This is a genomic window from Proteiniclasticum ruminis (assembly GCF_900115135.1).
Lineage (GTDB): Bacteria > Bacillota > Clostridia > Clostridiales > Clostridiaceae > Proteiniclasticum > Proteiniclasticum ruminis_A.
This window is the reverse complement of sequence record NZ_FOVK01000002.1, coordinates 178,317-402,667: the sequence shown is the minus strand read 5'-3', so window position 1 is coordinate 402,667 and position 224,351 is coordinate 178,317. Positions and strand designations below refer to the sequence as shown.

General features: G+C 43.6%; 173 protein-coding genes, 3 tRNA genes and 5 pseudogenes (1 of these 181 only partly in view). 31 read left to right on the top strand and 150 right to left on the bottom strand.

Features of this window, described 5'->3' with window-relative positions; translation table 11 throughout:
• Positions 1-410 precede the first annotated feature (410 nt).
• Positions 411-1,175: an ATP-binding protein gene (locus BM243_RS06365; protein WP_074911504.1), complete on the bottom strand. Its 765-nt coding sequence runs from the start codon at positions 1,173-1,175 to the stop codon at positions 411-413.
• On the bottom strand, positions 1,172-2,731 hold the full coding sequence (istA, locus tag BM243_RS06360; protein WP_074911502.1) for an IS21 family transposase: 1,560 nt from the start codon (positions 2,729-2,731) through the stop codon (positions 1,172-1,174). Before istA ends, BM243_RS06365 begins: the two co-directional genes overlap by 4 nt.
• Positions 2,732-3,003: 272 nt before the next feature.
• Between istA and BM243_RS15565 the strand changes: the two genes are divergently transcribed.
• Both BM243_RS15565 and BM243_RS15560 read left to right on the top strand, forming a co-directional pair.
• Positions 3,004-3,429, top strand: coding sequence for a Mu transposase domain-containing protein (locus BM243_RS15565; protein ID WP_074911500.1), 426 nt, complete (start codon positions 3,004-3,006; stop codon positions 3,427-3,429).
• Between the two features lie 12 nt (positions 3,430-3,441).
• Positions 3,442-3,870 (top strand): ATP-binding protein, encoded by a 429-nt coding sequence (locus BM243_RS15560; RefSeq protein ID WP_083422667.1) that lies wholly within the window; start codon positions 3,442-3,444, stop codon positions 3,868-3,870.
• Between the two features lie 558 nt (positions 3,871-4,428).
• On the opposite strand, the gene BM243_RS06345 is transcribed toward BM243_RS15560, so the two are convergent.
• The 23 genes and pseudogenes from BM243_RS06345 to BM243_RS15485 form a co-directional block, all read right to left on the bottom strand.
• Positions 4,429-5,556: a DegT/DnrJ/EryC1/StrS family aminotransferase gene (locus tag BM243_RS06345; protein ID WP_074911498.1), complete on the bottom strand. Its 1,128-nt coding sequence runs from the start codon at positions 5,554-5,556 to the stop codon at positions 4,429-4,431.
• A 25-nt stretch (positions 5,557-5,581) separates the two neighbouring features.
• Positions 5,582-6,481, bottom strand: coding sequence for a UDP-3-O-(3-hydroxymyristoyl)glucosamine N-acyltransferase (locus tag BM243_RS06340; protein ID WP_074911496.1), 900 nt, complete (start codon positions 6,479-6,481; stop codon positions 5,582-5,584).
• Positions 6,478-6,844, bottom strand: a pseudogene (locus BM243_RS06335) (MaoC family dehydratase). Before BM243_RS06335 ends, BM243_RS06340 begins: the two are co-directional and overlap by 4 nt.
• A gap of 78 nt (positions 6,845-6,922) precedes the next feature.
• Positions 6,923-8,014 carry a Gfo/Idh/MocA family protein gene (locus tag BM243_RS06330; RefSeq protein WP_074911494.1) on the bottom strand — a complete coding sequence of 364 codons (1,092 nt, stop codon included), beginning with the start codon at positions 8,012-8,014 and terminating at the stop codon, positions 6,923-6,925.
• A 12-nt stretch (positions 8,015-8,026) separates the two neighbouring features.
• A complete protein-coding gene (locus BM243_RS06325; RefSeq protein ID WP_074911492.1) occupies positions 8,027-9,334 on the bottom strand; it encodes a nucleotide sugar dehydrogenase in 1,308 nt (435 codons plus the stop codon).
• Position 9,335: 1 nt separating this feature from the next.
• Entirely contained in the window at positions 9,336-10,553 is a 1,218-nt protein-coding gene (locus tag BM243_RS06320; protein ID WP_074911490.1) for a lipopolysaccharide biosynthesis protein, read from the bottom strand.
• Positions 10,531-11,808 (bottom strand): O-antigen ligase family protein, encoded by a 1,278-nt coding sequence (locus BM243_RS06315; RefSeq protein WP_177213470.1) that lies wholly within the window; start codon positions 11,806-11,808, stop codon positions 10,531-10,533. Before BM243_RS06315 ends, BM243_RS06320 begins: the two co-directional genes overlap by 23 nt.
• Positions 11,809-11,872: 64 nt before the next feature.
• A complete protein-coding gene (locus tag BM243_RS06310) occupies positions 11,873-13,042 on the bottom strand; it encodes a glycosyltransferase family 4 protein (protein WP_074911486.1) in 1,170 nt (389 codons plus the stop codon).
• Positions 13,043-13,056: 14 nt separating this feature from the next.
• A complete protein-coding gene (locus BM243_RS06305) occupies positions 13,057-14,010 on the bottom strand; it encodes a glycosyltransferase family 2 protein (RefSeq protein WP_074911484.1) in 954 nt (317 codons plus the stop codon).
• Between the two features lie 101 nt (positions 14,011-14,111).
• Positions 14,112-15,236 (bottom strand): non-hydrolyzing UDP-N-acetylglucosamine 2-epimerase, encoded by a 1,125-nt coding sequence (gene wecB / locus BM243_RS06300; RefSeq protein ID WP_074911482.1) that lies wholly within the window; start codon positions 15,234-15,236, stop codon positions 14,112-14,114.
• A 3-nt stretch (positions 15,237-15,239) separates the two neighbouring features.
• Entirely contained in the window at positions 15,240-16,349 is a 1,110-nt protein-coding gene (locus BM243_RS06295) for a capsular polysaccharide biosynthesis protein CapF (protein ID WP_074911480.1), read from the bottom strand.
• Positions 16,349-17,368: a polysaccharide biosynthesis protein gene (locus BM243_RS06290; protein WP_074911478.1), complete on the bottom strand. Its 1,020-nt coding sequence runs from the start codon at positions 17,366-17,368 to the stop codon at positions 16,349-16,351. Before BM243_RS06290 ends, BM243_RS06295 begins: the two co-directional genes overlap by 1 nt.
• 15 nt (positions 17,369-17,383) lie before the next feature.
• Positions 17,384-18,598 (bottom strand): glycosyltransferase family 4 protein, encoded by a 1,215-nt coding sequence (locus BM243_RS06285; RefSeq protein ID WP_074911476.1) that lies wholly within the window; start codon positions 18,596-18,598, stop codon positions 17,384-17,386.
• Positions 18,599-18,651: 53 nt separating this feature from the next.
• Positions 18,652-19,290 (bottom strand): acetyltransferase, encoded by a 639-nt coding sequence (locus tag BM243_RS06280; protein WP_074911475.1) that lies wholly within the window; start codon positions 19,288-19,290, stop codon positions 18,652-18,654.
• A gap of 4 nt (positions 19,291-19,294) precedes the next feature.
• The gene (locus BM243_RS06275) at positions 19,295-19,954 is read right to left on the bottom strand and encodes a sugar transferase (RefSeq protein ID WP_074911473.1); all 660 of its coding nucleotides are present in this window, start codon (positions 19,952-19,954) and stop codon (positions 19,295-19,297) included.
• 17 nt (positions 19,955-19,971) lie between these two features.
• Complete coding sequence (locus BM243_RS06270; RefSeq protein ID WP_074911471.1) at positions 19,972-21,096, bottom strand: DegT/DnrJ/EryC1/StrS family aminotransferase; 1,125 nt, start codon at positions 21,094-21,096, stop codon at positions 19,972-19,974.
• Positions 21,097-21,116: 20 nt separating this feature from the next.
• Entirely contained in the window at positions 21,117-21,956 is an 840-nt protein-coding gene (locus BM243_RS06265; RefSeq protein ID WP_074911469.1) for a 3-hydroxyacyl-CoA dehydrogenase family protein, read from the bottom strand.
• Positions 21,957-22,416: 460 nt separating this feature from the next.
• On the bottom strand, positions 22,417-22,641 hold the full coding sequence (locus tag BM243_RS06260; RefSeq protein ID WP_074911468.1) for a type II secretion system protein: 225 nt from the start codon (positions 22,639-22,641) through the stop codon (positions 22,417-22,419).
• A gap of 49 nt (positions 22,642-22,690) precedes the next feature.
• Positions 22,691-24,559 (bottom strand): nucleoside-diphosphate sugar epimerase/dehydratase, encoded by a 1,869-nt coding sequence (locus BM243_RS06255; protein WP_242943518.1) that lies wholly within the window; start codon positions 24,557-24,559, stop codon positions 22,691-22,693.
• 29 nt (positions 24,560-24,588) lie between these two features.
• Entirely contained in the window at positions 24,589-25,275 is a 687-nt protein-coding gene (locus BM243_RS06250; protein ID WP_074911466.1) for a YveK family protein, read from the bottom strand.
• A gap of 664 nt (positions 25,276-25,939) precedes the next feature.
• Positions 25,940-31,246, bottom strand: coding sequence for a DUF7507 domain-containing protein (locus BM243_RS06245; RefSeq protein ID WP_074911465.1), 5,307 nt, complete (start codon positions 31,244-31,246; stop codon positions 25,940-25,942).
• A 150-nt stretch (positions 31,247-31,396) separates the two neighbouring features.
• Entirely contained in the window at positions 31,397-32,851 is a 1,455-nt protein-coding gene (locus BM243_RS06240) for an AcpB/EbpR/MafR family transcriptional regulator (RefSeq protein ID WP_074911463.1), read from the bottom strand.
• Positions 32,852-33,338: 487 nt separating this feature from the next.
• Positions 33,339-33,461, bottom strand: a complete 123-nt coding sequence (locus BM243_RS15485; RefSeq protein WP_278335443.1) for a hypothetical protein — start codon at positions 33,459-33,461, stop codon at positions 33,339-33,341.
• Between the two features lie 955 nt (positions 33,462-34,416).
• Here BM243_RS15485 and BM243_RS15555 point away from each other — a divergent pair.
• Together BM243_RS15555 and BM243_RS15550 are read left to right on the top strand one after the other, a co-directional pair.
• A pseudogene (locus tag BM243_RS15555) lies at positions 34,417-35,769 on the top strand (hypothetical protein); the annotation flags it as partial.
• Positions 35,767-36,619: pseudogene (locus tag BM243_RS15550) on the top strand (M15 family metallopeptidase); the annotation flags it as partial. The pseudogenes BM243_RS15555 and BM243_RS15550, both read left to right, overlap by 3 nt.
• A gap of 362 nt (positions 36,620-36,981) precedes the next feature.
• On the opposite strand, the gene BM243_RS06230 reads toward BM243_RS15550, so the two are convergent.
• From BM243_RS06230 to BM243_RS06110, 27 genes and pseudogenes are all read right to left on the bottom strand, one after another.
• A complete protein-coding gene (locus BM243_RS06230) occupies positions 36,982-39,699 on the bottom strand; it encodes an Ig-like domain-containing protein (RefSeq protein ID WP_074911459.1) in 2,718 nt (905 codons plus the stop codon).
• A gap of 333 nt (positions 39,700-40,032) precedes the next feature.
• Positions 40,033-43,725, bottom strand: coding sequence for a leucine-rich repeat protein (locus tag BM243_RS06225; RefSeq protein WP_074911457.1), 3,693 nt, complete (start codon positions 43,723-43,725; stop codon positions 40,033-40,035).
• A gap of 331 nt (positions 43,726-44,056) precedes the next feature.
• Positions 44,057-51,157 carry a hypothetical protein gene (locus tag BM243_RS06220; RefSeq protein ID WP_083422661.1) on the bottom strand — a complete coding sequence of 2,367 codons (7,101 nt, stop codon included), beginning with the start codon at positions 51,155-51,157 and terminating at the stop codon, positions 44,057-44,059.
• Positions 51,158-51,635: 478 nt separating this feature from the next.
• The gene (gene wecB / locus BM243_RS06215) at positions 51,636-52,742 is read right to left on the bottom strand and encodes a non-hydrolyzing UDP-N-acetylglucosamine 2-epimerase (protein ID WP_074911453.1); all 1,107 of its coding nucleotides are present in this window, start codon (positions 52,740-52,742) and stop codon (positions 51,636-51,638) included.
• 143 nt (positions 52,743-52,885) lie between these two features.
• Positions 52,886-53,515: a sugar transferase gene (locus BM243_RS06210; protein ID WP_074911451.1), complete on the bottom strand. Its 630-nt coding sequence runs from the start codon at positions 53,513-53,515 to the stop codon at positions 52,886-52,888.
• Positions 53,516-53,598: 83 nt separating this feature from the next.
• Entirely contained in the window at positions 53,599-54,474 is an 876-nt protein-coding gene (gene rfbD / locus BM243_RS06205; RefSeq protein WP_083422660.1) for a dTDP-4-dehydrorhamnose reductase, read from the bottom strand.
• The gene (gene rfbC / locus BM243_RS06200) at positions 54,446-55,006 is read right to left on the bottom strand and encodes a dTDP-4-dehydrorhamnose 3,5-epimerase (protein ID WP_074911447.1); all 561 of its coding nucleotides are present in this window, start codon (positions 55,004-55,006) and stop codon (positions 54,446-54,448) included. The genes rfbD and rfbC overlap by 29 nt, the downstream gene beginning before the upstream one ends.
• Before the next feature lie 87 nt (positions 55,007-55,093).
• Positions 55,094-56,113 carry a dTDP-glucose 4,6-dehydratase gene (gene rfbB / locus BM243_RS06195; protein WP_074911444.1) on the bottom strand — a complete coding sequence of 340 codons (1,020 nt, stop codon included), beginning with the start codon at positions 56,111-56,113 and terminating at the stop codon, positions 55,094-55,096.
• A 16-nt stretch (positions 56,114-56,129) separates the two neighbouring features.
• Positions 56,130-57,008 carry a glucose-1-phosphate thymidylyltransferase RfbA gene (gene rfbA, locus BM243_RS06190; RefSeq protein WP_074911442.1) on the bottom strand — a complete coding sequence of 293 codons (879 nt, stop codon included), beginning with the start codon at positions 57,006-57,008 and terminating at the stop codon, positions 56,130-56,132.
• 110 nt (positions 57,009-57,118) lie between these two features.
• The gene (locus BM243_RS06185; protein ID WP_074911440.1) at positions 57,119-58,030 is read right to left on the bottom strand and encodes a hypothetical protein; all 912 of its coding nucleotides are present in this window, start codon (positions 58,028-58,030) and stop codon (positions 57,119-57,121) included.
• A 1-nt stretch (position 58,031) separates the two neighbouring features.
• Positions 58,032-59,594: a murein biosynthesis integral membrane protein MurJ gene (gene murJ / locus BM243_RS06180; protein WP_083422659.1), complete on the bottom strand. Its 1,563-nt coding sequence runs from the start codon at positions 59,592-59,594 to the stop codon at positions 58,032-58,034.
• A 15-nt stretch (positions 59,595-59,609) separates the two neighbouring features.
• Positions 59,610-60,353, bottom strand: coding sequence for a glycosyltransferase family 2 protein (locus BM243_RS06175; RefSeq protein WP_074911435.1), 744 nt, complete (start codon positions 60,351-60,353; stop codon positions 59,610-59,612).
• Entirely contained in the window at positions 60,334-61,284 is a 951-nt protein-coding gene (locus tag BM243_RS06170; protein ID WP_074911433.1) for a glycosyltransferase family 2 protein, read from the bottom strand. The genes BM243_RS06175 and BM243_RS06170 overlap by 20 nt, the downstream gene beginning before the upstream one ends.
• 30 nt (positions 61,285-61,314) lie before the next feature.
• Positions 61,315-62,130 (bottom strand): LicD family protein, encoded by an 816-nt coding sequence (locus tag BM243_RS06165; RefSeq protein ID WP_074911431.1) that lies wholly within the window; start codon positions 62,128-62,130, stop codon positions 61,315-61,317.
• A 6-nt stretch (positions 62,131-62,136) separates the two neighbouring features.
• Positions 62,137-63,003, bottom strand: a complete 867-nt coding sequence (locus tag BM243_RS06160) for a glycosyltransferase family 2 protein (RefSeq protein ID WP_074911429.1) — start codon at positions 63,001-63,003, stop codon at positions 62,137-62,139.
• Positions 63,000-64,283 carry a hypothetical protein gene (locus BM243_RS06155; RefSeq protein WP_074911427.1) on the bottom strand — a complete coding sequence of 428 codons (1,284 nt, stop codon included), beginning with the start codon at positions 64,281-64,283 and terminating at the stop codon, positions 63,000-63,002. The genes BM243_RS06160 and BM243_RS06155 overlap by 4 nt, the downstream gene beginning before the upstream one ends.
• Positions 64,284-64,355: 72 nt before the next feature.
• Complete coding sequence (locus tag BM243_RS06150; RefSeq protein ID WP_074911425.1) at positions 64,356-65,447, bottom strand: glycosyltransferase family protein; 1,092 nt, start codon at positions 65,445-65,447, stop codon at positions 64,356-64,358.
• Positions 65,448-65,559: 112 nt separating this feature from the next.
• Positions 65,560-66,306 (bottom strand): glycosyltransferase family 2 protein, encoded by a 747-nt coding sequence (locus tag BM243_RS06145; RefSeq protein ID WP_074911423.1) that lies wholly within the window; start codon positions 66,304-66,306, stop codon positions 65,560-65,562.
• 377 nt (positions 66,307-66,683) lie between these two features.
• Positions 66,684-67,622, bottom strand: a complete 939-nt coding sequence (locus BM243_RS06140) for a DMT family transporter (protein WP_074911420.1) — start codon at positions 67,620-67,622, stop codon at positions 66,684-66,686.
• A 16-nt stretch (positions 67,623-67,638) separates the two neighbouring features.
• Entirely contained in the window at positions 67,639-68,529 is an 891-nt protein-coding gene (locus BM243_RS06135) for a choline/ethanolamine kinase family protein (RefSeq protein ID WP_083422658.1), read from the bottom strand.
• Positions 68,522-69,397 carry an NTP transferase domain-containing protein gene (locus tag BM243_RS06130; protein WP_143093545.1) on the bottom strand — a complete coding sequence of 292 codons (876 nt, stop codon included), beginning with the start codon at positions 69,395-69,397 and terminating at the stop codon, positions 68,522-68,524. The genes BM243_RS06135 and BM243_RS06130 overlap by 8 nt, the downstream gene beginning before the upstream one ends.
• Positions 69,384-71,147, bottom strand: a complete 1,764-nt coding sequence (locus tag BM243_RS06125; protein ID WP_074911418.1) for an NTP transferase domain-containing protein — start codon at positions 71,145-71,147, stop codon at positions 69,384-69,386. The genes BM243_RS06130 and BM243_RS06125 overlap by 14 nt, the downstream gene beginning before the upstream one ends.
• Before the next feature lie 278 nt (positions 71,148-71,425).
• The gene (locus tag BM243_RS06120; protein ID WP_074911416.1) at positions 71,426-74,038 is read right to left on the bottom strand and encodes a glucosaminidase domain-containing protein; all 2,613 of its coding nucleotides are present in this window, start codon (positions 74,036-74,038) and stop codon (positions 71,426-71,428) included.
• Positions 74,039-74,054: 16 nt separating this feature from the next.
• Entirely contained in the window at positions 74,055-77,750 is a 3,696-nt protein-coding gene (locus BM243_RS06115) for an N-acetylmuramoyl-L-alanine amidase (protein WP_074911414.1), read from the bottom strand.
• A 218-nt stretch (positions 77,751-77,968) separates the two neighbouring features.
• Positions 77,969-78,187: a hypothetical protein gene (locus BM243_RS15545; RefSeq protein ID WP_431602440.1), complete on the bottom strand. Its 219-nt coding sequence runs from the start codon at positions 78,185-78,187 to the stop codon at positions 77,969-77,971.
• Positions 78,170-78,250, bottom strand: a pseudogene (locus BM243_RS15540) (hypothetical protein); the annotation flags it as partial. The pseudogene BM243_RS15540 and the gene BM243_RS15545, both read right to left, overlap by 18 nt.
• A 54-nt stretch (positions 78,251-78,304) precedes the next feature.
• Positions 78,305-82,108, bottom strand: a pseudogene (locus BM243_RS06110) (S8 family serine peptidase); the annotation flags it as partial.
• Positions 82,109-82,564: 456 nt separating this feature from the next.
• On the opposite strand from BM243_RS06110, the gene BM243_RS06105 reads away from it, so the two are divergent.
• The 5 genes from BM243_RS06105 to BM243_RS06080 all read left to right on the top strand — a co-directional run bounded on the left by BM243_RS06105 (position 82,565) and on the right by BM243_RS06080 (position 87,638).
• Positions 82,565-83,416: a nucleotidyltransferase domain-containing protein gene (locus BM243_RS06105; RefSeq protein WP_074911409.1), complete on the top strand. Its 852-nt coding sequence runs from the start codon at positions 82,565-82,567 to the stop codon at positions 83,414-83,416.
• A 727-nt stretch (positions 83,417-84,143) separates the two neighbouring features.
• Positions 84,144-84,728, top strand: a complete 585-nt coding sequence (locus tag BM243_RS06095; RefSeq protein WP_074911405.1) for a sigma-70 family RNA polymerase sigma factor — start codon at positions 84,144-84,146, stop codon at positions 84,726-84,728.
• A 141-nt stretch (positions 84,729-84,869) separates the two neighbouring features.
• A complete protein-coding gene (locus BM243_RS06090; protein ID WP_074911403.1) occupies positions 84,870-85,592 on the top strand; it encodes an NAD-dependent protein deacylase in 723 nt (240 codons plus the stop codon).
• A 150-nt stretch (positions 85,593-85,742) separates the two neighbouring features.
• Positions 85,743-86,759: an LCP family protein gene (locus BM243_RS06085; RefSeq protein ID WP_177213469.1), complete on the top strand. Its 1,017-nt coding sequence runs from the start codon at positions 85,743-85,745 to the stop codon at positions 86,757-86,759.
• 180 nt (positions 86,760-86,939) lie between these two features.
• On the top strand, positions 86,940-87,638 hold the full coding sequence (locus tag BM243_RS06080) for a class A sortase (RefSeq protein ID WP_074911400.1): 699 nt from the start codon (positions 86,940-86,942) through the stop codon (positions 87,636-87,638).
• 316 nt (positions 87,639-87,954) lie between these two features.
• On the opposite strand, the gene recJ is transcribed toward BM243_RS06080, so the two are convergent.
• The 18 genes from recJ to BM243_RS05995 form a co-directional block, all read right to left on the bottom strand.
• Positions 87,955-89,712 carry a single-stranded-DNA-specific exonuclease RecJ gene (recJ, locus tag BM243_RS06075; protein WP_074911398.1) on the bottom strand — a complete coding sequence of 586 codons (1,758 nt, stop codon included), beginning with the start codon at positions 89,710-89,712 and terminating at the stop codon, positions 87,955-87,957.
• Positions 89,713-89,876: 164 nt separating this feature from the next.
• Complete coding sequence (locus BM243_RS06070) at positions 89,877-90,461, bottom strand: DJ-1 family glyoxalase III (protein ID WP_074911396.1); 585 nt, start codon at positions 90,459-90,461, stop codon at positions 89,877-89,879.
• Between the two features lie 120 nt (positions 90,462-90,581).
• Positions 90,582-92,066 carry an LTA synthase family protein gene (locus BM243_RS06065; RefSeq protein ID WP_083422653.1) on the bottom strand — a complete coding sequence of 495 codons (1,485 nt, stop codon included), beginning with the start codon at positions 92,064-92,066 and terminating at the stop codon, positions 90,582-90,584.
• Complete coding sequence (locus BM243_RS06060) at positions 92,056-92,397, bottom strand: hypothetical protein (protein ID WP_074911394.1); 342 nt, start codon at positions 92,395-92,397, stop codon at positions 92,056-92,058. Before BM243_RS06060 ends, BM243_RS06065 begins: the two co-directional genes overlap by 11 nt.
• A gap of 121 nt (positions 92,398-92,518) precedes the next feature.
• Positions 92,519-93,469 (bottom strand): Gfo/Idh/MocA family protein, encoded by a 951-nt coding sequence (locus BM243_RS06055; RefSeq protein ID WP_074911392.1) that lies wholly within the window; start codon positions 93,467-93,469, stop codon positions 92,519-92,521.
• Positions 93,470-93,686: 217 nt separating this feature from the next.
• Positions 93,687-95,048 carry a DUF4301 family protein gene (locus BM243_RS06050; protein WP_074911390.1) on the bottom strand — a complete coding sequence of 454 codons (1,362 nt, stop codon included), beginning with the start codon at positions 95,046-95,048 and terminating at the stop codon, positions 93,687-93,689.
• 201 nt (positions 95,049-95,249) lie between these two features.
• Complete coding sequence (locus tag BM243_RS06045; RefSeq protein WP_074911388.1) at positions 95,250-96,206, bottom strand: Gfo/Idh/MocA family protein; 957 nt, start codon at positions 96,204-96,206, stop codon at positions 95,250-95,252.
• Between the two features lie 219 nt (positions 96,207-96,425).
• Positions 96,426-97,331, bottom strand: coding sequence for a diacylglycerol/lipid kinase family protein (locus BM243_RS06040; protein ID WP_074911386.1), 906 nt, complete (start codon positions 97,329-97,331; stop codon positions 96,426-96,428).
• A 168-nt stretch (positions 97,332-97,499) separates the two neighbouring features.
• On the bottom strand, positions 97,500-98,666 hold the full coding sequence (locus tag BM243_RS06035) for an AAA family ATPase (protein ID WP_074911384.1): 1,167 nt from the start codon (positions 98,664-98,666) through the stop codon (positions 97,500-97,502).
• A gap of 109 nt (positions 98,667-98,775) precedes the next feature.
• Positions 98,776-98,913, bottom strand: coding sequence for a hypothetical protein (locus tag BM243_RS15225; RefSeq protein ID WP_177213468.1), 138 nt, complete (start codon positions 98,911-98,913; stop codon positions 98,776-98,778).
• Positions 98,914-99,410: 497 nt separating this feature from the next.
• The gene (arcC, locus tag BM243_RS06030) at positions 99,411-100,328 is read right to left on the bottom strand and encodes a carbamate kinase (protein ID WP_074911382.1); all 918 of its coding nucleotides are present in this window, start codon (positions 100,326-100,328) and stop codon (positions 99,411-99,413) included.
• Positions 100,321-101,751 (bottom strand): YlbE family protein, encoded by a 1,431-nt coding sequence (locus BM243_RS06025; protein ID WP_083422652.1) that lies wholly within the window; start codon positions 101,749-101,751, stop codon positions 100,321-100,323. The genes arcC and BM243_RS06025 overlap by 8 nt, the downstream gene beginning before the upstream one ends.
• Before the next feature lie 3 nt (positions 101,752-101,754).
• Entirely contained in the window at positions 101,755-103,299 is a 1,545-nt protein-coding gene (gene fdrA, locus BM243_RS06020) for an acyl-CoA synthetase FdrA (RefSeq protein WP_242943517.1), read from the bottom strand.
• The gene (locus BM243_RS06015) at positions 103,280-104,167 is read right to left on the bottom strand and encodes an oxamate carbamoyltransferase subunit AllH family protein (protein WP_074911377.1); all 888 of its coding nucleotides are present in this window, start codon (positions 104,165-104,167) and stop codon (positions 103,280-103,282) included. Before BM243_RS06015 ends, fdrA begins: the two co-directional genes overlap by 20 nt.
• Positions 104,164-105,468 (bottom strand): uracil-xanthine permease family protein, encoded by a 1,305-nt coding sequence (locus BM243_RS06010; protein ID WP_074911375.1) that lies wholly within the window; start codon positions 105,466-105,468, stop codon positions 104,164-104,166. The genes BM243_RS06015 and BM243_RS06010 overlap by 4 nt, the downstream gene beginning before the upstream one ends.
• A 53-nt stretch (positions 105,469-105,521) precedes the next feature.
• Complete coding sequence (locus BM243_RS06005) at positions 105,522-106,778, bottom strand: hypothetical protein (protein WP_074911373.1); 1,257 nt, start codon at positions 106,776-106,778, stop codon at positions 105,522-105,524.
• Positions 106,779-106,809: 31 nt separating this feature from the next.
• The gene (locus tag BM243_RS06000) at positions 106,810-107,916 is read right to left on the bottom strand and encodes a cyanuric acid amidohydrolase (RefSeq protein ID WP_074911371.1); all 1,107 of its coding nucleotides are present in this window, start codon (positions 107,914-107,916) and stop codon (positions 106,810-106,812) included.
• Between the two features lie 153 nt (positions 107,917-108,069).
• On the bottom strand, positions 108,070-109,701 hold the full coding sequence (locus BM243_RS05995; RefSeq protein WP_074911369.1) for a PucR family transcriptional regulator: 1,632 nt from the start codon (positions 109,699-109,701) through the stop codon (positions 108,070-108,072).
• 238 nt (positions 109,702-109,939) lie between these two features.
• On the opposite strand from BM243_RS05995, the gene BM243_RS05990 reads away from it, so the two are divergent.
• Positions 109,940-110,269: a hypothetical protein gene (locus BM243_RS05990; protein ID WP_074911367.1), complete on the top strand. Its 330-nt coding sequence runs from the start codon at positions 109,940-109,942 to the stop codon at positions 110,267-110,269.
• A gap of 124 nt (positions 110,270-110,393) precedes the next feature.
• On the opposite strand, the gene nagA is transcribed toward BM243_RS05990, so the two are convergent.
• From nagA to BM243_RS05950, 8 genes are all read right to left on the bottom strand, one after another.
• Entirely contained in the window at positions 110,394-111,593 is a 1,200-nt protein-coding gene (gene nagA, locus BM243_RS05985; protein WP_074911365.1) for an N-acetylglucosamine-6-phosphate deacetylase, read from the bottom strand.
• A gap of 1 nt (position 111,594) precedes the next feature.
• On the bottom strand, positions 111,595-112,368 hold the full coding sequence (locus tag BM243_RS05980) for a MurR/RpiR family transcriptional regulator (RefSeq protein WP_177213467.1): 774 nt from the start codon (positions 112,366-112,368) through the stop codon (positions 111,595-111,597).
• A gap of 113 nt (positions 112,369-112,481) precedes the next feature.
• Positions 112,482-113,819: a family 4 glycosyl hydrolase gene (locus BM243_RS05975; RefSeq protein ID WP_074911363.1), complete on the bottom strand. Its 1,338-nt coding sequence runs from the start codon at positions 113,817-113,819 to the stop codon at positions 112,482-112,484.
• A 46-nt stretch (positions 113,820-113,865) separates the two neighbouring features.
• On the bottom strand, positions 113,866-115,434 hold the full coding sequence (locus BM243_RS05970) for a PTS transporter subunit EIIC (protein WP_074911361.1): 1,569 nt from the start codon (positions 115,432-115,434) through the stop codon (positions 113,866-113,868).
• 410 nt (positions 115,435-115,844) lie between these two features.
• Positions 115,845-117,026, bottom strand: a complete 1,182-nt coding sequence (locus BM243_RS05965; RefSeq protein ID WP_074911359.1) for an AAA family ATPase — start codon at positions 117,024-117,026, stop codon at positions 115,845-115,847.
• Between the two features lie 204 nt (positions 117,027-117,230).
• Entirely contained in the window at positions 117,231-120,203 is a 2,973-nt protein-coding gene (locus tag BM243_RS05960; RefSeq protein ID WP_074911356.1) for a DNA topoisomerase (ATP-hydrolyzing), read from the bottom strand.
• Between the two features lie 11 nt (positions 120,204-120,214).
• The gene (locus tag BM243_RS05955) at positions 120,215-122,155 is read right to left on the bottom strand and encodes a DNA gyrase/topoisomerase IV subunit B (RefSeq protein ID WP_074911354.1); all 1,941 of its coding nucleotides are present in this window, start codon (positions 122,153-122,155) and stop codon (positions 120,215-120,217) included.
• Positions 122,152-123,030, bottom strand: coding sequence for a methyltransferase domain-containing protein (locus BM243_RS05950; protein ID WP_074911352.1), 879 nt, complete (start codon positions 123,028-123,030; stop codon positions 122,152-122,154). Before BM243_RS05950 ends, BM243_RS05955 begins: the two co-directional genes overlap by 4 nt.
• A 417-nt stretch (positions 123,031-123,447) precedes the next feature.
• Between BM243_RS05950 and dusA the strand changes: the two genes are divergently transcribed.
• On the top strand, positions 123,448-124,470 hold the full coding sequence (gene dusA, locus BM243_RS05945; protein ID WP_207646168.1) for a tRNA dihydrouridine(20/20a) synthase DusA: 1,023 nt from the start codon (positions 123,448-123,450) through the stop codon (positions 124,468-124,470).
• A 115-nt stretch (positions 124,471-124,585) separates the two neighbouring features.
• On the opposite strand, the gene BM243_RS05940 is transcribed toward dusA, so the two are convergent.
• From BM243_RS05940 to BM243_RS05930, 3 genes are read right to left on the bottom strand one after another with little or no spacing between them, the layout of a single operon-like run.
• Positions 124,586-125,164 carry a TetR/AcrR family transcriptional regulator gene (locus BM243_RS05940; RefSeq protein WP_074911348.1) on the bottom strand — a complete coding sequence of 193 codons (579 nt, stop codon included), beginning with the start codon at positions 125,162-125,164 and terminating at the stop codon, positions 124,586-124,588.
• Positions 125,165-125,175: 11 nt separating this feature from the next.
• A complete protein-coding gene (locus BM243_RS05935) occupies positions 125,176-128,673 on the bottom strand; it encodes an FtsX-like permease family protein (protein WP_074911346.1) in 3,498 nt (1,165 codons plus the stop codon).
• Positions 128,673-129,374 carry an ABC transporter ATP-binding protein gene (locus BM243_RS05930; protein WP_074911344.1) on the bottom strand — a complete coding sequence of 234 codons (702 nt, stop codon included), beginning with the start codon at positions 129,372-129,374 and terminating at the stop codon, positions 128,673-128,675. The genes BM243_RS05935 and BM243_RS05930 overlap by 1 nt, the downstream gene beginning before the upstream one ends.
• A 299-nt stretch (positions 129,375-129,673) precedes the next feature.
• On the opposite strand from BM243_RS05930, the gene BM243_RS05925 reads away from it, so the two are divergent.
• Positions 129,674-130,594, top strand: a complete 921-nt coding sequence (locus BM243_RS05925; protein WP_074911342.1) for a Gfo/Idh/MocA family protein — start codon at positions 129,674-129,676, stop codon at positions 130,592-130,594.
• Positions 130,595-130,696: 102 nt separating this feature from the next.
• Here the strand turns inward: BM243_RS05925 and BM243_RS05920 are convergent, their stop codons facing one another.
• The 19 genes from BM243_RS05920 to BM243_RS05830 form a co-directional block, all read right to left on the bottom strand.
• Entirely contained in the window at positions 130,697-131,563 is an 867-nt protein-coding gene (locus BM243_RS05920; protein ID WP_074911340.1) for a hypothetical protein, read from the bottom strand.
• A 277-nt stretch (positions 131,564-131,840) separates the two neighbouring features.
• Positions 131,841-132,674, bottom strand: a complete 834-nt coding sequence (locus BM243_RS05915; protein ID WP_242943516.1) for a PTS system mannose/fructose/sorbose family transporter subunit IID — start codon at positions 132,672-132,674, stop codon at positions 131,841-131,843.
• The gene (locus tag BM243_RS05910) at positions 132,658-133,416 is read right to left on the bottom strand and encodes a PTS mannose/fructose/sorbose/N-acetylgalactosamine transporter subunit IIC (RefSeq protein WP_074911338.1); all 759 of its coding nucleotides are present in this window, start codon (positions 133,414-133,416) and stop codon (positions 132,658-132,660) included. The genes BM243_RS05915 and BM243_RS05910 overlap by 17 nt, the downstream gene beginning before the upstream one ends.
• A gap of 12 nt (positions 133,417-133,428) precedes the next feature.
• On the bottom strand, positions 133,429-133,899 hold the full coding sequence (locus BM243_RS05905) for a PTS sugar transporter subunit IIB (protein WP_074911337.1): 471 nt from the start codon (positions 133,897-133,899) through the stop codon (positions 133,429-133,431).
• Positions 133,892-134,635 (bottom strand): BtpA/SgcQ family protein, encoded by a 744-nt coding sequence (locus BM243_RS05900; protein ID WP_074911335.1) that lies wholly within the window; start codon positions 134,633-134,635, stop codon positions 133,892-133,894. The genes BM243_RS05905 and BM243_RS05900 overlap by 8 nt, the downstream gene beginning before the upstream one ends.
• A complete protein-coding gene (locus tag BM243_RS05895; RefSeq protein ID WP_074911544.1) occupies positions 134,636-135,049 on the bottom strand; it encodes a PTS sugar transporter subunit IIA in 414 nt (137 codons plus the stop codon). It abuts the gene before it with no gap.
• Positions 135,050-135,066: 17 nt separating this feature from the next.
• Complete coding sequence (locus BM243_RS05890) at positions 135,067-135,804, bottom strand: GntR family transcriptional regulator (protein WP_177213466.1); 738 nt, start codon at positions 135,802-135,804, stop codon at positions 135,067-135,069.
• A gap of 234 nt (positions 135,805-136,038) precedes the next feature.
• Positions 136,039-137,424 carry a tryptophanase gene (locus BM243_RS05885; protein ID WP_074911332.1) on the bottom strand — a complete coding sequence of 462 codons (1,386 nt, stop codon included), beginning with the start codon at positions 137,422-137,424 and terminating at the stop codon, positions 136,039-136,041.
• Between the two features lie 44 nt (positions 137,425-137,468).
• Complete coding sequence (locus tag BM243_RS05880; RefSeq protein ID WP_074911329.1) at positions 137,469-137,846, bottom strand: RidA family protein; 378 nt, start codon at positions 137,844-137,846, stop codon at positions 137,469-137,471.
• 154 nt (positions 137,847-138,000) lie between these two features.
• On the bottom strand, positions 138,001-138,528 hold the full coding sequence (locus tag BM243_RS05875; protein WP_074911328.1) for a GNAT family N-acetyltransferase: 528 nt from the start codon (positions 138,526-138,528) through the stop codon (positions 138,001-138,003).
• 212 nt (positions 138,529-138,740) lie between these two features.
• Positions 138,741-139,697 (bottom strand): PASTA domain-containing protein, encoded by a 957-nt coding sequence (locus BM243_RS05870; RefSeq protein WP_074911326.1) that lies wholly within the window; start codon positions 139,695-139,697, stop codon positions 138,741-138,743.
• A 49-nt stretch (positions 139,698-139,746) separates the two neighbouring features.
• Complete coding sequence (locus BM243_RS05865; RefSeq protein WP_074911323.1) at positions 139,747-140,373, bottom strand: PASTA domain-containing protein; 627 nt, start codon at positions 140,371-140,373, stop codon at positions 139,747-139,749.
• 147 nt (positions 140,374-140,520) lie between these two features.
• The gene (locus tag BM243_RS05860; RefSeq protein WP_074911321.1) at positions 140,521-141,279 is read right to left on the bottom strand and encodes a serine hydrolase; all 759 of its coding nucleotides are present in this window, start codon (positions 141,277-141,279) and stop codon (positions 140,521-140,523) included.
• Positions 141,280-141,342: 63 nt separating this feature from the next.
• On the bottom strand, positions 141,343-142,182 hold the full coding sequence (locus tag BM243_RS05855) for an undecaprenyl-diphosphate phosphatase (protein ID WP_074911319.1): 840 nt from the start codon (positions 142,180-142,182) through the stop codon (positions 141,343-141,345).
• A gap of 178 nt (positions 142,183-142,360) precedes the next feature.
• Complete coding sequence (gene pckA / locus BM243_RS05850; RefSeq protein ID WP_074911318.1) at positions 142,361-143,914, bottom strand: phosphoenolpyruvate carboxykinase (ATP); 1,554 nt, start codon at positions 143,912-143,914, stop codon at positions 142,361-142,363.
• 470 nt (positions 143,915-144,384) lie between these two features.
• Positions 144,385-145,017 (bottom strand): deoxynucleoside kinase, encoded by a 633-nt coding sequence (locus BM243_RS05845; protein ID WP_207646167.1) that lies wholly within the window; start codon positions 145,015-145,017, stop codon positions 144,385-144,387.
• A 164-nt stretch (positions 145,018-145,181) separates the two neighbouring features.
• The gene (locus tag BM243_RS05840) at positions 145,182-145,418 is read right to left on the bottom strand and encodes a hypothetical protein (protein WP_074911314.1); all 237 of its coding nucleotides are present in this window, start codon (positions 145,416-145,418) and stop codon (positions 145,182-145,184) included.
• 180 nt (positions 145,419-145,598) lie between these two features.
• The gene (locus BM243_RS05835; protein WP_074911312.1) at positions 145,599-146,759 is read right to left on the bottom strand and encodes an iron-containing alcohol dehydrogenase; all 1,161 of its coding nucleotides are present in this window, start codon (positions 146,757-146,759) and stop codon (positions 145,599-145,601) included.
• Positions 146,746-147,363, bottom strand: coding sequence for an NUDIX hydrolase (locus BM243_RS05830; RefSeq protein ID WP_074911310.1), 618 nt, complete (start codon positions 147,361-147,363; stop codon positions 146,746-146,748). The genes BM243_RS05835 and BM243_RS05830 overlap by 14 nt, the downstream gene beginning before the upstream one ends.
• Positions 147,364-147,552: 189 nt before the next feature.
• Here BM243_RS05830 and BM243_RS05825 point away from each other — a divergent pair, with 189 nt between their 5' ends.
• Both BM243_RS05825 and BM243_RS05820 read left to right on the top strand, forming a co-directional pair.
• Positions 147,553-148,869: a D-alanyl-D-alanine carboxypeptidase family protein gene (locus BM243_RS05825; RefSeq protein ID WP_074911309.1), complete on the top strand. Its 1,317-nt coding sequence runs from the start codon at positions 147,553-147,555 to the stop codon at positions 148,867-148,869.
• A gap of 127 nt (positions 148,870-148,996) precedes the next feature.
• Positions 148,997-150,811: a glycoside hydrolase family 10-like protein gene (locus BM243_RS05820; protein ID WP_074911307.1), complete on the top strand. Its 1,815-nt coding sequence runs from the start codon at positions 148,997-148,999 to the stop codon at positions 150,809-150,811.
• A gap of 80 nt (positions 150,812-150,891) precedes the next feature.
• Here BM243_RS05820 and ppaX read toward each other — a convergent pair whose 3' ends face one another.
• The 3 genes from ppaX to BM243_RS05805 form a co-directional block, all read right to left on the bottom strand.
• Positions 150,892-151,551 carry a pyrophosphatase PpaX gene (gene ppaX, locus BM243_RS05815; protein ID WP_074911305.1) on the bottom strand — a complete coding sequence of 220 codons (660 nt, stop codon included), beginning with the start codon at positions 151,549-151,551 and terminating at the stop codon, positions 150,892-150,894.
• Positions 151,552-151,776: 225 nt separating this feature from the next.
• The gene (locus BM243_RS05810; RefSeq protein ID WP_074911303.1) at positions 151,777-152,997 is read right to left on the bottom strand and encodes a hypothetical protein; all 1,221 of its coding nucleotides are present in this window, start codon (positions 152,995-152,997) and stop codon (positions 151,777-151,779) included.
• A complete protein-coding gene (locus BM243_RS05805) occupies positions 152,994-153,548 on the bottom strand; it encodes an RNA polymerase sigma factor (RefSeq protein WP_074911301.1) in 555 nt (184 codons plus the stop codon). Before BM243_RS05805 ends, BM243_RS05810 begins: the two co-directional genes overlap by 4 nt.
• Positions 153,549-153,754: 206 nt before the next feature.
• Here BM243_RS05805 and BM243_RS05800 point away from each other — a divergent pair, with 206 nt between their 5' ends.
• Positions 153,755-154,699 carry a tetratricopeptide repeat protein gene (locus tag BM243_RS05800; protein ID WP_074911299.1) on the top strand — a complete coding sequence of 315 codons (945 nt, stop codon included), beginning with the start codon at positions 153,755-153,757 and terminating at the stop codon, positions 154,697-154,699.
• Positions 154,700-154,770: 71 nt separating this feature from the next.
• On the opposite strand, the gene BM243_RS05795 is transcribed toward BM243_RS05800, so the two are convergent.
• From BM243_RS05795 to BM243_RS05780, 4 genes are all read right to left on the bottom strand, one after another.
• Entirely contained in the window at positions 154,771-155,499 is a 729-nt protein-coding gene (locus BM243_RS05795; protein ID WP_074911298.1) for an MBL fold metallo-hydrolase, read from the bottom strand.
• 138 nt (positions 155,500-155,637) lie between these two features.
• A complete protein-coding gene (locus BM243_RS05790; RefSeq protein ID WP_074911296.1) occupies positions 155,638-156,390 on the bottom strand; it encodes an amino acid ABC transporter ATP-binding protein in 753 nt (250 codons plus the stop codon).
• Between the two features lie 18 nt (positions 156,391-156,408).
• Positions 156,409-157,068 (bottom strand): amino acid ABC transporter permease, encoded by a 660-nt coding sequence (locus BM243_RS05785; RefSeq protein WP_074911294.1) that lies wholly within the window; start codon positions 157,066-157,068, stop codon positions 156,409-156,411.
• Positions 157,069-157,097: 29 nt separating this feature from the next.
• Positions 157,098-157,910, bottom strand: coding sequence for an ABC transporter substrate-binding protein (locus BM243_RS05780; protein ID WP_074911292.1), 813 nt, complete (start codon positions 157,908-157,910; stop codon positions 157,098-157,100).
• Between the two features lie 641 nt (positions 157,911-158,551).
• Here BM243_RS05780 and BM243_RS15115 point away from each other — a divergent pair.
• The gene (locus BM243_RS15115; protein ID WP_143093544.1) at positions 158,552-158,851 is read left to right on the top strand and encodes a hypothetical protein; all 300 of its coding nucleotides are present in this window, start codon (positions 158,552-158,554) and stop codon (positions 158,849-158,851) included.
• Between the two features lie 184 nt (positions 158,852-159,035).
• Here BM243_RS15115 and BM243_RS05770 read toward each other — a convergent pair whose 3' ends face one another.
• On the bottom strand, positions 159,036-159,266 hold the full coding sequence (locus BM243_RS05770; protein WP_074911287.1) for a hypothetical protein: 231 nt from the start codon (positions 159,264-159,266) through the stop codon (positions 159,036-159,038).
• 85 nt (positions 159,267-159,351) lie between these two features.
• Here BM243_RS05770 and BM243_RS05765 point away from each other — a divergent pair, with 85 nt between their 5' ends.
• Positions 159,352-160,068 carry a LytR/AlgR family response regulator transcription factor gene (locus BM243_RS05765; RefSeq protein ID WP_074911285.1) on the top strand — a complete coding sequence of 239 codons (717 nt, stop codon included), beginning with the start codon at positions 159,352-159,354 and terminating at the stop codon, positions 160,066-160,068.
• A 17-nt stretch (positions 160,069-160,085) separates the two neighbouring features.
• Positions 160,086-161,354: a sensor histidine kinase gene (locus BM243_RS05760; protein WP_074911283.1), complete on the top strand. Its 1,269-nt coding sequence runs from the start codon at positions 160,086-160,088 to the stop codon at positions 161,352-161,354.
• A 397-nt stretch (positions 161,355-161,751) separates the two neighbouring features.
• Here BM243_RS05760 and BM243_RS05755 read toward each other — a convergent pair whose 3' ends face one another.
• The gene (locus tag BM243_RS05755) at positions 161,752-161,985 is read right to left on the bottom strand and encodes a glutaredoxin family protein (RefSeq protein ID WP_074911281.1); all 234 of its coding nucleotides are present in this window, start codon (positions 161,983-161,985) and stop codon (positions 161,752-161,754) included.
• A gap of 204 nt (positions 161,986-162,189) precedes the next feature.
• Here BM243_RS05755 and BM243_RS05750 point away from each other — a divergent pair, with 204 nt between their 5' ends.
• Positions 162,190-163,161, top strand: a complete 972-nt coding sequence (locus BM243_RS05750; RefSeq protein WP_074911279.1) for a biotin--[acetyl-CoA-carboxylase] ligase — start codon at positions 162,190-162,192, stop codon at positions 163,159-163,161.
• Positions 163,158-163,730, top strand: coding sequence for a biotin transporter BioY (locus BM243_RS05745; protein WP_074911277.1), 573 nt, complete (start codon positions 163,158-163,160; stop codon positions 163,728-163,730). Before BM243_RS05750 ends, BM243_RS05745 begins: the two co-directional genes overlap by 4 nt.
• Positions 163,731-163,825: 95 nt before the next feature.
• Here BM243_RS05745 and BM243_RS05740 read toward each other — a convergent pair whose 3' ends face one another.
• The 3 genes from BM243_RS05740 to BM243_RS05730 form a co-directional block, all read right to left on the bottom strand.
• Complete coding sequence (locus BM243_RS05740) at positions 163,826-166,246, bottom strand: Cna B-type domain-containing protein (protein WP_074911275.1); 2,421 nt, start codon at positions 166,244-166,246, stop codon at positions 163,826-163,828.
• A 464-nt stretch (positions 166,247-166,710) separates the two neighbouring features.
• The gene (locus BM243_RS05735) at positions 166,711-169,104 is read right to left on the bottom strand and encodes a VIT and vWA domain-containing protein (protein WP_074911273.1); all 2,394 of its coding nucleotides are present in this window, start codon (positions 169,102-169,104) and stop codon (positions 166,711-166,713) included.
• A gap of 421 nt (positions 169,105-169,525) precedes the next feature.
• Positions 169,526-170,350, bottom strand: a complete 825-nt coding sequence (locus tag BM243_RS05730; RefSeq protein WP_074911270.1) for a rhomboid family intramembrane serine protease — start codon at positions 170,348-170,350, stop codon at positions 169,526-169,528.
• Between the two features lie 188 nt (positions 170,351-170,538).
• Here BM243_RS05730 and BM243_RS05725 point away from each other — a divergent pair, with 188 nt between their 5' ends.
• Both BM243_RS05725 and BM243_RS05720 read left to right on the top strand, forming a co-directional pair.
• On the top strand, positions 170,539-170,736 hold the full coding sequence (locus BM243_RS05725; protein WP_074911268.1) for a DUF6954 family protein: 198 nt from the start codon (positions 170,539-170,541) through the stop codon (positions 170,734-170,736).
• Between the two features lie 245 nt (positions 170,737-170,981).
• Positions 170,982-171,506, top strand: coding sequence for a hypothetical protein (locus tag BM243_RS05720; RefSeq protein WP_074911267.1), 525 nt, complete (start codon positions 170,982-170,984; stop codon positions 171,504-171,506).
• 52 nt (positions 171,507-171,558) lie between these two features.
• Here BM243_RS05720 and BM243_RS05715 read toward each other — a convergent pair whose 3' ends face one another.
• The 8 genes from BM243_RS05715 to BM243_RS05680 all read right to left on the bottom strand — a co-directional run bounded on the left by BM243_RS05715 (position 171,559) and on the right by BM243_RS05680 (position 179,098).
• Positions 171,559-172,680 (bottom strand): response regulator, encoded by a 1,122-nt coding sequence (locus tag BM243_RS05715; RefSeq protein WP_074911265.1) that lies wholly within the window; start codon positions 172,678-172,680, stop codon positions 171,559-171,561.
• Positions 172,661-174,613, bottom strand: a complete 1,953-nt coding sequence (locus tag BM243_RS05710; RefSeq protein WP_074911264.1) for a sensor histidine kinase — start codon at positions 174,611-174,613, stop codon at positions 172,661-172,663. The genes BM243_RS05715 and BM243_RS05710 overlap by 20 nt, the downstream gene beginning before the upstream one ends.
• Positions 174,614-174,770: 157 nt before the next feature.
• Entirely contained in the window at positions 174,771-176,123 is a 1,353-nt protein-coding gene (locus tag BM243_RS05705) for an ATP-binding protein (protein WP_074911262.1), read from the bottom strand.
• An 8-nt stretch (positions 176,124-176,131) separates the two neighbouring features.
• Positions 176,132-176,803, bottom strand: coding sequence for a response regulator transcription factor (locus BM243_RS05700; protein WP_074911261.1), 672 nt, complete (start codon positions 176,801-176,803; stop codon positions 176,132-176,134).
• Positions 176,804-176,851: 48 nt separating this feature from the next.
• The gene (gene msrB / locus BM243_RS05695) at positions 176,852-177,316 is read right to left on the bottom strand and encodes a peptide-methionine (R)-S-oxide reductase MsrB (protein WP_074911259.1); all 465 of its coding nucleotides are present in this window, start codon (positions 177,314-177,316) and stop codon (positions 176,852-176,854) included.
• A complete protein-coding gene (locus BM243_RS05690; RefSeq protein ID WP_074911257.1) occupies positions 177,279-177,644 on the bottom strand; it encodes a hypothetical protein in 366 nt (121 codons plus the stop codon). Before BM243_RS05690 ends, msrB begins: the two co-directional genes overlap by 38 nt.
• Positions 177,645-177,697: 53 nt before the next feature.
• Positions 177,698-178,363: a DNA alkylation repair protein gene (locus BM243_RS05685; protein WP_074911255.1), complete on the bottom strand. Its 666-nt coding sequence runs from the start codon at positions 178,361-178,363 to the stop codon at positions 177,698-177,700.
• A gap of 12 nt (positions 178,364-178,375) precedes the next feature.
• Positions 178,376-179,098 carry a CPBP family intramembrane glutamic endopeptidase gene (locus BM243_RS05680; protein ID WP_074911253.1) on the bottom strand — a complete coding sequence of 241 codons (723 nt, stop codon included), beginning with the start codon at positions 179,096-179,098 and terminating at the stop codon, positions 178,376-178,378.
• 357 nt (positions 179,099-179,455) lie between these two features.
• Between BM243_RS05680 and BM243_RS05670 the strand changes: the two genes are divergently transcribed.
• On the top strand, positions 179,456-180,076 hold the full coding sequence (locus BM243_RS05670) for a DNA-3-methyladenine glycosylase family protein (RefSeq protein WP_074911248.1): 621 nt from the start codon (positions 179,456-179,458) through the stop codon (positions 180,074-180,076).
• A 105-nt stretch (positions 180,077-180,181) separates the two neighbouring features.
• Here BM243_RS05670 and BM243_RS05665 read toward each other — a convergent pair whose 3' ends face one another.
• From BM243_RS05665 to BM243_RS05635, 7 genes are all read right to left on the bottom strand, one after another.
• Positions 180,182-181,003, bottom strand: a complete 822-nt coding sequence (locus BM243_RS05665; RefSeq protein ID WP_074911246.1) for an MBL fold metallo-hydrolase — start codon at positions 181,001-181,003, stop codon at positions 180,182-180,184.
• 246 nt (positions 181,004-181,249) lie between these two features.
• Positions 181,250-183,049, bottom strand: coding sequence for an ABC transporter ATP-binding protein (locus BM243_RS05660; RefSeq protein WP_074911244.1), 1,800 nt, complete (start codon positions 183,047-183,049; stop codon positions 181,250-181,252).
• A 29-nt stretch (positions 183,050-183,078) separates the two neighbouring features.
• Entirely contained in the window at positions 183,079-184,821 is a 1,743-nt protein-coding gene (locus BM243_RS05655; protein WP_074911242.1) for an ABC transporter ATP-binding protein, read from the bottom strand.
• 580 nt (positions 184,822-185,401) lie between these two features.
• Complete coding sequence (locus tag BM243_RS05650) at positions 185,402-186,127, bottom strand: DUF2161 family putative PD-(D/E)XK-type phosphodiesterase (protein WP_074911240.1); 726 nt, start codon at positions 186,125-186,127, stop codon at positions 185,402-185,404.
• 301 nt (positions 186,128-186,428) lie between these two features.
• Entirely contained in the window at positions 186,429-187,088 is a 660-nt protein-coding gene (locus tag BM243_RS05645; RefSeq protein ID WP_074911239.1) for a DUF4276 family protein, read from the bottom strand.
• Positions 187,085-188,185 carry an AAA family ATPase gene (locus tag BM243_RS05640; protein ID WP_074911237.1) on the bottom strand — a complete coding sequence of 367 codons (1,101 nt, stop codon included), beginning with the start codon at positions 188,183-188,185 and terminating at the stop codon, positions 187,085-187,087. Before BM243_RS05640 ends, BM243_RS05645 begins: the two co-directional genes overlap by 4 nt.
• Positions 188,186-188,865: 680 nt before the next feature.
• Positions 188,866-189,444: a DUF937 domain-containing protein gene (locus BM243_RS05635; protein WP_074911236.1), complete on the bottom strand. Its 579-nt coding sequence runs from the start codon at positions 189,442-189,444 to the stop codon at positions 188,866-188,868.
• A gap of 174 nt (positions 189,445-189,618) precedes the next feature.
• Between BM243_RS05635 and BM243_RS05630 the strand changes: the two genes are divergently transcribed.
• Together BM243_RS05630 and BM243_RS05625 are read left to right on the top strand one after the other, a co-directional pair.
• Complete coding sequence (locus BM243_RS05630; protein WP_074911234.1) at positions 189,619-190,191, top strand: TetR/AcrR family transcriptional regulator; 573 nt, start codon at positions 189,619-189,621, stop codon at positions 190,189-190,191.
• Between the two features lie 69 nt (positions 190,192-190,260).
• Positions 190,261-191,202, top strand: a complete 942-nt coding sequence (locus BM243_RS05625) for a cation diffusion facilitator family transporter (protein WP_083422642.1) — start codon at positions 190,261-190,263, stop codon at positions 191,200-191,202.
• Positions 191,203-191,273: 71 nt separating this feature from the next.
• Here the strand turns inward: BM243_RS05625 and BM243_RS05620 are convergent, their stop codons facing one another.
• The 6 genes from BM243_RS05620 to BM243_RS05600 form a co-directional block, all read right to left on the bottom strand.
• Positions 191,274-192,290 carry an HAAS signaling domain-containing protein gene (locus tag BM243_RS05620; protein WP_074911233.1) on the bottom strand — a complete coding sequence of 339 codons (1,017 nt, stop codon included), beginning with the start codon at positions 192,288-192,290 and terminating at the stop codon, positions 191,274-191,276.
• 1 nt (position 192,291) lies between these two features.
• Entirely contained in the window at positions 192,292-192,633 is a 342-nt protein-coding gene (locus BM243_RS05615) for a PadR family transcriptional regulator (protein WP_074911231.1), read from the bottom strand.
• 143 nt (positions 192,634-192,776) lie between these two features.
• A complete protein-coding gene (locus tag BM243_RS15480; RefSeq protein ID WP_278335440.1) occupies positions 192,777-192,908 on the bottom strand; it encodes a hypothetical protein in 132 nt (43 codons plus the stop codon).
• Between the two features lie 337 nt (positions 192,909-193,245).
• The gene (locus BM243_RS05610) at positions 193,246-196,716 is read right to left on the bottom strand and encodes a flagellin N-terminal helical domain-containing protein (protein ID WP_074911229.1); all 3,471 of its coding nucleotides are present in this window, start codon (positions 196,714-196,716) and stop codon (positions 193,246-193,248) included.
• 277 nt (positions 196,717-196,993) lie between these two features.
• Positions 196,994-197,078 (bottom strand) — tRNA-Leu (locus BM243_RS05605).
• 36 nt (positions 197,079-197,114) lie between these two features.
• Positions 197,115-197,200, bottom strand: a tRNA-Leu gene (locus BM243_RS05600).
• Positions 197,201-197,536: 336 nt separating this feature from the next.
• Here BM243_RS05600 and pulA point away from each other — a divergent pair.
• The 3 genes from pulA to BM243_RS05585 all read left to right on the top strand — a co-directional run bounded on the left by pulA (position 197,537) and on the right by BM243_RS05585 (position 201,888).
• Positions 197,537-199,549, top strand: coding sequence for a type I pullulanase (gene pulA, locus BM243_RS05595; RefSeq protein ID WP_083422641.1), 2,013 nt, complete (start codon positions 197,537-197,539; stop codon positions 199,547-199,549).
• A 192-nt stretch (positions 199,550-199,741) separates the two neighbouring features.
• Positions 199,742-200,644 carry an ABC transporter ATP-binding protein gene (locus tag BM243_RS05590; protein WP_074911228.1) on the top strand — a complete coding sequence of 301 codons (903 nt, stop codon included), beginning with the start codon at positions 199,742-199,744 and terminating at the stop codon, positions 200,642-200,644.
• On the top strand, positions 200,644-201,888 hold the full coding sequence (locus tag BM243_RS05585) for an ABC transporter permease (protein WP_074911226.1): 1,245 nt from the start codon (positions 200,644-200,646) through the stop codon (positions 201,886-201,888). Before BM243_RS05590 ends, BM243_RS05585 begins: the two co-directional genes overlap by 1 nt.
• Positions 201,889-201,963: 75 nt before the next feature.
• On the opposite strand, the gene BM243_RS05580 is transcribed toward BM243_RS05585, so the two are convergent.
• From BM243_RS05580 to glsA, 5 genes are all read right to left on the bottom strand, one after another.
• On the bottom strand, positions 201,964-202,536 hold the full coding sequence (locus BM243_RS05580; RefSeq protein WP_083422640.1) for a lytic transglycosylase domain-containing protein: 573 nt from the start codon (positions 202,534-202,536) through the stop codon (positions 201,964-201,966).
• Positions 202,508-203,134, bottom strand: a complete 627-nt coding sequence (gene coaE / locus BM243_RS05575) for a dephospho-CoA kinase (protein ID WP_074911224.1) — start codon at positions 203,132-203,134, stop codon at positions 202,508-202,510. Before coaE ends, BM243_RS05580 begins: the two co-directional genes overlap by 29 nt.
• Before the next feature lie 12 nt (positions 203,135-203,146).
• On the bottom strand, positions 203,147-205,771 hold the full coding sequence (polA, locus tag BM243_RS05570) for a DNA polymerase I (protein WP_074911222.1): 2,625 nt from the start codon (positions 205,769-205,771) through the stop codon (positions 203,147-203,149).
• Positions 205,749-206,894, bottom strand: coding sequence for a chorismate synthase (aroC, locus tag BM243_RS05565; RefSeq protein WP_074911536.1), 1,146 nt, complete (start codon positions 206,892-206,894; stop codon positions 205,749-205,751). The genes polA and aroC overlap by 23 nt, the downstream gene beginning before the upstream one ends.
• A gap of 117 nt (positions 206,895-207,011) precedes the next feature.
• On the bottom strand, positions 207,012-207,929 hold the full coding sequence (gene glsA / locus BM243_RS05560) for a glutaminase A (protein WP_074911221.1): 918 nt from the start codon (positions 207,927-207,929) through the stop codon (positions 207,012-207,014).
• 161 nt (positions 207,930-208,090) lie between these two features.
• Between glsA and BM243_RS05555 the strand changes: the two genes are divergently transcribed.
• A tRNA-Leu gene (locus tag BM243_RS05555) sits at positions 208,091-208,177 on the top strand.
• Positions 208,178-208,269: 92 nt separating this feature from the next.
• Here BM243_RS05555 and BM243_RS05550 read toward each other — a convergent pair.
• Both BM243_RS05550 and BM243_RS05545 read right to left on the bottom strand, forming a co-directional pair.
• Positions 208,270-208,653 (bottom strand): VOC family protein, encoded by a 384-nt coding sequence (locus tag BM243_RS05550; protein WP_074911219.1) that lies wholly within the window; start codon positions 208,651-208,653, stop codon positions 208,270-208,272.
• A gap of 20 nt (positions 208,654-208,673) precedes the next feature.
• On the bottom strand, positions 208,674-210,578 hold the full coding sequence (locus BM243_RS05545) for a heavy metal translocating P-type ATPase (protein ID WP_074911218.1): 1,905 nt from the start codon (positions 210,576-210,578) through the stop codon (positions 208,674-208,676).
• A 250-nt stretch (positions 210,579-210,828) separates the two neighbouring features.
• Between BM243_RS05545 and BM243_RS05540 the strand changes: the two genes are divergently transcribed.
• The gene (locus tag BM243_RS05540) at positions 210,829-211,656 is read left to right on the top strand and encodes a phosphatase PAP2 family protein (RefSeq protein ID WP_074911216.1); all 828 of its coding nucleotides are present in this window, start codon (positions 210,829-210,831) and stop codon (positions 211,654-211,656) included.
• A 206-nt stretch (positions 211,657-211,862) separates the two neighbouring features.
• Positions 211,863-213,506 (top strand): ribosomal protection-like ABC-F family protein, encoded by a 1,644-nt coding sequence (gene abc-f / locus BM243_RS05535; RefSeq protein ID WP_074911214.1) that lies wholly within the window; start codon positions 211,863-211,865, stop codon positions 213,504-213,506.
• Between the two features lie 77 nt (positions 213,507-213,583).
• Here abc-f and BM243_RS05530 read toward each other — a convergent pair whose 3' ends face one another.
• The 10 genes from BM243_RS05530 to BM243_RS05485 all read right to left on the bottom strand — a co-directional run.
• Positions 213,584-214,843, bottom strand: coding sequence for a PTS ascorbate transporter subunit IIC (locus BM243_RS05530; protein WP_074911212.1), 1,260 nt, complete (start codon positions 214,841-214,843; stop codon positions 213,584-213,586).
• Between the two features lie 31 nt (positions 214,844-214,874).
• Positions 214,875-215,162, bottom strand: coding sequence for a PTS sugar transporter subunit IIB (locus BM243_RS05525; protein WP_074911211.1), 288 nt, complete (start codon positions 215,160-215,162; stop codon positions 214,875-214,877).
• A gap of 23 nt (positions 215,163-215,185) precedes the next feature.
• A complete protein-coding gene (locus BM243_RS05520) occupies positions 215,186-215,626 on the bottom strand; it encodes a PTS sugar transporter subunit IIA (RefSeq protein WP_074911209.1) in 441 nt (146 codons plus the stop codon).
• Positions 215,627-215,762: 136 nt separating this feature from the next.
• Entirely contained in the window at positions 215,763-216,692 is a 930-nt protein-coding gene (locus tag BM243_RS05515) for a transketolase family protein (protein ID WP_074911208.1), read from the bottom strand.
• On the bottom strand, positions 216,683-217,528 hold the full coding sequence (locus tag BM243_RS05510; RefSeq protein WP_074911206.1) for a transketolase: 846 nt from the start codon (positions 217,526-217,528) through the stop codon (positions 216,683-216,685). Before BM243_RS05510 ends, BM243_RS05515 begins: the two co-directional genes overlap by 10 nt.
• A gap of 17 nt (positions 217,529-217,545) precedes the next feature.
• Entirely contained in the window at positions 217,546-219,651 is a 2,106-nt protein-coding gene (locus tag BM243_RS05505) for a BglG family transcription antiterminator (protein ID WP_074911205.1), read from the bottom strand.
• 251 nt (positions 219,652-219,902) lie between these two features.
• Entirely contained in the window at positions 219,903-220,286 is a 384-nt protein-coding gene (locus tag BM243_RS05500) for a hypothetical protein (RefSeq protein WP_074911203.1), read from the bottom strand.
• Between the two features lie 102 nt (positions 220,287-220,388).
• Complete coding sequence (locus tag BM243_RS05495; RefSeq protein ID WP_074911201.1) at positions 220,389-220,727, bottom strand: hypothetical protein; 339 nt, start codon at positions 220,725-220,727, stop codon at positions 220,389-220,391.
• Between the two features lie 131 nt (positions 220,728-220,858).
• Positions 220,859-222,640: an alpha-amylase family glycosyl hydrolase gene (locus BM243_RS05490; protein WP_074911200.1), complete on the bottom strand. Its 1,782-nt coding sequence runs from the start codon at positions 222,638-222,640 to the stop codon at positions 220,859-220,861.
• A gap of 14 nt (positions 222,641-222,654) precedes the next feature.
• Positions 222,655-224,351: the 3' portion of a glycoside hydrolase family 13 protein gene (locus tag BM243_RS05485; RefSeq protein ID WP_074911199.1), read on the bottom strand. The gene runs 37 nt beyond the window's last position; only the last 1,697 of its 1,734 coding nucleotides appear in the window; the start codon falls outside the window, past its right edge; its stop codon occupies positions 222,655-222,657.

Here is a 224,351-nt window from a genome sequence, read left to right as displayed (position 1 = left end):
GATTTGTCCTTGATGTCGTCATAGGTGATCTCTAACTGATTGGCAATCTTATAAACTTCACCTACAGAGTGCTGAGACATTTTCCTGGTGCGACAGATTTCACGCTGCGATACCTGAGCTGCACGGAGTTCTAGTATAAGCTTGACTTTGATTTTGCTGGCCATATTCTGGCCTCCTTCCTGTTAATTATTTGAGACTCATATCTCAATATAATCTTACAGGTAATGATGCTTATCTGTGAATCAACGCTGCTTTTACATGAAACAACTGCAAACTTCAAGCTGATGCTTTTATAAGTATTAGTGATGCTCGAAAGCGTACTGCTGATGCTACGACCATGAAATAATCAATGATACCGGTCTTAGTGTCAACTAAGACCGGTCATTTACAGTCTGGAGTCCACTAATATTCTATTTGGAGTCCATGTTTAAGTACTCTCTTTTAGCAGAAAAGTACTCTCTCATATTGAACGTCCCTGTTTCAACAAAGATGGAGTTATAGATGATGCGGTCCATGATAGCGTCCGCATGGGCGCCTCCACCAAGTCGTTTATGCCAATTCTCTTTCTTGAACTGGGTGCAGAAAATCGTAGAAGCTGTATCGTGTCTTCGCTCAATAAGTTCAAAGAGGAAAAACTGCTCACTTTCAGAGATTTCCTCAAGCAGCCATTCATCCAAAATAAGCAATGGATAAGTAGAGTACTTTCGCAGTATTTTCTGTGGGCCGTTTTTTAGAAGAGTTGATTCATCATACTCCATAAGTAAGTCAGGAATTCGGATATACTTTGTGCGGTACTGTAGCTTACAGGCTTGCTTCGCTACTGCGCAGGCCAGATAAGTTTTTCCGGATCCAGTATACCCTTGGAATACGATATTCATGTTACGGTCCATAAACTGACAGGTACCCAATTCCAGTATCACAGTCTTACTGATACCTCGATCAGCATAATAGATATCATTAATCTCAGCTTTGGGTAATCGGAGACGTGCGTTTTTCAACAGACGATGTACCTTATCGGTGTACTTCACCTGGTAGAGATAATCAATCATCATCTGGAACCTTTCATCAAAACTCAAATCGTGTGATTGATTTTCAATATGTTCCATTTCCAGGTATTGGATGAGTTCTTCCAAGTTCAGGTCACGGAGTTTTCTTCTAGTTTCTTCCCGTATCATCGTTTCTTCCCCCCATAATACTCTGCTCCTCTGATATATCCTTCAACAGATGTCTCATTGACAGAAGCCTTATCTGACTTATAGAGCAGGTCTTGATTGGTGGAGAGGATTGATTTAAGATGATTGTACCGAGGCACTTTGATTTTACTCAGAGCTATTTCGCAGGCGGTTTCCAGACGAGCCTCCGAATAGAGATTGCTAAGGCGAAGAACGGACAGGGAAGAATTATATCCCTGTTCTTTTATTGTGACAGAAGAAAATATACGATTGATTACCATAGTAGTCGAAGGACCGATTTTACTCGCCCAACGCCTTATCCTCTCGTCATCCCAGTCATTTATCTTCAGCTTATCCGGCATATCCTCCTCATGAGTAGAGTATCGGTTGGTTATGTAGGCTGGGAACTTGTTATGAGTCTGCAAACGTTCATTTCGATAGTAGATTTCAAGCTGCGTATCAGTAATTCTAAGATCAACCTTCTTGCCATAATACTGATAGGGGCAAGAGTAGCTGTTCTTTGCATAGATTACGTGAGAATTCAGACCGATGGCTCTTCCGTAAACCCATTCGGCTACTTCATAAGGAATGTCGGGTAAGCGATGGAGATAGGACATTTCTTCTTGAAGAAAAACCTCATATCGGCTACCGTCTCGTTTTTGGAACGGCGTTTTATTGTAATCTTCAAGTGCTATAGATATATGGTCTTTCAGTGCCTCAAAGGAACCAAACCGTTGATGTCTCAGTCTTGCGATAATTGATGTTGCAATATTTCCTACCGTACCTTCCACAGAAGCCTTGTCTTTTGGCTTTTTTATACGAGTGGGCATAATGGCAGTCATATAGTGGTGTGCTAATGCATCGTATTCGTCGTTGAGAATAATGTCGCCTTCTCGTGGGTGTTTTACAACACCAGTTTTGAGATTATCACAGACAGTCCGGATGGGAACTCCTCGGAAGTACTCATACATATGCACATGGCACCTGAGCCAAGTCTGCTGTTTCATGTTCAGGCAAGGCTCTACGTAGCTATATTGGCTGTAGGGAAGAGTGGCAACGAATAGATAGACTGTGATGATTTCTCCCGTAGATTGAACCACATAAGACATCGTGGGACCCGACCAGTCCACTTCTACAGTGTTTCCAGGTTTATGGGTTAAGTGGCTGGTGAGTTGGCTGATCTGTGTATGCTCTCCATAACCTTTGCAGTATTTTGTGTAACCCATGGGAATAGATCCCTCTTTTACACAACGATCTTTATACTCGTGCCAAAGAAGCTTCAACGTTACGCCGACACGCTTAAGTTCCTTGTGGACATGGTCATAATCTGGAGGCGCAAAAAGCGACTCTATGGTATGACGCTCTGGATAGAATAAAGCATAAACATCGTCAGGGCTCTTGTCCTTCACATCATCATAGATGATTCCCAACTTCTTTGAACGTTTGATAACATCAGAGACTGAGTTTCTGGACATACCACGTATTTCAGCGATATTATTGCGCGACATGTTCTTCGACCGCAGTTCCAGGATCAACTTGACTTGAATTTTGTTAGCCATAATAGACCTCCTCTAAAATTTTTGTAGCTTTTCACTACACTTTCATCATAGAGGTAAGTAAGTGGTCTTTATAGACATATTTACGGACTTCATGTGCGGAATTAGGTCTAAATCAAGTGGACTTCAAGAAATGTATCGTAGGACTTCATTCAAATATCGGGGGTATCTAAACCGCGAAATATTCATCAGCTCTTGAACAGATTAATGAAGCACCTCTGACGGGTAAAAGTGAGAGCCGCTGGATTGCTTACCAGAATGAAGAGAAAGAATACATGCTTCCTCTACCTCAGTATCCATATGAGATTGCTCAGTGGAGCAAAGGGAAAGTCCAGCCGAATTGCCATATCGCCTTCCAACGAAAGTTTTACTCGGTTCCTTTTGAGTATCTGGGAGAGGAAGTCGAGGTCCAATCTACTCAAACGGTAATAGAAATACTCTATCACCATCAACGCATAGCATCACATAAGCGGTTATGGGGCAAAGATACTTATTCGACTATCAGAGAACATATTCCTCCAGACAAGATTTTCTTTGCGGACTGGGAATACAGTAAACGTCAGCATAATCATTTGAAACGGCTGATAAGCCAAGCGAAATTTCAGTATCCAAATGCTTGCATAGAGGACATCAATTATGCTAATGACCGTAAACTGGACCATGAACAGATTCTCGAAATAGCGTCATGCAACTATATCTAGCATACACAGAACATTATTATTGTCGGGGTTACAGGTGCTGGGAAATCTTATATTGCTCAGACACTAGGCCAAGCGGCTTGTCGCAGGCTCATTCCTACGAAATATATCCACTTACTTGATCTACTTGATGAATTTAGGATTGCTAAGATTAAAGGTGCTGAAGCGTTCATTCGGCTAAGAAGGCAGTATGCAAAATACAACCTGCTAATTATTGATGAATGGCTTCTATTTCCGATAAGCAAAGATGATTCCGAAATACTCCTCTCCCTAATTGACCGTCGTCAGAATGCCCGCCCTACTATCATTGTCTCACAGTTAGAACCTGCTGAATGGCTGGAGCAGATTCCCGTTCCACTTGCTGATGAATCAATCACTGACAGATTATCTGCTAAGGCACATAAGATTACAATAGAAGGAATCAAATCGATGAGATCAATCTAGCTTATAACCGTGAAGCACGGCCACCCCTTCGGGGTGGCTCTGGCGCTTCGCGGTCCTGGTTTATAAAGTGCAAGTTAGTGGTCCTTAGACTCTAAACATATGGCTCTAAAAAACGCTGTTTGCACGAATCATCCATCAACAAAATATTCTGTAAACTCATCTTCTGAAAAAAACGGACATCTCTGCTTCTTAAAATGTCCGTTCTCTTTCACTGCTATTCATGGTGTCAAACTAATCATGCTTATCTAAAAAGTTGCCCTCACTGCTTATCTGGGATGTCAAGCTGATCATGGATATAAACAGATTGAGCTAAAATGACCCCATCTGGAATGTCATCGTCACTACCGATATTTGTACTAGCCTATTTGTCTATCTGTTTTTTCTGTATAGTTTCTCATCTCTCCATCACACTAATCAACTAATGTTACTTCTAAGGCTTCATATAAGATTCCCAAAATTTACTTATGTGGATGAATAGTTTCTTGGAGAGTTGGAAAGTCAGAATTTTTCGGTACTCGAATCATCAAATCATAAAAAATGTGTACAGTTGCATTGTTATTATGATTGAGTATTACTTATCACACCGCATATATCTTCAACTTCTGCTTCACTCAAATAAGGATGCATCGGCAAAGAAAGAACTGTATCACAAAGCTCGTTGGTTACTTCAAAGTCATTAACATCATAATCATACTCAGCAAATGCCCCTTGTCTATGCATCGGCTTCACATAATAAACCATGCTTGGAATGCCTTCATCTTTCAACTTCGCTTGCAGACTATCTCTCTCTTCTTTGTTCTTTAACTTAATCGTATATTGGGCAAAGCTTGATACATATCCTTCTGGAATTACAGGTGTTTCAACAATTCCTTTAAGTTTTTTAGTGTATAGTCTATATATTCTATTCACATCTTCAAGTTCATGTTCAATAAAGGCAGTCAACTTTACATTAAGAACTGCAGCTTGAATAGAATCAAGTCTTGAGTTCACACCTATTCTAATATTGTCGTATTTATTATCGCCTTTTCCATGAACCTTCAATGAATTCAGAAGTTCAGCTAACGCATCATCATTTGTGAAAATCGCTCCACCGTCACCATAGCATCCTAATGGTTTTGCAGGGAAAAATGATGTTGTAGCAGCATCACCAAAACTACAAGCTTTTTTGTCATTGATGCTTCCGCCAAAACCTTGAGCTGCATCCTCTAAAACTTTTAGATTATATTTCTTTGCTATTTTCTCTATTTCAATATGATCAGCAGGTAAACCGAATAAGTCTACCGGAATAATGACCTTTGGAGTAAGCTTACCTTCATTGATTACTTTATTTATTGCTTTTTCAAGTTTAACAGTATCAATATTAAACGTATCCTTATCAACATCTACAAATATTGGTGTAGCTCCTCTGAATGAAACAATTTCTCCTGTAGAAAAGAATGTAAAGTCTGGAACAAAAACAGCATCTCCTTCTTTTATATCCCAAGACATCATAAGAAGAGTCATAGCTTCAGTTCCGTTTGCACATGTAATACAGTGCTTAACCCCAACATATTCAGCCAATCTTTGTTCTAAGGTGTTCACTTCTTTGCCACCGATGAAATTAGCGTTATTTATAACTTCTTGGATTGCTGAATCAATTTCACTTTTATATTTTTCATATTGTGCTTTTAAATCTCTAAATTCCAATACATTCACTCCTTTCGATTTGAAACTATCTTATAGATTTAATAAACTCAATGAATTTTGCATGATCTATAGCAAAATTTCCGCTTACAGTTGAATTAGCTGGTATACTCCTAGTTACCACAGCACCTAAAGTAATTTTGCTATTATTTCCAATTGATATACCATTTGTAATAGTTGCGTTAACGCCAATCCAACAATCACTACCTATGATAACCCTCCCAGCTAATTTAACACCAGCTGTTATTAATGTTCTTTCTCCAATGATATCATCATGAGCTATATGAACAAAATTATCTAACTTTACATATTCAAACAAAATTGTATCTCCACCTAATACACCTCTGTCAACACAGCAGTTATGCTGAATTTCCACATTATCTTTAATTATAGCTCTACCACCTGTTTTAACTGATACTACCTTGTCACCGACATTTAAAAATTGAAATCCGTTAGTACCAATTTTACTACCGGATCTTACAATAACATTATCACCAATTATTGAACCCGAATGAACAACTACTCCTGGCTCAATAATCGAATTTTCTCCAATTATTACACTATGATCTTCAATATACGCTCCATCTGATATAACAGCAGATTCAGCTATACTATTATTGAATTTTTTCCAATAAAATTCTCGTTCTGAAAGTATATTATGTATTTCGTAAAAAAACAGCTTTGGATTATCTGCCAAAACCAGACCAAGATTTTCTGGAATAATTCTTTTATTATATATTTCTTTAGTTGTGATTAGTGCAACAATATTCTTATTTTCGCAGATTGCATTTAGAAATTTTTCATCAGCCAGAAAAGCCAATACTTTTTCATCATTGAAAATAGTAGTTGCCATCCCAAGCGCATTGAATTCAGAGTCATTTATAACTTCTATCTTTGGCACCAAATTGATAAGTTCATTTAAATTCATACACTATCCCTCTTTCTTGGCATAACAGTTGCAAGTCCAGTTATTACTTCTTCTTCATTTTGATTAATACATCTTGTGTTTAGTTTTAGAACATTTTTATCATCCAATTTATCATTAACCTCAACAATCTCAGCTATGGTATCTCCAAACTTAACAGGTTCTAAGAATTTCAAATCCTGCCCTAGATAGAGTGTCCCAGGGCCAGGTAATTAAACTCCAAAACAGCTGATATTAAACAGGAACCAATAGTCCATGAGCAATTCTTTCACCAAATATTGTATTTTTAGCTTCCATGTCATTTAAGTGTGCTGGATTGTAATCTCCTGTTATTCCTGCAAATAGATAAACATCAGTTTCTGATATAGTCTTTTAAAACGAGGCACTATCTCCAATGTTAATTTAATCTATCGTCTTCCCTTGTACCATATCACCACCTCTCATTTATACAGATTTCGTGTCAAACCTTCCTTTAAAATCTAATGTGCTGCACTTATAAAGCGGAAGTCTTACACTCTTTCCTTCAGCAGCTGACTTGTAAATAGCGAGGACTAGCTCAAGTGCATTTCTTCCATCAACAGCTGTCACATATGGCTGTCTATCCTTCTTAATTGCATCAATCACATCTGCATAGAGTGGATTGTGACCGAAGCCATATACATTCGGCGGATTTTCATGATATTTCTCTTTTACTTCTTCTGGATCATCTAACTTATCAGCAAATTGCCATTCTTCAATTAGATTTACAGATTTTCCGCCTGCTTTAACCGTTCCCTTTTCTCCAAAGATATATAAAGTTTCTTCAAGATTCTTAGGATAAATATTTGTGGTACCCTCAATAATTCCATAGCTTCCATTTGAAAATTTTACCAGGGCCATACCCAAATCTTCAGCATCAATGAATCTATGGATTAGATTATCTGTCATCCCTACAACTTCAATTATCTCATCCCCCATCATCCATCTCAAAAGATCAATGTTATGAATACACTGGTTCATTAGAGCACCACCATCTTGCTCCCAGGTACCTCTCCAAGGTGCTTGAGTATAATAATCTTCTTCTCTGTTCCATCTGATGTGGGCTGTGCCATGCATCAATCTACCAAATCGATCAGATTCAACTGCTTCTCTAATCTTTTGTACAGATTTGTTGAATCTATTCTGATGACATGCACTAACCTTTATGTTCTTTTCATTGGCTTTCTCAATTATTAAATCTGCTTCTTCTAAAGAAAGTGCTATTGGTTTTTCAATGATAAGATTTGCTCCACTATCAATGCAATGCAGAGCAATCTGACCATGTTTTCCACTCTCAGTACATATAGCAACGAGTTCTGGCTTTTCTATATCGAGCATTTCTTTATAATCAACATATTTCTTTGTTTCATTTGGCAGGTTAAAATTTTGAACCGTAGAATTCAATTTTGATTCGTCTATATCACATAACGCTACAATATCCAATTTATTTTCAAGTGCAGCTGCTATATGGTTTGGTGAAATTCTTCCACATCCGATAATCGCATATTTTAAACTCAATGTCAGTCCCCCTTATAGTAACTCGATGTTTTCACGTGCTTCTATATTCTTCATAGCATTCTTCGTATCAAAGATTGCTTTTGCATGTTTCTGAACGAAAGCATAGTCAACGTTTGTGTGAGCAGTTGTAACAATAACAAGGTCTGCACTTTCAATTAGTTCTGAAGTGAGTTCAGGCTCACCTTTCTTAACTACACCATGTTCATGGTATTCAGAGACAAATGGGTCATAGTAAGCAACTTCTGCACCCTCTTTTTCTAGTTCTTCTATTACTCGAATAGCAGGACTTTCTCTATAATCATCAATGTCTTGCTTATAAGCAACACCAAGAATTAAGATTTTCGCACCATTCATAGCTTTCTTAAATCTATTAAGAATCTTGCTTGATCTCTCAGCACAGTACTCTGGCATTCTATCATTCACCATCATTGAAGACTCAATCATAGATGTATGGAATCCATATTCTCTTGCTTTCCATGATAAGTAGTAAGGATCTAATGGAATGCAGTGTCCGCCAAGACCTGGACCTGGATAGAATGCTTGGAACCCGTAAGGTTTTGATTTAGCTGCATCTACAACTTCCCAGAAATTAATGCCCATTTTATTACTTAAAATTGCCAACTCATTAACAAGTCCAATATTTACATTTCTATAAGTGTTCTCAAGGATTTTTTCCATCTCAGCTACTGCAGGCGATGATACCCTGTGAATAGGCGCCTCAAGAATAGCTTCATACATTGCTGCAGCGACATCAGTACATTCAGGCGTGATTCCTCCCACTACTTTAGGAGTATTTTTTGTTTTATAAATAAGATTACCTGGATCTACCCTTTCAGGTGAAAAAGCAAGATGGAAGTCCACTCCACATTTCAACCCTGATTTTTCGAGGATGGGTTTCAATAGCTCTTCTGTAGTTCCAGGATATGTAGTTGATTCAAGAACAATTAACATATCTTTATGCATGTATGGCACAATACTCTCAGCTGATGCTTTAACATAGCTGATATCTGGTTGCTGATATGCATCGAGCGGCGTAGGGACTGCAATACAAACACAATCAGCAGATGCTACTTGTGCAAAATCCGTTGTAGCTGATAAAAGACCCGACTTTACAATCTCTTCCAAATCTTCGTTAACAACATCACCAATGTAGTTGATACCTGCATTGACCATATCTACTTTAGATTCTTGAACATCAAATCCTATAGTCTTAAATCCCGCCTTAGCTTTTTCTACAGCTAAAGGAAGACCTACATAGCCTAATCCTACAACACCAAGAGTTGCGGTTTTGTTCAAAAGTTTTTCTTTAATCATTTTCATCTTAGTACTCCTCACTTAAATTATTTGCATTGGTTGATCTATTTACATAGAAATATGTTGCTATCATTATTAATAATTTTGTAAAATTTGCAATTAGTATCCCTATGCACAAACCCATAAGACCATATAAACTCAGCAAAAACATTGATAATGGGACATAAATAATCATATATAATCCATTAATTAACATTTGCCACTTGGCACTCAAAAATTTTAATAGAACAGGGTTAATAACACTACTAATAATTGTTAAGATAATGCTCAAGGTTGTAACTGGAATATACTGTATCGCATCCTCAACGTATTGAGGGTAAACAAATGATAATAGTGGTTCACTTATAAAAATCACAATCCAATATCCAAGAAAACCTACTATCGAAGAAATAGACAATAAAAACTTAAAATTATTACTGCTGAACTTTTTCATATGTGCCAAGTAACTTAAAAGAACTCCCGTAATTGGACCAATTGCAAGAGCTATTGTTTTCCCAAAAATTGTTGCTGCATAGTAAATGGATACAGCAGTACCTCCTAGTAAAGGGAAAATTATTAATTTATCAACATATGCTCCTAAAGAAACAAGTATACCTGAACCTAATAACATTATTACCTCTTTAAAAGTGGCTTTAAAAAGCAGAGTCTTGCAGTACCTTTCATTCCATATACTTGTTTTATAAATTAAGAATATCATGTTGATCCCTAATCCACTTAAATATATCAAACTCCATGAGCCCGTAAATAAAAACAATACAAAACCTACTAAGTATCCAAAAAACAACATTATACTATTCATCAATATATTTTTGAAGTTTAGTTTAATCCTAAATTCCACACTAGCATACGTGTTAAATAATAAAATTGAAGATACTAAAACTAAACTAATATTAGTCAATACATTGAGTGATTTCCCATAATACAATAGCCCCAAAATCATTATGATAGTATTCGAAACAAGAAATATCACAAGAATAATATTAAAATCGCCGTGGACTTTCAATTCATCATATTTTTTATAGTGAATCAATTTTGAGTTATTTAAAACACTACCAAATGATGAAGCTGATAAATATATAAAAGCGATTATTGCTAGTAGTTGCCCATATGAGTCTGCACTTATTTTTAGAGCAACCTGAGGTAATATAATGAATTGCAACGCAAACATTGGAATTAAGGTTGCTAGCATATTTAATATTACATCAAAAATTATTTTCTTTTTCATTTTGAACATCCTTCGCAGTTATTAACTTCTCTGAATTGATATATGACAATTTATGATTTGTAAAATGAACAGATGAAATGCATATCGCCATAAATAACCAGAAGTTTGATGATGTCAAATAAGACCCGCTGAAGAATAAACTTATTAATCCTAATCCAGCAAAAATGATTGCCAAATGCTGATCGATCGTATTCTTATTTAAAAAGATACCTATAAACCAGTACATTATTAGTACTAGAGAAAAAATCCCACCTAAAACGATGCCGAACTGTACGATTATTTCAAGAAAGATATTATGAGGATACGTACCATTAAGAAATACTCTGTCTCCACCAATGCCATATCCAAGTATTGGATTTAAAAAAATTTTATTAATTGTATTAGAAAATAAATCAGATCTTCCAGTTGAAAAATCAATGTTATCACTTAATAGAAGATAAATAGTTCTACTTTGTACACCGTAATTAATTAATAAATTGTTAAGCTTCTTTATAAAAAAGTTAAAGTTTAATACAATAGCCGATATAAATGTTGTAGAAAGAAAGAACAATACCAACGCCTTTGCTTTTAATCTATTTTTAATTAAATAGTTAACAAATAATAAAACTAAATAAATAAAGTAAGATAGTAAAGGTCCTCGTGATCCAACAGTAACTACTGAAGTAAACGCTAATAAAATCAATGCAAGGTCAATAATCCTAAAATTAATAAAAAGTACCTTATATGTCAAAATGACCATGGGAACAAGTATAAGATATGAAAACACCATATCATATTTCGGTGTAGCCAAAATCATACTAATTAAGATAACAAGACCTAATGACAATTGATAATATCCAGATAGGATAAGAATATTTAAAAAAATAGCTTTATCTCTTATTGCCAAATAATATTGTGCTGTTGGCAAACATATAATAAACAACCAAAATGCAATATTAGGTAAAAATTCAATTGTTTCCGGATTAAGTAAAGCAGATAACAGAAAAAGGCACACAAAAAAAATATATGATAAAATAAAGAACATACTATTTCTCTTAAATACAGTCCTAAAGTTCTTAAGATACATAATCCCAACTAAAATCATAAAAATAAAACTTATGAATGATCGCATATCTGAATTATTAATATGAAATACTTCTTTAACAGCATAGTTTGTTATGAGCATGCAAAATTGTAAAATAATGGCCCACGAAATTCTTTTATCATCTCTATCTGATTTCTCAGCATCACTCAATTCTTTTTTGATTCTTCTCACATACATTTTGACACCTTCGTTCCAGTCATTTATTTGCAATTAATTATTATCGTTAACTTTTAAATTATTTATTTATCGAGATAGCTTGTCTTGCTATTCTTTCATACGAGAAAGTATCGAATCCTTTTGTACATGCAACATACTTCATTTCTTCATAGATTTCTTTATCGGTAGCAAGTAACTCGATTTTTTCTATAAATTCATTAATATCATTTTCAACAAACAATACATTACCACCAACATCAACATATTCCATTCCTGGCCATCTCCTACAAACTAGTGGTAGACCGCTACATATCGCTTGTTCCCAAAGAGCAGACTTCGTGCCTGGAAATATTGCAGCATCTGATGCTAAGTAATAGTCATAAACCTCATCTCCGCGTAACCATCCAATATATCGCACTCGATCATCTTTACTAATTAAATCATTCATCTCTTCTCTTATATCATCTGAAAAAGCTCCGAATATAATTAATTTAATTTTTTCTGAATGAATTTTTTTTAGTGATATGAGCAAAGATTTTATATTCTTACCTTTACTGAGCTTTCCACCTGTTATGAAAACAAAATCATCATCATTTATTTTTAACTCTTTCCTTACTTTTGCTTTCGTATCTTCCTTCATGATAAAATCAATTTTTTCAGTATCTGCGCCTAAATATAAATACTCCATCTTTTCTTCGGGAATATTATACATATTGATTGCAAAATCCTTGCATCCCGGAGCTAATTGATATATTTTTTCTATGTTCGGAAGTGCTTTCTGTATAGTTTTCTTATGTATTATTTTGTGTAGAATCTCCCTAGAAATAAAATTTTTACCGCTATTGTAATAAGAGGCATGATTGTCTGCAACTAAAGTGCAGTTTGGATTGGCTTTTATGTACTTAATTACAGTTTTGATGTCTAAAAACTGTATCCCGTGCATGAAAATTAAATCGGGTTTTTTTTCTTCCAGTAATATGTATAGTCCCTCATACAATCTTAGCTTTTCGGCAATACTATTTAAAATAATTCTTTTAAATGGAATTCTTATTACTTCAATTCCGTCTTGCAAATAATATCGTCCTGGATTTACCTTTTCATACCCCACCTTTTTGGTACTATCTACAAAAATAGATGTAACAACACTTACATCGTGTCCGTCTCTCTTGTTGTATTTTGGTATCATATTATCTTGATATCCCCAATTATCATTGTACGATCCTGAAAGACATACATGTACTATTCTCAACTCAATTAACCCCTTTATACTATTTTGTTAACAAAATAAAACAACCTCAAATTAAACATCATTATCATATGCATAATTCTGGTACTTTTGTTTGGAAAATCAAATAAACTCTTGGTATGTTCCTTATAATTCATCCTAAATGCAAGTGTTTTAAAATCATTATAGTTTAGCATTTTAGAAGAAGCCCTAAGCGCTCCAAGAATCCATCTCGGAAATATAAATTTAGTAATTTTTTCATATTCCTTATAATTCAAATTGTCCGAAAAATTCTGAAACCCAAAATATCCAGTCATTATTTTATCTATGCCTGATGCTGTCATTGTTGAATTACTTCTAACTAAATAATTATATATTATCGCTGTATTATACGAACATTTTTCTGTTTTTAATAATACTCTCCATATGAAGAGCTGATCTTCTGAAAATCTAATTTCTTCATTATAAAATAAATTATTATCTAATATAAACTGTTTATTTAATAACATAGCTGGAGAAATAATTTTTATTGCTCTCGTTAAAAATAATTCAAGAATATTTCTTTGTTCCAATATAATTCTTGAATTTAATTTGTTTGATGCTTTAAAAATCGTAGCCTCAGTGATTGATTGATAGTTCCCAATACTCAGATCTGTATTGTGTTCAATAGAAGATTCATATAAAATTTCAAGCAAGTTATTAGATATAATATCATCAGAATCGATGCAAATTACCCATTCCCCATTTGATTGTCTAATCCCTTCATTCCTTGCAGCAGAAACTCCTTTATTTTGTTGATTTATAATTAAATAGTTTATATTTGTTTTTGATAACAACTTTTCTGCTTCTTCTATTGATTTATCCCTTGTGCCATCATTGACTAAAACAACCTCAAAATCTTTAAAACTCTGATTAATTATTGATCTAATCGTATTTTGAATATATTTCTCAACCTGATACACAGGAACTACTATGCTTATTTTAGGATTCATATCAACACCTATTTCTAATATAATTTAGATTCAAAATTTTGTTTTATCTTTCTATTTATGGCTTCGAGTTACACAAAGTTAATGATTTATCCCCTTTATATTTACTCCCCCCAAACAACCCTATTCACATAATCTGTATAAGACAGAATAATTCTTAGCACTTTATCCGACACATTTGGCATGCTATAATCTGCTACCAACCTCAAAGTATCTTTTTCTTGTGTTTCCAGTATTCCTAGTCCTTGAAGAATTCTCTCTTTCTTAAGTCCCACCATCATAACTGATGCTTCTTCCATAGCCTCAGGTCTTTCATGTGCTTGTCTTATATTAAGTGCTCTAAATCCTAAAATGGAAGACTCTTCACTTATAGTTCCGCTATCACTTAAAACGGCCTTAGCATACTTTTGAAGTTTTACGTAGTCATTGAAACCAAGTGGTTTCATTGTCTTCACCAGTGGATTGAACTCAATTCCTTTTGATTCAATCATCTTTCTAGTTCTTGGATGTGTACTCACGATCAAAGGCATCTGATATTTTTCTGCAATCGCATTCAGACTATCTACTAAATCCATGAAATTCTGTTCAGAGCTAATATTCTCTTCCCTATGTGCAGAAATTAAAAAGTATTTCTCTGTTTGAAGTCCTAATCTTTCATGTACATCTGATTTCTCAATGTCTTCTTTTCTAGAATTAAGAACCTCAAACATTGGACTGCCAGTTTTGATTACTCTATCTGCAGGAAGGCCTTCTCTTAAAAGATACTCTCTAGCAATATCGCTATAGGTTAAATTGATGTCTGCTGTATGATCTACAATTTTTCTATTTGTCTCTTCTGGAACTCTTTGATCGAAGCATCTATTCCCAGCTTCCATATGGAAGATAGGAATATGTCTTCTCTTCGCTGCTATTGCACAAAGGCAACTATTCGTATCTCCAAGTACAAGAAATGCATCAGGCTTAACTTCTTCAAGGATTGGATCAATCTTTACTAGAATATTCCCTATTGTTTCTACTGCTGTTCCAGTTGCAGCATTCAGAAAATAATCCGGTTTCTTTAACTTAAAGTCACTGAAAAATACTTCATTCAACTCATAGTCATAATTCTGCCCCGTATGAACAAGAACATGGTCTATTGCTTCAGTTTCATCTAATTTATTAATAACAGCTGACAGCCTAATTATTTCTGGTCTAGTCCCAACTACTGTCATGACTTTTAATCTCTTCATCAGTTATACCTCCAAATAATAAGTATCAGGCTTCTCAGGGTCAAATGACTCATTGGCCCACATTATAGTGACCATTTCCGCATCGCCAAGATTTTCTATATTGTGTGTATAGCCTGTTGGTATATCAACCACTTCCATCTTATCTCCACTCACAAAATACTCTATGACTTCTTCTGAATCTATTTTTCTGAACCGAATTACACCTTTACCACTGACTACTAAAAACTTCTCGTTCTTGGTGTGATGCCAGTGATTGCCCTTTGTAATCCCAGGTTTAGAAATATTAACTGAAACTTGGCCTCGATCAGGAGTTTTTATAAACTCCGTAAATGATCCTCTCTGATCCACGTTCATCTTTAAATCATAACTAAACTGATTTTCTGGTAAGTAACTTAGATATGTACTGTAGAGCTTCTTTGTAAATGCATCCGACATGTTCGGCACTGACCTATCTTCTCTAGTTTTCTTGAATGAGTAAATCAAATCTACTATTTCACCAAGCGTTATAGTATGTACGATAGGAACTTCACAGAAGGAATCCTCTTTGTCTTGTTCACCTGATAAAGCATTAATCAGCTCGTTAACAACATCATCTATATAAACAAGGTTCATTACTACGCTTGGATCATTCACTTTAATAGGTAAGTCATGAGCAACATTCTGACAGAAAGTAGCCACGGCACTGTTATAATTGGGTCTACTCCATTTACCAAACACATTTGGAAATCTGTAAACAAGAACTTTAGATCCAGTTTCTTTGCCGTAAGCAAATATGAGATCTTCTCCTGCCTTCTTACTTTCACCATAAGGATTGTCTAGCTCAGCTTGAATGGAAGATGAAATCATCACCGGGCAGGTGTTATTATGTTTCTTAAGCAAATTTAATAGCTCTGAGGTAAACCCAAAGTTCCCCTCCATAAATTCAGATTGTTCTTTTGGTCGATTTACCCCTGCAAGATGAAATACAAAGTCAGCTTCTTTACAAAATTCATCAAGTAAAGAAGGATCTGTATCTCTATCATATTCGAAAATATCATTGTCATTTCTATTTTTCAGTTCCGCTATCAAATTTTTTCCTATGAAGCCCTTTGCCCCTGTGACTAAAATCTTCATTATCTATCCCAACTTTCCAATTGTTCTCTTACATAATCAAGCTGAAGTAACTTCTCTTTAATCTGCTCTATATTTAGCCTTTCTGTGTTATGAGAGTTGTACTCATCTTCTGATGAGAGCTTTTGATCTCCTTCAACAAAATACTTATCATAGTTTAAATCTCTTTTATCAGCAGGCACTCTATAGAATCCACCCATGTCTTTTGCTACAACATGCTCTTCTTTCGTCAGAAGTGTTTCATAGAGCTTTTCTCCATGACGAGTACCAATTACTTTGATTTCATTATCTGCTTTGAAAAGTTCCTTAACAGCTTGAGCTAAATCTCCAATAGTTGATGCTGGAGATTTCTGAACCATAATATCTCCTGCTTCAGCATTCTGAAATGCAAATACAACAAGCTCTACTGCTTCTTCAAGACTCATCAAGAATCTAGTCATATTAGGATCAGTTACTGTTAGTGACTGTCCACTCTTAATCTGATCAATAAATAACGGAATTACAGAACCTCTAGATGCCATTACATTCCCATATCTTGTCCCGCAAATAAGTGTTCTATCAGTATCAACAGTCTTTGCTTTAGCTACAAATACTTTCTCCATCATCGCTTTTGAAATTCCCATTGCATTAATCGGATAGGCTGCCTTATCTGTAGAAAGACAAATAACTTTCTTCACACCCATCTCAATAGCTACAGAAAGTACATTGTCAGTTCCTAATACATTAGTTTTAACTGCCTCTAGCGGAAAGAACTCGCAAGAAGGTACTTGCTTTAGAGCTGCAGCATGAAAAATATAATCTACTCCATGCATCGCGTTCTTAACGCTTGCTAAGTCTCTTACATCTCCTATGTAAAACTTTAGTTTGTCATTTTTATATAGTTTTCTCATATCATCTTGTTTCTTCTCATCACGAGAGAAAATTCGGATTTCCTTGATATCTGTATCTAAGAATCGCTTCATTACTGCATTCCCAAATGAGCCTGTACCACCTGTGATTAGTAAAGTCTTTCCATTAAACATTTGATTCCCTCTCTTCTATTTTTTGAAATGTTTCATTATAATCTCGTATGAGTGTTTTGCTGTATAATTATGTTCTAGATAAAGTCTAGCATTTCTGCCTAAACCTTTTCGTAATTCTTCATTACATAGCTTATTAACTAATTGATTGAATCCTTTTAGATCTGCGCTTTCACACCAATAGCCAAAGTTTCCGTCCTCTATCACTTTCCCAATATCAGTATTTATGTCAGTAGCCGCTAAAACAGGCATTGAAGCCTGCATATATGAAAGAAGTCTAGATGGGAAGTTTGGTATACTAAACCTTTTATCTAAAAATATTAAGCCTACATCACAAGAATTTGCCAACAGTTCGTAATCATTTCTTGGCAATTGGTTCCTCAACATAGCATTCTTTGGCTTTTCTCTTTCAAAGAATGACTGCAGCTTACCAAACTCAGTTCCTGAACCAACAATGAGAAAATATGATTTCTCATTACTTTCATTAGCTTTTATACAATCAGTCAGAAAATCTATCCCTTGTGGCTTCCCTAAGTTACCACCATAAATAAAAATAGCCCTATCAAGCGGCAAATTATATTTCTCTCTAATTTCCTTTTTTTCGTGTTCAGAAATAAACACTGCTATTGGTTCAATGCTATTTGGACATACTTCTACGACATCGTTAGATATTGATTGATTCTGTCTTAAAAGGAACTCAACATTTGCATTCGACATGCATCCTATATAGTCAGAAATTTTGTATAATCTCTTTTCTTTACTTCTAAAAGCTTTATATATTAAGCCCTTAATACCTGAAGTCTTAAGCAGACCCAAATCTACTGCATTCTGAGGAAATATATCCTTTAGGAGTAAATACGTTTTAGCTTGATCTCTATATTTTACAAACTCAACAGCCTTTTGTAGTGTGATTGGTGGAGTTGAGTATAAAACCAAATCAAATTTAACATCATTAAAGTACTTTTGTATTCCTGACTTGAACTTTGACTCAAGCGATAATGTCGAGATTCCTTTTTCTACTAGATTTGCTTTTTGTGTATTTCCAATTTGAAGTTTTAATATTTTAACTTTGCCATTATCAATCAAACGTGTAGGCTCATTTTTTCTTTTTTCTGTAGGAGAAATGATATATAAGTCGTGATCATCTTTAACAAATTCACGCATTAAGTCCGTATATATTCCATTCTCTTCAATTGTTGAAAAATCTAGTAGGGTTAGAAATAATACGTTCATTTGTTTACTCTCCTAATTCAAAATTTTGTGATGTAAATGTCATTTATTCTTATCTACTCATGAAACTTAATTGGTTTAGCAGGCGAACCAACAGCAGTACAATTTGCTGGCAAATCTTTTACTACTATAGCTCCTGCACCAACAACGGTGTTTCTTCCAATGTTTACACCTTGGATAACAGCTGATCCTGTTCCAATGCTTACACATTCTTCTATTTTAACAAAACCCGATATATTAACGCTTGGAAGAACTGTTGAATAATCACCAATATTAGCATCATGACCGATTGTACAATCTAGATTAATAATGACATGCTTACCAATTTCTATATTTACTGTAATAATGTTTCCCGCACAAATTATTGCCCCTTCGCCGAAATTCACACTTTCTGAATATATTACGCTTGGATGGATTAATACAGGATATTGATTTTTACTTCCATCTAATTTTTCAATAATTTTCTTTTTAATAATGGGGTCCCCAACGGCATTAACCACATACAACTCTTGTTCTTTTAACCAATCAATATTTCCAACAACTTTATATCCGTTAACTTCATTTCCTTGAATCTCTTGATTATCATCAACAAATCCAACGATGTTCCATTCCATTTTTTTTTTATTAATATCATCAATTAGCCAAGCAACTTCTCTCCCAAAGCCTCCAGCTCCAATTATAACTATATTTTTCATGTTATTAATCCTCCATTCTTTGGGAACCTCTAAAAGCCTCCATTGTAACCGATGTCTCTGAATTAATACCTTCCTTAACAAAAACCTTTATGATGGTTAAAAAAATAATCTTCCAATCACTCATAAAACTCACATTGTCAACATAGTCAACATCTAGATTAAACTTATCTTCCCAACTGATGGCATTACGCCCATTCACTTGAGCATGACCAGAAAGACCTGGTCTCACTTCGTGTCTTCTTCTTTGATGTTCATTGTAAAGTTCAAGATATTGAATCAGTAATGGTCTAGGCCCAACGATACTCATATCTCCTTTAAGGATATTGAAGAGCTCTGGAAGTTCATCCAAAGAAGTAGAACGCAGTATCCTACCAAACTTTTTTAATCTAACACTGTCTGGAAGTAGGTCGCCATTCTCATCCTTCTCATCAGTCATTGTTCTGAACTTATACATCGTAAATATCTTCTCATTAAGCCCAGGTCTTTTCTGCTTAAACAACACGGGACTACCAAGCTTAACTTTAACTAATACAACAACAAATATTAGCACAGGACTTAAAACAATGATAGCCATCAAAGACAAAATGAAGTCCATTGGTCTTTTGAGAAATCTTTTATATATACCTTTATTCACTTTAGCTTCTTCCTTCACTTCACTCTGCATCTATAAGCACCTACTTCTCATTTAGACCACAGTCCCTTTATTATAGAACAAATTCTCTCAAGATCCTCATCTGTCATCTTGGTATCAGATGGCAAGCAAACGCCATTCGCAAATAACTGCTCACTAACATCCGATCCAACATAATCATACTCGGCAAAGAAAGGCTGCATATGCATTGGCTTCCACACAGGTCTTGATTCGATATTCTCTTCCTCTAACGCTTCCATAACCTCTGTTGGACTAACATTACCCTTTAATGTCATAACACTCAGCCAGTAGTTCGGCTCATTCCAGTCATTGATTGGCATGAAGTCTACACCTTCAAGATCACCTAATTCTTTCATATAAAACTCAAAGATATATTTCTTCTTTGCCACTCTCTGTTCCAACACTTTAAGCTGTCCTCTACCAATCCCAGCCACAATATTACTCATGCGGTAATTGAACCCTAATTCGCTATGTTGGTAGTGCCTTGCTGCGTCTCTAGACTGTGTAGACCAGAATCTAACTTTCTTGATTTTTACTTCATCATTAGAAACAAGCATGCCTCCTCCTGATGTGGTGATAATCTTGTTCCCATTAAACGAGAACACACCGAACTCACCAAAAGTTCCAGTATGTTTTCCTTTATAATAAGCACCTAAAGATTCAGCCGCATCTTCAATGACGGTCACATTGTAACTACTGCAAATTCCCATGATCTTATCCATATCAGCAGAAAGACCATATAAATGCACAACTAAAACAGCCTTCACCTTATCACCATACTTCTCGAAGGCTGCTTCTAGTGCTTTAGGATCCATATTCCAAGTTTCATAATCACTGTCGATAAAGACAGGAGTTGCGTTCTGATAGATAATCGGATTGGCTGTTGCAGAAAAAGTAAGGGTTGGACAAAATACGATATCACCTTCACCAACGCCAGCTGCTTTAAGAGCTAGATGAATGGCTCCTGTACCAGAAGTCATTGCTGCTGCATGTTTTGAACCTACTTTTGCAGCAAGCTCTTTCTCAAACTCATTTACATTCGGTCCAAGTGGTGCTACCCAGTTTGTATCGAATGCTTCTTGTACATATTGCATTTCATACCCTTCATCGCTCATGTGAGGTGAAGAGAGCCATATTTTTTTATTCTCAGCCATTTTACCGTCATCCCTTTCTATTAATACTTGTAGAAACCTTCTCTTGTTTTTCTGCCTAATTTTTTAGCTCTTACCATTTTTCTTAGTAACGGATGAGCGGTATACTTATCTAATCCAAATTCAGCATGAAGAATATCCATGATGTTCAAACAAACATCTAAACCGATTAAATCTGCTAAGGCCAATGGTCCAATTGGATGATTTGCACCACTTTTCATTGCAGTATCAATATCTTCGATTGTTGCAACACCTTCACTATATATTGAAATCGCTTCATTTATCATTGGTATAAGCATTCTATTTACGATAAACCCTGGTGCTTCTTCCACCAAGACAGGCTTTTTTCCAAGTTCTTTAGAAAGGCTCTGTACAAATTCAATTGTTTCAGTAGATGTAGTCATACCATTAATAATTTCAACTAACTGCATTATCGGTGCAGGGTTGAAGAAATGCATTCCGACAACTTTATCTGGACGTTTCGTTACCAAAGCCAATTCTGTAATAGACAAGGACGATGTATTAGTTGCAAGAATTGCTTCGCTATTAATAAACTTATCCATTTCGATGAATTTAGTTTTCTTAATATCCATGTTCTCAGAGACAGCTTCTATTGCTATATCAACATCATCAGCACTCTTTATTGAGTCTACTATTTCAATATTATTTATAAATTTGTTTTTATTTTCTTCTGTTAGCTTTCCTTTTGTAACCAACTTTTCAAATCCATTTTCTATATTTTTTAGTGCTCGTTTAGAACTTTCAATATTTGGATTGAATAATAATACCTTGTGGTTATTCTGAGCAAAGATTTGACTAATTCCCTTTCCCATAGTTCCCGTTCCATAAACTAAAACTCTCAAATGATATCCTCCCAATAATATGATTTTATTTCATGTGCCTTATTAGGCATTGTAATTCTCTGATTTATATGACTAGATGATATAACTTGTAATCTTCTTTTGAAATGTACATTTTATTTTCTGTTGAAATCATTGATATCACTGCCATGAAGCTTCTTTATCCTTTCACCATACTCACGTCGCGCCCGATTATGCATAAAGGATGTATTTTGCGCAACATATGGTAACCAAATATTTTTACCCACAACATATGGTGGTTTTCATGCTTTTGTGATAATCACGTCATGTAATTAATCCAATCACTTCAGTAAATATGGAACATCATCTTCATCTATGTCATGCATACTAAAAAGCAAATTTTGAAATGCAATACTTATTGTACCATGACTAGGACAGATATTTCCTCCCTCTTCCAGTATAAATCCTGCTAAAAGTGTTTCGTTGTGCTCTTCTCTAGTTGCTACAAGATGACTCTCATTTTTTTAATAAGCTGTGTCCGATTATACTGACAAACACGTTCTCTTGCATTTGCCAAGATATCAGTCCCCTTAAGAGAAGCAAAGGCAAGAAGAATCGCAAGGAGCCCCATGACCGCAAGGAGCTCAAGGAGCGTAAATCCCTTTTCACTCCTTGAGCGCTTATTCCTGTATTTTCCTAGTTTCTTCATCAGATACTTCTTCTTCACAAAACCACTCCTGTAATCAAAGTGAGCATACTCTATGATGAAAATGAGTTTACCTCAAATCCGGTGTGTAGGTCTTTACGATGGAACCCACAAGCTCCTTCACCATCTTTGAAGACACTTCCTCATCATGAATTTTCTCCTTCAGCATCATCAAAGTTTCCTTCAGAGTCTCTTTATCAAATCCATTGGGTCTTCCGATATAGATGAGTTCATTGGGTGTCTTCTCCAGTCCTTCCTCCGCCATGAGAAGCTCCTCATAAAGCTTCTCCCCGGGACGAAGACCTGTCACTTTTATCTCAATATCCTCATGGGGCTCATACCCGGAAAGACGAATGAGATTTTCCGCCAGATCATAAATCCTCACAGGATCTCCCATATCCAGTACAAAGATCTCCCCTCCCTGGGCGTAAGACCCAGCCTGTAAAACCAGTTGCACCGCTTCCGGAATGGTCATGAAGTATCTCACAATATCCTTATGGGTTAAGGTCACAGGACCGCCGTTCTTAATCTGCTCCTTAAATAGAGGAATCACAGACCCATTGGATCCTAATACATTTCCAAACCGCACCGCCACAAACTCTGTCTTTTCCGCATCCGCATCCAGGGTCTGAACAATCATCTCACAGAGCCTCTTGGAAGCCCCCATGATGTTCGTAGGGTTCACAGCCTTATCTGTAGAAATAAGAATGAACTTCTCTGTGCCAAAGTTTCTGGCAGCTAGTGCCACATTCAGCGTACCAAAGACATTATTTTTGATGGCTTCCTCGGGGCTGGTCTCCATGAGAGGCACATGCTTATGAGCCGCTGCATGGAACACCGTCTCCGGCTTCTCTGCTTTAAAAATCCTGTCGATCTTCTTCTGATCCCTAACAGACGCTATGAGCGTCAGAAGGTGCATCTCCGGATACTTTCTCTTCAGCTCGTTTTCAATGGCATAGGCGTTGTTCTCATAGATGTCCAGGATGATGAGCTTCTTCGGCTGAAGGGCTGCAATCTGTCTGCAGAGCTCGCTGCCGATGGAGCCTCCGCCCCCTGTGACCATCACCGTCTTTCCTTTGATATACTCAGAGATCTTTTCATTATTGAGCTTGATCTCTTTTCTCCCCAGAAGATCTGAAATCTCCACATCACGGATGGAGGAAATGTTGATCCCTTTATCCACCATCTCATAAATACCAGGCAGAGTCTTCAGCCTGGCCTTAGTTGTCTTTGCAATATCCAGCACCCGTCTTCGGTCTTCATGAGAAAGACTCGGAATGGCAAAGAGGATCTCATCTACCTCTAATTTTTCCACAAGAACTGGAATCTCCTTGGCCTTGCCAAGAACCTTATACCCTGCAATCCTTGACCCTTGCTTGAACTCAGAGTCATCCACAAGGCCCACCACTTCCATAAGAAGCTCACGGTGGTTTCTGATCTCCTTGATAATCATAGCTGCCGCCTGGCCCGCTCCAATGATAAGGACCTTCTTCAGACCCGGATGCTCATCCCCCTTTCTGGGAAGTTTCTCCAGAAGAAGTCTTCTGTAGATTCTAAAGTACATTCTCACCGCCAAGGTCCCCGTGAGAGCCATGATGGAACCCATAATGATGACAGAGATGGAAATGAGACCATTAAAAAGAAGGATGCTCAGAAGATTCACCGTAAGCCCAGAAATGACATTGGCCATGACCACATTCCGGTAGTCATAATACCCTGCCACGGTCCAAAGACTCTGATAGAGGCCGAAGGCATAGAATATGAGAACATATGAAAGTGGAATCACTATCCCATAAAATGAAAAGGTGCCCTGATCAATCAGAGGCACGCGAAATTCATGAAGCAGCATATTAGCCATGACAAAGGAAAAGAAGATGAGAAGAACATCCGCCAGGAGGATGAAGATTCTCTTATATTTTCTGTATTTCAGTAGCATCATTATCAATTCATCTCCATCACTAGTCTAGATTACGCCTGCATATCCTCAGAGAAAGGAATGGCTGCAAGAAGAGGAAGGTTCAGTTCATTTGTAATAAAGTCCGGATCCTTCACGGTCTTATCCATGAACTCCATAAGGAACACTAAGAATACGGACAGCATGAGGCCCAGTACAAAACCAATGGCCAGGTTCATCTGAAGATTCGGGGACGAAGGCCCCGCTGGCACATTGGCAGGATCGAGAATCTGCACAATGTCAGTTCCTCTTAGTTCTCTAGACACCACCTTCAGACTTCTTGCCATCTGGTTGGCCACTTTATACGCCAGCTCTCTGTCTGTAGAAGTGACGCTTAGATTCAGAAACTGTGTGTTTCCTTTTGGGGATGTACTGATCATTCCTTGGAACTGCCCTACGGTGAGATCCAGATCCAGGTTCTTAATGACATCCTCAGAAACAGTTCTGGATTTGGCAATCTCCGCATAGGTGTCCACCAGCTTCTGGTACATGTTGATGTCATTGATGGTTTCTGAAACAGAATTTCCGTCTCTCTCATCACTGATAAATACAGAAACGGTGCTTTTATACTCCGGCTCGATGAAGAAAAAAGTGACAATGCCTGCCAGCATGGTGACAAGGACCGTTAACACAATAATGAGTCCCATCTTCTTTCTAATCATCTGCCACAATTTACTCAAATCTATGGTTTCTTCATTCATATACTGTACTTACTCCTCTACGATCTAAAATTTAAAAATCTAACTACATTTCTCGAATATTAATTATAGCATAATTTGCCATGGTTATTGCAGTTTTTATATTACATAGTTCGCAAGCTGCACCCTAAAACTTTAATTGTTACTTTATTGTAACCTAATAATTCCGTAGATACTGCGAAGGCAAGTGGATTCTCTTGATCTATTTTCGGATTTTATAATAGAATACAACTTCCACAAGGCATAACTACTCTCGAAATTGCAGTACTACAATAATTCGACAAATCCTTACCAATAACGAATCATTTTTATAGTTTTGTCTATTTTTGCATCTCTGAAGCTTCTAAACTTGAAAAAACACTCTCCTGGCGTAGAACTGAACTGAACACGAACTGGACCTTTTACGCCAAAAAACCTCCGGAAGGATTCTCCATGACGGAACCTTCCAGAGGTTTTCATTGCTCTTTTTTCATCTTTTTATTCAGTTATCATCTGCATCTTGTACTATGGTCTTCCTATGTCACCTTCTTTTGTCGTCTAAAGACTTGGAATACTATGGATCATTTTTCTTTACGAAGTTCTGTCATCACCTGAAGTTTATATCTAGAGAAGACCCTTTAATATTGATACTCTCTGCACTGTACTGCTTCATTTCCAGATTACTATCTTACCATGGCCTGGCTCCTCTTCTTTCTCTCTTCCTCCTCTCAGACTTTAGAAGAAGTGAACCAAAATATCCTCCCCCACCAAGTAAGAGAATCAGTCCCAGAAGGGGCCAGTACTCTTTGGCGGACCCAGTGGACGGTAAAGTAGAAACTTCCTCCTGTTCTCCGATCTCTCCCTGCTCCTTTTTCAGAGTGACCTTGTCAGAGGCAAAAAGCTTTTCGCCTTTTGGATCCTCTCCAGTGACTTCCGCATAGTTTATAAGTTCTTTTGCCTCAAGATCTTCCTCCGTCACCTTGTAGCTGGCCGTTAGGCGAAGTGACTGCCCAGGCAGAAGGGTTACTTCTCCATTTTTCACGTCCTCTGTCAGCACTTCTCCACCTTCCGTCAGTTGAGACACCGTCACATCATAAAGATTTGGCAAGTGATCTGCCAGGAGCACCTTTTTTATAGTCACTGCTCCTTGGTTTTTCGCCTCTACCGTGAATCGGATCTCTTCCCCAAGATGGTCGAACTTTGTTTTATCCGACGTCTTCCTTATTGTGAGGTACGGTACCCCTTCTGCCGTTAAAACCGCTGTACTTTTTGCTTCCAGCTTTTCCCCTTGGGGGTCCAACGCTGTAGCCACCGCTTCATTTACGAGAATTCCAGCATCCACATCCTTTTGAGTGACTAAGTATGAAGCCTTTGCCTTGAGCACCTCTCCTGGAAGAAGGGAAAGACCTTTCAGGTTTTCTATAGGATGTTCATCCACTTGTATGTCAAAAAGCTCTGACAATCCTTGAAGACCATCCACAATCCTAAGATCCTTTAGGGTTCTCTCCCCGGTATTCTTTAAGGTAAAGGTATAGGTGAGAAGATCTCCAGCCAGAAGTTCTTTCCGGTCCACAGTCTTCTCGAAAGAGAGACTGGAGGTTCCCGTCCCTTTTATGGTAAGCTCCGCCTCATCCGCGACCTTATCATTCTCCTCTTCTGGTTCAAGCGCTCCTGGGTCATGCCGATACGCCGTGGCCACGGCGCGGTTTAGGATTTCCCCTTGATCCGCATCCTTTTGAGTCACCCGATAGCTGGCTTTCATGATAAGGGCTTCCCCGGGAAGAAGCATAACCTCCCCATTGACCGGAGAAGACCCAAGGGTCTCCCCCTCCTTATTTCTAAGAGTAAAGGACACATCAAAAAGATCCGGGAGAAGATCTTCAATCTCCACCCCATAGAGAGTCACATTGCCCGTGTTTTCTGCAACGAGGGTAAAGTGCAGCACCTCTTCTTTCTCCTTGAAGGAGGACTCCTCAGAGGTTTTCGTTAGGGTGATTTCCGGCAGAAGCTCTCCCTCTACCCGGACCTTCGCCTCTTTTTTCAGCTCCTTCCCTTCCTTGTCATAAGCTGCAGCCTCCGCATGATTTAGGACAAATCCCCGGTCCACATCCTTTTGGGTCACCTCATAAGAAGCCTCCGCCGTAAGGGTACTTCCTGGAGAGAGCACAAGGCCTTCCAGAGAATCCACCGGCTCTTCATCTGCTTTATAGTTTTTTAGATCACTGATTCCTTCCAGGGCATCGGTGATTTTTACTCCACGAAGCGAAACCGTTCCGGTGTTTTTTAGAGAAAAACTGTATAAAAGGGTATTTCCCAGCACCAGCTGTCCTTCTTTCAAGCTCTTCGTAAAGGCCATGTCAGAAAGAACACCCAGGAATCCGGCATTTTTTCGTGCCTTGAGATTTTCCCGGTTTAAGGGAAAGGCTTTGGTACTGCCATCTGGCTCCAGATGGGATCCAAGATTTTCTTCCTCTTTAAGCGTAGTGATTTCATAGCCCTCCGGTGTCTTCACCCGAATCTTGTAGGTGCCTTCTCTAAAGACATCCAGATGATAGTACCCCTTCTCATCGGTCCGTGTTGTCACAGGGTTTCCATCAGGGTCTAACACAGGATTTCCCTTTTCATCCGTCAGCTCCACAATATAGTCAGAAAACACCCCTTCTTCTTCCTGAAAAACTCCATCGCCATCTTCTTCATTGAAAAGATAGCCATCCACCTCATAGCGGTACAGCGCCGTGGACACGGCGTTGGTTTCAAAGAAATTCTTTGTGTTCACCGTGCCCATAAAGGAGTTTGTGGCCACCATGCCGGTTTTAAGGTCAGTATCCAGAGGCACCTCATAAGGCACATAGAAGCTCACCTTCTGTCCTGTTTTGAGAACCCCTTGTGTCAGGACAATCTTCACCGCCTTCACCGCGCTGTAGTCTGAAACCTCAAGGCTCCAGTGATCCCCGGCGTAGTAGGCTTCCAGATCCTTTAAAGGCGAGGTGCTGGAATAGTATGCTGTAAACTTTGAAGGCACTGTCACCGGCCCCGTCAAGGACACTGGAAACTGGGATCCCCGGGGGATGGGATTTCCTTCCCGGTCCGGAACCCCCATTTCATCTCCTACATGAGGAAGCACATCGAGAAAGCCCAGGGTGGAGATGTCCACAATGGAGTTGTTGTAGACCTGGAGTTCATAGACCCCTTCTGTCCCCAGCTCGTTTCCTCCCGTAGATGGCGGCAGAAGGTACAGATCATCCAGGGAACCCTTCACTTTCTTCGTGAGAATCAGCTCTTTTGGAGGAATAAAACGAAACGCGTTCTGTGTACTGGAAAACAGTTCCTCCACATTCCCGTCGCCATCGATATCATACTGGTCCTTCTTTGCATTCAAAGGAAAGATCTTGTCATTGTTCGTCCAAGTGAGCCAGGCGCTGTTGGTGTTCGTCCCTTCCGCAGCGTACTTCGTCACCTTCACCCGGTAATAAAGATTGAATAAAGCAAGATTTCCAAACCCTTCATAAGGGATCCCTTCCACCGGTCGGAGAAAGGACCAGATCAGTGCCGTGAGTCCTGTCCCTTTATAATTGTAGACAACTTCAGGCACCGTATCGATGTAATCTCTTCGGGGCAAATGGTAATGATAATAAACAGAGCCGCTGCCTGGCACATACTCTATTCCAGGAGGCAGAAGATCCACAATCTTTTCTCCCTGAAACTCATCCCCCGGCAGAATCTTCCCGCTGCCAGACATCCATCCAGTTAAGGTAAACTGCACCTCTTCTCCCATAAAATAGGAAATGGAAGAACTGGTCCTTGTTTTAGAAAGATAGACCTGAGGTTTGTAAGGTATCAGCTCATAAAAGCTGCTGGACAGGGCGCTGAGTTCTCCTCCTACCCCCTTATAGGCACCTTTTACCTCCATATAGTTGTAGAGGTAATTTTCCACAGCCTTATCAGAGTACTTCACGGATGCTGGATCTTTAAACGTCACATAGGTTCTCATGGTAAAAGAACTATTAAAAGGCAGCACGCCCCCTGCCTGGCTCCTTAAGATGATCTCCTCGGTCTCTTCAGGCACATCCCGCACATAGGCTGCATCTTTCACGCTGATGTCCCTGTCAAGAAGGGTCTCCACCCCTTGCGCATCCTTTACTACGACTTCCAGAAGACCCTCATAGGCAAGACTCCTTGGAATCTCCACCCGGGTGAACTTCATTCTTTCATCCAGACCATAGTCTCTGATGGTGAAGTTTTCCAGAGGAAGCTCCATCTCCGTATTGTTTACCGTCAGATTGAATCCATACACTTTGGATTTCTCTCTGAGATCATCTATGATCTGGAGAGGATGCATTCTGTTTTTGGAAACGGTGAATTTACGCACCGTTGTGTTCAATCGAAACTTTATGTCGTCCTCCCTTATGAGTAGACTTTCCTCTTCTGTTTTATCAAGAGGCACCGCACTAAGCTTGGCTTTATTTACAAAATCCGTATTCACAGGCTGTGAAGGAAAACGAAGTTTCAAGACCGGCGAATTATAAAGCACACCAAAATAGCTAAGCAAAGAATTCCCCACTCCTGTGAACACCGCTTCTCTGGTGACCTCATCATAGACCCATCCCAGATTTGCCTCTTTGTCAAAAACCGCCCCTTCAGGTACATAATCGGTGATGGTGTAGCTGCTGTAGTTTCTTCCACCCGTATTGGAAGATGGGTAGGTAGTGCCTGGCTTTGGCACAATCTGATAGATAAAGCTCACATAGGTGCCTGTCTTTGATGAAATGAGACTTGGATCCGCCTCATCAGAAACACCCGCAAATACACTCACCCCATCAGTGGAAGTGTAGTAGGATCCTGCGCGGATGGACTTTTGCAAATTAGGCTTATAAACCGCATAAGACACAGAAAGACTGGCAGTTTTCACCACCTGGTCCGGTCCTTGCTTCAGCACCCCTTCCACAGGCAGCACGTAGCCATCTGGTGTATTGCCGTTATGGGTGGTGACGGAGAAAGGAACCCGCAGCGTCATGCCTCCCGTGAGGGAGGTGAGCTTATAGGTGATGAGAAAATCCTCTTCCACGACGGAAATGACTTTGGAGTCCTGGGCAGAAAGATCCGATGCTTTCAGGGACTGGACATATTTTTTCGGAATCCGAAGAACCAGCTCTGGAGAATCAATGCCTTCTGTGATGGCACTAAGATCCACATCCAGATAAAAGAAGACCTCTTCTCCCGTGAAGTAGACTACCTTGTCTTTGATATGGGTAGACAGCTCCAGCCGCACGTCGGATAACGGATTGTCCGCTCCCGCTGTTGGCATCTCCTCTGAAAGGGGCTCCTCCGTAGAAGACTCTTCTTCAGTAGGTGCTGCCAAGATGCCTTCAAGGCTTTCTTCCATCTTTTCCTCTTCTACCGCCTCTTTTACTACACCCTCCTCCAGTACCAGCTCTAAAGAAGGATCCTCAGGGACTGGTTTCCCCTCAAAGACTTCCAGGTTCACCTGCCCAAAGACCTCCCCGGAGAGAGGTACCGGCACCACATAGCTGCCAGGCTTCATCTCGGAAGACAGGCTTACCTTGACACTAAAAACCCCAAAAGAGGGCTTCTCTTTTTCTCCTCCCCCGGATCTATTCATGGATAAGGAGAGGGTCCCATCCTTCTTCACATACACTGTCCCTAAAGAAGTGTTGTCCTCCCCTTCTATTACAACAGGAACTTCCTGATCTTCCTCTATGAGAAAAGGTGCTGGAATTCTTCCAAGAGGCTGTGGCTGTCCTTCTTCCACAAAGTTCACCCCTTCTTTTTCCAGGACTTCATACATAAGGAAAAACGGTTCTTCTTTGAAGACTTTGGTTACAGCCTCTCCAGATTCCGTGGTGGCCATGACGGAAAGGATCGACAACGCACTTTCATTTTCCGCTTGGACCACTTTGGTTTCTTTCACAAAAAACTGAAGGAGCACCAGGATCATCAGTAGATAGGCAGTGATTCTTCTATACTTTTTATTCATTGTTTTCCTCCTTCGGCAGCAGCCAGGCTACGGCGCTGTGACTTCTTTTTTGTGGCAACGCCTGAAAACCGCTCTCTTTTATCAATCTTTTCTTTTTAAAGGATTTCTCTTTTCCTTTTAATGGATGGTCCCTGGTTGGCCTTCTTATTTTCAGCTCTCAAAAGAAAGGCCTTCTTTGTCATGGCCGATGACAAAAACCTTTTTGGGGTCTACGGGACCATGGATAGTTTCAGTAGAAATGATGTAGTCATAGCTGTACTTTCTCAGCTGGTGCTCCGTGAGAGCGCAGCCGGTGTAATATACCACCTGGCACACTTCCAGCATGAGTTTCTCCCGAAGATACTTGAGTAGATCCACCCCTTTGGTGATTCTTCTGGGATCATAGACCAGAACGGTGCTGCTTTTCATGACATGGATGAGCTTTTCCATGATGTCTCCACAGTACTTCAGAAGAAGATAAAAGAAATCACGGACTTTCCCATCGCTGAAGCGTGCACCAATGATCTCGCAAAGACACCGGAAATGATGACTCACCAACCGATAAATCTCCGGCATCCCTTCCTTGTAATAGTCCACCATGCAGTAATCCGCCTCGGAAAAGAGAATCTTTGGTAAAAGCTCCGGGTTTTGGGGTTCCAGCTGCTGGAAATAAAGACATTCCAGCACATAGTCAAAGAAGCAGTCATCTTTTTTCACCTGACACTTCAGCGCTTCACTGATGTCTTCCATGAGCTGATTCAGCTGGCCGTAGGCTCTGTAAAAAGTGCCGCTGTCTCTCTGCACCCGGAAAAACCACTCTTTAAACACCAGCTCCCGCCAGGAGGAAAAGATGGTGGCATAGACCTTCTCCTCGTCCTGAAAGGTGCATAGAAGCCTCTCTTTGGCACTGGCCACAATGTCCTCCACAAGCTTTGACTCCTCGCAAAGCTCTCCAATCTTCTCCCAGTCTATACTGTATCCTCTTCTTTCACGCTCCAGCGCCACCGCCAGCTTCACATGATTCTCGAAGGAGATCACCACCCGGGAGTCTGAATCCAAGAAGTCCCCTAACCTTTGCAGAGGCTTCTCCACCTCTTCCATCCGGTCCAGTTCAAAGGGCCACTCCAAAGAAGAGTATTCCTCGAGAAAATACCTTGTATAAAACCTGCGGATGAGAACTTCAGGCCCCAGGACCCGCACCGCATCTTCTGTGGAAAGCCCCAGCCCGTAAGGGAGGAGTTTCTTCTTAAGAAGCCTTATGAGCCGGTCTATGGTGGATTTACTGAGCAGGAACCGCTCCACAAGAACTTCTATAGTCAGGTTCTCTTCAAAAAACACCGTTTCCAGGATCTGTAAGCCTATGGCACTTTTAAAGAGTTTTCTTCTGAAATAATCCATACCCACATGGGAGGGCAACTGAAGGCGCGTCCCTTTCGGACTGGTGCAAAGGCTTCCGCCAAGATTCTCCACCTCTTCTCTCAGCTCTTTCAAATACTCCACCACGCTCCGTAAAGAACCGCCACTGGCTTCTGACAGCTGTTCCAGTGTCACAGCCTGATTCTTATAGAAAAGCGTTTCTATGATGATTAATTTTTTCCGTTCTTTGTTTGGTACAAATGATTCCAATTATGTAACCTCCTCTTTTCTCAGCGGCCCAGGTACCTGCCTGCCGCTTCCTTTATCTTTCGATCTTTCGACTTCTCCCCTTGGTGATCTTCCCTAAAAAATCCATGGACATCTGCACGCAGGTCTTTGTCCATGGACCAGGGAGGGCATACCGCACATCATAAAACAGAGCGCAAAAAATAAAGCGCTGTAGAAGACAAGAATGCGCTGTATGATGTACTTATATTTTTATGTGATCTTTTTAGAGTAGGATCAGGATAGAAACATCCTTCTAAAGAAGCTGCATAGGGACTCAGTGGGATCTGAGACATACAAGGCAGCTGAAGTAAAAGATTGTGGATTCAATGATCTGAGTACTGTAGTTTCTGCACTTCACTCTGAAGTGTTCTACTTATGAAAATCTTCACCCTTTCTCTTCACTTTTTTTCACTCCTCACATTTCATTTTCGACAAATCTTTGTAATGATTCTTATATTGTAACTTTTAGTTAGCAACAGTATACTATTTCTAAAAAAGATATTCCACCCTTTTTAGGAAGAATCTCTAAACCATTTTCTGCAATATTCCTTGCATTTTTTAATTCCCATCCACCCTCTATACTTTTCTTCATCCATCCAAAACTCTTGCTTATCATACTTATTTTGATTTAAAAAGCGAAGTGTACGGAGTCTATAATTTCAAACATGAATGTATAACCATATTGGTGTATTTCCTGCATATTTACGATATAGCACATGTAAAATATTGCAGAAACTAATTTTTATAATAGATTCATTATAATTAATTTGACTTTTTCTTAATTTTTATTAATATTCCAATCCATTTCTTATACAGTTATCCAGATATTACCATACTGTTATGAAAGGAAGTGAAACCTGTATAGCTCCTTTTGTAACCAAAGTAATCATCTCTCTTCTGCTTGATTGCAATGAATCGTATCTTGATGAGCAAAAAAGTAGCATGATAAATAGAGACATTTCCTTCACCGGAAAAGGGAACTCTTCCTAAAAGACTCTTCCTTTCAGAAAATTACAGTAACATTCTTATGCTTCGTAGAGATGGTTGATACTTTATACAAGTCTTCGATGAACAAAAGCAGTTTATAGAGCATTCCATTGAATCTTTACACCCTTCAGCAGTGACTCCTGATGGTACTATGCATAAATCTTACTCATGCATTCTGCTTGTTACTTCAATAACTTAAATTCAAAAGTATATCCTAAAATTTTTACCTATAGAGGTATCCACTAGTAAAAACTCCGAAGCATCTTCCGATGTATCAACGCTTACTTTCATAATCATCTGATAGATCTTTCATCATGTTTGAAGAACCAATCATAATAAAAAATGATCTTCATTCCACTTTCACCCATCGGCTTTTCACCATTTATTCTCCAGGTCAATCGACTATTGTTCGGATTATTATTGCACTTCGAAACCAAATTTTACTCCTATAGAAACATCTTTAATAAATACTTGATTTGTATCTAGACATTTTCGTTTTATAAAATATAATTATATATAAAGTATTATACTTTTAGTAACGCAATAGAAAGAGGTGCTTGATGATACGAATAAATCGCAAACACACAGAAAAAAGTCAGATTCTAGGAACACTAAGAACTCTCCTTCTTGCAGCGGCAGTCTCCCTAGGCATCTTTGGAGTGGCCCTCCCCGCCTTGGCAGATGAGGCGCCCGTGAAAGAACCGCCTGCTTCCTCAGACAGCATGGAAAGCGATAACGAAGCCCAAGGACTGGAAGCAGCTGAAAGCTGGTCCCTCTCATACCAAGTGCATATGGAAGCTCATGGAGACTCTTCCTTTTTTTCCGCAGGCCAGGTAGCAGGTCTTCCAGGAAAAGGATACCGTATGGAAAGTCTACTCATCGAAGAATCTGAGGATCTCGGCATCAGATATGGTGTCCATGTACAGAACATTGGCTGGCAGTCCGAAAGAGTCCAGGGCACTCCTGCCGGAACCAAAGGCCAGGCTTTGAGAATTGAGGCCTTATGGATCGATATGGATGATGAAGTCAAAAAGACGCACAGCCTCATTTATCGGGTTTATGTTGAAGGAACCGGTTGGCTTCCCTATAGTAAAAATGGAGAACGAACTGGATCAGAAGGACTATCATCAAGAATTGAAGCCATAGACATCCAGCTGGTTTCTAATGAGTCCCTGCACAACTACCATATGCAGAACATCCTCCTTCAAAATAAAACCATCATCGGAGAAGCCCATGTTCAGAACATGGGTTGGATCAGCCAAAACTCTTCGAACATATTTGGCACCACCGGAAAAGGTCTCCGTTTGGAAGCCATTCGATGGAATGAAATCCCTTCAGAACTTCAGCTTAGTCATGATACACACATCTCACAGATCGGATGGACCGGCTTTAAAGACAGTTCAAATATTGCAGGAACTGTAGGAAGAAGCCTTGCCATGGAAGCCATAAAGCTACAGCTGACAGGACCTCAAAAAGAGTATTATGATGTCTATTACAGAGTTCATGTCGAAAAAATCGGATGGCTGGACTGGGCAAAAAACGCAGAAGTTTCTGGAACAACAGGCTATGGGCTAAAGATTGAAGCATTGGAAATCAGGATTCTTCCAAAAAACAGAAAACCATCAAAAGAAACCCATCTCCCCTCTAAAATCATTCTCGAGGAGATTCAAGTAAACTATAAAGCCCACATACAAAACCACGGATGGCTTTCCCCTGTCTCCAATGGAGAAACTGCTGGCTTTACCAACTCATCTCTCCGGCTGGAAGCCATGCAAATCACACAAACAACAAATCCTTTTGTTCATCTGGAATACAGAAGCTATTCAGAAGATCTTGGATGGGGACAATATGTCCATTCAAGCGCTGAATCAGGCAGTATTGGTCTTGGGAAAAAGCTGGAAGCCATAGAAATGAGACTTTCAGGTCTTCTCAGCAGCCACTATGAAGTATACTATCGATTACATCAGTCTGGATCAGGATGGCTGGACTGGGCATCCAGTACTCACCCCACCGGAATCATTGGTGTTGATACCAGTTTTGATGCAGTGGAAGTGACACTTCTCCCAAGAACAACCCCTTTTACAGGAAATATTGGAAACCCCTTCACAGAAAACTATCAGGCAAAACCCGGACTGATCTACTACACTACTCAGGCATTAGGACTTTATACTGACAAGAGTATTTCAAATAAGATCCTGGACATTCCCAGTTCAACCTACCTCATCGGAGTGGAGGACGGCGAGTTCTTAAAAACAGAGCATCAAGGCATCACCGGTTATGTCCATAAAGCTTCTCTGTCGAGACATACCGTCACCCTATATAAAAATGTGATTCTAGTCAATAAAAAGCACAGCTTGCCCAGTTCCTTCAATCCCGGTATCAATGCAGATGCCAATGCGGCCTTAAGCAGAATGGCAGCGGCCGCTGCCAAAGAAGGAATATACCTGCAAACAATCTCAGCATACAGAAGTTACCAGTATCAGCACGACCTCTTTAACCGCTATGTCAGGTCCCACGGCCGGGCCGAAGCGGAAAGATTCTCCATGCGAGCAGGTCACAGCGAGCATCAGACAGGTCAGGCCTTTGATCTAGGGAAGCGTGGTGGAGGATCTGCCCTCTCTCAATCCTTCGGAAGAACTCCAGAAGGACTTTGGCTTGCGAAGAACGCTCCCTACTACGGCTTTGTGCTGAGATATCCCGAAGGGAAAGAACACATCACTGGAATTAAATATGAGCCTTGGCATTTTCGTTACGTAGGCTCGGAACTGGCTGTAAAAATCACAAACAGCGGCAAAACCATGGATGAGTTTTTCCAGGCGGTTGCACCAACGTACTGATTGATGTAGAACTGAAATATTGCTCCACCAGACTTTAAACTCTCCGTCATGACGGGGAGTTTTTTCTCTTCTCATCTTCTTCCTGCCCTTCTATCATTGGCTTTCCGCTGTAAAAGCTCTGCAGTACAAAAACCTGTCTCTTTAAAACGAAAATTTCACCCCCTACTATCGAACAGCACTGAAAAACCATAGAAACGATAACCCTAGTTCATGATTCAAATAGAAAAAAGGAGAAGGAACTCTTTTAACGAGCATCCTTCTCCATAATACTGTGGCATATTTATATTTTTATCCTCTAACCCGAAAAGCACCCGCAGTGCTTCCAGGCGCAGGGGCACCTTTCGGAACCACCTGTATCTCTATACCTTCCAGCCGGTAGGCGTACCCTGCAGTTCCTGAATCCTCGCCATTCTTCGCCCATCCCATCCATCCGATGTTCTGCGCATGAACTCGGTAATAGATGTCATAGGACTCCGAAACCTCTCCAGTCAGTCTGATTCTGATGGCTTCCAGCCGCAGACCTTGACCCGAGGTACCACTGAGCGCCCCATCCTTCACTGGATCTAGCCATCCTTTGTTCTGCACATGGGTTGTATACTCAATAGAACCTTCTGGAAGCTGTTCTCCAAGAGAAATGGTAATGGCTTCTAAACGAAGAGATTGACCACTGGTACCACTCATGGCACCATCAAAGACACTGGACTGCCAGCCTTGATTTTGAACATGTGTCTGGTAGGTGACCTTCCATTCATTTTTCTTGCTCGCATATGCGGGAGAAGCCCCATATGGAGGATCCATTCCTTTTTGAACCACTAAGATCTCTATGCCTTCCAAACGGTATGCACAGCCGGATGTGCCAGCAGGCTCACCATTTCTTGCCCAGCCCATCCAGCCCATATTCTCTGCATGAACACGATAATAAATATCATACAAAGCTGCGTTTTCTCCAGTAAGCTCCAGCTTAATCGCTTCAAGTCTCAGGGATTTACCGCTGGTTCCACTCATCACACCATCTGCGACGTAATCCTGCCATCCCAAATTCTGAACATGGGTGGTATATTTCACCCCAAGCTTTTCTTTACCCCGAAGCATTATTTCAATTCCTTCAAGCCTCAAGGACTCTCCTGTGGTCCCACTCATCTGTCCGTTCTCCTTAAAACCTTGCCATCCATAATTCTGGACATGAGTTCTATAAGAAACCGTGGGGATATTCTTGATTTCCACAGTAATGCTGATGGAAACACCGCCACTACTGATCTGAATCGGTTGGGCTGCATTGGGAATGCTGCTTTGAAAGCCTGAATAGGTCAGCTCATTGGACTGAAAAATCCGGGTGCTTCCATCTTCAAAAGTACCTCTCACACTGAGACCCTCCATCTGAAGTGGCTGTCCCAACGTATAGGACATTTTATCCGGAAGTTTCAGTACCTCCATTTTAATCAGCTTCGTCTGCACAGTTACCTGTACCTTATCAAAGAAATCACCATCATTACTGACTGCATAAACCTCAGCGCTGCCTACTGAGCCTCCATAGAGCATACCATCACGGACCTCCACCACCTGGGGATTTGTACTGATATAGGTAAGCTGTTTATTTGACGCATCATATGGTGATACGGAAACACTTAGTTTCTTCGACTCTTTGGGCATCAACGTAATACGGTCTTCTTGGACTGAAACCCCAGTAACTTTCCTGATCGCGGGAACTGAGATTCTTCGTATCTGCTCTTCTTCATAAAGCACATAAGAAAATGAAGCTTCTTCCTTTAGAAAACCCCAGATTTTCGTATGAGCCGCTGGAAAACTCACTTCTTTTCTAAAGAGGGTTCCATTCGGCATAACGGATGCAATTCCGCCTTCGATAAGAAAATAGAGTCTTCCGCCTAGGGCATAGATGGATCGGCTGGCTCCAGAGAACTGAGGCATGGATGCTCCGTTAGCCCTTGTTAAATCATAAAGATTTGCGATGGGTGTTTTCACATCATTTTGAGCGCTATATTTGTACAGAACCCGATCACTGCCCATGAAATAATACTGGTCTGCAATACGGGCAAAGGGTTCATTAAAAAACTCCCAACTGTAGTGGTCGTATTTCGTACTGGTTGCCTTGACTGGTGAGTACCAGCCTTCATGCTGCCTGGTCAATATTTCCGCATCACTTAGCAGAAAAAACATGTGCCTTGCATATCCAAGACGGTCTGCAACCGGATCATTCCATGTCACATCCACATGATAGTACTCCCCATCAATCTGAACCATATTCCACGCATGATTCATGGATTCACTCACCACGTATTCAGCAGGAACCCCGAAGACTTCCCGGAGCAGATAATTGTACGCCAAGCTGTACCCCTGACAGACCGCAGATTTTTCCACCAAGGCTCCATAGGCGGTATATACGTGATACTCATGATCTGGGGACTGTAGAGCTTCCATCGCATAGGAGATGTTTGTTGCCAAATAATCATTTACAATAAGTGCAATTTCCAAATCACTCATCCACGGCTTCACAAGCCCTCTTACCTTCTCCACTTCTCTGGAAAAAGCTGCATTCATACTCTGAACCTCTTCCTTTGTATGAATGTAAACAGGATAAACATCTCTGACATAACCACCTGAAACACTGTATCGGAATCCAGTTTTTACATAATATAGATCGCCTGAGTTGTAAAGAACTCTGAAATAATTGTCCTTCATCTCCTCCACAGTCATCTTATATGCTGAAATATTCATGCTGGTTTGAAAGTTTCTTATCCCTGTTCTAACTACATCCGCAAAATCTTCTGAGTAACTGTCTCTTACGAAAGAAGTGCTCAATCCATCATTCTGAACACTATAATATGAAATACCCGATACAGGATCAGGTTCCATAATTTCTATGGGAATCCGATTCACTTTTTCTGCAGTTATTTCTGTACCAGAGGCTAAATAATCGGATGAGGCAACGTTCAACAATATCAGTGAGCATCCCAGCGCCAATAAAACTTTTCGAATCAACTGTTTCATACAACAACTCCTATGTGATCTTCATATTTACTTAATTTCTTCATTTCACCAAAAGTCCTCGAACCCCGTCAGAAATAATTATATCAATATCACTGCAGGGACAACAGCGTTTTTTTAAACAGAATCAAGGATTCACAATTAGGATTATGACTACAAATACCCTTTTATTAACATCAGCGTTCCAACAGGGCAGGAGAAGCGCACCCTCCTACTGACTTATTTAATTTACTGCAAAAACCCAAAAAGACAGCCGGAAATGACCTATCCAGCTGCCTTCTCTTGCACCATTATAATTATACTTTCAGCGGTACATTCTATCACATTTCCGACTAGTTATTTTTGAATAAAAGGTCTGGTTGTATCACCAGGGACTGGATCTCCTTTTTGATGTATCACAATTTCTATGGCTTCAAGCCTGTATGCATACCCTGCAGTTCCAGCATCCGCTCCATTCATTGCCCAATCCATCCATCCGATATTTTGAGCATGGACACGATAGAACACATCATACTGCTGTGCGAGTTCACCAGTCAGGTTTATTCTGATGGCCTCTAATCTTAAAGACTCTCCTGAAGTGCCACTCATTGCATTGTCTGATACCTTTGGCAGCCAGCCTTTGTTCTGAACATGGGTGGTATACTCAATGCTGCCCTTGGGAAGGTGTTCCCCCACTTTGATTCTGATACCTTCCAGCCGTAAGGACCGACCGCTGGTACCACTCGTGAGTCCATCTCCCACATACTCCTGCCAGCCTACATTCTGAACATGAGTCTGATAGCGTACAGACTGACTGTCATTTTTAGACTGGTAAGGAATCCTTGTATTTACAGGGGCTGACAGCCCTTTTTCCAAAACTAAGATTTCTATGGCTTCAAGCCGATACCCATAGCCTGCAGTTCCAGCTGCCATACCATTTCTTGCCCAGTCCAGCCATCCGAAACCTTGTGCATGAACCCGATAATAGACATCATAGAATTGAGATTTACTTCCAGTCAGTTCTATTTTAATCGCTTCCAGTCTTAGCGATTGTCCGCTGGTACCAGCCATTTCACCATCAGATACGTAGTCCTGCCAACCTAGGTTCTGTACGTGAGTGGAGTACTGTATTCCAAGCTCAGGATCTCCTTCTAGCAGGATCTCAATCCCTTCCAATCTTAAAGACTGACCTTCTGTGCCACTTTTATTCCCATCAGATACATAGTTCTGCCAACCCACATTCTGAACATGAGTACGATATTTCACACTTGGGGGTAAGGGTGCCCATTTCGCATAGAGAATCATATCTTCTTCCACAAGATCCTCTTCAAAATTCCATTCTCGGGTAAGGTCTCGATCTACATACCACCCATCGAACTGTACCCCTGCTTTCTTCGGAGTATTCGGAGAGTTTAATCTGTTTCCAAAACTAGTAGTAATGCTATTCATTGCATCACCACCATTCGTTTCAAAAGATATAGTGTAAGAATTTGCAATCCAATATGCGATTAATGTAATATTGCTTGTTACACGGTCTTCCTTAAAGTTCCATTGATTCCTAAAATTATCTCCATAGCTCCAATAATGCAATGTATGGCCTGTTTTTTCTGGATTCTCCGGAATTTTGATCAATGACATGTACTCATAGAGTTCAGGTGCTATCGGCTTCCCACCTGTTGTATCAAAGGTAACCTGATATACCAAGGGAGTCCATAGTGCATAAATCATACCTGAATCAGAAAGTAATTCATCAAAGTTAAAAACATCAGTAAACGTTGGGTCAGCGTACCAACCATCAAATCTATACCCTTCTCTTTGTTCAATAATCGGTTCTTTTGGATATTCACCAGGTCTTAAGTACTGATCTGGTATAGGATTTCCGATATTGTTTTCAAAACTCAATGTGTGTATCTTTTCCTCGCTCCAAATCGCACGAAATGCAGGGTGTTCGTTAGAGATTACATATTCTGAGTTCCCTGCATATATAACATTCGTACCATCAATTTCATTTTCCCAGCCCATAAAATTTATACCAAGATGTGTATCCGAAGCCTCGAATCTCTTCAATACTACAGTTTGTCCGCTCAGATATCTCATGTGGTCATTGGGAATATTCTCTTCATCCAAATCGCTCAAATACTGCACCAAATAAAACGGCTTTAACTGTATTGAAGAATAATGCGTGTTAAACACTGACACGTCATCCCATCCAGTAGTTCCTCCTTTATAATACACACCTTCTATAGGAGAGTATGAATCATAGTACTTCTTTAATGGGAAGGGTTCTCTCCCAAATGTTGGAGCATTGCCATAAAAGTATATATTTTTAAGGGAAGTATTTTCAAAACTATAGTCCCCCACTGAAGTGAGTGTGGATGGAAGTATAAGCTCTGTCAGTTTTGCATTGGAGAAAGCGCGCTCTCCAATGGATACGATGCCTTCAGGAATAATAACTTCTTCGATGGCATTACCATAGATGAATGCACGGTTAGGAACTGCTGTAAGGCTATTGCTCAGCTTAACTTTTCGTATTGATGGGTTTTCACTGAAGGCACCGATTCCTAGATGATATAGGGAGTCCGGAAGAATTACCTCTTCTAGACTTTGATTTCTTGAGAATGCATAAGATCCGATGCTTTCAATACCTTCTTTAAGATCTAGCTCACGAAGTCCAGACCCATAAAATGCATAATCAGTAATCAGTTTAATATTACCCGGTATAATAATATTCGTTAGACTCGCAGTATATGAGAATGTATTTTGATAGATTGCCGATAAATTCGCTCCAATATGGATGCTCGACAATGCAGTGCAGTTTTGAAAAGCCCGCTCTCCAAGGTTTCGCAATGAACTGGGTAGTGTAATCTCTTTCAAGGAGTTGCTGTTCTCAAAAGCAGCAGCGCCAATATACTCCATCCCCTCTGGCAATTGTAATGTTTCTAAAGAATCGCAAGATGAAAATGCCCCAGAAGATATTGTTTTTACTGATGATGGCAGGGTTATGTATTGTAAGGATGAGCAGTTCTCAAATGCACTGCCCCCGATTTCAAGAATCGAAGCGGGAAGCACTACTTCCTCCACACTAATTGCATTCTGAAAACTAAACTCATCAACCTTAGTCATACCTTCAGGCAAAATGACTTTCATTAGATTTTTACAATTCTCAAAAGCATATCTAGCAATCGTTGTTGTAGTGCCAGGCACTTCAAATGTGGTTTCTAGGGATAATGCAGGGTATTTCATTAAAGTAGTAAGGTCTTTACTATACAGAGCACCCTTATAAGAACTATGATAAAGGCTATCACTGGGAACATTAATCACAGTGAGAGATGGTGAGCTATAAAAAGAGTACACGGAGAGTTCAGTATTTTGTGATAAATTCACCTCTGTTAGATTTTCACAAGAATCAAATGCAAAATCTCCAATATCTAAATGTTTCTCATTAAAATTGATAATTTGCAAGGTTTTATGAAACTCGAAAGCCCCTGCCATTATAGATTCAACTGAGGAAGGAACATTCAATATACTTAACCCACTTGAGGGTGGGCATGCAACAATCGTCTCTAAATTTTCAGTATACAGGATTCCTTCAACAAGCTCTAAGTTCGGATGATCCTCTTTTATGATATACTCTCTGAGATTGAAACACGAACGAAACATGAAAGAATCCCTTACTTCTAAAGAGTTAGGCAGAGAAACGGTCGTAAGATTATTGCAGTGTAAGAACGCATTATATGCAATATATTTGATGCCTTCTGACACTATTACACTCTCAATCTGGTCATTGCTTTGAAAAGCATACGATGAGATACCTTCGACCGGAATACTGCCACTTCCTTCATAGAGAGCTGATGGTATTGTAATATTTTTCAGTGGCCCCTTATATTTTGTGATCCAAGCATTGCCTTGACGCAATGTGTATTCGAAGCCTTCCGGAGTAGAATACGCAGCTTGAACATTTTTCACAGGAATTGATACAAATAATACAACGATCATCAAATACAATACAGTAATTTTTCTAAGAACCATGCTACTTCCAGTACTCTTCATTTAACAAGCCACCTTTTATTAATTCATTGAATTTCATAATAATACGTTATATCGTTATTATACTCTAAGTGAACCCATTATGAAATCGATCGCAAAAATAATTCTGGAATCCTACAGAACACTATTCATTCCACATATCGTTGAATTTGAAAGTCTTGTAGAGGTCAATTTTGAAAATCTATATAATGATACATGGTAATCTAAATTATATATAAAAATTTTAATGTTATATCTTCATTTGCACAATAGTTGAATAGAAAAGCAGCTAGAAGTCTCAACTCTAGCTGCTTTTGTGTATTTAACTTGTTGGTTGATTACTGAAATAATGTATCTATTTCTCTATAAACGGTCTCGCTGTTCCACCCGGAGCACCTCCTCCTTTGGGAACCATCATCACTTCGATTCCTTCCAGTCTGTATGCATAGCCTGCGGTTCCAGCATCTGCTCCATTCTTTGCCCAATCCATCCAACCTACATTCTGAGCATGAACACGATAGTACACATCATACTGCTGTGCAAGCTCTCCTGTGAGGTTTATTCTGATGGCCTCTAATCTTAAAGACTCTCCAGAAGTGCCGCTCATGGCATTGTCTGTTACCTTGGGCAGCCATCCCTTGTTCTGAACATGGGTGGTGTACTCAATGCTGCCACTTGGAAGATGTTCCCCCGCTGCAATTCTAATACCTTCCAGCCTTAAGGACCTGCCGCTGGTACCGCTCATAGCTCCATCTCCCACATATTCCTGCCAGCCTACATTCTGTACATGTGTCTGATAACGGACAGCGTGACTGTCCTTTTTGGATTGGTAAGGAGTTTTTATGTTTCCTGGTGCAGCTTGATTCTTTTCCAAGACAAGGATTTCTATGGCTTCAAGGCGATACCCATAGCCAGCAGTTCCTGCTGCCATTCCATTTTTCGCCCAGTCCAGCCAGCCGAAACCTTCTGCATGCACTCGATAATACACATCATACAGATGTTTTTCAGAACCAGTAAGCTCCAGCTTCACAGCCTCCAGTCTCAGAGACTGTCCGCTGGTACCACTCATCTTCCCGTCTTCCACATAAGTCAGCCACCCTTTATTTTGGACATGAGTGGAGTATCGAATGCCTACATTCTCAGCTCCTGAAACCTTCACTTCCAGTCCTTCCAGTCTCAAACCTCGTCCAGTGGTCCCACTCATCCCTCCGTTCTGTGCATATTCTTGCCATCCCACATTTTGCACATGCGTTCTGTATTGAATACTCGGTTTTACTTTTTCCTTAAAGGAGTCTCCAACAACCGGCTTGTCTTCAGAGTCCTTCTTAACCAGCCTGATCTCAATGGCTTCCATACGATAGCCATAGCCTGATGAACCAGCTTCTTCGCCATTTTTAGTCCATCCGAGCCAGCCTAAGCTCTGAACATTCACGCGATAGTAAATGTCATAAAGAGAGGCTTCCTCACCCGTCAGTTGAAGCTTCACAGCTTCTACTCTTAGACTCTGACCTTCCGTACCACTCATCTCGCCATCTTTCACAAAGGGCATCCAGCCTTTATTCTGGACATGGGTGGAATATTCAACCCCAAGATCATTGGCATCTTCCACCTGAACTTTCAGTCCTTCTAACCTTAACCCTTGATCCAAGGAACCGCTCATTTCGCCATCTTTTACAGGTGTTAACCATCCCTTTCCTTCCACATGAGTGGAATACTTCAGCGATGGTTCTCTTTCTTCGCTGTCTATGACTTTCACAGTAGCATGTTCAAAATCAGCCCTTATGACATTATAGCCGTATTCTGTAGTTGCCTTGTTTTTGTACTCGGCACTATTTCCTGCTTTGTCGTGGACCATTACCCCAGTCAGGAGATACACATCTGCAGGGGCATGACTCAATGATACTGTCGCTCTGACCTCTTCATTACGGGCAAATGCACCAAAATGAATTCTATGACCCGTGAATACCCCTTGAACATAACCTTCAACCAGTTCAGTCCCAGATAAATCATCAGAGGTTTGGAATGTGTAGACTACAGCTCCACCTTGGGAGACCACCCGCTTGTCTACGGAGACTTCTTTCAGCATGGGCTTTGATTTGTCTGAACCAAAACCTTCCACACGAATCTCCCTTGCATAGTTTCCAAAGCCATAGGGAATCTCTTGTGCATAGTAAGATCCTCCATAGGAGTCCTCATCAAAATTCACGCTAAAGCCTTCGAACTCATAAAACCCGTCACTATAAAATTCATTCATGGGAATCTCGATCCGATAGAGTCCCTCCTGGATTTCTGTAAACTCTCCCCCCATCTGAATGCGTTCATAATCGCTCGCTGCAAACTGAAGCGCTATTCCAGTTACTTTTTTCTCGCTCTCCAGCATAAACTCCACTACCATCGTATCGTGGGGTCTAATGACTGGCGTAACAGAACTTGGCTCTTCTCCCTTCTTGTAAACCCTTACGCCATGGACGTCAATCGCAGCGTTCTCAACTGCAGGTCTATCCTCTGAGATGGAGACCGTAACATCTGAAAAATCATAAAACTTGACTTTTGTTCTGTATTGGTATATTTCCGAGAAACCAACAACAATCAGTGAATACTCATCGTATTCCCTATGAAGCACCATGGAGTTTAACACATACTCACCTTTCGAAACATTTGGCTGCTCATAGCTCCTGAACTCAAAATAACCGTTGCTTGCTTTGCTCATATAGAGCATGAAGGATTCACCTGTCTCTATATTGACAAAGCTGGCCTGGCCATTCTGATACATGCTGGTATCTATTGTACTGTCCATGGACAGTATTACTTCACCTGGCGTATATCCTTGATCCGTAGAGATCACTATGTTCTCAAAATGAAGCGTATCAGTTTCCTCTGTGTTCAGTGCTTCGAAATCACCACCACTTAAATCAGCATTATTTAGTGTATGCTGACTTGCAAGATGATGATACTGAATTCCGTTTCCTGCAAAATCCTTGAGGAAGAGAGAAACCAGTTCAAAATCACCTTGATACTGCCGCACATAGTCCGTGATACTCACGTAGTACGAACCATCCAAACGAACAGCAGGCTGATAAATTTCATAGATATGATCATCATGTTTGTACTTCAGTACCACATCACATAGTCCGCTGGCATCATCAGCCTGAATCCTGACAAAATGTCTTCCATCCATCTCCATGGTTTCGATTGCTTTAAGTATGGGGGCTTCAGTATCCTTCATGACATTTGTGGAGACAATGACACTGCCCGAGGATAAATCTCTCAACTGCTCTGTTGGAGTCCATCCCAAACTATGCATATCAAATACTCTGTCTGAATTCCCATAAAGATCCGTCACTTCAATCATGTAAGGCGTCCAGACTCCTTGAGATAAAGCCAAGTCCACATGCCATGTCCCCTGTAGCGTACCCTCTGATACTGGATATAGTCTGATTTCTTCTGTACTCTCATCTTGATGTTTCAGTGTAAGACTTCCAGATGAAAGTAAACTCTCATCTTGAACTTCAACAGTAAATTGAACACTTTCACCTCTTTGCACCATCTTGGATTCTGACACAATACCCGTAATAATCGGAGAATCCACATCCGTTACTTTATTGGAAATTTCAAAGAACTCCTCGAAGATCATCGTACTTTCATCTTCATAGGCATGATACTTTTTATTGTAGAAATAGAAGGTATTTGTCTTGGTATGTACTCTTATGTTGTCTATCTCATATAGACCTTCCTTATCTCTATCTCTTACAGGGTACACACTGTAGGAACCATAGGCAGTAACCACCTTCGAGGAATACTCTCCATTAGCTCTAAAGGAGATTTCCACATTTTCTACACCATGCTCTTCAAAGTCAAACCCTAAATCTATCCCTACTTTATCTCCAGGTTTAAAGATGCCATCGTCGATAGAAATCTGACTTAGTAAATTTCTGTCAAAGGTCTCAGGTTCAAGACCTGAACCATCATCTATGAAATCATAAAGAACATTAATGTTTAAGCCTTCCAGGTCCAACACTTCGAATCCCAGTGGATGGATGTCAGAATAAAAATCAAAAGTACCCCTTTGGGTCACGACTCTAATTTTTCTTGCTTCAAACTCGCCACTGATACCTCTAGGATAAAATGCGCCCACATACTCTCCACTCTCATTTTTCTTGAGACTGACCACTTGGTCCATATTTTCAAAATGAAAGAAGGCTGTATAAAAAACCGATATATGTAAGATTTCACTAAGTCTTACCCCGGGAATTACTTTGATTTCTGCTTTTTCATTCGCCTTGATTTCATTGGATGATACTGAGATGCCATCAAAATATCCTGTCATATCTGCCTTAAACACTTCAGTGACAGTCAGATCCAAATGTGACAGGTCCTGACCTTCGATTTCAGCATCTACATTTCTTTGATCATAAACCACTTCACTATTTCCATTGCTGTCATAGATCGAGATGCTTTTCGCTCTGTAATGCCCCACATCCCATAATCTTTCCGTCTCAATGGGCAATCCGCTGATGACAAAATCTTTTCCATTGAAAACTCGGGACTCACTTAAAACAAATTCAATCCCACGCTCATTTTCTAACGTAATCGCTACTTTACCTTCTGAGTTTGAGTTGTCTTCCGCCTTAATCCGGTACTCAAACTGCTCATTGAGATGCACTGAATTTTTCATGAGCTTTGATTCGAGAATTTTAGGCGCTTGGTCGTCTACGGATCCATAATGAACCTGGAAAGACCCATCAGAAAAATCAAAGGGAATGGAGCCTTCAGATCCCCCTTCAGGATAACGGATGTCATGGTAAAGTGTTTTCTTCCCAGAATAATCATGTAGTGTTACCTTCACAACATCCCATTTGCCATGGTCACTGGGTTCGAAATAGACTTCTTTAGCAAAAAAGTTGCCAAGCTTTCGCTGTAAATTGATTATTTTGGTCTTTTCCTGCAGCTCATTATATAGTTCTACCTCGACATCTTGGACACCACTGATGTCGTCGGAAGCATAAACAGATATGGGTTGTCTTGAATCACGACCATCTCCGAGATTCTTTATGCCCACTGTGAGTTTTTCTAGTGTTGGATTCTCTAAATCGTTTTTTGTGTGCTGAACCGTATAGTTTCCAGATGACAAATCCATTGTCCCATCTTTTCCTTCTATACCATGATGAACAAATATTGTTCCTTCAGCTGAACTGATCCGTAAGGATTCCATCACATAGGTCCCCTCTTGATCTCCATAGTGATGCACAATAAGGCTCTGATATCTGTTCTTATCATACTGCCTATAAAAAGTATTTGTGACACTTCCGCCATTGGGTGTTTTATAGTTTGCAGTAACTTCAGCATCAATGAACGGATTCAAAGAAATGTAAAGTTGACTGTAGTTTCCAGGTGAAACCAAGGGATTCTGAAGTGTGATTTTTATATCCCCTTCGTAAGGCCTTATAAGAATCGGATACTCTATAGCTACATCTTTGATGAGGTGCACATTTCCATAAGCAGGTGCATAATCCGGATGGTAGTAAGTGATCAGATTTCCAGCCTGATCTTCTAATGTAACATCTGTTATAACAAGTTTTTCTGACTTCATGTGTGGAACATAGAGCTCAGCTCTCAGCATACCATCTTTCATGGTTAAGCTGTAGGTATCGGAATACCCATGATCGTTTAAAACAGAAACAGATCCTTTCTTTATACCTGATCCAAGATCCTCCGCTTCCACAAGAATTTCAATAGTTTCTAGGGCATAGATCTTTTCTGGTACCACTAGATTCTTAAGAACCGGAAGTTCACTATCACCAGCAGTATTTATAATCTGGTAATCCCCAGCGGATAAGTCCCTTGTATTATACGTGTCTACGTTCCTTCTTTTATCCACAATATACTCATGATAGTGCCGATCAATTAGACTTTTACCGGCAAGTGTAATCTTATTCAACTGGTATTCACCAGAATTCATATAATCTTCCACATCGATAACTGTTCTAAATTGTGTTTCAGAAATCCGTTCTAAAATAAGTACCTTCTTGTTATCAACCTCTGGGTTCTTTGGATCTTTATAGATGTATTCTAGACTTACAAAAGTGAGATTCACTTGTGTGTTTTCATAGGTCAGATCCATGGTAATCATATCGTTCTTGGTTGCACTATGAGGGGTTACAGAAATCTCAAATTCTGGTAAATATCCCTTCATAGAGTTTGTCACACTAAAAATAATCTCTTCTGATACAAATGACAGCCCACCCTGATTTTCATCGGCATATTTACTGTTGTAAAATTTAAAATACTCATTGGACATGTCATATGTAATACTCTTAATAACATAGGCACCGTTTTTCAGGTTCTCAGCATACTCATAGGATGCTGTCTTATAAGAACCACTATTTGAATCTAGATTCAGTGGGAAGTGATATGTAAAGTCAACATCATCGATATTTACAACCTCTACATATATGTTTTCTGATTTAAAGCGTGGATCTAAAACACTGAAATCCAGCTCAATCCTCTCTTCAGCACTATAAATAGGCTGCTTGCTGCGGATTTCGAATTCAGGCACAATTCCACCTAAAGTATTCTGGATACGTACACCATATCCGCTGAAGTCATCCGTGCTGGAGTAGACTGAATCCACTTGATTTTCATTGTAGATGGAAAAGTCAGATGTATAGGTATTTGAGTCAGAATTCTGAAGCTCTTTGAGCCCGGAGATTGAGTATAGAGAATAGTCTCCCGCCACTTGATTCCGTGGGATCACACTCTCTCCGATGTACTTCTGACCTTCTGATTTATAGAGTCTTGCGGTGAAGAATTCTCCTCCCTTAACATTCATCAAGTCATTTTTACCATCTAAAAGATAGTATAAATCAATGACATCCACATTCAGAAAATCTTCATTCAGATCCATGGTAAACTCAAACTTATGTTGTCCCTCAAGCTCCGTTTCGGTGCGATGGAGGCTGTAATTGTACTTATAGTCCGCAGTTCCTTTTACTTCAAATACGTATTTTGAAAAATCAAGATAGTGTACTGTTTCACTGACATGCTCAGGATTTCCAGTATACTCCATGACCTGAAACTGGGTATCACGGATTTGGACTTTAGATAATCTGTATTTTCCAGATTTTGATTCAGAGGAAATACTCACGGATCCTCTTAACTCCACTTCATCCCCATGCTGATACAAGGTGCTTTGAATAAGGTCACCATGCTCATTCACAAAGGTGAGCTCAGCATGGTCAAAGTCTTGTCCATTGCTCTTAAGGCTCAGATTCAGCGTTTCCCAGCTTCTAAGGACACTTTGACTTAGAGTAATGTCAAAAGGAGTAAGAGATGTCTCTGTTGTTGCAGTATGAGGTTCCAATTTTTCCTGGAACCCATATGCCAGGGTATCTCCGACAAAAGAAAATAGTAGAATGTAAAGTAAAAAGCAGCTGATTGTTTTTTTCATATTGCTCATTTCGCATTCAGTCCTTTCTAAAGTAATGATAGAAATAATTTCCTCCTTCACATAATAAAAGGTTTACACCTCAAATATTATATCATATATAAATACATTTTTAATATCTATTGTAAATAATTAAAGATTATTGTTTATTCTATTTCTATCTTTAGTAAAATATAACAATACAAATCTAACCATTTATATAAAGGTTTTACGATTCATGTAGTATTGCAACTTATTTTTATGTAGTACTACCTATCTTTTATAATAATCACTTTATTCATAATATAAAAAATATCGAAATATGATGGAATTTTTCTGAACTATCACATCAGAAATAAACATGTATATCGTTATATTTATAAGCAAAAAAAAAAGACGAGCACTAAATCTCGTCTTCTTTGTCATTAGACAGTATATGTGATCTTCCATTCAAAATACGGTAGATCATAAAATGCTACATTGTAAATGAATCTTCACGATTTAAACAAAATTACTGATAGTGATGGATGATAATATCCGCTATCTGCTTACTGGCAGTTCCATCCCCATAGGGATTTTTCGCAGTGCTCATTCTTTCATATGTTTCCTGATTCATCAACAGCTCACTTAAGATATGATAAATGGTTTCCTCTTCAGTGCCTGCTAATTTCAAAGTACCAGCTTCTATTCCTTCAGGTCTTTCTGTCGTATCACGCAGTACGATCACAGGAACCCCCAGAGATGGGGCTTCTTCCTGGATTCCTCCACTGTCTGTTAAGATCAGATAGGATCTTGCAAGGACATTATGAAAATCCAGCACTTCCATGGGTGGTACAAGCTTCACTCTAGGATGCTCTCCAAAAATCTCCTTGGCTACTTCTTGGACCTTTGGATTCATATGGACAGGATACACTACTTTGATGTCCTGATGCTCTTCCAGAACTCTCTGGATGGCTTTGAACATTTGCCGCATGGGCTCTCCTAAATTTTCACGCCTGTGGGCGGTGAGCGTAATGAGTCTGGATCCCTCCGCCCAATGAAGCACCTCATGATCATAGTGACTTCGAACTGTAGTGTTGAGAGCATCTATGGCAGTATTGCCTGTGACATAAATCTTATCTGCCGGTTTTTGTTCATTCAACAGATTCTTCTTGCTTTTCTCTGTGGGCGCAAAATGGAAATCAGCGATGACACCAACAAACTGGCGGTTTGCTTCTTCTGGAAACGGAGAATACTTATTGAAGGTTCTTAGTCCCGCTTCCACATGTCCGATGTCCACCTGATTATAGTAAGCAGCCAATGCACCTGCAAAAGTAGTAGTTGTGTCCCCATGAACCAGGATCAGCTGAGGGTTCACCTCTTTAATGACACGGTCCAGTCCCACCAGCACTCTGCTGGTAATATCTGATAACGTCTGATTGCTCTGCATCACGTCAAGATCATAATCAGGAACGATGTCAAATGCAGAAAGCACCTGATCCAGCATCTGTCTATGCTGAGCTGTTACGCAGACAATGGTCTCCACTTCTTTCCTGGATTGAAGTTCTTTTACCAGAGGGGCCATTTTAATGGTCTCAGGCCTAGTACCAAAAACAAGCATTATTTTAATTTTCTCCATGTTTCACTCATCCTTTACTTACATCATCATCATTACGATAGTACGCATCATTACTGAGGAAATCATCTCCTCACCATCCTAGGCAAAAAGGCCATCAACTTCTTGACAGCCTTTCAATTCATACTTATATCAAGTAATTTGCTTTATCTTGCACCATCACCCTTGAACACCACAAAAATGGTCAGGAACATGATTTTCAAATCCAGCACCAAGCTTCTATGCGTAATATAATATAAATCATACTGGAGTTTCTCTTTGGGTGAATTCTCATAACCACCGTTGACTTGTGCTAATCCGGTCAGTCCTGGACGAACAAGAAGTCTCCATTTGAATCCCGGAATATCTTTCTCAAACTCTTCCGCAAATACTTCTCTTTCAGGCCTTGGCCCAACAATACTCATATCGCCTTTTAGAATATTAAGGATCTGAGGAAGTTCATCAATACGGGTAGTTCTAATGAATTTTCCAACTTTTGTGATTCTGGAATCTTCTTTGTCTGCCCATTGGGCCCCATGAGCTTCGGCATCTTGCACCATAGAACGGATCTTATAGATGTTGAACTTCTCCCCATTTTTCCCTAGTCTCTCCTGTGCATAAAAGACCGGTCCTGGTGTTTCCAATCGAACCAGCAGTCCGAACACGGCGATCAACGGAAGAGCAACAATCATTCCCAACAAGGCGCCGGTAATATCAGCGCAGCGTTTGATGCCATCATACAATTTATTCTTTTGGGATACTGAAGGATCAAACTGATCAGGTTGTAATTTGTACATAATAACCTCACGCTACTTTATAGGGTCCAAATGGTCTTCTCTGCCAGTGGTATCCCAAAATTTTTCTCTGATAACTCATACTTCTAGTAATCAATCACTTTTAAATATCTGGACAGTGCATCTTTCCAGTCCGGTAATTTCTCAAATTCTTTTTCAACCAGCTTCTCTTTGGACATTCTGCTGTTCAGCGGTCTTACCGCTTTGGTCTTAAAGGCACTGCTGTCTACCGGCTGCACGTCCACAGGTAGTCCCGCTTGCTTGAAAATCTCTGTGGCAAACTCAAACCAGGAGCATATTCCTTCATTGGTGGCATGGTATGTTCCATACTCCTTTGATTGAATCATCTCAACCAGCAGTTTTGAAAGATCGGACGTATAGGTTGGAGATCCGAACTGATCATTGACCACTGTAAGTTTCCCAAGTTTTTTACCAAGATCCAGCATCGTTCGCACAAAATTTTTGCCGTTCTCACCAAACACCCAAGAAATTCTTACAATGAAGTACTTTGATAGAAGTTCTTCTACCACTAGTTCTCCTTCATACTTTGCTTGTCCATAGAAATTCACTGGATTCCGAGGAGAGTCCGGTAAAAATGGTTCTGAACCTTTTCCGTCAAAAACATAATCTGTGCTGATATACATCATCGGTATGTCTTTACTCTTACATACTTCTGCAATATATCTTGTCCCCTCCACATTGATCTTTCTGCAGAGCTCAATCTCTTCCTCTGCCTGGTCCACTGCTGTATAGGCTGCACAGTGAATGACTGCATCCACTTCCAGAGGATCCATGTATTTGTGCACATCTTCTTTGTTTGTGATATCCATCTCTTCCCGGTCTACACCAATGGGAATGAGTTTCTTTGAAAGAAGTTCTTTCATCACATCATGGCCCAGTTGTCCACGAGCGCCTGTTACCAATATTCTCATGCTATATCTCCCCGTAAATGAAGTTCGCATCAGAGTCGATGAGCAGTGGACTCTTTTGGTCTTTCTCAGAAAGAATCACTTCTTCTGTCAACCAGTCAATGGACAGGCTTTCATCATCAAATCGTATGCTTCTGTCATGTTCTTTGGAATAGAACTGATCTACTTTGTACTGAATCTCCGCATGATCCGTCAGTGTGACGAATCCATGGGCAAATCCTTTGGGTATAAACAGCTGATGCTTATTCTCTTCTGTAAGCTCAACAGCCACCCATTTTTTATATGTCGGGCTGCCTTTTCTGATGTCCACAGCCACATCCAAAACCGCCCCTTTTGTACAACGCACCAGTTTTGTCTGCGCCATGGGATTGTTTTGAAAATGAAGTCCCCTAAGTGTCCCCTTAACAGCGGACATGGAATGATTATCCTGAATAAATACAGTATTTATACCATGGGCATTTAGTTTATCTGCATTATAGGTCTCCATGAACCATCCTCTATGGTCTCCATAACAGTCTGGTTCAATCAAAAGGACATCTTCAATATCTGTCTTTGTAACTTTCATCTATATCATCTCCATTTACCCTTAAAAAAGTGTAACAAATCATCAACAAATCCGCGTTCGTTCATTCATTTCACATTTAAGGATATTTTATCTGTTGGTGTACATTTTATCATAATAGTGCTGATAATCACCACTGAGGATGTTCTCCCACCATTCTTTGTTGTCCAGGTACCATGCTATGGTTCTCTTGATGCCTTCATCGAAGGTCGTGGTAGGAAGCCAGCCCAATTCCTCATTGATCTTAGTTGGATCAATGGCATAGCGCATATCATGTCCCGCTCTGTCTGTCACAAAGGTAATCAATGATTCAGGCTTACCCAGCTCTCTTAATATGGTCTTTACCACTTCAAGATTTGTTCTTTCATTATGGCCACCTACATTGTAAACTTCTCCGATGCGCCCATCATGAATGATTCTGTCGATGGCAATACAGTGGTCTTCCACATACAGCCAGTCTCTGACATTTTCTCCAGTACCGTACACTGGAAGCTTCTCATCTCTTAACGCTCTGGAAATGATCAGCGGAATGAGTTTCTCCGGGAAATGATAAGGACCATAGTTATTGGAGCATCTCGAAATGGTAACAGGCAGTTTAAAGGTTCTGTGATAAGCAAGTACCAGTAAATCTGCTGAAGCCTTGGATGCAGAGTATGGAGAGGATGTATGAATTGGAGTTTCTTCTGTGAAGAACAGCTCAGGCTGATCCAGTGGTAAGTCTCCATACACTTCATCCGTAGAAACCTGATGGAATCTCTGAACCTGATACTTTCTGGAAGCATCCATCAAAACCTGTGTCCCCAATATATTGGTTTTTAAGAAAACATCCGGATTTTCAATGGATCGGTCCACATGGGATTCAGCAGCAAAATTCACGACAATATCAAACTTCTCTTCAGCAAATAATGCATCTACCAGTTTTTGATCGGTGATGTCACCTTTCACAAATCTAAAATTCTTCTTGCTCAGCGCACCTTCCAGTGTGCTGAGATTTCCTGCATACGTCAGGGCATCAATGCAAACGATTCTATACTCTGGGTATGTTTTTAACATGTGATATACAAAATTACTGCCAATGAACCCTGCTCCGCCTGTTACTAATATATTCATCTTTTCCTCCATTATCCTAATACTTTATTTTATTTTCTGCGACTTTACGCAGATGGATGCCATAAGGAGATTTACCATACTTCTCAGCAGACGCCAGAAGCTTTTCCTTGTCTATCCAGCCATAATGATAGGCGATTTCTTCTAAAGCTGAGATCTTGATTCCCTGTCTCTTTTCCACCATCTGCACAAAATCAGCTGCTTCCACCAAGGAATCCATGGTGCCTGTATCAAGCCACGCAAATCCTCTGCCTAGAAGTTTTACATCAAGAGTTCCCTGTTCCAGATAGATCCGGTTGAGATCTGTGATTTCCAGTTCGCCACGTTTGCTGGGCTTCAGCATCTTGGCATACTCCACTACCTTCTTGTCATATACATAAAGACCTGTGATTGCATAATTGGACTTTGGATGCTCAGGCTTCTCTTCTACTGAAAGCACACGGCCATCGGCATCAAACTCCACAACGCCAAATCTTTCTGGATCTTCCACATGATATCCGAACACTGTAGCTCTTCCTACATTTTCCACAGCCTCTTTCAGAATCTTTGAGAAGTTGTTTCCATAGAAAATGTTGTCTCCTAATATCAGTGTACAAGTATCATCCCCAATGAACTCCTCTCCAATCAGAAACGCCTGGGCAAGACCATCTGGAGATGGCTGCTCTGCGTAAGAGAGGGATATGCCAAACTGGGATCCATCCCCCAACAGCTTTTCAAAATTCGGCAGATCCTGGGGAGTGGAGATGATCAGAATCTCCCGGATTCCCGCAAGCATCAGTGTGGACATTGGATAATAAATCATCGGTTTGTCATAAATTGGGAGAAGCTGTTTGCTTGTGACCATGGTCAGCGGATAGAGTCTTGTGCCAGAACCTCCAGCTAAAATAATACCTTTCATTGTCGTCCTCCATTTTAATTAATCAATATCTCTTAACGTCTTTTATTATACAGAAATTAGACTTAAAAACCACCTTTGTTAAATAATCAGCAATATGCTGATTATCGATTCTATCGGTATAGTGCTCTGTGCAGATTTTGAGTGTTCCTTTTAAAAACACTGGAGTCACTTTCATTGCCAATCTTTCTCATGATGCCAAGGTTGCTGTTTTGCAGCTGAACCACAAATTGCGTGAATATAGACTTCTGCATACTGGTATCCACCGCTTTATAGGACTCATCCAGAAAAGACCTCATCACAATCGGCGGCATCGAATACGAAAACTCAAAAAGAATGTCCGATAATACCATATTCAGTGATTCATTGTCTTTGAACAAATCATCAATATATTTAGACTCCATGTGGAAAGCCTGATACCGCTCCACAACAGGACCGAAAACCATTTGATGATACTCATTCTTCTCATATCGAGGGAACTCGTCCATAGGACCGGTTTTCATGTTGACCAAACCTAATGAGTTCAGAACCCCTAACAGGTTCTGATAGTCCAGCACCAGATAATTTCTCATATCCAGTTCCAGCACTCGATTCAGCTCATTCAAAGTGCTCACTATACCAAAGGTGCTGGTCACTTCACTTAGCATCAGGTCCTTGTCGTTTTTTGTATGGATAAGCAAGTCCTTCTCCACTGATACGACTCGGATCAGATCCTTAGAAAGATCTAAAGACAGTATATAGTAGCCTGCAGGCTCAATCCCTTTTTTATCAGAAGAATCAATCACAAAGAGGACATTTCTGACATCCTCTCTGATCTGTGGCACTTTGATAAACTGCGGATCCAGGTCCAGATTGCCGCCACTGTCAGGAAGAGGAGGTTTTGGAACCTCTTCTTCAGATGTGCCCACTGCAGAAAAATACTTCACGGCAATCAAAGAAATAAAAGTAAGGCTTAGCATAATGATGACAAATGTCAGTTTAGTTTTGGTGCTGATTGCGGATATTTTTTTCATTACCCTATTCATATCAGCGTCCTCTGTTTCTCAGATTCTTCAATTTTTCTTTGCCCAAAGACAAAATACTTTCCACTTCAGGGATTTTAAGAAGAAGAATTGATAATCCATACACAATGACTCCAACACCCACAGAAAGTACCAAGGCAAGGTTATCACTTACAGTGCCGTGAAGAACTCCGTATGTGCCAAAGGCCACCAATCCCATAAGAAGAGACATCGCCAGTATTTTCACCATGGTTGTCGCTGTATTCCTGAACTTTAATGTAGGCATTTTTTTACGCAGACTTCTAAGGAGTACGATCGTCGTAACGATAGAAGAGATGCTCGATGCAAGGGCCAATCCTCCAATCCCAATGAAATAGGACAACAGAAGATTGAGTGCAACATTCAGGACAACAGACACAAACCCAAGGATCATCGGTGTTTTTGTGTCATTGTAGGAATAGAATACAATGTTGATGATGCTCCATAAGGAAAAAGGCAGTAATCCAAGCGCATAATAAAACAGTGCATCCGAAGTCATGGCCGCAGCAACTGCATCAAACTGCCCTCTGAGGAACAGAAAATTTACAATGGGTTCTGCAAAGATCATTGCACCGATTGTGGCTGGAATCACCAGAAGACTTACGGTTACGATGGTTTCATGAAGCGTCTTTTTGACACCATCTTCTTTATTGTCAACAACCATACGTGAAATATTAGGATAAATTACAGTTATGATCGGGGCCACAAATAGCCCCTGAATAAATCCAAACAAGCGGTTCGCATAATTCAGTGCTGAAATTCCACCTGTCGTAATATTGGACGCGATATTCTTATCCACAAGAACATTGATCTGATTGACAGAGGTTGATAATATCACTGGGATGGCAAGAATCAGCAGTGCTTTCACATACTCATTCTTTGGAGAAAAGAGCGGCGTATAGTTGAATTTATGTTTCAGTACTTCTGGAATCAGAATAAACATCTGGATGATATAGGATGCAATGACTCCGTAGGCCAGCACATGATCATTGCTCTTGCTGGCGATGAAGAAAGAAATGATGGCTACAAAGTTCATTGGAATCCCAAGGAACGCTGTCACCAAGAAGCTGTTGTGGATTTGAAGATAGGCATTGAACACGGCCAGTGCACCAGTAAAATAAACCGCAAAAATTGTAATTCTTGTAAATGACACTGCCATATCCATGACTTCACTGGAAAATCCCGAAGCGAAAAGCATCACCACAGGTTTCGTAAAGAGAAGCACAACAGCAACAATCAGTGTGGAAATCAAAAACACAAGATTGGTGATTCTGGATGTGAACGCATTGGCTTCTTTCTTTCCACCCGCTTTCAAAGCATTGTTATAAATCGGAATAAAAGAAACCGCAATGCCAGCGCCAATCATCCCGAAAAAAGTAACAGGGATGGATTGAGCCACAAGATACACATCACTGGTGGCAGAAGCCCCATAAAAATAGGTCAGCGCAATTTCTCTAAAAAACCCGATGAACTTGGATAAAATGGTAATCAGCATTATTAAAGCAATATTTTTCTTCATAGTATTTCGGACAAAGCCGTCCTCCTTCATATGTCTTCAGCAAGATCAGATTTGCCCCTTCAGCTTCAGACTCATCATATGTTTCAAAACGTAGTAATAGGTCCCCATAAGATTGGTATTGAATGTGGACATGGTGCACCGAATGATCTTATGATCTTTTCTGTGCTTCTTTGCCACTTTTAGAAGTGACTGAAAGTATCCGACAGAAAGCTTCCCCTGGGAAAAATGATGCATTTTAAATGGAATCACCACAGATGGTATTCCTTTGGTGCTGGCACTTAAGCAAAATTCAATTCCGTAAAAATGCCAGTCATCACAGCTCACTTCATCAAAACGAATCTGTTCAAAGACTTCTCTGGAGCAAGCCAGAAGCACTTCATCAAGCACCTGAACACTCGCATAGTCCTCCACTCTCTTTGAACCTGCATACTCCCGTTGATCTCCATGGGTGATATTGGTTACAACAACATCCTCTTCATCTCTTCCTGCTGCCCCTACCACCACATTTCCATCAAACCGCTTAATGGTCTTTTCTATTCTCTGCAATGAGTCTGATTCCTCAAAGAGAATATCCTGATGGCAAAAGACAAATATATCTCCTTTTGATTTCTGCGCCCCATAGTTAAGAGCTTTTGCTGCTGAGGAGAACTCATTGCGGGAATTGTCCACCAGAACCAATTCATAGTCAGCATTCTGAAGGCTGATACCACGAAGAAGCTGCTCTTCCAACACATTCTTTTTGTTATATACACAAATAACAGATACCACTCTAGACACCTCTTCTTTCATCCAGCAGATTATCCCCTTGGACACTCTTCAAGTCGGCATATCTGGACTTCATTTTATAAAAATCCAGCAGTGCTTTCCAAAGTGATGCCGCGTGTGAAAATTTTCCTCTTGCCACATACTTCAATGACAGTTTCACATGATAAAGAATGAAACGGAATTTCTTTTTTCCATAGCCTGACACGTCCCTATTTTTATACTGCAGCAGCAGCATATTCCGTGCAAGATAATAGGTCTTGAATGGCGAATCCTGAATGCCTGTTCCGGAGTGTACGTGGTACGCTACCGCATCCTTTACCAGTGCAGTTTTATAGCCCTTCTTCAAAAGCCTTATGGCAAGATCTGCATCTTCATAATAGGCAAAAAAAGAACGGTCAAAGAATCCTTCTCTATCCCTCACTGAGATCAACGCCTTTTTACTATACACAGCTGCTCCTGCAGAAACTCCCATGACCTGATGTTCAAAGTCTTTCAAGTTCTCGTAATTCTCTTTATAAGCCAGTTGGACCACCTGATAATCTTCTTTAAAATATATCCCCATGGCATCAATGAGATTGCGTTCGAAATAATTCATCAGAAGAATTTGAAAGCTGTCTATATGAGCATGTGAAGTAATATACCGTTCCAGCTCTAGAAAGCAGTTTTCCTTCAGCTCGAGATCATTATTGAGTGTCAGCACATACTCGTGTTCATCTCCTAAAGACCCTTCAATTCCAATATTATTCGCTTCTGCAAACCCTTCATTCTTCTTAAGAGGCAGTAGTACAATGTCCATTGACTTTTGATATCTACTGATTATTTCCAGAGAACGATCCTTGGACCCATTGTCTACTATATAAATCTTGTAACCGATGTTTTTTTGTGCCTTTATAGAATCCAGACAAGGTTCCAGATATTTCTCACCATTCCAGTTGACTATGACAATAGATAACATATTTATTACTCCTCATCATTCAATGCCCGCTTAGACTTCCACTTTATAAGGGAAATGATTCATTCGATCTTCCTCTTTTGGCAGCGTCATATAATCACCATATAAAGATGTGAGATAGGCATCCGTATCTGCAGGACCAAAAAACACCTTATCTTCAAACTGTATCTCCTTCACAGGATACAGATGGTCTTTCATAAAGGTGAATCCATAGATACAGCAGGATGTATATCTGGTTTCTTGCTGGTTGTGGGATTGATATAGTTCATTTGATTTTTTTTCAAGATAGGATAGTGGAATAGGCATTACCAGGTAATGCAGCATTCTTCTGACCGATGCCATGACCATCCACTTCAGTCCTTTTTGGGGTGGTGCATCCCGGTCTGGAATGGTGCGATACACATACAGCTGATACAGCTTCTTGCATTTACTCAAGAAAGCCTCTCTCTCCGTTTGATCATCAGGTAAATTATCATAGGGAAAGATGTCAATATAAATACCATGATGGATATCCATATTCCGTTTGTTCCACTCCATAAAAAGGGTATTGTTCTTCCTGATTTTAGCAAAGTAATACGGTGACTTCGGATCTGTCACCTTGTTCTGCAAGAAAAACGCTGGATCCATCTCTGTAGGAGCAATGCTCATGAACTTCTCATAATCTTCTCTAGGCATGCCCACATCGATATCATCATCCCATGGAATAAAACCCCCATGTCTGACTGCACCAAGCGCAGTGCCACTATCCAGGAAATAAGTAAGTCCATGCTTCCTACAGATTCTGTCAAACTCTGTAAGGATTTCAAGCTCTGTCTCCTGAATTTTCTTCAGCTTGTCATTTTCTCTCATGTTGTATTAAACTCCCTTAATCTTAAATATAATCCTATTCTCCCATGACGCAAGCTTGAAAAAAACTTGTGATAGAAAAAGTTTCCACTTCTTGTCTGTCAAATAGGTCCTGATAAAGTAATATTTATTATCATTCATCAGTTTTCTTTGTTTCATCACACTGCTGATACTCTTGTTGATGCTCACAGAGTGATGGTGCACAAACTGGTCTCCCAATAAAACATAAGTTTTTCTCCTATGTTTATGCAGCTTGTACCCAAGAGTTGTCTCTTCACAATAAAGGAACATCTTCTCATCATACATGCCATATTGAAGCATATCCTTAGTCCGGACCATAAGTAGCGAGCCCGGAACGCAGTCCACCTCTCTTAACCCTTCCCCCATAAAATAATCTGATGGATACTGGTCAAGTTTTAACACCTTTGTGGCAATAATGCTGGCAGAAAGTGTGTAGCTGAGAACCGTGGGAAGTTTCCATCCAGTATCGTGCTGCCTGGTTCCGTCTGGTTTCATCGCGATGGTAGAGATTACTGAAGCATCAGGATTATGGGAAAAGGCTTCAGTCAGATTTTTCACGAGAGACTCCTCAAACTCAACGTCAGGATTACAGATGAGAACAAAGTCAGATTTAAAATGTTCTGAAGCATAGCGGATACCGTAATTGTTTCCATAACCGTACCCACCATTATAGTCTGCCTGAATGACAGTGACTTTATCATCTTCAAGAGTCTTCAGCCTCTCATAGGATCCATCCGTGGAGCAGTTGTCCACAATAAGTATATGCTGAAGGGACTGAAAATCATGTATCGAGTGAACAAGAGACTCTGTTGTCACGGGATCGTTATAATTTAATATCAGACATGTCACATTCATAAGAAACTCCTTTCAGCTTTGGTGGTCACAGATTCTTCTCCAATACTGATCATAAATGAAATGATCAGCAGATATACCGGTGTTGCATAAAAACTGGATGAAATCATCATCACCATCAGGAGGATCCCCAGACTCATGGTTTTTAATCCTCCTCGTACACTATAGCGAAGGATCATCCAAAGAAAAAGAACCGAACCGATGAGTCCCGCTGAGGTAAGAATTTGTGTGAAACCACTCATGTAATCCGAATTGTCTACATAATGGTCCATATCGGTAATCAAGCGGTAATCATTCCGGAAGGCTTCATAATTGCCAAATCCAAACCCAAACATTTTAAATGCTCCACCTAAAGCTGCAAAGACTAAAAATCCTCGAAGTATTCGGATATTGCCTGAAGTATTTCCTTTTCCTACCCCAATCTCCCCAAATCTGTTTAATATGCCCACAAGATAAGGGTTATCCATAAAGTAAAGCACAGCAAGGATATTGGCCCCAATAAGGAATAAAATCGCGGTATAGTACCACTTATACTTCATTTTTAGGGTAAGGAGAATGTGCACACTGTACGCCAGGAGAACCACTCCTAAGAATACAAATCCGTTTGCTGATTTTGTGAGTAAAACGGAAAATATTACAAGAGCTATGAAAATCCATTCCTTAATCCCCTTGTCTTCATTAAAAAGAACAATGGCAATGAAAGGAACCACATACTCTCCATAATAAGCAGGCTCCAAAAAGAAGGAGGTTGGTCTATACTGAATGAGTGAATTGATGTTCAGATGATACCTGAAATCCATTGAATCCTGAATGGTGTATAACAGTTTAGACGGGATAAAGTTGGGATAAAACGAATACCCGAATTTATGGAAAATAAGCTGCAAAATCAGATAAACCAAAGCTAACGCTATAACAATCCCGTAATACCTCACTGCTTTTCTTGGTCTAAAAAAGAGCGGCGTGTACACGATCAGAATAAAACCATAAAGAAGCTGCCTTGCCAAACGCCCAAGAACTTCCACAAGGGAGTAGCTGGGCGTAAAGTAATAGGCAGCAACACTGATGAGGATGCTATACACTAAAAAAATAATGTGCATGTGATGTAGAGCCCAAGCTTTGAAGACATGGTCTTTATTGAATGCTATGCCTCTTTTTCGATCTATAAAATGGTTCCAAACCTTTGGAATCCCGATAATCATCACAATAATCAGAAGGAATTCGCCAAAACCGATTCTATTGATTGGAAATTCAAATGCGTTCAGCACGGGAAGGATTATGATCATCGCTGTAAAAAGCGATGAAAATCTATTGTTTGAAGTAGTATCTATTGGACTCACCCTCTGTCATTTCTTATTTTACAGTAAACTTTCGTACAGTTCACGAATTCTGTGTTCTTCATCTTGCCAAAAACAGTCCTCGTTACGCCTATGCGGGTATTGCAGTTCATTCACTTTGCCAAGCCCTGCCCCAATAGACTCCACAGAATAGGGATCGACACATACCCCTATTCCTTTACGAAACACATCCTGTCCAAGCAATGTGCGTTCAGAAACTATGATTTTTTTCATAAACACCTGTGACTCAAAGAACTTATTGCTTACAGCATAATACACATTCTGGTCATCATTTGGATATGCCGCCCAAACGATATCGGTAACGCTGTAAATGGACTGAAGATCCCTGGATTGGAATCTTCCTGTGTAGATGATATTGCTCATATGGATTTCATTGGAATACTCCACAAGAGCCGCTTTATCCGGACCATCTCCTGCAAGAAGAAGAACCATTTCATCCTTTCTTTCTGCCATAACTGCCATCAAATTTTTGAGAATTTCTGGATATCGGATTAGACCAATAAATGATACCACCGTCCTGTTTCCAATCTCCTCTTTATATGGATCCATGAAACCGGAATCTTTTCCAAACTCAGCATGCTGCTGGGGTTTATTGTTGATCACCCTGGCTGATGGTAAATCTCTTATGATGCTTTCATAATACTCACCAAAATACGGCGACGCAAAAATAATACCATCCACCTTGCGCTTGATGGACCATTTTTCTAAAACAGTCCGCCCCAAATTAAAAAGCTTGTTCCCGAAGAATTTTATATCATAAACTTCGTAAATCAGTTTTTGATTTGCTTTGCATAATGAGGCCACGAACATCATCTCAAAATCAACACTATGAACTACATCATACTGTTCTTTTTTGAGAATTTCCTTAACATATCCTAAAACTTTCGGTAATTCCAATAGCTTTTTCATTTGATTTCCATATCCAATGGATGAATCCAAAGAAAAAACAAAGGACTCTTTGACTTGTATGCCACTTCTATTCCAGGCTGCTACATCCACTTGAGCATCCGGAACCGCTGCTAAAATAGAGTTCCTCATATTCACCAATCTTGGGGGTAAAGGATATTGATCACACACCATTAAAACTTTCATTACATCAAACCTCGTGTCTCATTCAGTATTGTATGCTCCAAGCATAAAAGAGTCGCAGTTTTATTCCAAGTGAAACAAAACTCCGCCTATCCATGAAATAGAGTGATACCTTTTAAAGCGATTTTTTAATTCCATTTATTGTATAATGCAAAAAATAGTAAGAACTTTTAAGTAAACTCAGACCTTCATGTTCTCTTAGGACTTTCCACTGCCACTGAGCTGCCTTTTTCTTATTCCCACTTAAAGATCCAGTGGCCTTTCTATAACAGGCTAAGGACTCAGGAATTCCATAAGCCACAAACCCTCTCTTCAAAAGCATCAGCCATGTGGCATAGTCTTCATGATGAATCTTAGGCATCAAGAATTCTCCAACCACCGCTTTGTTGACAACAACTGTCAGACAGCCGATATTGGATCCTTTCAGCAGTTCCTTATAGGTTGTAGATGCAGGTGCGTTCACAGTTTTATGGAGCGCTTCTCCTTGATCATCCATCAAGTCATAGCTGGTGTAGGATATTGGCCACTTGTTCTCTTCCATGGATACAATCTGTTTCTTCAGCTTTTCCGGGAACCATACATCATCACTGTCCAAGAACGCAATATACTGACCTTCCGCCGCTTGAATGGCTGTATTTCGAGCATTGACGACACCCTGATTCTGAGAAAGGGAAATCAGCCTTATTCTTCCATCCATCTCTGCTGCCTCTTTAATCAGTTCTTCTGTCGAATCTGGTGATTTGTCATTGACAATGATCATTTCCCAATTCTCGTACGTCTGATTTTGTACAGAACGGATACAGTCCATTATATATTTCTCTGCCTTATAAGCAGGGGTTATGATTGATACCAAGGGATACATAGGTATTGTCCTCCTTCTGAATAATATTTAATTACATTCATACCATCTAAAGAACCTCAATAATTATATCACAACTGCTTTGCATTATCTATGGAACTTGGCACAAACACAGTCCCTGGGCCTTTCCTTAAGTGCCCTGATTCAACCCCTCATTGTTCCATTCACTAGCTGTTTCTATGAAGTTCCCTTAACGATCCATGATCATAATATTCATAGATCTGTTGAGATACAACAATATTTCACATATTCTGATTTTATATATTACATTCTTATTTGCAAACTCAGACATTATTACATCATACCTACATTTTTCACCCTAAAAGTTAAAGAGTTATTACAAAACCCAAAGGTTCCGCAATAACTCTAAAAACAAAAACTTATGATGCTGCTTTTTCAGGTATGAGTTCTTTTAAATCAGCAGCTGCAATTAAGGAACCAGCAATGATCACCAGACCTAATACGATATCCCTTAGAGATACCGTCTGTTGCAGAATGATTACCCCAAAGACCACCGCCCATGCGCAGTAGGTGATATTTAGTGCCATGGCTTTAGAAGCCCCAATCTTTCCAATGGCTTTATAATAGAAAAGATAGGATGCGGTGCCGAAGAATGCCGACAATAATATGACGGGCATGGTTGAACTGGCTAGAACCTCTGTACTAAGCAGCCATCCTCCAAGGACCGGTAGAATAATCACAGCATAAAAAAGAGCAGATGTCAGCTGTCTAATCTGAAGTGCCTGAGAATCTGATATCTGTGGATCCTTTAAACCATACGCAATAATCACCGCTTCCGCAGCCCATCCTACAACACATAAGATGGCAAATAAGAAGCCCAGCACTAGATTGCTGGTATCAGAACCTCCTGGGGTATATCCAAGGGCTATTACACCACCAATACTGACAAATAGGCCAATCAGCTGATAAGGCTTCATCTTCTCTTTTAAGAAGATGTACGAAAACAGCGCTCCCACCGCAGGAAATAATGAAGAGATTATAGCGGTATAGGCCGCTCCAATATACTTAATGGATAATACATATCCAGTCATTCCTACAGGACCACCAATTAAAGCAGCAAGAACGATGAACTTCCCACTCTTAGATCTTAAAGCACGAAGAACGTTTGAAAACTCTCCTCGCACCCCTGTGTAAAGAAGCATCCAAAGACTGGAGAAAAAATCATGAATAAATGTACTCACAAAAGGCGCCAAAAAAACTGCTGCTTCTGTAGAAACAAATGGTGTGCGGGCTAAAGCAATTCCTAAGATGACCGTATCCAACCCCCACAGCAAACCCGCTAATAAACCATCAAACATAATACTCTCCTGCCCTTCACACTATTTTCATCAGCATTGATAAATTACTTTTCGCTCTTTCATACCGTTCATTTGCATACTCCAAAAGATCTTCACCGCAAGCATATCTCTGTTTTCCCCATAAACTCCATAGAAAATCCAAAAACACTTTGTTCATCACAATTCTGATATCTTCAAATCGGGTAGAAGGTCTTCCAAAATAGTATTCTTTGAACTGAATCTCTTCTACTGGTGTAAAGCCAGCTTCAATAAACACATCCGCCAGATCCCACATAGGATCATTCATGCCAGCATACTCCCAGTCCACCAGATACATTCTGTCCTTTCCTTTTATAAAGTTCTCACAGAGTGGATCGTTGTGACATAAGACTCGCTGAATTTCATAGCGCTCATAGAGCTCTTTTAAGCTGTAGATCTGCTTTCTGACCCCTTCATAATCATCCCAATAGAAATTTCCCGACTCACTGTTTAAAAGGTCTTCATACTCCTTAATCTTTTCAAATACATCAAAGGGTATTGGCAGTACTTTTCCACTGGTATGGAGTTTTGAAAACAGCTCCGCAATATCCTTCATATTCTCTGGAATCTTCACTTGGTCCGCATCCATGGTAACCGCATCTTCAATATACTTGCAGACCTTGATCCCTGATTTTTCATCAAAGTACAGCATCTCAGCATCAATCCCAATCTCATTGGTCACCCATGAAATGTCTGATTCGTCTTTTCTGTTGATCAGCTCTTCTGTTCCAACTCCTGGAAATCTCACCACGTAGATCTCCTCTCCATTGAACAGTTTAAAGTTAAAATTTGTTAACCCACCCAAGCGTTCAATCTTTTTTGGAGCATAGCTAAGATGCAGCATCTCTTCAAAAACCTGCTTCATCTTGGATTCCATTTCTCTATTCATAACACTCTCTCCTTATTTCACCAGTAATATAATCATACCTATAACTTTGCCCGCATACGCTAAAACGAAACCCTTCCACCTGTCCCATCGATGAAAGAGGAAGGATACTTGAAATTTCACTTTGTGCGCAGTTCAACTCCTGGGAAATTTTACTCATGATCTCAGACCTGGTATCAAAGAGATACGTCTCATCAAAGGCCTGGAGTTCTTCCAGACTGTCGAATTCTTTAATCACTCGTTCATCATACTTCTTGATTTTCAGCTTAAGCTGATCCAGATGTTTGATGTACAAGTGTTCCCAGAGCATCCCTGATGAATCCTCTCGTTGATAGGCTTCTTCCATCAATGGAATCAACTGTTCTGAGAACTCTCGGTTGAAATAGGCATGCCCAATCATCACAAAAGCATCCTGCCCCCCAATGGTCACTTCTTTAATATATCCTTCCTCATCCGTACCGATACACCACTCATCGGTCTCCCCTGATTGATACACTGCAGAATAGTATCCATAGTCTGTATACTCTAAGAATGCATTCTCAGAAAAATAATTATCTGCGGAGCAGATAAAGGTATCCCCTAGAATGTCTTTTGCCTTCATTAAGGAGGATAAGTTGTTTTTAATATGATATTCGTCATTGAGGATGATCTTCACATTGAACTTCTCCTGAAGATAGGAGAAAAGTTCAGCCTTATACCCAACAATTACAGTAATATCTTCGATTCCTGCTTCTTTCAGCTGCCTGATCTGCCTCTCAATTAAAATCTCTCCTTTTACTTCCAAAAGTCCCTTTGGGGTTTCATAGGACAACGGTGCAAATCGGGAAGAAAACCCGGCGGCTAAAATCACAGCATTTCTACTTATCATCATTCTCATTAAACCTCTCATTCAACATCATCTTCACTAAATGGCTATATTCTTTCGCATACTGGTATTGGATGATGGAGTATTCACCAAACTCAACGCCGAGCATTCTTTTATACTCACACCAGTTGCTCCATAGAAGCCCACAGATTGCGATATATGCATATATTTTTATACGTACAATTTCATCACACATTCCTTCAAAATAGGTATCAATCAGCCTATCAATCTTTGCTTTGTCATAAAGCGAGTAAATCGCAAACATCGCAATATCCACATGAGGATCCTGCATGCCCGCATATTCCCAGTCAATCAGCCTTATTTCTCCATGAGAGAAAAGAAAATTATCTGGAACAGCATCAATATGGCAAAGCTGATATTCAAGTCTAACTCTTTCAATAAACCCTTGAAGGGACTCCACTCTCTTTTTGGTTTCAATATAGTCTTTATAAAGAGTTGGGCTCTTCCATAAACTTTCATAGTAACGAATCATCCCAAAGAGATCAAAGTTGTGACTGACCTCCAGCTTCTGATCATGAAAAGAACGAAGAACATCCATACATCTCTTTACATCTTCTTGGTTCATAGGATCACACTCTCTAGCATCTTCCATGAACTTCGTAATTTTATATCCTTTTTCAGGAGAGAAAAATACAACTTCATCCGAGATATGAATTCCTTGAATGGCCTTGTATACTTCGCCTTCTTCCTCTCGGTTGATAAGTTCAGAGGTTCCTTCCCCAGGTACCCTCATAATGTACTTTTCCCCTTTTGCAGAGAAAAGAAAAGACCTGTTGGTCATACCCTTCTTCAATACACTTATCTCATTTATTTCGGAAAGATCACAATGAAACACTTCACAAATCTGATGAAGAGTTTCTGAGTTTAAGTGAGCTGAGTCCTCATCCAGTTCTCTTAACTCTTCGTAGGTGTTGATCTCAATAACATCTGAGTCTTTCACAACCAGGGCATCAAACTTCTTGTCCGAAAGTCCAAGCAAAGCCTCTTCCCAAAAAGCTCCATCATATTTCCCACTTTGGGCGTACTTATCCACTTGCTTCCTTAACGCTATTCCATCTACTTCACTTACGTAACTTATCCCAAGAACACGGTTATCCTTTGCTGAATCATTTGACTTCTCTATCTTTCCATCTCTTCTAAGTTTGATATGTGTTCCCTTTTTCTTTTCAGCTCCAATCATATACCAGGAACTGAACTCTTCCTCATGAAAAGGATTGTTAACAGCATATACATCGCCGGGAATAATATACGTCTTTTCAAAATTCTCAGGGAATAATGAAAGGGAATGAAGATTATTCTTTACAGCATAGTCAGAGTTAATAATAAGTTTGACCCCTAGTGCATCTGTCAGATACTCAAACATTTCTTTCAGATACCCAACGACAACGTAAATTTCTTCGACTCCCTTATCTTTTAGCTGTCTGATGATCCGTTCAACCAGCACTTCACCTTTCACTTCGAGAAGTGCCTTGGGTATGTCAGATCCAATGGGAACCATACGCATTCCAAAACCCGCAGCCAGTATCACTGCTCTCTCGGGCTTCTCCGTCCTGAACTCTCGCAGCTTCATGCTGTCAGCTTTCATGCGGTGATCTATATAACCTTCATCCTGAAGCACTTTCATCGATTTATTCACAAGTCCTAAAGAATACCCCAGCTCTTTGGCAATTTGCCTCTGGCTTATCAATGGATTTTGAATCAACAATCTAAGGATTGATTTCTCATTATAGTTCATTGAATGCACCTCTTCACTATTTCTGAACACTACTTCATTAGTATATTCTCCATAACTGTAAGAATCAACATGAATTTAACATATTGTTAACTTTAATGTCTATTTCATTTAGACGGTTTCTTTTCAAAAAAAAAGCTGCAGTAGCTTTTACCCTACCGCAGCATTTTTTTCTATCATATTCACTTGGGTCTTTTATTTCTTCCATCCAAGAGGGAGAATCCTCATAGTCAAACACAAGCTCCAGGTTCTCTAATCGCACTTTTTTGTATGATTAAAGTTTATTTAAAGATTGGAATGATGTATCTCTTTGGAACATTGACGCCAAGAGAATCAAACTGGCTCTTTATTCTAGATGCCTGTTTTCTTGCCCATTCAATATCTGTTGCATACTGATGGGTCATGTTCTCTCCTAAGTTGAATCTCATTTTGTACAGTGTATTCTGTGGATTTGCACGATGGATATAATTGGTGGAAATCCACTTTGCGCCACCCATGATAGCCTCCTCCACGGAAAACCACTTTTCTGAATAAGCCTTCTGGGCACCCCACAGATTGGGATTCACGTCCCACGCACCGATGCCGAAAACATTATAGACAAGTTTACCCAGGTCCTCTTGAGGTACAGGAGTGGATGGTGAGTTAATATCCCCGAACTTACTGTATATGACTTCAACCGTCTGGCCGTTTGCTAGAACGGAACCTCCATTCCCTGTTTCAAGCAGCGAATGGGCAATGAGATAAAACGGATTGACTTTGTATTGAATTCCCGCGTCCAGGAACGCTTGACCCATACCACTTAAAACCCCTCTGCCGCTGAGCATCGCATTGAGCTGCTCCACAGATACTTCAAAATACTCTTCGGAATAACTGAGGTCCATAAAGATAAACCGATTGATATCGTCATAGATGAAGTTCCCCGGATCCATATTGTCTCTTATTTTTTGCCAGACCGCTGTTCCGCTGCCTACATACTTCTGTGCATTGATGTATTCTTTATCCACATAACTGGTAAAGGTGGAAGGATAGTTCTCCATGATGAGTGTATCTGGTCCATTCCCTTTGACAATAATATTCCTGTATTCTATTGTGCCATCATTGGAGACCAGTTCAACCTTTAGCGTATTCATATCCTTTGACAAGACCTCTTTCTCCAGAACAAAGGAATATCCTGCGGTATTTGCATTGGGATAATCCGGATAATTCGATCCGTTACTAGGTAACCCGATGGCAGCATTCCCTCTAAATGAACCATTTACATGATACCGTACTTCTTTGATTCCAGAATCAGAAAGAGCAACGCCCTTCACTTCCGTAGCCTCAGCAGGCACTGGATCTCCACTTTTGATTCCTTCTACCGTAAGAATCGGATCATTTTTCACCATTTTGAACTTCACAGACTTTGATGCGATGTTCCTGTAATTTGATTCCATCTGCACCATCAGTGTGTGATCTCCCGCACTGATGCTTCCATGAGGTAGCTCTATCTTATAAAATGCCAAATTTTTGTTGGGATACTTCGTATATATACTTGATGCTTCAGCGTCATTATACCGTGAAACATATACTTCTTTGCCGTCAAGGTAAGCTTTCACATCATACACCCCAGCGTAAGCCAATGTGGTTCCTGTGACAAGCACATCCTCCTTCTGATAAATGTCTTTAGCCCCTCCAAGTTCAAGGACCATAGGAATCGGTTCTTTGAAGACATCGTACTCATACCGCATATAAGATGTGCTTGCGTTGGCATATCCTGTTTTGCCGTTAAACTCCAGACGTGCCCATCCATTAACAATCTCGTAAACCTTCACTTTAGAACCTCTAGGCATCACTGCGACCCTAGCACTTCCCACATTAGGTTCTTGTCTTAGATTCAGAGAATCTACAATAATGGTATAAATAGCATGGTCTTTCTGATTGATGAAATCTTGAGGCTTCTCATAGAGTCTTATCTCAATGGCTTCTACCCTCAATGATTCTCCTGTTGTGCCAGAAATCTCACCATCTTTTTTCCATGGCATCCATCCCTTATTCTGGACATGAGTTCTGTACTCGATGCCGTACGCATCGGCCACCTTTCCTTCAAGCCAAAACTTAAATGCCTCTACTCTAAGACCTAGCCCTTCAGTTCCAGCTAACTGTCCGTTTGATACCTCACTCATCCAGCCTTTGTTTTGTACATGCGCCTGATAAGTCACGCTGCCGCTAGGAAGCAAAGAGCCCAGTTCTGCAGTCACAGCTTCCATCCGCTTTGACTGACCCACTAAACCGGATAGAGCCCCATCTTTCACTTCAGCTTGCCATCCAACAGACTCCACATGGGCTTTATACGCAATGAGTGAACTTCCATTCTTGGAATGAAATGACACAGCACTTGTATCCGGGCCAAGCTGATCCTTTTTTACGACCATCACTTGTATCGCTTCCAGTCTGTAACCGTATCCTTCCGTACCAGAAGCAAAACCATTCTTCGCCCAACCAAGCCAGCCGTAGTTTTGGGCATGGACTCGATAATATACATCATATTCTTTTTCATCAGCTCCGGTGAGCTCAATTTTCACGGCCTCAACTCTCAACCCTCTTCCTGTCGTTCCGCTTTGAGCACCATTACTCCTGTACTCCTGCCATCCAACATTCTGAACATGGGTAGAATATCTGATTCCTAAGTTTTCGTTTCCAAGGACTTCTATGGCCAATCCTTCAAGTCTTAAACTCTCGCCTTCTGTCCCACTCATAACACCGTCAGACACAAAAGGAGTCCATCCTTTGAACTGTACATGAGTATTGTAACGTACAGAGACATCTGCTGCATTTACTGTGGCAGAATGTATGAAAAACAGGCCCAAAAACACACCCAATATACCTATTATGAAATAATTAGAGATTTTCTTCATATGCTCTCCCTTCTATCTACTGGTACAAACGACTTCTCACTTCAGCTCTGAACATATCCATGTTTTTCCCATGGAAAGGAAACCAATGATTCACGTCAGAGTGATTGCTTGCCACTCCAAGAAAGTATCCTTCGTTATGACTGATGATATCAGCTTCTGTGAAATTATAAAGTCTTGCTAGTATTACTGATAATGTTACGGCATTATTCCAAACCCCTGTAAAATAAGTGCTATAAGTTGCCGCATCATATCCCACTATTCTTCCACCAGAGTATTTTACTCCAGCAGGTTCACACATTTCAATCCCAATATGGGTATTATTCGCTGTTCCTCCTGCATGCCATCCACGATGATCCCAAGGCAAGTACTGCCAAATTTCTCGGTCATCCACAAATGAATGGACCGCCACCTGGCGATTGGTTTCACCTTTCTCATATGACTTGTTCCAACGGTCAAACCAGTCCGCAGCCATAACCCCTGGGGTAGCTGTTGAATGCAGTACAATTCCCTGAGGCTTTATTTTCTGATTAATAATATAGCAATCATTTTTATCCATAAACCGAGTCTTTAAAGAATACGGAATATTAATTACGAATGGATTACCTAAAGGAGCATCGAAGGATTCATTACGTGGTACCAATTGTACTTCAAATGCCTCGATACCATTTTGGTAAAGAGCAGATCCTGCTTTTTCTCCATTCTTTGCCCAACCTAACCATCCTATTTGTGCAACATGCACCCGATAGTAAATATCAAACTCATATTGAATATCCCCTGTAAGTGACATCGTCAGCTCTTCTATTCGCTTTGACTGTCCGATCGTACCAACATAGCCATTGGATTGGTTCTCTGTGCTTCTCCAGCCTTCTCCCTGGATAAATGCGCCTAAAACAATATTCCCCTCAGGGAGATGGGATGATAAAGTAAGCGATAACGCTTCTAACCTCAGGCTTCTGCCAGTGGTACCAAATATTTGTGTTTTTGACGTCTCTGTTCTCCATCCTATGTTCTGTATATGTGTTTCAGCTCCAATGTCTGTAACAGAACCAATGAGGTGTCCCACATTGCTGTCATCGTAAGAATGACCTTTTGGCACGATTTTTACTTCAAATGCCTCCAATCGCAACCCCTCCCCCAAAGAGCCGGCTGCCATTCCATTTTTCGTCCAACCCAGCCATCCATGATTCTGGACATGCACCCGATAGAGGATATCATACTTCTGGCTGTACTTTTCTGTTAAAGAGATTTTCATAGCCCGAATGGCATCATTTTTGTCTGATTTCACTCCAACTCCTGAAACGCCTTGAACCCATCCTTTAGCGTCATAATATGCAGAAAATCTGATAGAAGAAGAATCCATATTCAAACCTGAAATATCTAACTCACTGAGCCCCTTGGACTGTCCTATACTTCCACTAAACTGATTTTCCATCTGGTATCCGGACATAGGATTCATTTCAACTCGGCTTCGATAAAGAACAATGGGTTGATCTCCTTTTGCCATAAAACCAATACTTGTGTCCTCAACTGAATCCTGCTTTCTCACAAGCTTCAGTTCAACATCCTGTAAAGCAAGTCCAAACCCTTCTGAACCAGCTGACTCGCCATTTTTCTTCCATGCAAAATAATCTTCAAACCCAGCAGCCTTCACTCTATAAAAAACATCATAATATTCCGAAACGGTTCCTTCTAAATCTACCCGAACAGCCTCTACCTGATACCTAGACGATGGTTTTCCCGCAACTTCTCCATTTTGAACTGTGTCCATCCAGCCAACGTTCTGCACATGAACCTGGTAACTGATGCTTCCCATTGGCAGAGCTGTTCCCAGTTCTACTTTTAAAGCCAGAAGCTTCTCATGTAGCGCCGTCGTTTCAGAACCTGCATCTGATGTTTTAGGAGACCATCCGATTTCTTGTGAGTACAGAGCATAATGAATGTCTGTCAGATTCGTAGTGACAAAAGCATTCTCCTCAGGTAAATCCATGGTTCCACGAGGAGCAATCACCATCTGTATATCATGTATTCCTTCATGAAAGCCATCACTGCCAGCAGGGAATCCTTCAGCAGCCCAATCCATCCACCCTGTTCCTGCTCTATATACACGATAGTACAGTTCAAAAAGATCCCTCTTTTCACCAGTGAGCTCCATGCGGATTCCCTGGATTGACCCATCATGCTCAAGAGCCTCCACCCTTCCGGGACCAGCGGGATCAGTCCAAACACCATTTTTCAGAACAGAAGACTCAATACCAAGCCCTATGGGACTATCGATTGTAATCTCAAGGTCTTCAATCAGGTTCCCACTCTTGGGGGGATTCGTATCATCTTTTTCTGGAAGAAAAAGATCAGACCATCCCTCTGGTCCTGTGTAAAAACGGTACCTAAGGGATATCAAATCCTCCAGTTTTACAAAAGGTTCCTCAGTAGATTCCTCAAAGGGTTCATTTGAAGGAACTACCTTAAACTGAATGGCTTCTATCTGGTATCCCAATCCCTCTGTTCCAGATTTTTCTCCATTCTTTGCCCAATCCATCCATCCATAGTTCTCATTATATGTTCGATAATAAATATGATAGTCAGCTGCTTTTTCCCCTTCAAGCCTCACAGTGATAGCTTCTAGAGACTTAGCTTGACCTACAGTTCCTGCGGTGCTGCCCTCAGGCATGAAATCGGACCACTGCTCATTCATCACCTTTACTGCATAGGCAACAGATACCTCCGACTCATTTGACGTATTTAGCTCAAATGCCTCAAGTCTTAAGCCTTCACCAACAGTACCTGTTATTTCGCCATTGGAGATATATTCTTGCCAACCATAATTTTGAATGTGAGAACGATAGCTGATCTGAACATTCTTATCCGTGTCTACGATTGGTACTGGAACATCTTCGGGTGCCTCTTGGCTCCGCTCCTCAAACTCAAGCAGTATATCTGCGTCCGTATTAAGAGGAGTCTCTTCAGTACTTGACTGAATCTCAATTTGAATGGTCTTACTCGTGATATTTTCTACAAATGGATTCACGGATAAAAATACATCTTTCCATTCTTTAGAAGGCACTTCAATACTGTACGTAGCTTTCTCCTCATTACTGTTGGTATCGGTAATTTCATCTAGATCTATCATCGGGACGCCATAGTCTTTTGCAGCCAACAGACCAGATACAAGAATGCCAGCATCCTGAATCACTCTATCCTGTGTAATCTGGTTTCCAGTCGGGTATTTGAGCAGAGATTTCTCCACAGAAACATCCAGTAGAGTCTCCTCCATTATTTCTATCTTTATTGTTTCTGCTTCAGCTGGCTTATACATTTCATTTTCGAGATTCTGAAATAGTATGTAAGACCTATACACTCCGGGTGTAGAATGCTCTCTGTTCAGATTCCCATCTGTGGACTCATGAAGCATTTCCTTACTGATATATACTTTGTCAACACGATCCTCTTCTAATCCAAGATTCAAAAAGCTGGATGGGATGATATAGTATTCCTCACCTTCAATGACCTTGATGTTGACCTCTGAGAAAATTAATCCTGCATCTTTTTTATGAATCTTCAACACAAACTCATCTGTATCACTCAATCTGATCTCATAAGGATACTCCACGGTAAGATTCTTTTGTATCACCTCTTCTGCCATTACTTTTTTATGAGTAATCGTCACACTGGCGCATAACGATAGTATCGTAATCATTGAAATTAACTTTTTCATGAAAGCTCTCCTAAAATTTATTAAATACCACTATATTTTATCACATAATATTGTGGATATACACTTCAAGCAATAGGATTATCTTTCAAAACACATAAATATCACATATTCAATAAAATACACTAAATAATTACAAAACAAATAATTCCTCTCTGAGTATCAATAAAAAGGGCTGCAGCACCATGACGATACTGCAACCCTTTATACGAACTACTTACTTATTTTACAAAAACATGGGATGTTTCCCCTGGAGCTGCTGCTCCCTTTGGAACAATAACAATCTTTATGGCTTCCATTCTTAATGATAGCCCTTCTGATCCAGAAGCATTGCCATTCTTTGCCCAGCCAAGCCATCCGTGGTTCTGAATGTGTGTGGTATAGTACACATCATATAGACCCGCATCTCTTCCTGTAAGCTCGATTTTGATTGCTTCCATTCTCAAAGCCTGTCCTGTTGTTCCAGTCATCTGACCGTTGGCAACATAGTCTGTCCATCCAAGATTCTGGATATGGCTAGAATACTTAATACCAACATTCGCATTTCCTGTCAACATCACATTTAGGCCTTCCATACGTAATGATTTTCCAGTTGTACCAGCCAGTTCTCCATCACTTACGTAATCCATCCATCCATAATTCTGGACATGTGGTCTGTAGGTAACCGAAGGCTGTTCAATGGCTTCTTCACGTACAATTGTCACTGTTTCAGTGGTTTCATGGTTTACAGCATCCTTCAGAGTAAATGTGAAAGTATTTTCGCCAAGGGCTAGATTCACATTATACTCAAATGTCTTTTCAGTTGGCCCTTGAACCACTAAATCATGTTCATATTTATAGATTTCGCTGTCGCCATGATAAAGAACAAGGGATCCAAGATTATCCATCAGTGTAAATCTAATGGTTGCAGTCTCAGAATCAGCTCTTCTCTCAAGCACTTCTGCTGTCATTTCTGGTGCAGTGGTATCCACGTAGAATCTTCTCACAAGTTTAGCCTGTGCATCGTTCTTGGATATTGCTTCCACACTCATCTCCTGATATCCATCTTCCAGCTCAACTTCTGCAGTGAAATGGTATGCAGGTCCTTGATAAATCACAGAACCATCATCAGGATGGTTAATAACCACATCATTCTCCATCACGAAATCCGCTTCCACTGTACCGTTGATCAGAACCTTGTCCAGGAAGTTTACATTAGTAACGTATCCTTCAACGGGAACTGGATTCTCATCATAATATGCAAGAATCATTGGCTCTAGAATATAGATGAACGCATCTACATCTGGAACAGCCTGGAACTCTGTAACAGAAAGATTTCCAATGACGTCAAAAGCACCAATCTCAATCTTTACTGCATTCTCAGTGCCTTCTGGAAGTACAACAGAGAACTCACTTTGCTCTTCTTCTGCTGCAAATATTAGATCCAGTATTGTACCGTCCACAATAAATCTGAATGTGTCTAATCCTGAACCAGCATCACTTGCCTTAAAGGTAAGCGTTCTAGTTTCAGTATCAAAAGCAACATCCGTTACTTCAGGAGCAACAGTGTCAACGCCTACTGGCATTTTGTACACTTGGTACTCACGGTCTCCCTGAAGCTTCGCTCTAATCTCATAGAAGTAATTGCCATCTGAAACAACGGATCCATTTACGGTACCATCCCAAAGGGCTCTATCAACGACAGAATAAGGATTTGCTCTTCCACCATTGATGAAATCTTTTCTTTCATACTGGCTAGTGTAAATATTCCTAAGTACATTGCCTTCCGCATCAGTAATCCTGTACTGAACCTCCTCTGCATTACGCAGGAAACTCAGGATTGGGAAAGTATGATCGGTAGCGTTCATTGCACCTTCTTCTGTGCCAGGATTGATGAATAGATCAGAACTTGTGTTGAAATAGATTCCATCCTCATAGATCAGTCCAAAGCCAGAGAAATCAAAGTATGATTCACCAAATGCATCAATTGTGGAAAGTCCATCAATGATCTTTGGCGCGTTCCAGTCACCGTAGAATCCTACGAAAGGAACTGTAACCTCTGGATACTCATCCATTGTATCAACCAATTTGACAAATCCTTCAACAAAACCATACTTCATGGTATTAATAAGGGTTGTATCAGCTGAAAAGTCAACAGATACTGTAAAACTCTTTTCTCCATTTGCAGGAACTTCGATGGTTTCTGGAGCATCAATTGTAGCATTCAAAAGATCGCTGCCAAGTCCTGTAAGAAGCTTGCCGTTATAGGAAGCCACATAATCTCTAAGCGCTGTAGTATCCACAGCATAAGTAACTGCTGCATCGCTATGATTCTTCGCTGTAAGCCTTAAAGTAAAGTTCTTTGCGCTGAAGTCTTTCAGTTCAACCTTTGCCTTACCAGTTACTGAATCCACCATAGTTACAGGTGTTGTTACCGCTGTATAGAGGTTCATTAGCCCTGACCCCTGTACTCTTGGAGAAACTGGATATCCGTCTCCATCCAAGATTAATGAGGTTGTGTTCATGAGAAGCACTTTAACGAGCTCAGATTTTTCTTTAGAAGATAAATGAGCAAACTTTGGATTGCTCTCCACGTATTCCATAACTACTGCAGATCCACCAGCCACATGAGGTGAAGCCATTGAAGTTCCGCTCATTATGCCATACTTGTTGTTGTTCAGTGTAGAGTAAATCTGTCCGCCAGGTGCTGTGATTTCAGGCTTCAGTTCTAATGTAGGTGTTGTTCCCCAGGAGGAGAAATCAGATATCTCTCCACCAGCTGGATTTGGAACTTGAATGGTTCCTTCCGAGAAGGTGATCGTTACTAAATTATCTCGTAATTCAACCCCGGCGGCATTTCCAATGAAAACTGCTGGAATGGTTTCGCCTGCTGGATATGCCATATTAATCAGTTCTTCTCCAGCATTGTTGAATATGATAACACCAATGGCTCCTGCATTCTTTGCATTGAGGATCTTGTCTGTAAAGGCAAATCCTCCTCTGGAAATCAGTGCTACTTTACCATCCACATCACCCAGTTCTTCAGGATAGCCAAATCCACCGAAAGCATACTCTGTATCAGCAGGAAGAGTTGCAGGATCTGTTGGGCCTGCTAAAGCCATTGGTGCTTTCTTCTCAAGTTCACCAATGGAATAAGTCAGATAGCGCACCTGCTGGCTAACATTTTCAACAGAAGCCACTTGAAGTGTAGGTGCATTAAGTCCAGGGGCGCCTACAACACCAAGGTCAGGATTCTGAGCCCATGGATATCCAAGATACGTTGTGTCGCTCCAACCATAAGTGATGTTTCCAGAGTTACCTGCAGAAACAGCTGCAACGATACCGTTATCCACAGCATTCTGAAGTGCTACATTTTCTGCTGAGTCTTCAACATAAAAACTGGCTGTTGATCCAAGACTCATGTTGATGACATCGGCTCCAAGCTTGATTGCTTCATCAATGGCAACCAAATAAATATCTGAAAATGTGGTGGCATAAATCGGATCATTGGAGAATACCTTCATAGCCAAGAGCTGTGCTTTTGGAGCTACACCCTTTATGCCTCCATTTTCAGTGTCTCCATTTGCTCCGACGGTACCTGCAACGTGCTGGCCGTGCATAGAAGCGTCAGGTCCTTTGTCTATAACTTCATTGCTCAGATCATAATAATTATATCCGTAAGGCACTTTTTTCGTGAAATATCTGCCTAGAAGGCCAAGCTCATTCACTTCAGATTCTGTAAGTGCTACTTCAGTTCCAGGTGCAAGAACCATGTCTTTGTGCGTATAATCCAATCCTGAATCAATTACTGCAACAACTTGTTCTTCACCAGCAAAATCTAGTTCCCATGTTCTCGATGCATTAACCATGTCTCCACTGGTAACCATCTCAACTTTTACTTCAGGTTTTTCATATTCATTGGAAAGATATACTTTCTTGACACCAGCAATCTTTTCAATGGTAGCGATATCTTTAAATTTAACCTTTCCGCTAAATCCATTCATCGCCACTGTGAAACTCTTTAAGTACTCCATCTTCACTGCTTTTGCAGAGATGGCATTCTTAATTGTACTCTGTTCTGACGTCAACTTATTCTGAATGCTCTTCTGCTCAGATACAGAAAGTCTGTCATAACTGACATTTTTTCCTGTAGCTATCTCAATACCAGCTTTTGAACTGAGCTCCACAATAATTCTGACTTCATCCTCTGGATTAAAGAATCCATCAAGCTTCTCAGAGAGTTTGCTGCTCTTGATCTCTTCTTCTCTTTTAGCATTAGCTGCTTCCAGGAATAAATTAGCATCTGCAGAAACTCGTTTAGGGACAAAAGCACCAGAAAAAGCTAAAAGTAACGTTAGAATTGCGACAGTAAATTTCTTCATGCTCAAATTATTTCCTCCCCTTTTATAAAAGTTACAAACATTACTACCCTCCTTATAAAATAATATATTGTTCAGAATATAATTATTATACTCATGTAAATTCATAATTTCAACATTTCTTTTGTTAATTGTCAAAATTAGACAATAAAACCAATCAAAAAATCAACAATATCTTAATTTTGTAATCAAAGTATTATTTAACAGAATATTTTTTATGTTCTTTTTATTATCTGCTTAAAATCTCAACGTACAATCTTCACAGATGCAATTATTTCTAAAGATGATCACGGTTTTTTTGCATGATTTTCAATCTCTTTCACTTTTTTAAGATATATTTAACAATTCAGGTATTTGGAGATATATTTGGATTTTTCTGATATGATTGAGGTAGAAGTCAGAATATTTCGTTCGCAAATGTTTTAACTTCTACATTGTATACATAAAGGAGTAGATCGCATGAACATTGATTTGAAAAATCCAAGAGTATATCTAGCCCATGAGATTCGAGAGCTAATAAGAGACATCGAATTTGATGGTCCTGAGCTTCTTGCCATGGCTGTCGGTGGCTCTGTCTCGAGAGGACAAGCCGATGCCTTCTCCGATCTGGAACTCCTTTGCTTCTGGGATATTTTCCCAGATGTCGATACGAGACAAAAGCTCGTAGACTCCATCGGAGCAGATCTCATTTTCCCAATAGACGATGATCAGAATGAAGATAACCTCATTTTGAAAGACATCCAAATTGACATTCTCCACAATACCGTAGACTACTACGATAATATGATCGAGGATGCATGGGAGTTTCATTTGGCTGACTATCAAACCTTGGGATTTCTTGACACAATTACCTATGCTTATCCACTGTTTGGAGAGGATATTTTAAATGCCTGGAAAGAAAAGACAGGGGTCTATCCCCGTGAACTTGCCATCAATGTGATTTTTGACAATCTTGTGAAACTTCACAATGGAAACATTGAGCTGTATATTCAAAGAGATAATCCCACAGAATATTATGCTCAAATGGTCTCAATTCAAAGAAAGCTGTTCAACATACTGTCAGCAATCAATAAATCCTATGCAGGTGGATACAAATGGATGTATCCTGAGCTGGAATCTATGAAAATCGCTCCGGTGAATGTTTCAATTCGCTTCAAAGAGATGTTTACAATAAATAAATTCGAAGCAGTTGAAGATTTGTATGCATTGGTGTTTGAAACGCTAATCCTCGTAAAACAGCAGTTCCCTGAAGTGGACTTCAGTGTAGAGGAGACCTTTGATAAGTTCATGATTAAGAGATTGCCACTATAAATATTCCTTTGTAAAAGCTTGGATCTTCCAAGCTTTTACATTGTCTTGATAATCATAAACTCAAAGAACCTGTATGATGTTGTATGCTGGGCTGGTCATTAAAATAATATGATATAATTTCTTTAAGCGAACCCAGTCTGAATACCCTTGTTTCACTGTTTCAGTCCTGAACATCAATATATCCAATGAATCTTATGGTAGGAGAATCAATAATGTCATTTTTATATAATTTATTCTCAATGTTTTTCACTCTTTTCCTGATCGTAGTTATGCTCTATCTTTTTTTGAAGAGCATGAAAAACACAACCACATTCCAAAAGCTTAACAGACTGACTATTCTTGCGGTAATTATAACTTTCCTGGGTCTTCTCTTTCTAGGGTATGGATTGTTCAATGGAATTCTAGGTTCCCTATTGGTACTCTTGCTCATCCGAATCTCCTACGTGATCTATGTAGACTCCAATTAACGCAATAAATAAGAATCATCAACTCACCTTTTGAAATATATATTAAATACCAATTTACAATAAACTATATCAACAATTATAATAATTTATTGTAACAATTATCATTATATAATTAGAATATAAATATTGTTTTCATAATTCATTCCGTAAATTGTATTATTTTAGACAATCTATATTATAATATAATTATTCTTGAGTATGCTAATTTAGTATTTAATGCATATTTAGTTTATGCAGATATAATTTCTGGGGAGGACTTAATGAACAGCAATATTTTTATTCAAGCGAAAAACGGAAATAGAGAGGCGATTGAATTTGTCATCAAGACCGTTGAACCCTTTATCTTTAAACAGTGCCGTAGAATGAAGCTTCAGGAACACGATTTTGAAGATTTGTGTCAAATCTCCTATGAAGCAATCATCAAAGCAATCCCTAAGCTCGATGATAAGCATTTGGATTCTGCTCCATCCTATCTGATGAAATGTATCCATAATGCACTCAAATACGAAGCAAGAAGGATCCTAGCAAAGCCGCAGGATACGAGTCTCGATAGTGAGGATAAAGATGGGATTACCCATGCAGAGAAACTCGTCGCCAAAGAAAATACCGAATCCATCTTCTTCCGTGATGAAAACAGCTCCAGGGTGAAAGACGCCTTTATGACTTTAACCCCTGAAGAAAAAACAGTGCTATCCTACTTCATCCAAGATCCTTACGGAGGTATCAAAAGATACTCAGAACTCTATGATACAGACTACCGTAAAGCCAGATATCTGAAAGATAAAACTCTGAAAAAGATGAAATCATATCTGGAAACCCATAAAGACGATGACTTTTTATTCTGATTTCCGTTCCAAATAAAACAAACGAAATTATTCTGCACTCAAGATTTCTAAAGCTCGAAGCTGACTTCGAGCTTTTATTTCATTTAAAATTATCAAACCACTCACTTTCCTATGGTAAAATACCTATAGAAGGTGATGAAAATGAATCAAATCATAAAAGCAGCAGAATTACTGCGAAAATCAAATAAAATACTTGTTCTTACAGGTGCAGGCATGTCCACTGAGTCCGGTCTGAAAGACTTCAGATCTAAGGACGGACTGGCATCTACTCTATATGAAGGGTATTATCCAGAAGAACTTCTCTCGAGAAGCTTCTTCTACCATAACCCCTCCCTTTTCTATCAGTATTTAAAAGAAAAAATCAATGTTGCAGGATTCTCCCCCAATAAAGGACATCTCACTCTAGCAAAATGGGAGAACACCCTGAATATGACAATTATCACACAAAATATCGATATGCTCCATCAAAAAGCCGGAAGCAAAAACGCACTTGAACTTCATGGCACCTTAGCCACCGCCACCTGCACAAATTGTGGTTCAAAAAAGCCTCTTCGAGAGATCTTTAAAGATGGTTATGACTGTCCTTGTGGCGGTATATATAAGCCAGACATAGTGCTTTACGATGAAGAGGTCACACTGATCCATAGAGCATTCACCTTGGCTGAAGAAGCAGATCTACTCTTGGTTCTTGGCACTTCACTTAAAGTATACCCTGCTGCCAGTATCCCCGAGGTATTCGGATTAAGAAACAAATCGATGATTATCATCAACAGAGACGCCACTCCATATGAACATCATTATAATGTCACAGAAATTCATGATGGTATTGGAGCCACACTCGAAAGAATCAACAAACTTATATAATATTTAATCATTTACACTTTTTTATTTCTAACAATTCTTAGTTTTCCATGAAAAATTCTTAATTTATCTAAATTGTAATGTTTTAGATTTGAAAAGGGGTATAATTGGAAAGTGAAATAATGATAGAGAATGACCTGTGGAGGTACACAAATGACACGAAGACAAAAAAAAATGAAAACAAAGAAACGTAATATAAAAACGCCTTTGCTGATTGTATTAGCATTATTACTTTTCTTAACTGGGTTTGGATATGCTTATGTCCATAATCTCTTAAACTCAACGATAAAAGAAGAGATTCCTCAAGGGGAAGGCGAACTGGGTATTGGGGATAAAGAGTTTGAGTTTGAGTATGAGGAAGAAGTAGTTATACCTGAAGGTAACGAAGAAGATGGTGAACTGCCTTACTATTATGAAGATGTAAAAGGAATCACCAATATTGCACTGTTTGGTGTAGACGCTCCTCTTGGCAAACGCGGTAGAAGCGACGCCATCATGATTGTCACCATTGACAGGAATACAAAGAAAATCAAACTGTCTTCCATCATCAGAGACAGCTATGTGAATATTCCTGATCGAGGAATGGATAAAGTGAACCATGCTTACGCCTTTGGAGGTCCAGAGTTAGCACTGAAAACAATAAACTCAAACTTCCATCTGGACATTAAAAACTTTGCCACTGTGAACTTTACAACTCTTCCTAAGGTCATCAATACTCTAGGTGGAGTAAGCATAACAGTGACCAATGCAGAAGCCACCCAGATTACCGGACTCTCAAAGGGAGGCACCTACAACCTAACAGGTGAACAGGCACTGGACTTTGTGAGAATCCGTAAGATTGACTCTGATTTCGCCAGATCTGACAGACAAAGAACCGTCATCGAAGCCATCATCAAAAAGATGCTCGATAAGCCTGTCACTTCTTATCCAGGAATTCTTAGCAATATCCTCCCCCTGATCACAACCAATATGGGATCCAATGATATACTAAGTCTTGCAGGAAGTGTTGTAACAAATGGAATCAGAACCATCGACCAGATGAGATTCCCAGAAGATTCTTACTCCAGTGGTCAAACCATCAAGGGTATCTACTACTATGTATTCAATAGAGACAGCGCAATCCATAGCATCGGAAAGTATATCTATTTAGATGAGAAATCAACCAATTAAAGTTCTTGAGCACTACAGAGTCTAATCTTCTGTAGTGCTTTTTTCTTCTCCTCTTTCCTGAATCATGCTCCAATAATGGAACAACTAGAAATTGTAACCTTCTTTCCGTTGAACCCACCATCAACCAATGTTATAGTTATTTAAAGAAAAGAAAAAGAAATCATGAAAGAGGGATTCCACATGAAGAAGTTTTTTGCAGTTCTCCTCATCGCCTTTGGTTTACTCCTGATCTTTACTCCTAAAATAAAAGATCTGGTGATTCAAAATACAATCAATAATACAGTAAAAGTTGTGGCTGATTATACTCCTGAGAAAATCAAGGAAAACGAACAAAGTGAAGAAGCCGAATTTGATTTCTCCATTGTAGAGGACATCAGCGTCACAGGCACCCTGCTGGATGCCAGTAAAATCAATAAGGATCTTCTCATCGGTCAGCTGGTGATTCCCAACGTCAAAATGAACATCCCGATATTCAAGGGCATTAACAATGCAAATCTCCTGGCAGGCTCTGCCACCATGAGAAAGGACCAGAAGATGGGGCAAGGTAATTATCCTCTCGCCGGGCACTATTCCAAAGACAAGAATATTCTCTTTGGCTCTCTTATGGATGTGAAAGAAGGAGACATCATACGACTCACAGACAACGAGACCATTTTTGAGTATGTTGCCTATGATGTGACCACAGTACCAGATACTGCAGTGTACATCATTGAAGATCAGGAAGCAAAGAAGAGAGGAAACGCCATTCTTTCCCTCATGACCTGCTACTACTCCTCTTCTACGGGCAAGCGCTACTTTGTCATGGCAGACTTCAAGACCTCTTACCCTTATAGTGAAGATCTGCTGCACGAAGAAGCTGCCTACAATGCATCAAACTAATGAGAAAAAGAAGACAGTGAAAGAAGACATCCCCATCTGAAGATAGAATTCAGATGGGGATGTCTTTATCGTATTCATTTATAATTTTCAAAAAAGGAACCTGGCCCTTACTTGCTTTGGCTTCAATCATCACGCAATAGATAGAGGTTTTTGCACGTTCCTGCCAGGTTCCAGTGGTATGATGCTCCGCTTCCTTCGTACGAGAAAGAATACCAGCTGTCCGTGAAAGACGGAATAACAATCACAAGATTTAATTTAGCATACTTTATACCACTTTGCAATCAAATACCGTAAAAATATATCACTTCGAAAAAACTTAAGAAATACGAAGATCAAGGATCTTCATCTGAACTCTAGTGATGCCGTTGTAGGTGTTGAGATCCGGATAAAATAAAAGATCCACTTTCTTGTCCTTCAGTAAAAGATCCAGCCTTTCAGCCTCCATGCCATGGACTTCTCTATAGTAATCCTCCAGTTTCTTCACCCCATAAAAATAGATCCCTTCCACCAAAGAGTTCTCGGACTGGAACAGAAATTTCAGATGGTCTTTGTTCTGACCAAGAAAATACATCTGGGAGATGGTCAGCCCCTTCTCCGCAAAGACAGGCTTCGGATTCTCCTTGCCAAAAGGCTCCAATGCGTCCAGAGCACGGACAAAGCTCTCGGTGATCTTCCCAGGCGAAAGCCTGGCATCGATGCGCACCTTCGGAAGAAGATCCTCTTCAGACAGCTCTGAATTCCGATTAAGACTCTCCCTCAAGGAGTTGAGATGCTCTTCTTCTATAGTAAGCCCTGCCGCCATGGGATGTCCACCAAATTTTTTCAGATGCTCCTTCACACTGCTGAGCCCTTCAAAAATATTATACTCCTCGATGGATCTGGCAGATCCTTTCAAGCCATTCTCTGTGGTGGTCAGAACGATGGCTGGTCTATAGTATCTTTCCTTCACTCTTCCGGCAATGATCCCAGCAAGACTCTCATGAACGTCCTCCAGATGAATAACCATCACATGGTCCTCCTGGTAGCCATGGGTCCGGATCACATCTTCTGCAAGGACGATACCTTCTTCTGTCATGGCCTTTCTTTTCTGATTGAGCTGATAAAGCTCTGTTGCAAGTCTTTTGGCTTCTTCTCCTTCAGAAAAGAGAAGCTCCACACTCTTCCTCGCCGTGGCCAGTCTGCCCGCCGCGTTAAAGCAAGGACCAAGAACAAAGCCGATGCTGTAGGTGGACACCTCTTTCAGAGAAAGATCTGCAGCTTCCGCCAAGGCAAGCAGCCCTTCATTCTGAATGTTCTTCAGAAGAGATAGTCCATGCTTCACAATGATTCTGTTTTCTCCCGTAAGATCCATGATGTCTCCCACCGTGGCAATGGCGGCATAAGGAAGATACCTTTCGATCACATCCTCATCCATGCCCATGACCTCATAAAGCTTTGTGATGAGTTTAAACGCCACCACAGCACCGCAGAGTCCTTTATAGGGGTAAGGGCACCCTTCCTGCTTGGGATTCACCACAGCGTCTGCTGGGGGCAGCACTTGCCTCTTCTTTTCCCCCTCCATAACATATGGAATGTCATGATGGTCCGTGACGATGATATCCATCCCCAGGTCCTTGGCATGCTGCACCGCTTCAAAGGCTGAAATGCCATTGTCAAAAGTAATGAGAAGGTCAATTCCTTCTTCCTTGGCTTTCTCCACCATATCCTTGTTGATGCCGTAGCCATCCTTTACTCTGTCTGGTATCTCATAGTCCACCAAAGCATCCACTTCTCTCAATGCTGACAGCGCGATGTAGATACTCATAGATCCATCGATGTCGAAATCTCCCACCAGACGGATTCTCTTCTCCTCTTCCAGGGCTGTTAAAATCAGTTCCACCGCTTTGTCCATATCCTTCATGAGCCCCGGATCGTGAAGATCCGAAAGGCTTGGGTGAAGATATGCCTTCATCTCCTCCAAAGTTCCTGGGCACCGGTTCACAAGGCACCTGGCAATCTCTTCCGGCAGATTCAGCGCTCGACTCAGCGCACCATAATCTGTCCTGATATTTTTCATCATCCATTTACTTTGCATATTCTCTTATCCTGTTCTTTCTCATATTTTCATTCATACCATTCATTATAGCCAAACTCTCCAAGAGAATGCAAAAGGAATCCCTGATTTTACTCAGAGATTCCTAAAATTCACAGTTCTTTCTAAAAGAATGGGATCGCTTTACCTGAATGGTCCAGAAGCTCCTACTTTCCCTTCTTGTCCAGAAGGAAGTTATACTGCATATCTTCCCGAAGTCTTATGGCATCCTCTTCTAGACCTAAAGCTTCCAGCAGTGAGAATCCCATTTCCATGGATGTGCCCGCACCTCGTGAAGTGAGAATGTTGCCGGACCTTACAAAGACTTCATGAGCATACTTTTCTGGATGAATCTTCTCCTCAAAGGTTGGAGCAGAGGTGGCCTCATGGCCTTTTAAAATCCCTGCTTCCTCCAGTACCCAAGGTGCAGCACAGATGGCTCCGATGAGCACCTGATCCTCATTGTATTTTCGAAGAAGATCCAGCACCTTTTCACTGGCCGCCAGATTATTCACCCCAGGAACGCCTCCTGGAAGATACACCAGATCGTAGTCGTCGTTATAGATGTCAATGAACTCCAACCGAACGTCACTTTTCAGCGTGATATTATGCGACCCTGTCACATCTTCTTTTTCCGTAATGGATGCCACCTGTACTTTAACTTTGGCTCTTCTTAAGATATCAATGACCGATACCGCTTCAATCTCCTCAAACCCTGGTGCCAGAAGAACAAGAACTCTTTTACTACTCATTACGACTCCTCCCCTGAAACACTTATTTTCTAAATTATACCATAGAAGTTAAAATTTAACTTAACAGCACCACAACATAAACCGTAAAATTCTTGTCCATCATTTACAATACTGCATCCTCTACTCCACAGAACTTTCTACTATTCCGTTGCCATAGATAAAGTTTTCTTGGTAGTATTTTGAATTCTTCGCAAGTTCAAGATTCATATCGTGGCCATATTTCTCTAATAATGTTTCTTCCTGAGAGAATAAGTTTGTTCCCAATCCTAATCTGTTATTCTTAATCTCCACATTCAAAGTTGCTAGAACCGTTGGAAAAATATCGTAGGTATTGAACTGCCTGTTTTTCTTCGTAATATCTTTATCCTCAAATCCTGAGTTTATAAATGCATTATATATCGTTCTCTGATAATCTGGGTCAATATCATCCAGAAAATCACTGTCCATCGTTAGATGATCTCCCACAATAACAATACTCGTATTTTCATAAAAAACCTGCTTTTGTACCCATTCTATAAACTCAGCGATCTGCTTTGATGAACAGGATATCACATTAGCATATTGGTCATCATATGTATGGCTGCATAAATCACATAGATACCCATCTTCAGCATGAGTATCCACAGTGAGCATCGTCAAATTAAACGGCTCCTCTTGCTGATGAAGTTCACTCAGTTTAATCTTCGCAATATCGAACAGTTTATGATCCTCATATCCCCAAAAAACAAAATAGTCCTCCGGAATCAGTTTCTTATCCTTCGCGTAATTGTAATCATAGATAGTATAATTGCCATGCTGTTCAAAGAAGTTCTTTCTTCCACCAAAAACAGCATCGGAACCGATCAATAGGTTATTCGAATACCCTTCTTTCTCTAATAAGTCTCCCATAGTCCAGCCAGCTCCCACCGCCTGTTCAAATCCACCAAGTTTATCAGAATTTGAAAAACTGATATTTTCCTGTGCCAAAGCGGAAAGTTCTTCGATAAGATCCGTCTCCAGTGCTCCACCGTTACTCTTCGAAGAGAAGGTATTTTCTAAGGACTCTAAATAAATATAGATTAAATTTCTCTTCTCTTTAGGAAAAGTAGTATTCGTGCTCGGTTCCACATAATTCTCTTCAATAAACAAAGAGTCTTCATACTGATTTTTCACATAAGACAACACGTTAAAATTTTTATCCGCTGTTATGAAGGAAGAAAGTAATATTACCAGAGCACTGAATAAAGCCACTGTTTTTATTAAACGGAAGGGTAAGATCCTGATTGTTACTTCTTTTTTATACTTCTCTGTAAGTTTGAAGCTGAAAATCAAATTGTATCGATACGTGCTTCTGATGAGAATTCTGCTATGAACTGTATGTACAATCAAGATGATTATCAACAGATAACCTATGGGAGTTAGAACATATTTGAGTGCGGAACCTACCATCGTTGTATCAGCACCATCAAGGGGTACTTTTACATGAAAGATAATCTGATCAAGGGTCAAATCTGAAAAGGACAGTCTTGCCCACTCTACTAATCTGTATAGGCCTACTGCAAGAATCAGTGCAACATACCCTGCTACCAACATCGGGTCCTTTGACTTTGTTTTTTTATTCATCATCTTTTGAGATAATTCTCTCCTTACTAATTTTGATACTTATGTTTTTCTTTATAAATTTCAGTAAAAGACCATTCATATATGATACAGCAACAATGACAATTAGGTACTTTAACGAAATGAAGGAAGGGTTGATTCTCCCATTGACAAAACTCTCTGAGTTTCCAGACAGGAATCTAAGAACAGCAATTAAAACTATGATGTTCAGGAATATACACTCAATAGCTCGTCTTAATTCATGTTTCCATTTTAGCTGAAGTGAATCTTTCACCTCTTCATTAGTCATGATGAGGTATGTAAGAAGTCCTGACAACAAAAAAATAATTTCTCCCATAATAGCTCCTTCACATAAAAATCTACTCACATGATAACATAGACTCATCATGATTTAAATGAACAGCATAAAATAGCAGAGTTCTTCATTAGAAAACTCTGCTACTTCATGGTATGAATATCTAGATTACAGCAAAAATCCGGTCTAGTATCCTTGCGTTCATCCGGGTCTCAGAAAGAGACAAAAGCGGAAGCTTTCCGTCCAGAATGCTCACAGAAAAGTCCTCAAACTCCTCTGTGAACTTCTCACAAGGCTCCACATAGATGTCCTCTTTCTTTCCTTCCACATACAGCGTGATGGTTCCGTCGTTGTAGAGGAAAGGATCTGGTATCCTCAATCTTCCTTGGGTACCAATGATCTCTGCCTCATTCTTCTCAAAGGAGTTGAAGCCGCTGTGGATCACCGCCGTGACCCCATCCTCATATTCAAAAAGCACCGTGCTCTGAACATCTACTCCTTCTCTCACTTTCTTTGTTCCCAGGATACTGATGGGTTCCTTTTTCATAAGAAGCGTCAGGAAGTTCACGCCATAGCTTCCCACATCGTAAAGGGCTCCCCCACCAAGGTCCTTGTCCATACGGATGTCTCCTTCCTCTTCCATCATGAACCGGAAGGAGGCATCGATGTGCCTGATTTCTCCTAAAACACCACTGTCCACAATCTCCATCACCTTCTGTATCCTTGGTGTATAGCGGTACATGAACCCCTCCATGAGCAGCTTATCCTGTTCTTCCGCCCTTTTCATCATATGCACCACCTCTTCCTCTGAAAGGCCTAGAGGCTTCTCACAAAGCACATGCTTTCCTTTCTCCAGAGCTTTCACCGTCCACTCCTTATGAAGGCTGTTGGGCAGCGGAATATAGATTGCATGGACGTCTTTATCCTCCAGAAGCTCCTCATAAGACCCGTAGATTTTATCAAAGGGCTCTTTCTTCTTCGCCTCTTGCATCTCTTCCTGATCCCTGGTCGCCAGCGCGTAAAGATGGGCATGCTTGGCATCCAGTATGGCTGGAATACCGGAATCCTTGGCAATGGATGCATATCCTAATATTCCCCAATTGATCTTTTTCATGTCGTACCTCCGTTGGTATCTATCTTTTTCTTTTTATTCTTTTTAAACACCTCTGTCAGAAGATGCTACTAAGAAGTATAGGTATAATCTTTTACCTTGACATGAACAGGAAGAAAACACTCCTGAAGAATTTTTGAACAATGGGAAAAAGAAAAGGACAGAGAAGAAGTAAGACTGCACTTACTCCTCGCCTGTCCTCTATTTTAGATCTTACCGTCTACAGCTCTCCCCGGTGACTAGGTGAAAGAAGATCGTTGACCTTCTTTACCGGATTGAAGGTGGAAAGGGGCACCTCCACAAAGACGGTATTCCATCTGTCCATGGCCCCATTCCAGAGTCCTGGGTGCTCCAGAGCTTTGATGGGCTTTCCTTGATAGCTTTTGTTCGCAATGAAGTATCTGTCTTCATTCACAAACTGAAGAAGATCAAACTTCTCTCCTTTATAGTCTCTCACAAAGCACACCAGATCCACAGGATTGAAAAACTCAGACGTCTCAAAAAGCTTCCTCTGATCCTCCTTTGAAAAGTCCACTTCACTCTTTTCACAGATCTGAAGATCCGAGTAGTCCCCTTGATCGAGCACAAAGGGTCCCCCACCAGGTTCACCCTGGTTTTTTACCACACCGCAGACCCGAAGGGGCCGGTGTAACAGCTCTACTATTTTCTCTTTGGTCAGTTCCCCTTTATAGGAAATATGCAGCTCATTCAGAAGAAACGCTCCAACTTCCTGAAGATCTGCCTCATCTTCCAAGAGCTTCACAAGATACTCATCGATTCTTTTCTTCATCGCATATCCGATGGAAGCCAGTTTCTTCTTCGAAAGGACGGTATCCTCGAGAAAAGCTCTATGACAGACATTGTCAATGTTCTTGATGAAGATCACATCCGCCTCCAGATCGTTGAGGTTTTCAATGAGGGCTCCATGGCCGCCAGGTCTATAAAGATGCTCTCCATTTTCCAGCAGAAAGGGCTTGTTCTCCATATCCACTGCCACGGTGTCCGTGGAAGGCTTCTGGAATGAATAGGTCAGCTCCACGGACATCCCGCTCTTTGCCACCTCTTCCCGAAAGGCCAAAAAGAGTCCTTCATGGTTTGGGGAGATGGTGAAGTGAAGCTTCAGATTCTCAGGGTTCAGATACTTCTCTCCTTCATAGAGATGCTCTTCAATAGGCGTGGATGAAAAGTTCTCATAGCGGTTCGTCTTGATGAAGGCTTTGGGGTATTCCCCATACTTCATCTCAAAAAGAAGATGCCTTATGATTCTCTTTCGGTCCTCTTCCTTCTCCTTTTGTAGATTCTTCTCTTGAAGCACGCCTTTGAGATCCTCATAAAAAGGAAACTCTTCCAGATGTCCAAAAAACTCAGATATGGCCTCTGTCTCTTTCCCCTCATCCAGATACCGATAAAGGTCCTCAAACATTCTGGTGGCAGCGCCGCTGGCCGGCACAAACTTCACACAATGAAGATCAAGATACTCCTCTGTGATTTCATTTGACATCGTCAGATGTTCCCGGGTCACCGGGGACACAATACGTACATACTTTGTTCCAGCTTTAAATTTCTCCAAATACTCGTTCACTTCATCCTCCTTTTATACTTTTATCTATATTTTTTATCTTCATTATACAGGAAATTTCTAAGAGAAGCTGCATCAAAAATGGATCTTTAGAGTTTCTCAGAACTTCTGATTTCTTATTCCAATATCATTTGAAATTGTACAGATCCTTTGAGAAAAACAGAAATACATTTTCTATATGGGTTTTTTTCTTAGTAGAAAGGCTTATTTGTAGATGTTCCAAAGGATCTTGTCCATGACCCGTACCTGAAGAAGGCTCTCTGAAATGGTGACGAGCGGCTTCTTTCCTTCTAGAACCGCCTTAGAAAAGTCTTCCACCTCTAAGGTATACCGGTGACAGCCAGGCACAGAAATACTGTCCACCTGGTTCTTATGATAGAGGGTAAGGTCTCCCGCTTCTTCCAGGAAGGTATCGGGAATCACCAGCCTTCCTTCTGTACCGAGGATCTCACTGGAGTTTACCCCATAGGCATTGAATCCGCAGTGAAGAGACGCCGTGACCCCATTTTTATACGTTAAAAGCACCGAGGTCTCAATGTCCACCCCGTCTGCCATGACGGAGGATACCGCAACTCCCTGCGGCTCTTCTTTCAGAAGAAGACTGGCAAAGCTCACGGGGTAACACCCCACATCATAAAGCGCTCCTCCCCCTAGCTCCTTCTTCATTTTGATGGTATTGGGCCGGCTTAGATAAAACCGGAACGAGGAGTCGATATGGCGGATCTCTCCTAAGGCCCCACTTCCCACCAGCTCCAGAACCTTCTTGATTCTTGGGGTGTAGCGGTACATGAAGGCTTCCATGAGAAGAACACCATACTTTTCGCTGGTTTCTGTCATGTCCTTCACCTCTTTCTCTGACAATGCCAAAGGCTTTTCACATAGGACATGCTTTCCTTTCTCCATGGCTTTTACTGCCCACTCCTTATGGAGAGCATTGGGCAGCGGAATGTACACCGCTTGAATGTGCTCATCCTCCAGAAGCTCCTCATAGGTTTCATAAATCCTCTTAAAAGGAAAAAGTCTCTTTGCCTCTTCCCGTTTTTCGGCATCTCTGGAGGCTATGCCATAAAGCCTTGCAGTAGGCGCTTCCAGTAGTGCTGGAATCACCTCATTTTTCGCAATCCTTGCATAACCCAGTATGCCCCAATTGATCTGTTTCACTTACTACCACTCCCCTTTTTTGTATAGGACCTATGATTGGATCTCATCTACATAATTTTTTGTGAATATGTCACTATTATTGACTTCTATCACACTTCCAGTGTATCACAGGTATGGCTCCTCTCTTCTTTACGAGATCCTCAAAAAAAGAAGGACACCTTTTGCTTTGTGCCCTTGCTTTATTCCTTCTTGAATCTACTACTCTTCTACATCCATGATTTAACTCTTCTCCACATCCGGAACCAGAACTTTCAGATGCCCTTGGAGCACCTCCACAGTAAAGGGCACCTTGGGTCCCTTTTCTCCGTCCAGATCGCTCTCATAATGCTCCTCGCCTAAGGGCGCCACCTTCATTTTTCTTGTGGAAAAGTACGTCAAGTGATCTGACGACGCCACATCTCCTTTCAGAAAATCCGGCAGAATTTTCGCCGTATCGAGAAGGCTCAAGTCTTCTATAAGAAGCACATGAAGCTTTCCATCCTCCAGGGTCGCTTCAGGGAAAATGCCCTCAAAGCCTCCGAGAGATCCAGAAAGAGATCCCACAACCACTGCGAGCTCTCCTTGGAACACCTCTTCCCTGCTGTCAATCCTCAGCTGTATCTTCTCCTTCTCCAGAATTTTCTTAAGACCAGCCAGAAGATACGCCAGAGATCCCAGTTTTGATTTCTCGTCGGGTGTCACTTGATGGATGCTTTCTGAAACCCTACCCAGGCCAAATCCGCTGGTAAAATAACGGTCTCCAGCTTTTGCAATATCGATGGACCGCTTGATCCCCACAGAAAGCACTTTGACGGCTTCTTCAGGCTCCAGCGGAATCCCCAAAGCCCGTGCCAGATCGTTGACGGTGCCAAGGGGAATGATGCCTAAAGCAGGCCTCACTTTATGGTCTGAAAGACCATTGACAACTTCATGGACCGTTCCGTCTCCGCCCATGGAGACCACCAGGGAGACTTCTTCCAAAGATGCTTCCTTGGCAAAACCCTCAGCATCTCCGGCTCCCTTTGTTTCCTTGACTTCCACTTCTTCATAGACTTTTTTAAGCTCCTTCACCGCTTCTTCCTCATAGGCTTTCGCCTGTTCTTTTCCAGATGAAGGATTGACAATGAGTACTGCCTTATTCTTCATAGCATCCTCTCCTCTTTCTCACACGCAGTCATCCATGGGAGGCCTCATGCTAAAGGTCTCCCAAAAATCTGCATACTGGTGATATTAGTATAAGAACATTCTGTGAAACGGTTGTGAACTCCTAAATAACAAATATTGAAGAGAGAAGCCAAAAGCTCATAGTCTCTTCTACATCTGACTCTTCAGATGGTTGAGAAGCTCATTAAATTGACTCTCAAGAGGTGCAGTACCCGGTAAGGTACCGCTCCTATAGATGTCGCTCTTCTTCAGGTCATTTCTCATTAAAAGCTCCGCGAGATTTTTCACCTCAATTCCAGCCTCGTAATGGAGAAGATAGATTCCGTCATTGCGTTCCATCTCATCCAGAAGATCCGGATCCAGGGTGGTGGCAAGAAGGCACGCTCCTTTTCGGTTCACCTCAGGATTTCCAAAAAGACGCAAAAGGGCAATGGCTTTGTCTCTTGACATCTCCCTGCCCAGACCGTCCACCAGAAGATAGCCTCCATGTTTCAGCACCTGGGAGGCCATATGAAGAAGCACCGTGGTTCTCATGAGCCCCGGTGAAATGTACCTTCTCAGCTCTTTCTCTTCCTTGAGAAAGAACGGGTCCAGATCATAGAACTTCAAATGGATTCCCTTCACTCCCCTCACTTCATCCACCGCATCCAAGCTGATCTTCTCGATCTGGGGGGCTGTAAACTTTAATAGAGTCTTGTCCACAGAGAGAAACTTCTGAAGAAGCTCTTCCTCCGATAAGCGGATGAGATCCAGATGGAGCATGCCACAGGTCTCTTCTTTATAGATGTCTTTCGCAATGCTCACATCTAAAGGCAGTTCTTCGGCCTTTCCTTTCCGGGTGAGGACCGGGTCCTCTTCCTCAAAGGTGAAGAGGTTTTTTCTCGACCGGATCTTCGAAGGCTCCTTCTCATAGAGGGCTTCGTATTCAATGATGAACTTGATTTCCTCTTCAAAGAAAGCCACATCCTTGCGGATGGTGGTCAACAGTTTATAGAGCCTCTCCGATCTCCCCATAAAATATGTTTCCAGATGAAAGCGCTCTCCAACCCCCACGTTATCCAGAACCATAGCATTCTTAATGAGAGACAGAGGCATCCCTTCCAGCATACGCATGGCAAAGGAAATCATCTCTATGGTGGGCGATTTTCCTGATGTATTGTCTCCAATAAACATCAGGGTACTGTTCTGATAGACCCTGGGAAGCAGCTCATAAAGTGGGCTGTTTTCTTTCACCACCCGCTGCCTGGCGACAAATTCCAGTTCTAGAGGAGTCTTGTAGGCTTTGAGGCCTTCTATTCTAAGTTTAAGCAGTCTCATGTTCTTCATCCTTTATTCTGAATTCTTTTGTTTTTTTCTCAACGGACCTGGGTCAGGCCGTTGTTTCTGCTGTTTACTCTTTATTTGCTTTAGATATCATTGGCTTCTACTAGAAGAAGCCAAAAAACAGATGCGCCCGCATCTGCTTCACTCTTCTATGATGTTCTGATCTCGTCTTTCCATAGGTGCCTTCTTCCAGAACCTTTCTGACTGAACCCAGAGACATGGGGATACTGTAAACCTCCATTTTCCGTACCCTTCTCCACAGCGCTCCGAGCATTTCATTTCCATTATTTTCCTACATACCTTAGATCCCCTTTTCATAAAAGCGGTATCCCTATGTTTCACCATACTTCCTTCCTTGTTGATACACATCGAAGGAGGACATACGGTATCTCTATTATACTATATAGCTCCTTTAATCGTTTACACTTTTTTGAAATTTTATCACTCTTGTAAATATACCCTCTCCCCTTTCCTCTTCTGGGATTTGGAGCCTCCTGATCTATCTCTAAAGAAACCAGAGAACTGCCCGATGACCTGCTGGATCTACCAACAGAATATCCTATCAACGACCACGACGGCAAAGAAAGAACTCCAGGCTGAGAAAGAAGCATTGTGCATCTCACTACGTTTCTATATAGAGAAGAAATCTCCCAAAAGACGTGGCTGAAACCAAAGAAGATTCCATAAAGCTTTCACAAGCTCCATGGAATCTTTTTTATTTGCATAAAGGTCTAGGTTCTATTTCTCGCTGCTGTAGATGATGGTACCGCTTTTCCCAACCAAAGCGTCATTGGCTCTTTCCAATGAACCGATGATGGCTTTTCTGTCCTTTCCGGACTGGGCAAAGGCCACACCTGTGAGCACCTTAGGGAGCATGCTTCCAGGTGGGAACTGTCCTTCCTCTGCATAGCGCAGGGCCTCTTCCACATGCATGCTGGAGAGATTTTCCTGGTTTTTCTTGCCAAAGTTGATGGCTACCCGGTCTACGCCAGTGAGCATGAACATGAAATCACAATCGGAAAGCTCTGCAAGCTTACCACTGGAAAGGTCCTTATCGATGACCCCTTCCAGTCCTTCATAACCGGACTGGGTCTTCTTCACCGGAATGCCACCGCCCCCTACGGAGATGACGATGTGCCCTGCGGAAAGAAGAACCTTCACAGACTCCTTCTCCACAATGTCCACGGGCTTTGGTGAAGGCACCACTCTTCGGTAGCCTCTTCCGGAGTCTTCCACAAAAGGATATCCAATGGCGTCTTCCTGAGCCTTGGCCTCATCATAGGTCATGAAGCGTCCGATGGGCTTCTGTGGATTCTTGAAGGCCTCATCTTTCTCATCCACCACCACCTGGGTGACCACGGAGAGTACTTCTCTTTCTATGCCTCTTTTCAGAAGCTCATTCTTTAAAGTATTCTGCAGATGATAGCCGATGTAGCCCTGGCTCATGGCGGTGCACTCGGTCAGAGGCATCTCTTCCTTGGACATGGCATCATGGATCATGCCCACCTGAGGACCATTTCCATGGGAAATGATCACTTCGTGACCCTTTTCAATGAGGTCTGAGATGGATCTGGACGCTTCTTTCAGCGCTTCCTTCTGTTCTTTCCAGGAATTTCCCAGGGCGTTTCCGCCCAGGGCAATCAGTATTCTACTCATTCGCTTCGCTCCTTTTTTCTGCCAGAGCCAGAAGAGCTTTCTTGAAGCAGTCCATTGGTGGACTTACAAGACCTGCGCCTACCTGACCGATACCGGCTACTTTATGGGCCATTCCTGTATTGATGATGGGCAGAGTGCCTGTGGCGATGACCTTCAGGACATCGATACCGATGGCAGAGCCTCTGAAATCCAGAGTAGGAATGGAGAAGTTTGTATTCTCAGACGTGGTGATGGTGTACATTTTTTCGCTGTAGGCAATGGCATCTGCCACGGTTCCACCCACGAACTGCACGATGGCCGGAGAACCGCCCATGGCGAATCCGCCGATGCCCATGGTTTCTGTGATGGTGCTGTCCCCGATGTCAGGGTTTGCATCGTCTTCTGTAAATCCTGGGAAAAGAAGTCCTTTGATCTTATCCGCAGGAGCAGTAAACCAGGTTTCCTTGCCAAGACCACTGATTCGGATACCGAAATCCACACCGTTACGGGCCATGGTGGTGACCACAGTGGATCCTTCCACATTCTGAGCCGCATCCGTTGCCGCCTTACAAGCTGCCATGGAAAGGTTCAGGAAGTAATGGTCATTGCCCTTCATGAATTCCACACATCTGGCGATGGCTTTCTTATCCTCATCCAGCAGGAAGAAGTAAGAGGAAATTTCACGGAAAAACAGACTGGTGGCTGCCTTGTTTCTGTTATGACACTCATCTCCCATATGCACAGCCTGGGAAATCAGGCTCTTGATGTCAACACCGTCGCCCTTTAATGCCAGGGCTTTCTTCATGATGGGCGCAAATTCTTCACGGATCCACTTGAGCCTCTTGATGACGCTCTCGTCATAGGCGCCATAACGAAGCACCTTGCCAAGACCTTCATTGACACTGCAGAAAGACACATTGCCATGGGTCATATCCTTCACCACATGCACGGGCATGTGTGGAGAAAGAACCCCAGCCATAGGACCTACAGCACTATGCTCGTTGCAAGGGGAGAACTTGATGATGCCGGACTCAATGAGCTTCACAGCTTCCTCTTCATTCTTTGCTCTGTCTTCAAAAATAAGAGCTCCGATGACAGCCCCCTTCATAGGACCGCACATTCTCTCCCAGGAGATCGGTGGACCTGCATGAAGGATGGTGTTCTCATCCATGCCAGGCACCACATCAATGGCTTCTGCCATATCGATGAGGACTCCATGGGAAGCCTTCATGATGTTTACCACCTTCTCGTTGGCTTCCTTGATCTTCTCGTCCTTCTCCAGCACTTCCAGTGCTCTGATAAGAGACACATCTCCACCAGCAGGTGGCTTCCAGGCTACATGAATCACGTCTCTTTCCTGAAGCTTCAGATCTTCAATAAATGTTTTTGCACCAATATTTACTACCTTCAGTTCACTCTGAAGAAGCTTACTCATTTCACTCATTCTTTATACCGCCTTCTTCATGATCATTGCTGCCGCCAGGGCTGCTTCTTTGTTGCTGTCAAAGACCAGGATGCCATGCTCTCTCAGAAGTCTCTTCTGAAGATGATAGTCCTGCTTGTCCAGATCTGTACCCAGCACATAAGCCACAAACACCAGATGTCTGTCGTCTTTCTCTGCCAGAATTTTAGCCTTTTCAATGGCCTTTAACGTTACTTCCACCGCTTCGTCATGGGATCCATAGCCCAGTTCGAAATCAAGTAATATCACGCCGGTCTCTTCCTTCGCCGCTTCTCTTAGGATGTGCTCATTTCGTAAGGAAGGCTCAATCATGGGATGGGGCTTTCCATTGGTGTACTCATCCTCACCTAGATCCAGAAGCACATGTCCTTTGGTCTTTACGCCATCGGTGAGCTTCTCTTCACTCTTCTTGGCCACATTGCTCTTCACAGGCCCCAGTGCTTCTCTTAGGATGCTGAGGCCTTCTGCGCAGAGGGTACCGCCACAGTAAAGTCCTCGAAGATCTGTCTGCTTTTCTGAAAGAAGATCGCTGTACTTCTTTGGATCAAATCCGGAAAGAAGCTCTTTCTTCTCCTTCTCGGGCTGGAGTAAAGATACTGCAACTTCTGCTCCTTCATAAAGTCCTTTGGCAAAATGCACATGCTCTGGAAGACCTTCCACAGGCTCTCCATCCAGGAAGCACACTACCACTGGTTTCTCAATCTTGCTGATGGTTTCAAAGATCTTGTCCGCAATGGACTTGGCTGGTGGCTTAGACACCAGAAGAAGCACTTTTGTGTCCGGATCGTTATTCAGCGCTTCAATGCCCTGAAGCATCATGATGCCGCCGATCTTCTCATGAAGGTCCCGTCCACCGGTACCAATGCCATGGGAAACGCCTTCGCCCAGATGATGGATCTGAACCATCACTTCCTGAAGACCTGTACCAGAAGCGCCGACGATACCGATGCCGCCGCGTCTTACATCATTGGCAAAGCAAAGGCCTGTACCGCTGATAAAAGAAGTGCCGCAGTCCGGTCCCATGACAAGAAGTCCCTTGTCTCTGCCCATTTCCTTCAGCTCACGCTCTTCTTCCAGAGACATGTTGTCACTGAAGATCATGACATGAAGTCCATTCTCCAAAGCTTTTCTTGCTTCTCTTGCCGCATAGGCTCCTGGTACTGAAAGCACCGCCACATTGGCTTCAGGCAGGAGATCCACCGCTTCTTCCACGGACTCCGGAATCACTTCCGCCCCTTTTCCCTGGACTTTTTTCTTTGGGGACAGAAGCTCATGGATCATCTTGTAGGCTTCTTCCACCACTTCTTCCTTCTCAGATGAAACAGCCAGAAGAAGATCCGATGGACCTGCACCTTCCATTTCCTCGGTGAAAAGCCCAACGCTCTTCAGAAGGTCCTTATTCATGTCTGTGGCCATGGAGACCACCGCATCTATGACGCCGTCCATTTCCCGGATCTTACCGGTGAGCGACATGAGGGTCACAGAGTCAAAATACATATTCTTTCTCAGTTCAGCTTTTTTTATCATCATTTCCTCCACATTGTTGTTCTAGATGTAGTTGCAGTGCAAAAAGTGCACCAGAGGCCATATCCGTCCCCGAAATAGACCCAATATTCAGTAATTTCTCCATAGCACTTTTCCTCTTTTCCGCATCACTGCCATAGAGGATTTCCTCACAGAAGTTTGTGAGGGCTCCAGGAAACCTGTCTTCTTTGCCAAAGTGCAGCATCTGGAGGCTCACCTCCGTGGTGCTGACAGTCCCATGTTCCAAAAGGGTCCTAAGTTTTTGTGCGGTGTCTCGCACAAGGCTTCCCGGAAGGTAAGACGCCATGGCCATAAATCCCAGGGCAAAATCATCCCCCGAGGGGGTCAGGCCGAGGCCAAGACCAAGAATCTGTCTGAAATCTCCAGTGGTTTTCACCGCTGAGATTCTATCCTGAAAGGCTTTTTCCAGATACCCTTCTTGAGGTCCGGGAAGAAAAAAGGAGAGGCATCCTCCCCGCTTTCCATGTATCCGAAGCTCTTCCAGGGTCTTTTCTAAATTGTCTTTGGGATTCCCTGCGCCTTTGGCTAGAGATCCTCTTTCTTCAGGCTTTCTCATGAGAATCTCTGAAAGATCCACCTGAAGGCTGTGTCCTAAGACCAGCATGCCCGAAGCCAAATGCACAGGCTTTCCCAAAAGATGCTGATATTCCTCAAAATTGATTTTTCCTGAAATCTCCAGAGTACCCGGCAGATACATCTCCCGCTCAATGGAAAGGGTCCAGAGTCTGCCGCCCTCTTCCATGAGATTCATGGTGCTGGAAAAGATGCTATGGATTTTCCCCTTGAAAGGACAGCAAGGCTGAAGCCTTCGGTAAAGAAGCTCCTCCGCCCGGAGACCTTTTAAAGTCCTCACTTTTCCTCCTCCACCGGAAGAAAGAGATCCAGCCCGATGGCGGTGACCGCGGAAGGCACCACGCCAGAGGTTAAGATGAGCTGAATGTCCTGGTGAAGATTGCCAAGCGCTTCCGGCACCAGGCTGAGCCCGATCCCAAGGCCAAGAGACAGGGCGATGATGAGGGAGTTTCTGCTGGTGAAAGGGATCTTTCCAAGTAGAGAGAACCCGGACACCGCCACCATGGAAAACATGGCAATGGACGCTCCGCCAAGGACCGGCACTGGAATCATAGAAAGCACCGCCGAAAACTTGGGGAAAAACGCCAGAAGAAGCAGCATATAAGCGCCAATTCTTACCACATGGCGGCTGAATACTCCTGTGAGATTCACCACCCCGATGTTCTGAGTATAAGAAGTGTTCGGAAAGCCGTTCATGAGGGCCGCCAAGGCACTGGAAAGTCCGTCCGCCAGGACACCTCCGGTCTTTTCCTCTTCCGTGGGCTCTCTGTCCTCTCCAGCGATGGTGATGGCAGAAATGTCTCCCAGGGTTTCAATGGTGGTGGCTACATACATAAAGAGCATACCGATGATGGCTGCAGGGTAAAATCGCCACTGGTACTGCATCGGAAGAGGCACGGCCACAAAGGATGCTTCCTTGATGGCTCCTCCATCCAGGATCCCCAGGAAAAGGGAGAGTACAAATCCTGTGAGAATCCCCAGAAGGATGGAAGCAGACTTCACAAACCTGTTTTTGGAGCGGTGGCAGAAGACGATGGTGAGAAGCACCACCGACGCCAGTAGAAGCGCCGTAGGATCTCCCAGATTCCCCGTTCCTCCAGCTGCCTGCTTCACAGCCACCGGGATGAGGGTCACCCCCAGGGTGACCACCACCACACCGGATACCAATGGGGTAAACACTTTTTTCAGCTTCGGCAGGCTCTTTCCAAGAACCATCTCAAAAAGACCGCCGACAAAACTGGAGGCAAAGACCGCACCGATGCCGTAGGTGCCGGCAATGGACATCACCGTGGCAATGAACGCATTGCTGGTGCCCATGACAATGGGAAGCCCCGATCCGATCTTTTTCCCTTTACGGATCTGAATGAGCGTTCCCACCCCGGCCATAAATAAGGCGCACTGGATGAGAAAAGTCTTGTCCGCAGGGGGAAGATCAAGGAGTGCAGACACCATGAGCGGCACCGTGATGTTCGCGGCGAACATGGCAAAGATATGCTGGAAAGCCAGAGGCACCGCTTTCTTCAGCTCCGGTCTGTCCTCCATCCCATATAAAATATCCGGGTTTACTTTCTTTTCCGTCATATCTTTTACCTGCTCCTTTACCTGTTTACTCAGTTATTACGTCTTGCTGTCTGTTATACAAAAATCACGGCCATGGCAGTGAGAAGCACCATCGCGCCAATGACATACTTGAAGTTCATTCGGATGACTCCCATGATGTCTGAATCAAAGCCCTTCGCTAAAGCTGCCACATTGATCTGCACGGGGCTGATCTGGGTACCTAGACCTGTGGCAATGGCCACAAAGCCCATGGCTTCCGATGGAAGGCCCAAAGCAGACAGGGTTGGCAGAATAAGGGTCAGCACTCCAGCAGTGAATGCACCAGAAGGAATGGCGATGAGGAACGCGATGATCATGGCCACGGGGAGAATGATGGACTCCGGCGCATTTCTTGCGATGCCCGCAATCTGTTCAAAGGTGCCCAGGGCTGCAATCATGTTGATGAAGGATAAGAAAATACCCACAGAGAACATGGTGGTCAGAATGAATCTGGATCCGTCAATGAGCGCTTCTGATGTTTCATCAGAGTTCATCTTGGTAAGAAGAACCGTCAGCACCGCTGTAAGAATCACTGTGGTGGCTGGATTGAAGAGGGAAAAACCGATAAGTCCGTTGATCTTGGCTCCGCCTACCACCATAAGAAGCAATGCGATGGCTGGGAATGCTCTTTTCAGAAGCTGACCTGTGGTCGCATCCTGAAGATCTTCTTCTTTTTTCGTGTCTTTTCCAGCAAAGAGAGCGCCTCTCTTCTTCACGCCATAAACTGCCAGCCCAAAGGCCAGAAGGTAGAAGACCACGGTGAAGGGCATCATGTTTCCTGCATGAACGGCCACATCCACCCCTGCGCTTTCTGCAGCCAGAATGGTTTCTGTGGAAGCTGGGGATGTGGTGAAGCCTACCGCAGAAATGATGGCCATGGCTGCGATGACTTCAGGCACCGCACCTACAGCAGCCGCCACAAGTGGCGCTGTGACCATGGTGTTTCCTGCGCCCATGCCTGCCATATAGGTGGCAAATCCCTGGATGAGGACAATGAACCCTGCAAGAACTGCGATCTTACCTTTGAGGCTCTTGCTGAAAAGAGCAACCAGAGCTTCGATGCTTCCTGCCTGGGAAACCATGGCAGCAGAAGCCGCATAAAGGATCGGCACCGTGATGCCCAGCATGTTGGAGATGCCTCCCACAAACATGCCTGAAACATCAGACAGGTTCATCCCCCCGATGAGAATGGCAGCCAGTCCTCCGAAGAGGCCTGCCACCAGCATATGCTTCTTCATGAAAAGAAGCGCAACAACTATGATAAGAGGCACAAGATTAATTAGTAAATCCATTTTCTGTCTCCTTTACGTCATCCCTCGACGTTTATTTTTCGATGATAACAGCCACAGGACCGCCGCCTGCTGGTCCCTGGTGCTCTGCACCACCGGACACATAGACCATAGGGTCTCCCACAAGTCCTGCAATGAGTCCGTTGACCACAGCTCTTGCGTGTCTTGTATGGTTGATGTCAGAGTCTGTGAGCATGGTGTTTCTTCTGCCTCTCACATAGCCGTCTGGTGAAGCTTCTGCCTTCGCCAGCACATTGACGATTCTCTTCTTGTCTTCTTCTGTAGGCAGCTTGTCCACAGAAAGACCTGCACTGTTCATGGCTTCGATGATGCTTTCCAGATCAATGGCATCCTGCATGACGCTGTGTCCGATTCTGTACTTGCTCTTTGATCCCTTGGCATTTCCCATGAGAATGATCTCGCAGTTTAACAGTTCCACTCCTGCAGAGGTGGAAGCCACACCGGAATAGAGGCTGTAGTCTTTTAGGATGGTCTCTTCTGTTACCTTCGCCTCGTCCACTTCTCCTAGCGCAATGGCAACACCAAGAGCAGATGCGCCTCTTGTGTATCCCATGGACTTGTAGGTGTCGGTGACCACAACTTTCTTTCCACGCTTCTCTGCATCCAGGATTCTGTCAGAAGTTAAAAGCGGACACTTGATCTGCACGAAATGCACATCGTCCTTGCTTTCAATGTTCGCCTGCTCCATGAGCTCCAGCACCACTCTCTTCACTTCCTGAACCATGGTGACGGTACCCATTTCTTCTGGCAGGAAGTTTCTGGTGAATCCCACCGTAACATTCAGTGCTTTTTCCTCAGATGAGGTTTCCTCCTCCAGTTCTTTTCTTGTGAAGATCATCACATGAGGAGACATGACTCCTTCGGTTCCGCCGGACATGACAAATGCCACCTTCTTCTCTACTTCATGCTCGGATAAGCCTGTAAGATCAGAGATGGTTTTTCTGTACGCCATGGTGCAGAATCCTCTGGTGAAGTCATTGACACAGCCGTTTCCTTCTGTCTTTCCAAGAACTGCAATGATGTCCTTTGCGACAATTTCTCCTGCTGCTACTTTTTCCTTCAGTACGGACACATCATCAGGTCCTGCCACTGGAAGTTTGAATACGTTGATATCTACCATGTTGTTTCCTCCTAGAATGTTGATTGTTAACAAATTATCTGTTGCCCTCATCATATCATGAAGGAAAATGTGATTTCATCATGATATAGTGCCAAAAGAAAACGAGTTCACTGTCACCAAGTGACAATGAACCCGATGATGATACTATCTGTTTTATAGGTCTTCTTTCAGTTCTCTGGACTTTTCCGCCTCCTGCCATATATAGGCATAATAGGCAAAGACAAGTTCTCCTAAGGAGAAGCCCTGCTCCAGCTCCACCCCCAGCTCCTTCAGCTTCTCGATTCTGTGGCGCATGGTATTGTAGTGGATGAAGAGCCTCTTGGCGGCATTTTTGGCATTTAAGTTCTCCTCCAGAAGCACCTGAAGGGTTTTCAGAAGATCTCCACTGTGGGTTTTCTCATGGAGAAGAAGCCTCCCGAGCTTCTTTTCCACAAAGGCTTCCAGAAGCACTTTGTCCTTCATCTCCCGTAAAAGGGAGAACATTTCATAGTCCCGATAGGAAGAGGTGAAGGAGTTCTCTTTGAGAAGACTGCCAATCTCCAGGGTCATTTTCGCCTGTCTGTACGAAGATGGAAGCTCTAAAATGGAGAGGGCTTCTTCAGAGATGCCGATGCCAAGACGCATCTCGGTCTTTTTCATCTGCAGCAGCTTCTCCGCGGCATTTTTAAGTGCTTCCTCCCGCTTTTCCAGGAAGATGGTGTTGATGAAAATGACGATGGAGTCATCGAGATACACATACTTGAACTTCTTGCCTGTGAGTCTCAGCTCTCTTTCCAGTACCCCGTCAATGATCTTCTCATCCATGACCTCCTCATAGTAGGTCTTTTTCTTTTTTTCATCCCCATCAAAGATCTTCAGCACCAGGATCACCTGGGGAAACTCCATGTTCCAGCCGAAGTACCGGGCTTTATTGATGGTCTCCATGGGCGAGGTGACCTTCCCTTGGAGAATGTCTCTGATGAAGGAGTCCTGGAAACTTCTTTCCTTTTCCATCACCGCATAGTTTTTAAAATATACGGAGGCGATGAGAAGAGAGGCTTCTTCTGCCGCCACCTGAAGGCTGTCGCTTTTGCCATTTTCTTTCAGAAGAAGAAGATAGCCAAAAAGCCTTGCGCCTGCCCGGATGGGGTGAAGAATATAGTCTTCTTCACTGAGCAGTTTTTCTCCCAGATGAACTTTCAGGACGCCTCTCTCTGGTGTTCCTGTGAAGGTATAACAAGGGTTGCAGGCTTCTCCTGACCGGTGAAGAACCTTATAGGAGGCATCCAGAAGCACCGCTTCACTCTGACAGATGTCCGCAAGGCTCTGAAGAAGCTCCGGGATTTCCCGGCCTTCCAGAAAGAGCCCCATGAGGCGGTCGTGGACATTATTTCTGAAGTTCAGCACATCCATATGTTTTTTCAAAGAAATCTCCAGAATCTCTGTGACGAGACCCGAAAGGTTCGCTTCTTTGGGAAGCTCGATCACCGGGAAGGAAAGGGCATCCGCCTGCTCCTTCATCCGTTCTGGAATACCGCCGATGTACCGAAACGGCTTGATGCAGATGCCGGACACTCCCAGCTCAGAGAGCCTTGGAATCAGCTCCTCCATGGCCTTCTCATCCTCATAGACCGGAAAGAGGGTAGTAATGAGAAGATTGTTTTTTTCCACATAGGGAAAGATATCTGGAACCTCCATAAGCATGGCATTATTCACCATGAGGTGCATGCCCGCTGCTCCGGCCACCACCTTTGCATTCTGGAACCCTTCCAGCTGAAGTATGTTTTCAATTGTCACCAGTGCCATCGATCTATCTCCCCTTTCTATCACTTATGTACATTATGCGGAAGGCCGCCTCCTTTTACAAGGCCTCTCTCCTTCTTTCTCCCATAGAAACCAAAAGAAGGGTACAGATAAAGATATATAACAATAGTTATTTTGAATTAACTAGACTTTAGTAGTATTGCAATATATAATAGAGTAAAAGTAAGTGGTTTTATTATGTTTTGTAAAATACAAATTCAATATCTTGGAGGTATGCATCATGGCAAACTTATTTGAGAAGAAAGAAAGAAGCCCTCTATACCAAGTGTTCCTCATGGTTTTCTTCATTGCTCTCATGGCATTAGGTAACAACGAAAGACTAAGAACCATTCCTTCCGCCTATGTTTCTTTCCGGGTGGTTCAAATCATCTTCAGTATCTATCTCCTTGTGAAGGGCGTTTTGCTGATCCTTGGCACATGGAAGGAACGGAAAAAAAGAACTGGGACTGAAAATCTTCAGATCCTTTTTGTAGGGATTGCCTTGATTCTCTTGGCATATGTTGCCACCGACATCACGCTTCATACAGTAGACTATATCAGCACTATATAATCATTCGTAGGGGATTCCATGGAGTCCCTTTTATGATGCCTTCCATCTCAAACCCAAAACCTGGAGAGGAGAAAAAGTCTCTGCGAAAGAAGCATATTTCTTCGCAGAGACTTTTTCATGGATTCTATTCCTTATGGATCTTCTGAGATACCCCTTCTACATAGACTTCCATGAGGTCCATATGATGGTCCAGCACCAGGAAATCCGCCTTCTTTCCGTCTTTCAGAGATCCCACCTGATCAAAGACGCCGATGTACTTGGCTGGATTTTCCGAAGCCATGGTGATGATCTCCTCTAAAGAAATGCCATGCTTCTCCATGATGGTCTTCACCGAAGAGAAGTAGCCCATCTCCAGGTTTTTTACCGCTTCCACATCCCGTCTGTTCAGGCGGTACTCCTCGCCAGAATCCTTCCGGATGAGGACAGACTCGCCATCCGGGATATAGGTTTCTTTCCGGATGTAGTGATGGAAAGGACTCTTCACATGGGCAAGACCCGTGCAATCCGTGCAAAGCATGATGCCCTTGGCTCCCTTCACTTTATACGCAATGCGGAACGCTTCATGAGACACCGTCATCCCCGTCTGCTTGGCAAACTCGCAGTAGAGATCCTCAAAGTAGAGAGCAGCTCCCACCACGCCAGGCCTTCTATGATGAAAGCCCCGCATGCCGCTGTACATATGGGTGACGCCTCCAAGGCCGTAGCCCTTGAGCCTTCCAATGTCTTCCAGTTCTGCAGCGCTATGTCCGATGCTGATCTGGACCTTCTTCTCATGAAGATGCTTTATAACATCCTCCGCACCAGGAAGCTCCGGTGCTAGGGTCATGAGATACACATGCTCTTCTCCTATGGCGGACAAAAGCTCCTCTGCCACTTCCACCGTAGGATCCAGACAGAACTCCTCCTTCTGCATCCCCTTGAACTCTTTATTGATGAAAGGACCCTCCAGATGCACCCCCAGGATCCTGGATCCTTTTTCCGGTGTCCAGTTCTCCACCGCTTTCTTTGCTTCCACCAGGCTTTCCTTGATCTCTTCAAGATCATCGGTGCCCGTGGTGCCAAGAAAGGTGGTGACTCCTTCTTTCACCATGCTTCTCGCCATGGCATTGAGAGATTCCTCCGTCTTTTCATACCAGAAGGATCCCGTGCCAAAGCCATGGACATGAAGGTCCAGAAAGCCCGGAATGATATGGCTGTCGCCATAATCAAGAAAGTCTTCCCCCTTCACCTCTTCTTTAATATATGTAATTCTGCCATCCTCGACCTTGAGGAATCCATCCACAACGCCTTTTTCTGTATGTATGTTTCTAGAACGAATGATCATCTTAGGTTCTCCTTTTCTCCAGCATTTTCTGCGTATAGGTCAAGAGAATCTGGAGCGTCAGATGCATGCCCACTCTGGATATGAGATCATTGACTTCTGTATCTGTGGTTTTGGCATAGGCATACAGCACGCTGTCTGCGTACTTTTCCACTTTATTGTCCGAAAAACCAGTGATCACCAGCACCTTGGCCCCACGGATCCTGGCCCCTTTGGCAATATCGAGGATCCTCTTGGTGTTTCCGGATAAAGAAAGAAGAAGCACCGCTTCATCAGGCTCGATATGGTCTTTGATGTTGTCGATGAGATTGAAGTCATCCACAAAAATGGTCCTGATCTTCAGCATGGCAAGCCTTGTGTTCAGGTAGCTCCCAAAGGGTTTGGAGGCTCCTCGGGCCACCACGTAGACGGTTCTCGCCGACTGGAGAATCTCGGACATCTTGGCCACATTCTCCTCTTTCTGAAGATCCAAGGTCTTTTCCGCTTCCTCCCGAAGATCCCGGAGAATCTCAGAAAAAGAAACTACCTCTTTTTCTTTCCACACCTTCTTCTCATCTTCAGAAGCACTTTTAAGATAGTATTTCAGCTCCGTATAGCCTTCAAAACCCAGTTTTTTACACAGGTTGATGATGGTGGTCTTAGAGATGAAGAGTTTTTCTGAAAGATCCCTTGCGGTCATCTTCACCACCTCTTCCGGCGAAGACGCCATGAACTCCACCACTTTCTTCTCCAAGCTGCTGAGCTGTCCGTAGGAACCTGTGAGTCTTTCCAGTTTCATATATTGCATGCACCCCCTTTCTCCAGTATATCAAATTATTTAGGAAGAAACCCCCAACGCCTTGGGGGTTTCCTTCATTTTCAGCTCTTTCTCTTTTATGTTTCTATGATCTCCTACAGCTCTTTTTTCTCTAAAGCCCAGTAGTCCGCGCTGTGGTCCATGAGATCGTCCAGCACCAGCTTTGCCTTCACAGGATCCACAATGGACCGGTTTAACGTGAGGGCCTGGAGCGCTTTGGTGTAGTCTTTTTCCAGGTAGCTTTCCACCGTGAGCTTCTCATAGGCATACTGGCCTTCGATGAGCCCCTTATAGAAAGGCTTCACCTCTCCATACGGAATCATCTTTGCCCCTTCTTTTCCAAGGTAAGAGGCCAGCTCCACCATGGCGTCTTCAGGAAGATTTGGAATTAAATCTCCATTTCTGCCAATGACCACAAAGACTTTGTTAAGGTCATTGTGGATGGAGTCCACCACTTCCACCATGAGGTTGCCAAAGACTTCTCCCTGCATCAGCGGAATGTCCGTGAGGTTTCCCTGAGTCTCGGCTTTTTTCAGGATATCCAGCACCTTTTTCTCCCGGCCCAGCTTCGCTTCATCTACCCTTGTAAAGCTTGGATCGGAGTCCTGCACGATCTCCTCTGCAAAGAAGTAGTACTGAAGATAGGTGTTTGGCACATATTCCGGGAAAAACTGCATGAGCTTGTTGACGTTCTTATAGGTTTTCAGCCAGGAAGGGTCTCTTTGCTCCGCGTTGAAAGGCTTGAACTCATGGCCCATGAGGTAGTCCTTGAGCTTCGGCAGAAGCTCCTCCCCGGTCTTTGCGTTCTTTAGAGAGGTGAACCAGCCAAAGTGGTTGAGGCCAAAGTATCTGGGCTCCAGATCATACATGTCCTCGCCCAGAATTTTCGCAAAGGACTTGATCATGGAGTAGGGCTGATCACAGATGTTCATGATGCGTTTGTCCTCTGGGAACACCTTATCCAGGGCCACCGCCACGATGGCAGCAGGGTTTGTGTAGTTGAGGATCCAGGTGTCTTTGGAGTACGTTCTCACGGTGTTCACCATATCGATCATGGCACCAATGGATCTCATGCCATAGGAGAAGCCTCCTGGACCGCAGGTTTCCTGACCCACCAGGCCGTACTTCAGAGGAATCTTCTCATCGACACTTCTCATGGTGTCCACACCCACTCTCATGTTGCAGAGGACATAGTCCGTGTCTCCATAGGCTTCCTCTTCTTTGGTTGTGAACAGCACTTCCGCCTCACTGTAGTACTCCTTGAGGGTAAGATCGATGTAAGCTCTCACTCTTTGAAGTCTTTCTTCATCAATGTCAAAGAGTATGATTTTTGCCACAGGCAGCGTTTCCTTATAATATATGAGACTCCCAATGAGGGCAGGAATCCGAAGGCTTCCAGCGCCCGCAATGGTAATCACAGGGTTCTTTCTCATGGTAATTTCCTCCTTCTTTTTAAAGGAGCTAAAGGGGAGATCCCCTTTAGCTGATCATCTTCAGTTCGTCAGTCACAGCGTTCTTCACAAATTCCACGTTGGGTCCAAAGACGATGTGGATGTGATTTTTCATGGGGAAGAAGATTCCGGAAGTGCCGGAGTCTTTGAGTCTTTCCTTGTTCACAAGATTCATGTCCTTCAGGTCAATACGAAGCCTTGTGACGCAGTTGTCCACGTTGACAATGTTAGAAGATCCACCCAGGGCTTCAATAACGATCTTTGCCACTTCTCCATAACGTTTTTCTTTAATGAGGTTGTTGTATTCATACTCATCACTTTCTCTTCCAGGAGTGGCAATGTTATATTTCTCAATGGCCCACTTGAAGATGAAGTACGTGGCGATGGCCAGAGGCACACCCACGATGAGGATGTTGTACCATCTGGTGTTCTCATACATGAGACCGAAGATGGCAAAGTCAAAGATGGTTCCTCTTATGTATCCAACCCCAGTACCCATGAGGTACAGCGCTACAGCGCCCACACCTGCAAGAAGCACATACACCACGTAAAGAAGCGGTGCGATAAAGAGGAAGGAGAATTCCATAGGCTCTGTGATGTTCCCAAGGAATGGTGTAATCACCATGGTGATGATGATCCCTTTTACGAAAGGTCTGTTCTTGGCATAAGCACTCTTATACATGGCAAGGCCAATGGCAGGGATGATAAAGAGTGTCACCAGCATCTGGTTCTGCGCCATGAACTTGGTGAGTTCCGGCAGCATTTCCCAGGCTTCAGAATTTGGTCCCTGGTTAAAGAGCACTTCGTTCAAGGTTGGCAGGATTCCAGTGAAGGTTTCTCCGTCAATGACGTAGGTTCCACCAGCTGGTGTAAAGCGGATCAGCGCACTCCATACATGATGAAGACCCAGTGGAATGAGCAGTCTCACCATGAGCGCATTGACGAATGGTCCAACCGCACCTACCAGGATGACCTTGGACAAGGCGATGAGTCCCTTGGTAAGATATGCCCAGAAGAAGGGAATGATGAGCCCTGCAATGGTGGCCCATACGATGCTCACCATGGGCACAAACTTCTTTCCGGAGAAGAAGGCAAAAGCTACAGGAAGTTCTTTGTTGTAATACTTGTCTGCTGCAAAGGCACCGATGAGACCTGCGATGATTCCGCCAAGGACATCGAGCCTTAAGGTCTGAATGCCAAGGACCATGCCTTGACCCACCTGAGCCATGGTTTCGGCATCCGCCAGGGTTCCCGTGGCTTTTAAGTAGACATTGATAGTGATGTTTAGAATGAGATAGGCGATGATGGAGGAAAAGACAGAAATGCCCTTCTCCTTCCTGGACATCCCATAGGCTACGCCCATGGCAAAGAGTACCGGAATATTAGAAAAAATAATGTCGGCGATACTTCGAAGGCTGGTTAGAATCAGCTGAAGCGTCTCATTGGCTAAAAATGGCACTCTTTCGACCATGTACCCCTGAACCAGGGCACCTGTCAGTCCTAGAATCATTCCCATGGGGGCCATGATGGCGATGGGCAGAAGGAGAGACCGTCCGAATCTCTGGATTCCTTCACTGAATCTTTCTCGTTTTGTCATGTACTGCACCTCTTTCTTGTTTGATACTCTTACCTTATCGGAGAGAAAATAAAATGAAAAGGGTTTCTCGCCCTTTAGGACGCATATTCCCGCTTTTGCCTTTGGTCAGAACCTCTGACCATGGTAAAGACCTCTTGCATCTCTACGGTTCAGGATCGATTTCCTCTATCTCTTCACTGAACCTGTACGGACAGACGTCCTTCTTATAAGGATAAAAAGACCATTCAAAATAATACAGAGGGTCTAAGCTGAATGATACAGCTTAGACCCTCTCACAAACAAATATCCTCCAAAATCATTTCTGTCTAACTAAATCATATAAGGTCAGTTCCCTTGGATTTTTATTCCTGCTCTTATAAATCCACATTGCTCCACCTTCACAGATACAGATAGCTACCCTCTCATCCATACTACGCTTCACCATTTACAATAGATGAAAATGCGCGTTTCATTGCTTGATATGCTTCGTACTGTGGTGCGGTACCTTTAATGAATGCACTTTGATAGACATCGCTCTTTTTTAAATCACTTCTCTTCAGTAACCTTCCAAGATTATCTACTCTGATTCCATCTATATTCCTCACAAAGTAGATGTTGTCATTCCTGCTCAATCTATCCAGGATTTCTGGGTAGTGCGTCGAAAAAATAATCGCAGCGCCACGCTTGTTGATTTGCTGATCCATGAAGAGTCTAAGTAATGATGTGGCAATCTCTTTATTGAAATGATTCTCAAGTTCATCCAGAATCAGGTATCCACCCTTTTCGAGAACAGTAAGAGCATGAATAAACACATTGATTCCCTTTACTGTACCTGATGACAAATACATTTCAACTTCCTTTGGATGGTTCATGTTAATTTCATCTTTTCCTCGAAACTTCAACCGGATCCCTTTCAACTTCTTTTCGTCCTGATCTAAATCAAACGTCAGATATTCAATGCTGGGGTCCAAATACTGGATAAGCTCTTTAGGGAAATCTCCCAGAACTCGAATCAAGTTCACATTCGTCCATTGAATCAGATCCTTATTGTATATTTTGCTGTCATTTTTCTTGTTCATCGAAATAATGATACTTACATCTTCCGGAAGGAACTCTTCATCCCCTTTTCTTTTCTGAATGATCATAGACTCAGAGAAGTCAAATGCGCTCTTTCGGGTCAGTACTTTGGTCAACTCTTTCTTCCATAAGGTTTCATCAGAAATATAGTAGTCCGCCTTGCCCTCTTCATGAGTTGGCCTGACTTTAATCACTGTCCTCAGTTTATATAAATACTCAGACTTCCATGAAAAATAAGACTCCAATGCAACCTCTTCATTTTCGCGTAGCCCCTGAAGAATCACTTTCTCTTCTATTTTATTGATGGAATCATGATTGAGCATCTGCATCATAAAAGAAATCACCTTTAAAGTTGAGGTCTTCCCTGACGCATTGATCCCAATGAGAGCAACCGCTGTATTCTGATAAAGTTTTGAAGATACTTTGAAAAGATCCTCTTTGTCCTCTTCCATAACTTTCTGATGAGTAACAAACTCTATATCCAGTGGATTCGTAAATAGTTTGAGACCTTGGACTCTCATCTTTAATAGTTTCATTCCCACCACCCCTTTTGAACGTATATCTCGTTCTTTATTTTTAATATGTCTCAAAAAACCAACTTTTACAAGTAATTCATTAAATTTTAAAACATCAAATCCGTTCAAAAATAGAACTTAGCATCTAGTGAAGGTATACCTAAAAAACGGACCAGCCTTCTACTAGGCTGATCCGCTTTTTCTAACCGTTCATTTTTGCTATTTTTAGTTCAGATCCACCTTGTTGATGGTATCTCCGAGGTACAGAGTCATGATGCTCTTTCCTCGGGTGGCACGGTTCTGAAGCTTGATGTCTGAAATCATCTGGGTCTCATCGGCATTTCCCTTGGATCCCACTACCATTTCCTTTTCATCGGTGATGATCTTCGCAAAGAACACCCGGTCTTCTTCCCGAAGATTCATTCCGAGAACCCCTGCTGCATTTTTCGATAACAAAGAGATGCTGCTGGATTCAAACCGGATGGCCATCCCTTTAGAAGACACCATGAGCATGGTCTCCTCCATATTTTCTGGGAAGGCTTCTGCATAGACCAGTTTATCCGTTGGTGTCTTGAACTTCACCACTTGCCCCTTGGTGGCATCGCCCTTGAAGTCTTCCACAGAGGTTCTCTTCACGATGCCTTCTTCGGTGGCAAAATACACTTCTTTCCCGGAATTTGTCTCCTCCTCCAGGGTAAAGACGCCCACCACCTTCTCATTCTTGTCGTAGTCATCATAAAGGTCCTGCATGAGGACGATTCCTGTAAGATTTTCAAACATATAGAGCGGAAGTTTATAGTAAGCCCCAAGACTCGTGACAATGACGAGGCTCTCATAGGACTCTCCAGAAGCCTTATAGAGATTTCGGGCTCTGCTGGCCCTTTGGGTCAGCTTGATTTCTCCTCGGTCGGACACTGTGACATTGAAGGCCTTGGCCTCATAGTCCTCCTCATAGTGGACACGGTAGACCTCATCCTTATCCGGCAGGGATAAGAACGGATCCGGCGTTGTCATACGGTCCTTCACCTCCACATGAGCCTCAGGCACCGTGAAGTCCAGACCGTTCTTTGTGAGGATCCTGATAAACTCAGGGGCCTTTGGCAGGTCCACAAGATGGAGCGCTTCCTTATGCTCATAAAGGAAATCCTTGTATTTTTTAGGAAGCAGTGCTCCTGCTGTATTCTCATAGTAGATCCTATGTTTTTCAAGGACCACAGACACCAGCTTCTCCTCCCCCTTCAGCTTCAGGGCAATGATCTTGGTGTAACTGGTCTTGAAGCTTTCAAGACTCGTTCTCTTCATGGCTCCGCGGGACGTGATGAACCGGAAGGTGCCTTCCTCTTCCGGATTCTCTAGGCTGAAGGCGCCAATGACAGACTCCTCATTGAAGTCAATGCCCTTGATGTAGTTGTCCAGACGTACGCCCTTGTCCTTCCACTTGTGTTCTGGCACATCCATGGTCTTCATCTGGTACAGCATTCCTGCATCCGTGAAGATATAAAGAAGATCCCGGGTGTTGCTCTCAAGAAGCACAGACAGACTGTCCCCTTCCCGGTACTCAATGGCAGAGGTGTCGGATGTGACCCTCTGGAAATTCTTTAGCGGTAGACGCTTGATGAACCCTTCCTTGGAGATGGTCACCGCCACGTCCTCCTGGACGATGATGTCCATGACATCAATGACCGCTTCCTCCTCATCCCGGATGATCATGGTTCTTCTTTCATCCCCGTGGGTTTCCGCCACTTCCAGAAGCTCCTTCTTCACCAGCTTGTTGAGCTCTTTTTCACTGCTTAAGATCTTCTCCAGGGACGCGATGAGTTTTTTCAGCTCATTGTGTTCTTTCACATAGGCTTTCAGTTCAAGTCCTGTGAGTCTGTAAAGCATCAGCTCCAAGATGGCTGTGGCCTGCTCCTCGGAGAAGCCGAAATTTTTCACTAGGTTCTCTTTGGCATTGGCCTTGGAACTTGAATCCCGGATGGTCTTGATGACTTCATCCATGATGTCGATGGCCTTCATGAAGCCTTCCACAATGTGGAACCTCTTCATGGCCGTCTCCAGCTCTTTCTTTGTTCTTCTTGTTAAGACTTCTCTTTGATGCTCCACATAGTAGCGGATCATATCCAGAAGACTCATGGTTTCGGGTTTTCCCTTATAGAGGGCCACCATGTTGAAATTCACATTGATCTGCAGGTCGCATCTTTTGTAGAGATAGAGAAGAATTTTCTCCGCTGTTTCCAGGTCCACCTGCTTTTTAAACTCAATGACCGCCCTGACGCCGTTTCGGTCGGACTCATCCCTAATGTCCATGATGCCTTCCAAGACCTTCTGGTGACGCTTGTCTGCCGTCATGGCAGAGATCTGCTGGAGAAGCTTCGCTTTGTTCTTTCTATAAGGAAACTCTCTGATGACCACGCCATAGCGTCCCGTGGTGAGCTTCTCCACTTTGGCATTGGCTCTTAATACGACTTTTCCTTCGCCCTTTTCATAGGCATCTTGTAGAGAGTCTCCTCCAATGAGAACACCCCCAGTAGGAAAGTCCGGTCCTTTGATGTGGTTCATGAGCTCTTTTACGGTGATGTCTTCCTTGTCAATGTAGGCGCACACCGCATCGATACTCTCTCTCATATTGTGAGGAGGAATATTTGTGGCAAGGCCGACGGCGATACCGAAGGCACCGTTCACCAGAAGATTGGGATATCTGGCCGGAAGCACCTTGGGCTCCAGCTCTGTATCCGAGTAGTTATAGGTAAAATCCACCGTGTCTTTATCAATGTCCCGGAGCATTTCCATGGCCCCGGGCGAAAGCCTGGCTTCGGTATAACGCATGGCAGCTGCACTGTCCCCATCAATGGATCCCCAGTTTCCATGGCCGTCAATGAGAGGCAGTCTTGTGGAGAAATCCTGAGCCAGGATCACCATGGCCTCATAGACTGAGGAGTCTCCATGGGGATGATACTTACCAAGGATGTCTCCCACCACTCTTGCGGACTTATAGTAGGGTTTATCCGGAAACGCCTTCAGCTGATAGGCACCATAAAGGATTCTTCTATGAACAGGCTTCAGGCCGTCCCTAACGTCTGGCAGAGCTCTGTCTTTCGCCACTTCCACGGCATAGGGTAGAAAATTGTCCGGCATGGCCTCTTCCAGAGGGACATTCAAGATGTTCTGATCTTCAGGAATTCTGTTGTCTTTCGCCAAAATGCCACCTCCTAAAATTCTGCATGTTTATAAATATAGTTTTTACGGGGCTCCACCACGTCGCCCATGAGTAGAGACACCATACGCTCCGCCCTGGCGGCATCATCGATGGTGACCCGAAGAAGGGTTCTGGTCTCTGGATTGAGGGTGGTTTCCCACAGCTGGTCCGGATTCATTTCTCCAAGACCTTTAAATCTCTGGATGTTGTAGTTTTGTCCAAACTCTTTCTTCAGCCCTTCCAGATCGTCATCAGAGTAGGCATACTTATGGACTTCACCCTTCTTGGTCTGCTTATAGACCTTGTAAAGAGGAGGCTGGGCCAGGTACAGCATGCCGTTGCTGATGAGGGGCCGCATATAGCGGTAGATGTAGGTGAGCCACAGGGTTCTGATGTGGTATCCGTCCACGTCGGCATCACTCATGATGATGATCTTCCCGTAGCGCACATCATCCAATTTAAAGCTCGTTAAGGTGCCGGTACCGATGGCGGTGTTGAAAAGCCTCAGCTCCTCTGAGCCCAGAACATTCTCCAGCTTCTGCTTTTCGGTGTTCATGATCTTTCCTTTAGAAGGCATGATGGCCTGGAACCGTCTGTCTCTTGCCTGCTTGGCGGATCCTCCCGCGGAGTCTCCCTCCACCACAATGAACTCCAGAACATTTTTGTCTCTGGACGTGGCCACGGCAATCTTTCCTGCCAGTGGAGACGTGCCTTTGCCCACCTTTTTACGTTCCATGTCGCTGATCTTCTTGATTTTTTCCCGGCGCGTGGCCGCATCAATGGCATTCATAATGAGCTGGGAGGCGATGTCTTTATGGTCTTCAATCCACTCATAGAACTTGGTGTACGCCAGATCATTCATAAGGGTATAGGCTTCAGAGTTTCCAAGCTTGTTCTTGGTCTGCCCTTCAAACATAGGGTTTGTGAGACGCACCTTCACAATGGCTGTCATCCCTTCCCGAAGATCGTCCCCTTCAAAGTTTTTGTCTTTGCCCAGGTTCAGCTTCTTTGCCCATTCCTTGAAGGCTCTCGTCATACCGGTCTTGAATCCCGTCTCATGGGTACCTGCCTCATTGGTGGGAATGTTATTCACATAGCTTGCAATGTTCTCCAAAGAAGAGTCTGTAAACTGCACACAGACTTCCCCTTCCAAGGTCACATTGCCGATGCTTCTCTCGCCTTCAAAATGGATGGGCTCCTCGTGGATCACGGTCTTGGACTCATTTAAGTAGGCAATGAAATCCAGAAGTCCCCGTTCACTGTGATAGGTCTTTTCTAAGGGTTCTTCCCCCCGAAGATCCTTTAAAACCAGGGTGATGCCCTTGTTCTGGAAAGAAAGCTCCATCATTCTCATGTCGATGATCTCGAAGCGGAACTCCACATTGGTGAAGACCTCCGGGTCCAGCATGAACGTGACTTTTGTTCCCTGCTTTTTTGTCGTGCCCACGGTTTCCAGCTTGGTCACGGGTGTGCCCGGCATCTTTCTGTCATACTTCTTGTCATAGGCATGTTCAAAACGCTGGCGGTAGAGTTTACCGTCCTTATGGACCTCCACTTCCAGCCACTTGCTTAAGGCATTGACCACAGAAGCTCCTACACCGTGGAGGCCACCTGAAGTCTTATAGTTTTCGTGGTTGAACTTTCCACCGGTGTGAAGCTCTGTATAGACCATTTCCACACCAGAAATCTTCTTGGTGGGATGTATGCCCACAGGAATGCCACGGCCATTGTCAATGACCGTGACACTCTTGTCCTTGTTCAAAATCACATAAGCCGTATCCCCATATCCATTGGTGATCTCATCAATGGCATTGTCGAGGATCTCCCATACACAGTGATGGACGCCCTTCTGTCCGGTGCTTCCTATGTACATCCCCGGACGGACTCTGACAGGCTCGAGTTTCTCCAGCGAAGTTAAGTCTTCTACACTATAGCTTTTATTCTGTTCACTCATAGAGACACTCCTTCCTCAATTTTCTTTGGATACCCGAAGGTGGCCAGATGCACATCGATGGTGACCTTGGACAGCTTGGCTCCGGGTTCCAGAATCGTTTTGTCCCACAGCATGGGCGTCATGAGAAGCAGATCATCCGCATAACGCTCTACCTTTTTCTGGGCTCTTATATCCCGCTCCTTATATACCACCGTGTGGCTTTTCAGATGGGAGACAATCTCTCCATTGTCATACTCGGACAGACCATAGAGCTTCCGAAGCTCCGTCAGGTACTTTGCCCCCGGAATCACCTTATAGGCACGGCCTGAAGGGGAAAGGACCCGCTGAAACTCTTTATAGCTGGCGGGAGAGAGGATGTTTAAGATCACATCAAAGGAATTGTCCTTAAAGGGCAGTGCACTGAGATCTGCCACAAAATAAAGGGCATCGTTCATTTTTCTGCCTGCCAGAAGGATCCCGTCCTTCGACAGGTCTACCCCTACCATGGATACCTGAAGACCTTTTTCTTTCAGTGCTTCTCCCAACATGGCCAGGTGACTTCCGTCTCCGCAGCCTGCATCAAGAATTCTGATGACGTCCCCTTCCTTTTCCAGAAGCAGGATGTCCTCGTAGATTTCTTCGGCCATGGCCGTTAAGATTTCTTCAAAAAAACCCTCTCCCATGACCCGCTCTCTTGCTTCCAGCATGGCTAAATTGTAGTATTCTTCTCCATAGCCCAGCACAAAGTTTACGGTGCCTTTTTTGGACACATCATAGGTATGGCGGTTTTTGCATTTTAAGCTTTTTTCTTCCACATGAAGCTCTTCTCTGCATTTCGGACAAAGAAGAAGGTCCATCTCTTTCATCTGAATGATTTTCTGATCCATTTTTTTCATCTTTTAAACTCCTGTCTTCTTTCTCTTAAAAAGAAGGTGTTCATTCGGTTTTTCCATGGGCTGCCATAAAGACTGCCGCATCTCGCATACTACGGTATTATAAGCCTGCACGCTAAACCCATTCTAAATTATAGCAGAAAAGCCCAGGGATTGGAAAATGAAACTTTGAGGAGAGCGTGTCTACGTCTTTTTCCCGTAAGGATACCCCACTATTTCTGCCCATCATCCTAGGACATTTCCCCGTTCCTTCCTGTTAATTTTCTATGAACTGGCTTTCAAACCTCTTTATGTTGAATGTATAATAAACAGATTATCCCCCAAAGGAATCCTTCAAAAATTGTCCATGAAGGATCTTAAGAACTGCCCCATGGAGAAAGCTATTTGATTCCATGGAAAAGATAAAGGAGTTTTAGCATCGTGCAAAGAATCAGTATTGCGCCCATGATTGACGTCACCGATCGTCATTTCAGATATTTCACAAGGCTTCTCACAAAGAAAGCCATGCTCTATACAGAGATGATCACCAGCAGCGCCATCCTCCACGGAGACCGGAAAAAGCTTCTGGATTTTTCTCCGCTTGAAAAACCCATCACCCTTCAGATCGCTGGCTCAGATCCCAGAGAGATTGCAGAAGCCATTAAAATTGCAGAAAACTGGGATTATGATGAAATCAACTTAAACGCCGGCTGCCCTTCCGACCGTGTCTCAGGAAATGACATGGGGGCCTCCCTCATGGCTTATCCGGATCTTGTGGCAGAAATCCTTAGTGAGGCAAGAAAGGTCACAAAGAAGCCTGTCACCGTGAAGTCCCGCATCGGCATTGATGGCACCAATGTGCTCCCTGAGTCTCTGCCCCGGGTGATGCTCGACCAGTATGAAGATCTTTCCCACTTTGTGAAGACGTTGAAAGACCGTGGCACAGAGCATTTCATCATCCACGCAAGGATTGCCATCCTTGCCGGCCTCAGTCCCAAGGACAACCGGGAGATCCCGCCTCTTCACTATGAAGATGTGTACCGCATCAAAAAAGAGTTTCCAGATCTTTTTGTGGAGATCAACGGTGGCATCCGGACAGTGGAGAGCATCAAACGCCATCTGAACCAGGTGGATGGCGTCATGATCGGCCGCGCTGCCTATGAAGATGCCTTTCTTCTTTCAAAAGTGGACGCACTTCTTCCCGGAGACACTTTACCTTCCCCCACAAGACGGGAGGTCATCGAGAACTTTCTCCCCTATGTGGCCCAGTTTGGCGAAGACAAACGGACGGCCCACCATGCGCTGAAAAACACCTTGGGTCTTTTCCACGAAAGACCTGGAAGCAGACTCTGGCGCCAGCTGGTCAGCAGTTCCCTTCACCCGGATATGACCGCAGAAGAGGTGCTTCGTAAAGCCCTCCGGGAACTTCCCGAAGAAATTCTGGACGAGTGGCCTGTGGTCTGACAGCTTCCTCTTTATTCAATACTTTCACTGCATAAATATAACCCCGGATGGCTTCCGGGGTTTCTTTTATCTTTATTTAAAGAGTCTTCATCAAATGTCCCACTTCTTCCAGAAATCAAAATTCTTTCAGAAGGGTACCCGTACTCAGCCCCAAAGCCTCTTCAATAAGGGTGCAGTGGACTTTGGGGTCTACGACCCCTTCCACATAAAGATCCGCGATGCCGTGGATGAGAATCTTCAGCATATACTCCGGATACTGAAGATTCAGATATCCTTCCTCCACTCCTTTTTGGAGCAGCACTTTCGCATGCCGAAGCGCAAGCTCCGAAAGGCTGGTCTTCACCAGTTCGAAAAGACCTGGATTCTTCGGAGTGATGCTCATGAGCGCCGGATGTTCCTGGATGGAGAGAAAAAACACCTTCACCACCTGACCCAGACGCCTGTGGAAAGAAAGCCCTTCCGTAGAAAGCAGCATTTTGATTTCTTTCTCCACACCTTCAGAAAAACTCTCCACCACAGCCTCCACCAGTTCCTCCTTGGAACGGAAGTAGTAGTAGATGAGCCCCTTCGCAACGCCCATGGTTTCTGCAATGTCATTCATAGACGTTTTCTGGATCCCCTTCTCTTCAAAAAGCCCCAGGGCAGTCTCCAGTATTTCCTGTTTCCGTTCCTCCGGATGTTTTGTAATACGCATAAGAAGTCCTCCTATTCCACAGATTTTAGTGAAGCAGCCATATCAATGCTCTGAAGCTTCTTCGACATGAAGAGATTCACAAACACTGAGAAGGCCATGGTGAGCACCATGGAATACAGGAAAGACAAGACATGAATGTTCCTGCCGAACATCATGGTGTCAATCTCCATGGTACGGATGACAAAAAGATGCAGACTGAAGCCCAGAAGAAGACCCACAAGGCTGCCCACAATGGTCAAAAACACATTTTCCCGGTACACGTAGGACGCCACTTCCTGGTCTCTGAACCCCAGCACCTTGATGGTGGCAATCTCTCTCAGCCTTTCTGTGATGTTGATGTTTGTCAGGTTATACAGCACCACAAAAGCCAGAGCTCCTGCTGCAAGAATGAGAATCACAATGACATAGTCTAAAGACGAGATGCTTTTTTCAAACTCCTCCTGGATGCTCCGAACCATCACTGTGGCCAGCACACCGTCGCTTTCCAGAAGCCGCTGACTCAGTGCCGTCTCATCCACCGTAATACCTTCCCTGTAGCGGAAGGCACCAGCATTAAACTCCGGCTGGCGGAAGGTGAGGCTTTCAAAGGCCTCCGGCGACATGTAGATGTAATGGGCGAGATAATTCTCTGTGATGTCTGTGACGGTGAAGGTATAGGTCCTGTTTTCCGCATCCTGATAAATGAGATCTTCTCCTTCTGATACCCCCAGAAGATTGGCCAGTTTCTCAGAAATCACCGCTCCCGTGTCCGGCAGCGGAATCTTCTCCTGGGATGTGCGGTCATGAAGATCAATGAAGCTTGCAAAGGAACCCTTCTCTTCCGGCACCATCAGCGTCGCTTCATACTCTCTGGTTTTTCCCGGCAGATGCACCCGGATGCTCTCACTTAAGAAAGCCCCATAGCGCTCTACTTCTCCTTCTTCTCCAAGAATTTCAGAAAGGTTTCTCTCTCCTTCCTCCTTGTCCATATTAAGCAGCGCCAGTCCGTCATAAAGAAAAATCTCCTCGAACTGCTTGCCCATGATGGCATTGACGGAATCTTGGATGCCAAACCCTGTGACCAGAAGGGCGGTGCAACCGGAGACCCCAAGCACCGTCATAAGAAACCTCTTTTTATATCGGAAGATGTTTCTGAAGGTCACCTTGTAGGAAAAGCTCATACGCTTCCAGAGAAGTGGTACTCTTTCTAGAAGAATTCTCTTTCCTGGTTTTGGAGCTTTGGGCATCATGAGATTGGCCGGTGTTTCCCGAAGCTCCGAAAGGGTAGCGAAGAGGCTTGCGGATACTGTAGTAAACACTGCAATGGCCGTGGAAAGAACCGCCAGGTCCAGATGAAACGGTGTCAGCACATAAGGCGTGTTGTACATGGCTCCGTATACTGTGATGATGATATAAGGGAACAGCTTGAATCCAATGGAAAAGCCTAGGATGCTGCCCAGAACGCTGGCAAGCAGCGCGTAACTGATGTATTTCATGGCGATGGTAAAGGTGGTATATCCCAAGGCTTTCAGTGTGCCAATCTGGATCCTTTCCTCCTCCACCATTCTCGTCATGGTGGTGAGGCACACCAGGGCCGCCACCAGGAAGAAAAACAGCGGGAAGGTGGTGGCCAGGGACCCCAGCCTGTCTGCATCGTTTCCTAGAGATCCGTAGCCCGGGAATCCTTCCCGGTCATAGACAAACCATTCTTTGGGAATCTCCAGAAGAGAACGCTCCGCATCAAGGATTTCTTTTTCCGCATCGGCAATCTTCCTCTCGGCATCGGCTTTCTCGCTGGCAAAGGTTTCTTCCCCCTCCCGAAGCTCCGCCTTTCCTTTCTCCAGTTCCTCTCTAGCCTCTTCCATGGAGGCCTTGAAGGTCTTTTCTCCTTCCTCCAAAGCTTTCTCTCCGTCTTTTAAGGTCTTCTCACTGTCATCCAGTTTCTTTTTGGCGGCATCCAGCTCTGCCTTTCCAGCATCCAGCTCCTTTTTGCCCTCTGCCAGCTCCCTTTCCCCTTCCTGGTATTCCAGCAAGCCTTTGTCATAGGCAGCTTTACTCTCTGCGAGGGTCTTCTGTCCTTCTTCGTAAGCAAGGACGCCTTCGGCGTAGTCTTTCTTCGCACTTTCCAGGGTATCCGTGAGCTGAATGATTCCGCTGTCCAGAGCCGTCCTTAAAGCGTTCACAAGATTCGGGTCATTATAAGGGACGCTCTCTTCCAGAAGCCTTGCAAGGTCCGGTGAAAACACCCGGATGTCCTCGATGATCTGTCTGTACTCTTCCTCAGTCAGTTCACCGCCCGTCTCCGGAAGGCTGGCCCGGATGTCTATTAACCCCTGAAGGGCACTCTCCAGGAGTGCAATCTGCTCCTTGGCAGAGTCCAATTGAGCTTTGGCAGAAGCAAGCTCTCTTTCTCCTGCGTCAATCTGGTTCTTTGCAAGATCCAGGGTGCTCTTTGCGCTTTGAAGCTCTGCCCGCCCATCCTGATAGTCATTGTAGCCTTCCAGCCAGGAAGCATACCCTTCAAAGTAATCTTCCCGGCCTTTCACCAGGGCTTCTTTTCCATCCAGAATCTCCTGGCGCTTTTCCTGGAACTCCTGGGTATACTTCTCCTCTTCCGATAGAAGCTTCTCTTCTCCCTCCTGGATCTCTTCCCTTGCCTGTAGAAGCTCTTCCTGGGCATCTGCAATCTTCTTCATGGCATCATTTTTCTCGGATAAAAACTCTGCACGCCCTTCCTCCAGTTCTTCCCGGAGGTCTTTGGTGTCCCTTTCCATGGCCAGCTCTCCCAAAGCGGAGAAGGAGGATAAAAGAGGTTCATGATAGGTCTTATACCCTTTAGAATAGGCTTCCAGATCATCAGACATCACGGTCTTCACAAAGAGATCCGTATAGTGTCCCATGGAGAAGTCCTCCTGGGGCACATAAGCGAAATAATCGATGGAGCCGTCTCCGATGTTGGTCTGTCCTCTTTGAAAACTGATATAGAGGGGGGACATGATAAACCCCACCACTTGATAGGTGTCCTCTTTAATAGAATCAGAAAGTTCTTCCCCATTGGGGAGAGAAAGGGCTACTTCATCTCCCAGGGAAATGGAGAGGCCGTTTTTTGCGCCCATCTCCAGAAGGATCTCTCCAGAGGCTTCCGGCAGTCTCCCTTCCAGCACTCTGGGCTCATTCTGAAGCCCCTCTTTCCCAATATCATAGCTGAACACTTTTGTCACAGCTGTTTCTGCAGAGGACGACACAAAAAGATCCTTGCTGTAGCTTCTAAGCACCTCAAGCACCTCTGGAGTCTCTTCCACAGCTGCAAGATCCTCCTCCTGATATCCTAAGGGATTGAAGATCCTGAAATTCGCCAGGTTATAGTCTTTATAGTAGGCATCCGCCGACAGCACCATATCCGGTTTGGTGGCATTGATGCCTGAGAAGAATCCTACACCCAGGGCAATCATCACCAGGATGGAGAAAAATCTGGCCTTGCTGCCGGTGATGGCCCGATACAGGTCCTTCTGAAACGCATTCTTCGCCATTACCACTCAATCCTTTCCACAGGCACAGGATTCTCATTGACATAGAACTCCCGGACCTTGCCGTTCTTCATGCGGATGACCTTATCAGCCATGGCCGTTAAGGCCGCATTATGGGTGATGACCACCACGGTGACGCCGCGTTCTCTGGAGGTGTCATGAAGAAGTTTCAGGATATTTTTTCCTGTCTGGTAGTCCAGAGCACCCGTGGGTTCATCACAAAGAAGAAGCTTCGGATTTTTGGCAATGGCTCTGGCGATGGCCACCCTTTGCTGCTCTCCACCGGAAAGCTGGGACGGGAAATTGTTGGCGCGCTCGGAAAGCCCCACCAGATCCAGGACCATCTCCGCATCCAGGGGATTCTTGGATATCTGGGACGCAAGTTCCACATTCTCCACAGCGGTTAAGTTCTGCACCAGATTGTAAAACTGGAACACAAATCCGATGTCAAATCGGCGGTACTCTGTAAGCATCTTCCTGTTATATTTGCTGATGTCTTTTCCGTCCACCAGGATCTTTCCGCCGTCTGAGGTGTCCATGCCGCCCAGGAGGTTTAACACCGTGGTCTTTCCTGCTCCGGAGGCCCCCACCACCACGGCAAAGTCTCCTTGATCAATGGAAAAGTCCACACCGTCCACGGCGGTGATGGTGACTTCTCCCATCTTATATCGTTTCTGGACATTCTCCAGTTCTATAAATGCCATTTTTATTCACCTTTTCTTTCTTTTGGTATATGCTTCATTTTATCACTGACTGACCGATAGTCAATGAATAAACCCTTAAATATTTCGGAAAGATAATCTGTCTTTTTATGTTTATAAGCAGAAAACTCCACGCCTTGTCTATTGAATAAAGATATGGAGAAAAGTAGTCCCTTTCTCCACGTCTTTTACAAAGCTTCTGTTGTCACCATAGGCGATTCTAGCTATAATGAGGATATATACTGAAATTATCTGAATTTAGAGAAGATTATCCAATGCCTGATCGCGTGGGAGGAATAAAAATGGATGAAAGAATCAAACTGGGACTGGTGGGATTAGGTTCCATCTGCAGAAAAGCCTATATGCCTGTACTCTCCAAGGAAACCAAATGGACTTTAGTGGGAGGATATGCCAGAACAAAAGAAAGACGGGACGCTTTTGAAAAAGAATACCGGGTCAAAGCCTATGAAAGCCTTACAGCTCTTTCTGAAGATGTGGATGCTGTCATCATCAATGCGTCCACAGACAGTCATTTTACCTTGGCCAAATTTTTCCTGGAAAAAGGCATCCACGTGATGATCGATAAACCTCTTGCACCTACGGTGGAGGAATGTGAAAGACTGGTCTTCTACTCTGTTCACCATCAGGCGAAGCTCATGGTGAACTTCAACCGAAGATTCGCCCCCCTTTATCAGGCGGTGAAAGACGAGATCACCCCCACCTCTCTCATCCGGATCGTGAAGAACCGCTGCGGCCGCATCGGACCGGAAGATGCTCTCTTCACGCTCAATGATGATTATATCCATCTGGTGGACACCGCCAGGTGGCTGGTGGACGGAAAACTCATCATGGAGGACGGGAATATTGAGGTGAATGGCGACAATCAGCTCATCTACGCAAAGCACAGATTTGTTAGCCCAGAAGGGCTTCAGGTGGAGACCCTCCTTCATCGGGATTCTGGAAAAACACTGGAACTCATGGAACTGGTGAAAGAAGGAAAAACCATCCGGGTCATCGATCTTGCAACCATGGAGACCGATGTGAAGAACGAAACCAGAATCAAATCTCCTTCCCAATGGGATACGGTGGAAAAGGTAAAGGGCTTCAGCGATGCCATCGACGCCTTTTCCGATGCCATTCTACTCAACCATGAAATGCCTTCTTCCGGTATGGAAGCTCTGGCTACTCAAAGAGTCATGGATTCCCTTTTAAGAGGCATCTGATCATTAAAGCAGAACCCCGACCATCACGAAACAGTTTTTTAGTCTTACTGTTCGGCGATGGTCGGGGTTTTTATTTTCTCTTTATAGTTTATTCTGTTCTACCTACTCCTCAAAGGATATTCTGAAGCCTGCACCCATAACACCATTCATCTCTGTGCCATCACTACTGTACTGATAGACTTCATCCGAAATCATGGTAACACCATAGTTCTTCAGCTCTACAACAACTTTGAACAGATCCATTTCGTACAGTTCTTCTGGAAGGCTCACTGTAAAAGCTTTGTGGGCAAACCCGTAATCGTGTTCTGAATCAGGAAGCACCACATCCGTTTCTTTCATCTCAAGTCTATCGGTTTCCTCATTTTTTTCATTCAAGACCACTGCAGATACTTCATTTAAAGATTCTAAAAAGACAGCACTCTCTTCTGTGACTGCCGTGAGATCCATAACAATTTTCTTATCGGTTTCTTCCAGACTCATGCTTCTGATATCAATGGCAAAGTACTGATCCACATAGATTTCAGGAAGCTTTTCCTGGAGAGCCCCTTCTTCTGTCTCTATGACAGCGTACACCTGATTGTTTTCTGCCACATCAAATGGAAGTGAAGCCACAAATGACGTTCCATTCTGCGCTCTGGCCTCCACTTTATCATACCCGGACACCACATAGTATGTGCTCCCTGGCTGCAGCATTTTGGGGACCAACGTGACATCCAGCATGAGTTTGCCATTTTTAAAGGACAGCTTTGTTTCTGAAGAAGCCAAAGCACTGGCTCCTTTTTTGAGCTCTTCCATGATCCGGTACTCCATGCCACCATCATTAAAGGAAATGGCGGAGATGGATCCTCTAATGTTCTGAAGCTCCAGCTGCAGGTCTGAAAGCTTATGCCGCAGACTGAAGTTGTTTACTAGAAGCAAGAGAAGAGCACCTACAATGACCAGGATCTGACCTTTATTCTTTTTATCCATATATGAACCTCCAGCTGTTTATAATAATACCTTCTTTCTATAGTATCATACTATCTTCTTCCTTTTCTTCTAAGATGACAGAAAAACAACAAAAATAGAACTTTGGTGTACTTTATCTCCTTAGAGATAAAATGCGCCAAAGTTCTTTCACCTTCTTTTGAATTCAGATGGATTCCATGGAGATTTCAGTGCGCCTTAACAGCTTCCATCCGCTTATTCCATCTGAAACGGGAAGAATGGAGGGGGTGTTATCTCCATCCTCCCGAAGAAGAAGGGATTACACGATACCGAAAAAGGAGAGAAGAACAGACAATCCGATGAGCCAGAGAAGCATGGTTGTTGTCTTCACTTTTTTACCCAGTAAATAATAGGCAATGGAGAAAAAGACCACTGGGAAAAGTCCTGGCATGATCTGATTGATATACCCTTGCAGAGGTTCTGCAAATTCCCCTGTACCAATCATCATGGGCAGTTCAAAATAAATCATGGATGCTACCATCCCACCGATGACCATGAGTCCCACCAAGGAAGCTGCATGGGTAACCTTCGCAATGAGATGATTTTCTTCAAACTTCGTAAACAGCTTCACGCCATATTTATAACCAAACTTCAGACCAAAGAATCTGGCGAGAAACGCAGGAATATTGATGATCAGGAAAAACAGGATGGGACCCAGGATATTCCCCTGCTGCGCTAAGGAAATCCCTATGCCGGCTGCTATGATCTTTAAAGTGCCCCAGAAGAAAGAATCCCCAATGCCTGCCAAAGGTCCCATGAGTGAAGCTTTAACGGCGTTTATGGACGTTTCATCAAACTCCTTGTTCTGTGCATTTTCTTCTTCCATGGCAGCAGAAATCCCAACAAGAACTGTGCTGATATGAGGTGTCACGGACATGAACTCCAAATGCCTCTTCAGCGCTTCTGCCCGATCTTCTTTATTGCTGTAGAGTCTTCTGATCACAGGAGCCATCATATAAGCATAGGCCAGATTCTGCATTCTTTCATAATTCCAGGAAGAATCCAAAGTGCAGGATCTTGTGAAGCACTGGCGCATGTCCTTCTTGGTCAGTAGTGTTGTCTTTTGTCCCTCTTTATTAGAACTCATTTTCATCTGCTGCTACCTCCTGTTTGCTTTGGTTCTGGTTCACATAGTAAAGCGCAATACATAATCCAAAAAGACCGATGCCCAGTATTGGGATATTCAAGTAGGCAGACAAGAGGAATCCCAGGAGAAGGAATGGAAAGAGCTCTTTATTGATCATCATCCTCGCCAGCATGGCAAATCCGATGGCAGGCAGAATACCCGCGGCCACATCCATGCCATGGATGACAAAGTCCGGAATAAAGGCAAGGATCTTTTCGATCAGCGGTACCCCAACGTAAAACCCTAACCCGACAACCAGTGCAAGAATCACTTTATTTCCGATACCCGCAATTCTTTGGATCTTCTCAACGCTTTCAATGTCTCCCTTTTCTGCGTACTTATCCGCAATATGAGCCGCCTGGATCAGAACCACCGTCATTAAAAAATTATCAAATAAGAGCACCAGGGTGGCAATGGGCACAGCCAAGGCAACGGCTGCTGCGATTTCCTGACCCGACATGATGATAAATCCTGTGGCTATGATGGTTCCTGACACAAAGTCCGGCGGATTGCTGGCACCGATGGGAAAGGCCCCCATGAAGACCAGTTCCAAAGTGGCTCCCACAAGAATTCCTGTGGTGAGATCCCCTAGAACCAACCCCACCAATGGAGCTACGATGATGGGACGGTTGTGCATGGTGGACCCCATGTAACTATGCATGTATGCAAAAAATGCGACGGCTATGATGAGCAGTGTATTGATAAACATTGATTATCCCCCCTATAATAAACTCATGATTTGTACTTTATCGTCATCTGGCACCAGCTGAACGGTGACATCCACTCCATTTTCCACAAGCTCTGTAATGTTTTTAATATCCGTATCCGACAAGTGAACGGCTTTGGAGATCTGTCTTCTTTCACTGGAGTTCTTCATCCCTCCCAAGTTCAGCTCCTTGATGCTGGGACACTGTGAAATGAGGTTATACGCATCCTCCACGCTTTCAAAAAGAATCATCATTTTATATTTGTCCGTTTTCCCTGTATTAATGGCTTCCACAGACTCCGCTATATTTTTAATGATGAGCTTCATGTTATCGGGCTTGGCAATGCGGAGCATACTGATTCTAAGATCGTCATGGACGATGGAGTCACTGGGTATCAGAATCAGATCAATTCCTAGAAACTTCGACCAGGAAAAAGCAACCTGACCGTGTATCAATCTGTGGTCCACTCGAGAAAGCTTAATCATTTTTATCCCTCCTAATCTCATGAAACAGCTCAACCATCTGCTTCACATGGGTCTTGTCTACTTCACCCTCGTCTTTATAGTTCTCTTTGAAGTAACTGCCAACAATAGCACCGTCAGCATACTGCATCTGCACTTTGGCATTGTCTGGCGTGAGGCCAGCACCAATGATCATCGGGAACTCCCCAAGGATTTTCCTAAACTCTTTAATTTTTTCAAGATCCGTTTCCTGGCCCGTATGGTCCCCCGTCACGACAATGGCATCACATCGTTCTTTCGCAAGAGTCAGATCTTCTTCCAAGGATCTGCCTGACAGATACGGCTGATACTTGAACCGAACCCCACCAAAAACAAGTGCGTCTGTTTTGGACCTGTAAAGATTCATAAAAGCTTCAAAGGAGTGGTCATCTCTTTCTTTCAGATGACCTGCTACAGAATCCAGCTGAACGAACTTTGCCCCATAGTTTATGGCCAGTTCAAATCCCATGGCATCCATATTGAGGCAGTTCACCCCATAGATCTTGTCTTTGTAATTCTCAGACAGGTGTTTCAGAACTTCTACCATATGATAATAATTCCCAAAATAATTTTCTACGATGACTGCATCCACTCCGTTATCGAAGTAGAGGTCAATCTCTTTCTTTGCACGGCTTAGCACGTCCTCTGGATCTGAACCTTTTAGGTGCAGCATGCCAAGTAAGGGTGATGTATTTTTGAACAGCTCATATACTTTATTCATTTAGAACTCATCTCCTGTATCTTTCTCCATATGATCAAGGACCAATACGCCTTTTTGGGCAGTACTGATTTTTTCTTTGAGGAGTTCCAGATTGATTTTTCTGTCTTCCAGCAATAAATCAAGCACCAGCCCCAAGTTCACACCCGTAACAACATATACATCTTCCATGGTGTGCAGTTCAACCATGGCATTGAAAATGCTTGCACCAAAGAGATCTGAGAGTACGATGATGTCCATGGATGGATGGGCTTCTTTATATTCTTTGATCTGTTTTTTGAAATCCTCTGCACTTTGTCCTTCATACAGACAAAATGTGGTGATTTCATCCGCACTGCTTCCAACAATGAGCTTTGCCGCATTTTTAAATCCTTCTGATAAATCAGCGTGGGTCGCAATAAATATTTTTTTCTTCATCTTTTGTTCTTCCACTTTTATCCCCTCTTCGTACGAACAACATATTTATAAAGGTCCTGCCTGATATACTGTTCGTTGTAATAAATCAGTTCTCCATTTTCTGAAATCACCTTCTGCTTCACATGGAGTAATGGCGTTCCCTTGGGACATTGGAGCACTCCGGCGATGATCTTGTTTGCATATTCAATCTCAAACATTTCTTCCACCTCATCTTCTATGATCCCAGTATTGCTTGAAATAACTTCCATGAGCTGTCTGTTTTCCAAATCCGCATCGAAGATATAGGTGTGATGCTCATAAAAATAATCAAACTCATAAATCACAGGTATTCCATTGGCGCTTCTTACTCTTTCTACACAGATCACCTCTTGATTGTCAGGAAATAATGGACGCTCTTTCAGGCTGCTGACTTTATCCTGTGAAATCTTTTCCTTAGACAGCACTTTTGTGGAAGGTACTGCATTAATTAGCATACAGGATTTTGTAAAGCTTCCCCCTGAAGAGGAATCTTCCACGATCTTCGGGTACGCAACAAAAGTACCTTTCCCCATTTTCTTGATAAGAATCCCTTTTTCCTGAAGGTTCTCCACAGCTTTTCTCACAGTGATTCTGCTGACATCAAACTGTTTGCAAAGCTCCGGTTCGGAAGGAATTTTCGCGCCATACACATACTTTCCATTGGCGATGTCTTCCATCAGTGCTTTGGATACCTGTGCATGAAGTGGAGTAGCCGAATCATTATAGACATGTTTCACTTTCTTAACCTCCTTTTTAGTCATTATATAACGTTATATAACGTTTTGCAACATCATTTAGAAACCGATTTCTGAAATTCTTTCTCCTTTAGCTTATACTCCATGATTCTCAGCAGAAAAAAGTCCACGGGGTGAGCTCTCCTTCTCTGCTTCTCCAGGAGCATCGGATAAAAACAAGAACCCATCCCTTTTGACTCAAATCAAAAGGAATGGGTTCTTCAATTTCTCTTTTTATTACTTTGACAGTGGCTGAAGCTTTGCTGTGAAATGTCTTAAAATCTTAGGCTCCCAGGTAATCTCGTACCCTTTTAAGGAGTCCTTTCTCTTTTTGATTTCAATAAGCGCTTCCACAATCACATCCAGATGGGACTGGGTATACACTCTTCTTGGCACCGCCAGTCTTGTGAACTCAAACTGGGATTCCAGCTGCACCCCTGTGTCCGGATCGTTCCCCAGCATATAGGAACCGATGTCGCAGCCTCTGATGCCTGCTTCCAGATAGAGTTCAATGGTCAGAGCCTGACCCGGGAACTCGTGATATGGAATATGCGGCAGAAGCTTCTTCGCATCCAGGAATATGGCATGACCACCAGCTGGGGTCTGGTGTGGTATTCCTGCTTCTGTGAGCTTTGCGGAAAGGTATTCCATCTGGCCGATTCGGTATTTCAGGAAGTCTTCCTCCACACCTTCCTGAAGACCAATGGCCAAAGCTTCCAAATCTCTTCCCGCAAGGCCGCCATAGGAAATGAACCCTTCAAAGGGTATGGTATTGGCTTTGACCTTCTCAAAAAGATCCGCATCCTCCTTGACGCCCACAAGGCCACCAATGTTCACGATGGCGTCCTTCTTGGAGCTCATGGTGAAGAGATCTCCGTAGCTGAAGAGCTCTTTTGCAATCTCTCGAATGGACTTATCTTCATAACCTTCTTCTCTTCTCTTGATAAAGTGGCAGTTTTCAGCAAATCTTGCTGCATCAATGACCACTTTGATGCCATACTTTTTTGCAATCTCAGAGGTCTCTTTGATGTTCTTCATGGAAACCGGCTGTCCTCCAGCACTGTTGTTGGTCACCGTGATGATGATGGCCCCCACATTTTCTTTTCCATACTCTTCGATGAGTTTTACAAGACGCTCATTGTCCATGTTCCCTTTAAAAGGCGCATAGGACTCTGTATCAAGAGCCTCCGGCACCACGCAGTCCACAGCCCTTGCCCCTGCTATCTCCACGTGAGCTCTGGTGGTGTCAAAATGCATATTGGAAATGGAAACCTTGCCCTTCCCAAGAAGAATCGGCATCACCACTTTCTCAGCTGCCCGTCCCTGATGCACCGGCTGAATGAAGGCATACCCAAAAATATCCTTCGCCGACTCCTGAAGACGGTAAAAGCTCTTGGACCCGGAATAGGACTCATCCCCCCGCATGATCCCAGCCCATTGGTCCGCACTCATGGCACCGGTGCCGCTGTCTGTAAGCAGATCAATATAGCAGTCTTCTGCTGCCAGTGAAAAAACGTTATAGTCCGCCTCTTGGATCTTTTTCAGCCTCTCCTCTCTGGTGAGAATCTTGATGGGTTCCACCATTTTGATCTTGAAAGGCTCTGCAAAATACTTCACGCTCATTTCTAAATTTTCCCCCAACCTCGTTATTTGTGCTTTTTACTAAGCTACAGAATGGCCACGACCTCAATTTCCACCAGAGCATCCTTTGGCAGTCTTGCCACCTGGAACGCGCTTCTTGCTGGGAAATCCCCAGAGAAGAACTCTTTATAAACTTCATTCATCTTGACAAAGTTCGCCATATCACTGAGAAAAACTGTGGTCTTCACAATCTTATCCATATTGGATCCCGCTTCCTCCAAAATGGCCTTGACATTTTTCAGACACGTTCTGGTCTGAAGGGCAATCTCATGGGCCACCATCTCTCCGGTCTCTGGATCGATGGGCAGCTGGCCTGACGTATAGATCATGGTGCCTACAATGATGGCCTGTGAGTAAGGCCCGATGGCACCGGGTGCTTTGCTGGTTGCAATGACTTTTTTCAACTCATATTCCTCCTTAATCTGTAAATGTTTACAAACTTATTATAGTACAGGTACCTTTCTTCTTACAAGGACAAGTTCCGGAAAGGTTCCTTTGAAAATTATACCACAAAACCACAAAGACCCGCTTAAACAGCGGGTCTTCACGTCATTATTCTTAATCAATACTTCGTCCATAAAGAAGCGTGGAGAAAAACATTCCATTTTGGCAGACATCTCTTGCAAGGCTTCCTTCTTCATAAAACCCAAGATTCTTGTAGATCTCCTGAATTTTGAAATGGTCTTCCCGGACCCGAAGATTCACTTTTCGGATGACGCCTTTGCCTTTGCAGACCAGAATCATTCTAGCGATGAGCTCTTTCCCCATAGTGCTCACATGTTCATCCGTTCTCAGCGCCAAAGTGATGTTCCCCACATGTTTGTACTTTTCAGCACTTTTCTTTGTGAGCACCACAATGCCCTGGAGCACATCGTCCTCCAGACCCAAAAGAAGGTTTCCTGTACCGAAGGTTTCCTGGAAGGTCTCATAGGTGGCATCCTCCAGCGGAAACTCCATCCAGTCATATTCTCCATAAATATACTTATTGACGGTGATGCACTCTTTGAGAAATGCTTTCATTTCCTCCACATCTTCCGCATTGCATCTTCTGATCACCAGATTCGAGTTTTGTTCCGCAATTGACATAGTTCACCCCAAATATCATCACACAATTTTTGTCATTTCCAATAATTATACTGCTTTGTCATGGAATTGTAAACCATTTCTATCAGTATGATGGTACACCGCTATGATAGTGCTCTTCTCTTCCAGAATCAGTACCCTAAAGCAGATCTCCTTCGCCCAAAGGGATCCCATACTAAAAGAGCATACACTCTCTGCATGCTCTTTCTGTGCTTCTAATTATTACCAGTCTCCACGGGCTCTTCCGGCTCTTCCACGGATGGTGGGTTCACGGGTGTTTCCACAGGAGGGTCTGACCCATCCGAAGGATCTGGCTCCTCTTCCCCTGGGCCTTCCGAAGGCGTCTCAGGCACCGTCACAGTCTTTTTATTCCCGATGATTAGCTGCACTCTGCCTTTTTCAATGACTTCCGATCCTCCTGCTGGGGACTGGGAAAGGACTTTTCCGATATTCTCATCCGCATCTTCTTTTTCAGTCACCGATACCTGGTAGCCTGCATTCTTCAGGATGCGTTCAGCTTCCGCTCTTGTCTTCCCCACCACCCGAGGCACCTGATGCTTCGTCTCTTCGGGCTTTGCGCCGAGACTCACCCAAAGAGTCACTTCATCCGATGGCTGAAGCTTTGCAGTTATGGAAGGCTCCTGCTCCATGACCCTACCCGCAGCCACATCAGCGCTGTAGTCTTTTCTCACCCGGACTCGAAGTCCCAGTTCCTTGAGGATGTTCTCCCCTTCTCTTTGGGTTTTTCCCAGGAGAGAAGGAAGAAGCACGTCCTTTTTCTCTTCTTCATCCGGATTGCCTTGTCCAAAAGGACCTGCACTCACGGTATAAATGACTTCTTGCCCTTCAAACATTTCGGCTCCTTCCATGGGTCTTTGATAAAACACATACCCCTTGTCCACCTGATCCGTATGTTCTGTCACCGCACTGGGAGTCAGCCCTGCTTCTTCCAGAAGCTTCTTCGCCTCTTCTTCAGGAAGACCAATGATTCTGGGCACTGCAGTTTTCTTCTCCGTGGGCTTTTCCACAAGGGTAGGCCCTTCATCCAAAGAAGGCGTGTCAATGGACTGGGAGAGCGCATCCCGGATTTCCTTCTGATAGGAAACAAAGCCTATGAAAAAACCTAAGGTTACCATGGCAAAAAGACCACTCAAGAGTATTTTTTTCAGCATCTTGACTCCTCCCATCCTTCTTTTCTACTACCTTTTTTGCTTTTCGATATTAGGACCCGGTGCTGACTCTGATGGTAATTCTGGTGCCCTTGGACACCTTGGAGTCTACCAGGTAATTCTGGCTGTAGACCATGCCTTCGCCATACCCGCTGGCAGGATTGTATTCATATCCCACCTGGAAACCGAGGGACCTCAGCTCTTTTACCGCTTCCTCTTCGGAAAGTCCAATGAGCATAGGCACCGCTATTTTTTCCTCTTCCCCCAAAAGGGTCTGGTTGCTCACATAGACCGTGACGGTTTCTCCCTGCAGAATCTCTTCTTCCACATAGGGTTCCTGGAAAAAGATCTGTCCTGTGGCAAAGGAGGAGTTCTTCTCTTCCAGAACTTCCATCGTAAGTTTCAGCTCCGCCAGCACCTCTTCTGCCTCTTCCTCTGTCATCTCATAAAGATCTAGCATTTCCACCCTCTCCGGATTTTCGATCACAGAAGGCTCTTCCTCTATAGGGTCTTCTTCTCCACCAGATCCTTCAGAAGGAATCTCCAGAGAAGGCAGACCTGAATCTCCGATCTCCTTGGCCAAGGTTTCCTGTAAATTGTTCTGGTACTTCAAAAAACCAGTGACAAAGAAAAATGTTGCAACAAGCAATATCAAAATCATAACGATTTTACTCTTCATGATACACCTCAAACTTCTTCCATTTATTTCTGCATCTTTTCTCAAAGATACTCTTAATATGAAAATAGTATAACATACCCCAGTGCAGTTTTTGAACAGAAAATGGAAAACGCCTGCAAGAAAACCCTGCAGGCACTAAAAAATCTCTTATTTCCAGTTGTAGGTGATGCCATCCCAGATCATTTTGCCGGATTTCGCCAAAGAAACCAGTCCGTAGACACTGTTTGGAAGATCCTGGCTCATGATGGTGAAAATGAAGTCCCCCTTCTGTAGTTCAATGAGGGTGGTGTCATTTTCAATGCCAGGCATATCTCCTGCCTTGGACGCAATCTTGTTTTTCAGCGGTTCGTCCAGATAAAAAGCCGTCTTCTTCTTTTTGTTCTCACCTTTCAGAAGCTCAATGATATATCTGGAATGCTCCTGGGAAAGATACTCTCCTTTTTTCAGGATCTTCCAGCAAAGAGAAAGGTCATAGCTGGTGGTATGATTTATAGGAGAACCCGGCATATCATTCATGGCAGTATTCTGAAGCCCCATCTCCTCAAACTTTGACTTCAGCTCATCAAAACCGATGAGTGTCACAAGCTTTTGGGTAGCCGTATTGTCGCTCTCCACAAGCATCACAAGAATCAGCTCGCCTACGGTGTATTCTCTGGAGTTCAAATGTTTCAGAATACCCGATCCTTCCACGCGGTCCCTGCTGATGAGAAGCACCTGATCATTGAGAGAAAGTTTTCCTTCCTCCACATCCTTCATCACCGCCATGGCCACAGGAAGCTTCATGCACCCTGCTGAGGTCATTTTCACATGTTCGTTGTACCCGTAGATGAATCCGGATTTGAGATCCTCAAAGTAAAAACTGTAGGACCCGAGCCGGTCTTCCAAATATCTTCTGACTTCCTTCATTTTCAATCACTCCAATTCGTTACTAAGCCCATTTTAGCACAAAGAAAGACGTATTGAAAAGCATTAGATGGAAATGACATTAGTCAGGAGAAGAAGTGCAAACACACTGGAAATGGCAATGCGGTAATAGGCGAAAATCTTCATGGGCTTCTTCTGGATATAGCCGATGAAGCCCTTCACACATAAAAGCGCCACGATGAAGGCCACCACAAATCCCAGAAGAAATGCCGTCCACTCTGTAGCTCCTAACGTGCCAAAGCCCACATCTCCCTGAAACTTCACCACTTTCACAAGAGAAGCGCCCACCATCACAGGAATGGCCAGGAAGAAAGAGAACTCTGAAGCCACCTTCGAGGAAAGTCCGGTGATCCAGCCTCCCATGATGGTGGAGGAAGAACGGGACATACCAGGCCACATGGCCAGGCACTGGAAAAAGCCGATCTTTAAAGCCTGAAGCTTTGTGATCTCTTCCACTTCATGAACATGGGCTTTCCCACGGTACTTGTTCTCCACAAATATAAGAAGAACCGCGCCCACAAAGAGACCGATGATCACGGGCAGAGGCTTAAAAAGATACGCATCGATGGTGTCCTCCAGAAGGAAGCCAAAAAAAGCAGCCGGAAGCACACCGATGATGAGGGCAAATCCAAAATTCAGTCCTCTTTTTTCTCCCTTGAAAAAGGAAATGGCCGCATGAAGCAGCTTCTGCCAGTATAGGACCACAATGGCCAGGATGGCGCCCAGCTGGATCACCACATTGAACATCTTCGTAAACTCCGTCTCTGGAAACCCGATGAGATCTCCCACAAGAATCATATGCCCCGTGGATGACACTGGAATGAACTCTGTGAGCCCTTCCACAATGGCCACCACGATGGCTCTAAAAATAAAATAAATATCCAAGAAAAAATACCTCCATCTTCAATTTACGTCTATCTTCTATTCTACTAAACTTTTTTTCATAAATCCCTGAAAATCCCCTTAATTTTCAAAAAGAAAAAGGCCCCGGATCGGCCTCTGTGCGCTTCCCCCAATCTCCTTTTCCACACAGAGCCTGATCCATGGACCTTTTTATCGAGTTTTAGTATGGACCTGCCTGCACAATGTTTTCTGCAGCGCCCTCAAAGCGGTTGAAGTTCTCTTTGAACTTTCTTGCCAGTTCTTTTGCGGTGGCTTCATACTCCGCTTCCTCTTTCCAGAGCTTTCTTGGATGAAGAAGCTCCTCTGGGACGCCAGGTACAGAAACAGGCACATCCAGATGGAAGATCTCGTCATGGATGAACTCTGCCTTGTCCAGTTCTCCACTCAGCGCCGCATCCACCATAAGCCTTGTGTACTTCAGCGGTGTTCTCTGTCCAACGCCATAGACGCCACCGGACCATCCGGTGTTGATGAGGTACACTTCCGTATTATGCTCGTCAATCATCTTTCCAAGAAGCTCCGCATACTCTTCGATCTTTCTTGGCATGAAAGGCTCCCCAAATAGAGCAGAGAAGGTGGTTTCCGGATTCACGATGCCTCTTTCCGTGCCGGCCAGTTTTGAGGTGTAGCCGGACATGAAGTGATACATGGCGCCTTCTCTCGTGAGCTTGGAGATGGGTGGAATCACCCCAAAGGCATCTGCTGTGAGAAACAGCACCGTGGAAGGATGGCCTCCCTTCTTCTCATCCACTCTGTTGTCAATATACTCCAGAGGATAGGTGCATCTGGTGTTTTCTGTCAAGCTTCCATCACAGTAGTCTGCAATGCCTTTGTCACTGACGATGACATTTTCCAAGACAGAACCAAAGCGGATGGCCTCATAGATTTCCTTTTCCTTGTCTTTGTCCAGGTTGATGCACTTGGCGTAGCATCCGCCTTCCATGTTGAAGACTCCTTCTTCAGACCAGCCATGCTCGTCATCTCCAATGAGGAATCTCTTAGGGTCAGCAGACAGGGTGGTTTTTCCTGTTCCGGAGAGGCCGAAAAAGAGCGCTGTTTTGCCATCTTTCCCCATATTGGCAGAGCAGTGCATTGGCAGCACATCCTCTCCCATGAGTCTGTAGTTCATCACAGAGAATATGGATTTTTTAATTTCCCCAGAATACTTGGTGCCACCGATGAGAACCACTTTATCGGTGAAACTGATGACCACAAATGCTTCGGAATGGATGCCATCTTCTTTCCCGTTGGCTTTCAGGTTTGGCAGAGCGATGACGGTGAAGTCCGCATCGAATCCTTCCCTGTCCTGATCCTTGATGAAAATCTGGCTGGAAAATACCGCCTGGGCAGCATCTTCACAAAACACATTGATGTCCATGGCATGGTTTTCTGAAGCACCCGCCTTGGCTTTGATGACGTATAATTCTTTGTCCTCCACATAGGACTTTACTTTCTGAAGAAGATTTCTGTAGACCTCTTCTGATAAAGGAAGGTTGGTTTTCCCGAACGCCACCGTATCCTTTGTCAGTTCATCCAGCACAATAAAGCGGTCCTTCGGAGAACGACCGGTATACTGTCCCGTTTCAATGAGCAGTGCCCCTTCTTTAGTGAGCCTGCCCTCGCCTCGCTTCACCGCTTCGTTGATGAGTCTGCATACAGAGTAGCCAGCCTTCAGCTGTTCTTCTCTCAGTCCCAATAAGTCCATTGTTGACATTCCATTTCCTCCTTAGATTTACCCTAAATATCAATAAGTTGTTTCCATCCTCATCATAACCCCGAAGAAGAAACAAACCTATATCCCCCCATGAAGAAACACACTAAAAGTGCAAATGTAAACGATATTTCATCTCTTCGGCAAAATTATAACATAAGATGAACCCTTTGGACCTTTTGCCCGTTTTTATATGACTTTTTCAATAATTTAACAAGTTATTCAATTTATGGAAGAACATTTCTAGAAAACTCATCATTTTTGAGAAAAGATCCCAGTTCTATTTCATTTTTCATAGATGGTTTAATCTTTCACATTTCATATTGTATCCAACGAAAAGACTTTTACCACAAGGGAAAAACAGTTTTTCTCCATGGGTGCACACTGTCCGTTTATGCATTGTATTCCAGAAGAAGGAAAAAGAAAAAGCTCATTTAAAGAGCGCATAGCGTTCCTAAAATGAGCTTCGTATATTATGATTCTGTGATGGCCTTTTTCACCAGATCCATGACTTCTTTTCTGTCCTTCTCGTTTTCCAGAAGATCATAGTTCTTCACATCAATGACCAGAAGCTTGGAGAGGCTATATTCTTTGAAGTAGGCTTCATACTCCCGGTTCAGCCGTTCCCAGTAGTCTCTTTCCACAATCTGCTCGTAGTCTCTGCCGCGCTTTTCTATACGGCTGATGGCGGTGTCCACATCGCACTTCAGATAGATCATAAGCTTCGGGGACTCAATGTGGTCCAGCATGTTGACGAGAAGCTCCTGATATAGATCAAACTCATCCTTTTCCATATCGCCACCCTCATGGAGAAGCTTCGCAAAGATCACATCCCCATAGATGCTTCTGTCCATGACAGATGCGGTGAGATTTGCCCCTGCATCCTTCAGCATCCGGAAACGCCTGTTGAGGAAGAACACCTGCAGCGGGAAGGAATATCTTTTTCTGTCATGGTAGAACTTCTCTAAAAGAGGATTATCTGTCACGGGCTCTTCAAAGCCCGGCAGGGAAAGCTCTTCCTTCAGAAGATTCATAAAAGTGGTCTTGCCGGAGCCCACTACGCCATCCACAATGATGAGCTCATTGGGGTTATTCTTTTTTATCATATTAAAAAACTCCTTGTACATGAAACAGTCCTTTCAATCCGACATGAAAACTTCGGATCCTAAAAATTAAAGCTTTCTCATCTTACCAAAAAATATCAATCTTCAAAAGTCTTGAAATTCTTCAAAAGCTGTGAACCTGTTGAAAAGGCACAGAAAGATTCTTTTTACCGGTCTTCTCTTTGCTCTTTTGCATCCAGTACCGCACCAAGGAGAATGCCCAGGGTCAACCCCAGAAGGGGTGCCAGGGACCACAGGATGTACCCTTCAAAGAAAGAGCTGAAGACGGCAGCAAAGGCCGCGCCACCTAGAAGTCCATAGGTGATGCCTGCGCCGACGCGGGAGTGCTTTTCCTTCTGATCTTTTTCATCTTCCTTCTCCCTCGTTTCTTCCTTTTTTGTCATGGTGCTTCTTCTCCTTTCCCTCAATCATTCATGTTTTCTACAACCTAACCTTATTATAGCGGAAATTTCCTTTCAGTTTACCGATATATTAGCCATAAAAAATAGAGAAGAGAGGTTTCACAACCAATCTCTTCTCTTCCAAAAAGGGTCTATTCAGTTCTGCATGTCTTTTGGCAGGTTCTAAAGCGCAAGCTTATAGATTTCAAAGACATCTTCCGCCTGAAGCTTCTTGAGGCTTCCCAGAGGTCCTCTCAGTACAGCATTCTCTGCCATTTCCTTGAGATGCTCTTCTCCAATGTTTCTTTCGCTTAATGAAACCGGTGCGCCAATGCTTCTCAAGAACTCCTTGTAAGCTTCAATGGCTGCCAGAGCCTGCTCTTCTTTGTCTTCTTTCACAATGCCGAAGATCTTTTCACCAAATCGCGCAAACTTCTCCACATCATTTTTATAGACATACTTCATCCAGGCAGGCATCACAATGGAAAGACCTTCCCCGTGGGCAATGTCATAGTATGCAGACACAGAATGCTCAATGCTGTGGGAAGCCCAGTCTCCTCTACGGCCAAGACCATTCAGTCCGTTCAGGGCTAAAGTCGCTGCCCAGGCAAGGTTTGCTCTTGCTTCATAATCTTCCGGATTCTCCAGTAGCACTTTTACAGAAGCCATGGTGGTGCGGACGATGCCTTCCGAGAACTCATCCTGCATCAGCGTGCCGCTGGTTCCGCCAAAGTAAGCTTCAAACACATGGGTCAGCGTATCCACTGCACCGTTTACCGTCTGATTTCTTGGAAGGGATTTCTGTACCGATGGATCCACGATGGAAAGTCTTGGATAGGTGTATTTGGATCCCCATCCCCACTTCTTCTTCTCTTCCTCATTGGTGATGACCCCACCGGAGTTCATCTCCGAACCTGTTGCCGAAATGGTCAGCACCCCGTAGATGGGCAGTGCTTTCTCCGGATAAACCTTGCCTTCATAAAAGTCCCAGGGATTGCCCTCATAATAGTACGCCGCTGCAGAAATCTTGGAGGTGTCCAGAACAGATCCGCCTCCCACAGCCACAATGGCATCCACTTTTTCTCTCTTCATGAGATCCACGGTCTCAATGACCTTGGAAAGTACAGGATTGGGCTTAACCCCATCCATTTCCACATATTCAATGCCATACTCTTTCAGTGAGTTCACGACTTCCTCATAGACGCCATTTTTAAAGATGGATCCTTTTCCATAAAGAAGCAGCACCTTCTTGTCTCCGTACTCCTCAATGTATTTTCCCAGATTCTTGATGGTCCCCTGTCCAAAGACCAGCCTTGTGGGATTGTGAAAATCAAAATTCAGCATGTGATTCGTCCTCCTTTAATATATCGATGAAACTTTTGACGATTTGAGCGGTGAAGCCCCAGATGACCGTATCTCCAAACTTATAGAAATACTGCTTGTTGGTGGCCCGCCGAAAAGGGTAATCCTTTCCGTTCTCAATAAGATGATAAGGAAAATCTTCTCCAAGCTTTGCCGTGAGATCAATCTCATAGATCAGCGGCACATGCTCCTCAAAAAATGAAAGAGGAACAAAAATCAGACGCTCCACTTCATCTGCACTGGGATGAAACTCTGTGCGGCTTGTCTTCGCCACAAAGGGATACATGGTCTGGCCATAGGGACTTAAGAAGTAATCCATGGGTCCAATGACCTCAATGTCCTCCCTGGAGATGCAAAGCTCCTCCATGGTTTCCCGGACAGCTGCTTCCAGAGGCGACTCTAACGGCTCGATCCCTCCACCTGGAAGGCAGATATCTCCGGGCTGGCTCTTCAGGGTGCTGGCTCTCTTTTCTAGAATAAGATGGGGCTCTCCTTCCATCTCTGTGAGCAGCAGCATCACCGAGTATTCCCGCCTTTTCCCAATGATTTTCGGTTTTCTGGTACTGAAAATATCCACAGACTTCAAGCTATGACTCACCTCTACCTTAAATTTCTCTTACTATTTTATTATAACAGATTTATTCACCAGAAAAGGATGAAAAGTCCGTGTAATTTGCGTTATAATGTTTACAGGCTTTGATAAGCCTTGTGAAATCATATGAATGATATAACTTATTAACACATAGAAAAGATACTACTTTCTGGAGGCGATTGAATGAAAAAGACTCTCTTAAAAATCCCAGCATTTCTTCTACTGCTGCTTCTCCTGTTTCCCGCAGTGGCAGCCCGGGCAGAAATGCCGGAGATCAATGGTTCCTCATCCATCACCTTTGATCTGGACACCAAGGAACTCATTTATACAAAAGACATTGACCGCAAGGTCTATCCAGCTTCCATCACGAAGCTTTTAACGGCTCTCGTCTTTTCGGATGAATACTCAGCGAAGAAAACAGAGTATCTCACCTATCCCCAGGAAGGGAAACTGGTGGTCCCCAACGCCATCTACTGGAACTTAAAAAACATCCCGGTGGGCACAGAGTTTTCCGCAGATGATATGATGCATGCGCTGCTTCTATCCTCCTTCAACGATGCCTCTGTGGTGGTGGCACTCAATGTGGCAGAATCAGAAGCCGCTTTTGCAGAGCTCATGAATGAGAAGGCAAAAGAAATCGGCATGACGAACTCAAACTTCGTCAACGCTTCCGGTCTTCATGATGACAATCACTACACCACTGCCTATGACCTGATGTTTCTTCTGGAAGCTGCCTACAATGATCCCTGGATCCGAGAGGTGGCCAGCAAACAGTCCTATGATTTGAAGACCAAAGATCAGACCTTGGGGCTCATTGAAAGCACCAACAAGCACATTGGACTTCATGGAAACATCATGGGAAAGACAGGATACACGGAGCAGGCAGGCAGATGCTTTGCCGGCGTCTACCAAAGAGACGGAAGAACCCTGGGAAGCATCATCCTCAACTCTCAAAATGACGGAGTAAACATTCTCGTCTTCGAGGACATCCTGAAAGTGGTAAACAGCGCCTTTGAAGAAGACAAGATCATAAAGCTTTCCAAATCTGAAGAAGTGGGTGTCATCACGGTCTCCTACAAGCCCTACTTCATTCTGGGTCCCACCAAGGAAATGGAAGTGCCCGTGAAAGCGGAAGACACCATCTCCTACTATGGAAACGGCGTCAACCTGAGTGAGTCCGAACTGGTTCTTACCTATAAGGAGGTCACAGCAAAAGAGGTGAAAGTGGACTCCATTGTGGGAGAAGCTTCCATCAAGGAGCGCCTTGTGGAAAAGAAAGTGAACCTTCTTTCCACGGTGGATGTGAATAAAAGAATCCTCAAAACCCACCTGCTCAGCTACATCCTCATTGTTCTTGTGAGCATCGCTCTCCTTTTGACCATCCTTGTGATCACCATCAAGAGGCGAAGAAGAAAACTTGCCAGAAGACGAAGGATTGAAGCGGCCAGAAAGAACAAACGCTATGTGGATGAAAGAAGCAAGAAAGGCTTTCTAGAATAAGAAATACCGGGACCGAAGGAATCGGTCCCTTTCTTTTCACAAAAATGTCACTCTTTCCCTTTGATTTCATGCCATACTGTATGCGTAATGAAACAAGATGAAACTTGACCCCTGTGAGGTGAAACGCATGAATCCTACGGAAGAAAAGGATAAGATCCTTCAGTACCCTGAAGAGCTGTCCATTCCGAAAAAGAATAAAAGAAATACAGCGCTCCTGACACTGCTGAGCCTTCTACTGGTTTCCGCACTTCTTCTTGCCTGCAGCGAGATCTTTTCGGACGAACCAGATACCACACCTCTGCCACCACCAGAAACAGAGGTGGAAACGCCCACTGAACCTGAAGTGGAAGAGGAGCCTTACACCCTCCTGCCCGTGGTGAAAGACGAAGACAGTGGAAAATACGCTTTCCGCTCTGCCTGGATGGCTTCTGTGAGGAACTTGGACTTCCCCAAAAAACAGGGCATGACCTTGGATGAGCTGAAACGTGCCTTTGAAAGAAATCTGGACCTCTATGAGCTCTACCGGATGAACGCCGTGATCCTTCAGGTGCGGCCTTCCGGAGATGCTTTATACAGTTCAGAACTGAATCCGCCTTCCATCTACGTCACTGGAGATGTCACAAAAGGTCTCCCCACGGACATCCTCGCCTATGCTGTGGATGCTGCCCATGAAAGAGGCATGGAGTTTCATGCCTGGTTCAACCCCTTCCGGGTCACGGTGGATAAAATGCCGGACCTGACCACGGAAGAGATCCTCGAAACATTGTCCGAGACAAACTATGCAAGACTTCACCCGGAAAAGGTGCTGCGCTTTGATGACAGACTGTTTCTCAATCCCGGAGACCCGGAAGTCAGAACCTTCGTCATAGAAAGCATCATGGAAGTGGTGAGAAACTACGACATCGACGCGGTGCACCTGGATGATTACTTTTATCCCTACAGAAGCTCAAGAGAAAATGAGGAAGGGGCAATGGTCCCCTACTTCTTCGGCGAAGATGGAGAAGATGAAAAAACCTTTGAAGCCCATAAAGGAGATTTCACTGACATCAAAGAGTGGAGAAGAAATAACACCTATGAGTTTATGAAGGAACTAAGCCACAGAGTTCATGACCAGAAGCCCTATGTGAAAGTGGGACTCAGTCCCTTCGGCATCTGGGGACACAGTGAAGAGACCGATGGTCTGGGGTCAGACACCCCCACAGACAGTTCAGAAACCTATCATCACAGTGTCTTTTTAGACTCCAGAAAACTCGTTAAAGAAAATCTTGTGGACTATATCGTGCCACAGATCTACTGGACCTTCGAAGAGAGCGCTGCTCCCTTTGGTACTTTAGCCAGATGGTGGAATGATGTGGCGGAAGGCACCAAGGTGGATCTATACATCGGACATGCAAACTACAAGCTCTATGAGAACATCGAAAATCCAAACTGGGCCATGGGAAGCGTCCTCACAGACCAGATGGCTTACACAAACACCCTAAAAAATGTAAGAGGAAGCGTCTTCTTCAGACTGGGGTATCTTGTGGAAAACAGTGGAGAGTTCTCAGGAACTGGTCAGGAAAACCTCAAGAAAAACAATGAGCACATCAAAACCCACTTCAGCCAGATGGCTGTGGTGCCTGTGAACCGGAATCTCCCGGAAACCATACCGGAAGAGCCGAAAGAGGTCACGCTCAAAAACGATGTCCTCACTTTCCAGGACGGGTACGAGGGCTTTGAAGAAAAAGATAAGACCCGATACTTTATGGTCTACCAGTTTCCAAAAGGAGACCAGAACACAGAAAACCCTGCCTACCTTTTCAAAAAAATTCCGGTGTCACCAGGAACAAAAACCTACAGCCTCAATCATCTGGACACAGAGAACTACACCTATGGCGTTTCTGCCTTCACCAGGCTTCATGCAGAGAGCAGTGTGGTGGTTCCGGATATTCTTGACCAATAGCATCACTCCTGAGATAGAAAAACACCTCGGATTTCCCTAAGGGACCCGAGGTGTTTTTATGTTCTATATTCTCTTCACTTTTAGAATGATCGTACTTCGCGGTTTTTCTCTTCAATGATCTGAAGAAGCTCCCGCAGATCATCCACGGTATAATGTGGATTTGCCCCTTTCAGCACTTCTGGTGCGATGACGCTGTAAGATACTGCAACGGTGGTGGCGCCTGCGGCGTTTCCACATAGAATGTCATAGGTGGCATCCCCCACCATGAGGGTATTTTTCGGGTCGATGCCCCCGGCAAGCTCACAGGCTTTCCATAAGGGATCCGGCTCTGGCTTATGCTTTTCTGTATATTCTGGTGTGACAATGACATCAAAATAATCCAGAAGTCCCAGACAGCTGAGGCTTCTTCTTGCCATACGCTCTCTTTTAGAGGTGACAATACCGAGCTTCAATCCATTTTCTTTCAGCGCTTTCAGCGCTTCCTCCACCCCTACAAAAGAAGTGATCATGGCATCGTGATGCTCTGCATTATAGGCTCTATAGTAGTCCATGATGTCTGTGATGTCCTCCTGATATTTCAGAAGACTTGTGGTGAGAGGCTCTCCAAAGAGGCTATAGATCTCCGCATCCTCCACCTGCATCTTCATCTTATCCGTAAACATCCTCTTGAAGGACTGGTAAATCAGTTCATTGGTATTGGCCACTGTGCCATCCAGATCAAAAAACACTGCTTCTATCATCTATTTTCCACCTTTCCCATCTCATACTTTTCTTCACTTCTCACCTTTCTATCCACTAGGATGTGCTTTATTTATCGGTGAAAAGAAGAAACTGGACTCTTCCATTGTACCCAGTGAGAAAAGATTTGTCCACGAAAGCTCTTCAAAAGCGGAGCATGGTCTTAAACCTTACTCCGCTCTTAAAGATATATATGTCAAATTATAGAATCTAAAGCATCTTTCCACTCAGTTGAAGGAACCGTCATAGGTCGGGAGCCCTGAAAGGTACTCCGATCTAACAGCAGGCACGTAGTAGGCCCCATAGGTATTCATCCCTTCATATTTCAGTGCAGGCACTTCCACCAGGATTCTGTAATATGGCATGAAGAATTCCTCATCATACCCCGTGCGGTAGACAAGCTCCACCCGCCTGATATACTTTCGGCCGGGAAAAGTTTCTGGTACAGAAGTCACATATTTTCCTTGAACAAGGAGATCTCTAGCTTCTCTTTCAGATATGATGGGGTACTCTCCCACTTTCTTGGTGAGATCAGTGCTGAAAATCCTCATGAGAATCATCTCACTCATATTGGATTCGTAGAGATAGGTTCTTCTAAAGGAATAATTTAGAAATTTTCCTTGTGGGTTCTCATGATCTTCATAATAGAAGATTTGATGGTGTCTCTTGCCATAAATGTTCCGGTCTCCCCCCTCTACCGAAGTGACAGGGCTTTTCATCTGAAGAAGATTTTCAAAATTCTCCACAAAATACTGGGAAAGCTTAAAATGTTCTTTCAATGTAGGGTACACCGTGTGAGAACCTTGCTCTTCTACAGGTTTCTCCTTGCTTCTCAGATCATTCGGAATCATCACCGGCGTTTTGAACTGAATGGTAGCACTAAGATCCGGATCCACACTAATGGTATGTTCTTCTGATTCATAAGAGGCTATGGGATAATCCTCTTGGATCCATTCCACAAGAATCTCCTCTTCTTGTATCACCAACCCCACTCTCTCCCCTGCGGAGAGCAGCGCCTTTTTCATCCTCAACAGCTTCTCCTCCATGGTATAGGCTTCACTCTTACTTCCCATGGCATTTTGAAACACTGGAAGGGTATCAAAGTCTCCACTTTCCCAAGGCGCATCATAGTGGATTTCCTCAATGTTCTTTCCCATGAGTCCTTCATAGCCCCAGCCTCCAGCAAATAAACGCTCATAGTCCATATGGAGGATCGGAAGGGTGGAATCAAAGGGTGGTACTTTCACTTCAGGCAAAAGGGAAGTCCTTGCTATGATGAGCGTCAGCACAGCCGCCGCTGCAAGTGAAGCTCCTTGAAACCAAATCGCCTCTCCAACAGTTTTTTTCCTCTTTTCTTTCAATACAGTAGAAACTTCATCATCAAGATCTACCAGAAACGAATCATCCAATTGTCCCAGAAGATCCATCAGTCTGTCTTCTTTTCTCATAAGAAAACCTCCTCCCTCTCAAGCGTTTCTTTCAGCTGAGATCTTAAGCGCCAGAGCTTCGTAGCCGCAGCGCTTTCTTTGATCCCCATTTTTACTGAAAGACTTTTAACGCTTTCCCCATAGAAGTACCGCCTTACAAAGAGCGTTCGCAGATTTTCATCAAGACTTCCAAGAAACGTATGGATTGCTTGTAGGATCTCCTGGTCTTCGGCTTTAAAATCCCCTTTACTGTCTGGAATAGTCTCCAGAAGCTCACTGTGAAGCACATCCAACTCCACATTTCTTTTTAGTGCCCTGCTTTTCCGGTACCGGTCGAGGGCCAGATTTCTCATGATCCTGCTCACATAGGCTTTGAGAAACTCAGGCCTTTCCGGTGGAATACTGTTCCAGGTTTTGAGATAGGTGTCATTTTCACATTCTTCCGTCTCCCTCGCATCATTGAGGATGTTCCTGCCGATCCATCTCAGATGAGCAGAGTATTTTAGCGTCAGCTCTTTAATGGCCTCTTCTGATCTTCTGAAAAACAGATCGATGATTCTCTTGTCTTCCAAAACCGTCCCCCCTATCACTTGAATTTTATCCTTACACTTCAATAGACGTTCTTCTTTTCACTATAGCACAGGTATCTTGAAAGAAATTAAGCTTTCTATAACCCTATTGTGTAATAATCTTCTATAAAGCTTCCCTGTTCAAATATAGTCCGATTCATGTTATGATTTTAAAGAAAAGAAAGTAAATTGAAGTTGAGGAAATGACGATGAAAACAAGAAATCTCCCCATTTTAGATCTCCTGGCCATTGCAGGAATATTTATCCTGATTTACAGCGGATACTCCACGCCGGCAAATCTGCTCATTGGCGCGTATCTTCTCTTTACGGTGTATAGAAACTTCCCGACCCTTCAGGCCACCAAAGGAAGTAGAGCCTATAACGCCGGAAACACCGATATGGCCATGACCTATTTTAAGAAAGCCGTGAAGCATCCTTTTGCCAAGCCCTATATCAAGTCCAGCTTTGGTTACATCCTTCTTCGGGAAGGAAACCTCACAGAAGCAGAAAAGTATCTGGTAGAAGCGGAGAACTCCAAGATGAGAGACCCCAGGTTCCGCTACAACAACATTCTCAACATGGCCATACTCGAGTGGAAAAAAGGAAATCTCCCTAAGGCCATTGACATTGTAGAAGGGATCAAAGAGGACTATAAAAACTCCATCATGTATGAGATCCTCGGTTACCTCTACATCGCGTCAGGGGACTACGAAAAAGCCCTGTCCTTCAATAAAGAAGCCTATGAGTACAATAAGGACGACTATGTCATCACAGACAACCTCGCCCAGTCCTACTTCTTCCTGGGAGACCTGGAGAAGGCGGAAGCCCTCTATGAAAAGGCCATCGACTACATCAAGTTCCCAGAAGCCCATTACTACTATGGGCAGATTCTCCAGAAAAAAGGAGACTATCTGGGTGCCCATGATGCCCTGAAGCGTGCCCTGAGACTGAAAATGTCCTTCCTGTCCATCATCACCAAGGAAGACATCGAAGAGAAGTTTGACGCTTTAAAAAAAGAAATGGCAGAAAAAAACCTCACGCTGGAATCTCTGGAAGAAGAGAAAAAGAGGCGGGAAGAGGAAGCCAAGCTTCTTGAAGAAAAAGCCAAAGAGGAATCAGACGAGAAAGAAACCTCAGAATATAAAGTGGATTAGACTATACCCTGGCAAAGAGAACATCTTTCTTTTTGCCAGGGTATTCTTATGCTCTTTTATGAATACTTACATTAGACTTCATAACTTTTTAGAATCTCTGAAATCTCCGTATCCTCATGGATCTCCTTTGCTTCCGAAAGAAGAATATCCACTTCCTTCTCCGGCAGATGGGTCAGAAGCAGCTTCTTCACACGAGAAGTCTTTGCAATCTCCCCCGCTTCTTTCCCATGGAGATGATGCTTCATCCGGTAGGGCTCCTTGCTTACATAAGTAGCCTCACATAGAAATAGATCCGCATCCTCTGCAGCTTTCAAGATCCCCTCACACATGCCTGTATCAGCAGAATAGGTGAAGACTTTCCCATCTTTCTCAACCCGAAGGGCATAGGTCTCAATGAGATGTTCCACAGGAATGAAAGAAACCTTCATGCCAAAAATCTCCACTGTCTTTTCACTCTCCACAAAATATAACTCAAAAAGATGATTTTTTTCCAGCTTCTCCAATAGCCAAGGCTCCATCTTTGGGGTGTATAAGGGAATGGGCTTTATCTCTTGCCCCATATACTTTAGAGCTTCTCTTTCATACCGGAAGAGAAAAAGATCAGATATATGGTCAAAATGGTGGTGAGTGAGAACAATGATATCAACCTCTTCCAAAGAAAGGATCTTCTTCAAGTTGAATAGACTTCCATTTCCTGCATCAAGGAGTATTTTCTTTCCATCGGATTCCAGAAGATACGAAGAGCAGGCTCCTCCCGGCGTGACGGTGGTAGAACTGTTTCCCAGCACTGTTACTTTCATATTTGCCTCCCAATTTTTTCGTTATTCTAATACATTCTTATTTTTACTATAACAGATTCAGCCTGAACGGAAAGAAAAAAAGAAGCGGAATTCTTCCAAAATCACTTTGGAAACATCCGCTTCTTCTACTGTAATGCTTTATAACACTTTATTGAGGAACGCTTTGGTTCTGTCCATCTTCGGATGGTCAAAAATCTCCTCTGGTGTGCCTTCTTCCACAATCTGGCCTTCATCCATGAAGATGACTCTGGATGCCACTTCTCTGGCAAAGCCCATTTCGTGGGTGACCACCACCATGGTCATGCCCCCTTCTGCCAGCTTCTTCATAACTTCCAGCACTTCTCCCACAAGTTCAGGATCTAAAGCGGAAGTGGGCTCATCAAAGAGCATGATGGTGGGATCCATGGCCAGAGCTCTGGCGATGGCCACTCTCTGCTGCTGACCGCCTGAGAGCTTATTGGGATACTCATCCTTCTTCTCATAGAGACCGACACTTCTAAGAAGGTCTTCCGCCTTCCTCACCAGATCTTTCTCCGAAAGACCTTTTACAAGAGCGGGAGCGATGGTGAGGTTCTGAAGCACCGTGAGGTGCGGGAAAAGATTGAACCTCTGGAACACCATACCAAGGTTTGTGCGAAGCTTTGACGCTTCTTTTTCGGAAAGCTTCAGAAGATCCTCCCCTTCCTCCATATGGCTGATGAGATTGAATCCGATGAACACCTTCCCGGATGTGATGGTCTCCAGCTGGTTCATGCAGCGGAGCATGGTGCTTTTGCCGGATCCGGAAGGACCGATGATGCAAACCACTTCTCCTTCTTCCACCGTCAGATTGATGCCCTTCAAAACCTCCAGGTCCCCGAAAGACTTATGTACATTTTTTAGTTTAATCATAGCGCTTCCTTTCCTCCCCTATTCATAGACCGAGTACTTCTTCTCCAGCTTGTCAAAGACCAGCTGGATGATGGAGGTCACGAAAAGATAGATGACACCGGCATAGATGAAGTACACCCATTCTCCTGATGAGTTGTTCATGACCTGTACGGTCCGTAGAAGATCAAATAAAGAAATGGACGCCACAAGAGAGGTGTCCTTCACCAAAGTGATGAGCTCATTGCCAAGAGGCGGAATGAGTCTTCTGTAGCTCTGGGGAATGATGATCTTGAACATGGCCTGATAATAGGACATGCCCAGAGCCTTCGCCGCTTCCATCTGCCCCTTGTCGATGCTCTGGATGGCCCCTCGGAAAATCTCAGAAAGATAAGCCGCAGAATTTAAAGAGAAAGCGATGAAGGCTGCCAAAAGTGCAGGGATTCTCAAACTGACGCCAAAGACATCATAAGTGAACAGCGGCAGTGCATAATAAAAAACAAAAAGCTGCATGAGCATCGGCGTTCCTCTAAAAATCCAGACATAAAACCAGGCAAGGCCGTTTAAAGCCTTGCTCCTGGAAATTTTGAAAAGCGCGATGACAATGCCCAGAAGAATCCCAAAGAGGACCGAAACTCCTGCAATGAGGAGGGTTCTCTGTGTCCCTTCTACTATACCAAGGACCTGTTCTTGTGTAAGCAATGTACTAAGTCTCCTTCCAATCTATAAACTTATTCTACAACATTGAGCTCTTCATCGATGTTGGAGGTGTAATCTCCACCCATCCACTTCTCAGAAAGCTCTTTCAGTTTTCCTTCTTCCTTTAGCTCCAGAAGTGCAGCATTGATCTTCTCCTGAAGCTCGGTGTTGTCCTTCTTGATGGCCACAGCGATGGGCTCATTGGTCAGCATCACTGGAGAAATCTGGTAGCTTTCAGGCTCATTGGCCACATACTCGATGGCAACGGCATAATCCACAGCAATGGCATCCACATGTCCCGCTTTCATGGCGGAGAAGGTCTGAATGATCTCGTCGTACTTGGTCACTTCAAAGCCCACTTCTTCTGCATACTTCGCTGTAGCAGTATCGGCAGTGGTGCCCAGCTGAACACCCACATTCAGGTCCTTCAGCTCTTCCAGAGAAGAAAGAACCGCATCTTCTTTTCTGTTCAAGATGACCTGTCCATTGGCAAGGTAAGGCTTGCTGAACAGCATGGTCTCCAGTCTCTTAGGGGTCATGCTCACAGCAGCCATGATGACATCATAAGCGCCTGAGTTCATGCCGGTGAAAATGCCATCAAAGGCTGTTGGAACAAATTCCACTTCCATCCCCAGTTTCTCGCCAAGGGCATTGGCCAGATCAATGTCAAATCCGATGAGCTCATTCTTGTCATTGGTGAACTCAAAAGGAGGATAAGTCGGATCGGTACCGATTTTAAGAACAGTCTGCTCACCTTCTCCTGTGCTTTTATCTCCGCATCCAGCCAGGACGCCTGTTACCAGTAATAGAGAAAGTGCCAGTGCTACATATTTTGCTTTTTTCATATTTCATACTTCCTTTCATTTCCATCACGTTTTGATTGAACAGTTTTGATTATAGCACAGTAAATTTCATAAATATACATTTACGTGAATTTTCATTCATTACAAACAATAATGGCAATTTATTGGGAATATCTAAATCTTTAAGCGTTTTCATAAACAAATCTCATAGATACTAGGGAATTATCTGAAAATACCGAGGTTCACCGATGGCATCACCCACCACTAAAATTGCATATACAGTTTTTTATGCACGTTTCCTGCATAACTGTACAAACATTCACAGAATCTGTCATAAACCGGCATACCTTGCCTTCTCTTCGCATGAATAGGTCATGACAAAACCCACAAAAAACATGAAGCCCTTCCGATTCCTCAGAAGGGCTTCATGGGCTATGATTTACAGGGATGAATCCCTGTGCACTCTACTGGATCCATCTGTCTTACTCTGGCTGCTTTCAAGTTCCTCTGCAGTACATCACTGACGCCTGACCGAAGACTTTACACAAGGTTTCCCTGATCCTAAAGCTTCTTCCAGATTGCTTGCACAATTGCACGAATGTGCAGCATCTCCGGCAGGAGGCGTTTCCTTACTTGCTTCACATGAATTCTCTGCATCAGCACTGAAAGAGGACCCCTTCTCGGTGTCCAAAATCAGCCAGACCGGTAGGACAAACGGACGTGGTTTGATTTATCCGATTTCAGAAAAAGCCTTCCGGCAATTTATCACGCTTGATTTATATTTTTCTGAAACTGAATCTGAGTTTATGAAAATCTTTGCTGCATTTTCTTCTTCTTTCGATTCCTCTGCCTCTTGTCATCCCGGTAAAGAAGGATCAGGTTCGCAAAAACAAAAAAACCAGCAAGACCCAGGATTTCACACCGCTGTTTCCAGTAGTCCAGAGCAAGATGCTGTGGGCTATGGTGGCGTCTTCAAAAGATGAGGCATGCTCCACAGGAATTTTTGTAGGTGCCATCTCTGCTTCCTTCCTCTGACTTTCTGACACTTCAGATTCAGAAGGAAAACTCCAGGAAAAAACCGGCTCCTTGAAAAGCCCTGACAGAAGAAGAATCAAACAGAAAACCGCCCCAAGACTTGCACTTAAAAATGCTCTCTTTATTGTCTGCCTACTCATCCGATGATTCTCTCCTTGTTTCGGTTTGTTTTAAAGATGATATACAGGCAGCGACTCCTATACATCTTCCTGTTATTATTTTAAAATAGAAACCTCTTCTAAAAATCGCCACTTCGTGAAATGCATCAAAAACGGCGCGAACTGCATCAGAGGCGAAAACATCTTTGTCTATGACGCTTCTCACTATAATCACAAGCTGATTTTCACGGTTTTTTCTTTCCAATGCCTCTGCACATCCTCTGCAGCAATTGAAAAAGGCGCCTACATGTGTTAAGATTTCATCAATTCTAAAAAAAGGAGAGCCTCCGATGCTTAAAATCGCTCTATGTGATGATGAAACAGTCTACTTGGAAACCACGGAAAAGCTCCTGAGAGAATGGTCCCGCACTGCCAGCATCCCCATGGAACTGGACTGTTTTGACCACGGAGATGCTCTTCTGGCAAAACACAGAATCTCACGCTACGATATTATTTTCCTGGATATTGTGATGCCTCTTCTCAGCGGCATGGACACCGCCAAAGAGCTCAGGCTTCTGGATAAATCTGTGAAGATCATCTTTCTCACCTCTTCTCCAGAGTTTGCCCTCAGTTCTTATTCCGTGCGGGCACTGGATTACCTCATAAAGCCTCTGTCCTACGATAAGATGCAGCAGGTCCTTGAAGAATGTATGGCTCTTCTTTATAAAGAGCCCGACAGCCTCACTTTGAAAACCCCAGGGGGATACCGTAGAATCTATCTCCATGACATTGAGTACCTGGAAGCCCAGAACAAGCGGGTTCTTTTCTACCTCTCAAACTCTGAATGTCTGGAGGTGCTTCAGCCTCTTCATACTTTTGAAAGAGAACTTCCGGACAGCAAAGGCTTCTTTAAGTGCCACAGGAGTTATCTGGTGAATCTCAAAAACGTCCAGCATTTCAGCAGTGTGGAGCTCAGCACAAAATCCGGACGACAGATTCCCATTGCAAGAGGGTACGGGAAGCCCTTTCAGGATACCTATTTTACCCTGATGTTTCAGGACCAGTGAAGGATGGTGGATATGAATTGTTAGAATTTATCCTAGGAATGCTGAACTCCAGCTCTCTGCTTGTCTTTGGCATCTTTGTCTCCGCAGCCATTCTCAGCATCCCCTTCACAAAAAAGAACATTCTGATCCTCTCCCTTCTATGCCTTGGCATCAACGTGGTACAGCTTCTGTTCTATTTTGATGGAGGGCTCCGAAGCGCCCAAAGAGTCTACCCTTTTCACACCCATCTGCCGAACCTGCTCTTTTTTGTCTTCTATTATAAAAAGAACGTTCTGCACAGCATCTACGCCATCACTTCAGCCTATCTATGCTGCCAGCTGAGTAAATGGCTGGGTATTCTGACCTATGCTTTATCAGGAGAGCTTTATGTGGAGTACGGGTTCCGCACCATAGCCACACTGCTCCTCGGGCTCATCATCATCCGGTACTTTGCAGAAACTCTGTCCGTCATCTTGACAAAATCCAGGAAGACCATCGTCATCTTTAGCATTCTTCCTGTATCCTACTACCTCTTTGATTATACCGCCACGGTCTATACTGATCTCCTCTACAGCGGATCTCTTGTGATTCTGGAGTTCATGCCCTTTGTACTCTGCGTAGCCTATCTCATCTTCAGCCTGGTCTACTTCAAAGAGTATGAAGAAAAAATAGAAGCAGAACACCATACCCACCTGATGCATATGAAAAGAGACCAGTTCGAGAAAGAGATCGAATCCATGAAGCGCTCTGAATATGCGGTGGCCCTTCTTCGCCATGACATGAGACATTTTCTCACAAGCATCTCTTCCTTCATTGATCAAGAGGAACCCGAAAAAGCCAAGGAGTACATAAAAGAAGTCATGGCTTTGTCCGATAAGACCGCCCGGATGAAGTTCTGTGAAAATGAGATTGTCAATATGATCCTTTCCTCCTATGAATCCAAAATCAGGGAAGAGAGCATCCAGTTCAAGCACACCATCGAGCTTCCGGAAAAGCTCCCTTTTTCTGATGTGGACTTCACTTCCATCCTCTCCAACGGACTGGAAAATGCCATCCACGCAGTATCCGCTCTGCCTCTGGAAGAGCGCCAGATTTCCTTAAGCCTCAAAATGAAAGAAGAGAAGCTTCTGCTCTCTATCAAGAACCCGTACATCAATCCCGTGGAACTGGAAGATGGCATGCCCAGTACTGCGGTGGAAGGCCATGGTCTTGGCACGAGAAGCATCCGCCATGTGACAGAAAAGCTCCGAGGCAACTGCCAGTTTCTTGCAAAAGATGGAGAGTTTGTTTTACGTGTGGTCCTATAGCTTCTCCTGCTTCTTGCCCCTCTCCTTACCATAAAATGAAATGGATCAAACAAAATAAGGCTTCCTCACTGCGGATCCACCGATCCCAGCAAGGAAGCCTTATTTATATGGAATGATTTAGCAAAAACCATTGCTACTGACTCACAGCTTTCTATGGCCACCGCACCGTCTCCTCTATAAAAAAGAAAACCGTCCTGCTGGCGTCAAGGGAAAGCGCAGGGTTCACCGGGATTTGTTAAAAAATTACCAAAGATAGAATACTACAGATAAGACGCTCCTGTCAAGCCCCTTGCTCCTTCATTTCACCTAAAAAGCCCCATTTCCCATTGATTTCCAGAGAGTATGTACGAGAAAAAAAAGTAAACCTCCTGAGTCCTCAGAAGGTTTTGTATCAGACTTATACGCCCAAAAAATAATTGATCCGTTCTTTGTCAAAGCCTACAATCATTTCTCCGCCAATATCCAGCACTGGAACGCCCATCTGATTTGTTTTCTTAATCATCTCCATGGCCGCTTCCCGGTCTCTGGACACATCTTTCTCTTCAAAAGAAACGCCCTTCTCTGTGAGATAGGCCTTCACTCTGTGGCACCATCTGCAGGTGGGTGTGGTATATACAGTTACCTTTTTCATGTTTCAATTCTCCTTTCTTAAATACCCTATAGGGGTATATTAGCAAATATCCCCTTTTCTGTCAACAGGCCACCTGGTCTCTCCTTTTGAAGAATTTCTGTTCTTTCACTGTTTTTGAGTCAACCATTTATACTTTATCGGTTGACACAAAGAATACTTCCCACTATACTGAGAACTGTAAAAAAACAAAATGAGGTGAACGTGATGGTGAAAGAAGAGCTGCTGAAACTGCTGGAGGAAAACCGTGGAGAGATTCTGCCAGGAAACGATCTGAAGGATGCACTGGGTGTATCCCGAAATGCTGTGTGGAAAGCCATACAGCTGTTAAAAGAAGAAGGACACCATATTGAATCGATAAAGAACAAAGGCTACACCCTCTTGAAGCAGAGTGATGTCTTATCCGTGGGCGGTCTGACGCAGGCTTTGGGAGCACAGCCATCTTATCACGTGGAAGTTTTGGAAGAAGTTCCATCCACCAACACCTACCTGAAAGAAAGCGACGGAAAGAAAAACAACACTCTGGTCTTTGCAAAGAAGCAGACCAAGGGACGGGGGCGTCTGGGAAGAAGCTTCTTTTCGGAAGATCCCGGTGGACTGTATTTCTCACTTCTGAAGATCGAAGATCTTCTCCAATACAATCCAGCCTACGCCACCATTGCCTGTGCTCTTTCCGTACGGGATGCCCTTTCAGAAGTGTCCGGGCTTTCTCTCTCCATCAAATGGGTCAACGATATTTATTATGAGGGAAAAAAACTCGCTGGCATCTTAACAGAAGGCACCCTGGAAATGGAAACCGGAACCCTCTCCAGCCTCATTCTTGGTATAGGCATCAATGTCAACACCGGAAGTTTTCCAAGGGAGCTGGAAGACATCGCCACCTCTCTCTTCATGGAGACAGGACGCACCTATGTGAGGCAGGAAGTGGCAAAAAGCGTGCTTTCCCACCTGGAGAAGAATCTACTTCTAACGAAAGAAAATCCAGACGCTCTTCTCGCCTCTTATAAAAAGCATCTGCTGTATCTGGGTGAAGAAATCACCTTCCTCTACGAAAAGAAGCCACGAATGGGAATCCTGAAAGACCTCACGGCTGAAGGACATCTTCTGGTGGAGTCAGAAGGCTCCCTTCTCACCCTCCACTCCGGAGAAATCAGCATCAGAAAAGGAGACCAAACATGATCACAAAGACCAGACAACCATTCCTCACCACAAAAGAACTGACCCTTCTCCCCCTCTTCACCGTACTCACCGCCGTGGGCGCATTCATCAAGATTCCCCTCGGTGCGGTTCCTGTATCCCTGCAGACGGTGTTTGTGCTGCTGTCCGCACTTTTACTAGGAAAAAAAGCGGCCATATCTCAGGGACTCTATGTGCTTCTGGGTCTTATGGGTCTTCCCATCTTCACTGGTGGAGGTGGCATCGGATACGTTCTTACCCCTACCTTTGGCTACCTCATGGGCTTCATCGCCGCAGCCTTCATAGTCGGCAGCCTCCGGGACCTGACCAGGAAAAAAGACCTTTTCCATCTGTTTCTCTTTTCCGTCCTTGGGGTCATGGTGATCTACACCATGGGTGTCACCCATCTTTATCTTCTGTCCCATCTCCTTTCTGGCGGCAGCAGACTGCCACTTGGGGCAGCCATAAAGTTTGGCGCACTGGTGTTTCTCCCCATGGATCTTCTCTGGTCCTTCTTCGGCGCAAGCCTTGCTGCAAGACTTCTGAAAAACCCTGGTCTTCGGCTGTCCTAAAACCACAACGGAAAGAGCCTCCAACAACTGGAGGCTCTTTCTCTTTGTAGCTCATGATATTTACAGAAGTGAGCGGTTCTCACTTCTGATTTTCCTTATCTTTCTTTCTTCCGTCTCAACGCCTGGCTGCCCACCATGAGGCTGAACAGTCCCAGCACATAGAATGCGCTGCTGGAGGCTTCTCCTGTCTGTGGAAGACTGTCGGTGTCATCATCCTCAGGCAGTGGCAGAGGATCCACATCCTCAATCTCCCCGAACTCGTTGACAATTTCAGTGGTGACTGTCTGATTCTTGTTGAAGAGAATCACCATGCGGTTGATATTGCCCAGCTCATAGCCTGTAGGTGCTTTGGTCTCCACCACTCTGTAAATGCCAAGAGGCAGCACCATGGTGGCAGTACCGTCTTCACCCGTAGTCAGGGTCCCAAGGACCTCCCCTTGTGAAGTGCGCACTTCAAAAACGGCTCCGGAGAGGGGCTGATTGATGTCATTGACCTTCAGGATCCTGAGGGTAGCTCTCTGCTGAATGTTCTTGATGTTGTAACCGCTGTATTCCACATCATAGCCCATGAGATAGTTCTCTTTCACGCTGTAGCTGTATGGCATGCCCATGTCATCAAACCCAGGCACATCCTCAAAGGTGTAGAGCCATTTGTCTTCTTCGTTCTCCGAGACAGTCTTCTCCTCGATCTTCTCCTCACCACGGTAGAGCGCTACTGTAATGGAGGCCGGTCTTCCTCTTAAGTCATCCCAGGTCTTTTCCCCAGAGATGTTGATAAGTTCTGCTCTTCTGTTGATGAGATCATATCCTTCGCCCTGAAGGGTCTCATATCCAGGAACAGGTTCCTCTTTCACCGTGTAGCTGATGGGATTCTCCTCGCTGTCATACTTCGGTGCTTTGAAGCTGTAGGTCCAGCTGCCTTCCACCTCTTTCACGGTTTTGGTGTCCACCGTCCTATCGCCATCCATGAGATGCACCGTAATAGATTCTGGCCTGTCTTCTCCATCATCCATCCAGGTTTTCTCACCGGAGATGGTGACATACTCGATGATGCCGATCCATTTGTTCGTGACCGTCAGGCCTTCTACGGAAGCTTCATAGCCTTCAGGCACTTCCTCTTCCATGACCTCATACAGATGCTTTTTAAAGGTCTCCATGTCATACACAGGAACGGTTCTCTTCTCTTCCCAATCTGGTCCTGCCATGGTCAGGGTCTCATAGTGCTCTCCATCCTGATGAAGCATGATCTCCAGGGTCTCTGGTCTCATTTCCAGAGACTCATCCACCCAGACCTTCTTGACGGTAATCTCTTTCTCATTGGTGAAGGTATTCACGATCTTCATGGAAAGGGTCTTATAGTGCTCGCAGTCTTCTTCTCCTTCCATGGTCCTTGCAGCTTCCACAGGCATACCTTCTTCATAGGTGGTGACATAGCCTTCCAAGGGCTCTTCTTTCAGCGAGTAACTGATCTCTCCCTCTTCATCATATTGAGGGACAAGAAATGCTTCTTTCCAGTTCTCTTCTTCTGACAGCATCCTTTCTTCACCATAAACAGCGCCATTTGCCAGCACTTCATAGGTGATGGATGCTGGTCTGATTTCCTCCACATCCTCCATCCAGATTTTCTCCACAGAAAGCATCATGGCTTTGTGGTTATGGAGATGGAACGTGTTTCCGTCCTTCTCTACAATACCGATGTATCCGTGGGGCACTTCTTCCTCCACCGTATAGGTGATGGCATTTCCATCCTGATCTTTACTGGGCAGATACAGCTGAAGCTCATAGCCTGTTCCTTTTAGTAAAGGCAGGTATGCAGCGGTTTCTCCGTTGGCAAGAAGCGTTGCAACGACATAATGTGGTCTTAATGGGTCCTCCCCGTCATACCAGTGTTTTTTAATGGTCAGCATTTTAAGGTTCTCATTCAGCATCTCCAAAGGATCGATACCTAGAAGTTCTACGATGCCTGAAAGAAACCCCAGGGGATGTGAACCATCGTCAGGCAGGTCCAGCCCCATACAGAAATACTTCATCCATTCCATGTACTGCATAAAGTTCAGGGCACCCAGATCCCCATGATAGGTGGAAAGATCCAGGGTCTTCTCTAATACGGGTGCAGGCGTCTTCTCCTCAGGAAGATCCTCCTTACTCTCTTCTACTGGAACCTCCTCAATAGGCAGCTCCACTTGCTCCTTTTCCTCTGAAGGAGGTGGTGGTTCTTGAGCCTCTACAGGAGGCAACGTTTCCTCTTCTTTCACCACTTCTTCAGGCAGTTGTTCTTCCATCTCTTCTTGTGGCAGTTCTGCTGCAGGTTCTGTTTCCTCCACTGGCAGCATTTCCTTCTCTTCTTCCACCACTGGCGCTTCTTCTACGGATGCTTCTTCCAGCACAGCCGCTGTGGGTGTCTCTTCGGAAGGCTCTGAAAGGTCCTCCGCTTTAATGGACAGTCCGCTCGGAATCAGCAGAAAGGCAGTCAGAAGAATCCCCAGAAAGACTCTGATGCTCTTGTTTCTTTTCATCTTTCTCATCCTCCGTTATCGTCAAAGAAATAACATATTGGATATGTGGCAACACCCTATTTCACCAGAAAGCAACAACCAAAGCTCTTCTATTTCTATATCCCCATTCTATGTCACCCTCTACAGGAGTTCAAGGGAGCCTCTCTTCTTCCCTTCCCGGGAGAACTTTATCCTGTGGATAGTTGACAGTTTGATCTGCATCATATGAAAAATTTATGTACAAATTTAGAAATCCATGATAAAAATTTAACTCGTCATGTTCATTTTTTCATCTGTATTTATACACTCGTGATGACTATCCGCTTTACTTGCCCCTATAACAGATAAATTTGGACCATTCTATGTTCACAGTTCAAGAGGTAAATTCTCTATGAATTTTCCCAATACGTTTTTTCCATGAAAAAGAGCCTTGGAGTAGGAAAGGCATTCTCCTCTCCCCTCTAAGGCTCCAGACGTTCTATGTTTTACAGGGCTTTGGCCATGGCCAGGTTCGCGATGTTTTTGATGTTCTTTCTGATGTCCAGCTCAAAAATCTCATGGGCATTCTCCACATAGGATTTTGTGATGTTCAGAGTGCCTGCCATGATGAATTTCTTTTGGGTGGGGGATGCTCTATACACAAGATCCGACACTTCCTCCAGAGACTCTCTGTACTTCATGTCAGAAATATAGTCCACCAGCTCTTTGTTCACATCCCGGACCTTGCCCTTCAGAAGGTTCTTCTTTTCTGCCAGGTCGTAGGCGATACGAAGAAGCATATAGTTTCTTTCCGTGATGAGGCTTTCATCCTTCTTCATGGTATTGATGACATACCTCAGCGCCTTGGACACATTGTTCAGATAAAAGGTGGTGGTCTCTGTGCCCACCAGGAACGCCAGAAGACTTCTTAAGGTAGTTTCCAGAATGTCCCCTTCAGTCTCTTCGCCGATTTCCAGGAAGGAACCGTCTGCCTGCTGATTCTTCGCAAGAATTCTTAAGAGATTATCCCGGTCATACTTGATGGCCATCTTCGCTTCCTTATGGGTAAGTCCTGTCACCGCCATCTTCTCTCTAATGTTCACATCAAAGCTGTAGGCTGCCTCATCCAGGAAGTATCCTCTGGCCAGATTCTTCATGGTGGACTCTGTCATTTCCATGGGGACAATCTTGTTGAGGCCCATACCCATGACTGGATCTTCTATGGTCTCCATCATAATGAAGCTGGTTTCCTTGGATAAGATGGAATATTCTTTGGAAAGAGCCAGAATCTCTTCTTTAATCTGTTCTTCCTCCACACCTCTCACAAAGCGCTCCTTTTCCACCAGAGACTCAATTCTCTTTCTGGCCCATACTTTGCGGATGAGCTGAGAATTTTCCTCAATCTCCAGTTTGTCCAGGTCGATGTGCATGGTGTAGTCTGTTTCATCCACCACACCACGGATGTCGATGCTGCCGCTGATGACCCCATCCACCAGGGCAAAGATGGTGAACGGTTCTCGGTCATAAAGATAGGTAATGGTACCCGGATAGGTTTTTTCCACCACCATATCCCCAAAGTCAATTTCAGTCACATCCAGCTGTGGATTATGGATTCTGTTGAACTGACGGAGGATGATATCATCGATTCTTTCTCCCTCTTCGATGAACTCAGGACGTCCGTTGCCAACCTCTGCCAAACGGTTGATGAAGTAGCTGTTCACTTCTGTGTCCATGCCGATGGGGAAGATTCTGTGCTGCCCGATGTTGGTGCGCACATACTCCAGAATCTCATCTTCCTCTGCCACAGAATCATCCGTGAACAGGAAGATGGTGCTTTCCTCTTCTTCCAGCTCTCCTTCCCGGATGGCATCCTTCAGGGCTTCGAAGGTGCATTCCCCTTCTCTTGTGGTGAGGGATTCGATCCACTCCGTGGCCGCTTCCAGATTGTCCTTGGTGAACTTCACTTTTCCGGAAGGCGAGAACTTATAGATTTCTTCATTGTAGGCGATGAGATTGAATTTATCTCCCTCTTCCAGACTTCGAAGGGCGATGAGCATGGCGTTTTTCGCTTCCTCCAGCTTAAAGCCTTCCATGGATACGGATGTATCCAGAATGAAAGAGTAGTTTGTGGTGTATTCCACCGGGATATCTGGCAGAGTGGGCACCAGTTTCAGCATGAGGATGGACTTTTCCGTCTCGTCCTCATAATAGCTGTATCCCATACCTGCAGCGGTCTGAGGATGCTCTTCCCGAAGGGTCAGAATAAAGTCATGATCCAGAGTCTGCCCCTTGGTCACAGTGACCTTGGATAAGGTATCATCTTCTCGTTCCACTTTGATCTTATGGCTTGGGGACTTGAAGGCCATCTTGGAATAGGACTCCACCAGAAGAGACAGATAAAAATCAAGCTCCTCCTCGAACTCCTCTTCTTCCTCATCTTCTTCCCTGTAATATACAGGATCCATCACCGATGGAATATACAGAGAAAGAGTATCGTCCTCATAGGTCAGCTGATCCATGTAGCTGATTCTCACATTGACCTTCTCATTGGGCAGAATGTTTCCGATGGTGATGGTGAAATACTCATCGTCCTTCTGCTCCAGAGCCAACGTATTGATGCCCTGCTCCTGACTCTCTTTCAACGTCTTGATCACAGAGTCCCGTTCCTCCACCATGGCCTTCAGATTCCGGCCACCCAGATTCACTTCGATACCTGTGATGAGGGATGTGGATGGCACAGGGAAACTATAGACTCCCTCCATATTCTCTCCGGAGATGTTTTTATAATCCTGGGAAATGGTGTATTCAATGTACTCTCCACAAATATTTCCCGTGACCTCCAGGCGGTTGAGTTTTACCTTCCTGTTGTCTTTTGTGGAAAGACCATATTTTTTCATCATCTGTAGAACCTCCTTAACAAGGCAATCTGTTAGTACTATTATACGCGAAGTGGGCCCAACCTTTAAAGCAAAATGTTGAGTTTCTTTTAGATTCTTCCCAAAAAAAGAAACCCTCCGGTTTTTTCTCCGAAAGGTCCCATTATACGTGAATCTATGTCAATGGATGTTATGAGCCTAGCTGAAGGGATTCCTTTTCGCTAGGCACATAGAATGTTGAGACTACTTTGGCAGCACCAGTCTTCTGAAAGATCCGGATGCCCCGCTTCATCTCCACAGTGCAATCCATGCACCACGAATTTAGTATAATCAGTTCTTTTTCCAAAATCAATGACTTTTACGGAAAAAGAACGTGAATTTAACTCAAATTCAAAAAATTCAGCTTAAAGTGAAATCACTCTGCTAGAAAGGTTTTAGAGGAGTATTAGGACTCTCTTCTTCGGTCTTCCATCTGGATGATCTTGGATTTATGCTCGTGATTTCTGATATGCTTCTCACAGTATTCATAGTTGCCTTCACACTTGCTGCAGTATCTGAACTCCATATTGGGATCATCCTTTTCTGTAATGCCGCAGGTGGTGCATTTATGAATGGACTGGACTCTTGTGGTATATTTTGCCACTTCGATGTTCCGCCGGATCTTCTGGGTCTTGCTTCTTCTGTTTTGCACCTTCATGAACCCAGGCCCGAAGAAAAGAAGGAAGTTCAATAAAGACACGCCGATGGCGATTCTGCCTGCCATGGTAGCGCTGATGAATTCCACCACGATGAAGGCTCCATAGAGAAGTCCAAGGAACTTCACTTTGATGGGCAGCACAAAGTAAAGATTTACCTGACTGTCCGGGAAAGTGGCTGCGTAGGCCAAAAACAGAGTCATATTGAGATAATAGGTGGTGGTGATGCCAATAAAGAACCCTGCGATGACGGACATGAGAACCCCAAGGAAGTAGTAGGTATTAAACCGCGTAGTTCCCCAGGCCATCTCCAGCACCCTGCCAATATAGAAATAGAACAGGAAACTGATGATGACAAAAAAACTGGAGGATCCTGGCACAAAAATGAAGGTCAGCACTCTCCAAACCTGTCCTTCTAAAATGAGGTTTCTGTTGAAATAAAGAAACGCACTGAGAAGACCATTGGAGGTCATATCCACCAGGAACACCAGGAAAGATCCCAGCATCACATATTTCATTAAATCCCGGACGGCGAATTTTGAAACCAGCCGGTCCAGCTTATCAATTAATTTCATTGCTCTTAACACCCAACTTTCTAAAAATTCCATACTGTTTTACACAGTATACCTTCTGCACTTTAAAATCGTCTTAATGCCCACTTTTTATTTTATCATACATTTCTCTGGGTGATATCAGTCCTGACTTTATTTTCTCTTCCAATTTCAGTACAATAGAAGAAAAGACAGACGGGAGGTGCATCCTTGTGACGAGAAAACCACTTCATTTTCTGGTGAATCTTCTTTTTCTCACAGCATTTCTTTTGGTGACCTTCTTCGGTATCGGTCCGGTGCTTCTGGCTGACAGTTCCATGCAGGAAAGACTTTTCACTCTGCTCCTTGTACTGCTGATCCTTACGGGTCTTCTTCTTCTGTTCCGCTATGTGAAAAGCAGAACCCCATAGAATACGGGCAAAAAACACAGCCAGAAAAGAGCTGCCTTTTCTGGCTGTGTCTTCAATCATTCACAAAAAAAGCGTCCCTGAGCTCCATCTTTAAGAAGATTTTCAGGATTTCTCTTGGAAAAACTTAAATGCCTGAGGTATACTTGAAAAGAATGAAACGAGAAAGGCTTCTTACAGAAAAACCAGCTGAAGCCTTCTATTCATGATATAATGATATGTAGTGCTATTATTTTGGAGGCTAGTTTATGAAATACCTTTGGAAAACAATCTGGTTCATCCAGGCGTTCATAGTACGGCTGATCCCCATGCTTTTATTCTTTGTGGCACACACCATCGGTGAAGTGTACATCTACAACTGGGATCCGCTGACTGTTCTTGAAATCAAACCACTTCCCGAGCTTTTTGATTCCTATCTGTTCCTCTATGGAGCCTTGGGACTCATTATTCTGATTCTCTTTTTCATGAAGCTGCCCATTATTGCCAGAGTCATGACCGTGGGGATCCTGGCCTCGCAGGTGGTATTCTTCCTGAAACGTTGGGAAATCTATATTTATGATCTTAAGGACGTGGATCCTTACTACAATTTCTATATGGGCATCCTGATGTCCATCATCGCCGGATTTGTCCTGCAGGTAACCTGGAGAATGATTCGAAACGGCATCACTCAGGCCTACTACTGGTTTATGCTGAAGAGCTTTGGAAAAGACAAAAAAGCAAGCTTCAAGAAAATTCCAGTAAAAAAACTCCCAGAAAAAAAGAATTCTAAGTAAGAATCAAAAAAAGGACCAGTTGCTTTTCACGAGCGCCTGGTCCTTTTCCATTCTAGGACTGTTTATTGTAGAAGTCCAGCACCGCCGAGGGAAGTGGGACACCTAACGCCTCATAGGTTTCCTTCATTTCTTCAAACAGATGCATTCTCCCCCGTTCATTCCGGAGCAGCCCCATGATTTCCAGAAGCCTTATATTCAGCCGCTCATTGAGAGGTTCTTCCTTGTATACTTTTCGGTAAATTTCCAGCGCTTCCTCATAGTACCGGTGAGTAAAATAAAAATCTCCGATTTTTCTCAGTCTTTCCAGGTATTTCTCCTGATAGATCTCATGCTGGTCCACAAGCCATGGATAATCGAGATTTTTCAGATAGGGACCTTCTGCCAGCGCAATATAGTTCAGGCATGTGCTGAGATTGTTCTCAGTGATGATGGGCGTCGTTTTGAGATGCTGCTCCCAAAGATCCACATCCACCTGCACTTCATCTGGATAGACCAGTTTATAGGCATCATCCTGAAACTTGATGACGATGGGGAGATCATGCTGCTGCAATTTATTCCGCAGCCGATAAAGAATCATATTGAGCGTGGCTGAACTTTTCTCTGGATCCTCTTCCGGAATCAGCGCATCAAAGATATCATACTTGGATACAAACCTATGCCGGTTATGAAGAAGAAACACAAAGAGCTCCCGAATCTTACCCGAACGCCATTTATAATCCAGCATCATCCCATCTTTGAACGTACCGGCATCTCCCATGAGCTTTATGAGGATCTTCGGAGAATCCATGGGAGAAAACACCGACTTCTCCTTCAGACGCTCTTCAATTCGTTCCACGGTCTTTTTCACCCGCTCCAGCATGAGGGGTTTTAAGAGGTAGTCCAGCGCATACTGCTCGAAGGCTTCCACGGCGTACTGCTTATGGGCAGTGACAAAAACCACCTCAATCCCCGGACAGGAGCTTCTCACTCTGGAAGCCAGTGTAATGCCGGATACCATGGGCATTTCGATGTCTGCAAAAACCACCTGGGGCTTTTCTTTCTCTATAAAGTGGATGGCATCCATGGGGTTGGTGAAGCTCACCAGGTCCTGCTCTTTGATCCTTCCTGTTTTCAGAAGCAGCACCTTCAGATGCTCCACTGCCATTCTTTCATCATCAATCAGCACATATTTCATTTGTATTCACATCCTCTACAGGTATTAAAAAATAAACCAGAGTGCCTTCATCCAAACCGCTTTCTATATGAAGTCCTTCCTCATAAAGATGTTTCAGTCTTCTGTGCACATTGATAAGACCAACGCCACGGTTCAGTTCCTCTTTTTCCAGGACCGACCGGACGATCTCTTCTGGAATCCCCACGCCATCATCTGAAACGGAAATGATATAATTCTTCTCTTTCTGATACACAGAAATCTTCACCGTGCCGCCTTCCATAGTTTCCATGAGCCCATGACGGATGGCATTCTCCACCAGAGGTTGAAGCGTAAAAGGAGGAAGGAGAAAATGAAGGTTATCCTCCACGTCCCAAATGACCCTCAGCCGCTCCTCAAACCTGGACTGTTCCAGCTCCAGATAAGACCCCACCATGGAAAGTTCCTCCTCCAGATGAATCCACTTGTGGGTGTTTTCAAAGTCAAACTTCGCATGGAGATACTCTCCCAAGGAAGACACCAGGCCATGGGCTTTTTCAGGATCCACCAGAATCTGCGAGGAAATGACATTGAGCGTGTTAAATAGAAAATGGGGTTTGATCTGGGCCTGAAGGAAGGACATCTCCTTCTCCTCCACCATATTGTGCTGCTTTGCAAGTTCATCCAGGGTCTGCATAAGCTCCATGGACAGCTCCCTACTTCTTCTGTAGTGAAGGGTATACCGGTACAAGAGAAGAGACGCCATGGCCACACTGTACATCCCAATGGCAAGAAACGAAAGATGCATGGTGTCTGTATTGCCAATGCTGTAGAGCATTTCATCAAAATAGAACAAGAATGCGGAAAAAATCGCAGCGGCATAGAGAAGATGCTCGGTGATGTTCTTTTCCAGGTCGCTTCGCCTTCGAAAAATCCAGCTCAGCACACGGACCCAGAGCACGAAAAACACCATGGTGGAAAAATAAAAATAAAACTGCAAGGCATACATATAGATATGTAAGGGGAAAAACAGAATAAAAACAAACATCATTCCAAAAATCACACTAAGCACATTCTTATGAAGCCTTGGGAGAAAATCCTCATACAGCTTGTGAAACAGAGAAAGCATCCAGAGCATAGCACTGGCTGCCAGTCCATGACCGATTCGGAATATCCCATCCATACTGAGTGAAGGAAAGAGGATCCCTAAAATCCGTTCCCCGTACATGGTGCCCATGAGCCCCAGAAAAATGGTACTCAGAGACAGAGACAGCACTGCAGGTTCTTCCTTCCGGTAATAGCTGCTGGACAGATATAAAATAAGGTAAAGAAGCCCCACCAGAACACTCACCGTGGTCATGGAAAACTCAAAAAGAAGATTCCGGTCATGACGGTTCTGGAGCGCCACCGGATCTCCGAACTGTAATGGCCTTGCGATGCCCCCATGCACATACTCATGGTTGGATACATGAAGGACAATTTCCGTCTCTCCTTCTGGTAAGCGCAGAAAAATCAGCTGAGGCTGATTTCCAGGAACACTTTCTTCGAGGGTTTCGGACACCACCCCATCCTCTGCCATAAGTTCCCCATTGATATAAATTCTGCTGGCATTGCGGATACTGGTTTTTTTCAGCGCCACATCGCTCTCTTTGGGCACATTCTTCAGAAGAAGACGGTACGTCCCAAAACCTTTAACTGGATAAGTCTCCCCTTCCACATCCCGGCTCCAGATACCAGGCACTTTAATGTACCTTTTCTCCTTTCCCTCAAAATGCCCCGGCTGGATGAGTTCGTTATAATAGAACTCCCACTCTCCGTTGAGTTCAATGTAGCTTCTTTCCGGCCACTCTATACTCGTGAAGTCCAGACTCCCATCTTTTACATATAAAGTTGAGTTCCCCATAAAAACATAATAAAAACCAATGCCCACAGCGGTCAGAATCGACATAAAAACAAAAACCCATCTGATATTTTTCATTTCCAACTCCTATTTTGCCCATATCTCCATCACCATTACCACACTTCCCGGGTATGAATGTCATATTTTTATGTCGAAGGAAGAAATGATTGTAGTACTACTTATTATATAATTCTTTATTCAAAATGAAAACAAAAAAAGCAGCAAAATTTGCTGCTTAGATCTGCATGGTCTTAGGAAACACGGCTTCCATGGTGGTTCCTTCCCCAAGAGTGCTCTTTGCCTGTACTTCTCCTCCGTGGGTATCCACAATCCATTTTGCAATGGATAGACCCAGGCCCGAACCCGCCTTGTCCTTGGTTCTTGCCTTTTCTCCCACATAGAAACGCTCGAAGACATTCTTCAGGTCCTCCTTGGCGATGCCTTCTCCCTGATCCTCCACCTGAAGACAGTACCGGTCTCCCTGATCCTTGGCGCGCAGGGTGATGGTGCTGCTCTCTTTCGTGAATTTCACACTGTTCTCCAAAAAAATTCTTAAAAGCTGCTTCATCATTCTGCGGTCCTGGGTCACCGAAAACTCTTCGGCCTCCACCTGAAACACTCTGCCTGGCACACTGAGTGAAAAATCCTTGGCCGTTTCCGCAAGAAGCTCCTTCACCGAAAAAGTAACAGGAGACAGTTTCATTTTCCGGTTCTCTCCCTTTGCAATGAAGAGAAGATTCTCCACCAGCATGCTCATATTGTCCGTTTCCAGCCGGATGGCCTCAATGGCTTCTGATAGGATTTCAGGATCTTCTTTTCCCCACCGGTTCAGAAGATCGTTGTAGCCCTTGATCACCGTAAGAGGCGTTCTCAGCTCATGAGAAGCATCCGATACAAACTGGGCCTGCTTGGAATAAGCATCATCGATTCTGTCCAGAAGTCCATTGAAGGTTTCAGATAGCTCCTTCAGCTCATCCTTCACCTCCGGCACCTCAATGCGGTCATGAAGATTGGACGGTCCAATGGCCGCAGCGGATTTGGTCATGGCAAGGATGGGCTGAAAACTCTGTCTGGACATGAAGTATCCCACCACATAGCTCACCAGAATCCCCAAAAGAGAAGCGATGATGAGGGTCACCAAGGTCACAGAGTTCATAAAATGATATACCGAAAGATCCTTCACCACGCGTAACGTGACAATACCTGAAGGAGCAGCCACCCGAAGTTCCTCTATGACAAGATCATCGGAGCTCTTTTTTCCCTCCCCCAGGGTTCTTTCCATAAGCCATTCGTCCTGATTCGTGAGGTTCAGAAGTTCTTCTGACTTTATAAGTGTATCTCCGGACTCCGCCTCGGCATAGAGAGGATACAGGATCCCTTCTTCCCAGAACATCTCCCGGGTAAGCGCTTCTCCTGAAAGAAGCTTCTCTTCCAGAGCCCCCGCCAGCTGCTCCACCTCATTGTTGGCACTGAGCCTGTTATACAGCTGAGTGCTGAAAAAAACAGCCAGATTGATGATGAGAAGAATGCTGGTGAAGATCAGGGCGTAGTTCCAGGTGATTTTAGTGGACAGTTTCAATCGTCTCATCACTTCACCTAGCGGATGATATATCCGGCACCTCGGACGGTGTGAATCAGCTTGTCCTCATAGCCGTCATCCAGTTTGCTTCTGAGAAAACGGATGTACACATCCACCACGTTGGTCTCTCCCTCAAAATCAAATCCCCAGACGTTGTTCAGGATCTTCTCCCGGGTCAGGACGATGCCCTGATTTTCCAGAAGATAGGTCAGAAGATCAAACTCTTTCTTTGTGAGCTCTTTTCTTTCTCCATCCCGAAGCACCTCATAGTTCTCCCGGTTCACCGTAAGGCCTCTGAAGCTTAAGACCTTGCTCTCCTTCTCCTTGGGCTCATTTTTCCGGAACAGTGCCCGGAGCCTTGCAAGAAGCTCTTCCATCTCAAAGGGCTTTGTCATATATTCATCCGCTCCGATGTCAAATCCCTTGACCTTGTCTTCCAGTCCATCCCTAGCTGTAATCATGATGATGGGAATATCGGTAAAGGTCCTGGCCCGTTTGGTCACCTCAATGCCATCCACAATGGGAATCATGAGATCCAGAAGCATCACATCATATTCTTTGTTCATGAGATTCATCAGCGCACTTTGCCCATCTGCCACAATGTCCACATTATAGCCTTCATGGGTCAGTTCCAGCTCCATGAATCTTGCCAGTCTTCTTTCATCTTCCACAATCAGTATGTTTTTCACACCTGCACCTCCAGTACTTATGTGATTCCTTCTCACAACCTGTGCCTTCTATTTTTCTGCTTCCTCAAAAAGATCAAGATACTCCTCGTAGCCTTCCTCCACCAGTTTCTCTTTGGGAATGAAATGCATGGCGGCAGAATTGATACAGTACCTGAGACCTCCCTTCTGCTTGGGTCCATCTGTGAACACATGACCCAGATGGGCATCGGAACCTTTGGATCTCACCTCAATGCGGTGCATACCATAGGTGAAATCGGCCTTCTCCTTCACCACCCGCTTTTCAATGGGTTTTGTGAAGCTCGGCCATCCGCAGCCCGCATCATACTTGTCAAGGCTTGAGAACAGAGGCTCCCCTGTATAAAGGTCCACATAGATGCCGTCTTTAAAGTTCTGGTCATATTCATTCCTGTGAGGCATCTCTGTGCCGTTTTCTCGTGTCACATGGATCTGAAGCTCCGTGAGCTCCTTCCTTACTTCATCTTCGTCCCGGGTAATATACTCCCTTCTTTTCATCTTTTTTCACCACTCCTAAAATTTCTAGAATCAGCTTCATGTTTTTTTCATTCTTGCCCCAGTCATGAACGGTCTTTTCCACCTTGGACTCGGATACCATGGAAAGCTTCAGCTTCTCCTCGTCCAGTTTTTCCATATTCACGGTCAAGTACTCTCCATTGGATACCATGGACTTTTTGAAGAAAATCTTGAAGAACCCTGCCGTCTCCGTCAGTTCTCTCTCTTCCATCACTGTCTCCGTCATTTTGCGAAACTCCGACTCAATCATCTGAAAAGCTTTGTTTAAAGGCACATTCACCTCAAGCTCTTTTTCTTTTCTCACTGCCACAAAAACCCCTCCTAAACGCCAACTGACAACACGTCTCTTTATTTACTTCCATTTTACCACAGTATTTTATCCGAAAGATGCTTTCCCCCTTCTCTTCTGGAAAGAGAAGACAGCCCTTCTGTTTTCAGAAACTCTAGGACAAACTCCTCTTTGGTCTTGGCATACTCCCGAAGCACCCATCCAATGGCTTTGTCCACAAAGAACTCTTTCGTGTCAAGATTCTTCAAAATGGCTTCCTTGAGAAGGTCTTCGTCCATTTTGCCCTTGTACTTCAGCTGAAAGAGAATGGAAATTCTCTTCATCCAGATATTCTCTTCATAGATGAGCACTCTCATGGTTTCTTTCACGGCTTCTTCCCGAAGAGCCATGGGCCCGAAGATATTGGGCGCAAAACTGTCAATGGTGTCCCACCAGGGCTCCGTCAGCGCCATGGCAAGAAGCCTTGAAAGATCCTTACCGGTCCACTCTTTCTGAAACTTCTCCAATAGATGGATGGCCGCATACTTAAATTCCCGCTCCGGAAGACTGTAAAGATACTCTGCATCCTCCAGGAAAAAAGCCTCCCGTTCCTCTTTCAGGAACTCTTTCAGAATTGCTCTTCTTTCCGGTGTCTTGATGCCCAGAAACGGAAACTGGTTTCTCATATACTTTTCCATGGGCAGCTGATTCTGAGGATTTCTCTTTTCTCTCAGCATTCGTTCCAGTTTTTTCACATCCATAAGATCTCTCCTTTACCCTAGAAAGGGTAGATGAATGATACCGAACATATGAAGGCCAATGGTGTTGATGGCAAAGTTTGCGAACATGTGCACCATATAGCTGTTATAGATGTTGCCATTTTTGTCATTCAGAAGATTGAAGAAGATGCCAGATAAGAACAGGCCAAGAATCGCCAGACCTGTGATGAGGGGATTCGCCCAGCCGTCCACCATACCGATGTGATACAGTGCAAAAAGAAGGCTGGAAAACACATAGGCACTACCTCTTCCAAAGGATCTTCTCAGCTTGAGATACCCAAAGCCCCGGAAGAAAAACTCTTCCAGAAAGGAGTTCACAAAGGAGATATAAAGGGCCACCAGTACAAAATTATTCCGGTCCACCATGAAATTCTCCGAAATGGCGCCTTCAATGGTTTCTAAGGAAATGAACTGCTGAACCACAAGATACAGTCCCAGAAGCAGCACATACACAAGAACCCCCAGGAGCACAGACTTTCTGAAACTTCCCTTTTCCCGCCGGGTATCCAGCACCGTGAACACATTCACCTCATGAAAGGAAAGGTGCAGCATAAGGGGCATACCTAAAAACAGAATCACCTTAAAAATAGATCTCCCCCAATACCCCACATCAAACATCGCATCCACAAAAAATGTCAGAAGACTGCCTAGAAGAAGAATTGCGATAATCCATCTTCCCTCTGTCAGTCTCCGTTCTCTACCAAATATTTCTCCCATGACGCCTCCACACACAAAAATAATCAGACTTCTCTTTATTCTTTATTCCCTGCAAAACAGAAAAACCCTTTATTTTTCACTATATATTTCTATTTTCTTGCTATCTTCTTCATCCGAAGTGCTATATTTCATAGAAATCGCTTCTTTTTCTCCAAAATTCAGGTTGGGAAGTGGAAACCCATGATTTTCTATGGAGTTTCCACTGCTTTCTCTTTTATTGAAGACTCTGCACCTATATAATGAGATCAAAGGGAAGTGTGTCTGAAGCACCTTCTCTGCTCCAGAAAAATAAATTGATCAAAAGATCTTTCTGCCATACTGCCACCATGGAACCACTGAAAAAAGGAGACAACAGTTTTGGGAAAGCTAACCTTCAGCAAAGATGACTTTGAGAACTTAAAAAAGAAAGATGAGAAACTGGCAAAAGCCATGGAGATTCTCCCCTTCTACACCAGAGAAACCGATGAGGATCTTTTCCGGAGCCTCATCAATAACATTGTGGGCCAGCAGATATCCATGAAAGCTCAGGAAACCGTCTGGAAAAGGTTTCTTGACTACTTCCCGGCCATCACGCCGGAACACATCGCAGCGGCCACTTTGGAAGAGATCCAAGGTCTTGGCATCAGTTTCCGGAAAGCGGGCTACCTGAAAGGCACCGCGGAAATGGTTCTAAAAAAGGAGATTTCTCTAAAGGACCTTTACAGCCTCTCAGATGAGGAGGTCATTAAGGAGCTTGTGAAGCTTCCAGGCATCGGTCCCTGGACCGCGGAAATGCTGCTCATCTTCACCATGGGGAGAAAAGATGTCTTAAGCTATGGAGATCTTGCCATCAGAAAAGGACTGATGATGCTCTATGGCCATGAAACCATCACCAAAGAGATCTTTGAAACCTACCGGCAGAGATTCTCCCCCTATGGCACCTTGGCTTCACTGTACCTTTGGGAAATCTCTTCGGGAAACTATACACTGCCAGAATAAGAACTACGACCAAACGGGAGAAAAGCAAAGGCTTCTCTCCCGTTTTTTTGCCATCTCAGTAAAGCCCCTCCGATTCGCAAGCTGATTTTAAACTTTCCAAGCCCTCTATAGCTCTACCACCCGTCCAGTTCTCACATAGTCGATGTCTGTTTTTAACGTCTCCTGAAGCTTTCCATACATTTTTCTTCCAGTGCAGTGACAGGTATAATATTTAGCTTCTTTTTCAGAAAGCTTCCTGGCCAGATGCTCCACATAGAATGGGTCCGGATGCACTTTGGAGGGCTTTTTGATATGGAAACCCCCAAAGACTGCATCTATGTTGCAGTGCATTTTCTCTTCTGACGTCCTGAGAATATTAAGGATTCCCTGATGACCGCAGCCGGAAAAAAGAATGGTCTTCTCCCCTTCTTTCACCACCAGATGCTGTTCATGATGAAAATCATCCGGAAGAATCTTTCCTGCCTTTTCCATATAGAGGGTCTCATTTCCTGGCGGGAGCATATCTTTTCTATCTACCACCGATAGAAGCTGAAGCTTCTCAGAAATCACATGGTCTCCTTGTAAAAGAACCACTTGAGGGTGTCTTATGAGATGCTCCTCCAGCCCCAGGGGATTCATCTCCCCGTTTTCCCGCTTGGAGTAATGGGGAAGAAAAGCCTCTTCCTGTATATAGACCTTTGCTTTCTTATTATAATGTAGAAACTCAGAAAGTCCGCCCCCATGATCCTTATGCCCGTGGGAAAGCACGGCCAGATCCACTTCTTTAAGATCTATCCCCAGTTTCTCACTGTTTTTTCGAAAAGAATCATCTGGTCCAAAGTCAAAGAGAATCTTCTTCTCCTCCGTTTCTATGTAAAAAGAAATGCCATGGGCATTCATGAGGTCTTCTCTCTCCAGATCATTTTCCAGAAGCACTGTCACTTTCATTCTTCATTCCCCCTTGAGACTGATTAAAATCATTGTACCCCAAACCTTCTGCTCTTCGCAAAAAATTTGGGGTACTGCTTTTTATATATAAACTGAAAGGCCTGATGAAGTTCATGAGGCTCCATCCTTCCTTCTATTTAATTTGACCAAAAGAATCGAAAACGCTTCGCTTCTTCTCTAGATTTCGGGTCTTATGCCTGAACTTCTACTGCCATGAACTGCTGATTCTGGGTTCAAATGATTCTTTTAGACAACTTTCCCTTTTAAGACTTCTCTACCTGCTTCTTCCACAAACTGATTGGTGTAAAGCTCATAGTAGTGTCCTCTCTTTTTGAGAAGTTCCTCATGGTTTCCTTCCTCAAGGATCTCTCCCTGGTCAATGACCAGGATTCTGTCCGCATTTTTGATGGTGGACAGTCTGTGGGCCACGATGAAGCTGGTTCTGTTCTCCAGCACTTCTTCAATGGCTTTCTGGATCTTCGCCTCAGACTCTGTATCAATGGAGGAGGTGGCCTCATCCAGGAAGAAGAGTCTTGGCTTTCCGATGATGGCTCTGGCAAAAGAGATCAGCTGCTTTTCTCCTGTGGAGAGCATGCCTCCGCCTTCGCCTACTTCTGTGTCATACCCCTTCTCCAGCTTCATGATGAAGTCATGGGCATGAACCACCTTCGCGGCTTCGATGATGTCCTCATCCGTGGCAGCAAGCTTACCATACCGGATGTTCTCTTTGATGGTTCCACTGAACAGGTGCGGTGCCTGAAGCACATACCCGATGTTCTGATGAAGCCAGCTCTGAGGTCTTTTTTTATAGTCTTCCCCGTCTATGAGGATCTTCCCTTCGGAAGGCTCATAGAACCGGCAAGCCAGGTTCACAATGGTGCTTTTTCCGGATCCCGTTTCTCCTACAAGAGCGATGGTCTCCCCGGCTTTCACCTGAAGATTGAAGTTCTTTAAAATGTACTCCCCTTCCTTATAGAAGAAGCTCACATTCTCAAAAGTCACATCTCCATGGATCTTGCCATAGTCCTCTTTTTCTTCCACTTCTGTGTCCACGATCTCCTCTTTTTCATGGAGAAGACCCATGACACGTTCTGCGGCAGCCTGGGCACCGATCATTTCCGTATAGATTCTTGCAATTTCAAGAATCGGATCAAAGAACTGACGGGCATAGGTGATAAAGAGAACCAAAGTACCGTAAGTCAGTGCCCCATCCATGAGGAAATTGCTTCCAAGAAGAAGGGTCAGCACCGTACCTACTGCAGAGATGAAAAGCGTCATGGGCAGATATCCCGCCGAAAGCGTGGCTGCCCGGATGGACGTCTTTTTCATATCCTTCGTCACATCCTGAAACTCTTCAATATTAAGTTCCTCACGGACCAGGGTCTTTGTGGTTTTTGCACCCACAATGCCATCATTGAAGAGGCCCGTGATCTTGGAGTTGATCTTTCTTACATTTCTGTAGGAAACCAGCATCTTTTTTTCAAAGAAGACACTGACCACCGCAAGTACTGGTACCGTAATAAGGGTCACCAGGGCAAGCTTCCAGTTGATGATAAGCATCACCACTGACACCCCAAGCATCATGGTGGCGCCCCACACCAGGTCCACCACACCCCAGGCCACAGTTTCTGAAATTTTTGTGGCATCGGAGGTGGTTCTTGCGATCATCCAGCCCACAGCATTTTTGTCATAGTAGCTGAAAGAGAGTCTCTGAAGCTTTTCAAAAGCATCCTTTCTCAGTTTGTAGACAATGCCCATCTCAATCTTCCCCGCGTGGCGGATGAAGAGAAAGACGATGAGACCGAGACCAAGAGCAAGTATTCCATAAAGGACACCCACCAAGGTGAGACCGTTATAGTCTCCATTGGCCACGAAATTGTCGATGGCATATCTTGTTAAAAGCGGAAAGACGATGTCCATGCCCGCAAGCCCTACCATAAAGCCGCAGAGTATGAGGAAGTCTTTCTTGAAGATGGAGAGATACCGGAACATCTCTTTCCAGACGGTCTTATCCACTTTCAGTTTCATTTCTTTTTGTTCTTCCATTAATTATGTTCACCCCTTTTATGACGCTCTTAGATCGCCATCTGCTGCAGATCCCAAATTCTCTTGTAGAGTCCTTCCTCACGGATGAGGGATTCATGGGTGCCCTTCTGGACCACTCGGCCTTCATCGAGAACGATGATCTGGTCGGCTTCCGCCAGGGTCTGTATTCTGTGGCTGATGATGAGCGTTGTGATGTCTTTGCTTCGTTCCTTCAGCGCCTGACGGATACGAAGATCCGTTTCGGTGTCCACTGCACTCAAGGAGTCATCGAAAATCAGAATTCTCTTGTCTTCATCGATGATGGTTCTCGCAATGGCGATGCGCTGCTTTTGTCCACCGGATAAGGAAACTCCCTTTTCTCCGATGATGGTGTCATATCCGTCCTTAAAGGTCAGGATATTGTTATGGATGGATGCAGCTTTGGCTGCATCGAAGATGTCTTTTTCCTTGTAGGCTCTCTTGGTGATGCCAATGTTTTCCTTGACGGTTTTCGCGTAAAGGTGTGGCTCCTGAAGCACAAGTCCAATCTTCTTTCTGATGTGGCCTCTCTTTATGGTCTTCAGCTCATGTCCGTCCACTTTGATGCTGCCCTCATAGTCGTAGAGCCTCTGAAGAAGATGAACCAGGGTAGACTTTCCGGATCCTGTAGATCCTAAGATGCCAAGGGTCTGTCCTTTTCGCACCTCAAAGGAGATGTCATTTAGGACTTTCTGATGCGCGTCATAGGCAAAACTCACATGGCTGAAGGAGATGTTTCCTTCAATCTCCGGTGTTCTTTCAAACTCCTTGTCCTCTTCCACCTCTTCAGAGAGAATCTCCTCGATACGGTCCAGGGCCACGGTGGTCTTACCAAACTCACTGAGAAGTCTTCCCAGCTGCTTCACTGGCCATAAAAGCATGGACACATAGGTGATGAAGGCCGTTAGGGTTCCGATGGTCAGTTCTCCCCGGATGACCATACCTGCTCCCACCACGAGAACAATACCGTTCTGCATGAGGGTCAGAAGGTCCGAGGAAGCCCAGAACACCGCTAATGTCTCAATGAGTTTATAAGTGACAGTCTTATGATTCCTGTTCACTTCATCAAAACGCTCGATCTCAAACTCTTCTCTGCCGAAGGCTCTCACCACTCTCACCCCAGAGAGATTCTCCTGGAGCACTGTGGTGAGGCTTCCTTCTGCTTCATCTGACTTTTTGAAGGTCTTCTGGATCTTCGTGAAGAAGATGTAGCTGAAGAAAAAGAGAATTGGAATCATGATCATGGAGTAGAGTGTCAGCTCCACATTCATGGTGCCCATGATGACCAAAGTGAAAACCAGCATGAAGATAATTCTTCCCAGGTCCACCACTTGGACACCGATGAACCGGCGTACCATTTCCACGTCAGAGGTGCACCTTTGCACCATATCTCCCGTCTCTTTCTTGGTATGACGTTCAAAGGTCATGTACTGAATCTGACGGTAGAGTTTTTCTCTGATTTCTTTTGCAATATTCTCAGCAGCATAGCTGGAGAGGTATCCCTTGAGGAACATAAAGATGCCCCGGAATAAACTCATGATGACAATGATCCATACCACACCCCAGAGACTCTTTCCAAAGGCGTCCATGAGGAACTGGAGGTTCCCTGCAGGCACATCGCCTACAATGGAGTCAATGGCGTACTTGATGAGGATCGGCACTGCCAGCTGCATGACTGTGGCCAGCACAATGGATAGAATGGCCAAGGTAAAGACCAGTCCATATCCTTTCAGGTATTTCGTTAGTTTTTTCATGTGTTTTCACGTCCTTTCCTTCTGTCGGTTCTTTTCCTGTGATGAATACTTAAATGAATAAATTCATGGGCTCTCAAATGGTCCAGCCCCCCTTTTATTTTGTAAAAAAAATACACGCAGACTGCCTGCGTGTTTTGCGTAAAATGAGGGAGACCGATCGCTTCTCCGCTCCTTTATGATGCCAGAAACAAATACACTTCATTCCGGACAAAAACAAAACCACAGGCTATGCAGCCTGTGGCTTCCATCTATCTACAAAATTACTTTGCCTCAGCAAAGACATCCGAAAGAGGTGCTCTTCAGGTTACATACCGTATAATTCATTGTATAACTAAAAACAGGCGCAACAATAGCGTCTAGATCAAATACTACACTTGCATTTCTCAAAACTGTATTGTTCATCATCACGTTCGTAACCTCCTCTTTTCGTCGTATCACAGTTTGTCATATGTTCTGTGACCTCTTTCATCATAATTCATCATTTAGGACTTGACAACCCCCAAAAATGAATTTTCTAACTTTTTCCACGATTTCCCCTAGACTTCTTCAGAATCTAAAGTAAAAACCCTTGACAAACCAGTCAGGATTCCGTATCCACCGTCTCTTTCTGAAGTGAATCCTCTTTCTCATACTCCATCATGAACCCTAGAAGCAGGGATTCATAGACTTTTTCCACCGCACCTGCGCTTTTTAAGGCATATTTTCCATGTCCAACTTTTTCAAACCACTGATAATAATTTTTCGATAAGAGCGTTCCTTTCAGTCCTCTTTCTTTCAGATCCTTGGGAGAAATATGTCCTTTCACCCGGATCAGTGCTGCTGCCCTTAATGCATCTTCCCGGTACGCTGTTAAAAGCTTTTTTCCTCTGGATCCCCCTTTGTTCCCATCCACGGACCTCTTCTCTGTTTCTTTCAGGATCCGGACCTTCTCTTTCAGGCTGGAGCGTTTTCCTTTTTGAAGATCATACAGGGAGGGCTCCAGCACTTCCACCGCTTCCCCCTTCTCCACATCCACATAAAGAAGCCCCAGCTCCAGGCGTTTCAGCATATAGAGAAGGTTCATAAAAGCTCTGTTCTTCACCACCCGTTTGGGTTTCGGCACGGCCAGATACACCAGGTCACAGGTTTTCTGCCGAAGCGTCCCTTGGGTCAGAAGCTCCACCGTGAGACCTTTCTTCAGCTCAATACCCACCAGAAGATTTTCTTTCACAGCCACCACATCTATATCCCGGACCTCACTTCTCACAAGAAAACCGCGGTCCTCAAAATAGGTTTTCACCGGCATATACAAGTCTGTTTCTTTCAATGAATCCCACCCCTTTATGACTCCTATTATACAAGGGATGGGCCAAAAAAGAAAAGAACTCTGACGTGTCAAAACTCTTTTCTGTAAAAGCAGATCTATTTTATTTCTTTCCGAAGAAGCCCCCCATAAGGTCATCCACAAAGCTGCCATCCTGATCCTTGTCCAGAATGTTTTGGTCCATATCCAGCTAATAAGAAGTAATGAGATTCTCTTTTCAAGTTACTCATTTATTATGAATCAGGCACTTGTATTTAGTTTCTGATTCACGACACAATGATTTATTCTAATATAAAAGAGTAATCTAAAATGACTCTTTTATGCTTTTGATTTTTTCCACCCATCTCGCAAAATGTTGGCACTCTTGCATCAATATATCAATACCAATACTCTTGGAAAGCAACGTACCATTCTTAACTTTAGCATAATTAGGAATAAGTGATTCTAATCGCTTTGATGGAGCTGTTTCAGGAGAGTTATTAATATGTTCCGGGGAAATTGCTTCGTTTCTCATTTCACGTATTTTTTCCACTGTTTCAACATCAGTGATTTCTGTAAATGAATCGGGTGAAGAAAAAAGCATACCTTCAAACTCATGCAGGATTAAGTTAAAAAAGCAATTCTGGTGTTCTATATCTTTATTGATTGCTTCTTCAATAAGCTCCATTCTTTTATATAAATCTTTTTCTGCACATCCAATATTGGGTGTGTTGGGTGGCATAGCATAATAGTCAAACATAGTTGTGATCTTTTCATTTTTATGTTGCTTACAAAGAATTGCTAATTCAGTTTTAATTTTCTTATAGTCACTAACACCACCTTTAAATTTTTTAGTGGTAGTTCGTTTTGTAGTGCAAATTATAGGTGTAACATAAATTGATAAATTTGCAAAATACGGCCCCAACAGCTCGTTAATAAAAGCCTCTTCTGTCTGCCCTTCACATAGAATATATACTCTTTTCATTTTGAGAGTCTCCCTCCCAAAACATTCTTTTTCCACAAATCACCTAATGCATAATCGCTTTCGAGCCAAGCTTCCAGTTCATTTACATCTAATCTTTTGAAAACTGATCCATGATCTGTACGATCTACTACTATAATATCTTCAACATCGAATTCATTGAGCAACTCAACAGATTGGGTTGAAATAATTATCTGCTTCTCGTCCGACAGCTGTTTTACCATTTCAGAAAAAATCGTAATTGCGTAGGGATGCAACCCTAACTCAGGCTCATCTACAATAATTGTTGCGGGTTGAAGTTCGTGTGGTTGTAGTAAAAGTGTAGCAAGACAAATAAACCTAAGTGTTCCATCTGAAAATTGAGAAGCATTAAAAACATCGTCACAACCTATTTGCTGCCACTTCAACGTAATTAGTTCTCTATTTGCTTCTAGCGGTTCAAGCACAAAGTCTTTAAAATACGGTGCTATGAGCTGGATGGTCCCTACAATTTCATTATAGCTTTTTTTATAGTTTTCCTTTAACCGATATAGAAAAGCAGCTAGATTTCCTGCATCATTCATTAACACCTGATTGTTAGACAGGTTATGTTCTTGTTTCACCTTAGAACTTCTACCCGTATCATGAAAATGATACACACGCCAATTTTGCTTAGAAAGGATGGGTTTAATATAATCATCAAGGCTATTATTTACCCCAGATTGCCACATGGATTCACTATTGCCTCCTGCAACGGTACTTTTATTTTCAAAAGTACCATAATAACCAAAATATTCTCGTCTGAATATAATTCTATTGTCATCAGTAGGAATTAAATTAAATCCATATGAGTTATTTCCAAAAAAAACCTGGAAAGCAATCTCGTCAGTTACTTTTCTACCATTATAAAATAAAGAATTCAATCCACTTTGTGCAACGAATACTTGCAAATTCTGTGTTAGAATGTTTTGCAATAAGGTAAAAGCAGAAATAAAATTTGACTTTCCAGCCCCATTGCTGCCAATCACAACATTTATTTTTCTGAGTTTGATGCTGGCTTCCTTTATTGATTTATATCCTGAAATGTTAATTCTACTTAACTGATCCGCAGATAGTCTCATTGTTCTCCTCCGTTCAGGTTGTCTCAATTTAAGATAAAACAAATTGGTTTATTCCAATTATACGTGCAGATACTTCTCCTTTACCACAATTCAAGTAACTACAAATACTATATAACACTAAAGATTCTCACTATTAAAAGTATAACACAAACCCAAAAAGTGTGAAATTCATTTTTACCTTAACCCGACTTTCTTATTCTGGTCGCTCTTCTTACAAACGATTCAGATGTATTGTTTTAGGTTAACATAGTTCATAAATCTTCACTTTTTAGCTTTTAATATAAAAGAACTATAATAAAACCTAGTGAATCAAATAAATATTACCCTTTATTTGTTGGCTACGATACTTAGTCAACAACTTTTCTTTAAAAATCAAACGCGAGTATTCTCTCATTGTCGAACTGAACGAATACAAGAAGTATTTTAGAAATCAAAAATACAACTGCATTAATTTGTATGTTAGATCATTCAGGCTCAGTACTATTATATTTTAATAAGACCAAATTAATCCACTAATTTCACTATGCTTTTATTTCTTATTTATTTCATTATTGTCGATCAAACCATATGTAAAATGAGCAACTGCAACAATACAATCGCTCATTTTATTTTCTACTCATATTATTTATTCTTAACTAACTGCATTTTTAAAGATCTTCATGACACCTAGGCCATACATATCATTTCTTCCCAAAGAAGCCCCCCATCAAGTCGTCCACAAAGCTGCCATCCTGATCCTTGTCCAGAATGTTCTTTGCCATATCCATAAGGCCGTTGCCACTGCCGCCACTTAAGATCTTTCCGAGAGAACCCGTGAGATCTGGAAGACTGTCTTTACTGATATTCTCTTCCTTTTTCTTCTTTCCCAGCATGCCGATGAGAACCGGAGCCAGCATGGCAAGAAGTCCTGTGACCTGACTGGAGGATAAACCCGAGCTCTTGGAAATGCTGCTCTCCACCTGATTTTTCTTTCCTCCCAGAATATGCCCCAGCATCTTCTGACCGTCCTGAAGATCCATGCTGCCAAGGAAGCTTTGAAGATCCTCCACATTGTCTTCGCTGTGGTCTTCCAGAGCCTTATTGAGTGAAGCTCTCTTTTCTTCATCCTTGGCATTTTTATTCAGCGCTTCCACAAGAGTTGGAACGCTGAGTTTTGCCGCTTTCTGCACTTCTTCTGGTCTGGCACCCACTTTTTTCGCAATCTCCTCGATGGTCTGACCTTCGGAAAGAAGGGAACCAAGTACATTTGATAAATCCATGAAACATCATCTCCTTTAGCCAAAGTATAGCACGGGAGCCCCTTTCCTTTCCCGAAGAATCTATGAACAAAATGTCAAGTTTACGGGCAGCTTTGACCAAAATTCGACTCTGTGATATGATGGTAAGGAAAATGACTGACAGTCATTCAGTAGCCAGCAGAAAAAGGAGTTGCCATGAACAAGAAAGAAGCTTTACTCCACGCCGCGGTTCATCTCATGGGTGAGCACGGATTTGAGAAAACATCCGTATCCCAGATCGTGAAAGAAGCAGGGGTTGCCCAAGGCACCTTTTATCTTTATTTCCAGTCAAAAAGCGCCCTGGTCCTCAGCATCGCCCAGTCCATCATTGAAGACCTTCTTTCTGAAGCGAAAAAGTTTCCGGAAGTCTCAAGCGTCTCCCTGGAAGAGTTTCTAGGAAGTATCACAGACCTGACCTTCTCCATGACCAGGAAACATAAGAAGCTCATCGGGTTTGTCTATTCCGGCACAGCCTACTACTCTTCTTTTCAAGAATGGGAACGGCTCTATGAGCCTTACTATGCATGGCTTTCTGAAAAGCTGCGGTATTATCAGGAACAGAAACTTCTAAAGGACGGGTATGACACAGATCACTTGGCCAACTACCTGGTAGGTCTTCTGGAACATGGTGCGGAGCAGGTGCACCTGACAGAAGCCAAAGGATTTACAGAAGAGATTTCTAAAAGCACACTGCACACAATGATTCTCGAAGCTCTGAGAGCTTCCTAAAACAACAAAATATAGCAAGAAAGGGGTGCTGACCGCGGCTTTCCAAGGGGTGACGAGACCTCAAAAGAAATGAGTTTGGAAACCGCAAAAAGTATCATGAAGACACAAGTAACAGAAAAAAGGCTCTTATCCCATTCCCTGATTCTATCCATTTTATTTTCCGTCATCGGCGTTGGGGCCGGACTATATACCCGTTCCCAAATGATCATGTTCGACGGACTCTATTCTTTATTAAGTGTGGTGCTCTCTTATCTGTCTCTCGCCTCCGCCAGGTTCATGTCCAAAAATGACTGGAAGAAATTCCCCTTCGGTAAATCCATCGTGGAACCTTTGGTCATCATTGTAAAATACTCCGCGATCCTCATTATGCTGGGAGCTTCGGTCATCGGAGCTGTGTATGCAATTTTAACTGGTGGCCGTCCAGTGGATAAAGATATGGCGCTCTTTTATGCCATCTTCTCATCCCTGGCCTGTCTCATCATGTATCTTCACCTGAGAAGACAGTCTAAAAAGCAGCAGTCCGGACTTCTCAGTGCAGAATCCTCCCAGTGGCTTTTTGACACCTACGCAAGTTTCGGTGTTCTTGTCACCTTTATCCTGGTGTACGTGCTGGATCACTTCAATGTGTATCCCGCCTACCTGAACTACATCGATCCTCTCATTGTACTGGTCACCGCTGCAAGTTTTGCCAAGGTGCCTTTTGTCTCCATCCGTATGGCCATGAAAGAAGTCCTTGGTGTTTCTCCAGAAGGAGAACTGGCCCGAAATCTGGATGCACTGACAAAAGAGATGGAAAGAAAATACAAAATGAAGGAATCCTTCCTGCGGGTCACCAAAAGACGAAAGCTTCTCCGAGTGGAAATTGACTTCATTGTGGATGAACACTCTCTGGTCCAGACCATCAAAGAACAGGATGCTGTCCGGGAAGAGCTGGAAAGAAAACTCCATCCCATCAAGACAGACAAATGGATCACCGTGGCTTTCACGTCAAATAGAAAATTTGCGCTATAACTCATAGACATCCTATAGATTGTACGGAAAAAGACCGGAAGAGCTTACTAAAAGCTTTCCCGGTCTTCTTTCTATGCTTCTTTTTTTCTCATCCCTTTTCGCACCTTATAGAGTGTGCTGAGGCTGTCAATGAGGCTCAGCACCACAATGAGAACCCCCGTAAAGATCTTTCCTCTTGTGATCCATTCCTTCGCCACCTCTGGCGCCAGTCCCATACTTTCCTGAAGCTCTGTGTACAGCGCAGGATTAAGCAGAGCCCCGTCAGTGAGAATCACAATAGCAAGGACACAGAACCCCAGTTCGAAGACCAGATTGAAGACGGCCATGGGCATGTCCCAATATTCTTTCACCATCTGCCAGATGAATAAGATCACCTGAGCTATGGCAAAGATCCAGAAAAGTGGCAGATAGCTCTGCAGCCTCTCTAAGTGGAACACCGGAATATTCTCCAGGGTGCCTCCATCTTTCATCCAGAAGATGCCAAACTTGTCGGACCCCATATAGAGGAAAATCATAAAGATGACGGTGACCACCAAAGAAATGGCAGCCTCCACCTTGGAGATCTTCAGGGATGTGCTGGAAGGTACAGGCGCCAAGTCTCTAGGAGACCACTCTTTTTTGAAGAGTTCATGATACCCTTCTTCAGCAGCCGTGTTTTCCAGTATCACAAAGGATACGGTGACCCAGAAAGCAGCCTGAAGTCCTCCTGAAATACTGGAAGAAATGATTGTGCCAATGAGCCGTCCAATCTCTCCCACTCCGAAAGATTCCGTAGATGTGCCAAAAACAAAGGAAACCAGATTCACCACTAGAAGGACAATCATGACGATGCTGACCACAAGTTTCAGCACCTCCAGATATTTATCAAAGTAGGAAGGTCCTATCAGATATCTTTTCCTGGTATTATACTCTTCTGAGAGTTTTCTTGGACTTCCTAACGACTTCAGAACCTTAAGCACTTCTTCCTCTGAGGGGCTTTCCGGCAGCATGTCGAGGATATTGCCTCTCAGCTCCATGGCCACATCTTCTCTTTGGGCTTCTGGCAGGTATTTGGTTACGGCATAAATGTATCTTTCCATCATTTCCATTTTACTTTCCCTCCTTTAGCAGATCGTCCATGGTGGCTGTAAGTCCCAGCCATTCACTCTTTAAGACTGTAAAAACCCGGCTTCCTTTTTCACTCAGCACATAGAACTTTCTGGGACGGCTTTCTGTGGTATCCCATTCACTGGTGAGAAGCTCCTGCTTCTCCAGTCTGCGAAGAAGCGGATACAGCGTTCCAGGCTCTATAGGCACGCCCTTATCCTCCAGCTTCTGTACAAGAGAATAGCCATATTCCTTTTCACTTAATTGGCTGAGGACAGACAGCACTAAGGTTCCACGCTTCAGCTCAATCAGAAACGAATTCAGCAGTTCATCCATGGTATTCATTCTCATCACCTCTTACTCATACTATAGTGTATGACGTACACTAATGTCAATATTATTTTATCGTACTTCACACAAACTTAAAAAATCAGCAGGACGATTATAGGTTTCCCTGAATCGGCCTGCTGATCTAACACACAATATGTTTATCTGAATAATGGTCTCTTTCTGTTGCTTCTGAAGCTATACCAAACCTCTTTCTTTTCGGTTTCTTTGAATAGTTTCAGACCAAACATCTCCAGTGGTGTCCAGATTTTTTTGAAATGATAATATGGCATACGTTCTCCCCCGTTTTAATGATGTCACTTGTACTCACTTAAATAACACTTCATTATATATATTTATACTTATACTTATAAACACATCCATTCCGTAAATAGTTTAAATCATATTTTTTATGTTGAATAAGTTCTTAAAAAGTTACTATAATAATATCATAGTTTATATTTAGATTCAATCCGACTCATTTCATGGTTTATACGGATATTGATAAAATTGTTTTTAAATATTTACCATCTTATTATAGTGATATTAATATATAAAATGAAAAAGCAACCTCTCATTTTCAGAAAGATTGCTTTTTTCATTTTCTTTGTTATTTTTTTATAATACCTATCAAGAAATCAGCGATAATATACTCTCACTGTTGTTTAGCTGATGTACTTGCAGAGCGATGACAGCTTGTTCTAAAATTGAACTTTTTATTTGAACCATCATCTCCTTAGCATAATCCACATCCATAATTCTGCTCATGGCAGAGGTAGTATTCTCTTCCAGCACTGCAAGATTGTTCGATATGGCCTCCAGCCTGTTTTGAGTCGCTCCTAGAGAGCCCATCTCAGACTGTACTTTATATAGAAGATGATCCACGATCCCTATGGTCTCTTCTGCATACTCTCTGGTGTCCAGCCGGAGCTGGTCTGTGGTGAAAAGCATATTTTCCATGGCGCTTATGCTGACTTGAAATGAATCACCACCATTTGCCCCCACTTGGAATTTGTAGGATTGAGGCATAAATTCAGTTATGAACTCTGCAGCGTAATCTAATGTAATGTCATACTCATTAAACCTGAATTTGAGCTGGTCCGAGAGAACTACCTTTCCATTTTCGAGTTCAAAGTATAATTCGAGCAGATTTCCGTTTTCATCCAGAAAACTTTCCTCTACTGCATTTAGTCCATTTTTTCGTATCGTGATCTTCATATCTTCTTTATTAATGAAGGACTCGAAATTCTCAGAGGAAATCCATTGGTCCTTATATGGGTCAAACCCCATACCTCTGTCATCATACACAATATTCTCTACAGGAAACCAAGAAGCACTAAGGACATATCCTGGTTTATCCAAAGCCGCATCCAGCCTTGCATCACCAACTAACACAACTTTGTTATCAACAATCTGATATCCGTTAAACCCATTACTCTCATTCGCTTCATGGACTTCAACACCATCCACATAGAGCTTATTCAGTTTGTGATCTTCCTTTACTAGAAACTCGGACTTCCCACCGATATACGTAATCTTTAGCGGCAATCCCTCAAACAACATAGGTCTGCTCTCGCCATGAAGTGAAATCTGTGTTCCATTATATAAGTATCCATTTTCACCATCATGCTCCACTTCTTCCAGCTTTCCTTCTGAGTTTGTCCGGTATAATCTGAGGTTCTTTATGGCACTGTTTGCCTCATTGTAAAGCAAATCCAAAGAAACTCCGGAAAAAGAATGATCAAAAGAATCGTTCTCCATACCCATGCTCTTATTTATGGTATTCAGATATCTGACTGTGATGTGATCTCCTACTTCAGGTCTGTCATCCCCCACAAGAATAACTTCTTGAGTGTCTGTATTAAAATACCATCCACTTTTCCCAACTAGATCCGACGAGTCCTTTATAAAGTCAATCTCACGATTGTTCTGGTCAAAGACCCCCAGACTCAACGAACCCTCTTTTTCATAGAAATCAACATAGTCTAAATATGGAATCTTTATATGATAATTCGGGGAATCCACTTGATAATCTTTCATATACTTCACAATGAATCTAGAGCTTTCATTATATTTATTACTCGCATTTAGTTTCTGAGCGGCATCGGTAAATATTATGGAAGCATTCGTACTGTTGTATGTATAGTCAACTCCATACTGAAGCAGAGTCTCTTCCAACCCTTCTTTCCGATAAATCTCTATGGAATCTGGCTTCCCATCATGATTAACATCATAAATATCAGGATTCAGCTCATATTTTGTATTGTTTTCATAATGGTATAGTTTGTATTCTGAAGAAGCGTAATCTCCATAGTTTTCAAAATAGTACGCCTGATAGATTGGTATCCCTACTGAATTAATACTTCTAAAATCAGCTCTTATACCATCATTGATTCTTATCACTCCCGTCTCTGAAGAGTAATGAAATGAATCTGTATCTGCATCATCCATCTGATGACTGATCTCTTTCATCTCACCATTCTCCCTATAATATACCCGGAGAGCCTTATCTGTATCTGCCGATGCTTCAAGGTTATCTTCTTCGATAAACGGATCTACTGTGATTTGAGGATCTTCCGAATAACTGGAATAAAAAACATTCAATCGTTCCGTATTCTGTGGCCTGAGGTTTCCGTAAAACTCCAGATACCCACTATCAAGATCAACATATACACCATTCACCGACTCTTCAGGACCAGGTCGCTCAGCTAAAAAACTGCTGCTATCCAGTGTTTCTACGCGATAGGTGCTCTCTCCATTCTTTCTGATTGTAACGTTAAGACTGATGGCACCTGATTCGCCCCGATAATTATAAAGTTTCATATCAGATGGAATTCTGACTTTATATACACTTGTATCTAGATTCCCAGAATCATCCCGATAATCCCGATAAGAATATTCGTGAGTACTGTTATAATTATCGAGCACATAAAGAATGTCGTTTTCGTATTTATAATAATCGTTAAAAGTATGACCTGTGTCTTCTGAGTACTTGTCTATGACACTTAAACTGGAATTTTTTCTGCTATATACCCCAATATCAGTGAACAGGTTATCCCCTTCAAATTGAGGAAACAAGTTTTTTTCCAGCCGGTATGCATACTCTATTTTTGCATATCCGCTTCCGGTTCCGATGGTAATCTTCTGATCATCTGTATTAAAATTAATTGTTTTCTGTTTGATTTCTCCAGAAGTAGTATAGTATATGAGTTCCTTGCCGCTCTCTGATAGGGATAATCCACCAAAGCCCTTGCTCCAGTCAAAATCATAGCCAATGATTACTTTTGTCTCAACTGTACTTCCTTTGTTCTTGATAAATGCACTTAACGTGGAACCCGAATACTCCATTCTTATTGAACTGTCTTCGAAATTGTGGGCGCTTTTGGAGACCCCCTCGATCGTAACCAATCTACTGTTTTTTTGTAAAAAAGATGGTCTTTCAAGATTTTCTGTATACACTTTCCGTTCATCGATCTGGATTTGGTTCGTAGCAAGTTTTACCAACGTACCATCTGAGAATCCCTTCGAATTGATATCTTTTGATGTCTGTGCGAAAACTGTCTCCTTTGCACCAATGGATACATCTTCCCGATTGTCGATGGTCATTTCTTTTACTTCCAGATATTTTGATTCATTTACAAGACCCATGGATTTCATTTCTGTTCTTGTGATTCTATTTATACCTTGAGCTTGGTTTGACGCTAGGGGTTTATGTGTATTGTACTCTGTCATTCGAACCGCACTGGAAATCACTTTCTTTACTTCATCCATCTCCAGCTGAATCACTTTTCTATCAAGGTCCGACAGGGTGCCTGACGCTGCCTGAACAGAGAGTTCACGCATCCTGTGGAGTGCTTCATTCACCCCCTGGAGTCCCATCTCTGCCACATCAAGGAGGCCCTTCGCATCCATGATGTTTCTTCTCGCCTGGCTGATGCCCCGCACCTTGGCGTTCAGCTTTGTGCTGATGGAAAAACCCGCTGCATTATCACCCGCCCGGTTGATGGCAAGCCCGGAACTGAGCTTTTCCATTGATTTCTTTCTATTCTGTCCTATGGTTCTCAGATGGTCCCCATAGAACAGACTCTGACTTATCCTCATGTCTTCACTCCTGCATCCATACTCTGCTTCTTGTAAAAAGAAGCATGGATCTCTATAAAAGAGATCCGTGGCAATCCTACCACAGTATAGATATCGAAGAAAAATTATATCTTTTAACCCTATTTGTAAATTATTTTAATTTTTATAAACTACTTACTGTTTACATTATTTATATCTATATACACTAACATGGAGATATCACCCTGTGCTCTATTCAACTACTCACACAAGGATGAACACGCAAAAAAACTCTTTGCTTTCACAAAGAGTTTTTTTCTGGTGCAGATGAAGGGAGTCGAACCCCCACGCCTCTCGGCGCTAGATCCTAAGTCTAGTGCGTCTGCCAATTTCGCCACATCTGCAGGTATAGAATTTTGAGCAAAAAAAATAATAAAAAATGGTGCAGATGATGGGACTTGAACCCATACGAGCTGTTGCCCGCTACCCCCTCAAGATAGTGCGTCTGCCATTCCGCCACATCTGCCTGTTTTTTATCACATGTATTATTCTACCCAGTTCGGCCTAAATAGTCAAGGGGAAAATTCATAGAATCCTCATAAAATCAGCAATTTTTTCCACCAAGCCTCTAAAGGTCTTAAGGCTCAAGCTTTATAGAAACAAAAAAAAATCAGATCCATCCACATACGTTAGGACATTCATACTGGAAATTCCTATTTGAAACAAGTGGGATATTTTTTAGATAATCCTTGAGATATCAAGGATTATTCTGTATTATAAACCTGTGACTTTCCCTTGGGATCCGCTGAAAAAGTGCAGCGTTTTTCCAAGGAATTTTTAAGAAAAAAGGAACGAAAACTACATGGCAGAAAAAATATTTCCCACATCCGTCCACGGGGAACTCACAACCCTTCCAAAGATTCTTCCGAACTTCGAAGGCCTGACGGACTTTTACGACTCAGAATTCTTTAAAGAGAATCTCACCTATGAAGGAAAGGATCTCTTTATCCAATATGAAGAAGACCACATCCATGTGCGTCTTTGGGCCCCCATGGCCACAAAGGTGAACTTCCAGCTCTATAACAGGGCAGACGAAAAGACCCCCTTTCTCACCTACGACATGGAGCGCAGCGAAAAGGGCACCTTTCTTCTGAGACTGCCCCTCATGGCCTCCAGCCACTACTACCTCTTTGAGGTACATCATGAAGAAGCAATAACCCATACCCCTGGGCCTTATGCCACCTGTGTTGGCGTCAATGGAGAAAAAGGTTATCTTCTTTCTCTGAAAGAAACGGATCCTGAAAACTTCAGGTCCCACCAGGTTCCCCTTCTTGAGAATCCGGTGGACGCCGTGGTCTATGAAGTGCATGTGAGAGATCTCTCCATCCACGAGGATTCCGGCATTGAGGCAAAGGGAAAATACCTGGGCTTCACCGAAGAAGGCACCAGAAACAAAAAAGGACACAGCACCGGACTCTCCCATCTGAAAGAGATGGGTGTCACCCATGTGCAGCTCCTGCCTGTCTTTGACTTCAACGCCTTGGATGAGCTTGGAGAAGACGGTGCCTACAACTGGGGATACGATCCTCTCAACTATAACGTTCCCGAAGGATCCTACGCCAGCGATCCAAAAGATCCCGCCTCTAGAATCCGGGAACTCAAAAGCCTCATCATGAGTCTTCATAAACATGGTATGGGCGTCATCATGGACGTGGTCTACAACCACACCTACGACGGACTGACCTCCAACTTCCACAAAACCGTGCCCCTCTATTACCATAGAAGCAGTGGTGGAGAGTTCACAGACGCATCTGCCTGTGGCAATGAAACCGCTTCAGAAAGACCCATGATGCGGAAATTCATCATCGATTCTTTGCTCTTCTGGGTGGAAGAATACAAAATGGATGGCTTCCGGTTTGATCTTATGGGCATCCATGATACAGAAACCATGAGAGAGATTGAAAAAGCTCTTCGATCTGTAAAACCGGACATTCTTCTCTATGGAGAAGGCTGGACTGGCGGAAACAGCCCCTTACATGAAGACCTCCGTCTGGTGAAGAGAAACATCAGTCAGGTGACCGGCATTGGCGCTTTCAATGATGATATCCGGGACGGCATCAAAGGCCATGTGTTCTTCAATGAGAAAGGCGGCTTTGTCAGTAGTAGAGGACAGAGAGAATCTGTGAAATTCGGCATCACCGGTGCCGTAAACCATCCCCAGGTGAACTACAGAAGGATCCTCTATACGGATTTCCCCTGGGCACAGAATCCAGGGCAGAGCATCAACTACGTGTCCGCCCATGACAATCTGACTCTTTATGACAAGCTGGAGGCCGCAAACAAAGGCGCCAGCAGAGAAACTCTGAAAGACATGGCAAAGCTTGCCAACACCATCGTTCTCACCAGTCAGGGGGTACCCTTCCTTCATGCAGGCGTGGAGTTTTTAAGAACCAAGGGTGGAGACCACAACTCTTACCGTTCCAGTGACAAGGTAAATGCGCTGAACTGGAGCCAGAAGTCCAGAAACATCGATGTGGTCCAGTACTATAAAGGACTCATTGCACTTCGTAAGGAGTATCCTGCATTCCGCTTGAGAACAGCAGAAGAGATTGGAAAATACCTCAGCTTCTACGGACCGGAAGACCGAAACTTCATCTCCTATACCCTGAAAGACCCCAACGGGTTCTACACCCTTCTGGTGGCGTTCAACGGTGGGGAGAACAGTTTTAAACTGAGAATCCCCAGTGCTCACTGGGATGTCCTTCTGGATAAGGATGAGGCTGGCATTTTGCCTCTATGGAGCACCAAAGAAGCCTCCATTACTCTGAAACCCTACTCTGCCATGATTCTCATGACAAGAGACTCCATCCTGTAATTTTTGTGAAGCCACGGCCTGAGGACATCTTCCTTACGCCGCGGCTTCTTTTATAATTTTTTGACACTTCGCCATCAAAGAGTCTTCTATCAATAGAAGAGAGCGACCTTCCACATGCATGAATTTGACATTCTCATATCCATGGTATATATTGTTAACAGTATCACAAATCGAAATAAATGAGGTGACAGTATGAAACTGGAAATCAGGAATATACACAAAAGCTTTTCCGGTCAGAAAATCCTGAAGGATATCTCCTTTCAGGTGGAAAGCGGCAAAGCCATGGGATTCTTAGGCAGAAACGGTGCAGGTAAAACCACCACCCTGCGCGCGCTCATGGGCGTCTTCAAGCAGGACGCCGGTGAATTTCTCATGGACGGCAAAATTTTCAATCCAGACGACTATAAAGTAGGCTATCTTCCAGAAGAACGGGGCATGTATCCCAAAGAGGAAATCGGCCACCAGCTCCGCTACTTCGGTATGCTGAGAGGCGGAGAGAAGAAAGAAATCGAGGCGAACATCGACTACTGGCTGGGCAGAGTAGACCTTCTGGAATACAAGAAGAAAAAGCTCGAGACTCTTTCCAAAGGAAACCAGCAGAAGATCCAGATTGTGGAAGCCCTTGTGAACAACCCCGACATCGTCATTCTGGATGAGCCTTTCAGCGGACTGGACCCGGTGAACTCCATGGTGCTGAAAGACATCATTCTGGAGCTCATCAAGAAAAAGAAGCTGGTGATCTTCTCCAGCCATCAGATGTCCTATGTGGAAGAGTTCTGTGATGAGATTACCCTCATCAACAAAGGAGAGATTGTTCTCCACGGCAGCCTTCAGAAAATCAAAGAAGAACGTGGAAAAGACAGACTGAGGCTGAAAACCTCCGCGTCAGAAGACACTTTGTATTCTGTCCTTTCTCCCCACGGACTGAAGGATCTCAAAAAGGATAAGCTTTCCTATATCCTCCACATGGCAGAAAACACAGAATCCGATGCCATCCTCAGACCCCTTCTGGACAGCAATGTGGAGATCGAGAGCTTCTCTCCCTATTACCCCACCCTCACAGACATATTTGTGGAAACGGCAGGTGAAAAATAATGAAGAATCTAATGACCGTCTTTCAGTTTGAGTTTCGAGGACTTCTCAAAAAGAAATCCTTCGTGATCACGACTCTGATTGTTTGTCTTCTTGCCCTCATCGGCACATCCGTGCCCACCATCATGAAGGCCTTTGAAGGTGAAGATACGCCCGTTGAAGAGCCAGGAGAAGACCTGGGCACCCTTGGGATCGTCATTGAAAACAGCGCCTTGGAAGAAGATGTGCTGAAAGAAAGGCTTCCCGGCTTTACCCTGGAGTTTTTTAACTCCAGAGAAGACCTTCAGGAAAAGGTCCTGGACGGCACCATGGACAGCGGCTACATCGTCACCTCCCCTTCTTCTTATACCGCTGTGGTAAAAAATGTATCCATGTTCACCGGTGGGGATTTCCTCTTTGATGAGGTGCTGAGAAGCTATAACGAGGACCTGGCTTTGGAAAAAGAAGGCTACAACCCTTCTGAAGTCAAAGAGATCCTCCAAGGCATCAGCATCGAACGTGCAGAAGAGGTCCTTGGAAAGGATTCTCAAAACAACTACTATGTGGTGTATGCCCTCATCATTGTGCTCTTTATGATTGTCATGTTCTACGGAAACAATGTGGCTACTTTGGTGGCCCGAGAAAAAAGCGACCGCACCATGGAAATCCTTGTGACCAGCACTCACCCAAACAGCCTGATCATTGGTAAGGTCCTGGCATCTGGTCTTGCAGGCATTCTCCAGGCGGGTCTCATCGCACTTTCCCTTTTTGGCGGCTATCTTCTGAACAGAGGAAACTACAGTCCGGAGATCCAGGAATTTTTGAAGCTCAGCATCGATCCGAAGCTCCTTCTGGTCTTCCTGTTCTTCGGCACCACCGGGTATTTCCTGCTGCTGTTCCTCTACGCCAGCATTGGTGCACTGGTGTCCAAAGTGGAGGATGTGCCCTCGGCAACGACCCTTGTCACCATGTTCTCCATGGCGGCCTACTTCATCTCCCTCTTCACCTTGAACTTCCCGGAGAGCCTGGTGCTGAAAGTAGCCTCCTATGTGCCCTTCACTTCTTTCATGGCCATGTTTGTGCGCTATGCCATCAACAGCATCTCCTATCTGGAGCTTGCACTGTCCTATGGCATCCTCTTAGGAACCACCGCAGCCATTGCGCTGCTCAGCGTGAAGATTTACCGCTATGGTACGCTGAACTACGGAAACAGCGGCAATACCATCAAACTCATCCGCACCGCGCTGAAGGAAAGTAAAGAAGCATAAAGTATTTAGAAACAAAAAAAACTGTAAAAACCCCCAGAAGACATCATTCGTGAGTCTTCTGGGGGTTTAAAGTTTCTAGAAGTCTTTATAGAAATATAGGATCCGGTAGATGCTCTCCCGAAAGGTCACGCGCTCCACATAATTTCTCGTCTCCTCAAAAGGAATGCTGTGAAGAAGATCTCCACTTCCTACCGTGCTGTCATTAAGCCATCCTTTGACTCGGTTGGGCCCTGCATTATAGGCCGCAAGCCTGGTCTCTTTCACAGGAAAACTCTCTTCCAGATAGGACAGGTAGTAGATGCCCATACGGATGTTCACTTCCGGCACATAGAGCATGCTCTCCTCATAGTCCTCCATCTGAAGCCTCTTGGCTATAAAATCACCGGTCTCCGGCGTAATCTGCATGAGTCCCATGGCCCCAGCAGGAGATATGGCCGTAGTCTGGAACCTCGATTCTGTATGGATCAGGCCATACACAAGATAGGGGTCCACCCCATACTCTTCTGCGTACTTCTCAATGAGATCCTCATGCTCCAGAGGAAACAGTCTGCCGTAGAGCACATTCCCTGAAAAGAACAGGAAACCTGCCAAAAGGAGAAGGAGAAACATCACTCCGCCTTTATTTTTCTTCTTTTTTCTTTTTTTCAATCTCTTGTCCCTTGATTTCTCCAAAGCCCAATGACTTCAGAATCTCATTGATCTGCTGATACGTTTCTTCTCTGCTCCCGCTGTTGTCCACCACATGATTGGCTCTTCTCCTCTTCTCTTCCAAAGGCATCTGACTTTGGATTCTTGAAACAGCCTCCGAAACTGTCAGAGGATCCCGCTGAAGAAGCCTCTTAATCTGCACTTCATAGGGAACAAAGACCGTCACGGTGACATCCACATCCTGATCCAGTCCTTCCTCGAAAAGAAGAGCGGCATCGAGCACCACAAAACTTCCCTTGGCTTTCTTCAGCCTTTTTCTTGCTTCCTCAATAATCTTCGGCATGATGACATCAAGATAGGCTTTCTTTTTCTTCTCATCCTGAAAGATGATTCTGCCCAAGGCTCTTCTGTCCAGCTGGCCTTCCAGAAAAATGAGGTCGCCATAAGTATCCTTCAGATACGCAAGGATCTCCGGATAAAGCACCAGAACTTCTCTTGCTAGAAGATCCCCGTCAATGATTTCGATACCTAAAGAGGCCAGATAGAGGGACACGGTGCTTTTACCCGAAGCAATGCCTCCTGTCAGTCCAATTCTCATAAAAATGCCCTCTTAACAGTCGAACCAGGTTTCGCCCACGGATTCCTCCGCAGAAAGCTTCACCTTCAAGGTCACTGCCTGTTCCATTTCCTCTTTCAGAAGCGCCTTCACGGTCTCCAGCTCGCTCTTTTTGGTGTTTACAATGAGTTCGTCATGGACCTGAAGGATGAGCCTGGAATGAAGGTTCTTCTCCTTCAGCGCCTCATAGACCTTCACCATGGCCATTTTCATGATATCCGCCGCACTGCCCTGGATGGGGCTGTTCATAGCAAGGCGGACCCCTGCTGCCTGAACGATCTTGTTCCTCTCATGGATCTCTGGAATATAGCGCCTTCGGTTCATGATGGTCTTCACAAAGCCCTTTTCTCTCGCCTCTTCCACAATACCGTCCAGATAGTCTTTGACCTTGGGGTATCTGGAGAAGTAGATGTCCATATATTCCTTGGCTTCTTTTCTTGTGATGCCCAGATCTCCAGCCAGGCTGAAATCGCTCATGCCATAGATGATGCCGAAGTTCACAGCCTTGGCGCTGCTTCTTTCCTTGTAGGTCACCTCTTCCAGAGGAACCCCAAAGACTTCTGAAGCCGTTTTGGTATGGATGTCGATGCCTTCATTATAGGCCTCGATCATTTTTTCATCTCCTGATATATGGGCCAGCACTCTCAGCTCAATCTGGGAGTAGTCGCAGGACACCAGCACAGACTCCTCATCATGGGGGATGAAGACCTTTCTCACGGCTCTGCCCATCTCATGTTTGATGGGGATGTTCTGAAGATTTGGCTCTGTGCTGGACAGTCTTCCGGTGGTGGCCAAAGTCTGATTGAAGGTGGAGTGGATCCTGCCGTCCTCATCAATGGCGGATTTCAGCCCTACAATGTAGGTGCTGAAAATCTTCGTCACCGTCCGGTACTGCATGATTTTTTCCACAATCTCATGTTTGTCTTTCAATGCTTCCAGAACTTCCACATTGGTGGAGTATCCGGTCTTGGTCTTCTTGATCACAGGAAGGTCCAGTTTTTCAAAAAGAATCACACCCAGCTGCTTCGGCGAGTTGATGTTGAAGGATTCTCCCGCCAGCTCATAAATTTCCGCTTCCAGGGCATCGATGTCTTTTTTAAAGGTCACATTCATCTCATCAAGAAGCTTCTCATCCACATGGAACCCTTCGATCTCCATATCCGCAAGGATGGACGTCAGCGGCAGCTCCACTTCATAAAAGAGCGGCAGAAGCTCTGTTTCTTCCATTTCCTTGTACTGCTTCTCATACAGTTCATAAAGCCTTCTGCCAAGGAAAATCTCTTTGTCTGTCCCTTCCGGTACCCGAATGTCTGGAAGAACCTTCAGCATCAGATCCTGAAGCTGAAGCTTCCCATCGGCAGGCTCCAGGAGATACGCCGCAAGGTTCGCATCAAAATGAATGCCCGCAACTAGAATGCCCAGTCTTCTTAAAACTGTAACTCCGTCTTTCATGTCAAAGGAGATTTTCTTTACGCTCTCCTCTTCCAGTAGGTCCTTTAGAAGTGCCACAGCGGACTCCTCTTTGAAAAGCTCCTCTGTATGAAGATAGAGACTGGTCTCTTTGGAGGAAAGGACCATCCACTGCATGGTTCTTTCTGAGAGCTTGGCAGCATGGTGCACAGAAAAGAGCACCGACAGCGGATCCTCTCCCAGGGTCTTTTTCAGCTCTTTCAGACCGTCTTTCAGACCTTCCGCATCTTTCACCTCCACATAGGGAATCTTTTCCAGAGGCTCTTCCTCTTTCTTTTCCTCCGGTGTAATGGAGAGCTTTGAAAGGAGGCTCTTAAACTCCAGCTCCGAGAACATTTTCCGAAGCGCATTCTCGTCATATCCGTCATCACTTCTGAACTGCTCCAGATCCAGATCAATCTGCACATCCCGGATGATGGTGGCAAGGCGCTTGGAGAAGATGGCATCTTCCTGATACTCGATTAAATTCTCCCGGACTTTCTTCATGGTGACAGACTCCACATTCTCCAGAAGGTTTTCAATGGATCCGTATTCCTTGATGAGCTTGAAGGCTGTTTTTTCTCCAATGCCAGGCACGCCTTTGATGTTGTCTGAAGGATCTCCCATGAGCCCTTTCACGTCAATGAACTGGGTGGGGGTAATCTCAAACTCTTCCATGAACTTCTTCTCATCGTAGGTTTCGACAACACTGACACCTTTTTTGGTGATGACCACTTTGGTCTTCTCCGAAGCCAGCTGCAGCGTATCCTTATCTCCAGAAAGCACATAGACTTCATCCCCATCTTCTTCTGCGAGTTTGGACAGGGTTCCGATGAGATCATCCGCCTCAAAACCGTCGATCTCCATGATGTCCACGGCCATGTAGCCGAGAATCTCTTTCAGAATGGGAAACTGGGTAGCCAGCTCTTCGGGCATTCTCTTTCTTCCCGCTTTATAGGCGTCATACTCCAGGTGCCGGAAGGTGGGTGCTTTTCTATCAAAAGCACAGACCACATAGTCCGGATTGAGATCTCCCCGGATCTTCATCATCATATTGATGAATCCGTAAATGGCTCCAGTATGCTGTCCCTTGGAGGTCATAAAGTTCGGGTTCGCATAAAAGGCACGGTTCATGATGCTGTTGCCGTCAATAATCAGTAGTCTTTTCATAAATTTCTCCTATTCTTATCTTTCTCACTTCAATGGCCGCAAGAAGCTCCTCTTTGTTGTCCCTGGAGAAAGTGTTCAGTATTTCTTTTAAAAGCTCAAAGGCCAGCACATGCTCCACCACTATGGAAAGCGGCACCACCGCTGTCACATCGCTTCTCTCATACCTGGAGTCAGAGTTCTTCCTGGTCTTGAGATCAATGGATGGGAGCTTCAGAAGAAGGCTTGGAATGGGCTTCATATAGCAGTAGACTTCCAGCTGCTCTCCGTTGGAGATGCCCCCCTCAATGCCTCCGGCATGGTTGGAGGTGCGGACGATCTTCCCATCCTCATAGGTGATGCCGTCATGGTACATGGCCCCTGTGGCGATGTAGAAGGGATTGCCTATGGATACCTGCTTGACGCCCTGTATGGACATGAGCGCGCCAGAGAGGATCCCATCCAGTCTTCTGTCATAATGCATGAAGGACCCGAGGCCTTTCATGACCCCCTCACAGGAAGCGTAGACCCATCCACCTAAGGAATCGCCGTTTTTCTTGGCGGAGTCCACCAAAGCCATGAACTCCTCCTGATGCCGCAGGACCCTCATGGGACTCTTCTCTATGAGATCATAAAGGCCATCGTCAAAGAGGTCGCAGAAGGTGTCATTGAGCCCATAGAGGGTCTGGACCTTGGACCGGATTGTAACGCCAAGTTCTTTCAGCACTTCCTTACAGACAGCGCCCACAGCCGTTCTAATGGCGGTTTCTCTGGCGGAGCTTCTTTCAATGCTGTTTCTCAGGTTTCCTGTGGCATATTTGTATTCTCCAGTAAGATCCGCATGCCCCGGTCTTGGTATGGAGACAAAGGTTTCTTCTTGGGACTTCAGACGCCAGTTCTCATAGTCTCTGTTCTGAATGAGAAGGGTCATGGGTGCACCTGTGGTTTTACCCTCTGACAGACCTGAGATGATCTCCACAGAGTCCTTCTCAATCTTCATGCGGCCTCCGCGGCCATACCCCTTCTGCCTTCTCTCCAGTTCTTTATTGATGTTCTCTATATTCACGGGAAAATTGGCTGGAAGGCCTTCCAGCACGGCGCAAAGTCCTCTTCCGTGGGATTCTCCCGCATCAAGAAATCGTAGCATCAGATCACCTCTTCTTTCAGTGTTTCTATCTTCCATTATAGCCTAGATAAGGGCATAAAAAATAGGAATCTTCCGAAAAGATTCCTAATAAACTGTGAGTTTTTGAGTAAAATATCTTTAAAATATGGTGAAATCTAAATCCTTGGAAAGACTGATGAGCATCTCAATACCTGCAATGGAGTTTCCTTTTTTGTCCAAAGCTGGTCCAAAAACACCCACGCCATAGCGGCCTGGCACTGCTCCGAGAACACCGCCGCCCACACCGGACTTTGCAGGAATCCCGCAGGCTACGGCAAACTCGCCGGAAGCATCATACATGCCACAAGTGGTCATGATGGTTTTGACGATCCTTGCATGCTCTTTCTTCACCACACGTTCTTTGGTGATGGGATGAATGCCATTGGAGGCAAGCACTGCACCAATACAGGCAATGTCCACACAGTTTCCAAGGATGGAGCACTGCATGAAATAAAGATCCAGAATATCCTCCACATCCCCTTTCATGATGCCAGTGCTTTTCATGAAGTAGGCGAGGCTTCTGTTCCGATGCCCTGTCTCTTTCTCGGACAGGTACACTTCCTGGTCAAATCGTACTTCTTCTTTTCCCATGAGCTTTCCAGAAAATTCCAGGATCCTTCTGATCTTCTCTTCCTTGGTTTCTCCTTTAATAAGAGAGGTCACCACCATGGCTCCTGCGTTGATCATGGGATTAAAGGGCTTCTCCGGGTTTTTCACCTCAAAGGACATGATGGAGTTGAAAGGATCTCCTGTGGGCTCCATGTGCACATGGGTGAAGACTTTTTCCTTCCCCAGGTCCTCCAGCGCAAGAAGCAGTGTGATCACCTTGGTGATGCTCTGCAGTGTGAAGTTCTTTTCCGCTTGGCCCCTTGTATACATATGTCCATCCAGATCCATCAGAGCAAACCCCACATCAGAGACGCTTCCTTTGGCCAGTTCCGGTATATAGGTTGCTACCTGCCCCAGAGGCGCCACATCTACTCCCTTTTGAAGTGCCTTATCCAAAAATATATCCATAAATCTATTTCCCCCCTGCGCTTTATCTCCTCTATAGTAGCACGAGAACCCTTCTTTTTGAATCCCTTGAAAGTGACCTGACAGGCCGTTTTTCTTTTTTCTGCCCCTTGATTTTCTGAAGTCTTCTGTGGTATCATCTTTAAGTAAGTTAAATTACCTATGCCGGTGTGATGGAATTGGCAGACGTGCGGGACTCAAAATCCCGTGGTAGTGATACCGTGCCGGTTCGACCCCGGCCACCGGCACCATCAACGAGAAAAACTCCAGAGCTGTATGCTTTGGAGTTTTTTCTTTGTGCTATTTCTTTAAGCCAATCACGAACTTCCTTATTTCATCTTTCTTACTCGGTGATTTCAATCTGAATTCTTTCAGGCCCTAGAATGAGACTCTCATAATATCCATCCCCCGTAATCCTGGGACCACTTAGGACTTCATAGCCCCCTTTTCTCAAGGTTTCTGTCAATACATCCACCTTTTCTTTTGACCCCACACTGAAGGCAAGATGGATGAACCCTGTTCTTAGAAGAGCATCCCCAGTCTTCTCCATTTGAGGCTTGTTCATGATTTCCAGCCTCGCGCCTTCCTGAAAGGAAAGAAAGTATGAGGTAAACCCCGTTTTGGGATTATGGTACAGTTCATTGGAAGAGGCTTCAAAATACTTCATAAAGAAGCTTCTCATCCTCTCCAGATCTTCTGTATAAAGAGCTGCATGTTCAATCTTCATAGTAGTCTCCTTCTACAACATCAGTTTTTCAAAAGCCTCAGTCCGTTAAGGATCACAAGGAGGGTGCTTCCTTCATGGAACACCACCCCGATGGGGAGATTCACCTGCTGCAGAAAATTGGACGCGATGAGCGTCAGGATCACCAGTACGGAAAAAAGCATATTCTGCTTCACAATGCGGTTCATCCTCTTGGAAAGTCTTACAGTATCCGCAATTCTAGGAAGATAATTTTTCATCAGCACCACATCCGCCGTTTCCATGGCTACATCACTGCCTTCCCCCATGGAGATGCCTACCGTGGCGGTGGCTAGAGCTGGTGCATCATTGATGCCGTCTCCCACCATGGCCACTTTCCCCAAAGTCTCTTCCAATCTTTTGATTTCATCGGCTTTCTTCTCTGGCAGGCATCCTGCCACATAGACATCAATACCCGTTTCTCTGGCAATGGCTTCTGCTGTCTTCTCATGGTCCCCTGTAAGCATGACGCTCTTGATGCCAAGTTTATGAAGCGCTTCCACGGCAAGGATTGCATCTTCCCGCACCACGTCTTTCAGTGCAATGATCCCTAAAAACTCCTTCTCATCTCTCACATAGATGACGGTCTTTCCCTCATGAGCCAGTTTATCCACGGTGTCCAGCATAAAGGGTTTTCCCTGTTCTCCATCCACAAAGGCTCTATTTCCCATTTTATAGAGCATTCCATCCATTCTGGCTTTGACACCAAATCCTGCAATGTCTTCCATTTCCGAGATGACCCCTTCAAAGGTTTTCTCCGTCTCTTTCTTCACATAACTTACCACCGCACCTGCAAGAGGATGGGTGGAATATCTTTCGATATCTCCAATCTTCACAAGAAAGTCTTCCCGGTCCACATGGCTGCAAAGAACCACATCCGTCACTTCCGGCTTTCCTTTGGTGAGGGTTCCTGTTTTGTCAAAGGCCACAGCCTTGATTTTTGATAGATTCTCCAGATGGACGCCTCCTTTGAAGAGGATACCATTTTTGGCCCCATTGGCTATGGCTGCAAGGGTCGCTGGCGTCACAGAGGCCACCAGAGCGCAAGGAGAGGCTACAACAAGCAGCACCATGGCTCTATAGAAAGACTCCTCAAAGGTCCACTGTAAGAGAACTCTTGGCAGAAACATCATGAGAACCACCGAAATCAGCACCACAGACACATAAGGCCCTTCATACTTTTCAATGGTCTGCTGGGAAGGAGACTTCTCACTCTGGGCATTTTGCACCAAGGCAATGATCTTACTGAACAGAGTTTCATCACTGGCTTTGGTCATCTCAATCTTAAGACTTCCCCGCAGATTGACAGTACTTGCATAAACCTCATCCCCAGGTCCTCTCGTCACTGGAATAGACTCTCCTGTGATGGCAGCTTCATCGATGGCACTGACACCTTCTATGATTTTTCCATCGGTTGGAATCCTTTCGCCGGGTTTCACAAGAAGCAGATCTCCTACACGGAGCATCTTCACAGAAACCGTCTCCTCCATATCATCTAAAATCCTCACAGCTTCTTCTGGCTGAAGGTTCATCAGAGCTGAAATCTCCTTATGGCTTTTGTTCATGGTATAGGTTTCTAAGGCACCACTGAGGCCAAAGATGAAGATGAGGATCGCCCCTTCCATCCAGTAGCCAATGACGGCTGAGCCTATGGCAGCCAAAATCATCAAAAGCTCCACATTAAGCCTTCTTTGCTTAAAGGTCTCAAAGAACCCCTCTTTTGCTTTATAATATCCTCCAATGGCATAGGCCAGGATGAAGATCACAGGAATGGCTCGTGATTCTTCTTTGGCAGTTAAAAGATACCACCCCAGAAGAATCAGCACACCACTGACTGCTGCATTGATCAGTTCCAGATGAGGTCTTATTTTACTCATAAAATCTTTATTTTCCGTTACCACACCGTCCATTTTTCTTTCCCCTTTCTTCCTGCCTGAATTCCCCGAAATGGCAGGGCATTTGTTCTTACCTTCATCATACTCTAGAAATAATTATCTGTAAATAGAATTGTTATAATTTAATATTCATTCTTATTAAATGAGAGCGACATTCATTCTCATTGATTCTCATTGAGAAACAATGGGAAATTCATGACTGTTGAAAACTTCTGAAGAACCGCTACAATAGAGGTAAACTCTAAAAAATACTGGAGGAAATGACATGGAACTGGATCTCATCCGCGCAGTGCAAAGTATACATACACCTTTTCTGGATGCCTTCTTTGAGGGCATCACCATCTTTGGAGAGGAGCTGTTTATGGTGCCGCTTCTGGCCATCATCTACTGGACGATCAATAAGAAATTCGGAGAAACCCTCGCTTATACCGTGTTCACAAGTCTTCTTCTGAACAATACCCTGAAAGAGATGTTCTCCTTTGAACGCCCCATTGGTGAAGAAGGCATCCGAACCCTTCGTCCTGAAACTGCCACGGGAAAATCCTTTCCCAGCGGCCACAGTCAAAATGGCGCTGCCACAGGCGGAGCCTTTATGATAGAGTTTAAAAAGAAGTGGCTCACCTTCCTCCTTGGTGTGCTGATCTTTCTCATTGGGCTCTCCAGAATCTACCTGGGCGTTCATTACCCGAAAGATGCTGTGGTGGGTATTCTTCTAGGACTCCTTACCGCTTTTCTCTGTGCAAGGCTTCTGAAAAAGATACAGCCGGAGGTGCTCTATACCTTCACTTTTCTTCTCTTTATCCCCGCTCTTTTCTTTGCAGGGTCTGAGGACTTTATCAAAAGTTTTGGCTCCTATGCCGGTTTTTTCCTGGGTATCCTTCTAGAAAAGAACTATGTGCAGTTTGAGGTAAAGGGCACACTTTTGAAGAAAGTTCTTCGAGTGCTGATTGGGATTCTTCTCATTCTCCTCATCAAAGAAGGCCTGGGGGCAGTATTCCCAGAGGAAGCTCTTTATGATCTTCTCCGCTACTTCCTGGTGACCTTCACCGCCATATTCCTCTATCCTCTCTTTTTCAAGAAATTCAATCTATAGATAGAATCCCGCAGGACAGAAGACTACATTCTTCTTATCCTACGGGATTTTTCTCTATTTTCTTGAGATTACAGCGTCTTTGCCGTATACTGAAAAAAAACATGGAGGTATGAACAAATGTGGATGACAACAGCGATCACAGATAAAACCAAATAATTCTGCCTCCCCATGCTTTGGGCAGGCAGAAAATAGACGAGGTGATTTTTTTGCTCAAAGCGCAATTAAAAACTGTGACCCTGAACTTTCCAGCCAAGGACCTTTTTCATAACATCTCCTTGGAGATCCACGACAAAGACCGCATTGGCATTTTAGGAAGAAACGGGTCCGGAAAAACAACGATCTTCAAGATCCTTCTGGGGGATCTTTCTCCAGAAAAAGGCTACGGGAAGATTCTTGTCCCCTATGGCCATCTCCATCAGCAGTCGGCTTTAGAGGAATCCACGCTGAAAAAACTGCTCGAAGAATCCCAAAGCTACGACAAGAGAGTCCTGAAACTCATGGATGCCTTCAGAATGAAGGAGCTGCTGCATACTCCATTTCAGCACATGAGTGGTGGCGAAAAGACAAAACTCGCCTTCATCCATGCCATCAAAGAGCTTCCTCCTCTGCTGCTTCTGGATGAACCTACAAACTTTCTGGATGTGGAAAGCATCAAAGCCCTGGAGGAATTTCTGAAAGAGTACGATGGTGCGGTGCTTCTCATCTCCCATGACCGGGAGTTTCTCGATCATAGTGTCTCTAAGATCTATCATCTGGAAAAAGGAAAGCTCAAAAAATATACCGGAAATTATACCGCTTTCAAGAAAAAGCGGGACGAAGACATGGCCCGTGAGAACATGGAATATGTGGAATACACCAGAAAGAAAAAAGCTCTGGAAGCTGCAGCCCAAGGAATCTCCCAAAAGGCGAACAAAATGGAGACCCTGTCTCAGAACGATTATCTTCGGGGAAGAAACAAACAGCTCCAGAAGAAAGCAAAGTCCATGCGAAAGCGCATCGAACTCTTGGAGGTGAAAGAAAAACCCACCTCGGAAAAAGAAGTGAAGCTGTCATTTCTCACTTCCGAGGAGAAAACACCCCCGGTGCTTCTTCGTGGGGAAGGTCTTGGAAAAGCCTTTGACCGGGTTCTTTTTCAGGACATCTCGTTAGAAATCAGGCGGGAGAATAAGATCGGACTTCTGGGCGAAAATGGGGCGGGTAAAACCACCTTGATGAAAATTCTTCTTGGTGAACTTTCTCATGAAGGAACGGTCACAGTCTCCCCATCGGTGAAGCTCGGGTATCTCTCTCAGGAGCTCACAGGCTTCAATGAGGAGGAAACACCACTGGAGCTTCTTCTTCCTCTGCACCCAGTAGAAAGTGACATACGAAATTTTCTGGGTGGACTGAAGATCAAAGGAGACTCTGTATTTCTTCCCATGAAGCACTTAAGCTATGGAGAGAAACTGAGGGTATCTCTTCTTCGGCTCCTTCTCACGAGATGCAACCTTCTCATCCTGGATGAGCCGACCAATTTTCTGGATCTGGAAACCAAAGAAGTCTTTGAGGAAGCCTTAAAAGACTATGAAGGCGCCATGCTTCTCATTACCCATGACCGCTATTTCATGAAGCAGGTGGCTAAAGAAATTTGGCATCTGAAAGATAAACAGCTCACACGGTTTCCAGGGACCCTCACAGAATATCTGGAAAGAGAGGAAAAGCCTAACGAGGAGGAAAACATTCTTCTTCTAAAAATGAGGCAGGCGGAGCTCTCCCATCGGATGCTGATGGCGAGGAAAGAAGAGCTCCGTACTCTTGAAGAAGAATTTTTCTCCCTGTCCAAAGTGATAAAATCGATGGAAAACAAGTAAGTAAACTGGATCATTTTCAATATGTACAAAAAGGTCCCCTTCAGTTTTATGAAGAGGACCTTTTCTTATGTTTTTTTCTAGTTGAACAGTCTTAAGATATTTCCAAGGATGATACCAACGATTCCAAAGTCAGCATCGCTGAATGTGGTATTAGCAAATCCGAGGTTTCCAAGTACTGGCATCAGCAGTACTGGCAGGAATGTGATCAGCAGTCCATTGGCAATAGATCCAAGAACAGCTCCTCTTCTTCCTCCTGTGGCGTTACCGAAGACACCTGCGGTAGCTCCTGTGAAGAAGTGAGGTACAACACCTGGAAGAATCACTGGCGCATCCAGTGCGATGAGGATAACCATACCAAGGATACCGCCCACAAAGCTGGAAAGGAATCCGATGATAACTGCGTTTGGCGCATATGGGAACACCACTGGGCAGTCCAGCGCTGGTTTTGCGTTTGGTACAATCTTGGTTGCAATTCCTTTAAAGGCAGGAACGATCTCTCCAAGAATGAGACGAACACCAGAAAGAATTACAAACACTCCACCAGCAAAGGTGATTGCTTTAAGCAGAGAGAAAATGATGAAGTTCTGTCCACCACTTAACTGACTCTGGACAAACTCAGGGCCTGCAGCCACTGCAACGACGAGGTACAGAATACCCATAGTGAGTGATATTGCGACAGAAGTATCTCTCATAAAAAGAAGCCATTTTGGAAAGTTCATTTCTTCAGTAGATTTGGACCCCTTACCTACTACTTTACCAACTTGAGCAGAGAGCCAATAGCCTAGGGCGCTGAAGTGTCCAAATCCAATCTCATCTGATCCTGTAATTTTTCGCATTGTTGGTTGAACAAGAGCCGGTGAGAGCACCATAACAAACCCTAGAATAATTGAACCACTTACAACAAGAGCAACTCCTTCTACACCTCCTGCCACAAGAATCGCAGCAATCATACAAGCCATGTAGAGTGTATGGTGTCCTGTCAGGAATATGTACTTCAGAGGGGTAAATCGAGCAATGATAATATTTGCTACCATACCAAAAGCCATAATAAGTGCGGTTTGTGTACCGTATTCCTGCAGTGCCTGAGCAACAATCGCCTCATTGTTCGGAACGATTCCAGCAATACCGAAGCCTTCCTGAAACATAATGCCAAACTGGTTCAGTGCGCCAACAACGATATCTGCACCACCACCAAGGACCAGAAAGCCCATGATGGTTTTGATGGTACCTTTGATGATTTCAGAAGCAGGCTTCTGAAGAGCGATAAGACCTACCATAGCAACTAAACCAACTAGTATTGCGGGGGTACTTAGAATGTCAAGTAAAAATTGAAGCATAATTACATCCTCCTTACAGTTAAAATCGCAGTTAAATCACATTAAGTTCTTTCAGTTTTGCTTCGAGCTTTGTTTCGAGCTCTTTCTTGTCCAGCATATTGTCGAGAGAAATCACCGGCTTTCCAATGGTTTCCAGTTCTGGTGCAATGTCTCTTGTGCCAATGTACAAATCCGCAAAGTATCCTTTTGCAGAGCCTAAGTCCGCATGATCCACAGATACGCTGGATGGTGCGCCAATAGCCTTAAGAGCCGCCTGCACATTCATTTCAATCATGAAGCTGGATCCCAGTCCACTTCCACAGCAAACAAGTATTTTCATTTTCGTTCCTCCTTTCCATTTTTTTATGAATGAAATAATGCCAGAACCTTTTGAAGGTCCTTCTCAAACTTCAGCGTGTGAAGCTTGGTATCTTCCATCAGAATGCCCATGAGCTCTCTGAGAAGTTCCAGATGAGATGTGTTGTCTGAAGCAGCCAGGGTAATCACAAGATAAACCGGGTCGTTGGTTTCATGGCCGAACTTCACACCTTCCAGAAGATTGACAATGCTCATTCCCATCTGAACCACGCCATTTTCAGGGCGTGCGTGGGATAAGACCACTCCTGGTGCGATGACCATATAGGGACCCAGCTCTTTGAAGTTCTCCAGAATCGCTTCTTCATAGCGTTCTTCAATATACCCCTTTTCCAGAAGAGGTTTTACCCCTTCATGAATCGCTTCTTTCCAGTCACTGGCTGATACGCCAGTACGGACAAAGTCTTTTGTTAATATTTTTTCAATCATAACTGATACCTTCCAATTTGTTAGATTTAAAGGTTTACATCTGTTGATATCAATATACTTGATTCGGATTTGAAATGTAACCTTCAATTGGTTCAGATTGCTTCCGCTGAAAATTGAACTTTTCAACTATTCAGATTTATTTCAGAAGATTTTTTGCTTCCTCTACAATTTTTTCCTTGTTGAGACCGTATTTTTCCATGAGGAATCTGGTTTTACCAACTTCTCCGAAGTGATCCTGAATGCCTATAGGGACAACGGAAACAGGACATTTTCTTGCGAGGACCTCTGTCACTGCACTGTAGAGCCCTCCATGGATGTTGTGGTTCTCCAGTGTCATCACTTTTCCGGTTTTCTTTGCACTCTGCACCACAATGTCCTCGTCCAGAGGTTTGATGCAGTGGATTGCAATGATTTCAGCGTCAATACCTTCAGCCTGAAGGATTTTATCCGCTTCCAACGCTTCATGCACCATCATTCCGGTGGCAATGAGAGTCAGATCTTTTCCTTCCTTGATGCATTTTCCTTTGAACAGGTCAAACTCATAGCTGTCATCAAAGACATCCGGCGTCTCCTTCCGGACCATTCTCACATAAACGACCCCTTTATAGTCATGAATCACAGGCAACGCTTTCTTCAGCTGCACCCCATCGATGAGGTCGAGGACCACTGTGCCTGGAATACTTCTCACAATACCGATATCTTCCAGGGACATATGGGTGCCACCGTTGGTCTGTGCGGTGACTCCGGCATCCGTGGCGATGATTTTGACATCCTGACGGGCATAGGAGCAGGATATGGCCAGCTGATCGGCAATTCTTCTGGAGGCAAATGCTGTGAATGTGACGATATAGGGCTTCATACCATAGGCTGACATCCCGGCAGCCATGCTCGCCATATTAGCTTCGCTGATGCCCACATCGATGGCGCGATCCGGATAAACCTTCCGAAGGCCGAAGGTGCCATTGGCTGTGGCAAGATCCGCATCCATGACCACAATCCGATCATCCGTTTTCATCATCTCTTGAAGTGTGTCTGCCAGTACTTTTCTCATTTCTGTTACAGCCATGTTCGATCGCTCCTTCCAAACAGTTCTACATTCGCTTCCTCAATTAGTTCTTTGGTCACGGGCATGCTGTGGTTTTTGAATCCCAGATCCTCAATAGACTTGACTCCTTTTCCTTTAACAGTGTTCAACACAATCATAGAGGGTTTGCCTTTCACTGTTTTTGCTTTATCCACCGTGGAGAAGATTTCCTCGTAGCAGTGTCCGTCGATGCTGTAGGTATCAAAACCGAAAGCTTCCCATTTCTTTTCCATGTTGCCCATATCCACTATATCTTCAAGGCTTCCATCCAGCTGCAGTTTGTTGTAGTCCATGAACACCACCAGGTTGTCCAGCTTGAAGTTTGCCGCTGCCAGAGCTGCTTCCCATACCTGTCCTTCTTGTGCTTCTCCATCTCCTACCATGCAGTAAACGGTCGCTCCATCTTCCTTCAGCTTGGACGCATAGGCCATTCCCACTGCACAGGAGATTCCCTGTCCCAGGGAGCCTGTGGTCATGTCCACCCCAGGAGTCCTATTCATATCTGCATGGCTGGGCAGATTGGTATTGGACTGGTTCAGGGTCAGGAGCATCTTTCTGTCAAAATAGCCCCGCTCCGCAAGCACTGCATACAGTCCTGGTCCTGCATGGCCTTTGGAAAGTACGAACCTGTCTCTATTCTCCATCTGGGGATTTTCAGGATCAATGTTCATGATTCCGTTATACAAAGCCACCATCACTTCCACTGAGGAAAAACTTCCACCCACATGTCCCTGTCCGGGAACCGCAATCTGCTCAAGAATCATCATTCTGATTTCTTTCGCTTTTTCTTCCAATATCCTGTAGTTTATTGTCTGCATCATATACCTCCAATTCCTTAATCAAGTTCTTTCATGATTTCTTTCTTGTGGTTTGCGTTCATAATAGTCCGTATCTTTTCTGGCTCTGAAAGGAGCAGAGAGAGATCCCTCAATGCCTGCAGATGGTTTACCCCGTCTGAGGTAGCAAAGGTGATAACCAGACGTACAGGATCATACTCCTGTTTCCCGAACCGGATCCCTTGCCTGAGGGTCATCAGTGAGTAGTCCGTTTTAATCACTCCTTGATCAATGTCTGTATGCAGAAGGACGATTCCTGGAGCGATGACCATATACGGTCCTAAGGTCCTCAGTTTCTCTTTGATGGACTCGCTGTAGGTCTTAAGAACAGACCCCTGGTTCTCCAGAATTCTGCAGCCTTCATCCACAGCTTCCTCCCAGGTTCTCACTGGAACGGAAACTCGTATATTGCTCTCTTTCAGGTACTCCCTCAAGTCCAGCCCTTCAGTATGATTTTTGCTCTTGATTTTATCCGCGAGAATCATCATCAGTTCCAGACTGAGCTGGTCTTTATTGTGGACCTCCGCATACTTTTGAATGATCTCCATGAGACTGTCCACCGAAAGATCCTGTTTTTGATGAATCAGGGTCTTTCGTTTCTGGAGTCTTCTGTCCAGCTTCTCGAAATCACCACGCATCAGCAGTGGATTGATGGTGATGTACTCATTGGTTTCCATCCCAGGGATGGGAATCGTTGATATAATGAGATCGTAGTGACTCCTAGGATATTTCTTCACGATTCTTGCCGTGATGGTGTCCACCACTTGAATCTGATAGACTTCCTTCAACTGAGACTTCAGCATGTTGGCTGTGCCGATTCCAGTACCACATACCAGAAGTACGCGATTGGGCTGAACTTCTTCTGTGGAGTTCTGGAGCGCTGCGCCAAAATGAAGCATAATATAGGAAATCTCATGATTGCTAATGGGCTTACCGATATACTCCTCCAGTACTCTGCACACATTTTTTGTATGCTGGAACAGCTCCCGGTATTGAATGAGAATATCATCATAGAGTGGATTCTCAATGGAGAGATTGAAACGGATACGGTTGATGGCTGGTCTCAAGTGCAGGAGAAGACCATCAAGAAGCTCTCCGAACTGATGAAACTTCACACTGTAGATGCTTTCCATGGCCAGAATCATCTTTTCCACCACCGATCTCAAGCCAGTTTCCTCCTCTGAGGTCAGAGAAGGTCCCTTGCTCACTTTAGCACCGATAAGATGCAGTACTATATAATTCACTTCCGTAGCCGGGATTTCAATATGGTAGTGGTCCTCAATCTTCCTAAGAATCTTTTGGGCCAGGTCAATCTCGTAGCTGTAGATGTGCTCATCAATGGGTGCATCAATGATAAGGATTTTCCGGTCCGTCTGAATTCTTTTGATCATGATGACCAGATGGGTGATCAGACTGCCATAGGCTGTATCGCTGAGCTCCACACCACTGTCCTCCTCCAGTTCCCGAATGAGCCTGTCCAGAAAGTCCATGTCCATGTCTGAGAACAACGTTTCAAACTGCAATGTGTTGCTTTTGGAATTTCCTTTTCCGGTGGAGATGTAATTTAGAATGTCCGAAACTGTCATGATTTCAGAATTTACTTTGGACAGCGCCAGTCTTTTGTCTTTCTCCCGGCCTTCCACATAGACGCCAATTCTTGGCTTTCTCACCAGGGTGAGACCGTAGCCTTCGAAGAACTCTTCCAACTCGTTCAGTTCCTTGATCACTGTGTTCTTGGAGATATCCAGTACAGACATGAAATAGGAAATATTGATTGGCTCCTCACTTTGAAGTAGCTCTGATTTGATGAACTTTTTCCGCTCCTCTGATGAAAACACATACTGATAGGGGGTAAAGGTGGTCTTGAATTTCTTCAAGTACTCCCGCAGCTTCTCGGAGGCTGACAACCGGATCCCCTCTCCATATTTTCGTTCCACCGCATCGAATCCTTTGGATTTCAGAAAATCTTCAATTTGAAGAATCCGGTTGCGGATGGTCTTTTCACTGACCTTGAAATGTTCACTCAATTGCGATAATTTAACATATTCATCGTCGTACTCCAGAAGAAAATTCAGGATTAGAATGCATTCATTGTTGAGTTCCATAGCCTCCCCCCTTTACTCTGATTTCATTATAGGATAAAATGTAAACCTTTTGTGTTCAAAATGGCACGATTACGGTTCATTTAATTTGGTAATTTTGAACCATTAGTCGTAAAAAAGCTATATACTTTAGATGGTGCTTCAGCTACAGTTCACTTTCTTTCTCAGAACAGAATTCCATCCTAATGAAAACTCACAAGTTCCTAAGATCATAAAAAATAGGGATTCATAATGAATCCCTATCAGCATCCTATTCACTTTTTAGGCTTAAGGTCTTTTTCTTTCGAAAACCTTTCCCACTTCTCTTCGACCATGACCACCACATAGTCCGTGTCTCCGGTCAACTTAGCGTATTTTGCCTCGGGGAAAGGAAAGTTGATTTCTCCCTCTTTTGTGGGTATCAGATGGGATGAAGTCAAAGAAGAAACAGTTCTTATGCTGCTTTCATCCACTTCAATGGACAAAATTTCTCCCGTGGAAAGATACAGTTCTCTGTCCACCATAATGGCAGGGCGCCTGTCCCATTGCACAGAAGAATCATTCGGTTCCTCATTTTCTAGAACCTTATTTTTCTCATCACATCCTATAATAAAGATTCCAAACATAATCGCTAACAGAAGTATAAAGAATTTTTTCATGAGCTTCCCCCTTCGCTACTTTTCATGCACTTCCTTTTCCTTCATTCTACAGGATACTCCAGGAGAAGCTATGACCTTTCGGTTACATTGATGCTTTCCAGATTATTTCGTCTGCAAGTTAAAGAGATTCATCTCGCCTATAATCTCCATGGTGCCAAAATACACAGCGACGAAGGAAACCAGCACTGCACCAATACAGAGGATGGACCTTTCCTTGTCCCTTAACAGTGCAAGAAGCCCCGTCACCAAAGAGATGATTGAAAACAGAAACGCCAGAAGTGTCATTACAGCAAGGTTCATATGATCAAAGAATCTTCCCTCCGGTTCCACCTCCATGTCCTGTCCAAGATACGCCACAACCACCATGAGAATCACCGCCATAATCATAAAGGTGATGGCATAGATCCCTGTCTTTGTGCTGGGGTAGAAGGTCAATTTCATTTCATTCTCCTCCTTCAAAATGACATCCCTTTTCTTTTATTATAGGCTTCCTGTTCTGCACTATAAAGAGCAGGAAAGAAGACCTGGACTCCTTTCACAAAAGGTTCACAGGTCTTCTCCATGAGCTGTTCTTACTCCACTTTTTCCACGGCTTCCAATAAGGAAAGCCCAACGTCATCCACCTGAAGGGTTACCTTTCCTTCCTTCACTTCATAAAGAGTTCCCGTGTAGGCGTCTCTCAGAGTCATCCCTTCTTTGAATGATGCTTGAAGATCCAGCTCCACTTCGCCCCCTGGTCCCTGATACACAAGGACCCGGTTAAAAACTCCATCTTTGTCGTAGGTTCTGGTGAAGACAAAAGGCTCCTTAGATAGCATCTCATGGGTGCCAGCCCCCACAGAAATATTCCGGTTCCGGAAGGTTCCAAGCTTCTTAAAATGCGCAAGCACCTCTTCATCCACACTGTCCCAGTTCATGGGAGACCTGGTCCCTTGGGTTCTGTCAGAACCGCCATCCCCCATGGGCCTTGCCGTCTCATCTCCATAGAAGATCTTCACAGCACCTGGCAGCAGAAGCAGCTTTGTAGCGCCTTCAATGAGCTTTTCTCTGGGGTACAGGGTGGTGTCATGCTGGGAAAGATAGCTGAGCACGTTGAAAGGATCTTCCCCATGGAGGGTCTTGGCGTAGTTCTCATACACTCCAGACATGGAGGAAGCTCTAAATGCTGGACCATCTTTTTTAAGCCCTTGGAAGGTGAAGTTGATCACCGCATCAAAGCCATGGTCAAAGTAGTAGTCTTTCAGGACTCCATGGCCCCAGACCTCTGCCATCATGAAGAAATCCTCCGTGAAGTCTGCTCCAGGTTTTTCCGGATTCTTCTCCCGCCAGGTTTCCAGCGCTTTCTGGGCTTCTTTCCCTAGATGATCCCACCTCTCGATTTCCACATGCTTTGCGGTATCCACGCGGAAACCATCTACCCCAAACTCCTCCACAAATGCTGTAAGCCATTTAGTGATGTAGGCATAGGGTGGAAGCCCAAGATCTTTTCTAAGCTCTTTGGACGCGGGGAGAATATAAGCCTCATATTCTTTGTCCGTTTCCATGGCCCATTTTCTCTCTAAAATCGGTGGAAGACCCAGATCCTCCTCCACTTCTGTCCTCACATCAGGAAGACCCGCCAAAGACAGGGTGATTTCAGATTCTCCTGGCTCCTCATACCCCGGCAGCCCCGCCCGGACCCAGTCGCCCCAATAATTCTCAAAGGAAGCTTCACTCTCGTAGTCCACGTAGTCACTGTAATCAAAGAAGTCCATCCCTTCTTTGACTTTATAGCCCTCTGGAAGGTTCACATTGCCATACCCGTAAGTCAGCATATCCGAAAGATTGGGGTACCCCACATGGTTCATCACCACATCCATGAGGATGCGGATCCCCTGGCTGTGCGCCGTATCCACAAAGGTCCTGAACTCTTCCACTGTACCGACATTTCTGTCCATCATGGTCCAGTCCAGGGCGTAATAACCATGGAAGCCGTAGTGGGCAAAATCCCCCCGCTCTCCTCCGCCGATATAGCCGTGAATCTGCTCATAAGGTGCGGTGATCCAGATGGCGTTGACCCCCAGATCCTCAAAGTACCCTTCCTCCAGCTTCTCTGTGAGTCCTTTGATGTCCCCACCATTGAAGGTGCCGATGCTCTTTCCAAGCTCATCGGGATTCTTTCGACCATAAGAATCATTGTTCTTTTCCTCTCCATCGAGGAACCGGTCTGTCATGGCAAAATATACCGTGGCATTTTCGTAGGCGAAGGCTCCTTCGCTGGAAGTTCTATAGATGGTCTCCTCTTTCTTGCAGGCGAAAAGCCCCAAAGAAAGGACAAAAACCAGTAGTATAGGGAGGAGTTTATATTTTTTCATTTATTTTTCTCCTTTTACTTTTTTACCAGCACAGCCAGGAACGACTGCCCTGAAAGAACAAAGCTGCCACCTTCATCCACTTCCTCACCGGTATAGAGATTGGTGCCGTGAAGGTTCTTCTCCAGGGTCACCCGTCTTTCATCTGGCGCCAGATTGAAAAACACCTCCACCCGGTCCTTCTCCTCTTCTCTCGTGAAGTGGAAGGTCTTTTCCTCCACGCTCTTTAAGGTGAAGTGGCCATGGGTAAGCACTGGATTCTCTTTTCTCAAACGGATCATCGTTTTGAAGAACGTCAGAAGCGTCTCATCCTGACGGTCCTTCTCAAAGATCATGGTCTTTCTGCATAGAGGATCCTTTCCACCGGAAAGACCGATTTCATCACCGTAATACACATAGGGCACCCCCTTGTAGAGGAACTGGAAGGCTGTGGCAAGCATGAGCTTCTTCTTGTTTCCACCAGACTCCGTCAAAAATCTTGGTACGTCATGGCTGCCTAGAAGATTCAGCATCTGGGCTGTGATGTCTTCCCGATAAAGCACCTGATTCTTCAGAAGCACCTGGAAAAATTCAGAAAGGGACAGCTCTTCCCTGGCAAAGGTATCCACCATGGCATGCCGGAAGGGATAGTTCATGATGGAATCCAGCTCCGTACCATCCAGGAAGGTCTCTGCTTCATGCATAATCTCCCCGATGAGCACCGCATCTTCTTTCTCCTCTTTCACAGCCTTCCGAAGATCTTTCAGAAAATCATGGGAAAGCTCATCGCAGACATCCAGGCGATAGCCGTCGATGCCCACCTCCCGGATCCAGTACCTGGCTACCTGAAGAAAATACTCCCGGATGCCCTGGTTTTTGAGATTCACCTTGGGCATATAGGACACATGGTTTGCAAAGGTGTAGTAGTTGGCCTTAGCCAGAGACACGGGATAGGAATCAATATGGTACCAGGGTGCATACTCCGACTTTTGCCCTTTTTCCAGCACATCCTGAAAGGCGAAGAAATCATGTCCAGTATGATTGAACACCGCATCAAAGACCACCCGGATCCCTGCCTCATGACAGAGCCTCACCAGTTCTTTGGTTTCTTCCAAAGAGCCGAATCTCGGGTCAATCTCCAGATAGTCTTTGGTATTGTACTTATGATTGGAGGAGGACGTGAACAGCGGTGTGAAATAGAGAAGCGTTACACCCAGATCTTTCAGATAGGGAATCTTCTCTGTGATGCCTTTGATGTTACCGCCAAAATGATTCTTTGTGGTGGGTCTAGCCCCCCAGGGCGCTAAGGTAGCCTCCTCAATGACCTGGTCGCTGCCTTCTCCCCGGTGGAAGCGGTCAGGAAAAATCTGGTAACAGACCGCTTCCTTCAGCCAGTCTGCCCCTTTGTAGACATCTTCCGAGGCAATATAGGGGAACTGGTAGGGTCTTAAGACCCTGGGCTTTTTCTCCCACACACCACGCTCGTCCATGACGTATCTTTTCCCCTCATGGGTGCGCAGCACAAAGTAGTAGGCATAGCGGTTTCTGTGGAGAGCCAGGGCAGTGTCATAGTAAGAGAACAGTTTGTCCGCGTAAGACTTTTTCAGAGTCTTGATCTTATAGAGGGCAGGCCACTGATAGCGGTCCCTGTAGTAAACCTTCACTTCAGAAAGGTCTCCTTTGGCTGCCCGGAGCCGCACATAAAGATGCTCCTCATCCAGAGGATAGGCATAGG

Bases quoted from the DNA above. Each gene is read 5' to 3' on its own strand.
- BM243_RS06365 (WP_074911504.1), bottom strand. From the start codon at position 1,175: ATGATACGGGAAGAAACTAGAAGAAAACTCCGTGACCTGAACTTGGAA.
- istA (WP_074911502.1), bottom strand. From the start codon at position 2,731: ATGGCTAACAAAATTCAAGTCAAGTTGATCCTGGAACTGCGGTCGAAG.
- BM243_RS15565 (WP_074911500.1), top strand. From the start codon at position 3,004: ATGCTTCCTCTACCTCAGTATCCATATGAGATTGCTCAGTGGAGCAAA.
- BM243_RS06340 (WP_074911496.1), bottom strand. From the start codon at position 6,481: ATGAATTTAAATGAACTTATCAATTTGGTGCCAAAGATAGAAGTTATA.
- BM243_RS06325 (WP_074911492.1), bottom strand. From the start codon at position 9,334: ATGAAAATGATTAAAGAAAAACTTTTGAACAAAACCGCAACTCTTGGT.
- BM243_RS06320 (WP_074911490.1), bottom strand. From the start codon at position 10,553: ATGAAAAAGAAAATAATTTTTGATGTAATATTAAATATGCTAGCAACC.
- BM243_RS06305 (WP_074911484.1), bottom strand. From the start codon at position 14,010: ATGAATCCTAAAATAAGCATAGTAGTTCCTGTGTATCAGGTTGAGAAA.
- wecB (WP_074911482.1), bottom strand. From the start codon at position 15,236: ATGAAGAGATTAAAAGTCATGACAGTAGTTGGGACTAGACCAGAAATA.
- BM243_RS06295 (WP_074911480.1), bottom strand. From the start codon at position 16,349: ATGAAGATTTTAGTCACAGGGGCAAAGGGCTTCATAGGAAAAAATTTG.
- BM243_RS06290 (WP_074911478.1), bottom strand. From the start codon at position 17,368: ATGTTTAATGGAAAGACTTTACTAATCACAGGTGGTACAGGCTCATTT.
- BM243_RS06285 (WP_074911476.1), bottom strand. From the start codon at position 18,598: ATGAACGTATTATTTCTAACCCTACTAGATTTTTCAACAATTGAAGAG.
- BM243_RS06280 (WP_074911475.1), bottom strand. From the start codon at position 19,290: ATGAAAAATATAGTTATAATTGGAGCTGGAGGCTTTGGGAGAGAAGTT.
- BM243_RS06275 (WP_074911473.1), bottom strand. From the start codon at position 19,954: ATGCAGAGTGAAGTGAAGGAAGAAGCTAAAGTGAATAAAGGTATATAT.
- BM243_RS06270 (WP_074911471.1), bottom strand. From the start codon at position 21,096: ATGGCTGAGAATAAAAAAATATGGCTCTCTTCACCTCACATGAGCGAT.
- BM243_RS06255 (WP_242943518.1), bottom strand. From the start codon at position 24,559: ATGATGCTACTGAAATACAGAAAATATAAGAGAATCTTCATCCTCCTG.
- BM243_RS06250 (WP_074911466.1), bottom strand. From the start codon at position 25,275: ATGAATGAAGAAACCATAGATTTGAGTAAATTGTGGCAGATGATTAGA.
- BM243_RS06245 (WP_074911465.1), bottom strand. From the start codon at position 31,246: ATGAATAAAAAGTATAGAAGAATCACTGCCTATCTACTGATGATCCTG.
- BM243_RS15485 (WP_278335443.1), bottom strand. From the start codon at position 33,461: ATGAAGAAAAGTATAGAGGGTGGATGGGAATTAAAAAATGCAAGGAAT.
- BM243_RS06230 (WP_074911459.1), bottom strand. From the start codon at position 39,699: ATGAAACAGTTGATTCGAAAAGTTTTATTGGCGCTGGGATGCTCACTG.
- BM243_RS06225 (WP_074911457.1), bottom strand. From the start codon at position 43,725: ATGAAGAGTACTGGAAGTAGCATGGTTCTTAGAAAAATTACTGTATTG.
- BM243_RS06220 (WP_083422661.1), bottom strand. From the start codon at position 51,157: ATGAGCAATATGAAAAAAACAATCAGCTGCTTTTTACTTTACATTCTA.
- wecB (WP_074911453.1), bottom strand. From the start codon at position 52,742: ATGGAGAAAATTAAAATAATGCTTGTTTTTGGTACTAGGCCTGAGACC.
- BM243_RS06210 (WP_074911451.1), bottom strand. From the start codon at position 53,515: ATGTACAAATTACAACCTGATCAGTTTGATCCTTCAGTATCCCAAAAG.
- rfbD (WP_083422660.1), bottom strand. From the start codon at position 54,474: ATGCGAACTTCATTTACGGGGAGATATAGCATGAGAATATTGGTAACA.
- rfbC (WP_074911447.1), bottom strand. From the start codon at position 55,006: ATGAAAGTTACAAAGACAGATATTGAAGATGTCCTTTTGATTGAACCA.
- rfbB (WP_074911444.1), bottom strand. From the start codon at position 56,113: ATGAATATATTAGTAACAGGCGGAGCAGGGTTCATTGGCAGTAATTTT.
- rfbA (WP_074911442.1), bottom strand. From the start codon at position 57,008: ATGAAAGGTATTATTTTAGCTGGAGGTTCTGGCACAAGACTCTATCCG.
- BM243_RS06185 (WP_074911440.1), bottom strand. From the start codon at position 58,030: ATGAATAGGGTAATGAAAAAAATATCCGCAATCAGCACCAAAACTAAA.
- murJ (WP_083422659.1), bottom strand. From the start codon at position 59,594: ATGAAGGAGGACGGCTTTGTCCGAAATACTATGAAGAAAAATATTGCT.
- BM243_RS06175 (WP_074911435.1), bottom strand. From the start codon at position 60,353: ATGAAAGAAGAGGTGTCTAGAGTGGTATCTGTTATTTGTGTATATAAC.
- BM243_RS06170 (WP_074911433.1), bottom strand. From the start codon at position 61,284: ATGTTATCTATTGTCATAGTCAACTGGAATGGTGAGAAATATCTGGAA.
- BM243_RS06165 (WP_074911431.1), bottom strand. From the start codon at position 62,130: ATGAGAGAAAATGACAAGCTGAAGAAAATTCAGGAGACAGAGCTTGAA.
- BM243_RS06160 (WP_074911429.1), bottom strand. From the start codon at position 63,003: ATGAATGTGACATGTCTGATATTAAATTATAACGATCCCGTGACAACA.
- BM243_RS06155 (WP_074911427.1), bottom strand. From the start codon at position 64,283: ATGATCATAATCCTTCCCGTGCTGAACGCATTTGAATTTCCAATCAAT.
- BM243_RS06150 (WP_074911425.1), bottom strand. From the start codon at position 65,447: ATGAAAGTTTTAATGGTGTGTGATCAATATCCTTTACCCCCAAGATTG.
- BM243_RS06145 (WP_074911423.1), bottom strand. From the start codon at position 66,306: ATGTATCCCTTGGTATCAATCATAACCCCTGCTTATAAGGCAGAGAAA.
- BM243_RS06140 (WP_074911420.1), bottom strand. From the start codon at position 67,622: ATGTTTGATGGTTTATTAGCGGGTTTGCTGTGGGGGTTGGATACGGTC.
- BM243_RS06135 (WP_083422658.1), bottom strand. From the start codon at position 68,529: ATGAATAGAGAAATGGAATCCAAGATGAAGCAGGTTTTTGAAGAGATG.
- BM243_RS06130 (WP_143093545.1), bottom strand. From the start codon at position 69,397: ATGATGATAAGTAGAAATGCTGTGATTTTAGCCGCCGGGTTTTCTTCC.
- BM243_RS06125 (WP_074911418.1), bottom strand. From the start codon at position 71,147: ATGAACTATAATGAGAAATCAATCCTTAGATTGTTGATTCAAAATCCA.
- BM243_RS06120 (WP_074911416.1), bottom strand. From the start codon at position 74,038: ATGAAGAAAATCTCTAATTATTTCATAATAGGTATATTGGGTGTGTTT.
- BM243_RS06115 (WP_074911414.1), bottom strand. From the start codon at position 77,750: ATGAAAAAGTTAATTTCAATGATTACGATACTATCGTTATGCGCCAGT.
- BM243_RS15545 (WP_431602440.1), bottom strand. From the start codon at position 78,187: ATGGAAGCAATCAAAATCGAGCTTACAGGAAGAGATGCGGGTCTATAT.
- BM243_RS06105 (WP_074911409.1), top strand. From the start codon at position 82,565: ATGAACATTGATTTGAAAAATCCAAGAGTATATCTAGCCCATGAGATT.
- BM243_RS06095 (WP_074911405.1), top strand. From the start codon at position 84,144: ATGAACAGCAATATTTTTATTCAAGCGAAAAACGGAAATAGAGAGGCG.
- BM243_RS06090 (WP_074911403.1), top strand. From the start codon at position 84,870: ATGAATCAAATCATAAAAGCAGCAGAATTACTGCGAAAATCAAATAAA.
- BM243_RS06085 (WP_177213469.1), top strand. From the start codon at position 85,743: ATGACACGAAGACAAAAAAAAATGAAAACAAAGAAACGTAATATAAAA.
- BM243_RS06080 (WP_074911400.1), top strand. From the start codon at position 86,940: ATGAAGAAGTTTTTTGCAGTTCTCCTCATCGCCTTTGGTTTACTCCTG.
- recJ (WP_074911398.1), bottom strand. From the start codon at position 89,712: ATGCAAAGTAAATGGATGATGAAAAATATCAGGACAGATTATGGTGCG.
- BM243_RS06070 (WP_074911396.1), bottom strand. From the start codon at position 90,461: ATGAGTAGTAAAAGAGTTCTTGTTCTTCTGGCACCAGGGTTTGAGGAG.
- BM243_RS06065 (WP_083422653.1), bottom strand. From the start codon at position 92,066: ATGATGAATAAAAAAACAAAGTCAAAGGACCCGATGTTGGTAGCAGGG.
- BM243_RS06060 (WP_074911394.1), bottom strand. From the start codon at position 92,397: ATGGGAGAAATTATTTTTTTGTTGTCAGGACTTCTTACATACCTCATC.
- BM243_RS06055 (WP_074911392.1), bottom strand. From the start codon at position 93,469: ATGAAAAAGATCAATTGGGGAATATTAGGATATGCATCCATTGCCAAG.
- BM243_RS06040 (WP_074911386.1), bottom strand. From the start codon at position 97,331: ATGAAGAATAAGGCAGTACTCATTGTCAATCCTTCATCTGGAAAAGAA.
- BM243_RS06035 (WP_074911384.1), bottom strand. From the start codon at position 98,666: ATGAGACTGCTTAAACTTAGAATAGAAGGCCTCAAAGCCTACAAGACT.
- BM243_RS15225 (WP_177213468.1), bottom strand. From the start codon at position 98,913: ATGGAGGTTTACAGTATCCCCATGTCTCTGGGTTCAGTCAGAAAGGTT.
- arcC (WP_074911382.1), bottom strand. From the start codon at position 100,328: ATGAGTAGAATACTGATTGCCCTGGGCGGAAACGCCCTGGGAAATTCC.
- BM243_RS06025 (WP_083422652.1), bottom strand. From the start codon at position 101,751: ATGAGTGAAATGAGTAAGCTTCTTCAGAGTGAACTGAAGGTAGTAAAT.
- fdrA (WP_242943517.1), bottom strand. From the start codon at position 103,299: ATGATGATAAAAAAAGCTGAACTGAGAAAGAATATGTATTTTGACTCT.
- BM243_RS06010 (WP_074911375.1), bottom strand. From the start codon at position 105,468: ATGACGGAAAAGAAAGTAAACCCGGATATTTTATATGGGATGGAGGAC.
- BM243_RS06005 (WP_074911373.1), bottom strand. From the start codon at position 106,778: ATGGATTTACTAATTAATCTTGTGCCTCTTATCATAGTTGTTGCGCTT.
- BM243_RS06000 (WP_074911371.1), bottom strand. From the start codon at position 107,916: ATGGTAGATATCAACGTATTCAAACTTCCAGTGGCAGGACCTGATGAT.
- BM243_RS05995 (WP_074911369.1), bottom strand. From the start codon at position 109,701: ATGGCACTGGTGACAATTGAAAACATACTTCAGCTGGAAGGGTTCCAG.
- BM243_RS05990 (WP_074911367.1), top strand. From the start codon at position 109,940: ATGGCAAACTTATTTGAGAAGAAAGAAAGAAGCCCTCTATACCAAGTG.
- nagA (WP_074911365.1), bottom strand. From the start codon at position 111,593: ATGATCATTCGTTCTAGAAACATACATACAGAAAAAGGCGTTGTGGAT.
- BM243_RS05980 (WP_177213467.1), bottom strand. From the start codon at position 112,368: ATGAAACTGGAAAGACTCACAGGTTCCTACGGACAGCTCAGCAGCTTG.
- BM243_RS05975 (WP_074911363.1), bottom strand. From the start codon at position 113,819: ATGAGAAAGAACCCTGTGATTACCATTGCGGGCGCTGGAAGCCTTCGG.
- BM243_RS05970 (WP_074911361.1), bottom strand. From the start codon at position 115,434: ATGACAAAACGAGAAAGATTCAGTGAAGGAATCCAGAGATTCGGACGG.
- BM243_RS05965 (WP_074911359.1), bottom strand. From the start codon at position 117,026: ATGAAACTATTAAAGATGAGAGTCCAAGGTCTCAAACTATTTACGAAT.
- BM243_RS05955 (WP_074911354.1), bottom strand. From the start codon at position 122,155: ATGAGTGAACAGAATAAAAGCTATAGTGTAGAAGACTTAACTTCGCTG.
- BM243_RS05950 (WP_074911352.1), bottom strand. From the start codon at position 123,030: ATGAAAAAAATGGATCAGAAAATCATTCAGATGAAAGAGATGGACCTT.
- BM243_RS05940 (WP_074911348.1), bottom strand. From the start codon at position 125,164: ATGCGTATTACAAAACATCCGGAGGAACGGAAACAGGAAATACTGGAG.
- BM243_RS05935 (WP_074911346.1), bottom strand. From the start codon at position 128,673: ATGGCGAAGAATGCGTTTCAGAAGGACCTGTATCGGGCCATCACCGGC.
- BM243_RS05930 (WP_074911344.1), bottom strand. From the start codon at position 129,374: ATGGCATTTATAGAACTGGAGAATGTCCAGAAACGATATAAGATGGGA.
- BM243_RS05925 (WP_074911342.1), top strand. From the start codon at position 129,674: ATGGATGAAAGAATCAAACTGGGACTGGTGGGATTAGGTTCCATCTGC.
- BM243_RS05920 (WP_074911340.1), bottom strand. From the start codon at position 131,563: ATGGATAAAAAGAATAAAGGTCAGATCCTGGTCATTGTAGGTGCTCTT.
- BM243_RS05915 (WP_242943516.1), bottom strand. From the start codon at position 132,674: ATGAAAATGAGTTCTAATAAAGAGGGACAAAAGACAACACTACTGACC.
- BM243_RS05910 (WP_074911338.1), bottom strand. From the start codon at position 133,416: ATGTTTATCAATACACTGCTCATCATAGCCGTCGCATTTTTTGCATAC.
- BM243_RS05905 (WP_074911337.1), bottom strand. From the start codon at position 133,899: ATGATTAAGCTTTCTCGAGTGGACCACAGATTGATACACGGTCAGGTT.
- BM243_RS05900 (WP_074911335.1), bottom strand. From the start codon at position 134,635: ATGAATAAAGTATATGAGCTGTTCAAAAATACATCACCCTTACTTGGC.
- BM243_RS05895 (WP_074911544.1), bottom strand. From the start codon at position 135,049: ATGAAGAAAAAAATATTTATTGCGACCCACGCTGATTTATCAGAAGGA.
- BM243_RS05885 (WP_074911332.1), bottom strand. From the start codon at position 137,424: ATGAGCGTGAAGTATTTTGCAGAGCCTTTCAAGATCAAAATGGTGGAA.
- BM243_RS05875 (WP_074911328.1), bottom strand. From the start codon at position 138,528: ATGTCAATTGCGGAACAAAACTCGAATCTGGTGATCAGAAGATGCAAT.
- BM243_RS05870 (WP_074911326.1), bottom strand. From the start codon at position 139,697: ATGCTGAAAAAAATACTCTTGAGTGGTCTTTTTGCCATGGTAACCTTA.
- BM243_RS05865 (WP_074911323.1), bottom strand. From the start codon at position 140,373: ATGAAGAGTAAAATCGTTATGATTTTGATATTGCTTGTTGCAACATTT.
- BM243_RS05860 (WP_074911321.1), bottom strand. From the start codon at position 141,279: ATGAAGGAAGTCAGAAGATATTTGGAAGACCGGCTCGGGTCCTACAGT.
- pckA (WP_074911318.1), bottom strand. From the start codon at position 143,914: ATGTCAACAATGGACTTATTGGGACTGAGAGAAGAACAGCTGAAGGCT.
- BM243_RS05845 (WP_207646167.1), bottom strand. From the start codon at position 145,017: ATGATAAAAAAGAATAACCCCAATGAGCTCATCATTGTGGATGGCGTA.
- BM243_RS05840 (WP_074911314.1), bottom strand. From the start codon at position 145,418: ATGACAAAAAAGGAAGAAACGAGGGAGAAGGAAGATGAAAAAGATCAG.
- BM243_RS05835 (WP_074911312.1), bottom strand. From the start codon at position 146,759: ATGCTGAATTTTGATTTTCACAATCCCACAAGGCTGGTCTTTGGACAG.
- BM243_RS05825 (WP_074911309.1), top strand. From the start codon at position 147,553: ATGAAAAAGACTCTCTTAAAAATCCCAGCATTTCTTCTACTGCTGCTT.
- BM243_RS05820 (WP_074911307.1), top strand. From the start codon at position 148,997: ATGAATCCTACGGAAGAAAAGGATAAGATCCTTCAGTACCCTGAAGAG.
- ppaX (WP_074911305.1), bottom strand. From the start codon at position 151,551: ATGATAGAAGCAGTGTTTTTTGATCTGGATGGCACAGTGGCCAATACC.
- BM243_RS05810 (WP_074911303.1), bottom strand. From the start codon at position 152,997: ATGAGAAAAGAAGACAGACTGATGGATCTTCTGGGACAATTGGATGAT.
- BM243_RS05800 (WP_074911299.1), top strand. From the start codon at position 153,755: ATGAAAACAAGAAATCTCCCCATTTTAGATCTCCTGGCCATTGCAGGA.
- BM243_RS05795 (WP_074911298.1), bottom strand. From the start codon at position 155,499: ATGAAAGTAACAGTGCTGGGAAACAGTTCTACCACCGTCACGCCGGGA.
- BM243_RS05790 (WP_074911296.1), bottom strand. From the start codon at position 156,390: ATGATTAAACTAAAAAATGTACATAAGTCTTTCGGGGACCTGGAGGTT.
- BM243_RS05780 (WP_074911292.1), bottom strand. From the start codon at position 157,910: ATGAAAAAAGCAAAATATGTAGCACTGGCACTTTCTCTATTACTGGTA.
- BM243_RS05765 (WP_074911285.1), top strand. From the start codon at position 159,352: ATGCTTAAAATCGCTCTATGTGATGATGAAACAGTCTACTTGGAAACC.
- BM243_RS05755 (WP_074911281.1), bottom strand. From the start codon at position 161,985: ATGAAAAAGGTAACTGTATATACCACACCCACCTGCAGATGGTGCCAC.
- BM243_RS05750 (WP_074911279.1), top strand. From the start codon at position 162,190: ATGGTGAAAGAAGAGCTGCTGAAACTGCTGGAGGAAAACCGTGGAGAG.
- BM243_RS05745 (WP_074911277.1), top strand. From the start codon at position 163,158: ATGATCACAAAGACCAGACAACCATTCCTCACCACAAAAGAACTGACC.
- BM243_RS05740 (WP_074911275.1), bottom strand. From the start codon at position 166,246: ATGAAAAGAAACAAGAGCATCAGAGTCTTTCTGGGGATTCTTCTGACT.
- BM243_RS05735 (WP_074911273.1), bottom strand. From the start codon at position 169,104: ATGATGAAAAAATATGGTCTTTCCACAAAAGACAACAGGAAGGTAAAA.
- BM243_RS05730 (WP_074911270.1), bottom strand. From the start codon at position 170,350: ATGAAATTAATTGATAAGCTGGACCGGCTGGTTTCAAAATTCGCCGTC.
- BM243_RS05720 (WP_074911267.1), top strand. From the start codon at position 170,982: ATGAAATACCTTTGGAAAACAATCTGGTTCATCCAGGCGTTCATAGTA.
- BM243_RS05715 (WP_074911265.1), bottom strand. From the start codon at position 172,680: ATGAAATATGTGCTGATTGATGATGAAAGAATGGCAGTGGAGCATCTG.
- BM243_RS05710 (WP_074911264.1), bottom strand. From the start codon at position 174,613: ATGAAAAATATCAGATGGGTTTTTGTTTTTATGTCGATTCTGACCGCT.
- BM243_RS05705 (WP_074911262.1), bottom strand. From the start codon at position 176,123: ATGAGACGATTGAAACTGTCCACTAAAATCACCTGGAACTACGCCCTG.
- msrB (WP_074911259.1), bottom strand. From the start codon at position 177,316: ATGAAAAGAAGGGAGTATATTACCCGGGACGAAGATGAAGTAAGGAAG.
- BM243_RS05685 (WP_074911255.1), bottom strand. From the start codon at position 178,363: ATGGATGTGAAAAAACTGGAACGAATGCTGAGAGAAAAGAGAAATCCT.
- BM243_RS05680 (WP_074911253.1), bottom strand. From the start codon at position 179,098: ATGGGAGAAATATTTGGTAGAGAACGGAGACTGACAGAGGGAAGATGG.
- BM243_RS05665 (WP_074911246.1), bottom strand. From the start codon at position 181,003: ATGAAAGTGACAGTGCTTCTGGAAAATGATCTGGAGAGAGAAGACCTC.
- BM243_RS05660 (WP_074911244.1), bottom strand. From the start codon at position 183,049: ATGGAAGAACAAAAAGAAATGAAACTGAAAGTGGATAAGACCGTCTGG.
- BM243_RS05655 (WP_074911242.1), bottom strand. From the start codon at position 184,821: ATGAAAAAACTAACGAAATACCTGAAAGGATATGGACTGGTCTTTACC.
- BM243_RS05645 (WP_074911239.1), bottom strand. From the start codon at position 187,088: ATGAAAAGAGTATATATTCTATGTGAAGGGCAGACAGAAGAGGCTTTT.
- BM243_RS05640 (WP_074911237.1), bottom strand. From the start codon at position 188,185: ATGAGACTATCTGCGGATCAGTTAAGTAGAATTAACATTTCAGGATAT.
- BM243_RS05635 (WP_074911236.1), bottom strand. From the start codon at position 189,444: ATGGATTTATCAAATGTACTTGGTTCCCTTCTTTCCGAAGGTCAGACC.
- BM243_RS05630 (WP_074911234.1), top strand. From the start codon at position 189,619: ATGAACAAGAAAGAAGCTTTACTCCACGCCGCGGTTCATCTCATGGGT.
- BM243_RS05625 (WP_083422642.1), top strand. From the start codon at position 190,261: ATGAGTTTGGAAACCGCAAAAAGTATCATGAAGACACAAGTAACAGAA.
- BM243_RS05620 (WP_074911233.1), bottom strand. From the start codon at position 192,290: ATGGAAATGATGGAAAGATACATTTATGCCGTAACCAAATACCTGCCA.
- BM243_RS05615 (WP_074911231.1), bottom strand. From the start codon at position 192,633: ATGAATACCATGGATGAACTGCTGAATTCGTTTCTGATTGAGCTGAAG.
- BM243_RS15480 (WP_278335440.1), bottom strand. From the start codon at position 192,908: ATGCCATATTATCATTTCAAAAAAATCTGGACACCACTGGAGATGTTT.
- BM243_RS05610 (WP_074911229.1), bottom strand. From the start codon at position 196,716: ATGAGGATAAGTCAGAGTCTGTTCTATGGGGACCATCTGAGAACCATA.
- pulA (WP_083422641.1), top strand. From the start codon at position 197,537: ATGGCAGAAAAAATATTTCCCACATCCGTCCACGGGGAACTCACAACC.
- BM243_RS05590 (WP_074911228.1), top strand. From the start codon at position 199,742: ATGAAACTGGAAATCAGGAATATACACAAAAGCTTTTCCGGTCAGAAA.
- BM243_RS05585 (WP_074911226.1), top strand. From the start codon at position 200,644: ATGAAGAATCTAATGACCGTCTTTCAGTTTGAGTTTCGAGGACTTCTC.
- coaE (WP_074911224.1), bottom strand. From the start codon at position 203,134: ATGAGAATTGGACTGACAGGAGGCATTGCTTCGGGTAAAAGCACCGTG.
- polA (WP_074911222.1), bottom strand. From the start codon at position 205,771: ATGAAAAGACTACTGATTATTGACGGCAACAGCATCATGAACCGTGCC.
- aroC (WP_074911536.1), bottom strand. From the start codon at position 206,894: ATGCTACGATTTCTTGATGCGGGAGAATCCCACGGAAGAGGACTTTGC.
- glsA (WP_074911221.1), bottom strand. From the start codon at position 207,929: ATGGATATATTTTTGGATAAGGCACTTCAAAAGGGAGTAGATGTGGCG.
- BM243_RS05550 (WP_074911219.1), bottom strand. From the start codon at position 208,653: ATGAAGATTGAACATGCAGCTCTTTATACAGAAGATCTGGAGAGGATG.
- BM243_RS05545 (WP_074911218.1), bottom strand. From the start codon at position 210,578: ATGGACGGTGTGGTAACGGAAAATAAAGATTTTATGAGTAAAATAAGA.
- BM243_RS05540 (WP_074911216.1), top strand. From the start codon at position 210,829: ATGGAACTGGATCTCATCCGCGCAGTGCAAAGTATACATACACCTTTT.
- BM243_RS05530 (WP_074911212.1), bottom strand. From the start codon at position 214,843: ATGCTTCAATTTTTACTTGACATTCTAAGTACCCCCGCAATACTAGTT.
- BM243_RS05525 (WP_074911211.1), bottom strand. From the start codon at position 215,162: ATGAAAATACTTGTTTGCTGTGGAAGTGGACTGGGATCCAGCTTCATG.
- BM243_RS05520 (WP_074911209.1), bottom strand. From the start codon at position 215,626: ATGATTGAAAAAATATTAACAAAAGACTTTGTCCGTACTGGCGTATCA.
- BM243_RS05515 (WP_074911208.1), bottom strand. From the start codon at position 216,692: ATGGCTGTAACAGAAATGAGAAAAGTACTGGCAGACACACTTCAAGAG.
- BM243_RS05510 (WP_074911206.1), bottom strand. From the start codon at position 217,528: ATGCAGACAATAAACTACAGGATATTGGAAGAAAAAGCGAAAGAAATC.
- BM243_RS05505 (WP_074911205.1), bottom strand. From the start codon at position 219,651: ATGGAACTCAACAATGAATGCATTCTAATCCTGAATTTTCTTCTGGAG.
- BM243_RS05500 (WP_074911203.1), bottom strand. From the start codon at position 220,286: ATGAAAAAATTCTTTATACTTCTGTTAGCGATTATGTTTGGAATCTTT.
- BM243_RS05495 (WP_074911201.1), bottom strand. From the start codon at position 220,727: ATGAAATTGACCTTCTACCCCAGCACAAAGACAGGGATCTATGCCATC.
- BM243_RS05490 (WP_074911200.1), bottom strand. From the start codon at position 222,640: ATGAAAAAATATAAACTCCTCCCTATACTACTGGTTTTTGTCCTTTCT.